The organism is Azospirillum lipoferum, from assembly GCF_024170005.1.
In the GTDB taxonomy this organism is placed as follows: domain Bacteria; phylum Pseudomonadota; class Alphaproteobacteria; order Azospirillales; family Azospirillaceae; genus Azospirillum; species Azospirillum lipoferum.
Genome location: NZ_JALJXJ010000009.1, coordinates 1 through 230686, shown reverse-complemented (window position 1 = coordinate 230686; position 230686 = coordinate 1). Strand labels below are relative to the sequence as shown.

At 66.7% G+C, this 230686-nt stretch carries 172 protein-coding genes and 1 rRNA gene (1 of these 173 cut by a window edge); 85 read left to right on the top strand and 88 right to left on the bottom strand.

What is annotated here, in order from left to right:
- The 13 genes from pxpB to J2848_RS20900 all read right to left on the bottom strand — a co-directional run.
- Positions 1–654 carry the 5' portion of a 5-oxoprolinase subunit PxpB gene (gene pxpB / locus J2848_RS20960; RefSeq protein WP_149233165.1) on the bottom strand. The gene continues 114 nt to the left of window position 1, outside the view, so 654 of the gene's 768 nt are visible here — the first part of the coding sequence; its start codon is at positions 652–654; the stop codon falls past the left edge of the window.
- A gap of 56 nt (positions 655–710) precedes the next feature.
- Positions 711–1484: a substrate-binding periplasmic protein gene (locus tag J2848_RS20955; RefSeq protein WP_170307141.1), complete on the bottom strand. Its 774-nt coding sequence runs from the start codon at positions 1482–1484 to the stop codon at positions 711–713.
- Positions 1485–1567: 83 nt separating this feature from the next.
- Positions 1568–2356: a putative hydro-lyase gene (locus J2848_RS20950; RefSeq protein ID WP_149233163.1), complete on the bottom strand. Its 789-nt coding sequence runs from the start codon at positions 2354–2356 to the stop codon at positions 1568–1570.
- Between the two features lie 220 nt (positions 2357–2576).
- Positions 2577–3344, bottom strand: coding sequence for an ABC transporter ATP-binding protein (locus J2848_RS20945; protein ID WP_246194041.1), 768 nt, complete (start codon positions 3342–3344; stop codon positions 2577–2579).
- Positions 3345–3348: 4 nt separating this feature from the next.
- The gene (locus J2848_RS20940; protein WP_246194040.1) at positions 3349–4068 is read right to left on the bottom strand and encodes an ABC transporter ATP-binding protein; all 720 of its coding nucleotides are present in this window, start codon (positions 4066–4068) and stop codon (positions 3349–3351) included.
- Positions 4065–5087, bottom strand: coding sequence for a branched-chain amino acid ABC transporter permease (locus J2848_RS20935; protein WP_170307140.1), 1023 nt, complete (start codon positions 5085–5087; stop codon positions 4065–4067). Before J2848_RS20935 ends, J2848_RS20940 begins: the two co-directional genes overlap by 4 nt.
- Positions 5087–5953 carry a branched-chain amino acid ABC transporter permease gene (locus tag J2848_RS20930; protein WP_149233161.1) on the bottom strand — a complete coding sequence of 289 codons (867 nt, stop codon included), beginning with the start codon at positions 5951–5953 and terminating at the stop codon, positions 5087–5089. The genes J2848_RS20935 and J2848_RS20930 overlap by 1 nt, the downstream gene beginning before the upstream one ends.
- A 225-nt stretch (positions 5954–6178) precedes the next feature.
- Positions 6179–7504 carry an ABC transporter substrate-binding protein gene (locus tag J2848_RS20925; protein WP_211103240.1) on the bottom strand — a complete coding sequence of 442 codons (1326 nt, stop codon included), beginning with the start codon at positions 7502–7504 and terminating at the stop codon, positions 6179–6181.
- Between the two features lie 185 nt (positions 7505–7689).
- Positions 7690–8610 carry a LysR family transcriptional regulator gene (locus tag J2848_RS20920; RefSeq protein WP_149233160.1) on the bottom strand — a complete coding sequence of 307 codons (921 nt, stop codon included), beginning with the start codon at positions 8608–8610 and terminating at the stop codon, positions 7690–7692.
- Positions 8611–8640: 30 nt separating this feature from the next.
- Positions 8641–9210, bottom strand: coding sequence for a hypothetical protein (locus tag J2848_RS20915; RefSeq protein WP_149233159.1), 570 nt, complete (start codon positions 9208–9210; stop codon positions 8641–8643).
- Positions 9207–9869 carry a ParA family protein gene (locus tag J2848_RS20910; protein WP_149233158.1) on the bottom strand — a complete coding sequence of 221 codons (663 nt, stop codon included), beginning with the start codon at positions 9867–9869 and terminating at the stop codon, positions 9207–9209. Before J2848_RS20910 ends, J2848_RS20915 begins: the two co-directional genes overlap by 4 nt.
- A 148-nt stretch (positions 9870–10017) precedes the next feature.
- Positions 10018–10653, bottom strand: a complete 636-nt coding sequence (locus J2848_RS20905) for a hypothetical protein (protein ID WP_149233157.1) — start codon at positions 10651–10653, stop codon at positions 10018–10020.
- Entirely contained in the window at positions 10650–11468 is an 819-nt protein-coding gene (locus tag J2848_RS20900; protein ID WP_149233156.1) for a helix-turn-helix domain-containing protein, read from the bottom strand. The genes J2848_RS20905 and J2848_RS20900 overlap by 4 nt, the downstream gene beginning before the upstream one ends.
- Before the next feature lie 661 nt (positions 11469–12129).
- Between J2848_RS20900 and J2848_RS20895 the strand changes: the two genes are divergently transcribed.
- Positions 12130–13362, top strand: coding sequence for a plasmid replication protein (locus J2848_RS20895; protein ID WP_149233155.1), 1233 nt, complete (start codon positions 12130–12132; stop codon positions 13360–13362).
- Between the two features lie 4 nt (positions 13363–13366).
- Here J2848_RS20895 and J2848_RS20890 read toward each other — a convergent pair whose 3' ends face one another.
- The 4 genes from J2848_RS20890 to J2848_RS20875 all read right to left on the bottom strand — a co-directional run bounded on the left by J2848_RS20890 (position 13367) and on the right by J2848_RS20875 (position 17801).
- Entirely contained in the window at positions 13367–14002 is a 636-nt protein-coding gene (locus J2848_RS20890) for a phosphatase PAP2 family protein (RefSeq protein ID WP_149233154.1), read from the bottom strand.
- 87 nt (positions 14003–14089) lie between these two features.
- Positions 14090–14905, bottom strand: a complete 816-nt coding sequence (hutG, locus tag J2848_RS20885; RefSeq protein ID WP_149233153.1) for an N-formylglutamate deformylase — start codon at positions 14903–14905, stop codon at positions 14090–14092.
- A complete protein-coding gene (gene hutH, locus J2848_RS20880) occupies positions 14902–16440 on the bottom strand; it encodes a histidine ammonia-lyase (protein WP_149233152.1) in 1539 nt (512 codons plus the stop codon). The genes hutG and hutH overlap by 4 nt, the downstream gene beginning before the upstream one ends.
- Positions 16437–17801, bottom strand: coding sequence for a formimidoylglutamate deiminase (locus J2848_RS20875; RefSeq protein WP_149233151.1), 1365 nt, complete (start codon positions 17799–17801; stop codon positions 16437–16439). The genes hutH and J2848_RS20875 overlap by 4 nt, the downstream gene beginning before the upstream one ends.
- A gap of 156 nt (positions 17802–17957) precedes the next feature.
- Between J2848_RS20875 and hutI the strand changes: the two genes are divergently transcribed.
- Genes hutI through hutU form a run of 3 tightly spaced genes read left to right on the top strand, consistent with a single transcriptional unit; the run spans position 17958 to position 21679 of the window.
- A complete protein-coding gene (gene hutI / locus J2848_RS20870) occupies positions 17958–19205 on the top strand; it encodes an imidazolonepropionase (RefSeq protein WP_149233150.1) in 1248 nt (415 codons plus the stop codon).
- Positions 19202–19945, top strand: a complete 744-nt coding sequence (gene hutC, locus J2848_RS20865; RefSeq protein WP_149233149.1) for a histidine utilization transcriptional repressor HutC — start codon at positions 19202–19204, stop codon at positions 19943–19945. Before hutI ends, hutC begins: the two co-directional genes overlap by 4 nt.
- A gap of 51 nt (positions 19946–19996) precedes the next feature.
- Complete coding sequence (hutU, locus tag J2848_RS20860; protein WP_149233148.1) at positions 19997–21679, top strand: urocanate hydratase; 1683 nt, start codon at positions 19997–19999, stop codon at positions 21677–21679.
- Between the two features lie 59 nt (positions 21680–21738).
- On the opposite strand, the gene J2848_RS20855 is transcribed toward hutU, so the two are convergent.
- Positions 21739–23067, bottom strand: a complete 1329-nt coding sequence (locus J2848_RS20855) for a GH1 family beta-glucosidase (RefSeq protein WP_149233147.1) — start codon at positions 23065–23067, stop codon at positions 21739–21741.
- A gap of 201 nt (positions 23068–23268) precedes the next feature.
- Here J2848_RS20855 and J2848_RS20850 point away from each other — a divergent pair, with 201 nt between their 5' ends.
- Complete coding sequence (locus J2848_RS20850) at positions 23269–24294, top strand: hypothetical protein (protein ID WP_246194039.1); 1026 nt, start codon at positions 23269–23271, stop codon at positions 24292–24294.
- A 22-nt stretch (positions 24295–24316) separates the two neighbouring features.
- On the opposite strand, the gene J2848_RS20845 is transcribed toward J2848_RS20850, so the two are convergent.
- Both J2848_RS20845 and J2848_RS20840 read right to left on the bottom strand, forming a co-directional pair.
- Positions 24317–25405: a lytic transglycosylase domain-containing protein gene (locus tag J2848_RS20845; protein ID WP_149233145.1), complete on the bottom strand. Its 1089-nt coding sequence runs from the start codon at positions 25403–25405 to the stop codon at positions 24317–24319.
- Between the two features lie 217 nt (positions 25406–25622).
- A complete protein-coding gene (locus J2848_RS20840; protein WP_246194038.1) occupies positions 25623–26027 on the bottom strand; it encodes a hypothetical protein in 405 nt (134 codons plus the stop codon).
- A 527-nt stretch (positions 26028–26554) separates the two neighbouring features.
- On the opposite strand from J2848_RS20840, the gene J2848_RS20835 reads away from it, so the two are divergent.
- On the top strand, positions 26555–28522 hold the full coding sequence (locus tag J2848_RS20835) for a methyl-accepting chemotaxis protein (RefSeq protein WP_149233143.1): 1968 nt from the start codon (positions 26555–26557) through the stop codon (positions 28520–28522).
- A 183-nt stretch (positions 28523–28705) separates the two neighbouring features.
- Here J2848_RS20835 and J2848_RS20830 read toward each other — a convergent pair whose 3' ends face one another.
- Entirely contained in the window at positions 28706–30157 is a 1452-nt protein-coding gene (locus tag J2848_RS20830; protein WP_149233142.1) for a catalase, read from the bottom strand.
- A gap of 121 nt (positions 30158–30278) precedes the next feature.
- Between J2848_RS20830 and J2848_RS20825 the strand changes: the two genes are divergently transcribed.
- The 3 genes from J2848_RS20825 (at position 30279) to J2848_RS20815 (ending at position 34850) form a co-directional block, all read left to right on the top strand.
- Positions 30279–31238 (top strand): LysR substrate-binding domain-containing protein, encoded by a 960-nt coding sequence (locus J2848_RS20825; protein WP_149233141.1) that lies wholly within the window; start codon positions 30279–30281, stop codon positions 31236–31238.
- Positions 31239–31346: 108 nt separating this feature from the next.
- The gene (gene glgX / locus J2848_RS20820; RefSeq protein WP_149233140.1) at positions 31347–33680 is read left to right on the top strand and encodes a glycogen debranching protein GlgX; all 2334 of its coding nucleotides are present in this window, start codon (positions 31347–31349) and stop codon (positions 33678–33680) included.
- 75 nt (positions 33681–33755) lie between these two features.
- Positions 33756–34850, top strand: a complete 1095-nt coding sequence (locus J2848_RS20815) for a zinc-binding metallopeptidase family protein (RefSeq protein ID WP_149233139.1) — start codon at positions 33756–33758, stop codon at positions 34848–34850.
- On the opposite strand, the gene J2848_RS20810 is transcribed toward J2848_RS20815, so the two are convergent.
- Positions 34847–36538, bottom strand: a complete 1692-nt coding sequence (locus J2848_RS20810; protein WP_149233138.1) for a sensor domain-containing diguanylate cyclase — start codon at positions 36536–36538, stop codon at positions 34847–34849. The genes J2848_RS20815 and J2848_RS20810 overlap by 4 nt on opposite strands.
- Positions 36539–36992: 454 nt before the next feature.
- Here J2848_RS20810 and J2848_RS20805 point away from each other — a divergent pair, with 454 nt between their 5' ends.
- The 5 genes from J2848_RS20805 to J2848_RS20785 all read left to right on the top strand — a co-directional run bounded on the left by J2848_RS20805 (position 36993) and on the right by J2848_RS20785 (position 43038).
- Positions 36993–38111 (top strand): TRAP transporter substrate-binding protein, encoded by a 1119-nt coding sequence (locus J2848_RS20805; protein ID WP_149233137.1) that lies wholly within the window; start codon positions 36993–36995, stop codon positions 38109–38111.
- 327 nt (positions 38112–38438) lie between these two features.
- Positions 38439–39548 (top strand): ABC transporter ATP-binding protein, encoded by a 1110-nt coding sequence (locus J2848_RS20800; RefSeq protein WP_149233136.1) that lies wholly within the window; start codon positions 38439–38441, stop codon positions 39546–39548.
- A 66-nt stretch (positions 39549–39614) separates the two neighbouring features.
- Positions 39615–40661, top strand: coding sequence for an ABC transporter substrate-binding protein (locus tag J2848_RS20795; protein ID WP_149233135.1), 1047 nt, complete (start codon positions 39615–39617; stop codon positions 40659–40661).
- 299 nt (positions 40662–40960) lie between these two features.
- Positions 40961–42211, top strand: coding sequence for an ABC transporter permease (locus tag J2848_RS20790; RefSeq protein WP_149233134.1), 1251 nt, complete (start codon positions 40961–40963; stop codon positions 42209–42211).
- Positions 42208–43038: an ABC transporter permease gene (locus J2848_RS20785; protein ID WP_170307139.1), complete on the top strand. Its 831-nt coding sequence runs from the start codon at positions 42208–42210 to the stop codon at positions 43036–43038. Before J2848_RS20790 ends, J2848_RS20785 begins: the two co-directional genes overlap by 4 nt.
- 42 nt (positions 43039–43080) lie before the next feature.
- Here the strand turns inward: J2848_RS20785 and J2848_RS20780 are convergent, their stop codons facing one another.
- Entirely contained in the window at positions 43081–43647 is a 567-nt protein-coding gene (locus J2848_RS20780; RefSeq protein ID WP_149233133.1) for a cupin domain-containing protein, read from the bottom strand.
- A gap of 217 nt (positions 43648–43864) precedes the next feature.
- Here J2848_RS20780 and J2848_RS20775 point away from each other — a divergent pair, with 217 nt between their 5' ends.
- The 3 genes from J2848_RS20775 (at position 43865) to J2848_RS20765 (ending at position 48071) form a co-directional block, all read left to right on the top strand.
- Complete coding sequence (locus J2848_RS20775; RefSeq protein WP_211103237.1) at positions 43865–45325, top strand: NAD-dependent succinate-semialdehyde dehydrogenase; 1461 nt, start codon at positions 43865–43867, stop codon at positions 45323–45325.
- A 23-nt stretch (positions 45326–45348) separates the two neighbouring features.
- On the top strand, positions 45349–46638 hold the full coding sequence (gene gabT, locus J2848_RS20770; protein ID WP_149233132.1) for a 4-aminobutyrate--2-oxoglutarate transaminase: 1290 nt from the start codon (positions 45349–45351) through the stop codon (positions 46636–46638).
- A 230-nt stretch (positions 46639–46868) separates the two neighbouring features.
- Positions 46869–48071, top strand: coding sequence for a CaiB/BaiF CoA transferase family protein (locus J2848_RS20765; protein ID WP_149233131.1), 1203 nt, complete (start codon positions 46869–46871; stop codon positions 48069–48071).
- A 46-nt stretch (positions 48072–48117) separates the two neighbouring features.
- Here J2848_RS20765 and J2848_RS20760 read toward each other — a convergent pair whose 3' ends face one another.
- Entirely contained in the window at positions 48118–49158 is a 1041-nt protein-coding gene (locus J2848_RS20760) for a zinc-dependent alcohol dehydrogenase family protein (RefSeq protein ID WP_149233130.1), read from the bottom strand.
- Positions 49159–49292: 134 nt separating this feature from the next.
- On the opposite strand from J2848_RS20760, the gene J2848_RS20755 reads away from it, so the two are divergent.
- Positions 49293–49760, top strand: coding sequence for an Lrp/AsnC family transcriptional regulator (locus J2848_RS20755; protein WP_149233129.1), 468 nt, complete (start codon positions 49293–49295; stop codon positions 49758–49760).
- Between the two features lie 80 nt (positions 49761–49840).
- On the opposite strand, the gene J2848_RS20750 is transcribed toward J2848_RS20755, so the two are convergent.
- On the bottom strand, positions 49841–51472 hold the full coding sequence (locus J2848_RS20750; RefSeq protein ID WP_342787969.1) for a methyl-accepting chemotaxis protein: 1632 nt from the start codon (positions 51470–51472) through the stop codon (positions 49841–49843).
- Between J2848_RS20750 and J2848_RS20745 the strand changes: the two genes are divergently transcribed.
- Positions 51417–51674: a hypothetical protein gene (locus J2848_RS20745; protein ID WP_170307136.1), complete on the top strand. Its 258-nt coding sequence runs from the start codon at positions 51417–51419 to the stop codon at positions 51672–51674. The genes J2848_RS20750 and J2848_RS20745 overlap by 56 nt on opposite strands.
- 428 nt (positions 51675–52102) lie before the next feature.
- Complete coding sequence (locus tag J2848_RS20740) at positions 52103–53005, top strand: DMT family transporter (RefSeq protein ID WP_149233127.1); 903 nt, start codon at positions 52103–52105, stop codon at positions 53003–53005.
- A gap of 21 nt (positions 53006–53026) precedes the next feature.
- Here the strand turns inward: J2848_RS20740 and J2848_RS20735 are convergent, their stop codons facing one another.
- The 3 genes from J2848_RS20735 to J2848_RS20725 are packed head-to-tail and all read right to left on the bottom strand — an operon-like array spanning position 53027 to position 55858.
- Positions 53027–53401 carry a hypothetical protein gene (locus tag J2848_RS20735; protein WP_149233126.1) on the bottom strand — a complete coding sequence of 125 codons (375 nt, stop codon included), beginning with the start codon at positions 53399–53401 and terminating at the stop codon, positions 53027–53029.
- A gap of 37 nt (positions 53402–53438) precedes the next feature.
- A complete protein-coding gene (locus J2848_RS20730) occupies positions 53439–54752 on the bottom strand; it encodes a hypothetical protein (protein ID WP_149233125.1) in 1314 nt (437 codons plus the stop codon).
- A gap of 2 nt (positions 54753–54754) precedes the next feature.
- Positions 54755–55858 (bottom strand): hypothetical protein, encoded by a 1104-nt coding sequence (locus tag J2848_RS20725; RefSeq protein ID WP_149233124.1) that lies wholly within the window; start codon positions 55856–55858, stop codon positions 54755–54757.
- Between the two features lie 225 nt (positions 55859–56083).
- Here J2848_RS20725 and J2848_RS20720 point away from each other — a divergent pair, with 225 nt between their 5' ends.
- Together J2848_RS20720 and J2848_RS20715 are read left to right on the top strand one after the other, a co-directional pair.
- Positions 56084–58108, top strand: a complete 2025-nt coding sequence (locus tag J2848_RS20720) for an AsmA family protein (protein ID WP_149233123.1) — start codon at positions 56084–56086, stop codon at positions 58106–58108.
- A gap of 70 nt (positions 58109–58178) precedes the next feature.
- Positions 58179–59954: an SLC13 family permease gene (locus tag J2848_RS20715; protein ID WP_149233122.1), complete on the top strand. Its 1776-nt coding sequence runs from the start codon at positions 58179–58181 to the stop codon at positions 59952–59954.
- A 16-nt stretch (positions 59955–59970) separates the two neighbouring features.
- Here J2848_RS20715 and J2848_RS20710 read toward each other — a convergent pair whose 3' ends face one another.
- The gene (locus J2848_RS20710) at positions 59971–61593 is read right to left on the bottom strand and encodes a methyl-accepting chemotaxis protein (protein ID WP_246194037.1); all 1623 of its coding nucleotides are present in this window, start codon (positions 61591–61593) and stop codon (positions 59971–59973) included.
- A 586-nt stretch (positions 61594–62179) separates the two neighbouring features.
- On the opposite strand from J2848_RS20710, the gene J2848_RS20705 reads away from it, so the two are divergent.
- Entirely contained in the window at positions 62180–62659 is a 480-nt protein-coding gene (locus tag J2848_RS20705; RefSeq protein ID WP_149233120.1) for a hypothetical protein, read from the top strand.
- Between the two features lie 99 nt (positions 62660–62758).
- Entirely contained in the window at positions 62759–63049 is a 291-nt protein-coding gene (locus J2848_RS20700; protein WP_149233119.1) for a hypothetical protein, read from the top strand.
- Positions 63050–63100: 51 nt separating this feature from the next.
- Here J2848_RS20700 and J2848_RS20695 read toward each other — a convergent pair whose 3' ends face one another.
- Complete coding sequence (locus J2848_RS20695; RefSeq protein ID WP_149233118.1) at positions 63101–64120, bottom strand: purine-nucleoside phosphorylase; 1020 nt, start codon at positions 64118–64120, stop codon at positions 63101–63103.
- Between the two features lie 155 nt (positions 64121–64275).
- Here J2848_RS20695 and J2848_RS20690 point away from each other — a divergent pair, with 155 nt between their 5' ends.
- The 3 genes from J2848_RS20690 to J2848_RS20680 all read left to right on the top strand — a co-directional run bounded on the left by J2848_RS20690 (position 64276) and on the right by J2848_RS20680 (position 72246).
- Complete coding sequence (locus J2848_RS20690) at positions 64276–65439, top strand: aminotransferase (RefSeq protein ID WP_149233117.1); 1164 nt, start codon at positions 64276–64278, stop codon at positions 65437–65439.
- A 228-nt stretch (positions 65440–65667) separates the two neighbouring features.
- Entirely contained in the window at positions 65668–67260 is a 1593-nt protein-coding gene (locus J2848_RS20685) for a sensor histidine kinase (protein ID WP_246194036.1), read from the top strand.
- A 201-nt stretch (positions 67261–67461) separates the two neighbouring features.
- Positions 67462–72246, top strand: coding sequence for an alpha-2-macroglobulin family protein (locus J2848_RS20680; RefSeq protein ID WP_246194035.1), 4785 nt, complete (start codon positions 67462–67464; stop codon positions 72244–72246).
- Positions 72247–72310: 64 nt separating this feature from the next.
- Here the strand turns inward: J2848_RS20680 and J2848_RS20675 are convergent, their stop codons facing one another.
- The gene (locus J2848_RS20675) at positions 72311–72499 is read right to left on the bottom strand and encodes a hypothetical protein (protein ID WP_149233114.1); all 189 of its coding nucleotides are present in this window, start codon (positions 72497–72499) and stop codon (positions 72311–72313) included.
- 345 nt (positions 72500–72844) lie between these two features.
- Here J2848_RS20675 and J2848_RS20670 point away from each other — a divergent pair, with 345 nt between their 5' ends.
- From J2848_RS20670 to J2848_RS20650, 5 genes are all read left to right on the top strand, one after another.
- Positions 72845–73336, top strand: a complete 492-nt coding sequence (locus tag J2848_RS20670) for a MerR family transcriptional regulator (RefSeq protein WP_149233113.1) — start codon at positions 72845–72847, stop codon at positions 73334–73336.
- Positions 73333–74469: a thiolase family protein gene (locus J2848_RS20665; protein WP_149233112.1), complete on the top strand. Its 1137-nt coding sequence runs from the start codon at positions 73333–73335 to the stop codon at positions 74467–74469. Before J2848_RS20670 ends, J2848_RS20665 begins: the two co-directional genes overlap by 4 nt.
- Positions 74470–74495: 26 nt before the next feature.
- The gene (locus J2848_RS20660; protein ID WP_149233111.1) at positions 74496–76835 is read left to right on the top strand and encodes a 3-hydroxyacyl-CoA dehydrogenase/enoyl-CoA hydratase family protein; all 2340 of its coding nucleotides are present in this window, start codon (positions 74496–74498) and stop codon (positions 76833–76835) included.
- Positions 76836–76852: 17 nt separating this feature from the next.
- Positions 76853–78643, top strand: coding sequence for an acyl-CoA dehydrogenase C-terminal domain-containing protein (locus tag J2848_RS20655; RefSeq protein ID WP_149233110.1), 1791 nt, complete (start codon positions 76853–76855; stop codon positions 78641–78643).
- Between the two features lie 392 nt (positions 78644–79035).
- Positions 79036–79689, top strand: a complete 654-nt coding sequence (locus J2848_RS20650; protein WP_149233109.1) for a response regulator — start codon at positions 79036–79038, stop codon at positions 79687–79689.
- A gap of 97 nt (positions 79690–79786) precedes the next feature.
- On the opposite strand, the gene J2848_RS20645 is transcribed toward J2848_RS20650, so the two are convergent.
- The 6 genes from J2848_RS20645 to mutY all read right to left on the bottom strand — a co-directional run bounded on the left by J2848_RS20645 (position 79787) and on the right by mutY (position 84817).
- A complete protein-coding gene (locus tag J2848_RS20645) occupies positions 79787–80221 on the bottom strand; it encodes a CBS domain-containing protein (RefSeq protein ID WP_149233108.1) in 435 nt (144 codons plus the stop codon).
- Between the two features lie 159 nt (positions 80222–80380).
- Positions 80381–81088, bottom strand: coding sequence for an OmpW/AlkL family protein (locus tag J2848_RS20640; protein WP_246194034.1), 708 nt, complete (start codon positions 81086–81088; stop codon positions 80381–80383).
- Between the two features lie 156 nt (positions 81089–81244).
- Positions 81245–81748, bottom strand: coding sequence for a hypothetical protein (locus tag J2848_RS20635; RefSeq protein WP_246194033.1), 504 nt, complete (start codon positions 81746–81748; stop codon positions 81245–81247).
- 49 nt (positions 81749–81797) lie between these two features.
- Positions 81798–82937: an NAD(P)/FAD-dependent oxidoreductase gene (locus J2848_RS20630; RefSeq protein ID WP_149233106.1), complete on the bottom strand. Its 1140-nt coding sequence runs from the start codon at positions 82935–82937 to the stop codon at positions 81798–81800.
- A gap of 31 nt (positions 82938–82968) precedes the next feature.
- On the bottom strand, positions 82969–83712 hold the full coding sequence (locus J2848_RS20625) for a DUF1194 domain-containing protein (RefSeq protein WP_149233315.1): 744 nt from the start codon (positions 83710–83712) through the stop codon (positions 82969–82971).
- 46 nt (positions 83713–83758) lie between these two features.
- The gene (mutY, locus tag J2848_RS20620; protein WP_149233105.1) at positions 83759–84817 is read right to left on the bottom strand and encodes an A/G-specific adenine glycosylase; all 1059 of its coding nucleotides are present in this window, start codon (positions 84815–84817) and stop codon (positions 83759–83761) included.
- A gap of 149 nt (positions 84818–84966) precedes the next feature.
- Between mutY and J2848_RS20615 the strand changes: the two genes are divergently transcribed.
- The 3 genes from J2848_RS20615 to smc all read left to right on the top strand — a co-directional run bounded on the left by J2848_RS20615 (position 84967) and on the right by smc (position 89704).
- Positions 84967–85440 carry a DUF721 domain-containing protein gene (locus J2848_RS20615; RefSeq protein ID WP_149233104.1) on the top strand — a complete coding sequence of 158 codons (474 nt, stop codon included), beginning with the start codon at positions 84967–84969 and terminating at the stop codon, positions 85438–85440.
- Between the two features lie 66 nt (positions 85441–85506).
- Positions 85507–86169: a DsbA family protein gene (locus J2848_RS20610; RefSeq protein ID WP_246194031.1), complete on the top strand. Its 663-nt coding sequence runs from the start codon at positions 85507–85509 to the stop codon at positions 86167–86169.
- Between the two features lie 73 nt (positions 86170–86242).
- Positions 86243–89704, top strand: coding sequence for a chromosome segregation protein SMC (gene smc, locus J2848_RS20605; RefSeq protein ID WP_149233103.1), 3462 nt, complete (start codon positions 86243–86245; stop codon positions 89702–89704).
- Between the two features lie 24 nt (positions 89705–89728).
- On the opposite strand, the gene J2848_RS20600 is transcribed toward smc, so the two are convergent.
- On the bottom strand, positions 89729–90769 hold the full coding sequence (locus tag J2848_RS20600; protein ID WP_149233102.1) for a hypothetical protein: 1041 nt from the start codon (positions 90767–90769) through the stop codon (positions 89729–89731).
- Between the two features lie 63 nt (positions 90770–90832).
- A complete protein-coding gene (locus J2848_RS20595; RefSeq protein ID WP_149233101.1) occupies positions 90833–92113 on the bottom strand; it encodes an NAD(P)/FAD-dependent oxidoreductase in 1281 nt (426 codons plus the stop codon).
- A gap of 168 nt (positions 92114–92281) precedes the next feature.
- On the opposite strand from J2848_RS20595, the gene J2848_RS20590 reads away from it, so the two are divergent.
- From J2848_RS20590 to J2848_RS20545, 10 genes are all read left to right on the top strand, one after another.
- Positions 92282–93625, top strand: coding sequence for a glutamine synthetase family protein (locus J2848_RS20590; RefSeq protein ID WP_149233100.1), 1344 nt, complete (start codon positions 92282–92284; stop codon positions 93623–93625).
- A 558-nt stretch (positions 93626–94183) separates the two neighbouring features.
- A complete protein-coding gene (locus J2848_RS20585; RefSeq protein ID WP_149233099.1) occupies positions 94184–97054 on the top strand; it encodes a UbiA family prenyltransferase in 2871 nt (956 codons plus the stop codon).
- 41 nt (positions 97055–97095) lie between these two features.
- The gene (locus J2848_RS20580) at positions 97096–97470 is read left to right on the top strand and encodes an EamA family transporter (RefSeq protein WP_149233098.1); all 375 of its coding nucleotides are present in this window, start codon (positions 97096–97098) and stop codon (positions 97468–97470) included.
- Between the two features lie 553 nt (positions 97471–98023).
- The gene (locus tag J2848_RS20575; RefSeq protein WP_149233097.1) at positions 98024–99121 is read left to right on the top strand and encodes an extracellular solute-binding protein; all 1098 of its coding nucleotides are present in this window, start codon (positions 98024–98026) and stop codon (positions 99119–99121) included.
- Between the two features lie 101 nt (positions 99122–99222).
- The gene (locus tag J2848_RS20570; protein ID WP_149233096.1) at positions 99223–100377 is read left to right on the top strand and encodes an ABC transporter ATP-binding protein; all 1155 of its coding nucleotides are present in this window, start codon (positions 99223–99225) and stop codon (positions 100375–100377) included.
- Positions 100374–101318 carry an ABC transporter permease subunit gene (locus tag J2848_RS20565; RefSeq protein WP_149233095.1) on the top strand — a complete coding sequence of 315 codons (945 nt, stop codon included), beginning with the start codon at positions 100374–100376 and terminating at the stop codon, positions 101316–101318. The genes J2848_RS20570 and J2848_RS20565 overlap by 4 nt, the downstream gene beginning before the upstream one ends.
- Positions 101315–102151 carry an ABC transporter permease subunit gene (locus tag J2848_RS20560; RefSeq protein WP_149233094.1) on the top strand — a complete coding sequence of 279 codons (837 nt, stop codon included), beginning with the start codon at positions 101315–101317 and terminating at the stop codon, positions 102149–102151. The genes J2848_RS20565 and J2848_RS20560 overlap by 4 nt, the downstream gene beginning before the upstream one ends.
- Before the next feature lie 523 nt (positions 102152–102674).
- Positions 102675–103721, top strand: coding sequence for an agmatine deiminase family protein (locus J2848_RS20555; RefSeq protein ID WP_149233093.1), 1047 nt, complete (start codon positions 102675–102677; stop codon positions 103719–103721).
- A 130-nt stretch (positions 103722–103851) separates the two neighbouring features.
- Positions 103852–105099 carry a tyrosine-type recombinase/integrase gene (locus J2848_RS20550; RefSeq protein ID WP_149233092.1) on the top strand — a complete coding sequence of 416 codons (1248 nt, stop codon included), beginning with the start codon at positions 103852–103854 and terminating at the stop codon, positions 105097–105099.
- Positions 105100–105422: 323 nt separating this feature from the next.
- Positions 105423–105869, top strand: coding sequence for a hypothetical protein (locus J2848_RS20545; protein ID WP_149233091.1), 447 nt, complete (start codon positions 105423–105425; stop codon positions 105867–105869).
- A gap of 31 nt (positions 105870–105900) precedes the next feature.
- On the opposite strand, the gene J2848_RS20540 is transcribed toward J2848_RS20545, so the two are convergent.
- The 7 genes from J2848_RS20540 to J2848_RS20510 all read right to left on the bottom strand — a co-directional run bounded on the left by J2848_RS20540 (position 105901) and on the right by J2848_RS20510 (position 114341).
- Positions 105901–106470 (bottom strand): tyrosine-type recombinase/integrase, encoded by a 570-nt coding sequence (locus J2848_RS20540; protein ID WP_149233090.1) that lies wholly within the window; start codon positions 106468–106470, stop codon positions 105901–105903.
- Between the two features lie 160 nt (positions 106471–106630).
- Positions 106631–107560, bottom strand: coding sequence for a restriction endonuclease (locus tag J2848_RS20535; RefSeq protein ID WP_149233089.1), 930 nt, complete (start codon positions 107558–107560; stop codon positions 106631–106633).
- Between the two features lie 11 nt (positions 107561–107571).
- Positions 107572–108186, bottom strand: a complete 615-nt coding sequence (locus tag J2848_RS20530) for a hypothetical protein (protein WP_149233088.1) — start codon at positions 108184–108186, stop codon at positions 107572–107574.
- Positions 108179–109333, bottom strand: coding sequence for a helix-turn-helix domain-containing protein (locus J2848_RS20525; RefSeq protein WP_149233087.1), 1155 nt, complete (start codon positions 109331–109333; stop codon positions 108179–108181). Before J2848_RS20525 ends, J2848_RS20530 begins: the two co-directional genes overlap by 8 nt.
- A 3-nt stretch (positions 109334–109336) precedes the next feature.
- Complete coding sequence (locus J2848_RS20520) at positions 109337–110569, bottom strand: restriction endonuclease subunit S (protein ID WP_149233086.1); 1233 nt, start codon at positions 110567–110569, stop codon at positions 109337–109339.
- The gene (locus tag J2848_RS20515; protein WP_149233085.1) at positions 110566–112188 is read right to left on the bottom strand and encodes an HsdM family class I SAM-dependent methyltransferase; all 1623 of its coding nucleotides are present in this window, start codon (positions 112186–112188) and stop codon (positions 110566–110568) included. Before J2848_RS20515 ends, J2848_RS20520 begins: the two co-directional genes overlap by 4 nt.
- Before the next feature lie 20 nt (positions 112189–112208).
- Complete coding sequence (locus tag J2848_RS20510; protein WP_149233084.1) at positions 112209–114341, bottom strand: DEAD/DEAH box helicase family protein; 2133 nt, start codon at positions 114339–114341, stop codon at positions 112209–112211.
- A gap of 960 nt (positions 114342–115301) precedes the next feature.
- Here J2848_RS20510 and J2848_RS36160 point away from each other — a divergent pair.
- Positions 115302–115700, top strand: a complete 399-nt coding sequence (locus J2848_RS36160; protein ID WP_366520486.1) for a DUF6626 family protein — start codon at positions 115302–115304, stop codon at positions 115698–115700.
- Between the two features lie 12 nt (positions 115701–115712).
- Here the strand turns inward: J2848_RS36160 and J2848_RS20505 are convergent, their stop codons facing one another.
- Entirely contained in the window at positions 115713–115907 is a 195-nt protein-coding gene (locus J2848_RS20505; protein WP_149233083.1) for a hypothetical protein, read from the bottom strand.
- Between the two features lie 188 nt (positions 115908–116095).
- Here J2848_RS20505 and J2848_RS20500 point away from each other — a divergent pair, with 188 nt between their 5' ends.
- Positions 116096–116566 (top strand): DUF6641 family protein, encoded by a 471-nt coding sequence (locus J2848_RS20500; protein ID WP_149233082.1) that lies wholly within the window; start codon positions 116096–116098, stop codon positions 116564–116566.
- Between the two features lie 272 nt (positions 116567–116838).
- Here J2848_RS20500 and J2848_RS20495 read toward each other — a convergent pair whose 3' ends face one another.
- Both J2848_RS20495 and J2848_RS20490 read right to left on the bottom strand, forming a co-directional pair.
- Positions 116839–117312: a Panacea domain-containing protein gene (locus tag J2848_RS20495; protein WP_149233081.1), complete on the bottom strand. Its 474-nt coding sequence runs from the start codon at positions 117310–117312 to the stop codon at positions 116839–116841.
- Positions 117313–117314: 2 nt separating this feature from the next.
- Positions 117315–118388 (bottom strand): hypothetical protein, encoded by a 1074-nt coding sequence (locus tag J2848_RS20490; RefSeq protein WP_149233080.1) that lies wholly within the window; start codon positions 118386–118388, stop codon positions 117315–117317.
- Positions 118389–118547: 159 nt separating this feature from the next.
- Between J2848_RS20490 and J2848_RS20480 the strand changes: the two genes are divergently transcribed.
- Positions 118548–118658 carry a DUF3768 domain-containing protein gene (locus J2848_RS20480; protein WP_149233079.1) on the top strand — a complete coding sequence of 37 codons (111 nt, stop codon included), beginning with the start codon at positions 118548–118550 and terminating at the stop codon, positions 118656–118658.
- A 246-nt stretch (positions 118659–118904) separates the two neighbouring features.
- A complete protein-coding gene (locus tag J2848_RS20475; RefSeq protein WP_149233078.1) occupies positions 118905–120815 on the top strand; it encodes an AI-2E family transporter in 1911 nt (636 codons plus the stop codon).
- A gap of 162 nt (positions 120816–120977) precedes the next feature.
- Here the strand turns inward: J2848_RS20475 and J2848_RS20470 are convergent, their stop codons facing one another.
- From J2848_RS20470 to J2848_RS20450, 5 genes are read right to left on the bottom strand one after another with little or no spacing between them, the layout of a single operon-like run.
- Positions 120978–121763, bottom strand: a complete 786-nt coding sequence (locus J2848_RS20470) for a GGDEF domain-containing protein (protein ID WP_149233077.1) — start codon at positions 121761–121763, stop codon at positions 120978–120980.
- Positions 121760–122683 (bottom strand): sensor histidine kinase, encoded by a 924-nt coding sequence (locus tag J2848_RS20465; RefSeq protein WP_149233076.1) that lies wholly within the window; start codon positions 122681–122683, stop codon positions 121760–121762. Before J2848_RS20465 ends, J2848_RS20470 begins: the two co-directional genes overlap by 4 nt.
- 20 nt (positions 122684–122703) lie before the next feature.
- Positions 122704–123078 (bottom strand): biofilm regulation phosphoprotein SiaC, encoded by a 375-nt coding sequence (gene siaC, locus J2848_RS20460; protein WP_149233075.1) that lies wholly within the window; start codon positions 123076–123078, stop codon positions 122704–122706.
- A gap of 20 nt (positions 123079–123098) precedes the next feature.
- Complete coding sequence (locus J2848_RS20455; protein ID WP_149233074.1) at positions 123099–123644, bottom strand: SiaB family protein kinase; 546 nt, start codon at positions 123642–123644, stop codon at positions 123099–123101.
- A 19-nt stretch (positions 123645–123663) separates the two neighbouring features.
- On the bottom strand, positions 123664–125346 hold the full coding sequence (locus tag J2848_RS20450) for a SpoIIE family protein phosphatase (protein ID WP_149233073.1): 1683 nt from the start codon (positions 125344–125346) through the stop codon (positions 123664–123666).
- 471 nt (positions 125347–125817) lie between these two features.
- Here J2848_RS20450 and J2848_RS20445 point away from each other — a divergent pair, with 471 nt between their 5' ends.
- The 3 genes from J2848_RS20445 to polA all read left to right on the top strand — a co-directional run bounded on the left by J2848_RS20445 (position 125818) and on the right by polA (position 130612).
- On the top strand, positions 125818–126693 hold the full coding sequence (locus J2848_RS20445; protein ID WP_246194030.1) for a substrate-binding periplasmic protein: 876 nt from the start codon (positions 125818–125820) through the stop codon (positions 126691–126693).
- Positions 126694–126812: 119 nt separating this feature from the next.
- Positions 126813–127583, top strand: a complete 771-nt coding sequence (locus J2848_RS20440) for a response regulator transcription factor (RefSeq protein ID WP_170307138.1) — start codon at positions 126813–126815, stop codon at positions 127581–127583.
- 104 nt (positions 127584–127687) lie between these two features.
- Positions 127688–130612, top strand: a complete 2925-nt coding sequence (gene polA, locus J2848_RS20435; protein WP_149233072.1) for a DNA polymerase I — start codon at positions 127688–127690, stop codon at positions 130610–130612.
- Positions 130613–130656: 44 nt separating this feature from the next.
- Here polA and J2848_RS20430 read toward each other — a convergent pair whose 3' ends face one another.
- Together J2848_RS20430 and J2848_RS20425 are read right to left on the bottom strand one after the other, a co-directional pair.
- Entirely contained in the window at positions 130657–132951 is a 2295-nt protein-coding gene (locus J2848_RS20430) for an FdhF/YdeP family oxidoreductase (RefSeq protein WP_170307137.1), read from the bottom strand.
- Positions 132952–133066: 115 nt separating this feature from the next.
- Positions 133067–134080, bottom strand: coding sequence for a chemotaxis protein CheB (locus J2848_RS20425; RefSeq protein WP_149233071.1), 1014 nt, complete (start codon positions 134078–134080; stop codon positions 133067–133069).
- Between the two features lie 159 nt (positions 134081–134239).
- Between J2848_RS20425 and J2848_RS20420 the strand changes: the two genes are divergently transcribed.
- From J2848_RS20420 to J2848_RS20410, 3 genes are all read left to right on the top strand, one after another.
- Positions 134240–136507: a CheR family methyltransferase gene (locus J2848_RS20420; protein WP_149233070.1), complete on the top strand. Its 2268-nt coding sequence runs from the start codon at positions 134240–134242 to the stop codon at positions 136505–136507.
- Between the two features lie 255 nt (positions 136508–136762).
- Entirely contained in the window at positions 136763–138202 is a 1440-nt protein-coding gene (locus J2848_RS20415; protein ID WP_246194029.1) for a PAS domain-containing sensor histidine kinase, read from the top strand.
- A gap of 162 nt (positions 138203–138364) precedes the next feature.
- The gene (locus J2848_RS20410) at positions 138365–139111 is read left to right on the top strand and encodes a LuxR C-terminal-related transcriptional regulator (RefSeq protein WP_246194028.1); all 747 of its coding nucleotides are present in this window, start codon (positions 138365–138367) and stop codon (positions 139109–139111) included.
- Between the two features lie 166 nt (positions 139112–139277).
- On the opposite strand, the gene J2848_RS20405 is transcribed toward J2848_RS20410, so the two are convergent.
- Positions 139278–140840: a hypothetical protein gene (locus tag J2848_RS20405; RefSeq protein ID WP_149235192.1), complete on the bottom strand. Its 1563-nt coding sequence runs from the start codon at positions 140838–140840 to the stop codon at positions 139278–139280.
- Between the two features lie 271 nt (positions 140841–141111).
- On the opposite strand from J2848_RS20405, the gene J2848_RS20400 reads away from it, so the two are divergent.
- Positions 141112–141375, top strand: coding sequence for a hypothetical protein (locus J2848_RS20400; RefSeq protein WP_246194442.1), 264 nt, complete (start codon positions 141112–141114; stop codon positions 141373–141375).
- Positions 141376–141506: 131 nt separating this feature from the next.
- Here the strand turns inward: J2848_RS20400 and J2848_RS20395 are convergent, their stop codons facing one another.
- Both J2848_RS20395 and J2848_RS20390 read right to left on the bottom strand, forming a co-directional pair.
- Positions 141507–142829, bottom strand: coding sequence for an HlyD family type I secretion periplasmic adaptor subunit (locus J2848_RS20395; protein ID WP_149235193.1), 1323 nt, complete (start codon positions 142827–142829; stop codon positions 141507–141509).
- A 51-nt stretch (positions 142830–142880) separates the two neighbouring features.
- A complete protein-coding gene (locus J2848_RS20390; RefSeq protein WP_246194444.1) occupies positions 142881–147032 on the bottom strand; it encodes a peptidase domain-containing ABC transporter in 4152 nt (1383 codons plus the stop codon).
- A gap of 321 nt (positions 147033–147353) precedes the next feature.
- Between J2848_RS20390 and J2848_RS20385 the strand changes: the two genes are divergently transcribed.
- A complete protein-coding gene (locus J2848_RS20385; protein ID WP_149235194.1) occupies positions 147354–164261 on the top strand; it encodes a tandem-95 repeat protein in 16908 nt (5635 codons plus the stop codon).
- 46 nt (positions 164262–164307) lie between these two features.
- Here J2848_RS20385 and J2848_RS20380 read toward each other — a convergent pair whose 3' ends face one another.
- The gene (locus J2848_RS20380) at positions 164308–164793 is read right to left on the bottom strand and encodes a MarR family winged helix-turn-helix transcriptional regulator (protein ID WP_149235195.1); all 486 of its coding nucleotides are present in this window, start codon (positions 164791–164793) and stop codon (positions 164308–164310) included.
- 235 nt (positions 164794–165028) lie between these two features.
- Here J2848_RS20380 and J2848_RS20375 point away from each other — a divergent pair, with 235 nt between their 5' ends.
- The gene (locus tag J2848_RS20375) at positions 165029–165727 is read left to right on the top strand and encodes an HAD family hydrolase (protein ID WP_149235196.1); all 699 of its coding nucleotides are present in this window, start codon (positions 165029–165031) and stop codon (positions 165725–165727) included.
- A 324-nt stretch (positions 165728–166051) separates the two neighbouring features.
- On the opposite strand, the gene J2848_RS20370 is transcribed toward J2848_RS20375, so the two are convergent.
- The gene (locus tag J2848_RS20370) at positions 166052–167335 is read right to left on the bottom strand and encodes an MFS transporter (RefSeq protein WP_149235197.1); all 1284 of its coding nucleotides are present in this window, start codon (positions 167333–167335) and stop codon (positions 166052–166054) included.
- An 842-nt stretch (positions 167336–168177) separates the two neighbouring features.
- Between J2848_RS20370 and nifJ the strand changes: the two genes are divergently transcribed.
- From nifJ to J2848_RS20340, 6 genes are all read left to right on the top strand, one after another.
- The gene (gene nifJ / locus J2848_RS20365) at positions 168178–171708 is read left to right on the top strand and encodes a pyruvate:ferredoxin (flavodoxin) oxidoreductase (RefSeq protein ID WP_149235245.1); all 3531 of its coding nucleotides are present in this window, start codon (positions 168178–168180) and stop codon (positions 171706–171708) included.
- Between the two features lie 250 nt (positions 171709–171958).
- Positions 171959–173464, top strand: coding sequence for a tagaturonate reductase (locus J2848_RS20360; protein WP_149235199.1), 1506 nt, complete (start codon positions 171959–171961; stop codon positions 173462–173464).
- Between the two features lie 66 nt (positions 173465–173530).
- On the top strand, positions 173531–173848 hold the full coding sequence (locus J2848_RS20355) for a hypothetical protein (protein WP_149235200.1): 318 nt from the start codon (positions 173531–173533) through the stop codon (positions 173846–173848).
- A 35-nt stretch (positions 173849–173883) separates the two neighbouring features.
- Positions 173884–174948: a LacI family DNA-binding transcriptional regulator gene (locus J2848_RS20350; RefSeq protein WP_149235201.1), complete on the top strand. Its 1065-nt coding sequence runs from the start codon at positions 173884–173886 to the stop codon at positions 174946–174948.
- 160 nt (positions 174949–175108) lie between these two features.
- The gene (locus J2848_RS20345) at positions 175109–176152 is read left to right on the top strand and encodes a serine hydrolase domain-containing protein (RefSeq protein ID WP_246194446.1); all 1044 of its coding nucleotides are present in this window, start codon (positions 175109–175111) and stop codon (positions 176150–176152) included.
- An 85-nt stretch (positions 176153–176237) separates the two neighbouring features.
- Entirely contained in the window at positions 176238–177764 is a 1527-nt protein-coding gene (locus J2848_RS20340; protein WP_246194447.1) for an FAD-binding oxidoreductase, read from the top strand.
- A gap of 21 nt (positions 177765–177785) precedes the next feature.
- Here J2848_RS20340 and pflA read toward each other — a convergent pair whose 3' ends face one another.
- Positions 177786–178547: a pyruvate formate-lyase-activating protein gene (pflA, locus tag J2848_RS20335; protein WP_149235204.1), complete on the bottom strand. Its 762-nt coding sequence runs from the start codon at positions 178545–178547 to the stop codon at positions 177786–177788.
- A gap of 185 nt (positions 178548–178732) precedes the next feature.
- Positions 178733–181018 (bottom strand): formate C-acetyltransferase, encoded by a 2286-nt coding sequence (pflB, locus tag J2848_RS20330; protein WP_149235205.1) that lies wholly within the window; start codon positions 181016–181018, stop codon positions 178733–178735.
- A gap of 384 nt (positions 181019–181402) precedes the next feature.
- Between pflB and J2848_RS20325 the strand changes: the two genes are divergently transcribed.
- Complete coding sequence (locus J2848_RS20325) at positions 181403–182287, top strand: MurR/RpiR family transcriptional regulator (RefSeq protein ID WP_149235206.1); 885 nt, start codon at positions 181403–181405, stop codon at positions 182285–182287.
- A 373-nt stretch (positions 182288–182660) separates the two neighbouring features.
- Here J2848_RS20325 and J2848_RS20320 read toward each other — a convergent pair whose 3' ends face one another.
- The gene (locus tag J2848_RS20320) at positions 182661–183038 is read right to left on the bottom strand and encodes a hypothetical protein (RefSeq protein ID WP_149235207.1); all 378 of its coding nucleotides are present in this window, start codon (positions 183036–183038) and stop codon (positions 182661–182663) included.
- 209 nt (positions 183039–183247) lie between these two features.
- Here J2848_RS20320 and rraA point away from each other — a divergent pair, with 209 nt between their 5' ends.
- From rraA to J2848_RS20290, 7 genes are all read left to right on the top strand, one after another.
- Positions 183248–183790 carry a ribonuclease E activity regulator RraA gene (gene rraA, locus J2848_RS20315; protein WP_149235208.1) on the top strand — a complete coding sequence of 181 codons (543 nt, stop codon included), beginning with the start codon at positions 183248–183250 and terminating at the stop codon, positions 183788–183790.
- A gap of 202 nt (positions 183791–183992) precedes the next feature.
- Positions 183993–186584 carry a bifunctional aconitate hydratase 2/2-methylisocitrate dehydratase gene (acnB, locus tag J2848_RS20310; RefSeq protein ID WP_149235209.1) on the top strand — a complete coding sequence of 864 codons (2592 nt, stop codon included), beginning with the start codon at positions 183993–183995 and terminating at the stop codon, positions 186582–186584.
- A gap of 377 nt (positions 186585–186961) precedes the next feature.
- Positions 186962–187555: a TetR/AcrR family transcriptional regulator gene (locus tag J2848_RS20305; protein ID WP_211103347.1), complete on the top strand. Its 594-nt coding sequence runs from the start codon at positions 186962–186964 to the stop codon at positions 187553–187555.
- Complete coding sequence (locus J2848_RS20300) at positions 187552–188028, top strand: hypothetical protein (protein ID WP_149235210.1); 477 nt, start codon at positions 187552–187554, stop codon at positions 188026–188028. The genes J2848_RS20305 and J2848_RS20300 overlap by 4 nt, the downstream gene beginning before the upstream one ends.
- 62 nt (positions 188029–188090) lie before the next feature.
- Positions 188091–188216, top strand: coding sequence for a hypothetical protein (locus J2848_RS35960; RefSeq protein ID WP_281288678.1), 126 nt, complete (start codon positions 188091–188093; stop codon positions 188214–188216).
- On the top strand, positions 188213–188806 hold the full coding sequence (locus tag J2848_RS20295) for an outer membrane protein (RefSeq protein WP_301311702.1): 594 nt from the start codon (positions 188213–188215) through the stop codon (positions 188804–188806). The genes J2848_RS35960 and J2848_RS20295 overlap by 4 nt, the downstream gene beginning before the upstream one ends.
- A gap of 26 nt (positions 188807–188832) precedes the next feature.
- Positions 188833–189330 carry an HXXEE domain-containing protein gene (locus J2848_RS20290; RefSeq protein WP_149235212.1) on the top strand — a complete coding sequence of 166 codons (498 nt, stop codon included), beginning with the start codon at positions 188833–188835 and terminating at the stop codon, positions 189328–189330.
- Positions 189331–189524: 194 nt separating this feature from the next.
- Here the strand turns inward: J2848_RS20290 and J2848_RS20285 are convergent, their stop codons facing one another.
- From J2848_RS20285 to J2848_RS20265, 5 genes are all read right to left on the bottom strand, one after another.
- A complete protein-coding gene (locus tag J2848_RS20285; protein WP_149235213.1) occupies positions 189525–190424 on the bottom strand; it encodes an MBL fold metallo-hydrolase in 900 nt (299 codons plus the stop codon).
- Positions 190425–190501: 77 nt separating this feature from the next.
- Positions 190502–191029 (bottom strand): isoprenylcysteine carboxyl methyltransferase family protein, encoded by a 528-nt coding sequence (locus tag J2848_RS20280; protein WP_149235214.1) that lies wholly within the window; start codon positions 191027–191029, stop codon positions 190502–190504.
- 90 nt (positions 191030–191119) lie between these two features.
- Positions 191120–191773, bottom strand: a complete 654-nt coding sequence (locus tag J2848_RS20275; protein ID WP_149235215.1) for a 2-dehydro-3-deoxy-6-phosphogalactonate aldolase — start codon at positions 191771–191773, stop codon at positions 191120–191122.
- A complete protein-coding gene (locus tag J2848_RS20270) occupies positions 191770–192792 on the bottom strand; it encodes a 2-dehydro-3-deoxygalactonokinase (protein ID WP_246194448.1) in 1023 nt (340 codons plus the stop codon). Before J2848_RS20270 ends, J2848_RS20275 begins: the two co-directional genes overlap by 4 nt.
- On the bottom strand, positions 192789–193583 hold the full coding sequence (locus J2848_RS20265; RefSeq protein ID WP_149235217.1) for an IclR family transcriptional regulator: 795 nt from the start codon (positions 193581–193583) through the stop codon (positions 192789–192791). Before J2848_RS20265 ends, J2848_RS20270 begins: the two co-directional genes overlap by 4 nt.
- Positions 193584–193839: 256 nt before the next feature.
- Between J2848_RS20265 and J2848_RS20260 the strand changes: the two genes are divergently transcribed.
- Complete coding sequence (locus J2848_RS20260; RefSeq protein ID WP_149235218.1) at positions 193840–194949, top strand: branched-chain amino acid ABC transporter substrate-binding protein; 1110 nt, start codon at positions 193840–193842, stop codon at positions 194947–194949.
- A 39-nt stretch (positions 194950–194988) separates the two neighbouring features.
- Here J2848_RS20260 and J2848_RS20255 read toward each other — a convergent pair whose 3' ends face one another.
- Positions 194989–198003 carry an MASE3 domain-containing protein gene (locus J2848_RS20255; RefSeq protein ID WP_149235219.1) on the bottom strand — a complete coding sequence of 1005 codons (3015 nt, stop codon included), beginning with the start codon at positions 198001–198003 and terminating at the stop codon, positions 194989–194991.
- Positions 198004–198464: 461 nt separating this feature from the next.
- Here J2848_RS20255 and hmuQ point away from each other — a divergent pair, with 461 nt between their 5' ends.
- Positions 198465–198791, top strand: a complete 327-nt coding sequence (gene hmuQ / locus J2848_RS20250) for a heme-degrading protein HmuQ (RefSeq protein WP_109865215.1) — start codon at positions 198465–198467, stop codon at positions 198789–198791.
- Positions 198792–198825: 34 nt separating this feature from the next.
- Positions 198826–199719 (top strand): pirin family protein, encoded by an 894-nt coding sequence (locus J2848_RS20245; RefSeq protein WP_149235220.1) that lies wholly within the window; start codon positions 198826–198828, stop codon positions 199717–199719.
- Between the two features lie 187 nt (positions 199720–199906).
- On the opposite strand, the gene J2848_RS20240 is transcribed toward J2848_RS20245, so the two are convergent.
- The 11 genes from J2848_RS20240 to J2848_RS20190 all read right to left on the bottom strand — a co-directional run bounded on the left by J2848_RS20240 (position 199907) and on the right by J2848_RS20190 (position 209519).
- Positions 199907–200251, bottom strand: a complete 345-nt coding sequence (locus J2848_RS20240; protein ID WP_149235221.1) for a HesB/IscA family protein — start codon at positions 200249–200251, stop codon at positions 199907–199909.
- A 22-nt stretch (positions 200252–200273) separates the two neighbouring features.
- Positions 200274–200735, bottom strand: coding sequence for an iron-sulfur cluster assembly protein (locus J2848_RS20235; RefSeq protein ID WP_149235222.1), 462 nt, complete (start codon positions 200733–200735; stop codon positions 200274–200276).
- Between the two features lie 15 nt (positions 200736–200750).
- Positions 200751–201218, bottom strand: a complete 468-nt coding sequence (sufU, locus tag J2848_RS20230; protein WP_098738187.1) for a Fe-S cluster assembly sulfur transfer protein SufU — start codon at positions 201216–201218, stop codon at positions 200751–200753.
- Positions 201215–202477, bottom strand: coding sequence for a cysteine desulfurase (locus tag J2848_RS20225; protein WP_149235223.1), 1263 nt, complete (start codon positions 202475–202477; stop codon positions 201215–201217). The genes sufU and J2848_RS20225 overlap by 4 nt, the downstream gene beginning before the upstream one ends.
- A gap of 2 nt (positions 202478–202479) precedes the next feature.
- Positions 202480–203847, bottom strand: coding sequence for a Fe-S cluster assembly protein SufD (gene sufD / locus J2848_RS20220; RefSeq protein WP_246194450.1), 1368 nt, complete (start codon positions 203845–203847; stop codon positions 202480–202482).
- Positions 203847–204599: a Fe-S cluster assembly ATPase SufC gene (sufC, locus tag J2848_RS20215; RefSeq protein WP_149235224.1), complete on the bottom strand. Its 753-nt coding sequence runs from the start codon at positions 204597–204599 to the stop codon at positions 203847–203849. Before sufC ends, sufD begins: the two co-directional genes overlap by 1 nt.
- Positions 204600–204679: 80 nt before the next feature.
- Positions 204680–206164, bottom strand: coding sequence for a Fe-S cluster assembly protein SufB (gene sufB / locus J2848_RS20210; protein ID WP_149235225.1), 1485 nt, complete (start codon positions 206162–206164; stop codon positions 204680–204682).
- A 45-nt stretch (positions 206165–206209) separates the two neighbouring features.
- Positions 206210–206680, bottom strand: coding sequence for an SUF system Fe-S cluster assembly regulator (locus J2848_RS20205; RefSeq protein WP_149235226.1), 471 nt, complete (start codon positions 206678–206680; stop codon positions 206210–206212).
- A gap of 309 nt (positions 206681–206989) precedes the next feature.
- Positions 206990–208012, bottom strand: coding sequence for a hypothetical protein (locus tag J2848_RS20200; RefSeq protein ID WP_149235227.1), 1023 nt, complete (start codon positions 208010–208012; stop codon positions 206990–206992).
- 11 nt (positions 208013–208023) lie between these two features.
- Positions 208024–208449 carry a phage holin family protein gene (locus tag J2848_RS20195; RefSeq protein WP_149235228.1) on the bottom strand — a complete coding sequence of 142 codons (426 nt, stop codon included), beginning with the start codon at positions 208447–208449 and terminating at the stop codon, positions 208024–208026.
- Positions 208446–209519, bottom strand: a complete 1074-nt coding sequence (locus tag J2848_RS20190) for a hypothetical protein (protein ID WP_149235229.1) — start codon at positions 209517–209519, stop codon at positions 208446–208448. Before J2848_RS20190 ends, J2848_RS20195 begins: the two co-directional genes overlap by 4 nt.
- 207 nt (positions 209520–209726) lie before the next feature.
- Between J2848_RS20190 and J2848_RS20185 the strand changes: the two genes are divergently transcribed.
- Both J2848_RS20185 and J2848_RS20180 read left to right on the top strand, forming a co-directional pair.
- Entirely contained in the window at positions 209727–210875 is a 1149-nt protein-coding gene (locus J2848_RS20185) for a hypothetical protein (RefSeq protein ID WP_149235230.1), read from the top strand.
- A 173-nt stretch (positions 210876–211048) separates the two neighbouring features.
- On the top strand, positions 211049–213208 hold the full coding sequence (locus J2848_RS20180; RefSeq protein WP_149235231.1) for a malate synthase G: 2160 nt from the start codon (positions 211049–211051) through the stop codon (positions 213206–213208).
- 40 nt (positions 213209–213248) lie between these two features.
- On the opposite strand, the gene J2848_RS20175 is transcribed toward J2848_RS20180, so the two are convergent.
- Positions 213249–214571, bottom strand: a complete 1323-nt coding sequence (locus J2848_RS20175) for a class I SAM-dependent methyltransferase (protein ID WP_246194452.1) — start codon at positions 214569–214571, stop codon at positions 213249–213251.
- A 12-nt stretch (positions 214572–214583) separates the two neighbouring features.
- A complete protein-coding gene (locus J2848_RS20170; protein ID WP_149235232.1) occupies positions 214584–215060 on the bottom strand; it encodes a class I SAM-dependent methyltransferase in 477 nt (158 codons plus the stop codon).
- A 410-nt stretch (positions 215061–215470) separates the two neighbouring features.
- Here J2848_RS20170 and J2848_RS20165 point away from each other — a divergent pair, with 410 nt between their 5' ends.
- Positions 215471–216292, top strand: a complete 822-nt coding sequence (locus tag J2848_RS20165; RefSeq protein ID WP_149235233.1) for a ParB/RepB/Spo0J family partition protein — start codon at positions 215471–215473, stop codon at positions 216290–216292.
- Between the two features lie 14 nt (positions 216293–216306).
- Here the strand turns inward: J2848_RS20165 and J2848_RS20160 are convergent, their stop codons facing one another.
- Positions 216307–216939, bottom strand: a complete 633-nt coding sequence (locus J2848_RS20160) for an MBL fold metallo-hydrolase (protein ID WP_149235234.1) — start codon at positions 216937–216939, stop codon at positions 216307–216309.
- Between the two features lie 259 nt (positions 216940–217198).
- Here J2848_RS20160 and J2848_RS20155 point away from each other — a divergent pair, with 259 nt between their 5' ends.
- Both J2848_RS20155 and J2848_RS20150 read left to right on the top strand, forming a co-directional pair.
- On the top strand, positions 217199–217651 hold the full coding sequence (locus J2848_RS20155) for an RrF2 family transcriptional regulator (protein ID WP_109865232.1): 453 nt from the start codon (positions 217199–217201) through the stop codon (positions 217649–217651).
- A gap of 100 nt (positions 217652–217751) precedes the next feature.
- Positions 217752–218456: an SDR family oxidoreductase gene (locus J2848_RS20150; protein WP_149235235.1), complete on the top strand. Its 705-nt coding sequence runs from the start codon at positions 217752–217754 to the stop codon at positions 218454–218456.
- A 71-nt stretch (positions 218457–218527) separates the two neighbouring features.
- Here J2848_RS20150 and J2848_RS20145 read toward each other — a convergent pair whose 3' ends face one another.
- The 3 genes from J2848_RS20145 to phoU all read right to left on the bottom strand — a co-directional run bounded on the left by J2848_RS20145 (position 218528) and on the right by phoU (position 222154).
- Positions 218528–219820 (bottom strand): adenylosuccinate synthase, encoded by a 1293-nt coding sequence (locus J2848_RS20145; RefSeq protein ID WP_149235236.1) that lies wholly within the window; start codon positions 219818–219820, stop codon positions 218528–218530.
- Positions 219821–219966: 146 nt separating this feature from the next.
- Positions 219967–221121: an ATP phosphoribosyltransferase regulatory subunit gene (locus J2848_RS20140; RefSeq protein ID WP_149235237.1), complete on the bottom strand. Its 1155-nt coding sequence runs from the start codon at positions 221119–221121 to the stop codon at positions 219967–219969.
- A gap of 262 nt (positions 221122–221383) precedes the next feature.
- Positions 221384–222154: a phosphate signaling complex protein PhoU gene (gene phoU / locus J2848_RS20135; protein WP_149235238.1), complete on the bottom strand. Its 771-nt coding sequence runs from the start codon at positions 222152–222154 to the stop codon at positions 221384–221386.
- Positions 222155–222455: 301 nt separating this feature from the next.
- On the opposite strand from phoU, the gene J2848_RS20130 reads away from it, so the two are divergent.
- From J2848_RS20130 to J2848_RS20120, 3 genes are all read left to right on the top strand, one after another.
- Positions 222456–223169 (top strand): hypothetical protein, encoded by a 714-nt coding sequence (locus J2848_RS20130; protein WP_149235239.1) that lies wholly within the window; start codon positions 222456–222458, stop codon positions 223167–223169.
- Positions 223170–223194: 25 nt separating this feature from the next.
- Positions 223195–225333 (top strand): adenylate/guanylate cyclase domain-containing protein, encoded by a 2139-nt coding sequence (locus J2848_RS20125; RefSeq protein WP_149235240.1) that lies wholly within the window; start codon positions 223195–223197, stop codon positions 225331–225333.
- A 62-nt stretch (positions 225334–225395) separates the two neighbouring features.
- Positions 225396–227120, top strand: a complete 1725-nt coding sequence (locus tag J2848_RS20120; protein WP_246194455.1) for a ShlB/FhaC/HecB family hemolysin secretion/activation protein — start codon at positions 225396–225398, stop codon at positions 227118–227120.
- A gap of 77 nt (positions 227121–227197) precedes the next feature.
- Here the strand turns inward: J2848_RS20120 and J2848_RS20115 are convergent, their stop codons facing one another.
- The gene (locus J2848_RS20115) at positions 227198–227842 is read right to left on the bottom strand and encodes a cold-shock protein (RefSeq protein WP_246194457.1); all 645 of its coding nucleotides are present in this window, start codon (positions 227840–227842) and stop codon (positions 227198–227200) included.
- A gap of 412 nt (positions 227843–228254) precedes the next feature.
- Between J2848_RS20115 and J2848_RS20110 the strand changes: the two genes are divergently transcribed.
- Together J2848_RS20110 and J2848_RS20105 are read left to right on the top strand one after the other, a co-directional pair.
- Positions 228255–230135, top strand: a complete 1881-nt coding sequence (locus J2848_RS20110; protein ID WP_149235242.1) for a right-handed parallel beta-helix repeat-containing protein — start codon at positions 228255–228257, stop codon at positions 230133–230135.
- Positions 230136–230593: 458 nt separating this feature from the next.
- Positions 230594–230686 (top strand): 16S ribosomal RNA (locus J2848_RS20105); the annotation flags it as partial.

The window sequence follows — 230686 nt, the reverse complement described above, 5'->3', positions numbered from 1 at the left end:
GCGGATGCGGTCGCCGGGCGCCAGCAGGAAGGGCGGCTCTCTCTTGAGATCGAAAGTCCGCGCCGGGGTACGGCCCAGCAGGTGCCAGCCGCTGGGCATGGCGATAGGGGAGATCGCCGCCTGCGCCCCGCCCTGCATGACGCTGCCCGCCGGGGTGACCATGCGCGGGTTCTCGCGCCGGGGCTGGTGGAGCAGCTCCGGCAGGCCGCCGAGATAGGCGAAGCCGGGGGAAAAGCCCAGCATATAGACCCGGTAGTCGGCGGCGCAGTGCAGACGCACCACCTCCTCCGTGCTCAATCCCGACCGGCGGGCCACCTCGTCCAGATCCTCGCCGTGGGCGCCGCCGAAGCAGACCGGGACGATCCAGCGCAGCTGCGGTTCCGCCGTCGATTGCGTCAGCTCCGCCACCAACCCCAGCAGGGCCTGTCCCAGCGGCTCCGCCGCCGTCACCGCCGGATCGAACTGCACCAGGATCGAACGGTATGTCGGTACCGTCTCGACGATGCCGGACAAACGGGCGTCAGCGATGCGGCGGTCGAGGCGGTGGACGGCGGCGTTCAGGTCCGGGGCGATGCCGTCGCCCAACTCGACGATCAGGGCACTGTCCCCGGCCGCCCGCAGAACGGGCGCCGGGAACGGGGTGGTCACGCTCATGGCGGCTTCTCGAAAGCTGGTCGAAGGGGAAAGTTGCCGACGGTCAGCAGGCGTTTTTAGCGGGCGTATTTGTCCAGGATCTGCTGATAGGCGCCGCTGGCCTTCATCGCCGCCACCCCGGCATCGAACTCGTCGCGCAGCTTGCTGGTGTCGCGCGCCTTGGTGAAGGCGATGTAGCTGGGGATGTCCTGCACCGCCGGGGTCAGTTCCCTCACCTTTTCGAGCGCACCGGCCTGCTTGAGGAAATACTGCGCGACGTAGCGGTTGCTGGGCATCACGTCGAAGCGGCCGGAGACCAGCTTCTTGACGTTGCTGTCGCTGTCGTTGGATTTCTCCACCGCCGGCAGCACGCCGGCCTTGATCGCCTCGTCGAGGATCGGACCGTAGCTGATCTGGTTGACCACGCCGAACTTGCGGTCGGCCAGCTTGGACAGGTCGCCGTCGAAACTGACCGGACTGTCCTTCGCCACGAACAGCGACACCACCTGCGGCACCAGCACCTGGGTGGAGTAGGTCAGGAACTGCTCGCGCTCCGGCGTCTTGTAGGCGGTGAAGATGGCATCGGCCCCGCCCTCGCGCACGGTGTCGAGCGCCCGCGCCCAGGGCATGATCTCCACCGTCACGCTGTGTCCGGCAGCCTTCATCGCCTCGGTCACGATGTCATAGGCGATGCCGGCGGGCTTGCCGCCGTCGTCATAGATCAGCGGCGGAAAGCTGAGCGCCACCATGCGCAGCTGGTCGGCGGAAGCCGGCGCCGCAACGGCCGTCAGCAGGAGAACGCTGCCCAGAACACTGGACGGGAGCAGGCGGAGAGAAAACGGGGTTGGCATCGGGCAAGCCTCCACCGTCTCCGCGCAAGGCGGAATGCCCGCGCGGCGGCCGGTCATGCAGGGGATGGGCAGGGATGGAGCGGTCAGAGCACCGACAGGTGCGTGTTCAGCAGGTCGGTGATCAGCATGGCGCCGGGGCTGTGGGTGATGGCGACCGGCGGGCGGGCATTGCGGATCGCGACCTGTGGCGTCACCCCGCAGGCCCAGAAGACCGGCACTTCACCCGGTTCGATCGGGATCGCCTCGCCATGTTCGGGGTGGGCGATGTCACGGATGCCGATGGCGGCCGGATCGCCGAAATGCACCGGGGCGCCGTGGACCGACGGGAAGCGCGAGGTGATCTGGATGGCGCGGATGGCGTCCTTCGGCACCATTGGCCGCATCGACACCACCATGCTGCCGCTGAAACGGCCGGCGGGGGTGCAGGGGATGCTGGTCTCGTACATCGGCACATTGCGGTTCATCGCGATGTGGCGCACCGGCAACCCGTCGGCCAGCAGGGCTTCCTCGAAGGAGAAGGAGCAGCCGATCAGGAAGGCGACGAAATCGTCCTGCCACAGGTCGGTGATGTCGGTCGGCTCGGCCGAGAGCAAGCCGTCGCGGTAGACGCGGTAGCGCGGCACGTCGGTGCGGATGTCGATGTCGTGGCCCAGCGTCGGCAGGCGCGGGTCGCCGACCTCCGACACCGCCAGCAGCGGACAGGGCCGCGGGTTCGCCTGGCAGAAGCGCAGGAAGTCACCGGCCCAGTCCGCCGGCAGGATGGCGAGGTTGGCCTGGACATGGCCGGGGGCGAGGCCGGCGGTCTGGCCGCTGTTGGCGCCGCTGCGGATGCGCAGGCGTTCGGCGGCGGCGGTGAGAAAGGGTCTGGTCATGGGGGTGGTCCGGGGTTTTGGTTGTTCCCTCTCCCCGCTCTCGCGCAAACGAAGTTTGCGCTGACACGACAGGCGGACCATAGGTCCGCTGAAAGCGGGGAGAGGGTCAGGGTGAGGGGGATGCATTGCGAGGATCTCTTCGGCTTCGCCGAACCCCCTCATCCCAACCTTCTCCCCAGGGGAGAGAAGGAGCGGAGGTCCGACAATGGATCGGGCGCTCTCACATGCCCAGATACGCCTGCCGCACCTCGTCGTTGCCCAACAGGTCCTGGCCGCTGCCTTCCATCACGACGCGGCCGGTCTGGATGACATAGCCGCGGTCGGCGATCTCCAGCGCGCGGTGGACGTTCTGTTCGACCAGCAGCACGGTGATGCCGCGCTGGCGGATCAGCTGGATCGTCTCGAAGATGCGGGTGACCAGCTTGGGCGCCACACCCCAGGAGGGCTCGTCCAGCATCAGCAGGTCGGGCTGGCTCATCAGGCCGCGGCACATCGCCAGCATCTGTTGTTCGCCACCCGACAGGGTGCCGGCCTGCTGGCGGCGACGTTCTCCGAGCACGGTGAAGGTGTCGTAGGCGAACTGGAGCGTTTGCTCGCGTTTCGCCGCATCGCTGGTGGTGAAGCCGCCGAGCATCAGGTTCTGTTCCACCGTCAGGCGCGGGAACAGGCGGCGGCCTTCCGGCACCAGCACCAGCCCGCGCTTCACCCGCTCATGGGCGGGGACGGACGAGATGTCCTGGCCCTTCAGCAGGACCGATCCGCCGTCGAGCGCATTCAGCCCGGCGACGGCGCGCAGCGTGGTGGATTTGCCGTTGCCGTTGCCGCCGACCAGCGCGACGATCTCCCCCCGGTTCAGCGTCAGGCTGATGTCGCGGATGGCCGGGACGCGGCGGTAGCTGGACTGGATGTTGCGGACTTGCAGCATCGCCTCGCCGGCGGGAGCGGGGGCGACGGGGCGGACCGGTTCGGACAGCGTCGATTGCAGCATCGTCTCACTCCCCCAGATAGGCGGCGATCACCGCCGGGTTCTCGGCGATCTCGGCCGGTGTGCCGTCGGCGATCTTGGCACCATAATCCAGCACGAGCATCCGGTGGGCGATGGGCATGATGCCCTCCATCACATGTTCGACGATGATGCTGGCGATGCCGCGCTGATGGATGCGGTGGACCAGGGCCGATGCCTCGCGCACCTCGGTCGGGTTGAGGCCGGCCATCACCTCGTCCAGCAGGATCAGCTTCGGTTCGGTGGCGAGCGCACGGGCAACCTCCAGCCGCTTCTGCTCCGACACCGTCAGATCCGACGCCGGGGTGTCCGCCCGGTGCGACAGGCCGACGAAGGCCAGTTCCTCCTCCGCCCGGTCACGGGCTTCGGCCACCCGCTTGTTGCGCAGCATGGCGCCGACCATGACATTCTCCAGCGCCGTCATCGACTGGAAGACGCGGACGATCTGGAAGGTGCGGGCTATGCCCAGCGCCGCCGCGGCCTCCGGCGTCGAACCGGTGATATCGTGGCCTTCGAAGGCGATGCGGCCGGTGGTGGGGGTGTGGAAGCCGGCAAGGCAGTTGAACAGGGTGGTCTTGCCGGCGCCGTTCGGGCCGATCAGGCCGATGATCTCGCCATGGTGGACGACGAAGCTGATGTCGCGGTTGGCGATCAGACCATCGAAGGCCTTGCCCATACCGTCCACGGCAAGCAGGGGGGCGGTGTTCACGGGCGGATCTCCTTGGCGCTGGTCTTGGCTTCGGCCGGCTTGGCGCCCGGCAGGTGGCGGCCCAAGTGGCGATGCAGGTCGCCCAGCAGGCCCAGCACGCCGGACGGGCTGAACACGGCGACCAGGATGATCATGGCGGCGTAGATGATCATGTCGGTGCCGGAGCCGGTGCTGCCGAACAGGGTGCGGCTGTATTCCTCGATGGTGATGAGGATGACGGCACCCAACACCGGCCCGGTCAGCCGGCCCACCCCGCCCAGGATGGCGATCAGCGCGATCTTGATCGAGATCGTCCCGGCGAAGACGGAGCCCGGATCGATGAACATCTCCTTCTGGGCGTAGAAGCTACCGCCCAGCGCCGTCAGGAAGGCCGACACCGAGAGCGCGATCAGCTTGTAGCGGGTCAGGCTGACGCCCAGCGCGCGGGCAGCTTCCGGTTCGTCCTTGATGGCGCGGAAATAATAGCCGATGTGGCTGCGCTCGATCGCCCAGGACACCAGCACCGTCAACACCAGCAGGCCGAGGATGACGTAGTAGTAGGGCAGCTTCGACAGGAAGATCAGCCAGCCCCAGCCGCTGCGGTCCATCGGCAGGTAGAGGCCGACGGCCCCTTCCAGGAAGTCGCTGTTGGTGACCAGGATCTGCATGATCTCCGCCACCGCGATGGTCGCCATGGCGAAATAATGCCCCTTCAGCCGGAAGCAGGGCCAGCCCATGGCGAGCGCGAAGACCGAGGCCAGGAGCCCGCCGGCCAGGGCGCCGATCCAGGGCGTCAGCCCCAGCACCGTCAGCAGCATGGTCGAGGTGTAGGCGCCGATGCCGTAGAACACCGCATGGCCGAGAGAGACCTGACCGGCATAGCCGCCGACGATGTTCCAGGCCACGCCCATCTGGGCGCCCATCAGGATCAGGAAGTTCTGCTGCGACGGTTCGGTGATCGCCAGCGGCAGGACGGCGGCGAGCGCCAGCAGGGCGGCGGTTCCCATCGCCTTGCGGGAGGAGTTGGTTCCGGTCGTCATCAGGCTTTCCCCAGCAGGCCGCGCGGACGCACCAGCAGCACGACCAGCAGCAGCGACAGCACGATGGCGGTCTTGTATTCCGGGCCGACCAGGAAGCCGCCCAGCACCTCGATCAGACCGACGATGATGCCGGCCAGGAAGGCGCCGGTGACGCTGCCGAAGCCGCCCAGCACGACCACCACGAAGGCGATCAGGATGAAGTTCGACCCCACCTCCGGAAAGATCGGGAAGAAGGTGGCAATCAACCCGCCGGCCAGACCGGCACAGGCGGCGCCGATGCCCCAGGCGAGCGCGAACATCTTCTGCCCGTCAATGCCCATCAGGGTGGCCGCCTCACGGTCGATGGCGGTGGCCTCCAGCGCGGTGCCGAGACGGGTGCGGTGCAGGAACATCCACAGGGCACCGGTGACGCCGACGGCCCCCAGCGCCGCGACGAACTGCGGCAGGCCGAACTGGACGGGGCCCAACGCGATGTTGCCGCTGACCAGGCTGTGCGGGATCAGCCGGTGGTCCGGCTTCCAGAAGAACTGGGCCAGACCGCGCAGCAGGATCATCAGGCCGAAGGTCGCGAAGATCTGCGACAGCATCGGCGCCTTCAGGATGCGGCGGATCACCGTCTGGTAGACGATGACGCCGACCGCGAACAGCAGCAGCGCGGTCAGGGGAAGCGCCACGATGGGGTCGATGGCGAAGAGGGCGAAGGCCCAGAAGCTGGCATACATGCCCAGCATCAGGAATTCGCCATGGGCGAAATTGACGATGTCCATCACGCCGAAGATCAGCGTCAGACCGACCGCGACCAGGGCATAGATCAGCCCGATCAGCAGGCCCGAGACGAGCACTTGGATGAGAATGTCTGCGGTCATTGCAGCACCCCTTTTGCGGTCAGGGTGGGCCGGAGGAACTGTGCTGGAAAATCCCCTTTCCCATCCCAGAAAGGGTGGCGCCGGTGGCGCCGGGCGGGAGATGCATCGTGGATCGAAGCGCGGAACCGACTGGACATCTCCGAAGCCCTACCCGTCGCGACGCGACGGGCTCCCCCTTTTCCGGAACGGGAAAGGGTAAGCAGCAGCCCGATGAAAGGAGCGGTATCAGCGGCCGTCCCAGGCCGGCATCGGGTAGACGACCGGCTTGGTCGCCACGTCGAACGGCCACACCGTCACATACTGGCCGCCCTGGACCTGGACGATGATCCCCGTGCCCAGCTCGTTCTGGCCGTTGGCGTCGAACTTGACGCCCTTCCACGGCATGATCAGGCCGCTGGCCGGGATGTCGGTCTTCTGGAGCGCCTCGCGGATCGCGTCGGGCCTGGTCGAGCCGGCGCGGTCCAGCGCATCGGCCAGCACGGCGATGCCGGTAAAGGCGCGGGCCGAGTTGCCGTTGAAATTCACGCCCGAGCGCTTCTGCATCAGGTCGTTGACCTGTTTGATCAGCGGGTTGCGTTCGGCCTGATCGAGCGCCCAGACCTCGCGGCTGATGACGAACTCGCCATCCTTGCCCATGGTCTTCAGGAACTCGCTGTCGTTGAAGCCGGCGTCGTTGGCCAGCAGCATCTTCGGCGAGAAGCCCAGTTCCTTGTAGGTCTTCATCGACAGGATGGCGTCGCCGAGATAGCTGGACTGCATGATGACCGCCGGGGCGGCGGCCTTGATGCGCTGCACCTCGGACGTCATCTGCGTGGTCTTGGCCGGGTAGAGGATCTTCTCGGCGATGGTGAACTTCTGCTCCTCCGCCAGCTTCACCTGAAGCTTGGTCGTCTCGTTGCCCCACAGCGTGTTCTCGTTGAACAGCGCGACGGTGCGCAGCTTGTCGCCGGTCTTCTTCTCCATGTCGCCGAGGAAGGTGAAGAAGTTGCCGACGAACAGGTCGTCATGCGGCGTGGTGCGGAAGAACCACTTGAACTTGCGCTGGGTCAGCGAGGCGGAGGAGGATTCGCCGTTCAGGAACGGCACGCCGTAGCGTTCGGCGACCTGGCTGGCGGTGGCGGTGACGTTGGAGAAATAGGCGCCGGTCAGCGCCACGACCTTCTCGCTGGTGATCAGCCGCTCCGCCTCGGTGGCGCCGACCTGCGGATTGCCCTGGTGGTCGCCGAAGATCAGCTTGATCTTGGCCCCCTTCAGGTTCGGCAGGCCGATGCCGGCGACCAGACCGGGCGGGGCGGGGATTTCCTTGTTGACGATGGCGGCAGCCAGTTCGGCGGCGGCCTTCAGTTCGACGCCGGTGGAGGCGGCGGCACCGGTCAGCGGATAGATCACGCCGATGCGGATTTCATCCTCGGCATGGGCTGGAGCGGCGCCGATGCCGATGCCAGTCAGCGCGGTCGTCGTCAGCAGGGCCGCCGCGGCAAGCATGCGCTTGATCGTCTGGCGGCGGGTAGGCGTGCGGGTGGGTTCGGTGATCGCTGCCGCGAACCGCATCGTGAAATCTCCTCTGTTCAGTGCCTTGGTGGCTTGCAGCGCTTGCCTTTGCGGCTGTTCGGTTGCGCTTCTGACAGGATGATGACACGAACAGTCTTGGGTCCGTCCAATCGTATGTTTTGATCTCGACTGATAAGCAACGGCGATCAATCGCCGGCTGACCGTCCTTGCTTAGTCCGCCGCAGTCACTCCGCCACCCGGGGCGCCTCGTTGCCGGTCGTCGCTTCATACTCAGCGGCCACGGCTGCCGCCAGATCGGCGACCACCGAGGCCATGTGGTTCTCCGCGGTGGCGGAATGGGCGGCGCAGAAGGTCATGCCGGGCAAGGGCGCCTGCGAACGGATCAGCCGAAGCCGGCCTTCCGCCAATTCCCGTTGCACGATCACCGTCGGAATCACGCTGACGCCGACCGCATCCACCGCCATGCGCACGACGCTGGCGAGCGAGCTGTTGCCGAACATCCGCACCGGCAATCCGACGGAGGAGAACATCTCGCGGATCACGCCATAGGGCTGGGTGGTGCGGGAAAAGGTGATGATCGGCCAAGCCGCAAGATCGCTCAGCGAAACCGGTTCTACCGGCAGGGACAGCGCCGGACTCGCCACCCAGCCCAAGGGATAGTTGCCGACCGGGATCGCCCTGAACCGCACGTCGGTGTAGGAGGCCAGCATCACCGCAACATCCAACTCGTGCCGGGCGAGGGCATCGCGCAGGCTGGGGGAGGTTTCGACCTCGATCTCCAGCGACACGGCTGGATAGAGGGCGTTCAGCCGCTCGATCAGCCGGCTCAGCCAGGTGTGGACCACCGTCTCCGCCACCCCCAGCCGGATGACGCCGCGGATGGCGCTGCGGTCGGCCACCGCGGTCAGCAGCTCCGACCGCAGCGCCATCATCTTCTCGGCATAGGTCAGCAGAACCATCGCCTGCGGCGTCGGCGCCACCCGCCGGCCGACGCGCTCGAACAGCACCACGCCCAGTTCGTCCTGAAGCTGGGCGATACGGGCGGAGACGGCGGGCTGGGTGGTGTTCAGCCGCTCCGCCGCCCGGCGGAACCCGCCAAGCCGCATCGTCCAGATGAAGGTCTCCAGCGACTTCAGGTCCAGCATGCCTCACTCGTCTCCGTCGCCGCTGATCCGTCAGTCCCGGCCGTCCAGTGTCGCCAGTTCAACCTCGATCACCGCCAGCCGTTCCCGCAGCCGGTCGCGCTCCGCCTCCAGCGCCTCGCGGCGGCTGACATGGTCGATGGCGCGGTTGCGCAGGTCGCGCTTGAAACGGACGATCTCCGGCCGGGTGACGTCGGGCCGGATCAGGTTGCGCTGATCGGCCAGCCGCAGCTGCTCACTGGTCAGGGTAGCAAGCTGGTAGACGGTGGCGTAGCTGGGCGGCAGCTTCGGGCCCGGCAGGCGTCCGCTGTCCACCGCCTCCGCCACCATGCGCAGCTGGTAGGCGACCTGATAGCCGAAGGGCAGTTCGTTCTCGACCATCGCCTGGAACTCGCCATGCGGCAGCCGCGCCCGCGCCTGAACCAGATAGCGGCCGATCAGCAGGAACTTTTCCTGCGCGCTGCGCCAGAGCGTGGAGATTTCCTGGACGAATTCCTCGCGCCGGACGAGGTCGACCGTCGCCTCCGCCATGCGTTCGATCCGCTCGTCCACCGCGATGTGGCGGCGGGCCTGGGCCTTGGATACCTGCTTGAACCCGCTCATTGCGCCAGCTCCAGTTCGTGTCGGACGAAGGCCCAGACGCCGGCGACATGCTCGGCTCCCTTGCCCCCCTTCAACTCCAGCAGGCCGAGCCCGCGGCTGGCGGTGAACTGGATGTCCTCGTAATCCGGCACCTCGACCGGGCAGATCCGGCCGTCGCCCAGCAGCCTGCGCTGGGCCTCGGTGAAACCGCGTGTGCGCGGCTTGACGCGGTTCATGACGAAGGCCGCGTTCTTGCCATAGCGGCGGACGAAGCGCATCCAGGGCCGGACGGAGTCGAGGTCGTCGTCGCTCTGGCCGGTCGGCACGACGATCAGGTCGGACGACAGGGCCAGCAGCTTGAACTCCTCCGGATGGTCCTCGATCGACGGCGGCGTATCGATGACCAGCAGGTCGAAGCCCTCGATGCCGTCGAGGGCCGCGCGGATATCGACCGGCGTCATGCCCGCCTCGAAATGGGTGATGGAGGCCATGCCGTCCGGCCGCTTGGCGAACCACTTGGTCAGGCTGCGTTGCGGATCGAGGTCCAGCGTCGCCACCGCGCAGCCGTCCAGCGCCGCCGCCACCGCGATGTTGCGGCTGAGCGTCGTCTTGCCGATCCCGCCCTTCGGGCCATTGACCAGCAAGCGCTTCACCGGCCCGTGTCCCGTGTCGTTGCTCATTGCAGTGCCCCTTATCGCCATCGGCTGCCGGCCCCTTTTATCAAAGCCCGGCCGTGGCGCAAATCTAAGACATGTCTTAACTTCGTATGGCCCGGACAGGGTGTCTCCCCAGCCACAGACCACCAAGTTAAGACAGAAACCATCTTAATTATCGCATACGGCGCATTGCCGACGCCAGCACCGGGCGCACCGCGCCTCCCCCTGTCTCTCCGGCCTGTTCCCCCGCCGCCGCGATGGCACGCAGCCGGTCGGCCAAAGCCCGTTCCGCCGCACAGGCCTCCTCGCACAGGGCGCGGATTTCGGCGATGCTCGGCCGCCATTTGCGGGTCCGCCGCCACTGGCGTGCCGCCTGATCGATGGCCCAGGCCGGGAACTCTCCCAGATCGTCCGCCCAATCCATCGCGAGCAATTGCTCCACCTCGGGCGTCGTCGACTTCGCCGGGAAATGGCTGAGCAGCGCCAGCACCCGGCCCAGCAGATGGTTGGCCGGCGCCGGCGCCAGGATGGTGTCGTCGATCTCCGCAAGCGCGCGCCGAGCCAGGGAAGCATGACGTGGTGTCACTCCGTCCGGCGGCGTCCAGTCCTCCATCACGTCGGCGAAGCCGTCTTCGGTAAAGCGGCTGTGGCGTCCGGTCTGCCCGCAGTCGAGCAACCGCTGCAAGGGCTCCGGCAACGCCTCGCGCAGCATCCGGCTGCGCACATTTGGCGCCATGGCCGGATCGAAGGGCAGCGGCAGGCTCGGCGGAGTGGCCTGCGATGCGGGAAACGGGTGCAGGTTGCTCATGCGACTCCCCAGGGATTGGCGGGTGTGTTGGGCTGGCTGCCGTTCAGACGCGCTGCGACGCTGGCCCAGGCAGACAGGCGCTGTTCGGCCGCGGCGGCTGCCGCAATCGCCACCGGACGAGAAGCTGTCCGCGGACCGCGGCTGTCCGGTCCGCGGACCGCTGCCGCGGCCTGTTGCGCCATACGCCCCGCGTCCTGCAGCAGCCAGGACTTCCAGGCCGCGGCCGGATCGCGGTAGCGGTAGTCATGGGCGCGGCATTGCTGAACGAAACGCTCCGCATGTCCATCGACATCGATGCCGGGGAAGCGGTCCGCTGCCCATTGCCGGTCGCTTGGCGGCGGCGTCCAGTCCTGCGGAACCGGTTCTGCCACGATCGTCGCCCCTTTGTCTGCGCGCCGGTGGAGCGTGTCCGGAATCTGTTCTGGTTCAGGCTGTTTGTGACTCGCTGCTGAACAGGGGGAGTCCGCTGCTGAGTCAGCGGGGATGTTCACCCCTGCACCCTCGCCGGCCGCGTTTTCGGCCAGCAGGGCCAGCCGATACCGACAACTCAGCCGCCCGCCATTGGCTGAGCGGCGATGTTCGATGCTGACCAGTCCAAGGGCCTCCAGCCGGCCCAGGATCCGGTTGACGGTCGGCCGGCTGCGTTTCAGCTTGTCCGCCAGCGTCGCCTGCGACGGCCAGCAGACCCCCGCCTCGTCGGCGTAGGTGCTGAGTGCCGCCAACACGGCGAGGCCGTCAGCGTCGAGGTCGGGGTGGTCGAGCCACCAAGCCGGGATCCGGCCCCAGCGGTTGGGATTTGTGCTGTTCTCGGTCATCTGTGGCGATACTCCTCCGCACCGTCGGCGCAAGATTGGCCGCCTTGTCGGCTGTCGCGATTGGCTCACAGGATTCGAAGCGGTCCGCGGCAGAGTCGAATCGCGGGCAGGAACTCCATGGACACCCCATAGAGCGGTAGCCCGCGCATCGTCAGCGATAGCCCGCGACCGTAAAGCCCCTGCCCGCGACCATGGAGCATCGGCCCGCGGTTCTCCGCCGAATCGGAATCCTGGTGCCTTTGGCCGCGGTCATGGAGCCTTTGCCCGCGATTGGGAACCCGTCCATCGCCCGCGATGCTGGAGCAACAGCCCGCGATTGCCCCCTGATTTAGGAGCAATCACGAGCAATCCGGCCGTCCGCGCATCCGTGCCCTGCCGCCATGGAGCGGCAGCCCGCGTTTCCGCCCTCGGTGTCCGATCTGCTCCGGCGCCGATTCTCCGCGATTCTTCAAGGAGTCGCGGTTGGCGACCCCGGCGGGGCAGGCTTGGCGCGCCTATCGCGGGCTATCGCTCCATGACCGCGGGCCATTGCTCCATCATCGCGGGGTGCGGCGTCCTATGCGCGGGCTGATGCTCCATCCCGGATGCGGTAATTTCACTGCGTTCTGTTGCACCGGCGGGTCCGCCGCGCCATGGTTACTCCCGACATCCGGAGACGTTCATGACCAAGATGGCCCCGACCAGCGCCGCGCAACTCATCCTGTTCGAGCTGGAAGACCGTTCGCAATCGCACCTGATCGCGCTCTACGATCTGGCGCCGCGGTTCGTCTTCGTCTCCCGCGACAATGACAAGGAGAAGGCGGCGAAGGACAAGGGCGAACTGGTCACCAAGGACAACTTCATCAAGTCGGTGCGGCGCGAGTTCGCCTTCCGCGGCCGCAACTACCGCCTGACCGTCCAACCCGCCCGTATCGACCGGCTCAGCATGGCGAAGAAGGACGACCGCGCCCCCGGTGCCGGCCCGGATCTGGTCGAAGTCGAGATCTTCCCGTCGGAGCGCGAACAGGTGGTGGAGCAGGTCGTCCGCCGCCTCGCCATGGACCGCTCGCGCCTGTCGCTGACCGGCGAGAACCGCGACAAGGTGCAGATGCGCTTCAGCCTCTACGAAATCCAGCGGGAGCTGCGGGCGGTCAACCACACCCTGTCGATTCAGGACATCCGCGAATCCCTGACCATCCTGGCGCGCTCGCGCATCATCATCTCCACCGGCGGCAGCGCCGAGCCCGGGAAGAAGAGCCGCGGGCAGAACCTGCTGGAATCGACCGCCTTCCCGGTGCTGGCGATCCGCTCGCGTCCCGATCTGGTCGACGAGGATGGTGGGGTCGAAGAGACCTATCTGGAATTCAACCCGCTGGTCTCCGCCGCCATCCGAGACCTGGAGTTCAAGCCGGTGTCCTACGCCTGGCTGATGAAGCTGAAGTCGCCGGTGTCGCGCTGGCTCTACAACCGTCTGTCGATCGAATACGACACTGCCGACGACGACGCGAAGCCGGTATCGATCAGTGCCGACGAGATCATCAAGAACAGCGGCATGAACGAGTGGTCGCGCCGCCGCGACACGCTGCGCGTGGTGACCTCCGCCGTTGACGCGCTGGTGGAGGAGGGGATCCTCGACATCGCCGACAAGGAATACACCAAGGTCGGCAAGCGCATCGACGCCATCGACTATGTGCTGACCCCGTCGCAGAAGTTCCTCGATCAGGTCCGCCGCGGCCGGCGGGTGCAGACCACCAACATCGACCTTCTCAAGCAGATCGTCGGCAACGCCATGCATCCCGACGGCTTCGTGCCGTTGAAGGCGGGAGAGGTGGCGGAGATGCGCAACAAGCGGGCCAAGCGGCTCGCCGACTCCGCCAAGCCGGAGCAGACCGCCCTGCCGCTGCCGAAGAAGTAGCGGCTCAGCGCGGTAGGAGCCGTCGTGCCAACAGAGTAACCGCTGTCCCCAGCAGGGCGCCGGCCAGCACGTCGGAGGCCCAATGCCGGTGCCTTACCACCCGGCCGCTGGCCAGCGCCACCGCCGTTCCATAGATCAGCATGCTCTGCGCCGGCGACCGGCTGACCGTGGCAAGTGCCGTCGCTGCGGCGAAGGCGCTCGCGGCATGACCGGACGGCAGCGAGCGGGCGCTGATCCGCCATCCCGGTTTGCGCCGGGGCTCGCATTCGTCGGGCCGGCGGCGTTTGACATAGCGCTTGATCGAGCGGCTGGCGGTCGCGGTCGCCACCAGCCCGGCCACCCCGACGCTGCCGGCCCGGCGCAGATCCGGCTGGCCGGTCAGCAAGCCGACGATGCCGGCAATGGCGAAGCCGGGGATCAGCACATGGCGCTTTATGGCGTAATGGCCCGCGGTCGCCAGCGCATGGCTGACCGGGCCGGGATCGCAGGTGACGATGTCATGGACCTGGGCATCCAGCGCATCGACGGCGGTCAAGGCCGGTTGCAGCATGGCGGGTGCAGGCTGTCCGCCATAGCCGATGCCGCCGCCCGGATTCTCGATGCCGCTCTGTTCCCCGTTCCGTTCGATGATGTCGCTCAACGCCGGTCCCCTGCATCCTGCGCCGCGTTATCGGCGCCGCAGGGGAACGCGGCGGGTGCGGGGGCGGTTCCGCGCCCCCGCTGAAGGTCAGATCTGCGCCGGCCGCCAGCCGGCGAAGGCGTCAAGCACCGCCGTCAGCACCCGCTGAAGCCGCTCTGCCCGGTCCGGTCGGTAGGCGAAGGGCGGCGCGTCCTCGTCCATGTAGTTGTCCTGCGCCAGTTCCATCTGGATGGCGTGGACGCCCTCCGCCGGCTGGCCATAGGCGCGGGTGATATGGCCGCCGACGAAGCGCCCGTTGGTGACGCAGGTCATACCCTCCGCCGCCGCTGCGGCTTCCATCGCCGCGACGACGCGGGCAGCCAGCTGCGGATCGATGCTGGTGCCTCTTGCGGTGCCCAGGTTCAGGTCATGCAGCCGTCCGTCGAACAGCCGCGGCACATGGCTGCGGATCGAATGGGCGTCATAGAGCAGGGCGAAGCCGTGCCGCGCCTTCGCCCGCTCCAGTTCCGCCGCCAGCGCGTCGTGGTAGGGCCGCCAATAGGCCTCGACCCGCTCCGCTATCTCGGCCGTGTCGGGCTCCTGACCGTCACGGTAGAGCGGCGTGCCGTCGAACAGCACGTCCGGGCACAGGCCGGTGGTCGCCTGTCCGGGATAGAGGCTTTCGCCGGTCGATGGCCGGTTGAGGTCGATGACATAGCGGGAATAGCGGGCGCTGAGCAGCGTCGCCCCCATTCCGTCGGCGAAACCATACAGGCGCGGGATGTGCCAGTCGGTGTCGCGCAGGGTCATCGCCTCGTCCGTCAGCCGCCCGGCCAGACCGGGGGAGAGGTCGGTGCCGCAATGGGGCATGCTGATGACCAGCGGCCCGTCGCCCTGTACCAGATCGAAGATGGTATCGGTCATTGTGCGGTCTCCAGGGATACCGGCATCAGATGGTCGAGCGAACCGTCGCGCACCAGCGCGCCGATGGCGGCCAGATCCGGGGCGAAGTAGCGGTCGACCTCATAGCGCGGCACCTGGGCGCGGATGGTGGCGATGGCCTGTTCCAGCCGCTCGGTGGTCTTCAGCGGGCGATGGAACTCCAGACCCTGAATCGCGGCCAAAAGCTCTATACCGACGATGTCGGCGACGTTGCCGGCGATGTCGCCCAGCCGCCGGGCCGCGAAGGTCGCCATGCTGACATGGTCCTCCTGGTTGGCGGAGGTCGGCAGGCTGTCGACGCTGGCGGGGTGGGCGAGCGTCTTGTTCTCCGACGCCAGCGCCGCCGCGGTGACATGGGCGATCATGAAGCCGGAGTTCAGCCCCGGTTCGGCGACCAGGAAGGGCGGCAGGCCGCTGATGGTGGTGTCGATCAGCATGGCGATGCGGCGTTCGGCCAGGGCACCGATCTCCGACGCGGCGATGGCGAGCTGGTCGGCGGCCATCGCCACCGGCTCCGCATGGAAGTTGCCGCCGGACAGCACCTCGCCGGTATCGACCAGCACCAGCGGGTTGTCGGTGACGCCGTTGGCCTCGATCACCAGCGTGCGCGCCGCCTGCCGCATCTGGTCCAGCACGGCGCCCATCACCTGCGGCTGACAGCGCAGGCTGTAGGGGTCCTGCACCCGGTGGCAGTCGGGGCCCTGGTGGCTGGCATTCAGTTCGCTGCCGGCCAGCACCTCGCGGAAGGCGGCGGCGACGGCGATCTGGCCGGGCTGGCCGCGCAATGCGCTGATGCGGGCGTCGAAGGGGCGGTGGCTGCCCATCACGGCCTCCACCGACAGGGAACCGGCGACCAGCGCCGCCTTGAAGGTGCGCTCGATCTCGAACAGGCCGGCGAGCGCCAGACCGGTCGACACCTGGGTGCCGTTGATGAGGGCGAGACCCTCCTTGGCCTTCAGGTCGAAGACCGGCAGGCCGGCGATGCGCAGCCCCTCTTCCGCCGGCAGCGTCTCGCCCTTCACCCGGACGTGGCCGATGCCGAGCAGCACGCCGCAGAGATGGGCCAGCGGCGCCAGATCGCCGGACGCGCCGACGGAGCCCTTGCCCGGCACCACCGGCAGCACGTCGGCCTCATACAGCTTCAGCAGCGCATCGACCAGCGCCGGACGGACACCCGAGGCGCCGACGGCGAGGCTGACCGCCTTGATCACCAGGATCAGCCGCACGACGCCATCGGCCAGCGGGGCACCGACGCCGGTGGCGTGCGACAGGATCAGGTTGCGCTGGAGCGTCTCCAGATCGCTTGCGGCGATGTGGGTGTGGGCCAGCTTGCCGAAGCCGGTGTTGACGCCATAGACCGCCTCGTCGCCGCCGGCGATCTTGTCGATCAGGGCACGGGAGCGCTCCATCCGCGGATAGGCCGCCGGGTCGAGCGTCAGGGCCGGACGGCCGCGATAGATGCTGCGCAGCGTGTCGAGCGACAGCGCGCCCGGAACCAAAGTGATGCTCTCGCTCATCCCAGAAGTCTCCCAAGTGTCTTTTTGAAGCGGTCGGCGATCTCCGCCTCGCGCGGGTGGCGGCGGTCGCGGACGACGGCGCGTCCGGCGATCACCACGTCCCGCACCAGGGGAGCGTTTCCAGCGAAAATCCAGCCGTCCAGCAGCGCATCGCCTTTGCGGGCCGCCAGCAGCGGGTGGTCGGTGTCGAGCACGACGAGGTCGGCGCGGAGACCGGCGGCGATGCGTCCGGCTTCGAATCCGCTGGCCTGCGCGCCGCCGGCCTGGGCGTCCTCCACCAGCCGGCGGGCGGTGGAGCGGCGGGGGCCGCCGGCCAGCACGGTGCGCCGGCCGCTGGTCAGCCGCGCGCCGTACTCCAGCCAGCGCAGATCCTCCACCGGGCTGACGGAGATGTGGCTGTCGGAGCCGATGCCCCAGCGCCCACCCTGCGCCATGTAGGATTCGGCGGCGAAGAAGCCGTCGCCCAGATTGGCCTCGGTGGTCGGGCACAGGCCGGCAACGGCACCGCTGGTGGCGACGCCCGTCACTTCGGTCTCGGTCATGTGGGTGGCGTGGATCAGGCACCAGCGGCCATCGACCGGCTGGGTCTCCAGCAGATGCTCGACCGGGCGGCGGCCATGGTGGGCGAGGCAGTCCTCGACCTCCCGGCGCTGCTCGGCGATGTGAATGTGGATCGGGCCTTGCGGGTTGGCGGCGACGGTCTCGGTCAGCAACCCGTCCGGGACGGCTCGCAGGGAATGCGGAGCGATGCCCAGCCGCACGTCGTCCGCCTTGCCGTAGGTGCCCCGCAGGGCCTCGGTCAGCCGCGCGAACCCTGCCCCGTCATGGATGAAGCGCCGCTGCCCGGCGGTCGGCGGCGTGCCGCCGAATCCCGACGCATTGTAGAGCACCGGCAGCAGCGTGATCGGCAGCCCGACGGCCCGCGCGGCGGCAACAGCGCGGTGGCTCATCTCCGCCGGGTCGGCGTAGGCGCGGCCGTCGCGGTCATGGTGCAGGTAATGGAATTCGGCGATGGCGGTGAAGCCGGCCTTCAGCGTCTCGACATAGAGCTGGGCGGCGACCGCCTCGAAATCCTCCGGGTCCATGCGGTCGAGCGCGCGGTACATCACCTCGCGCCAGCTCCAGAAGCTGTCCGATCCTTCGCCGGAGGACTCGCCCATCCCGGCGATGGCGCGCTGGTGGGCGTGGGAATGCAGATTGGCGATGCCGGCGACCGCCGCCCCGGCGAAGCGCTCCGCATCGGCCGGGCAGGCGGCACCGGGCGTCGCCGAAACGATGCGGCCCCGGCCATCCACCGTGACCAGCACATCCTCCGCCCAGCCGTCCGGCAGCAGCGCCGAGGCAAAAAACAGGTTGCTCATGAGGGCGCCCTCGCTATTATAGACAACACTATACAAGTATAGGCAACCTGCTGCCAAGAGGGTTGCTGCACGAACTTTCCCTCTCCCGCCTCGGGAGAGGGAGGGGACCCGCCGGAGGCGGGGAGGGTGAGGGAACTTAGGGAAGGAGCCGAACCGATGCCGACCAGTGCGCCGTGGGATTCCCTGTGGATCGACCTGTCCGTTGCGACGATGAACGACGGGGAAGGCTATGGCGCCATCGCCGACGCGGCGGTGGGCATCAAGGATGGCCGCATCGCCTTCGTCGGCCGTCGCGCCGACCTGACCGATGCGCCGGACGCGCTGGCGACCGAGGTCCATTCGGGGCAGGGCGGCTGGATGACTCCCGGCCTGATCGATTGCCACACCCACCTCGTCTATGGCGGCAACCGCGCCCGCGAGTTCGAGATGCGGCTGAACGGCGCCACCTATGAGGAGATCGCGCGGGCCGGCGGCGGCATCCTGTCCACCGTCACCGCCACCCGCGCCGCGTCGGAGGACCAGCTTCTGGCCGCCACCCTGCCGCGGCTGGACAGCCTGCTGGCCGAAGGCGTGACGACGGTCGAGGTGAAGTCCGGCTACGGCCTCGACACCGAAACAGAGACGCGGATGCTGTGCGTCGCCCGCCGGCTGGCCCAGGTCCGCCCGGTGGAAGTGCGGACGACCTATCTCGGCGCCCACGCCCTGCCGCCGGAGTTCAAGGGCGATGCGGACGGCTACATCGATCGTGTCTGCGCCGAGACGCTGTCGGCCATCGCCGAAGCCGGGCTGGCCGATGCGGTGGACGCTTTCTGCGAGGGGATCGGCTTCTCCGTCGCCCAGACCCGCCGGGTGTTCGAGACGGCGAAGCGGCTCGGCCTGCCGGTGAAGCTGCATGCCGAGCAGCTGAGCAACCTCGGCGGCGCCCGGCTGGTGGCCGAGTTCGGCGGGCTGTCGGCCGACCATATCGAGCATCTGGACGAGGACGGCGTCGTCGCCATGGCCAAGGCAGGCACGGTCGCGGTGCTGCTGCCCGGCGCCTTCTATGCCCTGCGCGAGACCAAGCTGCCGCCGATCGATCTGCTGCGCCGCCATGGCGTGCCGATGGCGCTGTCCACCGACAACAATCCCGGCACCTCGCCGGTGACCTCGCTGCTGCTGATGCTGTCGATGGGCTGCACCTTCTTCCGTCTGACCCCGGCGGAGGCGCTGACCGGCGTCACCCGCCATGCGGCCAAGGCTCTCGGGCTGGACGACCGCGGCGTGATCGCGCCGGGCATGCGCGCCGATCTGGCGGTCTGGCGCATCGAGCATCCGGCGGAACTGGCCTATGCCATCGGCCTCAACCCCTGCATGGCGGTGGTCAATGGCGGGGTGGTCCGGAGCCCCCGTGTGGAGGCCACATGAGCGACACCATCTCCACCGCCCAGCCGCGCTACGCCCAGATCAAGGAGGCGATCCGCCGCCGGATCAGCTCCGGCGACTGGCCCGAAGGCTTCCAGATCCCGTCGGAGCACAAGCTGCTGGAGGAATTCTCGGTCAGTCGCATGACGGTCCACCGCGCGCTGCGCGACCTGACCGACGAGGGGCTGCTGACCCGCGTGCAGGGGCTGGGCACCTTCGTCGCCGAACGGCCGCCCAGCACCGACGTGGTGGAGCTGCGCAGCATCGCCGACGAGATCGCCGAGCGCGGCAACGTCCACGCCTGCCGGGTGGAGCAATTGCTCGCGGTTGCCGCCGATGCCGGGCTGGCCCGCCGCTTCAACCTGCCGGTCGGGGCCAGGCTGTTCCATTCCGTCGTCGTCCACAGCGAAAGCGACGTGCCGGTCCAGCTGGAGGAACGCTGGGTCAACCCGGCGGTGGCACCCGACTATCTCGACCAGGACTTCACCCGCCAGACGCCGGGCGAGTACCTGATCCGGCTGGAGTCCTCGCCGCAGGTCGAGCATGTCATCGAGGCGGTGGCGCCGACGGCGGAGATCGCCCGGCTGCTCGACATTCCCGTCACCGAACCCTGCCTGCGCGTGACCCGCCGCACCTGGGTCGGTGTAAATGGGGTGCAGGGGCGGGTGGTGACGGTGGCGATGCTGGTTCATCCCGGCAGCCGCTACCGGCTCGGCGCACGCTTCCAGCTGCCGCCCCATTAGCAAAAACAGATCCTCGAACAGCACATCCCTCCCACCAGGAGCCATCACCAGATGTCATCCCGCCTCGACAACCAGCGCGTCATCCGTGCCCCGCACGGCCCCGAACTGAGCTGCAAGAGCTGGCTCGCCGAGGCGCCGATGCGCATGCTGATGAACAACCTCGACCCCGACGTTGCCGAACGGCCGCAGGAGCTGGTCGTCTATGGCGGCATCGGCCGCGCCGCCCGCGACTGGGAAAGCTTCGACCGCATCGTCTCGACGCTGAAGACTCTCAACGACGACGAGACCCTGCTGGTCCAGTCGGGCAAGCCAGTCGGCGTCTTCCGCACCCATGCCGACGCGCCGCGCGTGCTGATCGCCAACTCCAACCTCGTGCCGCGCTGGGCGACCTGGGAGCATTTCAACGAGCTGGACCGCAAGGGTCTGGCGATGTACGGCCAGATGACCGCCGGCAGCTGGATCTACATCGGCAGCCAGGGCATCGTGCAGGGCACCTACGAGACCTTCGTCGAGGCCGGGCGCCAGCATTACAACGGCGACCTGAAGGGCAAGTGGATCCTGACCGGCGGCCTGGGTGGCATGGGCGGGGCGCAGCCGCTGGCCGCCACCATGGCCGGCGCCTGCATGCTGGCGGTCGAATGCCGCCCCAGCAGCATCGAGATGCGCATCCGCACCGGCTATCTCGACCGCCACACCGCCGACCTCGACGAGGCGCTGGCCTGGATCAACGAGGCCTGCGCGAGGGGCGAGGCGATCTCCGTCGGCCTGCTCGGCAACGCCGCCGACGTCTTCCCCGAACTGGCGCGCCGCGCCGAGACCGACATCAAGGCCCGGCCGCACATCGTCACCGACCAGACCTCCGCCCATGATCCGGTGAACGGCTACCTGCCGCAGGGCTGGACGCTGGAGGAGTGGGAGAGCGCCCGCGAAAGCCAGCCGGCCGCGGTGGCCGCCGCCGCGCGCAAGTCGATGCGGGTGCAGGTGGAAGCGATGCTGGCCTTCCACGGCATGGGCATCCCGACCGTCGATTACGGCAACAACATCCGGCAGATGGCGAAGGAAGAGGGGCTGGAGAACGCCTTCGACTTCCCCGGCTTCGTCCCCGCCTATATCCGCCCGCTGTTCTGCCGCGGCATCGGTCCCTTCCGCTGGGCAGCATTGTCCGGCGATCCGGAGGACATCCGCAAGACCGACGCCAAGGTGAAGGAGCTGATCCCCGACGATCCGCACCTGCACAACTGGCTGGACATGGCGGCCAAGCGCATCCAGTTCCAGGGCCTGCCGGCGCGCATCTGCTGGGTGGGGCTCGGGCAGCGCCACCGCCTCGGCCTCGCCTTCAACGAGATGGTGAAGTCGGGCGAGCTGAAGGCGCCCATCGTCATCGGTCGCGACCATCTCGACAGCGGCTCCGTCGCCAGCCCGAACCGCGAGACGGAGGCGATGAAGGACGGCACCGATGCCGTGTCGGACTGGCCGCTGCTGAACGCGCTGCTGAACACCGCCAGCGGGGCGACCTGGGTCAGCCTGCACCATGGCGGCGGCGTCGGCATGGGCTTCTCGCAGCACTCGGGCATGGTCATCGTCTGCGACGGCAGCGACGCGGCGGCCAGGCGGCTGGAGCGCGTGCTGTGGAACGATCCGGCCACCGGCGTGATGCGCCATGCGGACGCCGGCTATGACATCGCCATCGAGTGCGCCAAGGAGCAGGGGCTGAACCTGCCGTTTTTGAAGTAACTGGCGCCTCGGGGGATTCTCCCTCCCCCCGGGGAGAGGGGATCCGTCGCTGATTAGACTCACACCCCCCGGATCAGCTGCGAATACCAGCGCGCGGACTCCTTCGGGATCCGCGCCTGGGTTTCGAAATCGACCCGGACGATTCCGAACCGCGTGCCGTAGCCGCCGCCCCATTCGAAATTGTCCAGCAGCGACCAGACGAAATAGCCGCGCACATCGGCCCCCAGCCCCTTTGCCTCCGACATCGCCGCGATGTAGGCCTGGAGATAGGCCAGCCGTTCCGCATCCACCACGCGGCCCTCGGCGTCCGGCGTCTCCGCCGCCTTGGTGCCGTAGCCGTTCTCCGTCACATAGATCGGCAGGCGGTAGCGCCGGGTCAGATCCAGCAGCGTGTCGCGGAAACAGCCGGGATCATAGGGCCAGTCGATGGCCGTCCGCTTCATCCCCGGCGGGGGAGAGCCGAAGCCGAAGCCCCAGATCAGGCTGTCGTCCCTGCGGCCATAGACCGGGGCGTAATGGTTCAGCCCGAACCAGTCCACCGGCCGGGCGATGCGCGCCATGTCGCCGGGCTGCACGTAGGGCTCGATCGCCTCGGCGATGCGGCGCGGGTAATGGGCCAGCAGCTGCGCGTCGGGGAAGGCGCGGTTCCAATGCTCGTCGAACAGGGCCGCCGCCTCGACATCCTCCGGCCGGTCGGTCTCCGGCCGCATCGGCTGGACGCTGTGCACCGCACCGATCGACGCCCGCGGCACCAGTGCCCGCAGCGCATCCACTCCGGCGCCATGGGCGAGGTTGACGTGGTGGATCACCTTCAGGTGGGTGGCGCGGTCGGCGATGCTGGGCGCCCCCCAGCCGAAGGCCCAACCGAACAGCGTGAAGACCGAGAACTCGTTGAAGGTGGCCCAGCGCTTCACCCGGTCGCCATAGCGCCGGGCGCAGAGGGCTGCGTAATCCCCGAACCAGCCGATGCTGTCGCGGGTGGCCCAGCCGCCCATGTCCTGCAAGGCCTGCGGCAGGTCCCAGTGATAGAGGCAGAGCCAGGGCTCGATCCCCTTCTCCAGCAGCCGGTCGATCAGCCGGTCGTAGAAATCCAGCCCCGCTTCGTTCGGAGCCCCGCGTCCGCGCGGCAGCACCCTGGGCCAGGAGACGGAGAAGCGGTAGGCCCGCAACCCCAGCTCCGCCATCAGGTCGACGTCCTGCGGCATCCGGTGATAGTGGTCGCAGGCGACATCGCCGCTGTCGCCATTGTCGACCCGGCCCTTCAGCTTGCAGAAGCTGTCCCAGATGCTGGGCGCCCGCCCGTCGGCCGCGGCCCCGCCCTCGATCTGGTAGGCGGAGGTGGAGGCGCCCCACAGGAAGTCTTTTGGAAAAACCGGACGTTCGGCCATGGCGGGTCACCCGAAGGAAGGATGCTGCGAATCCTACCCCTTTCCCGTCCGGGTGGAAGGGGCCAATCGCCGCTGCCGGGGCTGTGCGGGGCACCGCTTCCCGCCGGGTAATCCGTCACCATATCGCGGTCGACAGGACGGCGCGGCGCTCCTATGGTCACGCCGACCGGACGAGCGATACCAGAAAGGAACGGGCGCATCATGGCGAAGAAGGACGGAGTCAACGGCAAGGGCGGCCAGTTCAGCGGGACGCCGGCCGACCGGCTGGTCCGCCTGTGGCGCAACAACGACGAGCGCTTCGGCGCCCTGCTGGACGAGGTTCTGGATACCAACCGCCAGGGCGTGATCGAAGCCGCGGTCGGCAAGCTGCGCGAGGAGGAGAGCTACGACTTCATGGACGAGGTCGAGGCCTTCTCCGAAACGGCGCAGAGCACCGACGAGCATGGCGACCCGACCCTGTCCACCCTGTTCTGGCTGGCCCTGGAGGTGGATGGCCGGCTGGACCAGCCGCCGTCGGTCGACGCCATCGAACGTGCGCTCGATTCCGCCGGGCTGCTGGAAAAGGCAACCGACATGCGGCTGCTGCCGCTGTGGCTGGATCCGGAACCGCTGTCCTACCTGGAGGCCGCCGACCGCCGCACCCTGCTGCGCCGCCTGATCGACTCGACCGAGGCGGCTGAATCCTTCGCGCGCGAACAGGATCTGGTCGCGGCTGCCGATGACATCGGCCTTCGCCTCGTCAGCGTCGTCGGTCTGGTGATCGAGGAGGATGCCGAGCAGGAGGGCGAGGCGATGCCCGACCCGCTCAACCTCGGCTTTGCCGGCGAGGGCCAGGAGATGGAGATCGACCCGATCGAGCAGGAGCGCATCCGCCAGTCGATGGCCGCCTTCGCCGAGGCGGTCTCCGCCGCCGACCCACGGGTCAAGCGCTGCGAGCCGGTCGGCGGGCTGAACGACCTGCTGGACTTCACCGCCGAAGGCGTATGGCCGGACGATGTCGACGCCAACTTCGACGAGGTCAACGACTTCCTCGACATCGCCGGCAACGAGACCGGCGACGGCATCCTCGACGTGACGGTCAGCGAGGGGTCGGAAGGCTTGCAGCTCCGCGCTTACAACTCCGACGGGGTGCTGCTGGACGAGCGGAGCTTCGACCTGACCGGCGACCGCGCCCAGGAGGCGCTGGCCCTGATCAAGCGCCGCTGCCGCCGCGTCACCGAAGGCTGATCGCCCTGTGTCCGGGGGCCGCTCAGGCCCCCGGCGCCACCACGAAGCAGGCCATGCCCTGGTTGACCAGCCCGTTGCAGGCGCTGGCGGCGTCCTGCTGCGACAGGCCGGACAGCCGGGCACGGTACAGCGGCCCGGTCTGGGTATCCACCGCCTGCACGATCCGTTGCGAGCGCGACAGCACCGGCATGGAGTTGCGGGCGCGGTCGATCACGCGCTGGCTGTCGTCGGGCGAGCGGAAGGCGCCGAGCTGCACCGTCCACACCCCGCCGCCGGCGGTCGCGGCACCAGCCATCGTCGCCACCGGCCGCGGTGCCGGGGCATCGGGGGTCGAGGTGTCGGGCGCCACCACGCGGACTGCCGGTGCCGGGGCCGGTGCCGGTGCCGGGGAGGGGAGGGCCGCCACCGCGATCGGCGGCCGGCTGGCAACCGGCCGGCTGCTGCTGGCCGGTGGCGCGTAGGACGGAGCCGGATTGGACGGCGCCGAATAGGATGAGGATGGCCGGGCATAGGGCGAACCATAGTCCGGCGGCGAATCGGACGAGGTGGATGGCGGCGCGCTGACCAGCACGATGTCGGCACCGTTGGGCGCCGGGGTGCGGTTCAGCCGCGGCCCGACCGACGCGATGTAGCGCCTGGTCTCGCCCGGCAGGCTGCGCTTGCCGGCCAGATAGTCGCCGTAGCAGCCCGGCCCGCAATTGTAGGCGCCGAGGAATCCCGGCGCGCCGAACAGATTGTACATCTCGCGCAGGTAGGCGGTGCCGGCAATGATGTTATCATGCGGATCGAAGGGGTCGGAGCCCAGATTGTGCTTGCGCCGCATCTCGTCATAGGTCGCAGGCATCACCTGCATCAGGCCCATGGCGCCGGCCTTGCTGACGATGGGCTGGCCGTTGACGGTGGTGCGCCCGCCGCTCTCCTGGCGGATGACCTCGCGGATCCACAGCTCCGGCATGTCGAACCGCTTGGAGGCCTCCGCGACATGGGCGTCGATTTCCGCCGGAGAGGCAACGCGATGCGAACCGCCACCGCTGGCGCAGGCGCTCAGCAGGGCGGTCAAGGCGGCGCAGGTCAGCAACGGCTTCAGGCGACGCACGGAACCCCCGGTCATCGTTCAGGTCAATCTTTTGGGTAAGCCCGATTTGGAGGTACCGACCTTTGCACATTCCCGGCCCGCCGTAAACCGTCCCAGCTGTGACCTTCGACGCGGCCGGAGAACGCGGAGGGGGAGGGCGGGGGTGAGTCCTTCGGGCGGACAAGCGGACTGACGGGCATCTGCCGTCGGATGCCGTCTATGGCGGGAGTCCCATTGCGGGGGCTTTCGGCCATCAGCTTTCCCGGTCGTCGTCGGGATCGCGCCGGGTCGCCAGTTCGCGCAGCAGCCGCTCCTTGGCGGTCTTGCGGCTCGGCCGCCCGCCGCCGCGCCCGAACAAGCCATTCTTCAGCCCGCCCAGCAGCCCGCCGGACTTCGGTTCCTCCTCCGGTTCCCCGGTCAACTGGGCGCGCTCCGCCTCGCGCCGGGCCAGCATGGCGGCGCGGTCGACCAGCGGGTTGCGCAGCCGGCGCGGCAGCGCCTTGAAGGCGAGGTTCGCGCGCTCCAGGTCGACCGCATCCTCGGTGGAGCGGGCGATGCGCAGCGCCACCCGCAGCAGGTCGAGCCGCCACGCATCCTCCGGCGCATGCGGCAGCGTTTCCGCCGCCGCCAGCAGTGTATCCAGCCCCTTGCCGGTCAAGGCGCTGGTGGATCGTTCCCCACTGGATGGATCTCCAGCGGGTCTGTCGGTGTCGCGGTCCCGTCCCATTCCGTCATCGAAGCTGTCGCGCTGAAGGCGGACTTTAGGACGCCGGGCGCCGCTTTGTCTGCCCCCAAGCGGGGACCACGCCATTTGGGTGTCTGGAGCGTCCACCATCCACGAAGCCAATTGCAGCGCGACGGAACGCTATCGCACTGTTCATTAGGGGTACAAGAAGTAAGGTCTCTCGTCGGACGAAGCCAGAGCAGTAAGCATGGTTGGCGGCGCCTTTCCCAGGGCATATGATGAATATCTGTGCAAAGGCTGTGCTGTTCACTCTATGTTTGGTCAGTATATTTCCGGCATGAAAACGGATTCTTTCCGTGGGGTCATACCCCCTCAAATACAGTTAGTGCTTTCTTCATAATTCTCTCCCGTAATTAATATCTTAGTATGCAGAGACGGTATGGCCGGGCGAACGCCAAGGCAGCATTACCCGATCCTGCGCTCCATTCGGGAGGGCGAGCATGTTCCGCGGAATGAAGATCGGTGCCCGTCTGGCGCTTGCCCTGGCAGGAAGCGTCGTGCTCGCGGTCGGCGCGACCACGCTCAGCAATCTGTGGCTCAGCCGCCTGCTCGTCGAACATGCGGCCGACAATCAACTGAGAACGCTCCAGGAATTCCTGGACGCGAATGTCTCGAGCGAGGCCCGGCGAGCCCTGACGCTCGCCCAGGGGCTGGCGGGGAACGGCGAAATCCAGGCGGCGTTCGCCGCGCAGGACCGCAACCGGCTGGCCGGCATGTTGGTGACGGGGTTCAAGGACCTCAAGGAACAGCATGGCGTCACCCAGATGCAGTTCCATACATCGGCCTCGGTCTCGTTCCTGCGGGTGCATCGGCCGGAGAAATTCGGGGATGACCTGTCCTCGTTCCGCTTCACCGTCGTCGAGGTGAACAAGACCCACAAGCCGGTCTTCGGGCTGGAGAACGGTGTCGAGGGTCTTGGCATCCGCGGCGTCGTGCCGATGGTGAGCCAGGGTACCCAGATCGGCTCCTTCGAAATCGGGCTGTCGTTCGGCAAACCGTTCTTCGAGGCGTTCCATAAGGAGACCGGTGCCGACGTCGCGTTCCACATCGTCAAGGACGGCGGCTTCGAAACCTTCGCCTCGACCTTCCGCGAGGCGCCCGCCATCGGCCAGGATCGGATGAAGGACGCCCTGGCTCGGGAATCGGAGGTGCAGACATACCAGGCCGGTGGCGCCAGCTTCGCCATGCGGCTCGCTCCGGTCCGGGACTATCGCGGCACCGCGATCGGCTTCTACACCATCGCGATGGACCGGAGCGCGTTCGACGCTCAAATCGCGGAAGCGCGGACTTCGGCGATCCTGATTGGACTGGCGGTGCTCGCGGTGGCGCTCGGCGTCGCCTGGCTGGTGAACCGGGGAATCGCCCGTCCCATCCAGGCGATGACCGACTCCATGGGCAACCTCGCCAGGGGAAATACCGACATCCGCGTTTCCGGGATCGGGCGCCGTGACGAGATCGGGGCCATGGCGGATGCGCTGGAGGTGTTCCGCCGCGGCATGATCGAAACCGAGGCGCTGCGGGCCGAGCAGGAGATTCTGAAGCAGCGGGCGCAGGAGGAGCGGCGGTCGGCGATGCTCGGCCTCGCCGACCGATTCGAGGAGAGGATCGGCCGTCTGGTAGGAGCCCTTTCGTCTGCGGCGACGGAAATGGAGGCTTCGGCAGGCTCCATGTCGACCACGGCGGAGCAGACCAACCGGCAATCCGCGGCGGTGGCGGCGGCCTCCGAGCAGACGTCCGCCAATGTCCAGACGGTGGCGGCGGCGACCGAGGAGCTTGCCGCGTCCATCACCGAGATCGGCAGCCAGGCCTCGCAGTCGCAGGGGGTCGCAGGCAAGGCGGTGACCGATGCGAGGCAGACCGACGAGGCGGTGCGCAAACTGGCCGACAGCGCGAAACGGATCGGGCAGGTTGTGGATCTGATCCAGGATATCGCCAGCCAGACCAATCTGCTCGCGTTGAACGCCACGATCGAGGCCGCGCGCGCCGGCGAGGCCGGGAAGGGATTTGCCGTCGTGGCCTCCGAAGTCAAGGCGCTCGCCACCCAGACCGCGCGGGCGACGGAAGAGATCAGGCAGCAGATCGCCCAGATGCAGCAGGATTCGGATGGTGCCGTCGATGCCATCAAGGGGATCGGCGGTGTGATCGGCGAGATCAGCGAAATCGCCGCGGCGATCGCGGCGGCGGTCGAAGAACAGGGGACGGCCACGCAGGAAATCTCGCGCAACGTCCAGCAGGCGGCCGTCGGTACCCAGGAGGTTTCCTCGCATATCGTCAGTGTCCGCGAGGCTGCCAACGAGACGGGAGGAGCGGCCAACCAAGTTCTGGGCGCGGCCCGCGAACTGTCGCATCAGGCGGAAATCCTGGCGGGTGAGGTCAAGGGGTTCCTCGACGGCGTCCGCGCGGCATAGCAGGCCCCTATGAAAAAAGCCCTCTCCCCGCCATGGGGAAGAGGGCTGCAAGTCAGTCGGGGAAAATGCACGGCAGGATGCCGGCAATCATGCCGCCGCCCAGGGGATTGGCGGGCGCGGCATCTCAAGGCCGACCCCTCCGCGATGCCGCGGAAGGGCCGGAACGTTCACGTCACACTCAGGTTATTCGGCCGCCTGCGCCACGGTCAGGCCCAGGCGCTTGGCCACGCCCTCGCCATAGGCCGGGTCGGCGGCCAGGAAATGCTTCAACTGGCGCTGCTGGATGAACAGCGGAGCCTTGCCCAGGCTGCCGGCGATGTTGTCCATCAGCCGGTCCTGGGCCTCCGCACCGATCAGGCGGAACAGCGCGCCGGCCTGGGCGTAGTCGTCGTTGCCCTCGCGGTGGTCATAGTGGGCGGCGTCGCCGCTGATGCGCAGCGGCGGCTCGCTGGCGACACCGGTCTGGGTCGGACCGCCGAAGCTGTTCGGCTCGTAGTTCGGCCGGCCGCCGCCGTTGCCGTCGGTGCGCATGGCGCCGTCGCGCTGGTAATTGTGGACCGGGCAGCCCTGCGGCTTGTTCACCGGGATCTGCGCATAGTTGCCGCCCAGCCGGTAGCGGTGGGCGTCGGCATAGGCGAACAGCCGGCCCTGCAGCATCTTGTCCGGGCTGAAGGAGATGCCGGGCACCACGCTGGCCGGGCTGAAGGCGGCCTGCTCGGTCTCGGCGAAGAAATTCTCCGGATTGCGGTTCAGCACCAGCTCGCCGATCTCGATCAGCGGATAGTCCGCATGCGGCCACACCTTGGTCAGGTCGAACGGGTTGATGCGGTAGGCGTCGGCCTCGGCCTCCGGCATGATCTGCACCGAGACGGTCCAGGCCGGGAAGTCGCCGTCCTCGATCGAGGCGTACAGGTCGCGGGTGGCGTGGTCGGGATCGATGCCGCCCATCGTCACCGCCTGTTCGGCGGTGAAGTTCTGGATGCCCTGGCGGGTCTTGAAGTGGTACTTGACCCAGAAGCGCTCGTTCGCCGCGTTGATCCACGAGAAGGTGTGGCTGCTGAAGCCGTCCATGTGGCGGTAGCTGCGCGGCGTGCCGCGGTCGCTGAACAGGATGGTCAGCTGGTGCATCGTCTCCGGCGACAGCGAGAAGAAGTCCCACATGGCGGTGGGGTCCTTCAGGTTGGTGGCCGGGTTGCGCTTCTGGGTGTGGATGAAGTCCGGGAACTTCAGCGGATCGCGCAGGAAGAAGACCGGCGTGTTGTTGCCGACCAGATCGTAGTTGCCCTCTTCCGTATAGAACTTCAGCGCGAAGCCGCGCGGGTCGCGCTCGGCATCGGCGGAGCCCTTCTCGCCGCCGACGGTGGAGAAGCGCAGGAAGACGCCCGTCTCCTTGCCCACGGTCGACAGGAAGGCGGCCTTCGTCCATTGCGTCACGTCGCGGGTGACGCGGAAGCTGCCGTAGGCGCCGGCGCCCTTGGCATGGACCACGCGTTCCGGAATGCGTTCGCGGTTGAAGTGGGCCAGCTTCTCGATCAGGTGGAAGTCCTGGAGCAGCAGCGGACCGCGCGGCCCGGCGCTCAGCGAATTCTGGTTGTCGGGAACGGGCTGGCCGAAGCTGGTGGTCAGGGTGCTCATCCGGGTCATCCTCTCGAAGGCGGTGTTGCCTGAAGCGGCATCATTGTCTCGCCTCTGGTTATCCGGCGTCTTGAACGATATATCCAAGACATAGAAGGAAATGTACCAATAGGCACCGTCTATGAATCTCTCCGCCCTGTCCCTGCGCGACCTGGAATATGTCGTCGCCGTCGCCGAGCTGCGCCATTTCGGCCGCGCCGCCGAACGCTGTGCCGTCAGCCAGCCCTCGCTCAGCGCCCAGATCCGCAAGCTGGAGGAAGCGCTCGGTCTCTCCCTGTTCGAACGCACCAGCCGCAAGGTTCTGCTGACCCCGCGCGGCGAGGCCATCGTCGCCCAGGCCCGTGTGGTGCTGGAGGAGGCGCGGCGCCTGCTGGTCCTGGCCGACGGGTCGGACGGGGCGCTGACCGGCCGGCTGCGGCTGGCGGCGATCCACACGCTGGGCCCCTACCTGTTCCCGCACATCCTGCCGGCTTTGCGCAACGGCTGGCCCGACCTGACCCTGATCCTGTCGGAAGGCCGCACCGAAACTCTGCTGGAGGAGCTGCGCGACGGCCGGCTCGACGCCGTGCTGCTGGCCCTGCCGGTGGAGAGCGACGGGCTGGTGGCGGAGCCGCTGTTCTTCGAGCCCTTCCTGCTCGCCCATCCCGCCGGGCACCGCCTGTGCGCCATGCCCACCCTGTCGCTGAACGACCTCGACCCGGCGGAGCTTCTGCTGCTGGAGGAGGGGCACTGCCTGCGCGATCAGGCGCTGGCCGCCTGCGGCCTCAGCGCGCGCGGCGGCGGCGTCCATGCCACCGGGCTGGAGACCCTGCGCCACATGGTGGCGGCCGGGGCGGGCTGCACACTGATGCCGTTGCTGGCGGCGACGGGGGAGGACGGCCGCCTGGCCACCGTCGGCGGGCTGGTCGACTACCGCCCCTTCGACAGCACATCCGATGCCTCCCGCCCGCCCGGCCGCATTGTCGGTCTGGTCCGGCGGGTCAGCGATCCGCGCGACCGCGGCCTGCGCGATCTGGCGGCCTTGCTGCGCCGCACCCTGCCGCCGGGCACGGAATCCGTCCTAGCCCAAAGAGATGAGTGACGGAGGAAGGAACAAGCGCCCATCGGCCGGGTTGAAGGCTCGGCTCGTGCGCCTCACTGTCCAGAGGAACGGGTATGACTTTCGATCCAGGCGGAGAAACGGGCGATCATGGCAAATATCCTGAGGCAGGCAACGCGGCTCGGTGAAGGTTTGCCCTTTCCGCTGGGTGCGACATGGGATGGACTCGGCGTCAACTTCGCCTTGTTTTCCGCCAACGCGACCAGGGTCGAACTGTGTCTGTTCGACGAAAATGGCGAGGAGGAGCTTGAGCGCATCGAGCTTCCCGAATTCACCAACGAGATCTGGCACGGCTATCTTCCCGATGCCCGCCCCGGCCTGCTCTATGGCTATCGCGTGCATGGCCCCTACGAACCGGAGAACGGCCACCGCTTCAACCCCAACAAGCTTCTGCTCGACCCCTATGCCAAGGAACTGGTCGGCGAGATCCGCTGGAACCCGGCCCATTTCGGCTATGTGATGGAGTCGGGCGACGACCTGACCTATGACGAGCGCGACAGCGCGCCCTTCATGCCGAAATGCAAGGTGATCGACCCCGCCTTCACCTGGGGCCGCGACCACAAGCCGGGCACTGCCTGGGACCGCACCATCTTCTACGAAACCCATGTGAAGGGCTTCACCAGGCTGCATCCGGCGGTGCCCGACAGCCTGCGCGGAACCTATGGCGGCATGGCGGTGAAGGAGGTGATCGACTACATCAGCTCGCTCGGCGTCACCGCGGTGGAGCTTCTGCCGGTCCATGCCTTCGTCCAGGACCAGCATCTGGTCGACAAGAAGCTCGCCAATTACTGGGGCTACAACTCCATCGGCTTCTTCGCGCCGGAACCGCGCTATGCCGCCTCGGGCAACGCCATCAAGGAATTCAAGGAGATGGTCGCCCATCTCCACAATGCCGGGTTGGAGGTGATCCTCGACGTCGTCTACAACCACACCGCCGAGGGCAACGAGCGCGGGCCGACCCTGTCCTTCAAGGGCATCGACAACGCCTCCTACTATCGCCTGATCCCCGACCAGAAGCGCTATTACATCAACGAGACGGGGACCGGGAACACCGTCAATCTCAGCCACCCGCGCGTCTTGCAAATGGTCACCGATTCGCTTCGTTACTGGGCGACGGAGATGCATGTCGACGGCTTCCGCTTCGATCTCGCCACCATCCTCGGCCGTGAGCCCTACGGCTTCGACGAGGGCGGCGGCTTCCTCGACAGCTGTTTGCAGGATCCGATCCTCAACAGCGTCAAGCTGATCGCCGAGCCGTGGGACTGCGGCCCCGGCGGCTATCAGGTCGGCAACTTCCCGCCGGGCTGGGCGGAGTGGAACGACAAGTTCCGCGACACCGTGCGCGCCTTCTGGAAGGGCGACGAGGGCAAGCTGCCGGAGGTGGCGCCGCGCCTCTGCGGCTCGGGCGACGTCTTCAACAAGCGCGGGCGCAAGCCCTGGGCCAGTGTCAACTTCATCACCGCCCATGACGGCTACACGCTGAACGACCTCGTCTCCTACAACGACAAGCACAACGAGGCGAACGGCGAGGGCAACAACGACGGCCACTCCCACAATCTGTCCTGGAACCATGGGGTGGAGGGGCCGACCGACGATCCGGAGATCAAGGCCCTGCGCGAACGGCAGAAGCGCAACCTGCTGGCGACGCTGCTGCTGTCCCAGGGCTCGCCGATGCTGCTGGCCGGCGACGAGTTCGGCAACACCCAGCATGGCAACAACAACGCCTATTGCCAGGACAACGAGACGGCCTGGCTGAACTGGGACGACATCGACGAGGACGGGCAGTCGCTGATCGAGTTCGTCCGCCGCGTCATCGCGGTGCGCCAGTCCTTCCCCATGCTGCGCCGCGGCCGCTTCCTGTCGGGCGAATACAACGCCGAGTTCGACGTGAAGGACGTCACCTGGCTGACCCCCGCCGGCGACGAGATGGAGGAGAGCCACTGGCACGACGGCAACGCCCGCTGCCTCGGCATGCTGCTGGACGGCCGCGCCCAGGCCAGCGGCATCAAGCGCCCGGCGATGGACGGCACGCTGCTGCTGGTCATCAACTCGCACCACGACGTGGTGGAGTTCACCCTGCCGGAGGTGACCGGCGGCAGCGTCTGGCGCTGTCTGGTCGACACCAACCTGCCCGACCCGGACGAGGTGCCGCGCGTCAACACCGGCGAGGGCTATATGGTGACCGGCCGTTCGCTGCTTCTGCTGGCGCTGGAGCCGGAAGGCAAGACCTCCTTCGCGCTGCGCCGCGCCGCCCGCGCGTTGCGCAACGTCGCCGAAAGCCCGACGCTGTCCTTCGGCGAGGAAAGCGGCGAGGAGGAGAAGCCGGCGGAGGTGAAGGAGCCGGTGAAAGAACCGGTAAAGGCGGAAGCGGCTGTGGAGCCTGTGCCGGTGAAGACCGAAGCTCCCGCGAAGAAGCCCACCTGAGTCCTACCTGAACCAACGCTCAATCCCCCTCTCCCCCCGGGGAGAGGGGATCCCTCGACTCCCGGAATCCCCGCCATGAAACTCTACGAATGCCAGAACTGCCACCAGCCGCTCTATTTCGAGAACACGCTGTGCGAGCGCTGCGGCTACCGGCTGGGATATCTGCCGGATGCGGGGATCCTGTCGGCCGTCGACCCCACCGACCATGACGGAGTGTGGACCGCACTCGCCACCGGCGAACCGCTCTACAAATTCTGCGCGAATGCGGACTTGAATGCCTGCAATTGGATGCTGCCGGCCGACTCCGCCGACACCCACTGCGCCGCCTGCCGGCACAACCACATCATCCCCGACCTGTCCGACACCGACAACCTGACGCGCTGGCGCAAGCTGGAACTGGCCAAGCACCACCTGTTCTACACGCTGACCAACCTGAAGCTGCCCTTGCAGACCCGGATCGAGAATCCGGAGGAGGGGCTGGCCTTCGACTTCCTCTCCGACACGGTTGCCCCCGACGGCACGGTGACGCCGGTGCTGACCGGCCATGCCAACGGCCTGATCACCATCAACGTCGCCGAGGCCGACGACGCCGAGCGCGAGAAGCGCCGCACCGAGATGGGCGAGCCTTATCGCACGCTGCTCGGCCATTTCCGCCACGAGATCGGCCATTACATCTGGGACCGGCTGGTGCGCGATGACCCGGCGCTGCTGGAACGCTTCCGCGCCCTGTTCGGCGACGAGCGGCAGGATTACGGCGAGGCGCTGAAGCGCCACTACGCCAACGGCGCCCCGGCCGACTGGCAGGCCAACTTCGTCAGCAGCTACGCCACCGCCCACCCGTGGGAGGATTTCGCCGAGACCTGGGCGCATTACCTGCACATCGTCGACACGCTGGAAACCGCCCGCGCCTTCGGCCTGCGCATCCGCCCGCGCATCAGCGAGGGGGCGGAGCTGGAATCGGAAATCGACTTCAACCCCCACAGGGCCCGGCGGATCGAGGATCTGATCGACCCCTGGCTGCCGCTGACCTACGCGGTGAACAGCCTGAACCGCAGCATGGGCCAGCCCGACCTCTACCCCTTCATCCTGTCGGCATCCGTGATTGAAAAGCTGGGCTTCATGAACGCGATGGTACGGGGGCTGGAGGGGCGCCAGACCGCCTCTGCTTAGCTCTCCACCCCCATCACCCTCCGCACCCAGCGCACTGCGCGGTTGCGCCCGTCGCGCTTGGCCTTGTAGAGCGCGGCGTCGGCATGGCGCATCACCGTCGGCATGTCGCTGTCGTCCTCCGGCCAGGAGGCGATGCCGATGGAGCAACCGACCCGGACCATCTCGCCGTTGAAGGACACCGGCTCGTTGACGGCGGCGATGATGCGGGCGGCCAGTTCCTCCGTGTTGGGGGCCGGGCGGCCGGCGCGGCGGGGAAGCACCGCGGCGAACTCGTCGCCGCCCAGCCGGGCCACCACGTCGTCGTCGCGGAAGATGCTGGCGAGACGGCCGCCGATCTGGCGCAGCACGACATCGCCGGCATCATGGCCCAGCCGGTCGTTCACCGGCTTGAACCCGTCCAGGTCAATGTACATCACCGTCGCCGACCCGCCGCCGGTGCCGGTCGACGCCTCGACATACTGCTCGAAATAGCGCCGGTTGGGCAGGGCGGTCAGCCGGTCCTCATAGGCGATGTCCTCCAGCCGCATCAGGGCGGCGTCCTTGTTGGTCAGGCTGTCGACCATCTCCCGCAGCGACACCGACAGCCGGCGGATCTCCGCCGCACCGCCGACATCGGGGATCGCCACCCCGCGCTCACCCTTGCCGATGCCTTCGGCGGCGTCGGCGATGGCGCCCAGCGGACGGGCGATGCGGCCGGCGGCGAGCCAGCCGATCCCGCTGAACAGCAGGGCCAGCACCGCGCCGGACCCGATGATCATTGCCCGCAGGCGGTTGGTCTCGGCATAGAGGATGTCGGCCGGCTGGCGGGCGACGACGGTCCAGCCCAGCCCGGCGTAATCGTGCAGCCCCTTGCCATGGGCGACGCCGGTCACATAGGTGACGCCGTCGGGCCAGACCTCGCTGCTCCAGCCGTCGCGCAGCCTGGCGGTCAGCGTCGGCACCGGCAGCGGCTTGCCGACCGCCGAATCGGGGCCGATCAGCACGGTGCCGTCGGCCGACAGGATGTAGAGCGTCAGCCCCTTGCGGTCGGCCAGCGGCTCGATCAGCTGGCGGATCGAGGCATGGGCCCATTCCCAGCTGTAGTGGGCGGCCAGCACGCCCACCGCGGTGCCGTCCGCCTTCTGCAAGGGGGCGGACACATCGACGAATTTCGGCGTCTCGCCCACCAGATAGGGCACCTTGCCGCGCAGGGCGACCGCCTCGTGCACGTCGCCGACGAACAGGCCCTTCATGCCTTCCTGATGGACCGGCCGGGTGGAGATGTCGGCCCCCAGCAGCAGCCCGTTGGAGGCGGCCATCACCCGTCCGTTCACGTCGGTCATGCCGATCCAGGCGAAGGTCGGGTCGCGGCGCTTCAACTCGTCGATCGTCGATTGCGCCACCGCCGGGTCCTTCAGCGCGTCGATTCGCGACAGTGCGGCGATCTGGTTGGCGCGTGCCCACATGGTCGAATCGAGCTGCCGGGCCAGTGATTGCGCCAACCCGGTCATTGAATTGCCGATTTCCGTCGCCAGTGCGTCCGCTGCACCGCTTCCGACCACCAGCCCCTTCACCAGCGTCGACCCGAGCACCAGGACGGCGACGGTGACCGCCACGGTCGCGCGCAGGCCGATGGCCCGTCCCGTCCTGCGGAATGACACGCTGCGCTCTTCGGCGGTCCTGCCGCTCGGCTGTCCAACGGCCGTCATCGTGGCATGATCCTTTCGGGTGGCCTCGCCCGGTCCGAGGTGGGGACGATCAGTCAATACACTGTATCATCCCTGACCTTTATAAAGGGTCAAGCGGAACCGCAGCTTTTGTCTGCAACCTTGAAGGGATTTTGTCGCGACGTCCGGCATGCTCCGGACGTGTGTCCATCGAAAAAGTTCGCGAAGCTGACTTTCAGCATATTGCGAAAAAAGGAAAAGGCCGCTAGCTATACAGCCGCGGCCCGAGTTTAGGGAGGAAACGCCTGAAAGGCGATCGAAACAACAAATAATGCTGCGTCGCCGAAAATCCAGCCCGTTGCGGCTGGATTTTTCGTTTCAGCCGCAAGAATCTTCCCACAATCCGTGTTGCTCCTGTGGAAGGGGGATTCCCCGAACGGTTGGTTGCGCTATCATGTCAGCCCAACGAACCATAAGATCGGGAAGAGTCCTCATCATGAAACGGCGTGCGTTCCTCACCAGCGCCGGTGCCGGCCTTGCCGCCGCCGGGACCGCCGGGACTGTTGCGGCTACCGTTGCGGCTCCGGCCATCGCCCAGTCCTCCCAGCCTGAAATCAAGTGGCGCATGGCGTCGAGCTATCCCAAGAGCCTCGACACCATCTATGGCGCGGCCGAATTCATCGCCAAGCGGGTGTCCGACGCCACCGACGGCCGGTTCCAGATCCGCACCTTTGCGGCGGGCGAGATCGTCCCGGCGCTGCAGGTGCTGGACGCGGTGCAGAACGGCACGGTCGAGTGCGGCCAATCGGCGGCCTATTTCTATGTCGGCAAGGATCCGACCTTCTGCTTCGACACCGCCATGCCCTTCGGCCTGAACACCCGCCAGCACATCGCCTGGATGATGCATGGCGGCGGGCTGGAGCTGATGCGGGAGGTGTTCAAGGACTACAACATCCACCACATCCCGGCCGGCAACACCGGTGCCCAGATGGGCGGCTGGTTCCGTAAGGAGATCAAGAGCCTGGAGGATCTGAAGGGCCTGAAGATGCGCATCGGCGGTCTGGTCGGCCAGATCCTGACGCCCTTCGGCCTCGTGCCCCAGCAGCTCGGCGGTGGCGACATCTATCCGGCGCTGGAGCGCGGAACCATCGACGCGGCGGAGTTCGTCGGCCCCTATGACGACGAGAAGCTCGGCTTCCACAAGGTCGCCAAATACTACTACTACCCCGGCTGGTGGGAGGGTTCGGCCCAGATTCCGCTGATGTTCAACATGCAGGCCTGGGAATCCCTGCCGAAATCCTATCAGACCATCCTGGAACAGGCCTGCTGGGAGGCCAACAGCTGGATGATCGCCAAGTACGACACGCTGAACGCCGCGGCGCTGAAGCGGCTGGTCGGCGGCGGCGCCGTGCTGCGCCCCTTCCCGCGCGACATGATGCAGGCCTGCGAGAAGGCGGCGTTCGAATTTTACGACAAGCTGGCCGCCGGCAATCCGCGCTTCAAGAAGGTCTATGACGGCTGGAAGCCCTTCCTGGAGCAGGAGCGGCTGTGGTTCCGCGTCGCCGAGAACGGCTTCGACAGCTTCGTCTACAGCCAGGCGACGCAGCAGAAATAAGTCCGGAGCGCCGGGCCGGACGGGAGGGTGGATCACCTGCGGCGATTCGCCTCTCCCTTCGCGGCAAACGCTGATTTTCACGCCGCCGTATGTCCGTTATCTCGATCATCGGCCTTCTCAATCGCACGCGAATGGAGCACACTGCCGGTCTAAGCGTGGGCATCGCCTTCGCAATTGCACAAAAAATGGGCAAAGCGTTGAATTGATCACGACATAGTCATTCCTCTTGTCTATTTTCTTAAACGCGTGTTACCGTCAGGGCCAGAAAGACGGACCGGACCGGGGTGGCGTACCCGGCTTTAGGTCGCCTGTGACGGGAGCGGACGGATGGACGGCGGGATGATCGCGACGACAGATACTCTGGTGCGCTTCACCGGGGTGCAGAAGACCTACGATGGCGAGCATCTCGTGGTGAAAAGCCTCGATCTCGACATTCGCAAGGGCGAATTCCTGACGCTTCTCGGGCCGTCGGGGTCGGGCAAGACCACCACGCTGATGATGCTGGCCGGGTTCGAGGTGCCGACCCACGGCGAAATCTTCATCGGCGACCGGCCGATCAAGAACATGCCGCCGCACAAGCGCGACATCGGCATGGTCTTCCAGAACTACGCCCTGTTCCCCCACCTGACGATCGAGGAGAACGTCGCCTTCCCGCTGTCGGTGCGCGGCGTTCCCAAGGCCGAGGTCAAGGAGCGGGTCAAGGCCGCGCTCGACATGATCAAGCTCGGCAACCTCGCCAACCGCCGTCCCGGCCAGCTGTCCGGCGGCCAGCAGCAGCGTGTGGCTCTTGCCCGCGCCCTGGTCTTCAACCCGGCCCTGGTGCTTATGGACGAGCCGCTGGGGGCCCTGGACAAGCGCCTGCGCGAGCATATGCAGCTGGAGATCAAGCGCCTGCACGAGACGATGGGCCTGACCGTCGTCTACGTCACTCACGACCAGGGCGAGGCGCTGACGATGTCCGACCGCATCGCGGTCTTCAACGACGGCATCGTCCAGCAGATCGACCGCCCGGATGCGCTGTACGAGCGGCCGGTGAACAGCTTCGTCGCCAACTTCATCGGCGAGAACAATGTTCTGAGCGGCGTTGTCGAAAATATCGAACAGGGCTGGGCGCGGGTCGCGCTGGATGCCGGCGGTTCGGTGGTCGCGCAGGCGGTGAACATCGGCGGCGCCGGCAACCGCACCTCGCTGTCGCTCCGTCCCGAACGGGTGGCGATCGAGACCGGCGACAGCGGCGACAGCAGCATGAACCGGCTGCCGGCGACGCTGACCGACCTGATCTATCTCGGCGACCACACGCTGGCGGTGCTGAACACACCGGCCAACCCGGAATTCATGGTCAAGCTGCCGGCCGGCTCCTACGCCGGTCTGGTGCCGGGCCAGGATGTCTACATCGCTTTCCGCCCGGAGGACTGCCGGGCGCTCGATCCGGTCTGAGGACGTGGTTCTCAGAACCAGGGTGCCTTCCAGCAATAACGACCACGACGAATAAGGACGGGGATCATGTCGAAGATTAAGGTGGCTCTCGGTTTCGCTGCGACCTTCACCGCCCTCACGGCCCTGTCATCGGCGGCCAGCGCCCGCGACCTCACCGTCGTGTCGTGGGGCGGCGCCTATCAGGACGTCCAGAAGAAGGTGTATTTCGAGCCGTTCAAGGCCACCGGCACGCCGATGAGCGACGAGTCCTGGGACGGCGGCGTCGGCGTCCTGCGCGCCAAGGTCCAGGGTGGCGCCTCCACCTGGGACGTCGTCCAGGTCGAGAGCGAGGAACTGGCTCTCGGCTGCGACGAAGGCCTGTACGAGAAGCTGAACTATTCCAAGATCGGTGGCGAGGACGCGTATCTGCCGTCCACCGTCAACGCCTGCGGCGTCGGCGCCATCGTCTATGACTTCGTGCTGGGCTACGACAAGGACAAGTTGAAGGACGCGCCGAAGGGCTGGGCCGATTTCTTCGACACCAAGAAGTATCCGGGCAAGCGCGGCCTGCGCCAGGGCGCCAAGACCACGCTGGAAATCGCGCTGATGGCCGACGGCGTGGCGCCTGCCGACGTCTACAAGGTGCTGGGCACCGAGGCCGGCGTCGACCGCGCCTTCAAGAAGCTGGACACCATCAAGAACGACATCGTCTGGTGGAAGGCCGGCGCCCAGCCGCCGCAGCTGCTGGCCTCGGGCGAAGTGGCGATGACCTCGGTCTACAACGGCCGCATCGACGCCGCCAACAAGAAGGAAAACAAGAACTTCGGCATGGTGTGGAACGGCGCGCTGTTCACCATCGACAGCTGGGTCATCCTGAAGGGCAGCCCGAACCAGGACGCCGCCTACAAGTTCCTGAACTTCGTCGGCAAGCCGGAGAACCAGGCCAAGCTGTCCGAAGGCATCGCCTACGGCACCTCGAACAAGAAGGCCCCGGCGCTGTTGCAGAAGGCCGTTCTGGCCGATCTGCCGACCTCGCCGGACAACATGAAGAACGCGATCGAGATCAACACCGACTTCTGGCTGGAGAACATCGACCGCCTGACCGAACGCTTCAACAAGTGGGCGGCGAAGTAAGCTTTGTCTGAGGACCGCCCTATACCCCCTCTCCCCCCGCTCACGCGCAAACGAAGTTTGCACTGACGCGACAGGCGGACCTCCGGTCCGCCGAAAGCGGGGAGAGGGTCGGGGTGAGGGGGACGCACAGTGGCACGCATCGGGCCGATAAGCGCCTCCCCCACTATGCTTTCCGGCGGATTACTACCCGCCCTTCGGTGACCGGACGCCACGCGTCCCCCTCACCCTAACCCTCTCCCCGGGGGGGAGAGGGGATGGCGCGCAAGCGCCTTCTGCGTCTTCTCAACAGGACAATGCCGATGACAGCCGCCTTCGTTGCCGGCGCCGACGTGCCGTTGAAGCGTCGATTGAAACGGGCCGAGCGGGCCCGGCAGTTCCGTGCGCTGGGTCTGGTGCTGCCGCTGCTGGCCTTCCTGCTGTTCACCTTCGTCGTGCCGCTCGCCGGCATGATCTGGAAGTCGGCGGACGACTGGGAAGTGCCGCAGGTGATGCCGCAGACCGTCGCGGCGCTGAAGCAGTGGAACGGCCAGGGACTGCCCGACGAGGCCGCCTTCGCCGCACTCGCCGCCGACATCCGCACCGCGCGCGAGGCCGGAACGCTGGCCGTCGCGGCCAAGCGGCTGAACTACATCATCAACGGCTACCGCACGACGCTGCTGTCGACCGGCCGCAAGCTGAAGGAGCAGCCGGCTCCCGGCACCGCCAAGGACACGCTGATCGGCATCGCCCCGGCCTGGGGCGAGCGCGAGAGTTGGACCGCGATCAAGAGCGCCAGCGGCCCGGTCACCAGCTATTACCTGCTGGCCGCGGTCGACCTGACCCGCAACGCGGACGGCGCCATCGTGGCCGCCCCGCCGGATCAGGCGATCTACCGCGATGTCTTCATCCGCACCTTCACCATCGGCTTCGGCGTCACGGCACTCTGCCTGATCCTGGGATTCCCGGTGGCCTATCTGCTGGCAAACCTGCCGACCGGCCGGTCGAACCTGCTGATGATCTTCGTGCTGCTGCCCTTCTGGACCTCGCTGCTGGTGCGCACCTGCGCCTGGATCGTGATCTTGCAGAGCGAGGGCATCGTCAACGGCTCGCTGCAATGGCTTGGCGTGATCGACGAGCCGCTGCGGCTGATCTACAACCGTTTCGGCGTCTACATGGCGATGACCCATGTGCTGCTGCCCTTCATGATCCTGCCGCTCTACAGCGTCATGCGCGGCATCTCGCCGGCCTACATGCGGGCCGCCGCCTCGCTGGGCGCGCCGCCGACGACCGCCTTCCTGCGCATCTACCTGCCGCAGACCATTCCGGGGATCGGCGCCGGCTGCCTGCTCGTCTTCATCCTGGCCATCGGCTACTACATCACGCCGGCGCTGGTCGGTGGGGCCGCCGACCAGATGATTTCGTCCTTCATCGCCTTCTACACCACGGAAACGGTCAACTGGGGCCTCGCCTCGGCGCTGGGTGCGGTTCTGCTGCTCTCCACGCTGGTGCTGGCGCTGGTCTATGGCAAGCTGGCGCTCGGCCGCCAGACGACGGGAGGTCTGAAGAATTGAGCGCGAACCACTCCCCCCAGACCGCCAGCCAGCGCATCGCCTGGGTCACGACGGTGGTCGCCGCCACGCTGGTGTTCATCTTCCTGATGGCGCCGATCCTGGCGATCGTGCCGCTCTCCTTCAGCTCCAGCACCTATCTGACCTATCCGCTGCCCGGCCTGTCGCTGCGCTGGTACGAGGATTTCCTCGGCTCGGCGCGCTGGATGAACGCGCTGAAGAACAGCGTCATCATCGGCGTGGCGTCGTCCATGCTGTCGATGGCGCTGGGCACGCTGGCCTCTCTGGGTCTGGCCCAGTGGAAGAGCAAGTGGAAGCCGCTGGTGCTGGCCGTCGTGCTGTCGCCGATGGTGGTCCCCGTCGTCATCACCGCGGTCGGCGTCTATTTCTTCTTCGCGCCGCTGGGTCTGACCGGCAACTATCTCGGTCTGATCCTGGTCCACACCGCGCTGGCGACGCCCTTCGTCGTCATCACGGTGTCGGCGACCCTGCAGAGCTTCGACATGACGCTGGCGCGCGCCGCCGCCTCGCTGGGGGCGCCGCCGCTGCTGACCTTCCGCAAGGTGATCCTGCCGCTGATCCTGCCGGGTCTGGCGTCGGGTGCCTTGTTCGCCTTCGCCACCAGCTTCGACGAGGTGGTGACGGTGCTGTTCCTCGCCGGGCCCGAGCAGCGCACCCTGCCGCGTGAGATGTTCAGCGGCATCCGCGAGAACATCAGCCCGACCATCACCGCGGTGGCGGTGGTGCTGACGGTGATCTCGGTCTGCATGCTGTCGACGCTGGAACTGCTCCGCCGTCGCAACGAGCGGCTGAAGGGGAATGCGGAGTAGGGGAGTGTTTGGGGGAGGGGCTTGTGCTCCTCCCCAACCCGCTCACAGATAGGGCGGTGTGCAGGCGCTGATCAGTTCGCACTCCACCTCGCCGATGTTGCGGAAGCGGTGGCTCACGCGGCTGTCGAAGAAATAGGCGTCGCCGGGGCCGAGCAGCTGCTTGCGGTCACCCACCGTCAGCTCGATCTGGCCCTTGATGACGATGCCGCCTTCCTCGCCCTCATGCTGGAGCATGGTGCGACCGGTGTCGGCGCCGGGGGCGTAGCGTTCGTGGAGGATTTGCAGGTTGCGGCTGCGCAGGTCGCCGACCTGCCGGAAGGAAATCTGGCCGACCGTGCCCTTCAGCTCGCCAGCCAGCTCGATCAGTTCGCCGCCCTTGAAGAAGATCTGCTCGGGCGGCGGCAAATCGTCGGAGGAGAAGAATTCGGCCAAGGTCATCGGGATGCCCTGAAGCACCTTGCGCAGCGACGAAACAGACGGGCTGCTGCGGTTCTGCTCGATCAGGGAGATCGTGCCGTTGGTCACTCCGGCTCGCTGGGCGAGCGCCCGCTGGGACAGCCCATGCTGTTCGCGGATCTGCTTCAACCTGGCGCCGACATCGAATTCCATCACCGGACTCCTGCTCCACTTCCATTAAGGCAATAGCCCATTCGCGCAACCCCGTCATCAGAATATGAACAGTTAAACAGGGGTTGTTTAATTTATTAAACATGGTAGGCTCTCTCCAAGGTCCAGGCCCCCGCGCAGGAAACCCTTGAACAGCAAGGGCATTTTCGCCGGGTGCGGCCGGCCGGTTCCACATTCCTTCATCCAGGGCGGATCGAACATGCTGTCGCTGAACGACCAGGGCCTTCTCCGAACCAAGGGCTACGTGAACGGTGCGTGGCGCGCGGCCGATTCCGGGAAGAGCTTCCCGGTCACCAACCCCGCCACCGGCGCCGTCATCGCAGACGTGTCCGACATGGGCGCTGCCGAGACGCGCGAGGCGATCGACGCCGCCAACGCCGCCCTGCCGGGCTGGAAGGCCAAGACCGCCAAGGAGCGTGCGGCCATTATGCGCCGCTGGTATGAGCTGATCCTCGCGGCGCAGGAGGATCTGGCCCAGCTGATGACCGCCGAGCAGGGCAAGCCGCTGACCGAATCGCGCGGCGAGGTGGTCTATGGCGCCTCCTTCATCGAGTGGTTCGCGGAAGAGGGCAAGCGCGCCTACGGCGATGTCATCCCGACCTTCGCCGCCAACAAGCGCATCGTCGTGCTGAAGGAGGCCATCGGCGTCGTCGCGGCGATCACGCCGTGGAACTTCCCGAACGCCATGATCACCCGCAAGGTGGCTCCGGCGCTGGCCGCCGGCTGCACCGTGGTGGTCAAGCCGGCCGAGGACACCCCGCTGTCCGCCCTGGCGCTGGCCGAGCTGGCCGAGCGCGCCGGTTTCCCCGCCGGTGTCTTCAACATCGTCATGGGCCAGGATCCGGCGGCCATCGGCAACGAGCTGACCCACAGCCCGATCGTCCGCAAGGTCAGCTTCACCGGCTCGACCGAGGTCGGCAAGCTGCTGATGCGTCAGGCCGCCAGCACGGTCAAGAAGGTGTCGCTGGAGCTGGGCGGCAACGCCCCCTTCATCGTCTTCGACGACGCCGACCTGGACGAGGCGGTCAAGGGCGCCATGGCGTCGAAGTACCGCAACGCCGGCCAGACCTGCGTCTGCGCCAACCGCCTGCTGGTCCAGGCCGGCGTCTATGACGCCTTCGCCGCCAAGCTGGCCGAGGCGGTCAAGGCGCTGAAGGTCGGCGACGGCACCGAGCCGGGCGTCACCCAGGGTCCGCTGATCAACGCCGACGCCATCGCCAAGGTCGAAGAGCTGATGGGCGATGCGCTGGAGAAGGGCGCCACCGTCGCGCTCGGCGGCAAGCGCCACGCGCTGGGCGGCACCTTCTTCGAGCCGACCATCCTGACCGGCATCACCACCGAGATGCGCGTCGCCCGCGAGGAGATCTTCGGCCCGGTCGCCCCGCTGTTCAAGTTCGAGACGGAAGAGGACGCCATCCGCATGGCGAACGACACCGAGTTCGGGCTTGCCGCCTATTTCTACAGCCGCGACATCGGCCGCGTCTGGCGCGTGGCGGAAAAGCTGGAATACGGCATCGTCGGCATCAACGAGGGCATCATCTCGACCGAGGTGGCCCCCTTCGGCGGCGTCAAGGAGTCCGGCATCGGCCGCGAAGGCTCCAAGTACGGCCTCGATGATTTCATGGAAGTCAAATATCTCTGCGTCGGCCTCGGCGCCTGACTGTCGTCAAAGGAAAACAGACCATGAGCACCAACCAGTCCTTCGTCGCCCGTCGCGAGGCCGCCGTCTCCCGCGGCATTTCCGCCGGCATGCCCTTCTACATCGACCGCGCCGAGAATGCCGAGATGTGGGACGTCGAGGGCAAGCGCTTCATCGACTTCGCCGGCGGCATCGCCGTGCTGAACACCGGCCATCGCCACCCGAAGGTGATGGAGGCGGTGAAGGCCCAGCTCGACCGCTTCACCCACACCTGCGCGATGGTCACGCCCTATGACAGCTTCGTCGAGCTGGCGGAGAAGCTGAACGCGCTGGTCCCCGGCCCGACGCCGAAGAAGACCGCCTTCTTCACCACCGGCGCCGAGGCGGTCGAGAACGCCGTCAAGGTCGCCCGCGCCGCCACCGGCCGTCCGGGCGTGGTCGCCTTCTCCGGCGGCTTCCACGGCCGCACGCTGCTGACCATGGGCCTGACCGGCAAGGTCGTGCCCTACAAGGTCGGCTTCGGTCCGTTCCCGGCCGAGATCTTCCATGTGCCGTTCCCCAACACCTACCGCGGCATCAGCGAGGCGGAGAGCCTGAAGGCGCTGGACACCCTGTTCAAGTCCGACGTCGATCCGGCCCGCGTCGCCGCGATCATCATCGAGCCGGTGCAGGGCGAGGGCGGCTTCAACATCGCCAGCCCGTCCTTCCTCCAGTCGCTGCGCGCGGTCTGCGACAAGCACGGCATCGTCATGATCGTCGACGAGATCCAGACCGGCTTCGCCCGCACCGGCAAGATGTTCGCCTTCGAGCATGCCGGGATCGAGCCGGACCTCGTCACCATGGCGAAGAGCCTGGCCGGCGGCTTCCCGCTGTCGGCGCTGACCGGCAAGGCGGCGCTGATGGATGCCCCGATCCCCGGCGGCCTCGGCGGCACCTATGCCGGCAGCCCGCTGGCGACCACCGCAGCACTGGCCGTCATCAACGTCATCGAGGAAGAGAAGCTGGTCGAGCGCAGCGAGCAGCTCGGCGAGCGCATCGCCGGCCGCTTCCGCACCATGGCCCAGCGCAACAGCCTGTCGGTGATCGGCGATGTCCGCAACCTGGGCGCCATGGTCGCCATGGAGCTGGTGACCGACCGCGAGACCAAGGAGCCGGCCGCCGACCTGACCAAGGCGCTGGTCGCCAAGGCAGCGGAAAAGGGCCTGATCCTGCTGTCCTGCGGTACCTACGCCAATGTCATCCGCATCCTGGTCCCGCTGACCGCCTCGGACGCCCTGGTCGATGAAGGCCTGGACATCATCGAGCGTTCCCTGGAAGAACTGGTGTCGGCGTAACAGGCTCGTTTTCCCGCCTGTACCCCCCTCTCTCCCCCAGGGAGAGGGAAGGGGCCCAAGCGAAGCTTGGGAAGGGTGAGGGGGACGCATGGCGAGGATTATCAAGCAGCGCGGAGCGCCGGCTTTGCCGCTGGCGCTCCGCAATGCATCCCCCTCACCCTGACCCTCTCCCCAGGAGGAGAGGGGACTTGAGGGCGGGAGAGGGCAATAACACCAACAGGAGGAAGACCTTGGCCGGACCCTTGTCGCACATCCGGGTGCTGGAGCTGTCGCGCGTGCTGGCCGGGCCGTGGTCGGCGCAGACGCTGGCCGATCTCGGCGCCGACGTGATCAAGGTGGAACGGCCGGGTGCCGGCGACGACACCCGCGCCTGGGGGCCGCCCTGGGCCGGCGATCAGTCCGCCTATTTCCTCTCCACAAACCGCGGCAAGCGGTCGATCACCATCGACTTCGAACGGCCGGAGGGTCAGGAGCTTGTCCGTAGGCTCGCCGCCCAGGCCGACGTGGTCATCGAGAATTTCAAGGTCGGCGGGCTGGTCAAATACGGCCTCGACTATGACAGCCTGAAGGCGGTCAACCCACGGCTGGTCTACTGCTCGATCACCGGCTTCGGCCAGACCGGGCCATACCGCAACCGCGCCGGCTACGACTTCATGATCCAGGGCATGGGCGGGCTGATGAGCATCACCGGCCAGCCTGATGGCGAGCCGGGCGGTGGTCCGGTCAAGGTCGGCGTCGCGGTGACCGACATCTTCACCGGCCTCTACGCCACCATCGGCATCATGGGGGCGCTGGCCCACCGCGACCGCACCGGCGAGGGGCAGCAGGTCGATCTGGCATTGCTCGACGTGCAGGTGGCGGTGCTGGCCAATCAGGCGATGAATTGTCTGGTCGGCGGCAAGGCGCCGCAGCGGCTCGGCAACGCCCATCCCAACATCGTGCCCTATCAGGCCTTCGCCACCCGCGACGGCCACATCATCCTGGCGGTCGGCAATGACGGCCAGTTCGCCAAGTTCTGCACGGTCGCCGGCCGCCCCGATCTGGCGAAGGACGAACGCTACGCCACCAATCCGGCCCGCGTCGCCAACCGCAAGGAGCTGGTCGCCCTGCTGGAGGAGCTGATCCGCACCCGCGACAGCCAGGACTGGCTGAGTGCCTTGGAAGAGGTCGGCGTGCCCTGCGGCCCGATCAACGATCTGGCGGCGGTCTTCGAGGATCCGCAGGTGAAGGCCCGCAACATCCACCAGGATCTGCCGCACCCGACCCAGGGCAGCGTGCCGACGGTGGCGAGCCCGATCCGCTACAGCGGCACCCCGCTGGTCCACGACACCGCCCCGCCGACGCTGGGCCAGCACACCGACACGGTGCTGGCGGACTCTTTGGGGCTGGGCGAGGCCGACATCGCCGCCCTGCGTGAGAAGGGCGTAATCTGAGCGTCGGATCGACGTGCCGGAAAGCGCTGACTTTCCGGCACCATCGTCAGAACTCGGTCACCACGGTCACCCCGGCGCCCTCGAACCTGTCCATGGTCGTCAGTGCGTCGATCGACTGCTCCAGCGTGATCGTCTTGCCGATCAGCTTCTCGGGCGCCAGCTTCCCGGACCGGATCATCTCCATCATCGCGCCGTAACGATGGGCCTGCATGCCGTGGCTGCCGAGGATCTCCAGCTCATTGGCGATGACCCGGCTCATCGGAATGGCCGGCGTGCTGTTCTCGGCCAGCATCAGGCCGACCTGCACATGCTTGCCGCGCTTGCGCAGGTTGCTGATCGAATTGAAGCAGGTGGCGGGGTGGCCCAGCGCGTCGAGTGAGACATGGGCGCCGCCGCGCGTGATCTCGATGACCGCTTCGGCGACCTCCCCGACCTCGGACGCGTTCACCGTGGCGACCGCGCCGAGCGCGCGGGCCAGGGCGAGCTTGTCCTCCGAGATGTCGATGGCGACGACGTTGGCGCCGACCGCGTTGGCGATCATGATCGCCGACAGCCCGACGCCGCCGCAGCCATGGACCGCCACCCACTGGCCGGCCGAGGTCTTGCCCTGGTCGACGACGGCGCGGAACGAGGTCACGAAGCGGCAGCCGAGGCTGGCGGCGGTGGTGAAGTCCATCGTCTCCGGCAGCCGCACCAGATTGATGTCCGCCTGATGGAGGCCGACATATTGGGCGAAGGACCCCCAATGGGTGAAACCGGGCTGGAACTGCCGGTCGCAGACCTGATGATTGCCGGAATGGCATTCGGGACAGGCGCCGCAGCCGCCGACGAACGGGACGGTCACCCGGTCGCCGACCTTCCAGTGCGTCACGTCCCTGCCGACCGCCTCGACGATGCCGGCCAGCTCGTGGCCGGGAACATGCGGAAGCCGGATGTCGGTGTCATGGCCGACCCAGCCATGCCAGTCGCTGCGGCAAACCCCGGTCGCCATCACCTTGACGACGACGCCATGCGGCTCCGGCGTCGGATCGGGCACGGTCATGATCTGGGGCGGCGCGGAAAATGCCTCGTAGACCACCGCTTTCATCGGGCTCTCCTCCTGGGACGTCCCGGCATTGTACGGCCGACCGCCTGAAATTGCCTTTCAATCCGCGATTGATCGTTCCGGAAATGTGAAGCAGTCTTTCAGAAATGGGAGATTTTCTGAAAGACTGCTTCGAAATGGATACGCTTGATAAAATCGATGCCGCGATCGTGGACCAGCTTCAGCAGGATGGCCGCCTGTCCAACGCCAAGCTCGCCGAGCAGTTGTCGCTCAGCGAAGCCTCCTGCTGGCGCCGCCAGAAACGGCTGGAGGACTGCGGCGTCATCAAGGGATATCAGGCGGTTCTCGACCGGCGGAAGCTGGGCTTCGGCGTGATGGCCTTCGTGCAGATCGTCTGCACGCAGCATGGCGAGGACGTGACCGCGGCGTTCGAGCGGATCATCCAGGACTGCCCCTATGTGCTGAGTTGCCACAACACGACCGGCGAGGCGGATTTCCTGCTGATGGTCGTCGCGCGCGATCTCGACGATTACAGCGGGTTCGTCGACAAGGTTCTGCGAAAACTGCCGGGCGTCGCGAGCATCCGTTCGAACCTGTCCCTGCGCGAGATGAAGGCGACGAACAGGCTGCCCGTCATCGGGTAGAGCGGAGATCGCGCCATGCCTTTGCGCAATCTCCGATCCTGTACGATGCCGGGGCGGCGCTTTCGTGAAGGGACGCGGCATCAGGCCGCGCGGACACCCCGGAGGAACTCGTCGACCGCGGAGCTGAGCGTCCTGGCTTCGCGCGACAGCTCTCCGGCGGCGTCCAGCACCTGACCCGCCATGCTGCCGCTGAGGCTGGCGGCCTTCTGCACCTCGATGACGTTGGTGGAGACCTCCATGGTGCCGGAAGCCGCCTGGGTCACGTTGCGCGAGATTTCCCCGGTCGCCGCGTTCTGCTCCTCGACCGCCGAGGCGATCGCGGTGGCGATCCCGCTCATCCGAGTGATCGTCGCACCGATCCCCTTGATCGCGTCGACGGCTTCGGTGGTCACCGCCTGCATCGTCGCGATCTGCGTCGCGATCTCGTCGGTCGCACGGGCGGTCTGGGTGGCGAGATTCTTCACCTCCGAAGCGACCACGGCGAAGCCCTTGCCGGCGTCGCCCGCCCGCGCCGCTTCGATGGTGGCGTTCAGCGCCAGCAGGTTTGTCTGGCCGGCGATGCTCTGGATCAGGTTCACCACCTCGCCGATCTTCTGTGCGGCGTTCGCCAGACCGGCGACGGTGTCGTTGGTCCGTTCCGCATCCTTGACCGCCTGGGCGGAGATCTGCGACGAGGTGCTGACCTGCTTGGAGATTTCAAGCAGCGATGCCGACATCTCCTCGGTGGCGGCGGCAACGGTCTGGACGTTGGCGGAGGTCTGTTCGGCCGCGGCGGCAGAGGCGCTGGCCTGATGGCTGGTCTGCTCCGCCGTTCCAACCATCGTCGTGGCGACCGACTGCATGTTGCCCGATGCCGTGGCGACGCTTTCCACCACACCCTTGACGCTGGCTTCGAAACTCCGGGCCAGCGCCGCCATCGACGCCTTGCGGTCCGCCTCGGCCTTTGCCTTCAATTGCTCCTGCTCGGCCTCCAGACGGGCATTCTCGATGGCGTTCCGCTTGAACACCTCGACGGCCTGCGCCATGGCGCCGATCTCGTCGCGGCGCTCCTGGCCCTCGATCTGCACGCCGTTGTCGCCGGCGGCCAGCCGTCCCATGACGGCGGTCATGCCGCGGATCGGCGTGGCGATGCCGCGCGACAGCAGGATGCCGGCCGTGATCGCGAGGATGATCATGGCCCCGCTGCCGGCAAAATTGACGATATAGGAGGTGGAGAAGGCTTGTGCCTGATCGGCTGCGCGCTTGTCGAGGAGATCGCGTTCCGCCTTGTCGATCTCCGCGAGTTTGCTGCGCAGACCGTCCATCGACACCTTTCCCACACCGGAGGCCGCCAGAGCGCGGGCCTGCTCGCGGGTTTCAGGCTTCGCCATCAATTCGATCTCCTTCTCGGCGACCGTGGTCAACCACGTCTGATAGAAGCGATCGACCTCGGCGAAGCGGGCCTGCTGCGCCGGGTTGTCCGCCGTCAGCTGCTTCGCCTTTGCAAAGGTCTCGGCGTAGCGGCGCCGGCCCTCCCGGTACGGATCGAGGAACTTGTCGTCGCCGGAGATCAGATAACCGCGGACGCCGGTCTCCTGGTTCACCGCGGATCCCAGAATCCTGGAGACCTCTTCGAGCACCTCGTAGGTGTGGGTCGTCCAGCTACTCGACGTCTCGATGAACGAAAGCTTCGAATGGCTGGAGAAAGCGACGGCCAAGGCGATTGCAACCATGGATGCAAATGCGCCAGAGATTTTCTTGGCAATCGACAGGTTTGCAAGGTTGAACATTGTCTCATCCTCTCCCAATCCATACGCCAAGAGTGCGTTGGTGGTTTTGCATCTTGTGATAGTAGAAACAGAAGAAAACAAACTTCAGTTGGTGTTTTCGGTAGAAGGTTTTGTGAAGTATTCTGAGCGCAAAATTAAAGAGTAGTTAATAAGTCATATCCGGATGATCATTGATTCATCTCGTTGATATTTCCGAAATCTGGAGGGATATCCGTCTATTTTGCGGTCATCTGTAAGAAAGCGTCTGAGCCCGCAACCGAATGCTCCATAATCTTGGATGATAATTTCGTGGCGCAGATATTTTGTTCCACGGCGGCGAAAACCTGCGGTGTCGCCCTGGAACGATCTCCGCGGTCAGGCTCGGGACGGGAAGAAAGGCGGTGCCCCGCCTTGCTCGGGGCGCACCGGCGTCAGTCGGCACGCGCCAGTGCCCATTCGTCATCGCTCCCGTCCCTCAGGCAGGGGTTGCGTTCGACCGCCATTCCCGCAATATCGCTCGCCCACAGGTCCGATCGCGGTCTTCAGCCTGCGACTCCTGCGGTTCACGCGTTAAACAACCCCCGAGAGTTGTCCATGACCGCGGCCCCCGCGACCGACACCCGCCCCGGCATCCTGATGATGCTGGGCGGGATGACGCTTTTCACGCTGAACGACGCGCTCGGCAAATGGCTGGTGGCCGACCATCCGGTCGCCATGCTGCTGGCCGTGCGCAGCCTGTTCGGGCTGGCGGTGCTGGCGCCGATGATCTGGCGCGAGGGTGTCGCCGCGGTCTTCGCCGTCGACCGGCTGCCGCTGCACATCCTGCGTGTGCTGCTGATGACGGTGGACGTCGCCTGCTTCTACTGGGCGGTCGGCTACCTGCCGCTGGCCGACGTGATGACCATCTACATGTCGGCGCCGCTGATCGTCACCGCCCTGTCGGTGCTGGTCCTGCGGGAGAGCGTCGGCTGGCGCCGCTGGGTGGCGGTGCTGGTGGGGTTCCTCGGCGTCGTCATCGTGCTGAACCCGACCGGCCGCTTCGACCTGTGGCCGTCGCTGGTGGCGCTGCTCGGCGCCTTCATCTTCTCCTGCGGCGTGATCTCCACCCGCGTCCTGCGCTCCGCCTCCAGCCTGACGCTGGTCGGCAACCAGATGGTCGGCGGCCTGCTGATCGGCGGGGTGACGCTGCCCTGGAGCTGGGAGGCGCCGGGCTGGCTCGGCTTCTTCCTGCTCGGACTGCTGGGCGTCACCGCGCTGGCCGGCCACGCCATGATGAACCGCTCGCTGCAACTCAGCCCCGCCGCGGTGGTGGTGCCGTTCCAGTATGTGTCGATCCTGTGGGCGGTGGTGCTCGACCTCGCCGTCTGGGGCACCACGCCGACCGCCCGCATGGGGGTGGGGGCGGCGCTGATCATCGGCAGCGGCCTCTACATCGTCTACCGCGAGCAGCGCCTGAAGCGTGGCGTCGCGTCGGAAGGGGTGGCGGAGGTGCCGTGAGGCGCCGCCCCACCCCCCAAATCACCCCCCGAAATAGCGCGGCACCAGCCTGACCGTCACCGGTTCCACCGGGCGCCAGCCATAATCGTGGATGATGTCGTTGGACTCCACCGGCCGACGCCCGTCCGCCAACGACCATGTGATGTGGTAGGTGGAGCCGTCCGGCCGGTCGCTGGTACCGTCGATGGCGACGACCAGCGCCTGCACCCCTTCGCCGTCGTCGGCGCAGCCGATCACCTCGGCCTCGGTGGCGGTCGGCAGCGGCTCGTCCGCGCCGGCACCGAACCGATAGGTCACATGGTGGGCGACCAGCCTCTCGTAATGCGGCGGGACCTGGGCCAGCAGACGGTCACGCTCCTCCGCCGGCAGTTCCCATCCGCTGTATCCCGATCCCATCACCCGACTCCCCGAACTCCAAGGCGCCGACACGAACTCAACGCCGGCCGCCGTTCATGATCCCGTCCATGATCTTATTCGCTTCGGCCGGTCCGGCAATCAGCTCGATCATGCGGATGGCGGTGTAGCCGGTGCGGGCGTTGCCGGCGGGGCCGCCAAGCGCCTGCTGCGCCTTCTCCGTCAGCGAGGCGGTGGTCTTCTGCGTCACCTCCCGCAACTCGCCGCGCAGCCCCAGGGAATCGGCGATGGTCGCGCATTTGCGCAGCGCCCGGGCGTGGTTCTCCGCCTGAGCCAGCTGCGCGCGTCCCTCGCTGGACCCAATGGCGCCGTTGTCCAGGGCGCCGACCGCGGCGACGATGCCGGCGTCGGCGTCCTGCAGCACCTGGTTCTTCACCATGGCGTGGACGGAGTTGCGGACCTGCTTCAGCCGCTGGTCGAACTCCTTGTTGCGGCTGTGCTCCATCGCCGTCCGGGTGGCGTCCAGGCTGGCGACGAGGTCGAGCGCCAGATCGGCCACCGCCATGCGGTCGCTGGCCTGAGTGTCCTGCCAGAGGCGGGAACGGTCCTCGATCTGGGCCACCACGGTGCCGCTCAGCTGCATGAACAGGGTGGCACGATCAGCCGATTTCTGCCCCAGATCCATGTCCCACAGCCCGCTCAGCAGAACCGACGGGTCGGTCAGGCGCGAGGCGGCCAGCAGCACGAAAATCTTCAACGCCTCCGGGTTGGCCCGGGAAATCCGGCGGCCGATGGACTGGATCGCCTCGACATGGTCGCCATGCAGCTTCGGCACCGGCTTGGGCGACAGCGCCGCCTTCAGCTCCGCCACCTCGGGGGCGATCGACAGGATGGTGGCGATGTCGGCCAGCGCCCGCGTCCGGCTGGGATTCATCCGCAGGTCGAGCGCTTCGCTGAAATGCCCGGCGACCGCCCCCTCGGCGATCTTCGCCACCGCCGCCGCGCAGTCCGCCCAGAAGGCGTCGGTCAGCGCCTTGCGCTCCGGCCCGTCGTGGAGGGCGGGGCGGTAGGCACGCAGCCGCTCCTTGCCGACCTGCGCCTCCACCAGCGGCCACAGGCCGTTCATCAGCGACCGTTCGATCACGCTGAGCGGCACCGGATCGGCCTTGCCCAGCGCTTCGAACAGATCCTCGAACGGGTCGCAGAACAGCCGCTTCAAGGTCGGCCGGCGGTGCAGCCGCAGCTCGACCAGCCGGGGGCGGATCACGGCGATGGTGCGCTGGATGTCGGGATGGTCGTTCATCTGCTCCAGCAGAGTGACGACCTGACGGAACTTGGCCTCGTCGATGTCCAGAAGCTTGTCGCCCAGCGCGACCAGATCCCTCATCTCCATGGTCAGGCCGCCTTCCCTTTGATCGTCTCGATCCGCATGACCAGATCGACATCCAGCTGCCCGCTGCGCCAGTCGACATAGGCGCGCACCGAGCGCTTGTGGCTGGAGATCAGTTGGTCGGCCAGCATCGACTGGTCGGCGCGGCCCTCGTCCTTGGGCAGCAGGGGGATGACGCGGAAGATGTCGTGGACCGCCATGTCCTGGGTGTAGCGGTCCTGGGTCAGCGCATCGCTCCACAGCAGGATCAGATATTCCCAGCCGTCGAGCAGCCAGGACAGCCGGCTGCATGCCTTGCGGATCTGCGGACGCTTGGTCTCCCACTGGCGCAGCAGCGCCTCGAAGGACGCCATCGCCTGATCCAGCTGGCCGATGACGTTGCGGGCATGGTTGACCGTGTGTTCCGCCACCTCGGCGCAGAAGCCGCCGATCGGGGCCGCTTCCGACACATTGTCGGTCGCCCAGTCGGTCATGCTGTCGCGGAATCCGTTCAGGTCGCGCATCAGCCGCCGCAATCGCGCCGGCTTGGGCGAGCTGGCCAGCCCGATGGCCTCCATCATCACCGCCAGCTCGGCGATGCGGCCATAGAGTTCGGTCGGCTCCAGCGCCAGACGCTGCGCCGCCTTCATCATCAGGTCGCGCGTCAGCTTCTGCCCCTCGGCGGAGGTCAGGCCGACCCGCAGGATCTCCGTCGATTCCAGGCCGACCGCCTTCAGCGCCTCCACGATCAGCTGATAGTTGATCAGAAGCCGCTGGTCCTCGTCGTCGCTCAGCGCCGCTTCGGCCGCCGCCACCGCCCCGCCGCCGGCCAGCCCGCAGCGCGCCGCCTCCAGCACCGCCTTGCGGATGTCGTCGGGCGAGCAGCCGTCGGCCTTGGCGATCAGGTCGTGCAGCATCCGGTCATGCACGGTCATCGGGAAGGCCAGCGGCAGCGACTTCCATGGAACCACATAGACGCCGCGCCCTTCCGACAGGTTGGGCACCAGCACCTCCAGCTGGTCGCGGCTGTCCTTGCGCACGCGGGTCTGGGCCAGGACCGGCGTGGTGAAGGCCACGGCGGCACCGCGTTCCTCGAAGGTGGACGGGGCGAAATTGGTCAGGGAACGCATCGTATCCTGCGGCCATGGCTGCGGGGTGGTGTCGGAGTCTGGTCGTCGTCGATTACGGCGCTGCGATACTGAATTTTGCGTTAAATCCAATATAAGCGGCAACGGGAATATATCACCTTCGGACAGTCTGGCCGGATCTCTTGCGGTAATCCCCTGCTGCGGCCCTCGCTGTTCCGTCCCCTCGTCCGTTGTCAGGGAAGAGGACGGTGCGGGGAGGGCGGGGGGATGAAAGCGGGTGCGGGATCGGTGTTGAAATGGATCGGCTACGGCCTGCTCGGCCTCGTCGGTCTGGTCGTCGTCGGCATCGGCGCGGTGCTGCTGCTGTTCGACTGGAACGACGCCCGCGGCTTTGTCGCCCGCCATGCCTCCGCCGCGCTGAACCGCGAGGTCGCCATCGACGGCGACCTGCGCGTGCATCTCGGCAACCCGATCCGCATCCATCTGGAAGGGCTGCGCGTCGCCAATGCCGAATGGGCGCAGGACAGGACGATGGCGGAGATCCAGGCGCTCGACGCCACGCTGCGCCCCTGGCCGCTGCTGCGCGGCGACTGGGAACTGCCGGAGCTGAAGGTCCAGGGGCCGAAGCTGATCCTGGAAAAGAACGACAAGGGCGAAGCCAACTGGAATTTCGGCCCGCCCAATGCCGAGAAGGCGGTGGCGAAGGAAGCCGCCACCCCCGACGACCGCGGCGACATCCCGGTGATCGAGCGGCTGCTGATCGCCGACGGCCGGCTGCGCTACCGCGACCCCACCAGCGACATCGACATCGACAACAGCATCAACACCGCGACCGGCGGCAACGACAGCGACACGGTGCAGCTGAACGGCAAGGGCAGTTTCGCCGGCAAGCCCTTCACCCTGGCGGTGGAGGGCGGCTCGCTGCTCACCCTGCGCGACGACCCGAAGCCCTACCCGCTGAAGATCGACGCCGCCGTCGGCAAGACCAAGGGCCATATCGAAGGCTCGGTGGGCGAGCCGGTGAAGATGGAGGGCGTCGACCTGTCGGTGGCGCTCAGCGGCGACGACATGGCGGAGATCTTCCCCATCGTCGGCATCCCGACGCCGAAGACGCGGCCCTATTCCATCTCCGGCCATCTCGGGCGAGAGGGCAAGGTCTGGACCTTCCGCGGCATGAACGGCAAGGTGGGCGAGAGCGACCTGTCCGGCGACGTGCTGGTCGACACCGGCGGCGACCGGCCGATGGTGAAGGCGGATCTGACCTCCAACCGGCTGGCGGCGCTCGATCTCGCCGGACTGATCGGCGCCTCGCCCCGCGGCGCCGGCGATTACCCGACGCGCGGCAACGGCCGCGTCATCCCGGCGACGCCGATCCCGGTGGAGAAGCTGCGCAACACCGACATGGACGTCCGCCTGCGCGGCAAGCGGGTGGAGGCGCCCTTCGCCCCGCTGGAAGGGCTGGACATGAAGGTCAGGCTGGCGAACGGCGACCTGCATGTCGATCCGCTGACGCTCGGCATCGGCGGCGGCCGGATCGCCGGCACGGTGCAGCTCGACGGCAGCGGCAAGGTGCCGGCGATGCGCACCAACCTGGACATCCGTTCCATGAAGCTCTCCGCCTTCTTCAGCGAGACCTCCTTCGCCGGGCAGATCGGCGGCACGGTGGCCGGGCGCATCCAGCTTGCCGGCACCGGCAAGACGGTGGCCGACCTGCTGGCGACCTCCGACGGCAAGATCGGCGTCGCGGTGGACGGCGGGCGCGTCACCAGCCTCGCCGTCAAGGGGCTGAAGACCAACATCCTGGAGACGCTGGGGGTGGTCATCTCCGGGTCGAAGCCGATGCCCTTCAACTGCCTGGTCGGCAACATGGCGGTGCAGAACGGCATCGCCCAGGTCGAGGCGCTGGTGCTCGACACGCCGGAAACGCTGGTCACCGGCAAGGGCCGCATCAGCCTGCGCAACGAGGCGCTGGACCTGCGCATCGTCGGCGATTCGAAGTCGCCGCAGGTCTTCGCCACCCATGTCCCGGTGCTGGTCGGCGGCACGCTGGGCGACCCGGACATCGGCGTCGATCCCACCGAGTCGGCGGCGCGCGGGGCGGCGGCGGTGGCGCTCGGCGTGCTGCTGACCCCGCTGGCCGGCGTGCTGCCCTTCCTTGACCCGGGCAGTGATGAACAGCCACAGTGCGGCCGGCTGGTGCGGGATGCCCGGTCCCCCGACAAGGGGGCGCCGGCCTCCGGCAAGTCGGGCAATGGCCGTGGAGACGGGACGGCGTCGGGTTCGGCGCGCTGACCGGACGACGATCCGCGTTCCCCTGTCCGATCCGGCTCCGGACTACAGGATAAGGACGCGTCCCCTCCCAATGACCATCGACCAGATGTTATCGTTCGGGATCATCGGCGCGGTGATCGCGCTGCTGATCTGGGACCGGCTGCGCTACGACCTCGTCGGGATGATCGCCCTGCTGACCTCGGTCGCCGCCGGGATCGTGCCGGCCAAAGAGGCGTTCCAGGGCTTCTCCGACGACATCGTCGTCATCGTCGGTTCGGCCCTGGTGGTCAGCGCCGCGGTCGGCCGGTCGGGCGTGGTGGAGGCGGCGATGCGCCCGCTGACCGCGCGGATGACCGGGGTCTGGACCCAGGTGGCGGTTCTGGCCGGGGCGGTGACCATGCTGTCGGCCATCGTCAAGAACATCGGCGCGCTCGCCATCTTCATGCCCATCGCCCTCCAGGTGGCGCGGCGCACCGGCACGCCGGTGTCTATTCTGCTGATGCCGATGGCCTTCGGCTCGCTGCTGGGCGGACTGATGACGCTGGTCGGCACCTCGCCCAACATCATCGTCTCGCGCGTGCGGGCGGAGATGACCGGCGAGCCCTTCCACATGTTCGATTTCACGCCGGTCGGGCTGGTGATCGCGCTGTTCGGCGTCGCCTTCCTGACAGTCGGCTACCGGCTGCTGCCGAAGGGCAGGGCGGCGGGGGCCGGCCCCGCCTTCAACATCGACGACTATACGGCGGAGGCCCGGCTGCCCACCGGCTCCCAGTTCGTCGGCCGCACCGTGGCGGAGCTGGAATCCTTCGGCGAGAGCGAGGTGACCGTCGCCGCGATCGTGCGCGAGAATTACCGCCGCTATGTCCCGTCGGGCCATTGGGTGCTGTTCGCCGGCGACATCCTGGTGCTGGAGGGCGACACCACGGCGCTGGCCGATCTGGTCAAGCGCGCCGGCCTGCGCATGATGCACGACAAGGACCAGGAGGGGGTTGAGAACGAGGACGACATCGCCGTGGTCGAGGCGGTGGTGGAACAGCGCTCCGCCATGATCGGCCGCAGCATCGAGGAGGTGAACCTGCGCGAACGGTTCGGCGCCAACCTGCTGGCGCTCAGCCGTCGCGGCCGGCCGATCCGCCAGCGGCTTCGCCGGGTCCGCCTTCAATCGGGCGATCTGGTGGTCCTGCAATGCCGGCAGGCCGCGGTGTCCGACACGCTGGCCGAGCTGGGCTGCCTGCCGCTGGCCGAACGCAACCTCGCCATCGGCCGAACGCCGAAGCGGGCGGTGGCGGTTGCGGTGCTGGGTCTGACCGTCACGCTGGTCGCCACCGGGCTGGTGCCGGTCGCCCTCGCCTTCTTCGGGGCGGCGGTGGCGATGACCGCGCTGAAGGTGGTCAGCCTGCGCGATGCCTACGAGGCGATCGAATGGCCGATCCTGGTGCTTCTGGGATCGCTGATCCCGGTCAGCGAGACCCTGCGCACCACCGGCGGCACCGAGCTGATCGCCGGCTTCCTGTCGCAGGCGGCGCAGGGCCTGCCGCCGGTGGGGGCGCTGGCGATGATCATGGTGGCGGCGATGGCGGTAACGCCCTTCCTGAACAATGCCGCGACCGTGCTGGTGATGGCGCCGATCGGTGCCAGCCTCGCCACCCATCTGGGGCTGCGCCCCGACGCCTTCCTGATGGCGGTGGCGATCGGGGCGGGCTGCGACTTCCTCACCCCGATCGGCCATCAGTGCAACACGCTGGTGATGGGGCCGGGTGGTTACCGTTTCGGCGATTACTGGCGGCTGGGCTTGCCGCTGTCGATCATGGTGGTGATCATCGGAACGGCGGCCATCGCCCTGTTCTGGCCGCTCATCCCGCGATAGCCGGCCCCGCTGCCGCTCAGGGCTGCCGGACCTTGCGGACGAAGGCGTCGACTTCCCCGCTCAGTGCTGCGCTCTGGTTCGACAGGGTGTCGGCGGCGGCCAGCAGCGTGTCGGCGGAGCGCCGCGTGCGGTTGGCCGCGTCGGTGACGCCGTCGACAGTGTCGGACACGCCCCGCGTGCCGCGGGCGGCCTCCTGCGCGTTCCTGGTGATCTCCTGGGTCGCGGCGCCCTGCTCCTCCACCGCCGAGGCGACGGCCACGGTGATGTTCGAGATGTTGCCGATGGTCCGGGTGATCCCGTCGATGGCCTGAACGGCCTGGGCGGTCTCCTCCTGGATGGCGCTGACCTGGGCCTGGATGTCCTCCGTCGCCTTGGCGGTCTGGTTGGCGAGATTCTTCACCTCGCTCGCCACGACGGCGAAGCCCTTGCCCGCCTCGCCGGCACGGGCCGCCTCGATGGTGGCGTTGAGGGCGAGAAGATTGGTCTGGCTGGCGATCACCTGGATCAGGTTGACCACGTCGCCGATGCGCTGTGCCGTGGCGGCGAGCCCCTTCACGCTTTCGTTGGTGCTGTTGGCCTCGCTCACCGCATCCCTGGCGACCGAGGAGGCGCTGGACACCTGACGGGCGATCTCGGCGACCGAAGCGGCCAGCTGCTCCGCCGCCGCCGCCACACCCTCGACATTCGTCGTGGTGTGGAGGGCGGCTGCCGACATCGTGTCCGACTGGCGGGACGCGTCCTGGGCGGTGGTGGACAGGTTGCGCGCATTCTCCTGAACGCTGCCGGTGGCGGCGCGCACCTCGGCCACCATGCGGGACACCGACGCCTCGAACTCGTCGGCCAGCCTGGCCATCGTCCGCCGCTTCTCCTCCTCTTGGAGCCGGTCCCGCTCCTGTTGGGTGGAACGGGCCGTCTCGGCCTCCTCCAGACCGCGTTTGAAGATGTCGGTGGCGCGCGCCATCTCGCCGATCTCGTCGCTCCTTTCAAGGAAGGGGATGGACACGCCATGCTCGTTGCGGGACAGGCGGTTCATGGCGACCTTCAGGGCGTGGAGCGGGGAGGAGACCCTCACCATCAGGATCCAGCCGGCCAGAGCCAGGATGACGCCCAGCAGGGCCAGCGTCGTCACGGTGACCATGTGGTAGAAGGCCACGTTCCGTTCCGCGGCGTCGATCGCCCCCTGCGTGCGCTGTTCCAGCAGGACGTAGAATTCGTCGACCGGGGCCATGATCTGCGATTTGAAGGCGTGGTATTCCTTCGAATGCATCAGGTTGCGGGCGAGTTCGAAATCGGGGTCCTTCTTGACGGTGTAGTTGCCGCGCCCGTCGTCGAACTGTCCCTTGACCGCGTTCATCGCCTTGGTTTCGAGTTGAACCAGGCCGTCGGAATTGGCCTGGGCCTGCTTGAGTTTTCCGAACTCGGCCGCGGTGAAGCCGGCCTGCTCCATCAGGGTCTGGAGCGGGACCGTCGGCCCGTCGGCGCGCGGCTTGGTGCCGGATGCGGCGACGAAATCCCAATAGATGCGGTGGTAGGCCAGTGGGCGCGGCTTCTGCCCGTTGCGGATGGCGAGCACATCCCAATACTGGGTTTCGTATTTGGCATCGCCGGTGACGACATAGGTGCGGGCGAGCCGTGTCAAATCATCGGAGCTTTGCCGAAGTTCATCGGCCAGCAAATATGAATTGTATCTTGTCGCCTGTGCAGCCGTCAGGGATTCGTTTGCTTTGCTTAAAAGAAAGAATGACAGGATGTTGGCGGAAAAAGCGGCAATCAGGAGTGGCGCCATGACAAAGATTGTTTTCCTGACAGACAGCTTCATTCGCGCGGCTCCTCTCTGGAATATCAGTGTCTGAGCATTTGAACTAGGATTACGGTAATGTTGTAATCAAGGTGTGTCATCAAGTTTCTACTGTGAGCGTATGAAACATGCTGTATGCACCGTAATGAAAGAGTTAAAATTCTCTTGAACGGCAACATCCGTACATTGCGGGGATCAGTGAACATGCGCCACATGCCGGCTTGCTCGGCAAAGCGCAAGGGGGGCAGGGCATTTGGAAGCGGTCTTCCGGGCCATCGCATCGAGAGTGGCCGGACCCCGCCGCGGCCACCCGCTTTGCGCCACAGTTTCGCCCCACCGCTTTGCGATATTCCGTCACCTGCCAGTCTGATGTAGGCTTTTGCCATCGCAAGGCCCACGAACCGGCTTGGCCGGACAGGAGGCTGATATGTCGGTGTGGCGCCGGTATCTGGTGAAGGACGTGACCGGCCGGCTGGTCGATCTGCCGAGCAGCCTGCTCGACCGTGCCGACGACGGCACGGCGCCGCTGCCGCATTTCGCCGGCCGCTGTGTGGAGGTGGTGGCGGCGGTGATCGTCGGCGACCACAAGGCCCACGCCCGCGTCACCGAACTGGCCTTCACCAAGCTCTATTTTGACCAGATGGGGTATGTCGACGCCGCCAAGCGCGAGCGGATGATCCGGCTGATGCTGGAAAGCTGTGCCGACCGCCGCTGTCCCCCGCCGCGCCAGGGAGCCGCCCAGGGCAACTGCGCCCACCTGTCCCGCCGCGCCGTCGCCGCCCGCGACCAGCTGATCCGCGAATTCGGCTGGGAACCCAAGCCCGACGAGCGCGACGCCGCCCTCAGCCGCCTCGATCCCGCCCGCCTGCGCACCGCCCCGCCGGAACCGGTGCCCACTCTGCATTGACGATCCCCCACTCCCGCAAAGGAGTGGCCCCCCTTTTCGACCCGCGTCCGCCGGCCCATATGCAGACGAACGGAAAGCATGGAGCTTGGCGAACCGCAGATGAGTCCTCCCGATACCGCCCAGACGCTGTCTTTCGCGCGCGTGCGACAGCTGGCCCTGATCGGCGCCGGATGCACGATCATCCTGCTCGGCCTGCTGATCGCCCCCCTTCCCGGTCCCGGCGGCCTGCCGGTGATGCTGCTCGGCGGCGTGCTGGTGCTGCGCAACTCCGCCGATGCCCGCCGTCTGTTCGTACGGGGCAAGCGCCGCTACCCCCGCATGTTCAGCCCGGTCGAGCGCATCCGGCAAAAGCTGCGCAACCGCCGCCTGCGCAAGATTTACGGCGACTGAACAAGGGGAGCGCGCCCGCGCCTGCCGGGCGGGCGGTCTCCCGGCTGACGGTCAGGGCGACGGCAGGGCCGGAACGCCGTCCTTCCACTGGTCCCAATGGCCGACGATGTGGTCGACCATCCGGGATCCGACCAGTTCCACATTCTCCACCGTCTCGGCGAACCCGCCGGCAGTCTCGCCGGGCTTCGGGTCCAGGTGCTGGAGCGTGGTCTCGTTCGGGTTGCCCTGGTCGAAATTGACCGCACCCCGCAGGCTCATCACCCGGTCGGAGCCTTGCAGCCGCTTGATGACCAGGGTGATCGCCGCCGCCTCCATCTCGGTGATGACATAGTCGTCCGCGCCATAGAGCTTGGCGATGTACTGCGCCTGGGCCGACATGCCGGGGCCGTGGAAGAAAGTGTCGCCGGTCATGTGCGTGCCGGTGCCTACGAACGGAGCACGCTGTGCTGCTTCCTGCGGATAGCGCTTGCGGTAGGCGCGGGCGGACTCGCTGTCCTTCAGCGGCGTGCCGGCGGTCAGGCGCATCGCCCAGGACACCAGCGCCGGGTTCATCGGGAACAGCCGCACCGCCTCGTAGCCCTTGCGCGGCATGAAGGTCGGCTCGCCCGGCTTGTTCTCCTCCGGCGCCCAGCGGTGGCCCAGGTCATAGTCGACCACCCAGGTCGCCCAGTTCACCTCGCCGATAGTGCCGCGCGACGGCGGGGTGCCGGCCACGCCGGTGATCAGAAAATAGGCTTGCGACAGGTCGAGCTGCGGGTTCAGCAGGATCGCCTGCATCGAGGCGGAGGAGCTGACCTTGCCCATGCCCAGCACCGAGCCGCACACGCCGTCGGCATTGCAGTACACCGGGTTCAGCGCGCCCTTCACCGTGACGGGCTCGGCCGTCTGCCAGTAACGCTCGTACCAGTGCTGGAACTCGCCGGCGCGGTCGCCGGTGTTCTTGCCGATCTCGAACATCGAGCCGACGAACACCTTCACCTTGATCGGCTCTGCGGCCTGAAGAGGACCATTCAGCCCGAACAGGAGCAGAGCCGACAGGGCGGCACCGCAGCAGCGGGAGAAGACTGACATCGGACCTTCACTCCTTGGGACGGAAAACGTACCTCAGTATGCAACGCTCGTACCATCGCCGTCTCCATCGCTCCATGCAGGGCCGCAACCTTCACTGGACAGCATCGCCTCCCAGCGGCCATCTTGTGCGTCCGTTCGCATGAGGAGGTCTTCCGGTGAAGTCGGGCAACGCGCTGCTGTCCAGCTATGGCACCACCATTTTCGAGGTCATGTCCCGCCTGTCGGAGGAGCATGGCGCGATCAATCTGGGCCAGGGATTCCCCGACGACCGCGGGCCGGCCGACGTGTTGCAGACCGCGGCCGACGCGCTGCTGACCGGCTGGAACCAGTATCCGTCGATGATGGGCACACCCGAGCTGCGTCAGGCGCTGGCCGCCCACTACGGCCGCTTCTACGGCCTCGGCATCGACTGGAAGACCGAGACGATGGTCACTTCCGGAGCCACCGAGGCGCTGACCGCCTGCCTGCTCGGCCTGATCAATCCGGGCGACGAGGTGGTGCTGTTCCAGCCCATGTATGACAGCTACCTGCCGATCGTCCGGCTGGCCGGCGGCGTGCCGCGCTTCGTCTCGCTGAAGTCGCCGGACTGGAGCTTCAGCCGCGCCGACCTGGAGGCCGCCTTCTCCCCCCGCACCAAGCTGGTGCTGATCAACGACCCGCTGAACCCGGCGGCCAAGGTCTTCGACCGGGCGGAGCTGGAGCTGATATCCGAGTTCGTGCAGCGCCATGATGCGCTGGCCGTCTGCGACGAGGTGTACGAACACCTCGTCTTCGACGGCCGCCGTCACATCCCGCTGATGTCCTTGCCGGGGATGCGCGACCGCTGCCTGAAGATCGGTTCGGCCGGCAAGACCTTCTCGCTGACCGGCTGGAAGGTGGGCTACGTCACCGCCGCCCCGCATCTGCTGCAGCCGGTCGCCAAGGCCCACCAGTTCCTGACCTTCACCACCCCGCCGAATCTCCAGGCCGCCGTCGCCTACGGGCTGGGCAAGGAGGAGGGCTATTTCACCGGGCTCGCCGCCGGACTCCAGGCCAAGCGCGACCGGCTGTCGGCCGGGCTCGCCTCCGTCGGTTTCGACGTTCTGCCCAGCGCCGGCACCTATTTCGTCGCCGCCGACATCTCCCGTTTCGGCTTCGACGGCGACGATCAGGCGTTCTGCCGCTGGCTGGTGGCGGAGGCGAAGGTGGCGGCCATCCCCGTCAGCGCCTTCTTCGTCGAGAATGCCCCCACCAACGTCGTGCGCTTCTGCTTCTCAAAGAAGGATGAAGTGCTCGACACCGCCATCGACCGCCTGCGCAACCGCTTCGTGTCGAGCTAGACACGTTCCCATATGAATGTTGCACGCCCCAACTGTTCGGGTATTTGACAAGTCTTAACCGATTGGCACAATGATCGGCTCCACCCCCACTGGTCGCCGCCCGATGTGATGGACCGGCTTTGCGGCCCGGTGCGGGGGCGATGGAACGGCGGAGCGCAGGTCATGCCACGTCTCCCGATCTTTCGGTTTGCCGCCATCCGGATGCCGTCCGTCCGGAACCTCATCCTGATGGCGGCCGCCCTGGCGCTCGCCGGGGTATGGGGCGGCTATGGGCTGATGGCGTCCTCCATCCTGGAAGGCCAGACGCGGGAGGCGCTGGTCAATGCCGGGGCAACGGCCCGTGCCTATGAAAGCAGCACCAGCCGGACTCTGCACGACGTCGACACCACGCTGCGTTCCTTTGCCGAACGCTATGCCGAAGGCGGGCTGCCGCGCGCTCGCGTGATCATCGACCAGGGGCTCTACGACGCCGCGCTGATCCATCACTTCACCGTCTTCGGACCCGACGGCGCCCAGCTCTTCCGCAGCGAAGGAACCGGCCCGCCGGACACGCTCGATGGCACCGATCTGCTCGCCTACCACCAGGGGGAAGGGCAGGCGCTGATGAAGGTCGGGCTGCCTTTCAGGGGATCGGCGACCGGCCGGCCGCTGCTGCGTCTCTCCCGCCGGATGGAGGATGCGGCGGGCGGGTTCGCCGGGGTGGTGGTCGCCAATGTCGATCCCGACTATCTCTCCGGCTTCTACCGGCAGGCCGATGTCGGCCGCAACGGCGTGGTCACCCTGATCGGGCTGGATCGGATCATCCGCGCCCGCGGTTCCAAGGACGGGCAGGATGCCGTCGGGGTGGACGGCTCGGCTTCGGCTTTGTGGGAGGCGGCGCGGCGGTCGCTGACCGGTGTGTTCTGGCAGGACAGCATCTCCGACGGCATCCGCCGTGCCTACGCCTTCCGGCCGGTGGAGGGTTATCCGCTGATCCTCGTCGTCGGCGTCGCCCTGAAGGACATCGATGCTGCGGTCGCCGGCTTCCGCGGACAGATGCGGATCATCGCCGCCCTGCTCAGCGTCTCCATCCTGCTGGTCGCCGCCTTCCTGCTGGTCCAGCAGCGCAATGCCGAGCGGCTGGCGGCGGCGCTGGCGGTCAATCGCGACTTCCTGGCCCGCGTCAGCCACGAACTGCGCACGCCGCTCAACGCCATCCTCGGCTTTTCCGAGATCATCAGGGACCAGATGTTCGGGCGCGATGCCGGGGAGCGCTATGCCGACTATGCCCGCGACATCCATGCCTCCGGCCAGCATCTGCTGACCTTGATCGACGACATCCTCGACCTGTCGCGCCTCCAGGCCGGCAGGTTCGCCCTGCTGATGGAGGATGTCGATCCCGTCGCCGCCGCCGAATGGGCCATCCGCATCGTCGCCCCCCAGGCGGAGCAGAAGTCGATCCGGCTGGAGATCAGCCGCCCGCCGGCCCCGACGCTGGTGCGTGCGGACGAGCGCGCCCTGAAGCAGATGCTGCTGAACCTGCTGGGCAACGCGCTGAAATTCACGCCGGAGAACGGGCGGGTGCTGGTCAGCGTCGCCCGCGGGGGCAACGGCCGCTGCGTCGTCCGCGTCACCGACAACGGGATCGGCATGACGGCGGAGGAGTTGCGGCAGGCCGCCATCCCCTTCGGCCAGACCTCCGCCCTCACCACCCATCCCGGGCGCGGCACCGGTCTCGGCCTGCCCATCGTCAAGTCGCTGATCGAGGCGCATGGCGGCAGCCTCCGCATCGACAGCCGGCCGGGACAGGGCAGTCAGGTCACGCTGGAATTCGCCGCCTGAAATTCGCCGCCTGATCCACCATGTCCGCCCCGGCTCCGGCCCGCAACCAAAGCGATCTTCGCGGCGGTGCCGCAAAGCCATGGCGAAACCCCTGCCGCTTGGGCATACTCCGCGCCGGTTTTGTCCAGGTCCGAGCCGCCGCCAGGGCTGTCCCCGGCCGCGTGCTTTCGGATCCACCCGCGGAATTGGGGCCTGTCTAGAATGTTGCGTGCGCTGGCGCGTGTCTGTGCCGTTCTTGTCGCGTGCTCCGGCACGCTCGCCGTATCCCAGACCTTCGCCGCCGACCCGCCGGCCGAGCCGGTGCCCTTCGGCGTGTCCAGCGTCGAGGTGGTGGCGGAGCGCGATACGCCACAGGCCTGCTTCACCTTCACCGACCGGCTGGAGCGCTCGCGCGCCGTCAACTACCGCGACTATGTCGCGGTGGAGCCGGCGGTGGACGGCGCCGCCATCGCCCGCGACCGCACGCTGTGCGTGGAAGGGCTGCGCCACGGCGACACCTATCGCGTCACGCTGAAGGACGGGCTTCCCGGCGCCGACGGCAAGCGCCTGCCGGCCGCCGACACCCGCGAGGTGCAGGTGCCCAACCGCAAGCCGTCGCTGGCCTTCCGCGGCGCCGGCTACATCCTGCCGCGGGTCGGGGCCGAAGGGCTGCCGCTGCGTTCCATCAACCTGGACCGGGCGAAGCTGCAGGTGCTGCGCATCGCCGACCGCGCGCTGGTCGAGAAGATCTATTTCGGCCGCATCACCCAGCAGATGACCGACTACGACATCGGCGAGATCCTGGACAAGTCGGGCCAGGAGGTCTGGCGCGGCGAGATGGGCATCGGCAACCAGCCGAACCGCAGCGTCACCACCGCCTTCCCCATCGACGCCGTGCTGGGCAAGCTCGACCCCGGCGTCTATGTCGCCGTCGCCGGTGCCGACGAGATCAAGCCGGGCGGCTGGGACCGCAAGGCGACCCAGTGGTTCGTCGTCTCCGACCTCGGCCTCAACACCATCCTGGGCGAGGATTCGCTGGTGGTCTTCGCCCGCTCCGCCCAGAGTGCTGCCCCGGCCGCCGGGGTGGAGCTGCGTCTGGTCGCCCGCAACGGCACCGATCTGGGCCGCGTCCAGACCGGGGAGGATGGGCTCGGCCGTTTCGACCTCGCCGCATTGCGCGCCGCCGGGACCGAGCCGGTCCAGGCGCTGTTCGCCGCGCGCGGCGACGGCGACTTCGCCGTTCTCGACCTGACCGCCGGCGGCGCTCCGCCGGCCGAAACTCCGGACAAGCCCGCCGCCACAATCGTCCGCCCGGCTGCCGGCGGACTCGACACCTATCTCTATACCGAACGCGGCATCTACCGGCCGGGCGAGACGGTGCAGCTGACCGCCCTGCTGCGTGACGCCGACCTGAACCCGCCGCCGGCCGGCAAGCAGCTGACCATCCGCGTCCTGCGCCCCGACGGCTTCGAGGTGGAGCGGCGCAGCCTGACCGACAGCGGGGCCGGCGGCTATGCCACCCGCATCGACCTGCCGATGAACGCCTATCCCGGCAACTGGATCGTCACCGCCCATGCCGAGCCGGATGGCCCGGCCATCGGCAAGACGGAGTTCCTGCTGGAGGATTTCGTGCCGCCGCGGCTGGACGTGGCACTCGCCTCCCCGACGACGGAACTGGCTTCCGACGGCGAGGCCGACATCGCGCTCGACAGCCATTACCTCTATGGCGCGCCGGCTTCCGGCCTGCCGGGCGAGCTGACGGTGACCCTGCGCGCCGCCGCCAACCCCTATCCGAACCTGCCGGGCTATCATTTCGGTCTGGTGCAGGAGGATGTGAAGCCGGCCCGCGCCGACCTGCCGGGCTTCATCACCGACTCCAACGGCTCGGCCCGCCTGAAGGTCAAGCTGCCGCGTCCGCCCGACAGCACCCGCCCGCTGGAGGCGGTGGTGCGCGCCACCCTGTTCGACATCGGCGGCCGTCCGGTCGGCCGCGACTTCGTGCTGCCGGTGCGCCACCAGCCCTTTGCCATCGGCATCAAGCCGCGCTTCGAAGGCGACGGCGTGCCGGAGGGGGCTACCGCCGGCTTCGACGTGATCGCCGTCGGACCGGACGGCAAGCCGGCCGACCGCGCCGACCTTTCCTACGAGCTGTTCGAGGAGGAGTACGACTACGCGTGGTACGAGGCCAACGGCCGCTGGGACTACAAGGTCACGGTGAAGGACCAGCGGGTGACCGGCGGATCCCTGTCGGCCCAGGCCGCCGCCCCGGCTTCGGTGGAGACCCCGGTCGCCGCCGGCCGCTACCGGCTGGAGGTGTTCGATTCCAAGACCGGCGTCGCCAGCAGCTTCCGTTTCGCCGCCGGCTGGTGGATGACCCCGACCGCCGGCGAACGGCCGGACGCGGTCGATGTCTCGGTGATGATGCCGGCCTACCGCGCCGGGGAAAGCGCCTGGGTCTTCGTCAAGCCGCCCTATGACAGCCAGGTGCTGGTGGCCGTCGCCGACCGTGGCGTCACCTATGCCGTCACCCGCGCCATCGGTCCGCAGGGCGCTTTCCTGGAAATCCCGGTCGGGCAGGGCTGGACCAGCGGCGCCCATGTGCTGGCGACCGCCTTCGCCACCTCCGACCCGCAGTCGAAGAAGCCGCCGCGCCGCGCCGTCGGCCTCGCCTGGCTGGCGATGGACAAGGCTCCGCGCACCCTGGACGTCCGCCTCTCCGCACCGGCGGAGACGGAACCGCGCCGTGCCATGACCGCCGACATCACGGTGGACGGCGTGCCCGAGGGCAAGCAGGCCTTCGTCACCCTGGCCGCCGTCGACGAATCGGTGATGCAGCTGACCGACCAGCCCTCGCCCGATCCGGCCCGCCATTACCTGCGCAAGCGCCCGCTCACCGTCGAGCTGCGCGATTCCTATGGCCGCCTGATCGACCCGGCCGGCCTGGATGCCGCCCGCCCGCCGGTTCAGCCGACGCCGCGCCTGCGCCAGATCTCCGGGCTGGTGCCGCCCAAGTCGGAACGGGTGGTCTCGCTCTATTCCGGCATCCTCACCGTCGGTGCCGAAGGCAAGGTTTCGGTGCCCTTCGACCTGCCCGACTTCCAGGGGCGGCTGCGCCTGATGGCGGTCGCCTGGAGCGAGGGGCGGATCGGCCATGCCGAAAGCCAGATGCTGGTCCGCGACCCGGTCGTCACCGACGCCGTTCTGCCGCGCTTCCTCGCCCCCGGCGATTCGGCGCAGGTCCTGCTGTCGCTCGACAATCTGAACGGTCCGTCCGGCGATTACCGGATGACCCTGACCGCCGAGGGCGCCGTCGCCATCGTCAATAACGACTCGGGCAACGAATTGACTGTGCCGAAGCTGGAGCGCGGCAAGCGGGCGACCGCCGGCCGGGTGCTGACCGCCACCGCGGTGGGGGCTGGGCATGTCACGCTGGACGTCACCGGGCCGGAGGGCGTGCGCGTCACCCGCCGCTGGGACGTCACCGTCCGTCCGGCCACGCCGCTGGTCTCCCGCCGCAACGCCGCCGCCCTGCCGACCGACAGGAGCCTGACCGTTCCCGCCGACATTACCGCCGGGCTGCGGCCGGAAACCGTCTCGGTGGGTGCCACGGTGGCGCCGCTGCCGGACCTGGACGTGCCGGGCCTGCTCTTCGCGCTCGACCGCGTGGCGGCGGGCGGGGCGGAGCAGACCGCCAGCCGCATCCTGCCGCTGCTGTCGATGAGCGACGTGGCCGCCGGCCTCGGCATCGCGCCGGAAGACCGCATCAAGGCGCGCGTCCAGCGCAGCGTCGACCGTCTGCTGACCTTCCAGCGCATCGACGGTGCTTTCGCCCCCTGGTCGCCGAAGGGCGATCTCGATCCCTGGCTGACCGCCTATGCGGTCGATGTGCTGGGGCGGGCCAAGGCGGCGGGCTACCGCATTCCCGACCAGCCCTATCGCAAGGGTCTGGACTGGCTGAAGCAGGCCATCGACAACGCCTGGGTCGAGACCGCCGACCTGCCGGGCCGCGCCTATGCGCTCTATGTGCTGGCGCGGGCGAAGATGATCGACGCCGGTGCGGTGCGCTATTTCCGCGAGAATTATTGGGACCGGCTGCAGACCGACTTCGGCCGGGCGCAGATCGCCGCGGCGACCGCCGTGCTGGGCGACCAGCCGGGGGCGACGGAGGCCTTCTCCAAGCTGACCGGCGCCCGCATGGTGACCGCCAGCCTGCGCGACCAGGGCTCTTCCCTGCGGGACGAGGCCGGCGTCGTGGTCCTGATGGCCGAAAGCGGCGCGGTCGAGCGTGACCGCATCTTCCAGGCGGCCGAACGGGTGGCGAAGACCTTTGCCGCCGTCCGCACCACCAATCCGCAGGAGCAGGCGTGGTTGTTGCTGGCGGGCAAGGCGCTGATCGACCGCGCTTCCCCGATGAAGCTCGCCATCGGCGACCAGACGGTGGAGAACGCCAAGCCGCAGATCCTGGCCGTCGACCCGGCCGCCCCGCCCGCCATCCGCAACCTGGGCGGCGAGGTCCGCCAGACCGTGTCGGTGGCGGGCGTGCCGGACCAGCCGGCCGGTGCGGAGGAGCAGGGGATGACCATCCGCCGGCGCCTGTTCGACATGGCCGGCCGTCCGGTCGATCCGGCCGGCATCCGCCACAACGACCTGCTGGTGGTGATCCTGGAGGGCGAGGTCGGCGACCCGCTCGACCATTCGGTGCTGGTCAGCGACCCGCTGCCGGCCGGCTTCGAGATCGAGAATGTCCGGCTCGCCAACAGCGGCCAGCTCGGCAAGCTGTCCTGGCTGGGTGACCTGTCGGCCGCCCGCAATGTCGAGTTCCGCGAGGATCGCTTCCTGGCCGCCGTCGACCTGCCGAAGGCGGCCCCCCGTTTCCGGCTGGTCTATCTGGTCCGCGCCGTCACCCCCGGCGACTTCGCGGCCCCCGGTGCCCAGGTGCAGGATCTGCAACGTCCCCACCTGTCCGCCCGTACCGCTGTCGCCCGGCTGCGCGTTCTGCCGGAGTGAGAGTGACCATTGCTGACCAAGGGGGGGCGCCGACGGCGTCCCCGCCGGAGTCGGCGAATGGTGCCTAAAGGTAGCTCTGCTCTCCCCGGTGGTTCTCCCGCCGACGGGCGAGCAGAGTAAGGCCCGCCACGACCACGGTGCAGCACAGGGTCAGCATCAGGTAAAAGGCCAGTGCGAGGCCGACCGTCATGGTGCCGATCAGCACCATGGCCAGTATCCAGACGCCCAACGATACGATGGTGCGCGCCGACATGGGTTGTCTCCTGTCCCCTGTCCTGATTCGCGTAAGAGTTTTAAACCCGCCCTGAACCCGTCACGGCTTTCCGGCCGCCTGTTTTTCGCCGCCTCCGCTTCCCACATCCGATAGAGGGAAGGGGAGCGGAGGCGTAGGTTCACCGCAAAGCCTGCCACAGCTATTGGGAGTGTCAGGGCGTGGCATCCTGTCACTGTGCGGGCGCGCCGCACCCGTTCGTGGCTGAACAGTCACTTGGCCCCGGCCTGCTGGCCTGCCAACTGGTTGGCATGGTCAACAAGTCTGTTGACAGCAAGCGGCATAGACCTTACCTTTACGTAAACGTCAAGGAAGGGAGCAGGCGGAGTGGATCGGCTTTCGGTCGGCAACGGCGTGATGGAGACGGGGGAGGGGGCCGGCGACAGCCGCCTGTCCGGCCCGCGGCTCGCCATCGGCGAACTGGCCGGGGAGTTCGGTCTGACCCACCGCACCATCCGCCATTACGAGGATGAAGGGCTGCTGTCGCCGGAGCGGATCGGCAGCGCCCCTGGAGGCGCCCGTGTCTATGGCCACCGCGACCGTGCCCGGCTGGCGCTGATCTGCCGGGGCAAGCGGTTGGGCTTCAGCCTGGCCGAGATCAAGGATTTCCTGAACCTCTACGACACCGACGACGCCCAGATCGAACAGATGCGCTACATGCGCACGATCGCGCGCCGCCGGATTTCCGCGCTTGAACAGCAGCTTGCCGACGTCGAACAGACATTGGCGGAGCTGTGCACCATCGACACCCAGATCTCCGAGCATCTTCGCCGCAACGGCATCACGGAGACGCAGGACATGGAGGAGAAGCACTCATGAAGTCGGTCGTCATCGCCGGTTACGCCCGTTCGCCCTTCGCCTTTGCCCACAAGGGCGAGCTGACCAAGGTCCGCCCCGACGATCTGCTGGCCCGCGTCATCGCGGCGCTGGTGGAGCGCACCGGCCTGAAGACCGAGGATGTCGAGGACGTCATCGTCGGCTGCTCCTTCCCCGAGGGCGAGCAGGGGCTGAACGTCGCCCGCAGCATCTCCTTCCTGGCCAAGCTGCCGCAGACCGCGGCGGCCACCACGGTGAACCGCTATTGCGGCTCCTCCATGCAGTCGATCCATCAGGCGGCCGGTGCCATCCAGATGGGTGCCGGCGAGGTGTTCGTCTGCGGCGGCGTCGAATCGATGACCCGCGTGCCGATCATGGGCTTCAACCCGATGCCGAACCCGGCGCTGAAGGCCTCCTATCCCGAAGCCTACTGCTCCATGGGCATCACGGCGGAGAATGTCGCCCGCAAATACGCCATCTCCCGCGCCGAGCAGGAGGCGCTGGCCGTCGCCTCCCACGCCAAGGCGGCGGAGGCCCAGGCCGCCGGCCGCCTGTCGGATGAGATCGTCGGCATCGAGACCCCGGCCGGTCTGGTCGACAAGGACGGCTGCATCCGCCCCGGCACCAATGCCGAAGGGCTGGCGGGCCTGAAGCCGGCCTTCACCGCCGACGGCACCGTGACTGCCGGCACCTCCTCGCCGCTCACCGACGGCGCGTCGGTCGTGCTGGTGACGACGGAGGAGTATGCCCGCGCCAACGGCCTGCCGATCCTGGCGAAGATCCGCTCGGTCGCCGTCGCCGGCTGCGCGCCGGAACTGATGGGTCTCGGCCCCGTCCCGGCGACCCGCAAGGCGCTGGCCCGCGCCGGCCTGTCGATCGCCGACATCGACATCATCGAGATCAACGAAGCCTTCTCGTCCCAGGCCATCGCCTGCATGCGCGACCTCGACATCGACCCGTCCCGCATCAACCCGGATGGCGGCGCGCTGGCGCTCGGCCATCCGCTGGGGGCCACCGGCGCCCGCATCACCGGCAAGGCCGCGGCCCTGCTGAAGCGTGAGGGCAAGCAGTTCGCGTTGGCGACCCAGTGCATCGGCGGCGGCCAGGGCATCGCCACCATCCTGGAAGCGGTCTGACGAACGGGATCGGGGAGGAAACGACCATGAAGATCGAACGCGCCGCCGTGATCGGTGCGGGCGTGATGGGTGCGGGCATCGCCGCCCATTTCGCCAACGCCGGCATCCCCTGCGTCCTGCTCGACATCCCTGCCAAGGAAGGTGCCGACCGCAGCGCCATCGCCAAGGGTGCGGTGGCGAAGCTGCTGAAGACCGATCCGGCCCCCTTGATGCATCCCAAGAATGCCAAGCTGATCACGCCCGGCAATCTTGAGGACGATCTGGCTCTGCTGGCCGACGTCGACTGGATCGTCGAGGCCATCGTCGAGAACCCGGCGATCAAGGCCGACCTCTACAAGCGCATCGACCCGGTGCGCAAGGCCGGCTCGGTGGTGTCGTCCAACACCTCCACCATCCCGCTGGCGGTGCTGACGGAAGGCCAGGGCGAGCAGTTCCGCAAAGACTTCCTGATCACCCACTTCTTCAACCCGCCGCGCTACATGCGGCTGCTGGAGATCGTCGGCGGCGCCGACACCCGCGCCGATGCCATGGCCGCCATCGCCGAGGTCTGCGACCGCCGCCTGGGCAAGGGTGTGGTCCATTGCAAGGACACGCCGGGCTTCATCGCCAACCGCATCGGCGTCTTCTGGATCCAATCGGCGGTGAATGCCGCGGTCGATCTCGGCCTGACGGTCGAGGAAGCCGACGCCGTCGGCGGCCGTCCGATGGGCATCCCCAAGACCGGCGTCTTCGGCCTGATGGACCTCGTCGGGCTGGACCTGATGCCGCACATTGCCAAGAGCATGTCGGCGACCCTGCCGGCGAACGATGCCTATCGCGGCCAGATGCGCGAACATGCGGTCATCACCAGGATGATCGCCGAGGGCTATACCGGCCGCAAGGGCAAGGGCGGCTTCTACCGCATCAACAAGGCCGGCGGCGGCAAGGTGAAGGAGTCGGTCAACCTCCTGACCGGCGACTATGCCCCGTCGGAAAAGGCCCGGCTGGACAGCGTCTCATCCGCCGGCCGCGACCTGCGCAAGCTGTGCGAGCATCCGGACAAGGGCGGCCGCTTCGCCCGCCGCGTCCTGGCCCAGACGCTGGCCTATGCCGCCAGCCTGGTGCCGGAGATCGCCGACAGCATCGTCGCCGTCGATGAGGGCATGCGGCTGGGCTACAACTGGAAGCAGGGTCCGTTCGAGCTGATCGACCGGCTGGGCACCGAGTGGTTCGCCGAGCTGTGCCGCTCGGAAGGCATTCCGGTCCCGGCGCTGGTCGAGACGGCAGCCGGCCGTCCCTTCTACCGCGTCGAGGACGGCAGGCTCCAGCACCTGACCACGGCCGGCGTCTATGACACGGTGGTGCGTCCGGACGGCGTGCTGCTGCTGTCGGACATCAAGCGCGCCGCCGGCAAGCCGGTGTGGAAGAACGGCTCGGCCAGCCTGTGGGACATCGGCGACGGCGTGCTGTGCGTCGAGTTCACCAGCAAGATGAACGCCGTCGACGGCGACATCATGGCCGCCTACGAGAAGGCCATGCGGCTGATCGGCGATGGAAAAGGTGACTGGAAGGCGCTGGTCATCCACAACGAGGCCGACAATTTCTCGGTCGGCGCCAATCTGGGTCTCGCGCTGTTCGCACTGAACATCGGTCTGTGGCCGCAGATCGAGGAGATGGTGGAAGGCGGCCAGCGCACCTACCGCGCGCTGAAATACGCGCCCTTCCCGGTGGTTGCGGCGCCCAGCGGCATGGCGCTGGGCGGTGGTTGCGAGATCCTGCTGCATTCCGACCATGTCCAGGCCCATGCCGAGACCTATGTCGGCCTCGTCGAGGTCGGCGTCGGCCTGATCCCGGCCTGGGGCGGCTGCACCGAGATGCTGGCCCGCCATCAGGCCAACCCGAAGGCGCCGCGCGGGCCGATGCCGGGCATCGCCAAGGCCTTCGAGATCATCAGCACCGCCACTGTCGCCAAGTCGGCGGCCGAGGCCAAGGAGCTGCTGTATTTCCGCGCCACCGACGGCATCACCATGAACCGCGACCGGTTGCTGGCCGACGCCAAGGCCAAGGCGCTGGAACTGGCGGCGGACTATACCCCGCCGGAGAAGACCACCTCCTATGTCCTGCCCGGCCCCAGCGCCAAGGCGGCGATGGAACTGGCGGTGGAGGGCTTCGCCCTGCAGGGCAAGGTCACGCCGCACGACAAGATTGTCTGCGCCGCCCTGGCCGAGGTGCTGAGCGGCGGCGAGGAGGCCGACATCTCCAAGCCGGTCGGCGAGGACCACATCCTGCGGCTGGAGCGTGAGGCGTTCATGGGGCTGGTGCGCACCGGCGGCACCATCGACCGGATCGAGCATATGCTGCTCACCGGCAAGCCGCTGCGGAACTGAGGGGGGAGGAACGAGAGATGCCGATCTACAAGGCTCCGCTTGAGGATGTGCGCTTCGTCCTGGACGAGATCGTCGGTCTGGACAAGCTGTCGGCCCTGCCGGGTTATGAGGACGCCACGCCGGAACTCGTCGGCCAGGTGCTGGAGGAAGGCGCCAAGCTGTGCGAGGAGGTGCTGTTCCCGCTGAACCAGTCCGGCGACGGCGAGGGCTGCCGGTTCGAGAATGGCGAGGTCCGCACGCCCAAGGGCTTCAAGGAGGCCTACACCACCTACATCGAGGCCGGCTGGCAGGGTCTGGCCTGCGACCCGGCCTATGGCGGGCAGGGGCTGCCGAAGCTGGTCAACATCATGCTGGAGGAGTTCATCTGCTCCGCCAACCTCAGCTTCGGCATGTATCCCGGCCTGTCGCTCGGCGCCTACAACGCGCTGGCGATGTATGGCTCGGACGAGTTGAAGCAGCGCTTCCTGCCCAAGCTGGTCGACGGCACCTGGTCCGGCACCATGTGCCTGACCGAGCCGCATTGCGGCACCGACCTCGGCATCATCCGCACCAGGGCGGTGCCGGCGGAAGACGGGTCGTTCAAGATCACCGGCACCAAGATCTTCATCTCGGCCGGCGAGCATGACCTGACCGAGAACATCCTGCATCTGGTGCTGGCCCGCCTGCCGGACGCCCCGGCCGGGACCCGCGGCATCAGCCTCTTCCTGGTGCCGAAGTTCATGCCCGACGCCGACGGCACGCCGGGGGCCCGTAATGGCGTCGCCTGCGGCTCCATCGAGCACAAGATGGGCATCAAGGCATCCTCGACCTGCGTCATGAACTTCGAGGACGCCACCGGCTGGCTGGTCGGCGAGCCGCACAAGGGCATGCGCGCCATGTTCGTGATGATGAACGCGGCCCGTCTGGCCGTGGGCATCCAGGGGCTGGGTCTGGCCGAGGTGTCCTACCAGAACGCCGTCAACTATGCCCGCGAACGGCTCCAGGGCCGGTCGCTGTCGGGGGTGAAGGCGCCGGACAAGCCGGCCGACCCGATCATCGTCCACCCCGACGTGCGCAAGAATCTGCTGACCGCCCGCGCCTATGGCGAAGGCGCCCGTGCGCTCGGCGCGCTGGTCGTCTATCACCTGGACGTGGCGGAGAAGCATCCCGACGAGCGCACCCGCCGCGATGCCGACGAGTTCGTCCAGCTGATGACGCCGATCGTCAAGGCGCTGTTCACCGACATCGGTTTCGAGTCGGCCAACATCGCCGTGCAGGTCCATGGCGGCCACGGCTTCATCTGGGAGACCGGTGTCGAGCAGTATGTCCGCGACGCCCGCATCTGCCAGATCTATGAGGGCACCAACGGCATCCAGGCGCTCGACCTCGTCGGGCGCAAGCTGCCGCAGGACATGGGCCGCCTGCTGCGCCACTTCTTCCACCCCGTCGGCCGCGACATCGAGGCGGCGATGGAAAAGGACGAGTTGGGTGAGTTCGTCATGCCGCTGGCCAAGGCCTTCGCCAAGCTCCAGCAGGCCACCGCCCTGATCGCCCAGAAGGGCCTGAAGGATCCGGAGGAGGCGGGAGCCGCCGCCAGCGACTATCTGCGCCTGTTCGGTCTGGTGGCGCTGGGCTGGAGCTGGTTGACCATGGTGGAGAAGGCGCAGGCCAGGCTCGCGGCCGGGGAGGGCAACGCCGCCTTCTATGAGGCCAAGATCAAGACCGCGCGCTTCTATATGGCCAAGCTGCTGCCGCAGACCAACAGCCTGTTCATCACCATCGCCGCCGGCGCCAAGCCGCTGATGGAACTGGAAGACGCCGCTTTCTGACAGGCCTGTCGATCCCTAGTCCGATCGTCCTCCGGGACGCTCGACTTCCAAGCCGGCCGGTGCCGCGACATGGCACCGGCCGGCTTTTTTTCTTCAATTTCAGGGTCCAGATACGCATTCGCACATTGACCTAAAATTGTCATAGCTCTTTGGAAATATCACTGCTGGGAAGTGCCGACCCTAGCTGATAGGCCTTCGGAGCGGTGACAAAAGTTAATTTCCGGTTGTCGGTCCTCGTCCCTGCGTGTTACATCTCAATAGAGATTACGTTCGGCCGGTGCCTGCTATATCCTTTGGATTTTAGGGAATATGCGGGTGGCGACAGCCTCCTCCTTTTCTCAGGCCCCTTGGGCGTCTTTCGGAGGGGCAGGCATGGTTCAGGAGTTTAAACGATGAAGATCCTGATCGGTGATGATCACGTCCTGTTCCGGGAAGGTCTTCGCCGTCTGCTTGAGCAGCTTCGCGAGAATGCTACCTTTGCGGAGGCAAGCAATTTCGACGAGCTTCTGGATATGGCGGCGTCGAAGGATGAGGCCTATGACCTCGTCCTGACCGATCTGCGGATGCCGGGGTGGCCCGGCTTCTCCGGCATCGGCATGCTGCGCGACCGGCAGCCGAACGCCAAGGTCGTGGTGATTTCCGCGTCGGAGGCACAGTCCGACGTGCGGGAGGCGCTGGAGAACGGCGCCGCCGGCTACATCCCGAAATCCTCCAGCGTGAAGATCATGCTGAGCGCGCTCGACCTGATCTTCTCGGGCGGCGTCTATGTGCCGGCGACGGTGCTGCGCGAAGGCATCGAAGCCGACCAGCGCGGCGGCGGCTCGGTCATCCCGCCGACCGATCCGCAGCTGGAGCAGCTGCTGACCCAGCGTCAGCGCGAGGTGCTGGACCGCCTGCGCGAAGGCAAGTCGAACAAGCAGATCGCGCATGAGCTGGGCCTGTCGGAAGGCACCGTGAAGATCCACATGACGGCGATCTTCAAGTCGCTCGGCGTGCGCAACCGCACCCAGGCGGCGATGGCCTTCCCGCAGTCGCATTCGGCCTGACACCGCTCTTCCCGGGCAAAAGAAAGCGACCCGCCGGAGCGATCCGGCGGGTCGTTTCCATTTCAGGCGGTGAGCGCCGCGTCATCCCCCGATCGCGTCATCCCATGCCGGCGACATAGCCGCGCAGCGATTCGACCTCCAGTTCGGCGTCGTCGATGCGGGCCTTCACCACGTCGCCGATGCTGATGACGCCGACCACCCGGCCGGACTCGACGATCGGCACATGGCGGATGCGCCGCTCGGTCATCACCGCCATCATGTCGGCGACGGTATCGTCGGGGGCGGCGGTGATCAGTTCGCGCGTCATCAGGTCGGCCGCCGGACGGTCCAGCGCCGCGGCACCGTCGCGGGCGACCGCACGGACGACATCGCGCTCCGACAGAATGCCGACCGGGTGCCCGTCATCGCCCATCACCAGCACGGCGCCGATCCGGTGTTCGGTCAGCAGGCGGGTGACGGCGGCCACGCTGTCGTCCGGTGCGGCGGAAACGATCCGGCTGCCCTTGCGTTTCAAAACGGCTGCAACATGCATGACGGTACGGCCTCCCTTCCGATAACCCCAATAACGGAATCTTGGGAATAACCGTACAATCCGCAAGACTGATGGTAAAAAGAAAAAGGCACCCTCCCCCGGATGGGGGAGGGTGCCTGTCGGACGGCAGGGTCCGTTGCCGAACTCCGGAACCGGTTCTTAGAAACGGTAGCCGACGCCGACGCCGACCAGCCACGGGTCCAGCGTGACCTTCGAGGTGACCGGCAGGACGGCGGTGCCAACGCGGGCGTTGGCGGTCACGTCGGTCTTCAGGAAGATCTTCTTGACGTCGAAGTTCAGCGACCAGTTGCCGGTCAGGGCGACGTCGACACCGGCCTGGAGGGCCCAACCGAAACGGTTCTTGTAGTTGGTGTCGGTGATGCGCAGACCACCGGCATTCGGGTTCTCGGCCGCATCCTCGTTGTAGAACAGGGTGTAGTTGACGCCGGCGCCGACATACGGGCTGATGCGCTCCTTCGGCAGGAAGTGGTACTGCACGGTCAGGGTCGGCGGCAGCAGCGAGACCTTGCCGATTTCGGTCACGCCACCGGCGGCGGCGATCAGGTTGCCCTTGACGCGGTGGCGGCTGGTGCCGGCGATCAGCTCGGCGGCGATGTTGTCGGTGAAGAAGTACGAGAAATCGACTTCCGGAATATAGTCGTTGCCGACCTTGGCCGAGCCGACGTCCCCCAGCGTCGTATTGTTGATCGTGCCCTTTTCCTGGGGCACCACGGCCAGGCCGCGCGCACGGACGACGATGTCGCCGGCCGACTTGCCCTTGAAGTCCTGAGCGAGCGACGGGGATGCGATGGCGACGAGGGCCGAGGTCGCCAGCAGGGCGGCGGCGGCGCGCGACAGGATGGTCATGGGGTCTGCTCCAGGCAATGCGTTGTTGCTGTTCTGTGGCATCAGCCGATGGAGCTATTACCAGACACCGTGTAAGGGTACTAGGGGGGCTACAACCCTTCCTCTCCTTATGCAGCAGCTATGCAACAGTGACGAGTTGTCGCATGGACAATGAAATCAAGGGCTTGGTTTGATCGTCCGTTGCGGAATCAGCGCCATGCAGTTCTGGACGATGGCATAGCATTGACCAAGTCGCGCAGAGCCGCCGGTGGCGCCGCCATAGACGACGCGCTCGACCACGCCATTCCTCAAACTGAAGGTTGCTTCGCAGTCGAAACTGTTGACTTCATAACCATAGGACGGCCATCCGGCGCCATAGCCGTAATAGGGTCGGCCCCAGCCGCCGCCGTAATAGCCGAGCGGCGGCGGGCTTGGGTAGGAAACGATGCGGGAGCTGCGGTAGGTGTAGAAGTCCCGGTTGTCGACGCTGGCCTGCCGTTCCGGCACCCCGGCGCAGGACAGCAGCGTTTCCTTCGGCATGCCGACGAGCGCGGTCTGCGCCACCAGCGCCTCGTCCGCCGCCGGATTGGCGCAGCCGCCGAGCACCCCGGTGGCGGTCAGGGCCACGATGCCAAGTGCCCGACCCGCCATCCGTCCCTTTACCGACTGACGCACACGCATCGCACGCCTCCTCCAACCCGACAGGGGAATGCCGTAAAGCGACTGCCCTTTAGCGCTTCCTGGCGGGCGACAGGTCGGACACGGCTACGCCCAGCGCCTTCACATCCTCCGGCAGGCCGCGGCCGGTCGCCAGCCCCGCCGCCACCCGGCCCATGGCCGGCGCCGTCTGGATGCCGTAGCCACCCTGGCCAGCCAGCCAGAAGAACCCCTCCGCGTCCGGCGCGAAGCCCACCACCGGCACCTTGTCGGCGACGAAGCTGCGCAGGCCGGCCCAGCGGTGGGCCAATCTGCGAACGGAGAAGCGCGACGCTTGTTCCAGCCGGTCCACCGTGATGGCGACGTCGATGTCCTCCGGCTGCACGTCGCAGGGCTCGACCGGCGTCTGGTCGGCGGGGGAGGCCAGCAGGCGTCCGGCGTCCGGCTTGACATAGAAGGTCTCGGCCACGTCCGACACCATCGGCCAGCCGTCCAGCCCGGACTTGTCGGCCGGATCCTCGAACACCGGATCGAAGGTGATGGCGGTGCGCCGCTTCGGTACCAGCCCGATGGTGACGACCCCGGCCAGCCTCGCCAGCGCGTCGGCCCAGGCGCCGGCGGCGTTCACCACCACCGGTGCGGCGAAGCTGCCGGCCGTGGTTTCCACCACCCACAAGCCGTCTTTCCGGGTGAGCGCCCGCACCTCGGCATCGGTCACCACCCGGCCGCCGCGCGCCTTCAACCCGCGCAGATAGCCCTGATGCAGCGCATGCACGTCGATGTCGCGGGCATCCGGCTCCCACACGCCGCCGGCGACATAGTCCGGGCGCAGGAAGGGGGCGCGGGCCAGCACCTGTTCGCGGTCGTACCGCTCCACCGAGGGAGTCAGGCTACGGCCCTGCTCATATTCGGCATCCAGCCGGTCGGTCTCATGCCCGCGCCCGACGATCAGCACGCCGCGCGGGGTGAGCATTTGGTGTTCGGCGAAGCCGGCGGGCGGGTTGGTGTAGAAGTCCCAGCTCGCCACCGTCAGGGCACGGATCGGCGCCGGGCCGTAGGTCTGGGTGTAGAGCGCCGCGGAGCGGCCGGTCGAGTGATAGCCGGGCTGCGACTCACGCTCCAGAACCAGCACCCGGCCGAATGCGGCCAGCTCATAGGCGGCGGAGGCACCGGCGATGCCGGCCCCGACCACCAGGAAATCGACGCGCTCCACTCGTCCCGCTCCTCGTATTCTTATTGGCCGCCTATCGCACGGCGACGCTTCGGCTCTGCATCTGACTGGGCATTTGATCTGGCAGGGCCACCATTTCAAGGATCAGTTTCTGCCGCAAGGCCGCGACGAAGCTGTCCTTGTCCATGGCGCTCTTCGCGAAGCTGCCCGGCCCGCCGATGACATTCTCCTCGAAATACTCCTCCAGCCAGGGGAATTCGTCGAGGATGGCGAGGCCGTTGATGACGATCCCGCGCCTGGTCACCCGGTCGCGCGCATCGGCCGGATCGATCCCGCCGTTGGAAAAGCCGTTGGAAACGATGTCGATCACCTGCCGCGGCGCCTTTCCCCCACGATCCATTTTGCCGCGGTCGAACAGCTTCGCCGCCTCGACGATGGCGCTGCCGATGGCCGTCGAGTCGCCCTGGAAGCCGCGGGGCAGGGCGTCGATGCGGTCGGCGAAGCGGCCGGCATCCTCCGGCTTGTTCAAAGCGGTCCAGGGGATCAGCACCCGCAGGCTGTTCGGCCCGGAATAGACGGCCAGCGTTACCCGAGTCCCGGCCGAGGCCAGGGCGTCGGCCACCGCCGGATCGCGGAAGGCGGCGGCATGGCCCTGCAACTGGAACTCCAGATCGCCGGTGGTGATCGAAGCGGAGCCGTCGAGCGCCAGAACCAGCGCCACCCCGGCCTTACCCCCCTTCTCCTCCGGCGGAGCGGCCGTCGCCCCGCTGCAACAGGCCAGCAGGACGACCAGGGCGGCAATCACGGCACGCGGCATTTCCATCGGCACTCCATCGGACGCCCGACCAACTCACGCGCCCGTCTCAGGCGTTCGAGAGGGCGTGGCGCACCACCTTCACCATCACCGACGGCAGGGCGTGATCGCCCAGCCGGTCGACCGGCACCCAGTTGCCGTCGGCCCGATGCCAGTCGGCACCGGCCAGTCCGGCGACCACCTCAAGCTCCAGGTGAAAATGGGTGAATGTATGGCGGACCAGACCGGGCAGCCGGCGCCAGCGTGTGGGCAGGGGCTGTTGCGCCGCGACCGCCGCCTCGCCGGGCAGTTCCGGCCCCCAGGACGTCGACGGCACCTCCGCCATGCCGCCCAGCAGCCCCTCCTCGGCCCGGCGGCGCAGCAGGACGGCGCCGTCGGGGTTCAGCAGCCAATAGGCGACGCCGCGCCGGGTCGGCTTCTCCGCCTTGGCGGCCTTGCGCGGCAGGCTCTCGGCGATGCCGGCGGCACGGGCCTCGCAAAAGTCGGCCCACGGGCAGAGCATGCATTTCGGCTTGCGCGGGGTGCAGATGGTGGCGCCGAGGTCCATCATCGCCTGGGCATAGTCGCCGGGGCGGAAGTCGGGCGTCAGGGTGGCGGCCAGCCGGCGCAGGGTCGGCTTGGCATTGGGCAGCGGTTCCTCCACCGCGAAGATACGGGCGATCACCCGCTCGACATTGCCGTCCACCACGGTGGCCTTGCGGTCGAAGGCGATGGCGGTGATGGCGGCGGCGGTGTAGGCGCCGATGCCCGGCAGCTCCAGCAGCGCCGCCTCGCTGCCCGGAAAGCGGCCGCCATGCTCGTCCGCCACCACGCGGGCGCATTTGTGCAGGTTGCGCGCCCGTGCGTAGTAGCCGAGCCCCGCCCAGGCCACCAGCAGATCGTCCAGCGGGGCGTCGGCCAGATCGCGCACGGTCGGCCAGCGTTCGGTGAAGCTGCGGTAATAGGGCGCGACGGCGGGGACGGTCGTCTGCTGCAGCATGATCTCGGACAGCCAGACCCGGTAGGGATCGGCGGTCTCCCCCGGCCTGGCGCGCCAGGGCAGGTCGCGGCGGTGACGGTCGTACCAGGACAGCAGCCGCCGGGCGGCCTCGATGGAATCTGGAATCATGATGGGAAGAAATAGAGGGTCCGGAGCGTCAGGGGAAGGGAGCCGGCCGGAAGCTGGGCATCGGCCCACGCTTGCGCTAGGGTGCCGCCAACCCACATGACCCGGAACCGGTCGCCAAGGCCGGGGCCGCACAGGAGTGATCACAGAGCATGACCGGACCGCGTCGCATCGGCCAATCCGTTCCGGAGGTCGCCGGCAAGGTGCTGGGCAAGCGCGGGCTTGCCTTCGGTGCGCTGATCACCGACTGGCCGTCGATCGTCGGCCACCAGCTGTCGCTGCGCACCGCTCCCGACAAGCTCAGCTTCCCCCGCGGCAAGCGGGAGGAGGCGACCCTGCATATCCGCGCCATGGGCGCCATCGCGCTGGAGTTGCAGCATCTGGAACCGCAGATCATCGAGCGGATCAACAGCTTCTTCGGCTACCGCGCGGTGGCGAAGATCAAGCTGATCCACGCGGCCCTGCCGTCCACGCCGTCGCCGGTGGTGCGCCCGCGCGCCCTGACGATGGACGAGGAGATCGGCATCACCACCACCACCGCGGCCATCGAGGACGAGGAGCTGCGCGCCACGCTGGAGCGCTTCGGCCGTTCCCTGATGGCCCGTCCGAAACGGGCGGCGCGATAGCCGGCCGGCTGGACGCACCGGTGCATCATTGTCTATACGTCAACATCTGGTAGCAACGAGGGCAAAGTGAACCGCAAAATTCTGGGACGCAGGTATTTCGCGCTGAGCGGCTTTCTCGCCATGGGCTTCGCCGCCGCCGTCGGCACCGCCATGACCGCGGCGCCGACGGCGGCACAGGCCGCCGCCACCCTGCCGCCGGTGTCGGAGCTGATGGCCGACCGCGTGATGGGCGACCCGAAGGCGCCGGTGACGATCCTCGACTATTCGTCGATGACCTGCCCGCACTGCGCCCATTTCCACACCGACATCCTGCCGAAGATCAAGGAAGCCTACATCGACACCGGCAAGGCCAAGCTGGTCTTCCGCGACTTCCCCTTCGATCAGGCGGCACTCAGCGCCAGCATGCTGGCCCACTGCGCCCCGGCCGAGCGCTACTATCCGCTGACCGACGTGCTGTTCAAGAGCCAGGCGACCTGGAGCCGCGCGGCCGACCCGGCCAAGGCGCTGGGCCAGTACGGCAAGCTGGCCGGCATGAGCCAGGAGACCATCGACGCCTGCCTCGCCAACAAGGAGCTGGCCGACGCCATCCTGAACAGCCGCCTGACCGGCCAGAACCAGTACAAGGTCGAAGCCACCCCGACCTTCATCCTCAACGACGGCAAGGCCCGCATCGAAGGCGCCCAGTCGTTCGAGGAATTCTCGAAGGCGATCGACAAGCTGCTGAAGTAAGGGGCCGCCGCGTTCGGATCCGCCCCGAACGCGGCACCTCGTCAAAGCTCAGGACACCGAAGGTTCTTTCCCAGTGCAGTTCACGCGTCTCCGCCTGTCGGGCTTCAAGTCTTTCGTCGATGCCACGGATCTGGTCATCGAACCCGGCATGACCGGCATCGTCGGTCCCAACGGCTGCGGCAAGTCCAATCTGGTGGAGGCGCTGCGCTGGGTGATGGGCGAGACGTCGGCCAAGCGCATGCGCGGCGACGACATGGACGACGTCATCTTCGGCGGCACCTCCAGCCGGCCGGCCCGCAATCTGGGCGAGGTGACGCTGGCGGTCGACAACCGGTCGCGCACCGCGCCGGCCGGTTTCAACGACCATGACGAGCTGGAGATCACCCGCCGGATCGAGCGCGGCTCCGGCTCCGACTACCGCATCAACGGCAAGCTGGTGCGGGCGCGCGACGTCCAGCTGCTGTTCGCCGACAATGCGTCCGGCGCCGCTTCGCCGGCCCTGGTCAGCCAGGGCAAGGTGGCGCAGATCATCTCCGCCAAGCCGCAGGACCGCCGCGCCCTGCTGGAGGAGGCCGCCGGCATCACCGGCCTGCATTCCCGCCGGCACGAGGCGGAGCTGCGGCTGAAGGCGGCGGAAACCAACCTGACCCGCCTCGACGATGTGATCGGGGCGATGGACACCCAGCTGCAAAGCCTGAAGAAGCAGGCGCGGCAGGCTTCCCGCTACCGCAACCTGTCCGACCAGATCCGCAAGGCGGAGGCTGTGCTGTGGCACCTGCGCTGGCTCGCCGCGCAGGAGGAGCGCACCCGCGCCCATGCCGCCTTCGCCGCAGCCGAGGCCGAAGTGCGCGACCGCATGCTGGCCGTCAGCAAGCTGACCGCCCGCCGGACCGAGGCCGCCGCCGGCCTGCCCGAGAAGCGCCAGGACGAGGCGCGCGCCGCCGCCGCCCTGCAACGGCTGGTGATCGCCCGCGAACAGCTTGATGCCGAGGAGAAGCGCGTCGCGGACCAGCAGCGCGCGCTGGAGGCCCGGCTGCGCCAGATCGCCGGCGATCTCGGCCGCGAGGAGGCTCTGGCCGCAGACGCCGGCGAGGCGCTGGCCCGGCTGGTGGCCGAACGTGACCGCCTGATCGCGGCGCAGGCCGACGAGGAGATGCTGGAGGAAGCCGCGGCGGAGGCTTTGGCCGAGGCGCGCGAGCAGGTCGATGCCCTCGACCGCGAACTGACCCGCCTGACCGAAGCGGTCGCCACCGACGAGGCCCGCCGCGCCGCCACCCAGCGTCAGGTTGCCGAGCTGGAAACCCGCGCCGCCGGCCTTGCCAGGCGGCTGGCCGAACAGCAGGCCCAGCGCGCCGCGCTGGAGGCGGAGATCGCCGCCCGCGCCGACCTGTCGGAGGCCGAACTGGCGGTGGAACTGGCCGAACAGCGGCTGGAACAGGCCCGCGAGGCCGCCGAGGCCGCCGAACAGGCGAAGGCGGAGGCGGAGCCGGCCCAGTCCCGCGCCCGCGAGGCGTTGTCCACCGCAGAGTCCGCCCGCGCCAAGCTGCGCGCCGAGGAGCGCGCGCTGGCCGAACTGCTGCAAGCCGGAGCGGGCGGGCTGTTCCCGCCGCTGGTCGACGCGGTGACAGTGTCGCCCGGTTATGAGGGGGCGCTCGCCGCCGCGCTCGGCGATGCGCTGACGGCACCGCTGGACGAGGCGGCGCCGGTGCATTGGCGCTTGCTGCTGGCCTATGAGGCGGTGGCGCCGCTGCCGGCCGGTGCCGAACCGCTGTCGAACCATGTGCAGGGACCGCCGGCCGCCGGCCGTGCGCTCGCCCATATCGGGGTGGTCGCCGATGTCGCCCAGGGCGCGACGCTGGTCCACAGGCTGGCGCCGGGGCAGGTGCTGGTCAGCCGCGACGGCGGGGCGTGGCGCTGGGACGGGCTGACCGTGCAGGCCGGCGCCCCGACCGCCGCCGCCATCCGCCTGAAGCAGCGCAACCGTCTGGCCGAACTGCGCGGCGAACTGGAGCTTGCCGAGGAGCAGGTCGAGCTGGCGCGCGAGGCGCTGGACGCCGCCAGACAGACAGTGGAGGAGGCGTCGCAGGCCGACCGCCGCGCCCGCGACGCCGTGCGCGAGGGTTTCGCTGCGCTGAACGCCGCCCGCGACCGCCATGCCAAGCTGGCGCGCGAAGCCGATGCTGCGTCCTCCCGCCTTGCTGCCCTGGTGGAGGCGGTGGATCGGCTTGCTGCCGAAGAGAGCGAGGCCGCCGCCCGCCGTGACGAAGCGCTGGAACTGCTGGATTCGCTGCCCGACCCGCGCGAGGGGCGGGAACGGGTGAACGACCAGCGCGCAGCACTCGCCGAACGCCGCGCGGTTCTGTCCGAACGGCAGAGCGCGCTCGACCGCCTGACGCGGGAGGCGCAGGCCCGCCGCCAGCGTCTGGCCGCCATCCAGGCGGAAACCGCCTCCTGGGACACCCGCTCCGCCGGGGCCGGCGGCCGGGTCGCCGAGCTGCGCCAGCGCTCAGCAGAGGCGGAGGGCGAGATCGCCATCCTGTCCGGCCGCCCGGCCGAGATCGCGGCGGAGCGTCAGGGGCTTCTCGACCGCATCGCACTGGCAGACCGCGACCGCAAGCGCGCCGCCGAGGCATTGGCCGGGGCCGAGTCCCGGCTGGCCGAGACAGAACAGGCGCTGCACGATGCCGAAGCGGCGCTGGCCGATGGCCGCGAGGCGCGCGCGCGGGCGGAGGCCGCGGTGTCGGCGGCCCAGCAGCAGGAACGCACCCTGACGGAGCGCATCGCCGAACGGCTGGATTGCCGGCCGGAGGACACCCGCGCCGCCGCCGACCTGGATCCCGCCGAACTAATGCCTGACGCGGCGGCGGTCGAGGCCCGGCTCGACAAGCTGACGCGTGAGCGCGAGACCATGGGGCCGGTCAACCTGCGCGCCGAGATCGAGGCGGAGGAGCTGGAGGCCCAGATCACCGGCCTGCATGGCGAGCGCGAGGACCTGACCGCCGCCATCGCCCGCCTGCGCCAGGGCATCTCCAGCCTGAACCGCGAGGCGCGTGAGCGTCTGGTCGCCAGCTTCGACGTGGTCAACCGCGATTTCCAGGAGCTGTTCACCCGCCTGTTCGGCGGCGGCAAGGCCTATCTGGAACTGGTCAACGCCGAGGATCCGCTGAATGCCGGTCTGGAGATCTACGCCAGCCCGCCGGGCAAGAAGCTTCAGGTGCTCTCGCTGCTGTCGGGCGGCGAGCAGGCGCTGACGGCGCTGTCGCTGCTATTCGCCGTCTTCCGGTCGAACCCGGCGCCGATCTGCGTGCTGGACGAGGTCGATGCCCCGCTGGACGAGGCCAATGTCGGCCGCTTCTGCGATCTGGTGGAGGACATCGCGCGGCAGGGCGACACCCGCTTTCTGATCATCACCCACCACCGCCTGACCATGGCGCGCGTCGACCGCCTGTTCGGCGTGACCATGGTGGAGCGGGGGGTATCGCAGCTGGTCAGCGTGGACTTGAGCCGGGCGGAGGAGCTTCGGGGCGTGGCGTGAGGGGGGTAGGGTGGGATTAGACCCTCATCCCCCCCGCTTCCACACCGTCGTCTCGATGTAGCGGCTCGCCAGGAACCGGTAGGTCTGCTTCTGCAACGCCTCCACCTTCGGCGAGCGTTCCATCGAGATGTCGTCCCAGCCGCGGAGCAGGTCTTCCCATTCCAGCAGCTTGGCGCGCAGGTCGTCGCGGATCTTGCGGATGAACTGCACGGTCGGATGGAAGTTGCGCAGCGCGCCGACGATGTCGCCGGTCTGGGCGTCGGCCTGATCGAAGATCATGTCGTATTCGCGCACCGGCTTGCGGATCAGCCCCTGCATCCGGTTCAGCTCGCTGCAGAAGGTGCGGTCCGTCCGGTAGATGGTGGCGAGCTTGCCGATCGCCTGATCGATGCGGCGGATATGCCGGAAGCGGTCGCGCAGTGCCTCGATGTAGGACAGCTCCTGCGCCAGATCGTCGATGCGGTCGGTCAGATATTGTTCGGCATTATTGGTCAGCTTCAGCCGCTCGGCAATCTTGGCGAAGGCCGCCTTCATCTTCTCGTGCGTCTGCGGATCATCCAGCAGCTGTTCCAGTTGCGACTGGTCGGAAACGATGATCTCGTTCCCGGTGAAGGAGGAGACGATCTGCATGGTCAGCCGCCCTTTGGCGGTGATACGGTGTCTGTCCTCCACCGACCAGGAGGCCCGGCCGTCCAGCAGTTCGCCGGGAATTTCCTCGCCCGGCCGGATCTGCTTCACGAAGGCCAGCCCCTGTTCGATGACCTCCAGCAGGCGGGCGTCGTGGCAGCCCTCCTCGATCTGGAAGGACTCCATCAGGGTGGGGAAGGCCAGCGCCACCTTCAGATCGCCCAGCAGGATGTTCAGCACCGCGTCCTTGCTGTTCGGATCCTGGCAGAAGAAAGCGCCCGGCAGGCTGAAGACCTTGTGCTGGAAATCGAAATGCGTGTCCCGCATCGGCTGGACCAGGACATTCTCCTGCGCGGCCTTCTCGGCGATGGCATCGTCCGGAGCGGCATCCTTATCCGCGGAGGGGGGCGTCTCGTCGCTGCTGGAGATCTCGGTCATGGGCGGGGGTGGAACTCGGCGAAGGGAGGGGCAGGGGAGGAGACGGTCGATTGCTTCCCCAGCCTACAGCAGATCGCGCAGACGGAACCACATCATTGCGAGGACCAGCGCCGGCGTGCGGAACCGTCGCCCGCCGGGGAAGGGGGTGTGGGGGATGCGGGCGAACACGTCGAAGCGGCCGGCGGTGCCGCTCACCGTTTCAGCCATCAGCCGCCCGGCCATGCCGGCAAGCGCCACGCCATGGCCGGAATAGCCGTGGGCGTACAGCGTCGTCGGCGACAGCCGGCCCAGATGCGGCATGCGGTTCATGGTGATGGCGACCCGCCCGCCCCAGAAATAATCGACGCGGGCGTCCTTCAGCTCCGGATAGATCGCCAGCATCTTCAACCGCATCGCCTGCTTCAGCCCCGGCCCATCCACCCCCGAATAGCTGACGCCGCCGCCGAACAGCAGCCGGTGGTCGGCGGAGCGGCGGAAGTAATCGAGCGAGAACTTCATGTCCGACACCGCGATGTTGGTCGGCAGCAGCCTGCGCGCCCGCTCCTCGCCCAGCGGTTCGGTGGCGATCATGTAGGTTGCCACCGGCATGATCTTGCGGTCCAGCGCCGGGGCCAGCCCGCCGAGATAGGCGTTGCCGGCCAGGATCAGGTGTTTCGCCGTCACCCGCCCGCGTTCGGTGCGGACCCAGGGCTTCGCCCCGCTGTCCATGGCCAGGGCGCGGCTGTTCTCGAAGATGCGCACCCCGGCGGCATCGGCGGCGCGGGCGAGGCCAAGCGCGTAGTTCAGCGGGTGCAGATGGCCGCTGCCCTCGTCCAGCAGGCCGCCGATATAGGCGTCGCTGCCGACATGGGTGCGGATGCCGGCGCGGTCCAGCCGGTGCACGCGGTCATAGCCGTAGTCGTCGCGCATCTCGCGTTCCAGCGCCGCCACGTCCTGCATGTGGCGCGGCTTCAGCGCGGCATAGGCGAAGCCCCAGGTCAGGTCGCAGGCGATGGCGTGGCGCTCCACCCGCCCGGCCAGCTGGGCCTTGGCCTCCTCGCCGAACTCCCACAGGCGGCGGGCATCCTCCTTGCCGACCCATCCCTCGATGGTCGCCATCGGCTTGTTGTAGCCGGTGATGATCTGTCCGCCGTTGCGGCCCGAGGCGCCCCAGCCGCACTGTTCCGCCTCCAGCAGAACCACGTCGAAGCCGCGCTCCGTCAGTTCCAGCGCCGCGGTCAGGCCGGTGTAGCCGCCGCCGACGACGCAGACGTCGCAGGCGACCTCTCCTTCCAGGATTGGGCGATCGATGCGCGGCGCGGCGGAGGCCGCGTACCAGCTGTTCAGGTATGAGGCTTTCGGCATGGCCGCAGTTAAGTCCCAGCCGATGACGGAGGTCAACGGAAAGGCGGATATTTCACCGAACCGTCATGCTGAACCCACTGGCGCGGTCCGCCGCAACGGCGTCATAGTGTCGCTGTCGTTCACAGCACGGAGGGGGCTGCCCATCGCCCGGAGCGGTCCGCCATACCCATGGGTTTTATGGAAGACTTCATCAAGAAGAACCGCATTACCGAAGTCGAATGCCTGGTGCCCGACATGTCGGGCATCGCGCGGGGAAAGATCGTCCCTGCCGAAAAGTTCCTCCGCATCCTGCGCGACCGCGGCCTGCGCCTGCCCGAGGCGATCTTCGTCCAGACCGTGACCGGTGAATTCCCCGAGGACGAGGACATCACCTCGGACGAGAATTCCGACATCTACATGATCCCGGACGAACGCACGATCCGCTTCGTCCCGTGGTACACCGAGCCGACGGCCCAGGTCATTACCGACTGCGTCTATGCCGACGGCCGGCCGGTCGACGTGTCGCCCCGCCATGTGCTGAAGCGCGTGCTGTCGCTGTACGAGGAGCGCGGCTGGAAGCCGCTGGTGGCGCCGGAACTGGAATTCTTCCTGGTCCAGGTCAACAAGGACCCCGACTACCCGCTGGTCCCGCCGGTCGGGCGCAACGGCCGGATGGAAAGCGGACGCCAAGCCTTCGGCATCGACGCCGTCAACGAATTCGATCCGATCTTCGAAGCGGTCTATGATTTCTGCGAGAAGCAGGACATCGACATCGACACGCTGACCCACGAGGCCGGCGCCGCCCAGATCGAGATCAACTTCAACCACGGCGATGCGCTGGAACTGGCCGACCAGGCTTTCCTGTTCAAGCGCACGGCGCGCGAGGCGGCGATCCGCCATCAGGTCTACGCCACCTTCATGGCGAAGCCGATGCAGGGTGAACCCGGCAGCGCCATGCACATCCACCAGTCGGTGGTGGACGCCGACAGCGGGCGCAACCTGTTCTCCAATCCCGACGGCACCGACAGCGCCCTTTTCATGTCGCACATCGCCGGGTTGCAGAAATACCTGCCCTACGTGATGCCGCTGCTGGCACCGAACGTCAACAGTTACCGCCGGCTGGTCCCGAACTCCGACGCGCCGATCAACGTGCATTGGGGCCGCGACAACCGCACCACGGGTTTGCGCGTCCCCGTCTCCCAGCCCGACGCCCGCCGGGTGGAGAACCGGGTGGCCGGCGCCGACGCCAACCCCTATCTCGCCATCGCGGCGTCGCTGGCCTGCGGCTATATCGGCATGGCCCAGGGGCTGGAGCCGAACGACCCGATCAAGGGCTCGGCCTATCGCCTTGCCTTCACCCTGCCGCGCCACCAGTCCGAAGCGCTGACCAAGTTCAATGCCTGCAAGCCGTTGAAGGAAATCCTCGGTGAACGCTTCATCGAGGCCGTCGCCTGCGTGAAGGAGGCGGAATATGAGGCCTACAACCGCGTCATCAGCTCGTGGGAGCGGGAAAACCTGCTGCTGAACGTCTGACATCATAGGTTGACGAACGAAGGGGCGGCCCGCGGAGTGATCCGCCGGCCGCCCCTTTACGCATTTGGTTCCCGTTTCCTGCGTCGGTCCGGCATCTCCGGCATCGGCCCGTCGGCACCCCGTTCGTGTGCCGATCCACCCAGGAAATTCGAAAGTTCGGCCGGAAAGCTCCACCGCCTGGTGCCGTGCGCCAGCCGTTCTACCCCGACGGGCTGAGGCACCCTGACCGGTCGGCCGGCTGGCACGGCGTTCTGCCACGACTGCGCAGTCCAGTATTGTTGCGAAAGCTCAAAAACGCAAAATCCCTGCTCATCCATCTATGAGCAACGGCACACGGAATCGAAGACTTTCAAAGCAAAACCGCGGTGTATTTTCGACCGTGTCAGTGAGGGTGCAGTCGCGATCGGGCGAATTTGCATCGCCGTACTTTGTTATCTCCTTTGAAAATAGTCAAGGCATGCAGCCGTAACGCGGTCGCGGCGTTTCCCTCTCCCGCCCCGGGAGAGGGCGATTATCGCCGCGGCAGCTATTTCATGACGCAACGATGGATGGCCAAGCATGAGCATGCAACCTGCGATCCCGTCCCTCCGAACAGGCCTGCAAGGCGTTGGCTGGGTCCAGCGCAGCGTCATCCTCGCGTCGATGTTCATCGTGCTGACGACCCTGCTTTTGGGGCTGGCTCTGCATCGCGGCGGCCATGCCAGCAACCTGACCGACATCCAGAACCTGTTCGTGCTGGAGAACCCCGACCTCATCCCGGTCGACAGCTGGGACCCGATGATCGCGGCGCTCGACTGGCTGCATGAACGGCCGGGCGAGAATGTCTATGACGGCGTGTTCTTCAAGCAGCACATCAAGTTCCAGTACCCGGTCACCTCGCTGCTGCCGCTGGAGGCGATGAAGGCGCTGGGGGTGCTGAATCTCGTGGCGTTCGAGCGCATCAACCTGCTGTTCGTGCTGGCAACCGCCGCCGGCATGGCGATCCTGATGCTGGAGATGGCGGCCCACCTGCGCCTGCCCGGCGCGCGGGACGATCGGATCACCCAGGTGCTGCTGGGCGGCTTCGGCTTCGTCGCGACGCTGTGCTTCTACCCGGTGTTGAAGGCCTTCTCGCTGGGGCAGGTGCAGGTCTGGCTGAACGCCGCCTTCGTCTTCGCCTGCATCGCCCTGCTGCGCGACCGGCGGGCCCTGTGCGGCGCGCTGCTCGGCGCCTCGACCCTGATGAAGCCGCAGATGTCGCTGTTCCTCGTCTGGGCCGTCATCCGCGGCGATTGGCGGATGGCGGCGGGCTGGGCCGCCGTGGTGGTGCCCGGCGTGGCGTTGGCGACGCTGTTCTACGGCTTCGCGCCGATGGTCGATTACCTGGAGGTCCTGCTGTTCATCGGCCGGCATGGCGAGAGCTATCACGTCAACCAGACCGTCAACGGGCTGGTCAACCGCCTGCTGCACAACGGCAACAACCTCGACTGGTCGGCGGAGGCCTTCGCCCCCTACCATCCGGCGGTCCATATCGCCACGCAGATCTCCGGCCTCGCCTTCGTCGCGCTCGGCCTGTTGTGGCGCCGTAGCGGCCGCGGGGCCGAGCGGATCCTGCCCTTCGTCGTCGCCGGCATCTGCTTCACCGTCGGGTCGCCGGTGGCCTGGGTGCATCATTTCGGCATCCTGCTGCCGGCCTTCGCGCTGGCCTTCCTGATCCTGCTGGAGCCCGGCCTGCGGCGTCCCGCGGGGGCGGTCGCCCTGCTGGCGGCAGCCTATTTCCTGGCCGGCAACGTCCTGTTCTGGCCGATCAACGCACTGGCCGACACGCCGCTGAACTTCCTGCAATCCTACCTGTTCTTCGCCACCCTGATGCTGCTGGGCCTGACCATCGCCCTTGCCGGCCGGCATGACCGCGCCGCCGCGGTCCTCTGGGGTGTCCCCGCGCCGGTCGAACGCGCTGCCGCCCCCTCGGTCGTGGCCATTCCCCGTGTCGCCGTGGCTGAAACGACCATCCCGCCGGTTGCCGAGCAGGAGCCGCCGCTGTTCGTCGACCTCGACGGTACGCTGCTGAAGACCGACCTTCTCTACGAATCGCTGTTCGGCCTGATCAAGGCGCAGCCCTGGGCGGCGCTGCTGGTGCCGGTCTGGCTGGCCGGCGGCAAGGCACGGCTGAAGGCGGAACTGGCGCGGCGGGTGGACATCGATCCGGCCGGCCTCGTCTACAACCCCGCCGTTCTGCAACGGCTGGAGGCCGAGCGCAAGCGCGGCCGGCGGCTGGTGCTGGCGACCGCCGCCCACCATCGCTACGCCGACGCCATCGCGCTCCATCTCGGCCTGTTCGATCAGGTGCTGGCCAGCAGCGACGGCCTGAACCTGAAGAGCGAGCGCAAGCTGGCGGCGATCCGGGCGCAGGTTCCCTCCGGCATCTTCGACTATATCGGCAACGACGAGGCCGATTATGCGGTCTGGCGCGCTGCCCGCCGCGGCATCGCGGTGGATGCGTCGGCCGCCGTGGTGCGCCATGCCGCCACACTGTGCCCGCTGGAGACCATCGCCACCCCGCGCCGGCCGCGCCTGCTGCTGATCCTGAAGGCGCTGCGCCTGCACCAGTGGCTGAAGAACCTGCTGGTCTTCGTGCCGCTTCTGGCCGGCCAGAAGCTGGGGGAGATCGGCCCGACCCTTCAGGCCGCTGCGGCCTTCCTCGCCTTCGGGCTGTGCGCGTCGAGCATCTATGTGCTGAACGACCTGCTCGACCTGCCGGCCGACCGCCGCCACCCGCGCAAGCGTCGCCGTCCCTTCGCCGCCGGGGACCTGCCGCTCGACCTTGGCCTGTCGCTGATCCCCGGCCTGCTGCTGGCCAGCCTCGCCCTCTCGCTGGTGGCGCTGCCGCCGCTGTTCCTGGCGGCGCTGGCGACCTATGCCGCCTCGTCGCTGTTCTACAACCTGTTCGCCAAGAACCGGGTGATCTGGGACGTGATGCTGCTGGCCGGGCTCTATTCGCTGCGGGTGCTGGGCGGCGCCACGGCGACGGCCATCGTCCCGTCCTTCTGGCTGCTCGCCTTCTCGATGTTCCTGTTCCTCAGCCTCGCCATGGTGAAGCGCTATTCGGAAATGGACAGCATGCTGAAGCTTGGGCTTGGGCAGGCGGAAGGGCGGGGCTATGTGACCGCCGACATGCCGGTCCTGCAATCCATCGGCGTGTCGGCCGGCTTCCTGTCGGTGCTGGTGATGGCGCTCTACATCAACAGCCCGGAGGTCGGGCGCGTCTATGACCAGCCGCAGGCGCTGTGGATCATCTGCCCGCTTCTGCTCTTCTGGATCGGACGGGTGTGGCTGCAGACCCATCGCGGGCTGATGCACGACGATCCGGTGGTGTTCGCCGCCCGCGACAAGTGGAGCCTCGCCATCGGGCTGGTCTGCGGCGTCGCCCTGATCCTCGGCCGGGCCTGAAACGCCGTTTCCCTTCCCTTCGTCAGCGTTCCGGAGTCGCCATGCCCATCGCCATCGTCGGACTGATCCTGCTGAGCGTCACCCTGTCCGCCATCGCCCAGATTTCGCTGAAGATCGGCATGTCCAGCCCCGCGGTGTCGACCGCGCTGGCGCGGGGGGAGGCGGGGCAGATCGCCCTGTCGGTCGTCGCCACGCCGCACATCCTGACCGGGCTGGCCTGCTACGGGCTGGGCATGGTGGTTTGGCTGGCGGTGCTGGCGAAGGTCGACGTCACCATGGCCTATCCCTTCGTCGGGCTCGGCTTCCTGGTCACGCTGGCGCTTGGCGTCCTGCTGCTGGGCGAGACGATGAGCCTGACCCGGCTGATCGGCACGCTGCTGGTGGTGCTGGGCGTGGTTCTGACCGCGCAGAGCTGAAGGGGCTGCAACTTTCAGGCATTGTCGGGTGACGGGCGCCAGAGAACAGAAGCACTGCTCGGTGCGACACTTGGTAACTCTATGTTAACCAAACTATCGGTTCTTCGTCTTTTCTTGGTGAGTAAAGGGGTATGGAAACGAATATCGGCATCTCATCTTTCATGATTGAAACAGGCTGCGACAATTGCCGCATTGACCGGAAAAACATCACGGTTATAACTGGCGACATAGTTGCGAGTTAAGATACTGGCGTATGCAATTTTAAGGATTGGCAGCCCGATCGCCGGCCAACCGGCCTCAGACCGGGAAAAGGCTTTCCTTTGCCGGCCGCGTCTCCCGTCATGCGGGCTGTTTCGCCCGCAGGGAGCGCGGCCGGTCGCCACTCCCGGCGCGCTGCGCGCCTTCTTTTCCCGGCCTGACCCGCAGGCGATTGAAACCTCGACCCAAACCGTTGACAACATGGCCGGGCGTGGGTGCAATAGCGCCCGCGAGCCGGGTGTGCCGTTGGGATGTGGCGGCGCCCGCAACACTCACGAACAGGTCGGGGCAAATCATGAAAAAAATCGCTCTCAGCCTCATCGGCGCGGTCGCGGCGATCGCCATCGCCGGCCCGGCGATGGCCCAGGCCAAGAAGCCGGTCAACATCTACATCTGGAACGACTATCTGGGTGAAACGACCCTCGCCGACTTCACCAAGGCCACCGGCGCTGAGACGAAGGTCGACCTGTACGACAGCCTGGAACTGCTGGAGCAGAAGGTGCTCGTCGGCAAGTCCGGCTATGACGTGATCGTGCCGACCGCCGAGCCGACCCTGTCCCGCCTGATCCAGGCCAAGGTGGTGGGCCCGCTCGACAAGTCGAAGATCCCCAACTACAAGAACATCGACCCCAAGGTCCTGAAGCTGCTGGAGAATTCCGATCCCGGCAACAAGTACGCCGTGCCCTATCTCGGCGGGACCGTCGGCATCGCCGTCATCCCGGAGAAGATCAAGGCCGTCGCCCCCGACGTGGCGCTCGACAGCTGGGACCTGATCTTCAAGCCGGAGGTGGCGAAGAAGGTCGCCGCCTGCGGCATCACCGTGATGGATTCGGCCATCGACGTCATCCCGTCGGTGCTGAACTATCTCGGCCTCGACCCGAACTCCGAGAAGAAGGAGGATCTGGACAAGGTCGAGAAGACGCTGATGGCGGTCCGCCCCTACATCAAGCGCTTCGTGACGGGTGAGAACATCAACATCCTGGCCGGCGGCGACGCCTGCGTCGTGATGGCCTACAACGGCGACGCCATCCAGGGCGCCGCCCGCGCCGCCGAGGCGAAGAGCGCCAAGGTCGAGTACGTCACGCCGAAGGAAGGCGTGCAGGTCTGGTGGGACACGCTGGCGGTTCCCGCCGACGCGCCGAACAAGGACGGGGCGTACCAGTACATCAACTTCGTGCTCGACCCGGCCAACATGGCGAACATCTCCAACAAGGTCAGCTACGCCAACGCGGTGCCGGCCTCGCTGCCGATGGTCTCCGACGACATCAAGTCGAACCCCGGCATCTTCCTGCCGGCCGACAGCAAGCTGAAGCTGTTCTCGCTGAAACAGATCAAGCAGGCCACCGACCGCGCCCGCACCCGCGTGTGGACCAAGGTCAAGACCGGCAAGTAAGCCGGGCACCCTGAGAAGCGCCGCCCCATGGCGCTGGCCCGCCCCGGCCGACCCCCAGCGATGGGGAGCGGCCGGGGCGTTGTCATGAAAGAGGATACCGGATGGCCGGTCAGCCGATTCGCAAGCCCACCCGCCTGGAACCATGGCAGGACGCGGGCCAGACGCCCTATGTCCGCATCGAGAAGGTGACCAAGACCTTCGGCGACTTCGTCGCGGTGGACGAGGTCAGCCTGTCGATCTACCGCAACGAGTTCTTCGCCCTGCTGGGCGGTTCCGGTTCCGGCAAGACGACGCTGCTGCGCATGCTGGCGGGGTTCGAACAGCCGACCGAGGGCAGGATCTACATCGACGGCGTCGATATGGCCGGCATCCCGCCCTATGAGCGGCCGGTCAACATGATGTTCCAGTCCTACGCCCTGTTCCCGCACATGACGGTGGAGCAGAACGTCGCCTTCGGCCTGAAACAGGACGGGGTGGCGAAGGCGGAGATCCGCGACCGCGTGGCGGAGATGCTGGGGATGGTGCAGCTGTCGGCCTTCGGCAGGCGCCGTCCGCACCAGCTGTCCGGCGGCCAGCGCCAGCGTGTGGCGCTCGCCCGCTCGCTGGTCAAGCGGCCGAAGCTGCTGCTGCTGGACGAGCCGCTGGGCGCGCTCGACAAGAAGCTGCGCGAACGCACGCAGTTCGAACTGGTCAACATCCAGGAGAAGCTGGGCGTCACCTTCATCGTCGTGACCCACGACCAGGAAGAGGCGATGACGATGTCCTCGCGCATCGCCGTGATGAACCACGGCGTCATCGCGCAGGTCGGCACGCCGACGGAGATCTACGAATATCCGCACAGCCGCTTCGTCGCGGAGTTCATCGGCTCGATCAACATGTTCGACGGCCGCGTCGTCTCGACCGAAGGCGATCAGGTCCTGGTCGCCTCGGAGGAGGCCGGCTGCGAACTGCTGATCGCCCATGCCACCCCGGCGCCGGCCGGCTCGCCGGTCTCCGTCGCCATCCGGCCGGAGAAGATCGCCCTCTCGAAGGAACCGGTTGCCGGTGGTGGGGATGGCCGCAACCAGACGACGGGTATCGTGCGTGAGATCGCCTATCTCGGCGACGTGTCGATCTATCTGGTCCAGCTGCCGACCGGCAAGACGGTGCGCGTCACCGCCCCCAACGTCACCCGCCGCACCGAAATGCCGATCACCTGGGAGGACGAGGTGACCCTGACCTGGCGCCCCTTCGCCGGCGTGGTGCTGACCCAATGAGGACGGTCGTCGCCATCCTCGTTTCTGGCCTCAGCCGGATCGGGCTGTGGGGCCGCGGCGTGGTCGTCGCCGTCCCCTATCTGTGGCTGCTGCTGTTCTTCATGGTGCCGTTCCTGATCGTCTTCGGCATCAGCTTCTCCGAATCGATCATCGCCCAGCCGCCCTATTCGTCGCTGGTGGAGTGGCTGCGGGACGAGGACGCCGGCACCTCGAAGCTGCAGATCCTGCTGAACATCAGCAATTACTTCCGGCTGGGCGGGGACGATCTCTACATCCTCGCCTACCTGAACTCGCTCAGGATCGCGGCGGTCACCACGCTGATGTGCCTCGCCATCGGCTATCCCATGGCCTACGCCATCGCCAAGGCCGACCCGGCGCGGCGCGGGCCGCTGATGATGCTGGTGATCCTGCCCTTCTGGACCAGCTTCCTGATCCGCATCTATGCCTGGATCGGCATCCTCAAGGGCAACGGCGTCATCAGCAACCTGCTGGAATGGGTGGGCATCACCAGCGGTCCGGTGGAGATCCTCTATTCCGACTGGGCGGTCTATATCGGCATGACCTACTGCTACCTGCCCTTCATGGTCCTGCCGCTCTATTCGACGCTGGAGAAGATGGACCCCAGCCTGCTGGAGGCGGCGGCCGACCTCGGCTCCCGTCCCCTCAAGTCCTTCCTGTCGATCACGCTGCCGCTGTCGCTGCCGGGCATCGTCGCCGGTTCGCTGCTGGTCTTCATCCCGGCGGTGGGCGAGTTCGTGACGCCGGAACTGCTGGGCGGCCCCGACACGCTGATGATCGGCCGCGTGCTTTGGAACGAGTTCTTCGCCAACCGCGACTGGCCGGTGGCCTCGGCGGTGGCGATCGCGCTGCTGCTGGTGCTGGTGATCCCGATCATGATCTTCCAGCATGTTCAGGGCAAACAGGCGGAGGCCGGGCGATGAAGAGGCGGATCGGGTTCCTGTCCTGGGCGCTGCTGTTCGGCTATGCCTTCCTCTATGTCCCCATCGCGTTGCTGGTCGTCTTCAGCTTCAACGAGTCGCGGCTGGTGACGGTGTGGAGCGGCTTCTCGACCAAATGGTATGCCGAGCTGCTCCACAACGATGCCCTGCTGTCGGCTGCCGGTCTGTCCTTCCAGGTGGCGGCGGTGTCGGCGACGCTGTCGGTCCTGCTCGGCACCTGTGCCGGGCTGGCGCTGACCCGCTTCGGGCGGTTCCGTGGCCGCACCCTGTTCGGCGGCATGATCACCGCGCCGCTGGTCATGCCGGAGGTCATCACCGGCCTGTCGCTGCTGCTGCTGTTCGTGGCGATGGAGCAATGGCTGGGCTGGCCCGACGGGCGCGGCGTCACCACCATCACCATCGCCCACACCACCTTCACCATGTCCTATGTCGCGGTGGTCATCCAGTCGCGGCTGGCCGGCATGGACGGCAGCCTGGAGGAGGCGGCGATGGACCTCGGCGCCCGCCCGGCCAAGGTCTTCTTCGTCATCACCCTGCCGCTGATCGCCCCGGCGCTGGTCGCCGGCTGGCTCCTGGCCTTCACCCTGTCGCTCGACGACGTGGTGGTGGCGAGCTTCGTTTCCGGCCCGGGATCGACGACGCTGCCGATGGTGATCTTCTCCAGCGTGAAGTTCGGCATCAGCCCGCAGATCAACGCGCTGGCGACCCTGATGGTGCTGGTGGTGGCGACCGGCATCTTCATCGCCAGCATCGTCATGGCCCGCCAGGACCGGCAGCGCAAACGCGACGAACAGATGGCGATCCAGAACGGCTGACCGGCCGTCTCCTGGCCATTCGGGGGCCGTTCCGCAAGCCTACCCATCCGCGCGCGGCAGACCTCTGCCGCCGCGGATGGCAATTGCCCGTTTCTTTTGCTATGTTGATGTCATCGTCAACAGCGAAAGAGGCTGTGCCATGCGCGCGCTCCTGTGGTTCCCCTTGTTGAGACTCGGATTCTTCAGTCCCGTTTCCTCTGCCTATTCGACCAACCGTACGGTCACCGCCCGCCGCGCCCTGCGCCCGCCGTCCGGCCGCTAGCCCGGACCCATGCCGGCTCCCTCTCCCGGCATGCCGACGCGACAGTCTTCCGCGTCCTTTTCAAAAGTCCCTCTGCCATAAGGCCCCTCTGCCATAAGGCGAAGTGCCCGCTGCGGTGGACGCGATTGCCAAACGCGCGCTCCCGTGGTTAGGGTGGATGGGGATGAAAAATGTCCCGATCCCACGCGGCTGTCCGGCCGGTATTTCGTGCTGCGGCCGCGAAAGTTCAGGGACTTTGAAAAAGAGTAGAGGGATCGACGCATGACGACATCGAACGCCCCGATGCCGCCGGGTGAAGGGACGGGCCAAGGCTTCCGCATGCCCGGTGAATGGGCCCGCCACAGCGGTTGCTGGATGGCGTGGCCGTGCCGGCCCGAAACCTGGCCGGAGGGCGCCTTCGACGCCGCGTGCGACGCCTACGCCGAGGTCGCGCAGGCCATCTCCCGCTTCGAGCCGGTGACGATGGTGTGCGACCCGGCGGATGTGGCCGAGGCCTCGCTTGCCTGTGGTCCGGGCATCCAGATCCTGCCGCTGCCGATCAGCGATTCCTGGATCCGCGACACCGGCCCCAGCTTCGTCATCGACGGCAAGGGCGGGCTGGCCGGCGTCCATTGGGGCTTCAACGCCTGGGGCGGCAATTACGACGGCTGCGAAAAGGATCAGCAGGTCGGCCGCCTGATCCTCGACCATCTGAAGCTCCCCTGCTTCACCGCGCCTTTGGTGATGGAGGGCGGCTCCTTCCATGTCGACGGGGAGGGGACGCTGATCACCACCGAACAATGCCTGCTGAACCCCAACCGCAATCCCGGCCTGTCGCGGGAGGAGATCGAGCGGCAGTTGAAGGATCATCTCGGCGTCGAGACGGTCATCTGGCTGGGCCAGGGCTATCAGGATGACGAGACCGACGGCCACATCGACGAGATCGCGCTGTTCGTGCGTCCCGGCGTGGTGATGGCGATCACCACCGACGATCCCGGCGATCCCAACTTCAAAATCTTCCAGGACAATCTCGACCGGCTGAAGCGCGCCCGCGACGCCAAGGGCCGTGAGCTGGAGGTCATCACACTCCAGCAGCCCGCCCGCCGCGACGTCAACGGCGTGCGCCTGACCCTGTCCTACACCAACCTCTACATCGCCAACGGCGGCATCGTCATGCCGGCCTTCGAGGATCCGGCCGACGACGAGGCATTCCGCGTCGTCCGCAAGGCTTTTCCCGACCGCGAGGTGGTGCAGATCGCAGCCCTGGACATCGTCCGCGGCGGCGGCGGCATCCACTGCATTACGCAACAGCAACCAGCCGCTCGCTAATACGCTGAAAATTAAAAGATTTTCCAGATGCAAGGTTGAGTTGGCCTGTTGCGAACTTGTTGCGAGGTCTTGATTTTCCTCGGAAGTGGCGCGCATTGTTGCGAAGTAGTTGCGAACTTTCGAGGTGTCGATGTCGGAAGCCGAGGCGGCCACCCAGGCGGAGCGCAAGGAGATTGAGGACGGGCTCTTGATCTGGCGCAACAGCAAGAGCCCGTTCTGGCAGATGCGTGCCTACGTGCCCGGCACACGCCGCTACGTCCGGCAAAGCCTCAAGACCACCGATATCCACACCGCTGTCGTGGAGGCACGCAAGCGATGGATGCGGCTTCAGGTGCGCGTTGAGGACAACCTGCCCGTTTTCGAGATGCGCATCGAGAAGGCGTGCGATCTATGGCTGTCGGAGAAGGAGGAGTTGGCAAAGAAGGGTGCCTATAAGGCCAGCGTGCTCCGCGTTGCCAAGGGAGCGATCAAGCGATACCTGAAATCCTACTTCAAAGGTCGGCCTTTGAGCAGCATCGACCATGCCGAGGCGGATCGCTATTGGACATGGCGGCTCACCAATGCACGCCGTAGCGCCCAGCCGAGCAAGGTAACCATCGGCGCCGAACTGAACACCATCAACCAGATCATCGAGTGGGCGGAGATTAAGGGCCACCTGAAGCGTGCCGTCGTGCCCCGATTGAAGAAGCCGAAAGCCCTCGCCAAAACCAAGGTGAACCGGCGCGCTGCCTTCATGCCGCAGGAAATGAAGACCCTCTTCGCGCTCCTGAAGCTCTGGCAGAACGAAGCGAGGAACGATCGCGACCGAATGGTTCGGACGGTGCTCTACTACGCTGTCAAACTGGTCTACTACAGCGGCATGCGGACAAACGACATGCCCTTGCTGCGGTGGCGGGACGTCAAGGCGACTTGGAGCGACAAGGACAGCCACTGGTATGTGCAGTTCTTCCTACGCGGCAAGGTCGAGCCGCGTTGGGTGGTGGTCCAGCATGATGCCGGGCCGCTGCTGATCGAATGGCGCAATATCTGCCCGCACACGGAGCCGGACGACCTTGTGTTCGCCTACAAGAAGGGGGAAATGCCCTTGCTTGAGCAGAGCTTCCGCAACTGCCTGAAGAGGTTCGATCTCTGGCTTAACGCCGACGGTGCGCCTCGGTCTCTATATAGTCTGCGGCATACAGCGGCTACTGAAGCCCTTGATCGTGGAGTGCCTATTGAGGACCTTGCTCGGAATATGCGGACGAGCGTGCAGACAATCATGGACCACTACGCTCACATTGCGAACCTCGACAAAGCGTCCGTGCTAACCTATTCACAAGATAAAGAAAATTTTGAGAATATCGAACCCTGGATTGCACATCAATCGGGGCGAAATTGATTTCCAACGAGTGGAAATTGAGTTGTGTTGGCCTGACGTTCTAGAGCTATCTTGGATCCATGCTTCGTAAACCTATTATCACAAGGTACGCTTGACTGAAGACATGTAAATTATCAAGGATGTTCACTTGCGGTATCTTGAACGCCCATCAAAGCCCTGCATTTATGAAGCCAAGTTATTGCTTTTGCTCAGATTGGCGGAGGTTTGGATCCGGGCTTTCGGAGTGAAGCCGCTGCGGGGCTCATAATCTTTAACCAATTACTAACGCCTCAGAGGTAAACCATAGCATAGAAGTTTTCCAATGTGCCAAATGCGAGGGGATTATGACCTCAATCAACATACATGACGCTTATACGCAAGAGCTACTTGCTCTAGCAGGTGGAGCCAAAATCAATTCGTTCCTGCAGCAGGTGGAGCAAGACGGAAAACTTTCAGATTTCCTGAAAGAGGTATTTATTGAAGAAATCAAACATTGGAATGAATATCCAGATTACTGGGATGAGAAGGAAGATCTTAAGGCCCTTACTGAAAAATACCCTACGTTAGAAATGGCTGTCGATATTTGGATTTCTGACAATTCCGCTGGCGCAGCTGTAGTAATCGTTGGAGAATGGATTAGATTGCTCCATTCCTATTGGGGTCTCGGAATCGAAATGAGGGATCTGTACGGACTTAATGTTAAAGCAATTGGAGTGGCTTTAACTATGGTAAATGACGATTCGGAAGACTTCACAAGTTTTATGAGCGAAATGTCTGGGCGTGAGCTTTAATGATTGCTAGTGAATTCGTCGTAAATTATTGTCATAATACTCGAACGGCGGCACGCATTAAATCGTCATTTAATTCGATGTAGCGCTGGGTGGTGGTTAGGTGTTTGTGTCCAGCCAAAGCCATGATCACCTTCGGGCTGACACCACTGTGGGCGAGTTTGGTGATGAACCAGCGCCGCCCGCTATGGGAGGTCGCCCCGTCGAGGCCAGCTTGCTCGTAAAGCTGCCCCATCAACTGGCACAGGGTGTTGGCGCTGAACGCCGTCCGCTTCTGCGTGCGCAGCAGGGGGGATGTCGGCGCCGGGGCTTCACTCCGAGTGACGCAGTAGCGTTCGATCTCCTTCCGCAGCCGGTCGTTTACGAACACTACGCGGGCGTGACCGCCCTTGGTGATCTCTGCATCCAACCTGATCTGCTCGCGCACGATACCGTTTCTGTCCAGCACGTCTCCCCAAGTCAGCGCCGCGATTTCCCCAACCCGTAGACCCGCGAGGTAGGACAGCATGACGGCCATCCGGTTGCGGGCGGCGTGCCTGCCCTGTGCGACCACGGCCAGTAGCCGTTTCTGCTCCTGCTCTGTCAACACCCGCGCCTGCTTCATCGGAAACCTCACTGTGCGTAGTTATCCCGCACAAGACATTATGTTTTCTGAATGCGCCGTGCTCAAGACATGAAAGAACCCGAGGATTGGTGCGGCTCGTAGCGCGAACCTCACAAAATGTATGTTTTATGAGATTTACTGGGTAGTCGGCTTTTTGCCGCTATGCCTCGAAGAATTCCTCGTCCAGCTTCTTGATGTGGAGCACATCTTCTACGCGGCACCCGACACCATGACGGATCATCAGGCGGGTAAACTGGGTACCGTCGATCAGGACGATGCGCTTGCTCAGCAGTTCGGCGGTTTCGCGGGCGGAAGGGGAGAAGGTGGAGGTGGTGACGAATAGGCCCTTGTTGGCTTTGAAACGGTCCAGGCTGCCGAAGAAGTCGCGGATCGCACCAGCTCCCACGCTGTTGCCATCGGCGTAGCGCTTCGCCTGGACATAGATCCGGTCCAGACCGAGCGGGTCCTGGTCGATCACGCCATCCACTCCGCCGTCGCCGGTGCCACCGACCAGCGCCTTGTCAATCTCAGCCATTGAGCCGCCATAGCCCATGGCGACCAGCAGCCGGACCACTACGCTCTCGAAAAAGGCCGGGGTCCCGGCGCGGATGCGTTGGAGCAGGTCATCGGCCAAGGCGGCTTCAAGTTGACGATGTGCCCCCCGCATCACCTCGTCCGGGGTCAGCACGGTGTCACCTTGGCTCGCTGATGGTGCCTGTGCCGTTCCGGCCTCGGTTGCCGCTTCCGCTTCGGCTTGCCGGAACCGTTGGAAGTCTGGGAAATGGTTCAGGAATTTGATGTCAATCCGTTCGGGCGGGGCGGCCAGCACCTCGCGGCCCCGGTCGGTGATGCGGAAATGCGCCCGCCGGGTCAACTCTACCAGCCCGGCCTTGCCCAGATAGCTCTTGGCCCAATGGACACGATTGGCAAAGGTGGTCTGGCGACCTGATGGCAGCAGGTGAGCGCGCTCTTCCTGCGATAGCCCGAACTCGTCGGCGAGCCGCTCTACGATGTCGGTGATCCTCACTTCGCCATCAGCGGCGGCGCGCAGGACTGGGAGCATCACGGTTTGGAAATCGGGAATGGTCACGGCAAATCTCTCTACACGCCTTTACGGTCGCGCAAGCGAAGGCCCATTGCGTGCTCATAGCATTTCTGGATGAAAGAGCCGAGAAATCCCCGCTTGTTGCGATACGCCTTGTTGTCGGCAACAATCACAGGGATATCCCCATCGGTAAGCTGCCCATCATAGACCAGCCATCCAACCAGAAGCGGCGTTGATCGGACACGATCCTGACCAAGGGTGTTTTCGCCGACCTTCCGTGCCGCATAGTCATCCGTGAGAAAGCCGTTGCCGAGTTTTCTGGAAAGGGCAAGAGCAGCGACCTCACCATGATGAAAACGCTTCGGAGAACCGACGGTCGCTACCAAATCCCGGAGGTCGTCTACCCCCAGCGGATGGACGCTGAACTGTTTGCTGCTTGTAATTTCAGTCTTCAGCTTCTCACACAGCGCGGCATCAGCCTCAGTTAAATTCGTTCTTGGCTTGCCAAGGCATTCATAACGGACATATTCCGCAAGGACGAAATGACACCCTTTCCGCGAGATCGCGGCGCTTAGAGTACGGCTGGACAAAATATTCCATACTGCACAAGTATCGATCGCGGAAACGGCCGGGAATACCCGTAGGGCGTCATCACGCGGAGCATCAACCATGGCGCTCACTCACACCAAATAGTCTCGCTAGTTCCTCAACATCGGATCGTTCAACCAGCAAAATGTCCGCGAGCTTGGCCAACGAAATCAGGTGCCGGTGATATGCCTCGAATGCGTGATGCACAAATTCGGCATGCAATCCTTTCGCGAGCAAGATCCGTTTCCGTTCCAATTCGTGTGGCGAAAAATCTCCCACCAACTCGGGATCACGCTTATTCGGTAGGTGCAGGCGTATATCACGTAGTCGGGTGATTGCTGGCTGATCAAGAATGTTGTCGCGCTTCAAGGCTGAAAGAAGAGCGGGTATGGACACTGACAGTCGGTCGGCTGCTTCAACGATTTTTTCAGGCGTCCGCCACTGTGCAGGCGTTCCCAGCATGGTCAGTAATTCGGGCGGCATCAGAAAGCAGGAAGCGAACGTGCTGGCGCGGACTTCACGAAGGTCGGCGCTGGATACATCGGCGTCCTGGGAAACGTTATATCCCCGGTCGGTGTCCATTAGGGCATGCCCGGCCTCGTGGGCAGCGCTGAACCGTTGGCGGTAGATGTCTTCATTCGCGTTGATCAGGATGCAGCGCCCCGCTTCTGGGTGCCGGATGAACAAGCCGGATATGTTTGAGTTAGCCAATGGCCGCCGGAACACACGGAGCCCCGCCTTTCGCAACCATTGGTAAACATCGGGGATGACTGCGTTGGGCGCCAAACGGTGCCACTGACGGAAGGCATGAGCGCAATCCTTTCCGTGAGCCTTAAAGAAAGTACCGCGCGTGGTAAAGGAGAAACCATCCTCGCTAGGCCGAAGCTCAAGCAAATCTTCGAGCAAAGCCTGCGATTTACAGAGATACATGAACTCGGCGATCACGTGACGATCAGCCGCTGCCAATCGCCCGCTTTCCGAGCGAAGCATCATAGCGGCGTTTTCGTCAGGGTTTGAGGCATCATCCTCAATCAGCCAAGAGAACTCACACTTGAAGTAGTCGGCGAGGATCAATACCTCGTCACCTGTCGGCGTAGCCATGCCAGCTTCCAACGCCTGCAACGCTTGAGATCCAATGCCCACGGCTGCGGCGACATCACCCAAAGTCTCTCCGAATGAGGCGCGCAAATCGGACAGCTTACGGGCGAACGCCTGAGTGGTAAAGGGCATGGATCAAGCTTCCACTGATTGACGATATGGAATGCGGCCAAATGCCTGCGCGAGCAGGGATTGGGTCAGTTGTTCAGCGGCGGCAACGGCCTTGTCGCTGAGCGCAGCCATTGCTTCGATTTCAGTGATACGCTCAGCAAATTCCTGTTGAAGGGCGAGCGGCGGGAGCAGGACCGGGAAACGCCCCAACTGGGTCCGGTTAATCGAAGCAATCCCCGTTGTCTGCTTTGCAACCAGAAGAAAATATGCTTTTCCATATCCGCTACTGGTCAGGGCGCAGAGGTAGTCAGACAATACCTTTTCGTTACGCGGTCGAACACGGAACACGTGGTTTTGATGGACACACCCATCAATCTCGCCTTTCCATATGGCAGAACGACCCAATTTGTCAGGGTCTCCTCCTTCGGTCATGACGAGGTCGCCAGGAAGGAGCGCATATTTCGCTCGTTCATCCAGCCGGATCGGAATTGTTTTGATCTCAGCCATATTAAGCCGCCCGTCCTGAACATTGGCAACCCGTAGATAAGGCACGTTAACGGTCTCAACCCCTTCCAGCTTGCGCCCTTTGGTAACGCCAGAGCCGATGAACGCGACGTCGTCGAGCATAGCGCTGGGCCATCCTTTCGGGTTCGTTGCCGGATCACCGAACATCTCGACGAAAAGCGTGGGCACGAGTTCCCGCACCTTGGCCCGTGCCTCGTCCCGAAGCCGTCGGATGCTGGCGGCGTTGTTCAGGATGTCCACGATGCGGTGCTGTTCAGTCAGGGACGGCAAGGGGATAGGGAATGCCCTCAGTTCCTCGCCGTTGATGTTCGCTTGTCCGATGGCACCGCGCGCTGTCGCAAACAGGCACTTTTTCATCTGCGGTGAGTTGAGAAACCACCAGACCCATTCGGGGAGCACGCGATCACTGTTAACTCGAATGCGGATGAAATAGGATGCGGCTGCGGCCTTGAAACGGCCATCCCAAAGCCCGGTCTTTCCCACAAGCTCTTTGCTGTTCGTTCGATTGAACAGTATATCACCCGTAGCCAGCCCAAATTTGCGCCATTCGGATTGGGAAAAATGGGCATATTTCAAATTCGACAGGTCAAGAGACCCATCATATCGCACGTTTCCCATTCGTAAGACAGGCACGCCCTCAGGATTGTCCGAGCACTTCACACTCGTTCCATAAGCGGCATCCGTGATGATGTCGCCAAGACGGACAATAGGCCACGCGCACTGGTCGCTCATCTCATGCGCTCCCGCAGCTTGTCGGTTAGCGCATCCAGTTCGGTCAAGATCTCCGTCTCGATGGCCCGAAGCTCGTCCAGCAATTCCAGCGGGTTACGGTGTTCCACCTGTGCCTGCGATTGTGGGCGATACCGGCCCGCCGACAGGCTGAAGTCGTTGCCCCGTATCGCGCCGCTCTCGGCGAACCACCATTTCTCGGTCCATTCGGCGTCGGCATCGCGGCTATCCCATCGCTGCACCAAAGCAGCACGGTCGCGGTAAGCGTCCACCAAAGCGGGAAGGTCGTCGGCCTCTATGGGAGTGTCGTGGTTGGCGTCGAGCTTGTAACCGTCAGCGTCGGCGTGCAGGAACAACACCCGCTCGGTCGTCCCGCCCTTGCGGAACAGCAACACCGAGGTCTTCACCACGGAATAGGGCTGGAACACGCCTCCGGGTAGGCTCAGCACTGCTTCGACCGTGTTGTTCTCGACCAGTTGGCGGCGAAATTCCTTGTGCGCGCCTGTGCTGCCGAACAGCACGCCTTCGGGCACAACAACACCGCAGCGCCCACCATCTTTCAGGGTGTTCAGCATGTATTTGAGGAACAGGAGTTCCGTCGCGGTCGTGGTGCCGACTTTCACGTCATCGACGATGCGGTCCTTGTCCACCCGGCCGGAAAAGGGCGGATTGGCGAGCACCACGTCGAAGCCGTCGAGCGGCAGGCCGATCTCGGCCTTCTCCGTCCGGTCGATGGTGGTGGTCAGGACGTTGCGCTTGAGAATGTGGACAGCGGGTAGGCCGCGCAGGGTCAGGTTCATCGTGGCAAGGCGGACCATCTTGGGGTCCACGTCGTTGCCGTAGAAGGTGGCGTTGTTCAGGACGTTGGTCATTGCCGCGCTGAGGCGGTCGCCCCAACCGCGCCGGACCAGCTTGCCATCCACTTCGGCTTCGTGAACGCCGTTGACCGAGGAGTTGGCGAGGCGAATGTGATTGTAGGCCCCGACAAGGAAGCCGGCGGTGCCGGCGGCGGGGTCGTAGATGGTTTCGCCGACCTGCGGGTCCACCATCTCGATGATGGCGCGGATGATGTGGCGCGGGGTGCGAAACTGGCCGAGTTCACCGGCCTGCTTGATCTGCCGCAACACATGCTCGAACAGGTCGCCCTTGGTATCGGCGTCGGCCTCGTCAAGCCGCAGCCCGTCGATCAGCCCGACTACCTGGGTCAGCACCACCGGCTCGTCGATGCCGAGACGCGCCCCGGTCATAAAGTTCATCGCCGACCGTTCGGCAACCTCGGTGTAGAAGGGGAATACCTCGTCTCGCATCCAGCGGACCAAAGGTTCCCCGGCCATTACGTTCCATTGCGACCAGCGCATGCGCGCGGCGGGAACGCTTGTCACCCCTGGTGCAGGCGCATTGAGCGGGTTCCGTAGTGTCCAATCCCCGGCGAACATGCTGGCGTAGTCGCGCTTGGTCGCCTTGGCCCGCATTGCATTGTCGGCGTCGATGCCCTCGACCAGATAGAAGAAGAACAGGAACGACAATTGTTCGGCGTTCGCCATCGGATCGGGATAGCCGCCACCATAGAGGTAGTCGCGGATTTGCTCGACGCCGCGCCGAAGCTCGGGGGTCATGGGCATGGGGTCTTGGTCCTAACGGGTTAATGTGCTGGGGCGGAGGCCGTGTCGTGGTCGCCGACCGTTTCATCTTGGAGCACAGCCGCGTTGAGGCTGGCAAGCATCGCCTCCAGCTTGGCGTCGTCGCCGAAAAGCTGCCGCGCCCGCTGAAGACCGCCGTTCAGCGAGAAGGGCGGCAGGGTGAAGTGGTAAAGCTCGACGCTCTCCATATCGCCCACATTGGCGCGGATTTGGCTTTCCATCATGCGCAACCAGCGCAGTTGGTCAGCGTTGGGGGATTGGGTGGCAAGCCACGCCTCGAACCTTAAGCCGAGCACCGACGCCTGAGCTTCCTGCTCGTCGGTGAGCACGAAATTGCCATTCTCGTCCAGCGTCACCCAATTGCGCGTCGTCGGATCGATGTGGTCGTTGACATCGAGGACGAGCAGTTTGCGCGGCTTGCCAGTTGGGCCGACTGGCTTCGATGTGACGAAGCCGCCTTCGGGCATATCCTCGTCGTCGCCGTGGTAGTCGGTGACGCCGACGAAATCGAACAGGGTGAAGTTGGGCTTCTTGATGTGCGGGGCTTGCCGCGTGCCGCGCCCGCGCATCTGCTGGTAGAGGATGGTCGATTTGGTGAAGCGCGCCATCACGAGGTTGACCACCTCGGGGCAGTCGAACCCGGTGTCAAGCATGTTGACGCTGACGAGGATCTGCGGAAACCGCTCGTCCTTGAACCGCTTGATCTTGGTCATGCCGTCCGGGCTGTCGCCATCACCCGTGCCCGACACGACGAAGTCGGCGTAGCGGACTTCCGGCGAGGGCTTCTTGTCGGCGAACTCCTGGTCGAACATCTGAGCCAGAGTTTCGGCGTGCCGTTTGGTGACACCGAAAACAATGGTTTTGCCCCACATGGGGACGCGACGCACGCCGTCCTTGCCCGCAAAGCCCTTTTCCAACACCTGCCGGAACTCGCGAACGATGGCGCGGTTGCGCTCTGGAATGGTGAACTTCCGTTCGAGAGCCGAGGGATCGACCGTGATCGTGTCGTCGCCGTTGAACAACGTTTCGAACTCAGTGCGGGTATCGTCGTCCATAGCCGACCAGTCGAGTTCTTCTCGTTTGACCTCGAAGCCCCCTTCCGCCGCCGTCTTGACGGTCATTGCCTTGAAGATGTGGTAGGGAACGAGGTGGCCTTCCTGAATGGCCTGCTTGAGCGAATAGGTGTAGGTCGGCTCTGCCACCTCGAAGAAGCGCAGCGTGTCGCGGATGAATTTGCCGTCTTCGGGATCGGGCAACTGGTCGGGGTCCTTCAGCACACATGGGGTGGCGGTCAAGCCGACCTGGATGCCGTCGAAATGCTTCAGGCTGCCGCTCCACTGGCCGTAGATCGAGCGGTGGCACTCATCAACGATGATAAGCTGGAAATAGCTGCTGGGCAGGCTGGCGTATTCACCGATAAAGGTCTGAAGGGTGCTCACGGTGATACGCTTCTCGTCCTGGAACCGGCGGCCGCCCCGCAGGACATAAGCGGGATAGTCGGGAAGGTATTCGGCGAAAGCGTCCTCGGCCTGCTTGGCGAGGGTGATGCGGTCCACGAGGAACAGCACGCGGCTGACGAGATTGGCTTCGAAAAGCCGCTTGATGAAGGCGGCCGCGGTGCGGGTTTTACCCGTGCCGGTCGCCATCGAAACCAGCAGCTTTCGCCGCCCGTGCTGGATGGCTTGGCACAAGGCGTCGATGCATTCACTCTGGTAGGGACGGCCTGCGATCTTGGTGTCGATGGGAATGGTCAGCGGGTCCACGCGCAGCTTGCGCAGCGCCTCGGTCCGTTCCAGGTCGGCTTGGTTGAAGAAGGTCGTAACCTTGCGGGGGTGGGCCTCACGTTCCCATTCCCAGAACCACACCTCTTCGCCGTTGGCGAGAAAGATGAAGGGCACGCCGAGTTGCTTTGCGTAGGCGAGCGCCTGCCCTTCGGCCTCGGGCGGGTTGGTGGTTGCCTTCTTGGCCTCGACGACCGCCAGCGAATGGCCGTGCCGGTTGCAAAGCACATAGTCGGCGCGGGTGCCGTCCGGAAGAACGTATTCATAGCGGACGCTTTTGCCGTCTACGAGGTTCCAGGACACGTCCCTAAGCTGGGCATCGATCTTCACCCTGGAAAACGCTTCGTTGCTCATCGGCTACGTCCCCAACGCCTATCCTATCGATAGAATATCGCGCGCGCCGTGTGGTGGCTGCAACCCTCATTTAGTGGTCGGATGATTGGCCGCAGCAGATAAGGGGTAGAGACCGGCTTATACGTTTCGGTTCGCCGTTGAGAGAGCTTGCTGTTTGGCGGAAAGAGCCTTTTGTGCCTTCACCACAGCCGCACGCATCTTCGCCAGCTTGGCGCGCTTCATCATCCCGTCAGCCTGCCGGCTCGCTGCATCAGCGGCCGTATCGGAAGGCCCGATCTCACTGAGGTTCTGATGCCCTTCAACTCCTGATACACCTATAATCTCGTGTAGCCGCATCTTATTTCTCCGTATAATGTTTGTAGCTTAATGCGCGAACGCTCACGCATTCGCGACCGTTTGGTGGTTTCTCGGCCTCGTAAACTCGTCCGGCAAACCACCAAACGTGGTGTCTTCAAATCTCTCGTCCTGCGTCAATGCTGGACAGAGCACATTCCCCCCTGTGATAGCCGTTCACTTGAAGTGAAGCACATATGTGCTTGTCGGTTATCACAGGGGGGAATTGTTCGTTCTGCGTATAAAGCCGTCATCGCCCCTTCCGTCGAGGCATTCACAGCAGGCGGAAACCCGATTTCCTGCCATCCTCTCATTCCCTGGCTCACGCCAGTTTCGGTGCCACTCGCCGACCCGGAAGGTGATCGTCGCGTGGGTGGTGGTTATGGTGTCATCACAGAGCCACCGTCATTTGTCGCCCTGCCTTCAGCAGGGGTGTCCTATTTACGGGACCGTTACCAGCCACCTTATACCGCCGACCGCCCTGGGTAGGTTGGTGCCATTACAGGGGTTACTTTGCGGTGCCCTTCTGGTGGGCTGGCCTACTCTCCTCTCGGCCTTCGTGTGTTCCTATCGGCTCCCGCCGGTCCTTCCACACAGCGGATAACCTCACCGCCATACAGTCCAGATATGTGCTTTTCGATAAGTATTTATGCGCCGCACACAGCGGTGCTCGACATAAAATTACATAAAGGTGAAAAAGTGTTGAGCGATATCTACAACATTCTCTTGTCTAACAGCTTCTGCTCGTCCCAGGTTGAATTTAGCCGCGTGTGGCTCGGATGCAGCAGTCGCTATTACAGCAATCTTCTTGCTACTGGTCGTACCCCCAGCATACAGGTGTTGACGAGCCTTGCGCTTCGATTGAAGCGGCTCTCTACCGCGTTGGTGGAACTCAACCCGCATTCGGCGATAGCTACCCGCCTACGGCATTGTGCAGACGCCGTGTGGATCGACATTGACCAGCGTAGTCTTTGCCGCACACCACGTCGCCGCGCAGTGCGTTCCACCTCCGTGCTTGCCCAGTAGCAGCCTTGACGATCAATCGCACTGGTTACGCTTCTGGCGCGCTTGGCGTGCGAATTCAGTGTTGGCGGCACATCGACGCGGGATGAGGTGAACGCGCGCCTCAAGATTTTTCATGATTTCCTCTGGCAGAGGCGTGCTTCCGGGCTGGGTTGGGATTGCTAAGTCCGCATCGATTTTCTGGATGTCATCGATATATGTCTTGTCCATGTATGGTCTCCTTCTGTGAATGTGGAGCTACTACACGAGTAGCACGTGTATTTAGCTCAATACGACACGGAGCGCTTCACGTCAGGTGAAGCGAACTTTTTGAGATTTGAGGCATTGGCTCAACCTTTGGTGTTGAGTGGCGTTGCCGGGGCATTACCATACGAATATCGAACGTATGGAGAACGTCAATGAGCATCATGGACAGCCTGACGCTGACGAGCACCGCGAAGCGCATCGACACCAGTCCAGTCGGCACCGCTCGCCACAAGTTGCTCGATGCCCTGGCCCTTCAAATCGAGGCTGCGACGGCGACGATCAAAGGAGAGGTGTTCATCCGCCGGGTCGGCCGGTGGGTGGAGGTCAATGGCACGAAGGAACGCCGCGACGTGCCGGTGCGGTTCCGGCCCTGGTGGTGGAAGGACGAGGCGGGAACGATCCACCTCCATATTCACTACGGCAACAGGCCGCTCGAACTCAAGCCTGGCAAGGCCGCGATCACGGTCGGTGCGATGGACAACCTGCTGCCCACGCTGGAGCAGATCAAGCGGGCGGTGGTAGCGGGTGAACTCGACAAGGCAATGGCCGAGGCGATTGCACGACGGCAGCGTACACTAAGAAAGCCGACAGCGACAAAAATGCACGCCAAGGCGCCGCAGTAAGGAGCCATCACCTGACCTCCATAGCGTTCATGCGCGCCAACCATTGGCTGATGGCTGGTTGGGCTTGGCACCTGCTCACAACGTTCATTCTGGGCAGGAGCATGGCCATTATGATGGAGTAGAGAGGTCAGAGACCCGAAAAGCTGATAGCGGACTCTCCATCAGAATTGGCGCATCCGCTACCGGTAACCGGGTGTCTTCGCAACTGTATTGCAAGTACTTTTAAATCGTCATGGCAGTCAAGGAACCTTTGACTAAATCGTTGGAGCTTATTATGTAGTTTTATTGAGTTTTCTATATTCTTTCGCCTTTTGGACAAGATCAAGAGTGGAGTACCGGGGGGAGGAGGCTATAGGATGTGTGGAGTAAATTAGTTTGATAAAGTCATCCCAATATAGCTTTTTCGTTTTTTCTATGGCGAAATCCAATGATTTTCGCTCTGCTTCGGTGAGCCTAGCGGGCTTGTCGCAAATTAGAGAGAAGGAAAGCTTTGGATTTCCATAGAAATTTGATGTCTCTTCCGTCTTAAAAATTTCTGGATGCTTGCGTGCGGTCACCTTAACGTCGTCGACGTAAGGGCCGTAATTATCAAAATACCAGGATATTGGAGTTATCTGCTGATTATAGTTCAACGCATGATGCCAGTCGGCTAAGTAGATAATTTTGTTCACACGCGCATTTGAGAGCTCGTGCTTATGAGGGTAACTACCCAAAACATACGCTAGCACATCGGAAAGTTTAGCCATTTTTACACTCCTTCGTGCTGCGCGCTAACTGCATCACTGAGTAGAAAACTACGAAATAACGTAATCATTTCAGAAATGTAAGGTGACTGCTGAGCCAGCTTGCCCCTTAATTGTTCTTCAGAGAACCGTGCATTAGTGGTTGACTCAACCAATATTACCGCCAACGCTTCTTTATGCGCGGGATCAAATATCTTTAATCCACCATAAACCTTGGAGCGCATTATGAGGCGATTAATCTCTTCTTTTGTATAGCCGTATTCATTTGCCTGGCGATTGTTGTAAATCTTGCTATTTCCCGTAAATTTATCGTCGAAGTACCAATCTTGTTCCCAAACCTTGGACACAAAACCTTTGTGCGCTGTGCAGGTCAGCTGCTCGTGACAATCGTATTTAGGATTTGGTGACCAAACACCGCAGGCTTTGAAATTTTGCCTTGCTGGGTTGTAGACATGAAGCGAAATTCGCTCGCAGTTTTTGTCAACCGCTCCAAACTGCAGTTCATTCCCAATAAGGTAAAGAATGCTTTTGAGGACCGCATGTACGTTCTGTGGATACTCTTCGATCCGATCCGACAGCGTTTCGACCTTGTTACGAAGTTCTATATTGTCAGTCTCAAGCTGATCTATTGTCTTCTGTTCTATATGCCTTCTAATCAAGGATATGAGGAGGACCGTCCCAGACAGTACAACTATAAAAGCAATGTATTCAGAAAGAATATCATGAGCGATCTTCCCAAGAACACTCGATGGCACCCACTTACTATAATCGTAAGTTGCAAAAGACCCAAAGACGGCTGTTGAAACCGTGAAAAGAGGGTTCATCCAATAATAATTGCGGTCGTGGAAGCGACCAAGCCGCAGCAGAGCCGATTTGATCCGCCCGATATCGCTATCCAAAGAACGCTGATAAACCTGCGTATCGTCCGTAACGTCTACCATATGCACCTCACTGATATGATGAGCAGGTAGCAAAAATTTTTGCGAAGCGCAACCCCGTGTGATAGCCGCATGGTACAAGCCGCATATATGGAGCGTACCTGTAATCCGCACACGGGTTTCAGTGATCAGGGTAGCCAATCACACTTGGGTTCATGAAGGCGATATGGAGTTCTCCTATTACTGGAGTCCGAGTTCATAGCCAGTAGGTTGCGGTTGCCGCGATGTGGACGATTACCCTGGAATTGATGGCGGATCGTTCATAGCGGGCTGCGATCCGCCGGAGGTCCTTGAGGCGTCATGTGGAAGATCAACTACTACTATCCCACAATGAGCTATCTATCGTCTGATGCCGCCGATCCCAGCTCATGCGTGCGGGTGCTGACGATCATGCTGGCAGACGAGTATTAGGGACTGTACTGCTTCTGGGCTCGCGCCCGCAATGTTGCGAACACGTTGCGAACTGCCAAAGCGGGCTGAAAAGTGTGGTGAAAACAGCGGGTTATTTTCAGTGGAGTAAGCCACTGCATCACCCAGCAGCAGCCGCTTCCCTGACGGTTCGGCCGGCCCCGCCGCCGCGGCAGGGCAGGCGAGGGAACGTGCCGGCAGGGCCGGTGTTCTTGTCGGGCATTCTCCTTTCCGGAAAGCCCGACGACCATGGCCGAGGACACCGCCCGCCGGCTGCAGGCACGCCCCATCGCGGTGACGAAGGCCGCTCCCCCCGCCTCCACCCAGACCATCCTGCTGATCATCACGCTGATCGTGGTGACGCTCTATGTGGCGGCGGACATCCTGATGCCCATCGCGCTGGCGGTGCTGCTCGGCTTCGTGCTGACGCCCATCGTCAGCCGGCTGGAGCGCTGGCGTCTCGGCCGGGTGCCGTCGGTGCTGGCGGTGGTGGTTCTGCTGTTCCTTGCCATCATCGGCTTCGGCGCGGTGGTCGGCAGCCAGCTGGGCGATCTGGCCGACAACCTGCCGGCCTACCAGCGCAACATCCACACGAAGATCGAGTCCCTGCGCAGCGTCACCGCGTCGGCCGGGGACCGCGGCGCGCTGAAGCAGGCCACCGACGCCTTCCGCGATCTCCAGCAGGAGCTGGAACGCGCCACCGCCGGCGCTGCACCGGCCGGGCAGCAGTCCGGCGCCCCCGCGCCGCAGACCAGCCCGACGGCACCACCGCACCGCGAACCGGTGCCGGTCCGCATCGACCAGTCCGACACCGGCGTCTTCGACCTCGTCGGCCGGGTGCTCGGCCCGGCGATGACGCCGGTCGCCACCGCCGGCATGGTGCTGGTCTTCACCATCTTCATGCTGTTGCAGCGGGAGGATCTGCGCGACCGCCTGATCCGGCTGGTGGGCTCCGGCGATCTCAGCCGCACGACGGAGGCGATGAACGACGCCGGTGAGCGGGTCAGCCGCTATCTGCTGATGCAGGTGGTGGTGAATGTGACCTACGGGCTGCCGATCGGCGTCGGGCTCTGGCTGCTCGGCGTGCCGAACCCGCTGCTGTGGGGGCTGCTGGCGACGGTGCTGCGCTTCATCCCCTTCCTTGGTCCGGTGATCGCGTCCGCCTTTCCGATCCTGCTGTCCTTCGCGGTCGACACCGGCTGGACGCTGCCGCTGCTGTGCATCGCCCTGTTCGTGGCGGTGGAGCTGTTCTCCAACAATGTGGTGGAGCCCTGGCTCTACGGCACGGCGACCGGTCTGTCCTCGCTCGCCATCATCATTGCGGCGGTGGTGTGGACGACGCTGTGGGGGCCGGTCGGCCTGCTGCTGGCGACGCCGCTGACCGTCTGCCTCGTGGTGCTCGGCCGCCATGTGCCGCAGCTGCACTTCCTGGAGGTGATGCTGGGCGACCGCCCCGTCCTGCCCGACGAGGCGAAGGTGTACCAGCGCCTGCTGGCCCGCGATCCCACCGAGGCGACGGAGCTTGCGGAGGAACGGCTCGGCAAATCCACTCCCGTCGAACTGGCCGACGGGCTGCTGCTGCCCGCCCTGTCATTGGCCGAACAGGACCGCCAGCGCGGCAGCCTGAACCCGGACGGACGGCAGGCGGTGGCCGAGGGCATGGCAAGCCTGCTGGACGAACTGACGGAGACGACGGTCCCCGCCGACGCCGCGCTACGCGTGCTCTGCGTCGGTGCCCGCAACAATCTGGACGAGGCGGCGGCCGGGCTTCTCGCCTATCTGCTGGCCGGCCGCGGCATCCGTGCCGATGTCATCCCGTGCGAGAAGGCGTCGGCCCGGGCCATCGCCAGCCTCGGCACCGCCGGGGTGGATGCCGTCGTGCTGTCCTCGCTCAACCCGTCGGCGCTCGGCCATTGCCGGCGGATGCTGCGCCGCCTGCGCCTGCATTTCGGCCCGCATGTGCCGATCCTGCTCTGCCTGTGGAGCGCCCATCCGGAGGCAGAGGTCCCGGAGCGCGCCAGTGCCGAGACGGACGCCAATCTGGTCGCCACCGGCATGGCCGGCGCCCTGGCGCAGCTGGAGGAGTTGAACATCGGCGCGACGGCGGTGCCGTCTCGCGAAGCCGAAAAAATCCCCTCTCCCCCCCGGGGAGAGGGTTAGGGTGAGGGGCGCGCGCCGCGAGGATTCTCGGGATGGCCACGCAGTGCATCCCCCTCACCCCGACCCTCTCCCCGCTTTCGGCGGACCACAGGTCCGCCTGTCGTGTCAGCGCAAACTTCGTTTGCGCGTGAGCGGGGGAGAGGGGGATCCCCGCAAGGAATCTCAGGCAGCCGCCGCCCAGCGGTTGCGGCCGGCGCGCTTGGCGATGTACAGCGCGTCGTCGGCCGCCTGGATGCAGGCGTCGGCGCTCCGGCCCTGGTGATAGGCGGCGACGCCCAGGCTCAGCGTGACGGAGATGCCGTGGTTCTGATGGACGATGGGATGGTGGGCGACGAGCTGACGCAGCTTCTCCGCCACCGCTTCGGCCTGGACCTGATCGGCGTCGGGCAGCAGGATCAGGAATTCCTCCCCGCCCCAGCGAGCGCACAGGTCGTGGCCGCGCAGGTTCCGGCGCAGCAGGTCGGCCGTCTCCACCAGCACGAAATCGCCGGCGGCGTGGCCGAAGGCGTCGTTCACCTCCTTGAAATGGTCGATGTCCAGCATGATCAGCGCGAAGCCGCCGCCGTTGCGGCCGACGCGGCACAGCTCCGCCTCCAGCCGTTCGATCATGTGGCGGCGGTTGGGCAGCTCGGTCAGCGGATCGGTCTGCGATGCGGCGTGCAGGGCCCGCGCCATCTGGCGGGTGTCGGTCTGCATGCGGTCGCTGATCTTGGCGATCTTGGTCAACTGCCGCATCAGCTTCATGTGTTCGTCGGCGAGCGCGCGGAATTCGTCCATCAGAGGATGGCCGGCATACTCCTCGTGGCAGGCAAGACGGGCGAGCCAGTCCTGAAGCTTCTGTTCCTGCAGCATCATGCCCACCGTTCCCCGCCGCAAGGCCCAGCGCCTGGGCAAGCCCGTCAGCGCCATGCCGCCATCGCCGTTGCCACCCCCGTTGCCGCCGGTCATGACGACGTCTCCGTCACCGGAACCGCCTCCACCCGAACGACCGCCGGCGCCGTGGCACGCGCCACCGGCAGCCGGACGGTGAAGGCCGATCCCCGGCCCGGCTCGCTCGCCACCGAGATGCCGCCGCCATGGGTGTCCACGATGCAGCGGGCAAGATGGAGGCCGAGCCCGGCCCCGGTCGTTCCGGCCGCGTTGGAGGCGCGGAAATACTTGTCGAACAGCCGCGCCGCATCGGCCGCGTTGACGCCGATCCCCTCGTCGGTGATCCGTACCGTCACCTGCCCCTCGCCGGCCTCCCCGCCGGTCAGGAGGTCGAGGCGGATCGTCCCCCCGTTGGGTGAATATTTGACGGCGTTTTCCAGCAGGTTGGAAAACACGACGGCCAGGAGGTCGCGGTCGCCGGGGATCGGCACCGGCCGGTCGGCACCATGCAGCTCGATCCGGTGGCTGGAAACCGCCGCCGCCATCTCGCACACCAGCGTGGTCAGCATCGCGGCGAGGTCAAAGGCGGTCGGCCGTGCCGCCGCGGCGCCCAGCCGGTCGTGGGTCAGGCAGCGTTCGATCAGATGCAGCATCCGCTGGACCGCGTTGCGGATCTTGCCCACCCGCGGCATCGCCGAGACCGGCAGCTTCGGCTCCAGCTCCAGCAGTTGGGAGGCGCTGTCGATGATCGCCAGCGGCGTGCGGAATTCGTGGCTGACCATCAGCACGAACTGACGCTGCTGGCGCGCCATCTCCTTGGTCTCGGTCTGGAGCCGGTCGCTGATCTTGGCGATCTTGCGGAACTGGCGCAGAAGCTTGCCGTGCCGTTCCGCCAGCATCTGGAATTCGGCCAGCAGCGGGTTGCCGGCATTGGCCGGATCCTCGGCCAGCCGCTGAACCCATTGACGAAGCTCCTGTTCCTGCGACCGCATCGTCATTCCGGGTGCTCAGTGCGCCATCAGTGGGCCAGAATTTCGAAGGGCAGCGACACGTCCTCGGCGAACTCCTCGGCCATGTCGAGCGCGCGGTCGTTGTCGCTGTCGTAATGCCAGCGCACCGACACCGTCCGACCCTTCTGGTGGGCGCCGTCCAGCATCTCCAGCACGTCGATCATGCATTTGATGCTGCTGGTGTTGAGATAGCTCAGCCCGATGTCCAGCACCACCGCCGGGGCGGGATCCTTCAGATACTCCTCCAGCCAGCTGAACACCGGTGCGTAGAAATCGAAGGAATTCTCCGGATAGGATTCGCCGTCGATGCGCAGCAGCCCGGCCGCCGGATCGAAATCGATCAGGGGAGAGCAGGAGGATGCTTCGATCCGCAATTTTTCCATTATGCGTGTTCCATAAATTCTTATAGCTGGACTTCAAGGCTGAAGAAATAATAGGCGTCGTCCACCGCGCGCAGCGAATATTCCAGCGGCCGGGTGGCCTTGCGCGCCATGTCGATCAGCCCCAGCCCGGCGCCGCTGGCGCCCGCTTCGCGGGGTTTGCGCGACTGTTCCTTGTAGACCGCCTTCAGGCCGGCCTTGTCCAGCCCGCGCAGCTTCTCCAGCATCGCCGACAGACCGGGGACGTCGTCCGCCTCCACCAGATTGCCGGAGCTGACGACATAATGGTCGTCCTCCTTGCCGATCACCACGATGCCGCTGTTGGCCGGGATCGGCCGGCCCAGCGTTTCCCGCGACGTCGTGTAGTTGCGGACATTCTGCGCCTGCTCCACATAGACGGAGAAGACGTCCATGATCGCCGACTTCTCGATCCGCTCATTTTCCAGATGGTTGCGGACCGCCTTGCCCAGCTCCTCGATGACGCTGTGGCTGAAGGGGCCGCTGAAGCAGATCAGCAGCTTCTGCCGCGACAGCAGTTCCTGCAGGTTGAAGAGTTCGTTGCCTTTCATCGTGCCTTGACGACCTGCTTTACGGGTGGACGGGGTGGGATGAGGATGCTTCGACAGCGCCATGCCCTGCAATGGCTGACGCCGCGACGGCCGGCGAAACGGTGAAGCCGACCAGGGTGATGTCGTCGCGCTGCGCCCGCTCACCCTGATGCTCGGCCAGGGCCTGGGCGAAGGCGGTGCGGCGCTCGGCCATCGGGGCCGTGTCGTGTTCCAGCAGCATGGCGCTGAAGCGGCGGTTGCCGAAGCCGAAGCCGCGGGCGCCGCCGGCCTGATCGAGGAAGCCGTCGGTGGTCAGGTAGAAGCTGCGGCCGGGGACCAGTTCAACCCGGTGGGTGGTGAAGCGGTGACCGATGTCGGAGCGGCGGTAGCCCAGGCTCTGCGCGTCGCCCTTCACCTCGCCGACGGTTTCGGCACCGGGATCGACGATGTGCAGGCCGATGCGGCCGCCGGCGAACAGCAGGTCGCCCCGGTCCGGCCGCACCAGGCACAGGCCGATGTCAAGCCCGTTGTCGAAGCGCGGGTTGTCGCGCCCGCGGGCCAGGGCCGCGCGCACCATGCGGTTCAGCCCGCCCAGGATCGCCGCCGGATCGCTGTCCGGCGTCTCCGACAGCACATGGTCGAGGATGGCCGACACGGTCATCGTCATGAAGGCGCCGGGCACGCCATGACCGGAACAGTCGGCGACGCCGATCAGGAACCGGCCGTCCTCCAGTGCGCGGAAGATGTGGAAATCGCCACCCACCACGTCGCGCGGCCGCCACAGCACGCAGACGCCGTCCAGATGCCGCGCCATCTCCCGTTCGTCGGGCAGGATGGCCGATTGCAGCAGGCTGGCATACTGGATGCTGTCCATCACCTGCCGGTTCACCACCGCCAGCTGGTCGTTGGACTGGCGCAGTTCCTCCGTCCGTTCGGCGACGCGCTGCTCCAGCCGCTCCGTATAGTCGCGGACGGTTTCGGCCATATGGTTGAAGGCGACGGTCAGCTGCCCGATCTCGTCGGCACGGCTGTTGCGCAGGCGCACGCGGTAGTCGCCGGCGGCGATGGCCCCGGCCGAGCGGGTCAGCCGGGCGAGCGGCGCCAGCACGAGCCGGTTCAGCAGGACGCTGATCATGCCGATGACGGCGAGCAGCGAGAAGAAGACCAGACCGGCCATCGGCGCCAGCGCCGTCATGGTGGCGCTTTCCGCCTCCTCCAGCGAGTAGGTCAGGCGCAGCAGGCCGACCAGCGTGCGTTCGCCGTTGCCGCCGGAGATGGCGATCTGCCGTTCGACCGTCGTCAGCTCCGCCCGGCCGGCCGGACGCTCCAGCGCCACCAGCGGTTCGCCATGACCGCCGCGGCCGCCGGACGCCGCCCACACCTTGACGCTGCGCACCGCCGGATCCTCGGCCATCAGGCCGCGGATCATCGCCTCCACCGCACGGGTGTCGAACTCCCACACCGCCTGTCCCATGGCCGACGCCTGGAGTGTGCCGACCAGTGTCGCGCGGTGGGTCAGCGCGTCCCGCTGCTGGCGGCCGACCAGGATGGAGGACACGCCCATGGCGATCAGCCCGACCAGCAGCGTACAGCCGACGATCATCAGGATGACGCGGGTCAGCAGCGACGACCCGCCGGCGCGGGCGGCTTCGTCACCCGTGCCGCGGGGGCCGGCGCCGCGCAGCGTATAGGATTCGGTGTCGTCCCATCCCGTGACGCTCATCCACATCCTCCTGACCCTGCCGTTCGGGCGTTCGGTGTTCACCGTATTCATGGCGGGTTTCAATACAGCCCCGGTCCGGTCGTCCGGGACCGCGGTAGTCCCATGTTCTTCAGTAAATCCACCCTTGCGTGCAATATGCCGACAGTCATCGAACCGGCCGGCGGGCATGACGCATGTGGCGGATGAGCCTACAGATAGCACAGTCGGTTTGGTCAGTCGTGAAATAACATTGGGCAATGATTTCGTTCATTGTCGGAACGCCCAGGAAAATGGGAACAACCGGCAACCGTCGGCGACCAATGTCGTCCAATTGCGACGAAGTGTAACATCGGCGCTGCCAAACGGCTGAAGCCTTTACCGGACACGGGCTTTTCCCGTGGACGCCCGCGTCACTGCCCATGCTATTTTCCGATACTGCCGCGTTCGAGGAAACCCGGTGGTTGCAGCGGCATTCATGGGGGAGTGCGAGGGATGGCGTTCGGTGTTCGTGCATTCGGTGCCCCGCGGATCGTTTCGACCCGCCTTGCCGCCGTCAGCGGGGTTGCCCTCGCCGCTCTGACCGGGATGGCGCTGCCTGTTGCGGCGCGCCCGGTGACCGTGCTGGCGCCGGAACTGCCGCCGATGGTCAGCGCCGACGGCACCGGGCGCGAGGCCACCATCATCAGGGAGACGCTGGCCGCCTGCGGGCACGAGGCGCGTTTCAAGGTGGTGCCCTTCGGCCGCCACTGGAACGACTACCGCGACAGCGTCCGGAGCAGTGGCCAAGGGAGCGGCCAGAGCACCGCGCAGGTGGATGCCGTTTCCACCGTTCCGGCGGGCGTGGAGATGCCGGGGGCCCGCTCCGCCCCCTACATCCTCTATCAGAACGGGGCGTCGGTGCTGAAAAGCAGCGGCCTGAACGTCCAGTCTCTGGCCGATCTGGCGGGCAAGCGCGTCATCACCTTCTCCGGCGCGCCGGACGTGCTGCCGGGCCTGCGCGCCGCCATACCCAGCTTCGGCGATTTCCGCGAGCGCGCCGACCAGATGGTTCATTCCAACCTGCTGTTCGCCGGCCGGGTGGATGCGGTGCTGGCCGACGGCCTGATCTTCGCCGAATACAACCGTCAGCTTCAGGAAAAGGCGAAATCGGCCGGCGGCCTGCCCTTCGACCCGGCCCAGCCGGTGCAGTTCACCGCCATCTTCCCGCCCACCGCCTACAGCATGGTGTTCCGCGACGAGTCGCTGCGCGCCGACTTCGACCGCTGCCTTGCAGAGATGACGGCGAGGGGCCGCATCGACGCCATCGACCGCGAGTGGGTCGCCCGCTATGCCGCAACGGTCGGCGACCGCTATCTGCCCCAAAGGTGAGGCATCGGAACCGGAATTGCGTGGGCCGGGGTTTATCCCGCTCGTCCGATATGGTTTGCGTAACCCGTTCCGGTGTTTAATATAACGTCATACGAATGTGCATGGGGGCGTGAGGCGTCGTGGCCCGGATCATTGTGGTCGAAGACGAAGCCGACCTTCGTGACGATCTCGTCGAATATCTCGACCGCTGCGGGTTCGAGGTGTTGGGAGCGTCGCGTGGCGCGGAGCTGGACCGGCTGCTGGAGGCAGGGCCGGCCGATGTGATCGTGCTCGACATCAACCTGCCGGATGAGGACGGCTTTTCGGTCGCCCGCCGAGTCCGCGCCAGCTCGTCGGCCGCCATCATCATGCTGACGGCACGGTCCGGCCTGATCGACCGGGTCATCGGGCTGGAACTGGGCGCCGACGTCTATCTGGTGAAGCCGGTCGACTTCCGCGAGGTGGAGGCGCAGGTCAAGGCGCTGATGCGGCGGATGCAGAAGGCCGCCGCCCCGTCCCCGGCCGCGGAACCCGCCCCCGCATCGCCCTGCGCCGCCGCCCCCGCGGACGCGCGTGTGGACTCGCGCAAGGCCTGGATGTTCGACGACATCGAATGGCGCATCCAGCCGCCGACCGGGTCGGCTGTGCCGCTGACCGCGACGGAGTACAAGTTCCTCTCGCTGCTCGTCACCGCACCTGGCGAGGCGGTCAGCCGCCAGGACATCTCCATCGCCCTGACCGGCCGCGACTGGGACCCCTACAGCCGCTCCATCGATTCGCTGGTCCGCCGCCTGCGCATCAAGGTGGAGGAGCGCAGCGGCTGCGCCCTGCCGGTCCAGGCGGTGCACGGCGTCGGCTATGCCTTCGTCGGCCCGGTGGTGACCAGCGCGGTGGAGGACAGCGCCGGCTGACGGCAAGGGGCCATTGGCGGGGGGCGCTACCCCGGTCTCGGCACTCGACTCCCGGCCCTCCTTCGGCGATGGTAGCGCCCGCAAGGAAGGGACGAGAGACCATCATGACCGCCGATACCGCTGGCGCCACCGCCGCCTCCGAGAACACCACCGCAACCGGCAGCGCCACCCCCGGCGGCGACGGCAGCGGCCTGTATCTGGTCGACGGTTCCGGCTTCATCTTCCGCGCCTTCCATGCGCTGCCGATGCTGACGCGGCCGGACGGCACGCCGGTGAACGCGGTGCTGGGCTTCTCCAACATGCTGCTGAAGCTGCTGGCCGACGCCAAGGCGGAAGCCGTGGCGGTGGTCTTCGACAGCAAGCGGCTGAATTTCCGCAACGAGTTCTATCCCGACTACAAAGCCCACCGCCCGGAACCGCCGGAGGAGCTGAAGCCCCAGTTCGCCCTGATCCGCGAGGCGACGGAGGCCTTCTGCCTGCCCTGCCTGGAGCTGGAGGGCTTCGAGGCCGACGACCTGATCGCCACCTACGCCCGTCTGGCGCAGGAGGCCGGGCGGCCGGTCACCATCGTGTCGTCGGATAAGGACCTGATGCAGCTGGTCCGTCCCGGTGTGGGCATGTTCGACCCGATGAAGAACAAGGCGATCGGCCCCGACGAGGTGTTCGAGAAGTTCGGCGTCCCGCCGGAGAAGGTGGTGGACGTCCAGGCGCTGGCCGGCGACAGCGTCGACAACGTCCCCGGCGTGCCCGGCATCGGCGTGAAGACCGCCGCCCAGCTGATCACCGAATATGGCGACCTGGAAGCCCTGCTGGCCAATGCCGACAAGATCAAGCAGCCGGCCCGCCGCCAGAAGCTGATCGAGTTCGCCGAGCAGGCCCGCATCTCCCGCCGTCTGGTCCTGCTGGATGAGAATGTGCCGCCGCCCAAGCCGCTGGACGAGCTGCGCGTGCGCGAACCGGACCACCAGCGGCTGATCGACTTCCTGCGCGCCCAGGGTTTCCGCAGCATCGTCTCCCGCGTCGAGATGGAGATGCAGAAGGACGGCCGCATCGCCGATGGGGCCGGCGGCGGCTCGATCCCGTCCCCCGGTTCGCTACCCACGCCCGCCGCGAAGTCTCCCGCGCCGGCCGAAAGCCCGGCCGCGGAAGATCGTCCGGCCCGCAAGACCGTGCTGCATGTGCCGGAGGTGCGCTACGAATTGGTGCAGGATGCCGACACCCTGCGCCGCTGGGTCGAGCGGGCGCGCGAGACCGGGGTGCTGGCGGTCGATACCGAGACCGACAGCCTGACCCCGGCCACCGCTACGCTGGTCGGCGTCTCGCTGTCGACCGAACCGGGCATTGCCTGCTACATCCCGCTGGCCCACAAGGCGGAGGGAGCCGCTGCCGCCGGCCAGCTCGATTTCGACGCTCCGACCCCGCCGGTGCAGATCCCGACCGACGAAGCGATGGCGATCCTGAAGGACGTGCTGGAGGACCGGTCGGTCCTGAAGGTCGGCCACAACTTCAAGTTCGACCACCAGCTGTTCGCCCGCAACGGCATCGCGGTGTCACCGGTGGACGACAGCATGCTGATCTCCTACGTGCTGGAAGGCGGGTCGCACGGCCACGGCATGGACGAGCTGGCGGAACTGCACCTCGCCTACACGCCGATCCCCTTCAAGGAGGTCTGCGGCACCGGCAAGAACCAGATCACCTTCGACCGCGTGCCGCTGGACAAGGCGCTGGCCTATGCCGCCGAGGACGCCGATATCACGCTGCGCCTGTGGACGCTGCTGAAGCCCCGGCTGGTCGACGACCGCATGGTCACCGTCTATGAGACATTGGACCGCCCGCTGGTCCCGGTGGTGGCCGACATGGAGCGGGCGGGCGTGCGCATCGACAAGACGGCGCTGTCCGACCTGTCGCGCAGCCTGTCCGAACGCCTCGTCGAGATCGAAAAGGACGTCCATGCCCTGGCCGGGCAGAGCTTCAACATCGGCTCGCCCAAGCAGTTGGGCGAGATCCTGTTCGACACGCTGAAGCTCGGCACCGGCAAGAAGGGCAAGACCGGCGCCTATTCCACCGACAGCAGCGTGCTGGAGGAGCTGGCCGAGCAGGGCCATAGCATCGCCCAGCGCGTGCTGGACTGGCGCCAGCTCGCCAAGCTGAAGAGCACCTACACCGACGCGCTTCAGGAGAAGATCTCCCCGGTCACCGGCCGCGTCCACACCGCCTTCGCGCTGGCGGCGACCAACACCGGCCGCCTGTCCTCCACCGACCCCAACCTGCAGAACATTCCGGTGCGGACGGAGGAGGGCAAGAAGATCCGCCGCGCCTTCGTGGCGTCGCCCGGCCACAAGCTGCTGAGCGTCGACTATTCGCAGATCGAGCTGCGTCTGGTGGCGGAGATGGCGAACATCCAGGCGCTGAAGGATGCCTTCCGCGACGGGCTGGACATTCACGCCGCCACCGCCGCCCAGGTCTTCGGCATCCCGCTGGAGCAGATGACGCCGGACATCCGCCGCAAGGCCAAGGCGATCAATTTCGGCATCATCTACGGCATCTCCGGCTTCGGGCTGGGTCGCCAGCTCGGCATCGCGCCGGGGGAGGCCAACGCCTTCATCAAGACCTATCTGGAGCGCTTCCACGAACTGAAGGTGTGGATGGAGGCGACCAAGGCTTTCGCCCGCCAGCACGGCTATGTGGTGACGCTGTTCGGCCGCCGCTGCTACATGCCCGGCATCCAGGAAAAGAACGCCGCCCGCCGCGCCTTCGCCGAGCGTCAGGCGATCAACGCCCCGATCCAGGGCACGGCCGCCGACATCATGAAGCGCGCGATGAACCGCATGCCGGGCGCGCTGGCCGCCGCCGGCAGCAGCGCGCGGATGCTGCTGCAGGTGCACGACGAACTGCTGTTCGAGGTGCCGGAAGCGGAGGCGGAGGACGCCGCGCGGATCGTGCGCGAGGTGATGGAGGGGGGGGCGCATCTCGGCGTTCCGCTGGTGGCGGAAGCCGGGATCGGCGACAATTGGGAAGAGGCGCACTGAGGGGGGCGAGAATCCCCTCTCCCGTCCCGGGAGAGGGCGTGTTCTCAGCCCTCCGCCACAATCCGCACCGGCACCCCCTTCGCGGCGGGCGTCTTCGACGCCTCGTCATAATACCACAGCGGGATCAGCGGGTTCATCTCCGGGTAATACGCCCCGACGCAGCCGCGCGGCAGGTGGAAGGGCGTCACCGTCAGGCCGCCCACCCGGCGGTCGACGTCGTCGCCGGCATCGCTCGCCAGTGCGACTACCTGACCCTCGCGCAAGCCGGCGGCGGCGATGTCCAGCGGGTTCATCAGCAGTACATCCCGTGTGCCCTCGATCCCGCGCATCCGGTCGGAATAGCCGTAGATCGTCGTGTTGAACTGGTCGTTCGACCGCATGGTTATCAGCCGCCAGCGGCCCGGCGCATCCTCGAAGCCGACGGCGCGCAGCCGGCCCGGCGGGGTGAAGTGGGCCTTGCCGGACTTGGTCTTCCAGATCCGCTCGCGCGCCGGGTTGCCGCGGTAGAAGCCGCCGGGGGTGAAGACGCGCTCATTGAAGCGGTGGAACTGGTCGGGATAGGTCTCCTCGATCAGGGTACGGATGCGGCGGTAATCGGCCACCCACGCGTCCCATGTCACCTTCGGGTTGGGCGGCAGGGTCGCCTTGGCCATGCCGGCGACGATGGCGATTTCCGACTTCAGATGCGGGCTGGCCGGCGTGTTGTTCCCCAGCGAGCCGTGGATGCAGCTCAGGCTGTCCTCCATCGTCACCGCCTGCGCGCCGCTCTCCTGCATATCCTCCTCCGACCGGCCCAGGCAGGGCAGCAGATAGGCGACCTCGCCGTTGATCAGGTGACTGCGGTTCAGCTTGGTCGCCACCTGCACGGTCAGGCGCAGGCGGGTCCAGGCCGCCTCCATCCGCTCGCGCTCGGGGATGGCACGGACGAAGTTGCCGCCGAGACCGATGAAGGCCTTCACCTCGCCCGACAGGATCTTCTCGCAGGCCTTGACGGTGTTCAGCCCCTCCTTGCGCGGCGGCTCGAAGCCGAACTGCTCGGCCAGCCGGTCGAGCGGCACCAGCTCCGGCTTTTCGGAGATGCCGACGGTACGCTGGCCCTGGACGTTGGAGTGGCCGCGCACGGGGGAGATGCCGGCGCCGTCGCGGCCGATGTTGCCCTTCAGCAGCCACAGATTGACCAGCGCCGCCAGCGTTTCCGAGCCGCGCACCTGCTGGGTCAGGCCCATGCCGTACATGGCGATGGAGCGTTCCGCCTCGATGTAGATGTCGGCGGCCTGCTTGAGATCATCGCGGGTCAGGCCGGACTCCTCCTCGATCTCCTCCCAGCCGATGGCGTCGACCCGCGCCTTCATCTCTTCGAAGCCGACTGTGTGCCGGGCGATGAAATCCTGGTCGAGGACGTGCCTGCCCTCCGCCTTCCGCTCCTCCTCGGCGGCCAGCACATGCTTGATCAGGCCGGTGATGGCGGCGATGTCGCCGCCCGCCTTCACCTGGAAATAGAGGGTGGAGATCCGGGTCTCCTTGCCGGTCAGCATCTCCAGCGGGCTCTGCGGGTTGCGGAAGCTCTCCAGCCCCTTTTCCCGCACGGGGTTGAAGGTGACGATCTTCGCCCCGCGCTTCACCGCGTCCTGCAAGGGGTGCAGCAGGCGCGGGCTGTTCGACCCGGTGTTCTGACCGAAGAAGAAGATGGCGTTGCAGCTGTCGAAATCGCTCAGCACGCAGGTGCCGACCGGCGAGCCGATCACCTTCTTCAGCCCGACCGAGGTGGTCTCATGGCACATGTTGGAGCTGTCGGGCAGGTTGTTGTGCCCATAGAGCCGCGCGAACAGCGCGTAGAGATAAGAGGTTTCCAGGCTGGCGCGGCCCGACGAATAGAACACCGCCTGCTCCGGGTCGATGGCGCGCAGCTCCGCCCCGATGGCGGCGAAGGCCTCGTCCCAGCCGCAGGGCACATAGCGGTCGCCGGCCCGGTCATAGCGCATGGGGTGGGTCAGCCGCCCCTGCTGTTCCAGGTCGTAATCCTTCCAGCCCTTCAGCTCCGTGACCGTGTGCTCGGCGAAGAAGTCGGGGGTGCAGCGCCGGCTGGTCAGTTCCCAGATCGTCGCCTTGGCGCCGTTCTCGCAGAACTCGAAGGTGTGGGGCTTGGCCGGCTTGGCCCAGGCGCAGGACACGCACATGAAGCCGCCGGGCTTGTTCTGCCGGCGCAGCGTGTCGAGCACGGCGGGGGTCGGCCGCTCCTCCCCCATGATGCGGGCCATGGAGCCAACCGACCCCCAGCCGCCGGCCGGACCGTCGTAATGCGGGGTGTCCTTGTCGTCCGACAGTCCGTCGATGCTCATGGGGCGATGCTCGTGGGGGTGGTCTTCCGGCATTTTGGGGCCAAGCTTCTGGAGGTGGTGGGGCTGTTCCACTGGAATCCAACCCGCCGGACGGCATCCGGTTCCCCCTCCCGGCTCACCGCGTCTTCGGTGAACTGGTATTCCGCATCTCCGGCTTGGACAGCACGGCGCGCAGCAGCTCGGCATTCCTGCGCGCTTCCCGCATCTCCTTGTCCCAGGTGGCGGCAAGGTGGGTCTGGCCGCGCTCGCGGGCATGGTCGCCCAGCCGCCGGAACAGCTCCACCCGGTCCTCATGGGTGCGCAGGGCGACCCACAGGGCGTTCTCCATCGCCTCCGCCTGTGCCGCCTCCATGCTGTCGGGGCTGAAGGCATGGCCGACCTGACAGCGGAAGCGCAATACCGGGCCGTCGTGGATTTCGCTCAGGCCGCCGCCGCATTCCGGGCAGGACAGGGTCGTCGACTTGCCGACCGTCTGGGTGTCGTCGGACACGGTGGTGAACTCCTGCTCGGCGATCCGCGCCTCCGTAGCAATGTCGAACGGCACGGGCGGGCTGGGCGGTGCCGGTTCGGCGGCCAGCCGGGATAGTAGGGCAGGCATCCGGTCCAGCGGCAAGACGTGATCGGCCTCGCCGCGATCGATGGCGCTTTGCGGCATTCCCGGCCATTCGGCATCGTCCGGGTCCTGGGCGACGCCGATCCCGCCGCAGCGGCGGATCGCCCGCAGGCCCGACGTGCCGTCGTCCAGCGTGCCCGACAGCACGACACCGACGACGCGGCTGCCGAAGGCGACGCCGGCCGAACGGAAAAGCGGGTCCACCGCCGGCCGGGTGCGGTTTTCCCGCGGGCCGCGGCGGATCAGCACCCGGTCGCGATGCACCAGCAGATGGTGGTCCGGCGGTGCGACATGGATGTGTCCGGGGCGGATCGGCTCCCCATCATGGGGATGGAAGGCCGGCAGCCAGCCGATCCGGTCGAGCAGCAGCGGCAGGACGCTGCGCGCATTGGGCGTGATGTGGAGGACGACGAACACCGTCGGCGCGCAATCCTTGGGCATGGCGCCGAACAGGCGTCTGAGGGCGGTCAGTCCGCCGGCCGACGCGCCGATGGTGATGATGTCGCGTTTCTCCATGGATCAACAACAGATCCGCTCTTGCCGCGTCTCACGATGCTCTGAATAATTCCGCCCATCCTACCAACGTTTCCCGAAAGGGGCGTAGGTCTCCACACCGCTTGAGCAGGAGGCGGGCAGACGATTATGCTCCGCCCGACACCGTGACGACGCAAGACGATGACCAAGAAGACCGACGATCCTGACAGCGATTTCACCAATCTGATCCGCCACATCCAGGAAAGTCGCGGCATCGATTTCCGGGGTTACAAGCGGACCAGCCTGGAACGGCGCATCCGCCGGCGGATGGAAGAGGTCGGCTGCGACAGTTTTGCCGCCTACCATGCCTTCCTGGAAGCCCATCCGCAGGAATTCGTCGATCTTCTGAACACCGTCCTGATCAACGTCACCTCCTTCTTCCGCGACAACGAGGCGTGGGAGGTGATGCGGCGGGAGGTCGTTCCGCGCATCCTGGAACGCAAGGGCGACAAGGGAGCGATCCGCATCTGGAGCGTCGGCTGCGCATCGGGCGAGGAGCCCTATTCGCTGGCGATGATGTTCGCCGAGGCACTGGGGACGGTGGACTTCTGTCGGCGGGTCAAGATCTACGCGACCGATCTGGACGATGCGGCGCTGAACACGGCGCGCCACGCGACCTATGCGCCGCGCGACGTGGAGTCGGTGCCGGAAGCGTTGCTGGAGCGCTATTTCGAGCGCACCAACAACCACTATGTCTTCCAGCGCGAACTGCGCAAATGCGTGATCTTCGGCCGCCACAATGTGGTCAGCGATGCGCCGATCTCCCGCATCGACCTGCTGATCTGCCGCAACCTGCTGATCTATCTGGAGGCCGACACCCAGGGCGTCGTCCTGCCGCGGCTGCATTACGCCCTGGTCAATGACGGTTTCCTGTTCCTGGGCAAGGCGGAGACCCAGCTGGCCCGGTCCCGCATGTTCGAGCCGGTCGACCTGAAAAGCCGCATCTTCGCCAAGGTGCCGCAGGAATGGCGGCGCACCGCCGGCGGCAGCCTGTCGCTGGCCAACGACGCCAACGGCTCCCGCAACAGCCAGCAGGCGCGGCTGCTGGAGAGCATCGTCGACAGCAGTTCCACCGGCTATCTGGCGGTGAACGCCGAAGGGGTTCTGGTATTCGCCAACACCCACGCCCGGCGCCTGTTCGACGTCGAGGAAACCGACATTGGCCGGCCCTTCCACGACCTGACGATCTCCTACCGTCCGACGGAACTGCGCAGCCGGATCGAGGAGGTGCGCAATTCCGGCCGCATGGTCCGCATCGAACACCAGTCCTTCACCCGGCCAGGGGCCGAGCCGAGCCGGCTGACCATCGAGGTGGCGCCGCTCTACAGCCGCGACGGCAAGCCCTTCGCCACGCTGCTCAGCTTCTTCGACACCAGCCGGATCTTCCTGTTGCAGCAGGAGATCGAGGCGGCGCAGGAAAGCCTGGAAACCACCATCGAGGAACTTCAATCCTCCAACGAGGAGCTGGAGACAACCAATGAAGAGCTTCAGTCCACCAACGAGGAACTGGAGACGACCAACGAGGAACTCCAGTCGACCAACGAAGAACTGGAGACGATGAACGAGGAGCTGCGCTCCACCAATGAAGAGCTGGAGGTCGCCAACGAGGAGATGCGCCGGCAGAGCGAGGAGGCGGGCGAATATCGCCGCTATTCGGAATCGATCCTGCGCAGCATCGACGTCGGCATCATCGTTCTGGACGACACTCTGGCCGTCCAGTCCTGGAACCGCTGGAGCGAGAATGTCTGGGGCCTGCGGAACGAGGAGGTGACCGGCGAGGCGTTCCTGGACCTCGACATCGGCCTGCCGGTGCAGCGGCTGCGCCGTCCGCTGCACGATATCCTGGAGACGCAGGCTCCGGCCGAACCGGTGGAGATGGAGGCGATGGACCGCCGCGGCCGGCGCATCACCTGCCGCATCCGACTGTCGCCGCTGCTCTACGACAACCGGGCGGCCCGTGGCGCCGTCCTGATCATCGAGGACGTGACGGAACGGGCAAGGTCCGACACCTTCGCCGAATATCTCGGGCGGATCATCGGCCAGTCGCTGAACGAGGTCTATTTCCTCGACGCCGCCAGTTTCACGTTTCAACTGGTCAACAAGGGGGCGGAGGAAAAGCTCGGCTATTCCCTGGACGCACTGCGCCAGATCGCCTTGCACGACCTGATGCCCGACATCGACGCGGCCGCCTTCGGCAGGCTGGTCGGTCCGCTGCTGTCCGGCGAAAAAGACGAGATCGTCTTCGAGACGACGATCGAGCGTCCCGACCAGTCGATTCGTCCGATTGAGCTTTGCATGCAGTATTTCGGCGAGGAACAGCCGCCGATCCTGGTCGCCTTGGCCCACGACGTGACGGAACGGCAGCGTATCGGTCTCGACGACAGCCGGGCGGAACACACGGCAAGCTGACGGTTCGGTGGCGGCTTAGATCAGGGACTGCATCCGGGTGTAGGTATCGAAGTACCCGAGGCCTATGTCTTTCAGTTTGGCCTAAAGAAATATTGCGGGAACTGTAGCCGCTTTGGACAGTTTAGAGGTGGAACTTACTGCTGGTTTACCCCGACAACTTGATGCACGGTGGCTCGGCGGGGTGCTGAGCGGGGGCTGGGCGAAATGTCCGACGCGCATGGAATGAAGGCGTGCAATGGGGCCGCGGGCACTGGCGTGAAAGCCAGGCCGCTGATCGTGCAGCCCCTTTGGGATAGTCTGGACCATGCGGTCATCGTCACCGACTGCAACCTGGACGCTCCGGGGCCGACCATCCTCTATGTCAATCGGGCCTTCACCACCCTGACCGGATATCGGGCGGACGAGGCCATCGGCCGCTCGCCCCGTTTCCTGCAATGCCGGCGCACCGATCCCGCCGTCACCGCAACCATCAAGCGCGACCTGCGCCAGGGGGATGCCACCCGCGCCTCCCTGGTCAACCGGCACAAGGGCGGCCGGTACTATCTGTGCAGCCTCATCATTACGCCGCTGGTGGGGCCACGTGGCGAGACCGAACATTTCATCTGCGTGGCGGAGGCCCTGAAGGAGGATCGGGTGCCCGACACGGTGAAACGGCTGTCGGCCGAACTGGAACAGGCGCAAACGCTGATCGAGGATCTGGAACGGCGCCAGAGCGAGGCTGACGAGATCATCGACCGCCAGAACCGCGAACTGGCGATCGTGACGGAGCGCTACCGCGACTCCCTGGCGCAGCTGGATGCGATCCAGGAAAGGCTCGCCATCCGCGAAAACGCGCTGGAGCGCCGGGGCAAGGAATTCGAACGCTCCGACTTCGAATTGAATGCCTCGCTGGAAGAGTTGCGCGCGATGGACGAGGAACTTCGCCTCACGCTGGAGCAGATGGAGGAGGCCAACATCCAGCTGGGCCGCACCAATGAGGAGTTGCGCCGCCTTCAGGCCGCCGACGCCGACAAGTTGCAGCTTCTGGCCTCGGCCAGCCATGACCTGAGGCAGCCGGTGATGTCGATGGGGTTGTTCCTCGATGTCCTGCGCAACCGCCTGGGCGAGGCGGACCGGCCGATCCTGGGCGGGCTGCTGGCGGCGCATCTGTCGATCCGTACCCTGCTGGAAGGCATGCTCGACACCGCGAGGCTCGACGCCGGGGTTCTGGAGCCGGTCATCGAACCGCTGCCGGTGGCGCTGATGCTGGAAATCATCCATGGCGAATTCATGCCCCAGGCGGAAATGCGCGGCCTGCGCTTCCGCATGGTGGGAAGCAGGGCGATCGTGTCCAGCGATGCCCAGCTTCTTGAGCGCATCCTGCGGAACCTCGTCGCCAATGCGCTGAAATACACCGTCTCCGGCACGATCCTGATAGGTTGCCGGCGTTGCGGCGATTGCCTGCGCATCGAGGTGTGGGACACCGGCCCCGGCATCGCCAAAGAAAACCAGAAGGCGATCTTCGAGGAGTTCCGCCAGCTCGACAACTCCGGCCGCGACCAGACGCGCGGCGTCGGGCTGGGGCTGGCCATCGTCGCCCGGCTCGCCCGCCGGCTCGGTCACGAGATCGGTCTGCGCTCCTGGCCGGACCGGGGATCGGTCTTTTCGGTGACGGTTCCGCTTGCTCCTGCGGCCAAGCGGCGGCGTCGCCGATGACGGCGGCCTTTGCCACCTTCGGTTTGGAATGATGCTATACACATGACCCTTAGGGCATTCCGATGGGGCGGTATCTCCCGACCGCCGAGTGGCACTAAGGTCGCATCATGGCCCGCAGTTTTCACGGGTTACAGCACTTTAGACGAGTGAAGGGGAACAAACGTGGATCATCACGTGCAGCACGCCCATGGCTCCGCAGAGCTGGACCTGATGTCTGACCGCCGGAGTCTGTCCGCCGATCCCCTCAAGTTCCTGATTGTCGACGATCACGCGCTGGTGCGCTACGGTCTGGCGCTGGCCTTGCGTCAGCGCTACGAGGACGTCGCGATCGTCGAAGCGGGATCGCTGGCCGAGGCCACACGCAAGGCGCGCTCCGAACCGGGGCTCACCGCCATCCTCTATGACTTGCAGATGGGCGACAGCGACGAGCACAGCGGCCTGTCGGAGATGCTGGAGGCGGCCGGCGAGGTGCCGCTGATCGTCGTTTCCGGAGTGACCGACGGCAACGTCATCGCCTCCTGCATCCGCGCCGGTGCCCGCGGTTTCGTCCACAAGGGCTGCGAAGGCACGGTGCTGGACCAGGCGCTGCCGATCGTGCTGGAGGGCGGCATCTTCGCCCCGGCGCCACCCGCCGCGCGCGACGGCCGCCCGGTCCGCATCGCCCTGACCTCCGCTCCCGCTTCGGTGCGCAGCGAAAGCGACGCCGTCAACGGTCTGACCGAGCGCCAGCGCGAGGTTCTGCGGCTGTTGCTGGAAGGCCAGTCGAACAAGGAGATCGCCCGCGCGCTGGGCGTGCTGGAGGGCACCATCAAGGTGCATCTGCGCACGGTGATGCAGCGCCTGGGCGTGCGCAACCGCACCCAGCTGGCCCTCGCCACCATGAAGGCAGGCATCAAGCTGTCGTCTTAACAATGGGGCGCGCCCCAATCCCCCTCTCCCCCCCGGGGAGAGGGTCGGGGTGAGGGGGGAGCACCGCGTGCCTCTCCCGAGAATCCTCGCCGCGCATCCCCCTCACCCTAACCCTCTCCCCGGGGGGGAGAGGGGACTTACCCGTGCGCCTCCTCCCGAGCCAAGCCTATTGCGGTGTCGGGCCGATGCCGCGTTGCTGGGCGGCGTCCAGCAGGCTGACGAGTTCGCCCGACACCCACCAGCGGCAGCGGCGGCGTTCCTCGGTCGCGACGGTCACGACGCGCCCGATCAGCCTGCTTTCCCCGGCGTTCAACTCGCGGCCGTCGCGCAGCGCCCGCTCGGTGATGCCCAGCAGAGTCTTGTCAATCGCGGTCACCTCGATGGGATAGCCGGTCTCCTCCGCCAGTTCGCACAGTTCGGCCATGGCCGTCAGCGCATCCTCGCGGCCATAGGCGCCGATCTGGCGGAACAGGCCGGCCAGATGCTCGCCGATCGCCGTCAGCCACGGGTTGGTGGAAGCGGCGATGCCGCGGCGGCGCAGGCGGTGGTTGAAGCCGTTGATGAAGCGTACCGGGTCGATCAGCGGCCGGGCCGTGCTGCTGGCATTCAGCGTCAGCAGCCGGTGGCTCAGCACCGGCACCACCTCTCCCTCCACCAGCCCGGTCACCCGGCCGACGGCGGCCGACACCGCCGCCCAGTTGCGCCCGCCGCGCTCGACGCCGAAGCCCTGCAAAGCGTCGTACCAGCGGAAGGCCCGCTCCTGCAACCGGTCCACCGTCTCACCCGCGGTCAGCTGCGGCGGGGCAGGGCGGCCGAGATGCAGATCCTCCAGCTTCTGGCGCAGGCATTGCCAGGCGAACTGCACATGGCCGACCGCCGCCTCGACCAAAACCGGGTGCGGCGACATGCCATGGAGCGCCAGGGCCTGATCGGGATCGCGCGATCCGTTGATCAGGGCGAGCGCGTACTGCATCGCGCCGTCGACCGTACCGCCGTCCATCAAACCGCGGTCGGTCATCCCCGATACGGCGTGCAGGATGCCGATGGTGTCGCGCGGGCGGGCGGCACCCTTCCACAGCGGCGCATGCTCCAGCATGGAATCCAGCATCGCCAGATCGCCCATCGACAGCGGCGCCACGCCCGACAGCCCGCGCTTGCGCAGCAGCGTCAGCCGTTCGGCGTTGGCGGTCGCCAGCAGCGGCCCGGCCCCGCCGCGCTGACGCAGAACCGCCAGCGAGCGGACGCGAAGCTCCTCCGCCCAGTCCGCGGCAGCAGGGGAGGCGAGGACGGCGTCCAGCGGATGTTCGCTGGCGCGGGCGGCGATGTCGGTCTGCACCCGTCCGGCCAGTTCACGCAGGTGCGGCAGCAGGGCGAACCACCAGGCGCTGGCGTCGACCACATGCATGCAGCCGGGCGGCCGGCTTTCCGCCAGCATCAGCGCGTCGGTGCGCAGCATCACCGGATCGAACCAGCCGGTCCAGATGCGCCGCGCATGTTCGGTGCGCGGGCCGTTCAGCATGGCGACGATCAGGCGGCCGACCTCCACCGTCATCTGGTCGTCTTCCAGATGGCCGGCCTGCACCAGTTCGAACAGCTTGGATTTCTGCGCCCGGTCCAGCGGCGCCAGGATCGCCTTCACCTTGTCCAGGCTGACGGCAGCCGGATCGGGTTCCACCGCGCGGAGCGGTACGGTCTGAAGGGAGACGCTGCGGTTAAGGCGGCCGGCCATGGCGTTCACGGGCGCTGCTGAATCACGGCAATTTTAGGTACTGGCACGAATGATTGCTACTGGCATGTGGTGACATATTCTGTCGAGCTGTGTCGGAACCGTTCGGGGCTGTACCGCCACCGCTTTTCGCCACCGCGCGAATACAAATGAAACGATATGTATCAAATGCTACACAAATTTATTTCATTTAAGCGCTAAATCATCCCTTCACACCCGGCGGCCCTGCACTCATTATTCCTCCAGGCATTGCCTCCAGCATCAGGGCGCTCACATGGTTCCGCAGCAGATCGCCGACACCACCCCCAGGTTGTTCAAAATCATGCCCCCAGTCGACTCCCGCAAGGCTGAGCAGGTCGCGCCCGAGCAGGCCGTAGACGATTTCGTCGCCCGCCTGTCCGCGGCTGGCCTGCCTGTCGAGGAGCGCGCCGAGGCTTACGAGGCGGCGCTGAAGCACCTGATGAGGCACCTGATCCGTCAGGAAGGTTGGCTCGCCGAGGAATTCACCGCCGCCGCCCGGTCGCTCGGCGCCTACTGACCGGTTACTCTGCCCCGAGGCCGCCCGTCCTGATGAGGATTGGCGGCCTTTTTGCGTTTGTGGCGTGTGAGCGCGTGCCCTGAATCCCCCTCTCCCCGGGGGGAGAGGGGACTTTGAGCACTTTTCCACCCTCACCGTTCGTTGAAGCTGTCGGACAGGGCGAAGTAGATCGGCTTCAGCAGATATTCCAGCAGCGACCGCTCGCCGGTGGGCAGTTCCACCTGGGTGGTCATGCCGGGCAGCACCGGGTGCCTGACCTCGTCGCGGCCGACATGGTTGCGGCTCAGCGCCACGACCGCCTTGTAGTAGGGGCGGTGCTGCTCGTCCAGGAAGGTGGAGGCGGAGATGCGCAGCAGCGTGCCGGTGATGGCGCCATAGCGGGCGAAGTCGTAGGTCAGCACCTTGACCGTCGCCTCCTGCCCGACCTGGAGATGGCCGACGTCGCGCGGGGTGACATGCGCCTCCACCGTCATCTCATGGTCGACCGGGACGACCTGCATCAGGACGCCGCCCTCCGGCACGACGGCGCCGATGGTGTTGATCCGCAGATCCTGCACCAGCCCGCGCACCGGCGACGGCACGGTCAGGCGCTGGGCGCGGTCGTCCAGCTTGGCGCGCGCCTCGCGCAGCTGGGCGATCTCGGCGGTGACGGTGCCCATCTCGGTGACGGCGTCCTGCGACAGCTTGGCCGACTGGTCGAGGATGCGGTTGCCGGCCTCGGTGATCGCCTGTTGGGTGGCGATGATCTGCCCCTCGATCCGCCGCTGCTCGCCCATCAGGCGCGACTGCTCGCGCTGGGTTTCCAGCGATTGCAGCTTGGACGACAGGCCCATCGATTCCAGCTTGTTGCGGATGTCGACCGATCCGGTGATGAAGGTGATCTGGTCCTTGATGCTGGCCAGCTGCCCCTCATACAGTGCCAGCTCCGCCTCGCGCTGCGACACCTGGGCGCGCAGCACGGCGATGGCGGTGTCGCGGGCCTGCCGCTGGGTGTCATAGATCAGGCGCTGGTCGGCGGTCTGCGCCTCCGCCTGCGGCGTGTCGGGTCCGGCGATGCGGGCGAAGTCCGGCGCCCGCCCGGCGGCGAAGGCGCGCAGCCGTTCCGCCCGCAGCTCCAGAGTCAGCAGGCGGGCGTTCATCTGCTCCCGCTCCGCCTGGACCTGCTTGGGGTCGAAGACGATCAGCGGCTGGCCGGCCTCGACCAGATCGCCTTCCTTCACCAGGATCGACGACACGATGCCGCCTTCCAGATGCTGGACGACCTGGGCATTGCCGGACGGCACCACCTGGCCCGCGGTGACGACGGCCTCCTTGACCGGCATCAGCGTGGCCCAGGTCAGCAGGGCCGCCATCAGCACGACCAGCACGAGGATGGTGGCGCGGACCAGCGACAGCGTCGCATCGTCGGCGCTGAGCGATTTGCCGGTGGGGCGGGCGAGGTCTGAAGCGGCCATCTTGCGTTTCACATGGGAAGAGAGGAAGGAGCGGAAGGCGTCGGCGCCCGGTCAGCGTTGAGGCGTGGCGGCGACGCCGGGCGGGCGTTGCAGCCCGATCCCGTTCAGCAGTGCCCCGGCAATGCCGTTGGCGACGCTGCTGCCACCGCCGCCCGGACCTGCCCCGGGGCCGACCGGACGGGGGCCGGGCAGGCCGCCGGCCGGGGCGGCGGGGGCGATCATGCCGGCGTCCATCGTCAGCACCGTGTCGGCCAGCGTCAGGTGGCTCGGCCGGTGGGTGACCAGGAAGATGGTGCTGTGGCCGCGCAGCGCGGCGAGCGCCGCGTGCAGGGCCTTGTCGCCCTCGAAATCCAGCCGGCTCGCCGGCTCGTCCAGCAGCAGGATGCGCGGCCGGCGGATATAGGCGCGGGCCAGACAGATCTTCTGGGTCAGGCTGGGCGACAGGCGCAGCGACTGGTTGTCGCCGATGCGGGTGTCCAGTCCGCGCGGCAGCGTCTCCACCTCGTCCAGCGCGCCGGCCAGCGACAGCGCCCAGCGCAGCTCGGCCTCGTCGGCGGTCTGGTCGGCGAAGCGCAGGTTCTGGGCGATGGTGCCGTAGAACAGCGAGCTGGCCTGCGGCACATAGCCGATCGACTTGCGCAGGTCGACCGGGTCCATCTGGCGGATGTCGACGCCGTCGACCCGCACATTGCCGGCCTGCGGCGCATAGAGCCCCAGCATCACCTTCAGCAGCGACGATTTGCCGGCACCGTCCGGCCCGACGATGGCGACGATCTGCCCCGGCTTGACGGTGAAGCTCACGCCGACCAGCGCCGGATCGGCATCGTTGCGGTAGCGCAGCGACACGCGGGAGAAGGACACCTCGCCCTTCAGCCGGCGCGGCTGCAAGGTGGCGCAGCGCGGCTCGCGCTCCGGCCGGATGCTCATCAGGCCGTTGATCTGGCGGGCGTTGGCGCGCAGCTGCTCGATGCGCGGCAGCATGGAGACGGCGGTCTGCAACGGCACCATCACCCGCCACAGCAGCATCATCGACGCCATCAGCGCGCCCGGCGTCATGGTGCCGGCGAAGACCTGCATGGCGCCGACGCCGACGGTGGCGAGCCCGGCGACCGGCACCACCAGCCCGGCCAGCGCCGCATGGGTCGCCGACAGGTTGGCGGCGGTGTGGCCCGAGCGGGCGGTGCGGGCCGACAGCCGGTCATAACGGTCGCGCCAGTGGGCCAGCCCGCCGATGGCGCGCAGCGCCGGCATCTTGGCGACCATCTCGACGAAGAATTCCTGCCGCTCGGTGTCGGCCCGCGCGGTGGTGCCGGTGCGGGCGCGCACCAGCGGGTGGACGGCGCCGCCGATGGCGGCGGTCACCAGCACGGCAGCCAGCGGCACCAGCGCCAGCGGCCCGCCCAGCACCCCCATCACGCCCAGGTAGAGCAGGGCGAAGGGCACGTCGAACAGGGCGGCGACCTGCCCCTGGCTGATGAAGTCGCGGATCGATTCCAGATCCTTCACCCGGGCGATCTGCGTGCCGATGGCCGCCCGCTCGCTCATGCCCACTGGCAGCATCAGGATGCGCTCGATGGTGGCGTTGCTGATGCTGCGGGCGATGCGCGACCCGGCATGGGCCAGCGCCCGGCCGCGGATCTGGCGCAGGGCGAAATCGCCGGCGATCACCAGGAAGGCGCCGACGGCGATGGTCGCCAGCGTGTCGAACGACCCGGTGCCGATCACCTTGTCATAGACCGCCATGGTGAAGAGCGGGGCGGCGACCGACAGCACATTGATGACCGCGCTCAGCCCCAGCACCGCCCACAGCAGCGGGAAATAGGCATGGATGACCGTGCCGACCCAGTTCTGGCTGCCGGCGCCGGCAGCGGTCTCCAGCGGCGTGAAGACGTAAGCCGTTCCCTTGCCGAAATTCAGCAGCACCGTCTCGCGCGACCGGCCGCTGAAGGCGGTGACGCCGTCGGCATCGGCGGACAGCAGCGTGTAGATGCCGCCGTCGCGGGCGCGGAACAGGCAGGGCAGCAGCGACGGCTCCGGCCGGCCGAGGTCGAAGCGCAGGCTGCGCCCCTCGAAATGCAGGCGCTGGAGCACGTCGCACAGCTCCTCCACCGTCTGCACCTCGGAGAAGTGGGGCAGGGCCTCCGCCAGCGTCTGCGGTGCACCGCGCCAGCCCAGGGCGTCCAGCAGCGGGACCATGCAGGCGCCGACCGCCGAGGCTTCGGCCAGCCGGCGGCGCAGGATGTCGCCGTCGTCATGGGCGGCCCGGATCGGCTCCGCATCGGGCTTGGGGGCGGGCTTGGGGGGCTCTTCGTCCGCCGGGACGGCGGGGGAGGTGGCGATCAGGGCCGGCTGTGCGCCGATGCTCCCAGGGCCTCCCTCTGCGGCCGGATTGCGGGCGACGGCATGGCCGTCGACGATCTGCACCACCCGGTCGGCCAGCGACAGCAGCGACGGGCGGCTGCTGACCAGCAGGATGGTGACGCTGCCGCGCAGCTCGTCCAGCGCGCGGCGGAACGCCTTGTCGGACTCGACGTCGAGGGAGGAGTTCGGCTCGTCCAGCAGCAGCACCGCCGGCTCGCGCACCAGCGCGCGGGCAAGGCAGATCATCTGGCGGGCGCCGCGCGGCAGCGCCTCCTGCGAGGCGTCGCCGACGATGGTCTCATAGCCCTGCGGCAGGCTGGCGATCCGGCGGTCGAGGCCCAGGCGCCGGCAGACCTCCATCGCCAGATCGGCCCGGCTGGGGTCGAACAGCGTCAGGTTCTGCAGGATGGTGCCTTTGAACAGCTCCGGATGCTCGCCGACATAGACGACGCCGCCGATGCCGATCATGGCGTCGGCGCCCGCCAGGGTGCGCACGCCGACCCGCACCTCGCCCGCGGTCGGGCGCAGCACGCCCAGGATCAGGCGCAGCAGCGTCGTCTTGCCCGAACTGTTGGTCGCCACCACGCCGAGGAATTCGCCCGGCCCGACGCTCAGCGACAGGCTGCTCAGGATCTCCGGCCCGCGGTCGTAGGCGAAGCCGACCTTGTCCATCTCGATGGAGCCGGGGGCCAGCGGCGTGGCGAGCGAGCGCTCGCCTTCCGCCTTGGTGTCGTGGTGCCGCTGAGGCGCAGCCCGGTCCGATCCGACCTCCAGCAGGACATGGCCGATGCGGCGCAGGGCCAAAGACACCGACTGGTAGCGGACCCAGCGATCGAACAGCGCCTGCACCGGCTGCACGCAGCGCCCGGCCAGCATCGAGCAGGCGGTCAGCACACCGGTGGTCATCGCCCCGTCGATCACCGACACGCTGCCCAGCAGCACCACCAGCATCATCGTCGCCTGCGCCAGCGTGCCGGCAACGACGGAGGCGGAGCCGCTGAGGCGGGCGACGGCGAAATCCTCCTCGCTGCACCCCTGTTGCAGGCGTTCATGGCGGCGCAGCAGGCCGGCCTCTGCCCCCAGCCCCTTCACGGTGTGAACGCCGCCCAGCACCTCGCTGATGAAGTTCAGGCGCCGCTCCTCCAGCGTGTGGCGGCTTTCCAGCGCCCGGCGCATGCGCCGGCCCAGCACCGCGCCGACGATCAGGAACAGCCCCAGCACCGCCAGCGGGATCACCGCCAGCCAGCCGGCCAGCAGGGCGATCAGGCTGAGGTAGAGAACGGCGAAGGGGATGTCGATGGCCGATTGCAGCGCTTGGCCCGAATAGAATTCCCGCACCAGCTTGATGGCGCGGTAGACCTCGAAATGGGTGCCGATGCCCTGCTGGGAAAAGGCGTTCAGCGGCATGTGCATCAGCCGGTCGATCAGCGACGCGCTCGACTGGTGCTCGATCCTCGCCCCCATCCAGGTGGTCAGCGCCGAGCGCGCGACCCGCAGGATGGCTTCCATCACCGCCGCCGCTCCGCAGCCGATGCCGAGCAGAAGCATGGTGCCGTAGGATTCGTTCGGCAGGATGCGGTCGTAGACATGCAGCAGCGTGACCGGAAGGGCCAGCCCGAAGATGTTCAGCGCGAAGGAGGCCAGGATCAGCATCGCCCGGTCCCGGCGCGGACCCAGCATGCCCGACAGCAGGCGCCGCGCAGCCGTCTCGGCCGCCCGGTCACGGTCGGCCTGATCGCGCTTCGACCCGTTGCGCCCCGATGAGATGGTCGCCGGGGCGGCGGGCGGTGCGGTGGGGGGAGCGGGCGGAGCGGCGGATTGCAAAACGACCAACCTGTTCACGGAGTTAACCGGGCGCTAATCAACACCATAATTGCTAGTGATAGGTAAATCCGCGAATAGCAACAAAAGGCAACCGAGTGACAAAGCGCCTGCCGCGCGGCCCTTCGGAGTTTGCTCGAAGGCGGTAAAAACCCAAGCGTCCCAAGGGAATTCGTTGCTGGCGGATGCTCGCGGCGGGGTGGACGCGATGGCCGGTTCAGCGTCCAAGCTGTTGAAACTCATCACAGGATGTTTCTTATCACAAGCAAGTGAGAGCGCTAGAACCTAGGGTCGTGACGGGTGGCGTGGTGCGATCTTGCACCCGACTTATGGAGCGGTCCGATGGCTGAGGAAGCGGTTCAGGGGAATGTCCCGACGGTCGACGATCGTCAGATCCTGGACGATCTCACCCTTCTCCAGCAGGTCGACGGCACCCGGCTGGGCGGCGTCATCCATGAGGCGGGCACCGTCCAGTTGCAGCGGCCGGACGATACGCTGGGCTACGTCCAGACCGACTATCGCGGTGCCGAGGATCTGATGGTCGGCGGCGCGGTCCAGACCGGGACCGTCGTCGGCGAGGCCGTGGCGGTCACCACCGATCAGGCGGTGAACGCACTGCTTCTGGACGGCGACGTACTGCGCACCGAAGGCACCCGCGGTTCCGGCCCGACCGGTCCCGAAGGCTCTGGCATCTCGGATGGCGAGCGGCGCGAGGCCGGCGAAAAGACGGTGGAACGGGCGGAGCTGCTGTCGAACGCGCGCACGACCTCGACCTACGACCCGCTTGAGGCCGCGCAGTCGGCCATTCCCATGCCCGGCTCGCCCAATCAGGTGATCGACGACGGAACCGTTCCCAATGCCGAGGGCGTGACCATCCTCCAGGACGGCGCGGCGGCTACCGCCGCCATCGCCGCCAACATCGCTGCCGGCATCGCCACCCCCACGACATCGGCCCAGGGGACTGCGCAGACGCCGGTGTCCGACACGCCCAGCCTGACGGTGAACGGGGTGTCGGGCGACGAGGACAGTGCCATCGCCCTGAACATTGCCGCCGCCCTGACCGACACCGGCGGGACGGAGGTGCTGACCGTCACCCTGGCCGGCATCCCGGACGGTGCTATTCTGCGCGACGCCTCCGGCACGGTGCTGACGGTGGTGAACGGCAGCATCGTGCTGACCGCCTCGCAGATCCCGGGCCTGACGCTGACCCCGCCGCCCGACAGCGGTGACAGCTTCAGCCTGACCGTGACGGCCACCAGCACCGACGGCACCGCCGCGCCCAGCAGCGTCACCGCCATGCTGCCGGTTACCGTCAACCCGGTTTCCGACACGCCGACGCTCAGCGTCTCCGCCATCAGCGGTTCCGAGGACACGGCGATCCCGCTGACCATCAGCCCGGCCCTGACCGACACCGACGGGTCGGAGGCGCTGACGGTCACCATTGCCGGCATTCCAACCGGTGCGGTCCTGACCAACGCGGCCGGCGACGTGCTGACGATTTCCGGCGGCTCCATCACCCTGACGCCGGGCCAACTCGCCGGTCTGGCGATCACCCCGCCGCTGAACAGCGACGCCGACTTCACGCTGACCGTCACCGCCACCAGCCGCGACGGCACCGCCGCCCCGGCCAGCACCAGCCTGCCGCTGCCGGTCACGGTGAATCCGGTGACCGACACCCCGACGCTGAGTGTCGCCGCAGCGACCGGCAACGAAGACTCCGCGATTCCGCTGACGATCACCCCCGCGCTGACCGATACCGACGGGTCGGAAACGCTGAGCATCACCATCAGCGGTATCCCCGCCGGTGCCAGCCTCGCCAATGCGGCCGGCGATACGCTGTCGATCAGCAACGGTTCGGTCACGCTGACGCCCAGCCAACTGGCGGGCCTGAAGATCACGCCGCCGGCCAACAGCGACGTCGACTTCGCTCTGACCGTCACCACGACCGCGCGGGACGGCAACGCCGCGCCGGTGAGTGTCAGTGCGCCGCTGGTGGTGACGGTCAACCCGGTCACGGATACGCCGACGCTCAGCGTCGCCGCCGCCCGTGGCGACGAGGACACGGGTATTCCGCTGGTCATCAATCCGGCCTTGACGGACACGGACGGTTCGGAATCGCTGAGCATCACCATCAGCGGCATTCCGACCGGCGCGAGCCTCAAGAACACGGCCGGTGACACGCTGACGATCAGCAACGGCTCGATCACGCTGTCGCCCGGCCAGCTTGCCGGCCTGAAGATCACGCCGCCGGCCAACAGCGACGTCGACTTCACGCTGACCGTCACCGCCACCGCCCGGGATGGCGGTGCCGATCCGGTCAGCGTCAGCGCGCCCCTGGCGGTCACGGTGAACCCGGTCACCGACACGCCGACGCTGAGCGTCACGGCGGCCACCGGCACCGAAGACAGCGCCATTCCGCTGACCATCACGCCGGCCCTGACGGATCTGGACGGCTCGGAAACACTGACGATCACCATCGCCGGCATCCCGACCGGTGCCGTGCTGACCAACACGGCGGGCGAGGTCCTGACCATTTCCGGCGGGTCGATCACCCTGACGCCGGGCCAACTGGCCGGCTTGGCGATCACCCCGCCGTCGAACAGCGATGCGGACTTCACGCTGACCGTCACGGCGACGGCAAAGGACGGTGTCGCCGATCCGGTCTCCGTGACGCAGACGCTGCCGGTGACCGTCAGCCCGGTGACGGACACCCCGACTCTGTCCGTGTCCGCCGCCTGGGGGAGTGAAGACACCGCCATTGCACTGACGATCACTCCGGCTCTGACCGACGCCGACGGCTCGGAGACGCTGACAATCACCGTCGCCGGTGTTCCCGCCGGGGCGACGCTCAGCGCCGGCACTTCCGTTCCCCAACCGGACGGCACCATCACCTGGACCCTGACCAAGGATCAGTTGGCCGGTCTGACCATCACGCCGCCGACCAACAGCGACGTCGACTTCACCCTGACCGTCACCGCGACCGCTCAGGACGGCACCGCCGCTCCGGTGAGCGTCAGCGTGCCCCTGTCGGTCACCGTGGACCCGGTGACCGACACTCCGACGCTGAGTGTCGCTGCGGCGACCGGCAACGAAGACAGCGCCATCCCGCTGACGATCACTCCGGCGCTGACCGACACGGACGGGTCGGAGGCGCTGACGATTACCATCAGCGGCATTCCCAGTGGCGCCACTCTTGGCAACGCGGCTGGCAACACGCTGACGATCGGTAACGGCTCGATCACGCTGACGCCGGAGCAGCTTGCCGGCCTGAAGATCACTCCGCCGGCCAACAGCGATGCCGACTTCACCCTGACCGTGACCGCGACCGCAAAGGACGGCGTAGCCGCTCTGGTCAGTGTCAGCACGCCACTGGCGGTGACGGTCAATCCGGTGTCGGACACGCCCACCCTTGCCGTCACCGCTGCGCGCGGCGACGAGGACACCACGATCCCGCTGACCATCAGCCCGGCGCTGACCGACACCGACGGGTCGGAAGTTCTGAGCATCAGTATTTCCGGCGTTCCCGCGGGGGCGATGCTCAGTGCCGGCACGTCGGTCACCGAAGCCAACGGCACGACGACCTGGACCCTGACGCCGCAGCAGCTTGCCGGCCTGAAGATCACGCCGCCGTCGAACAGCGACGTGGATTTCGATCTGACAGTCACCGCGATCGCGCAGGACCGCAACGCGCCGGTCGCGACGGCGACGCAGACCCTGCATGTCACGGTCGATCCGGTGACCGACACGCCGACGCTGAGCGTTACTGCTGTCACCGGCAATGAAGACACTGCGATTCCGCTGACGATCACTCCGGCGCTGACCGATCTCGATGGGTCGGAGACGCTGACGATCACTATCAGCGGCATCCCGGCTGGCGCCGGCCTCAGCAATACGGCCGGCAACACGCTGACCATCAGCAACGGTTCGATCACGCTGACGCCGGATCAGCTTGCCGGCCTCAAGATCACCCCGCCGCTGAACAGCGATGCTGATTTCACCCTAACCGTCACGGCGACTGCCAAGGATGGTGTCGCCGTCCCTGTTTCGGTGACGCAGTCGCTGCCGGTGACCGTCAGTGCGGTGTCGGATGCGCCCGTGCTGACCGTTCAGGCGGCGACCGGCAACGAAGACAGCGCCATCCCGCTGACGATCACCCCGGCGCTGACCGACACCGACGGGTCGGAGGTGCTGACCGTCACCATTGCCGGGATTCCGTCCGGCGCCACTCTCGCCAACACGGCCGGCGACACGCTGACCATCAGCAACGGCTCGATCACCCTGACGCCGGGCCAACTGGCCGGCTTGAAGATCACGCCGCCGGTGAACAGCGACGCCGACTTCACCCTGACCATCACCGCGACCTCCAAGGACGGTAGCGCCGCCGTGGCGAACACCAGTGCGCCGCTGCTGGTCGTCGTCAATCCGGTGTCCGACACCCCGACCCTGTCCGTGTCCGCCGCCCGCGGCGATGAAGACACCGCCATCCCGCTGACCATCAGCCCGGCGCTGACCGACACCGACGGGTCGGAGGCGCTGACCATCAGGATTTCCGGCGTGCCGGCCGGGGCGACGCTCAGCGCCGGCAGTTCGGTCACCGAAGCCAACGGTACGACGACCTGGACGCTGACGCCGCAGCAGCTTGCCGGTCTGAAGATCACGCCGCCGCACAACAGCGACGTGGATTTCGACCTGACGGTTACCGCGATCGCGCAGGACCGCAACGCGCCGGTCGCGACGGCGACGCAGACTCTGCATGTCACGGTCGACCCGGTCACCGACACGCCGACGCTGACGGTTTCCGCCCCCACCGGCAATGAAGACACTGCGATTCCGCTGACGATCACTCCGGCGCTGACCGATCTCGATGGGTCGGAGACGCTGACGATCACCATCAGCGGCATCCCGACCGGTGCGGTGCTGACCAATACCGCGGGCAACACGCTGACCATCAGCAACGGTTCGATCACGCTGACGCCGGAGCAGCTTGCCGGTCTGAAGATCACGCCGCCGCTGAACAGAGACGACGACTTTACCCTGACCGTCACGGCGACGGCCAAGGATGGCAGCGCCAGCCCGGTTTCGGTGACGCAGACTCTGCCGGTGACGGTCAACCCGGTGTCGGATACCCCGACCCTGTCCGTGTCCGCCGCCCGCGGTGACGAAGACACCGCCATCCCGCTGACGATCAGCCCGGCGCTGACCGACACCGACGGGTCGGAGACGCTGACCATCAGGATTTCCGGCGTTCCCGCCGGGGCGACGCTCAGTGCCGGCACGTCGGTCACCGAAGCCAACGGTACGACGACCTGGACGCTGACGCAGCAGCAGCTTGCCGGGCTGAAGATCACGCCGCCGTCGAACAGCGACGTGGATTTCGACCTGACGGTCACCGCGATCGCGCAGGACCGCAACGCGCCGGTCGCGACGGCGACGCAGACCCTGCATGTCACGGTCGATCCGCTCACCGACACGCCGACGCTGACCGTTTCCGCTGTCACCGGCAATGAAGACACTGCGATTCCGCTGACGATCGCCCCGGCGCTGACCGATCTCGACGGGTCGGAAACGCTGACGATCACCATCAGCGGCATCCCGACCGGTGCGGTGCTGACCAATACCGCGGGCAACACGCTGACCATCAGCAACGGTTCGATCACGCTGACGCCGGAGCAGCTTGCCGGTCTGAAGATCACGCCGCCGCTGAACAGAGACGACGACTTTACCCTGACCGTCACGGCGACGGCCAAGGACGGCGTCGCCGACCCCGTCTCGGTGACGCAGACTCTGCCGGTGACCGTCAACCCGGTGTCGGATGCGCCGACGCTGAGCGTCACTGCGGCGACCGGCAATGAAGACAGCGCCATTCCGCTGACCATCACCCCGGCCCTGACCGACACCGACGGGTCGGAGCTGCTGACGATCCGCATCACCGGCATCCCTGGCGGGGCGATCCTCGCCAACACGCTGAACGGCACGTTGACGGTCACCAACGGTTCGATCACGCTCAATCCGGATCAGCTTGCCGGTCTGAAGATCACACCGCCGTCGAACAGCGACGACGACTTCACCCTATCGGTGACCGCCGTCGCCAAGGATGGCAGCGCCGCGGAGGCGACCACGACCAAGTCTCTTGTGGTGACGGTCAATCCGGTGACGGACACCCCGACGCTGAGCGTCACCGCCGCGTCCGGCAACGAGGATACAGGCATCCCACTGGACATCCGTTCGGCCCTGACCGACACCGATGGGTCGGAGACGCTGACAATCACCATCAGCGGCATCCCGACCGGTGCGGTGTTGACCAACACGGCCGGCGACACGCTGGCGATCAACAACGGCTCGATCACGCTGACTCCGGGGCAGCTTGCCGGTCTGAAGATCACGCCGCCGCTGAACAGTGACGGCACCTTTACCCTGAGCGTCACCGCCACGGCCAAAGACGGCAGCGCCAGCCCGGTTTCGGTGACGCAGACCCTGCCGGTGACGGTCAATCCGGTGACCGACACCCCGACCCTGTCCGTGTCCGCCGCCCGTGGTGACGAAGATACCGCCATCCCGCTGACGATCAGCCCGGCCCTGACCGACACCGACGGGTCGGAGACGCTGAGCATCAGGATTTCCGGCGTTCCCGCCGGGGCGACGCTCAGTGCCGGCACGTCGGTCACCGAAGCCAACGGTACGACGACCTGGACGCTGACGCCGCAGCAGCTTGCCGGCCTGAAGATCACGCCGCCGTCGAACAGCGACGTGGATTTCGATCTGACGGTCACCGCGATCGCGCAGGACCGCAATGCGCCGGTCGCGACCACGACGCAGACCCTGCACGTTACCGTCGACGCGGTCACCGATACGCCGACGCTGTCGGTCGCCGCTGCCACTGGCAACGAAGACACTGCCATTCCGCTGACGATCACCCCGGCCCTGACCGACCTGGACGGGTCGGAGACGCTGAGCATCACGATCAGTGGGATTCCGACCGGTGCCACTCTTGCCAATACGGCCGGCGACACGTTGACGGTCAGCAACGGCTCCATCACGCTGACGCCGACGCAACTCGCGGGGCTGAAGATCACGCCGCCGCTGAATAGTGACGACGACTTTACCCTGACCGTCACGGCGACGGCCAAGGACGGTGTCGCCGATCCGGTCAGCGTCAGCGCCCCTCTGGTCATCACCGTCAACCCGGTGTCGGATACCCCGACCCTGTCCGTGTCCGCCGCCCGCGGTGACGAAGACACCGCCATCCCGCTGACGATCAGCCCGGCGCTGACCGACACCGACGGGTCGGAGACGCTGAGCATCAGGATTTCCGGCGTTCCCGCCGGGGCGACGCTCAGTGCCGGCACGTCGGTCACCGAAGCCAACGGTACGACGACCTGGACGCTGACGCCGCAGCAGCTTGCCGGCCTGAAGATCACGCCGCCGTCGAACAGCGACGTGGATTTCGATCTGACGGTCACCGCGATCGCGCAGGACCGCAACGTGCCGGTCGCGACGGCGACGCAGACCCTGCATGTCACGGTCGACCCGGTCACCGACACGCCGACGCTGACGGTTTCCGCCCCCACCGGCAATGAAGACACTGCGATTCCGCTGACGATCACTCCGGCGCTGACCGATCTCGATGGGTCGGAAACGCTGACGATCACCATCAGCGGCATCCCGACCGGTGCGGTGCTGACCAATACCGCGGGCAACACGCTGACCATCAGCAACGGTTCGATCACCCTGACGCCGGAGCAGCTTGCCGGCCTCAAGATCACGCCGCCGTTGAACAGCGACGACGACTTTACCCTGACCGTCACGGCGACGGCCAAGGACGGCGTCGCCGACCCCGTCTCGGTGACGCAGACTCTGCCGGTGACCGTCAACCCGGTGTCGGATGCGCCGACGCTGAGCGTCACTGCGGCGACCGGCAATGAAGACAGCGCCATTCCGCTGACCATCACCCCGGCCCTGACCGACACCGACGGGTCGGAGCTGCTGACGATCCGCATCACCGGCATCCCTGGCGGGGCGATCCTCGCCAACACGCTGAACGGCACGCTGACGGTCACCAACGGTTCGATCACGCTCAATCCGGATCAGCTTGCCGGGCTGAAGATCACACCGCCGTCGAACAGCGACGACGACTTCACCCTGTCGGTGACCGCCGTTGCCAAGGATGGCAGCGCCGCGGAGGCGACCACGACCAAGTCTCTTGTGGTGACGGTCAATCCGGTGACGGACACCCCGACGCTGAGCGTCACCGCCGCGTCCGGCAACGAGGATACAGGCATCCCGCTGGACATCCGTTCGGCCCTGACCGACACCGACGGGTCGGAGACGCTGAGCATCAAGATCGCCGGCGTTCCGGCCGGGGCGACGCTCAGCGCCGGCACCTATGTCACGGAAAGCAACGGCACCACCACCTGGACCCTGACCCAGGGCCAGCTGTCCGGCCTGAAGATCACGCCCAAGGCCGACAGCGACGTCGACTTCACCCTGACCGTCACCGCGACCGCGACCGACCGCGGCCTGTCCCCGGTCTCGGTGCAGTCGACGCTGGCCGTCACCGTCATCGCGGTGGCCGACAAGCCGACGGTTTCCGTCACCGCCGTCTCCTACGATCTGGGCGTCGGGCAGAACGACACGCTGACCGGGACCGCCGGCAACGACACGCTGTCGGGCGGCGCCGGCAATGACACCATTCAGGGTGGCGCCGGCGACGACCTGATCTATGGCGACGGCAGCGGCACCTTCACCAAAGCCCTGTCCATCACCGCCGCGGTGACCGACACCGACGGGTCGGAATTCATCTCCAAGGTGACGATCACCGGCGTCCCGGCCGGGGCGACGCTGAGCGCCGGCACGCTGAACGCCGACGGCAGCTGGACCCTGACCCAGGCCCAGCTGTCCGGCCTGAAGCTGACCGCCAACGAGGGCGACAGCACCCACCCCATCACCCTCACCGTCGTCTCGACGTCGGAGGAGCGGGAGAATGGCAGCACCGCCGACAGCACGGCCAAGACGCTGACCATCAGCTTCACCAACACGCCGAAGGGCAATGACAGCCTGGACGGCGGCGCCGGCAACGACACCATCTTCGGCGGCGCCGGCAAGGACACCCTGGCCGGCGGCCTCGGCGACGACAGTCTGGACGGCGGCACCGACAACGACACCGTCACCTACGCCGGTTCGGCGACCGCGGTGAATGCGAACCTCGCGACCGGCGTCGCCACCGGCGAAGGCACCGATGCCCTGCGCAATCTGGAGAACGTCACCGGCTCGGCCTTCGACGACGTCATCACCGGCGACGGCGGGGCCAACATCCTGCTCGGCGGTGGCGGCAAGGACACCATCACCGGCGGGGCCGGGACCGATACCATCCATGGGGGCACCGGCGACGACCTGTCGATCTTCACCGTCGGCACCGATGGCGGCAGCTCGTCCGTTCCGGAGCAGCAGGACGGCGATGCCGGCATCGACACCTTCCGGGTGATGCTGACCAGTGCCCAGCTGTCGAACGCGTCGATCCTGGCCGACCTGCGCACCCTGCGTGACCGGATCGAGACGGCGGCGGCCGATCCCAACGCCGCGACCAGGGACACCGACGTCGCCGGTGCCGCCACCCTGGCGGCGCTGGGCATCAAGCTGGCGGATTTCGAGAAGCTGGAGCTGTATGTCGACGGCCAGCCGGTCGATGTCCGCACCGCGCTGAACTACGCCCCGACGGCGACCGCGGCGACCACCACCACCACGGAAGACAATGCCATCTCCGGCCGGCTGGCGGCCACCGACCAGGACACCGTCAACCTCCGCACCGACGAGACGATGACCTTCAAAGGGCCCGGCGTGAACGGCCAGCCGGTGCGCCTGGCGCACGGGACCCTGGTGGTGAATGCCGACGGCACCTTCACCTACACGCCCGACGCCGATTTCAGCGGGACGGAGACCTTCTCCTTCACGGTGACCGATGGCTATGGCGGCACCTCCACCGCCATCCAGACCATCCAGGTGACCCCGGTCGCCGATGCCATCACCCTGACCACGCTGAACGCGCGCGGCGACGAGGACGCGGCCGGCGGCATCGCCATCGCCCCGACCATCAGGCTGAGCGACGTCGATGCCGCCAGCCCGGAGACGGTGGAGACGGTCACTCTGAGCATGTCGGCTTCGCAGCTGGATGTTGCCGGCGCCAGGCTCTACCTGAACGGCACGGAGCTGACGCGCAGCGGGACCGGCACCTACAGCTGGACGATCCCGACCAGCGCCCTGGTGGCGGTCGGCGGATCGGCGGGGACCTGGACAGTCTCCGGACTGAAGATCGTCACCAGCCACAACTCAGACGCGGATCTCACCTACACGCTGACGGTCGGCACCAAGGACAGCACCAGCGCCGGCACGGTGACCGGCACCCAGTCGGCGACCGGCACCATCACGGTGGATGCGGTGGCCGATGCGCCGACCGTGACCGCCGCCGCCGCCGCGACGAACGAGGATACTTCGGTCGCGCTGACGATCACCCCGGCCCTGACCGACACCGACGGGTCGGAGAGCATCGGCTACGTCACCATCTCCGGCGTGCCGGCGGGGGCGAGCCTCAATCTCGGCACCGTGCTGAGCACCCAGGGCGACGGCAGCACCATCTGGAAGGTGAACGCGGCCGATGTCGCGAACCTGCGCCTGACCCCGCCGCACGACTTCTCCGGCACCATCACCCTCAGCGTCGTCGCGACCTCGGTGGAGCGGGATAACGGCTCGACCGCCGATTCCGCGCCGGCGACCCTGTCGGTGACCGTCACCGGCGTTGCCGACGCTCCCATCGTCATCCCCACAGCGGCGACGGGCAACGAGGACAGCGCCATCCCGCTGACCATCGACGCCCACCTGTCCGACCTGACGGGCGAGATGCTGGACCACATCACCATCACCGGCGTGCCGGAGGGGGCGACGCTGTCCGCCGGCATCCACAATGCCGACGGCAGCTGGACCCTGACCCCGGCGCAGCTGACCGGCCTGACCTTCACCCCGCCGCTGAACTATTCCGGCACGGTGACGCTGAAGATCACCGCCACCTCGGTGGAGGGGGCGACCACCGCCACCTCGGCGCAGCAATCGCTGTCGGTCACCGTCAACGCCGTCGCCGACACGCCGGTGCTGTCGGCCTCCGACGCGGTGGGGCGCGAGGACACCGCCATCCCACTGTCGGTGGTCGCCGCCCTGACCGACCGCGACGGTTCGGAAAGCCTCAGCATCCTGGTCGGCGGCGTGCCCACCGGCGCCACGCTGAACCATGGCCACTATGACGCGACACTCGGCAAATGGGTGCTGACCCAGGCCGAGCTGAGCGGCCTGACCATCACCCCGCCGGCCAACTCCAACACCGGCTTCACCCTGACCTTCACCGCGCGGGCGACGGAAGGTTCCAACGGCTCCTTCGCCGACGCGGCGTCGGTCAGCGTCCATGTCGAGGTGCAGGGCGTGGCCGACGTGGTGACGCCGAACGGTGCGCTGAGCGCCCGCGGCGACGAGGACACCGCGATCAACCTGCGGCTCGGCGATCTGGTGATGACCGACAATGACGGGTCGGAACGGCTGTCGCTGGTGGTCAGCAACCTGCCGTCGGGCTCCTGGCTGTCGCTGGCGCCGGGGCACGAGAGCGGTCTGGTCTATCTCGGCAACGGCCGCTGGTCGGTCGATGTGGATTACCGCAACGAACTGACCCTGACGACCAAGCAGGACTTCGCCGGCACCATCTCGCTGAAGGTGGACGTCATCACCACCGACAGCAACGGCGCGCCGATCATCACGGTGCACGGCGTGACCTCCGGCGGGACGCTGAAGGACACCCGCGACCTGACGGTCACCATCGACCCCAAGGCGGACGAGCCGGTCGTTTCCATCGGCGCCAGCGCACTGGAGGACGCCGTCGGCGGCATCCCGCTGACCATCTCGGCGCTGACCAGCGACATCGACCATTCGGAGCAGATCTCCGCCATCGTCATTTCCGGCCTGCCGGCCTGGGCGACGCTGACCAGCAGCGATGCCGGCGCGCTGACCGACAACCATGACGGCAGCTGGACGGTCGATCCGGCCAAGCTCGGCAATCTGCGGCTGATCGTGCCGGCCAACAACGCCGACGACTTCACCATCACCGTCAAGGTGACGGTGGTCGACGGCACCGACAGCCTGACCAGAACCTACACCCCGACTGTCACCGTCACCGCCGTGGCCGACGCGCCGGTGTCGCATGCGGCCGACGGGTCGGCGGTGCCCTACCATGTCGACGACCAGTCGACGGTCGGCGTGCCGGACGGGATGGTGCTGAACCTGAACGCCTTCCTGGCCGACACCGACGGGTCGGAAAAGCTGGCGGTCACCATCAGCGGCGTGCCGAAGGGCACGGTGCTGTCGCGCGGCCTCGACAACGGCAACGGCACCTGGACGCTGACTGCCGACGACTACACCGCGGCACTGGCCGAGGGCGGCCTGAAGCTGACCGTCAAGGATGCGAACGCCACCGGCATCACCCACAGCGTCGACAGCACCACCCATGTCGACACGGCCAGCATCACGCTGACCGTCAACCCCTACAGCATCGAAAGCGAGGGCGACCGCAACACCAGCGTGTCCGACAGCTTCATGGTGAGCTGGACCAGTTCGGCCTCCTCGGGCGGCGGTTCGACCGATCCGGGCAACGGGGGAAACACCGGCGGTGGCACCAGCCCGCCCCCGCCTCCTCCCCCTCCGCCGCCTCCGGTTCCGGATCCCAGCGTCGGCAGCGACCGGCCGGCGGCTGTGACGACCGCCGAGGATACCGCCGTGGCGCTCGGCCTGAAGGACGGCCTGGCGAACTGGCAGGATGTGTCCACCGTCACCCTGTCGGGGATCCCGACGGGTGCCAGCCTGACCAACACGGCCGGCGACACGCTGACCATCACCGGCGGCTCGATCACGCTGACCAGGGCGCAGCTGGATGGCCTCAAGCTGACGCCGCCGTCGAACAGCGATGCCGATTTCACGATCGGCATCGAGGTGGTTTCGGGCAGCAGCAACGCCCACACCACGCTGACCCAGGCGGTGACGGTCACCGCCGTCGCCGACAGCCCGCTGCTGACGGTGCAGCCGGCGTCCGGCAACGAGGACACGGCCATCGCGCTGGACATCACCGCAGCACTGGCCGACACCGACGGGTCGGAGACCCTGGCCAGCATCGTCATCGCAGGCGTGCCGACCGGCGCCACGCTGTCGGCCGGCTATCTGGACTCCACCACCGGGCACTGGGTGCTGACCCCCGGCCAGCTCGCCGGACTGAAGTTCACCCCGCCCCATGACGCCAGCGGGACCATCCAGCTGACGGTGACCGCGGTCTCGCGGGAGACCAGCAACGCTGACCGCGCGACCACGACCAGGACCCTGTCCGTCGAGGTGGCGCCGGTCAGCGATGCGCCCGCCATTTCCGCCACCGCCGCCACCGCGCAGGAGGATCACGCCGCCAGCCTGTCGATCGACGCCGCGGTCACCGATCTGGTCGGCACCGGGGAGGTGATCACCGCCCTACGGGTGACGGTTCCGGCCGGCTTCACCCTGTCGGGCGGCACGTCGCTCGGCAACGGCGTCTACGACCTCACCGGCCTGTCCGCCGGCGATCGCGCGGCGCTGAAGCTGACGCCGCCCGCCAACTATTCCGGCACGGTGACGCTGACGGTGGAGGCGGCTTCCCAGGACGGCACGGCGGCCCCCGCCTGGTCGACCAAGACCGTCTCCGTCACCTACACGGCGGTCGCCGACGCGCCGAACGTCACGGTCCATGACGCGACCGGGGCGGAGGACACCGCCATCGCCCTGAACCTGTCGGCCAGCCTCGTCGACACCGACGGGTCGGAAACCATGGCCGTCATCCTGTCGGGCCTGCCGGCCGGTGCCGTTCTGAACCACGGCTCCAACAACGGCGACGGGTCCTGGACCCTGAAGCCGTCGGAGCTGACCGGCCTGACCGTCACGCCGCCGCGCAACTATTCCGGCGGCATGGACCTGACGCTGACCGCCACCAGCCTGGAAAGCTCGAACAAGGACACGGCGAGCACGACCGCTACCGTCCATGTCGATGTGACCGCGGTCACCGACGCGCCCACCGTCATCGTCGCCAACGCCTCGGGCAGCGAGGACACCGCCATCGCGCTGACCCTGACGGCGGCCCTGGTCGACACCGATGGGTCGGAGACGATGGCCATCGTCCTGTCGGGCCTGCCGGCGGGCGCGGTGCTGATCGATGCGAACGGCACCACCCTGACGCCCACCGCCGGGTCAGTCAGCCTGACCGCCGCCCAGTTGTCCGGGCTGAAGCTGCTGCCGCCGGCCAATGCCGGCATCGATTTCAACCTGACCCTGACGGCGACGACGACGGAAGCCTCCACCGGCGCCACCGCCACCACCAGCCAACTGTTCCGGGTCGGCGTCGATCCGGTCGCCGACCAGCCGATCATCACCTGGGCGCCGCTGGCCGGGACGGAGGACACTGCCGTGCCGCTGAACCTCTCGGTGGCGCTGGCCGACACCGACGGGTCGGAGCGGCTCGGTCTCCTGACGATCACCGGCGTGCCGACGGGCGCGCTGCTGTCGGCCGGCACCCACAATGCCGACGGAAGCTGGACCCTGACGCCGGGCCAGATCAACGGCCTGACCCTGACCCCGCCCGCCAACAGCGACGCACCGATCAATCTGACCGTCACCGCCGTCAGCATCGAGTCCAACGGCAGCACGGCGACCAGGACGGTCACCGTGCCGATCACCCTGACCGCGGTGTCCGACACCCCGACCCTAACCCTGTCCGCCGCGACCGGAAACGAGGACACGAGCATCGCGCTGACGATCACCCCGGCGCTGACCGATCTGGACGGCTCGGAAACGCTGACGGTCACGATCAGCGGCATCCCGACCGGTGCCAGCCTCAGCAACACGGCCGGCGACACCCTGACCATCGGCAACGGTTCGATCACGCTGACGCCGACACAGCTCGCCGGGCTGAAGATCACGCCGCCGTTGAACCGCGACGACGACTTCACCCTGACCGTCACCGCGACCGCTACCGACGGCACCGCCACGCCGGCCAGCACCAGCGCGCCGCTGGTCGTCACGGTGAACCCGGTCACCGACACGCCGACCCTGAGCGTCACGCCCGCCACCGGCGACGAAGACACTCCCATTGCCCTGACGATCACCCCGGCGCTGACCGATACGGATGGCTCGGAGACGCTGAGCATCACCATCAGCGGAATCCCGACCGGCGCCACCCTGACCAACAGTGCCGGCAACACGCTGACCATCAGCAACAATTCGATCACCCTGACCCAAGCCCAACTGGCCGGGCTGGCGATCAAGCCGCCGTCGAACAGCGATGCCGACTTCAATCTGACCGTGACCGCCACCGCCAGGGACGGCAGCGCCGCTCCGGTTTCCGTCACCTCGACCCTGGCAGTGACCGTCAACCCGGTGTCCGACGCCCCGACCCTGACCGTGTCGGCGGCGACGGGCGATGAAGATACGGCGATCCCGCTGTCCATCACCTCGGCCCTGACCGACAGTTCGGAGGTGCTGAGCATCACCATTGCCGGCATTCCGACCGGTGCCACCCTGATCAACAGCGCCGGCAACAGCCTGACGGTCAGCGGCGGCAGCATCACCCTGACTCCGGCCCAACTGGCCGGGCTGAAGATCATGCCGCCGCAGAACGACCACACCGGCTTCACCCTGACCGTCACCGCCACCTCCACCGACGGCAGCGCCGCTCCGGCCTCCACCGTGGCGCAGCTACCGGTCACGGTCCGGGCGGTCTCCGATACGCCGACCTTGCAGGTAGACCCGGCCTCGGTGACGGAGGACGGCACGGTCGCCCTGTCGATCACCCCGGCCCTGACCGACCCGTCGGAGGTGCTGAGCGTCACCATCGCCGACATCCCGACCGGCGCCCACCTGTCGAACACGGCGGGCGACACGCTGACCATCGTCAACGGCTCGATCACGCTGACGCCGGACAAGCTGGCCGGCCTTGCGATCACACCGCCGCATGACAGCGGCAGCAGCTTCACCCTGTCGGTTACCGCTACCTCGACCGACGGCAATGCCACGCCGGCGAGCCTTACCCGCTCGCTCGCGGTGACGGTGACGCCGGTCGCCGACACGCCGACGCTGACCACACCGGCCGTCCATGGCTCGGAGGATACGGCGATCCCGCTGACCATCACCGCCGCCTCCACCGATACGGACGGGTCGGAGACGGTGACGGTGCTGATCACCGGCATGCCCACCGGCGCCAGCCTGAACCACGGCACCCACAACAGCGACGGCAGCTGGACCCTCAGCGCGTCGGACCTGACCGGCCTGACCTACACCCCGCCCACCAACGCCAACGGCACCGTCACCCTATCGGTCACCGCGACCGCCCAGGACGGGTCCAGCAGTGCGGCGGTGACGCAGACGCTTGCCGTGACGGTCGATCCGGTGAACGACAAGCCGACACTGGCCGCCGCCCACGCCACCACCGTGATCGCCGCCGACGCCACCGACCATCCGGCCGTGGTCTCCGACGCGACGATCACCGATGTGGACAGCAGCGTCATGTCCGGCATGTCGATCCGGATTTCCGCCGGGTCGCAGACCGGCGACACGCTGAACCTCGACAGCCTGACCATCGCCACCGATGCGTCGACCGGGCGCAAGACGGTGGCCGGCACCGGGATCGAGGTCAGCTGGGACGACACCAATCATCAGCTGTCGCTGTCCGGCACGGCGTCGACCGCGACCTACAGCGACATCCTCCACCATCTGGCCCTGACGCCGAATGGCGGCGGTCCCCGGACGCTGGAGGTGACGGTCAGCGACGATCAGGGGCTGTCCAGCGATCCGCTGGCGGTGCAGGTGCTGGTCTCCACCAGTGCGACGATGACCGGCAGCTCAGGCGCGGACATCCTGCATGCCGGCGCCGGAACGACCAGCATGTCCGGCGGGGCCGGTGACGACCTGTTCGTCTTCGCCCCGCGCGGCGGCGACCTGACCATCAATGGCGGGGTGGGCTGGACCGACGTGGTGGAGGTCGGCGCCTTCGTCGCCAACGCCGGCACCAACTGGCTGCAACAGCTCGACGGGCATGCCTACACCCTGGACCCGTCCGGCCACGGCCTGACCTTCACCCAGGAGACGACCGTCACGCTGGAGGACCAGAACCATCACCAGCTGGTGTTGCAGAACATCGAACGGCTGACGTTCTGATGGGGCAGGGCAGAGGGGTGGACAGGGGAGGGGACGGCGGGCGGGTTCAGGCGACCGGCGCGCCGTCGGTCTTCTCCCCGCCGCTTTCGCTGCCCGCCTGCATGTGGGTGATGATGCGCTTCATCAGGCGGCCCAGCATCGCCCGTTCGTTCTCCGCCATGGCGGCGATCGGCGGGCTCAGCGACTGGCGCAGGGGATCGCGGTCCAGCAGGGTCCGCCCGTCCTCCGTCAGGTCGAACAGCCAGCCGCGCTTGAATCCGGGATGCGGGCGGCGGGCCAGCAGCCCCTTGTCCACCAGGGTGGAGACGGTACGCGACACCGGTGCCAGGTGGATTTTCTGGAACCGCGCCAGCGCGGTCAGGGTGCGGGCCGGTTCCGGCGCGTCATGGAAATAGCGCAGCGCCACCCACTGGGCCGGGAAAAGCCCGTCGGTGAAGCTGATGCCATAGACAAGCCGGCTGACCTGGTCCAGCAATGTGACCAGATCATCGTCTGTCGACGAAACGTCGCCATCCTCCGGCTTTTCCGACACGCGCTCTTCCCCCTCCCCGAAACCGCACGAACGGCGGCAAGCTTGGCCGCGGACTGTAGCGAAGTCAACGCGCCAGCGGAAGCGGCAGTCTTCGCGCCTGCGTGGAGAAAGTATGATGATGATTCTCGCTGGTTATCGTTGACGAAAATCCATTGCTGTCCGCGGCAAATCCTTGGCGAAAGCGGCTGGCCGGTCCCACCTCTGGTCCGACCCTCACAAACTGCGGACACTGGACATGACCGGCTATCCCCGTGTGACCAACGCCTTTCTGTTCGACCTTGACGGCACGCTGACCGACACGGTGTATCAGCATGTTCTGGCCTGGAAGGAGGCGCTGGACGAGGAGGGCATCGCCCTGTCGGTCTGGCGCATCCACCGCAAGATCGGCATGAGCGGCGGGCTGTTCACCAACATGCTCCTGCGCGAGACCGGACTGGCAGCCGACCAGGATCTGCTCGACCGGCTGCGCCATCGCCATTCCCAGGCCTACAAGCGGCTGGCGTCCGGCGTGGTTCCGCTGCCGGGTGCACGCGACCTGCTGGACACGCTGACGGAGTTGAAGATTCCCTGGGCGATCGCCACCAGCGGCCGGATGGAGACGGCGCGGCCGGCGCTGGAGAAACTGGGCGTCGATCCGGCGAAGGCCGCGGTCGTCACCCGCGACGAGGTCGAATATGCCAAGCCCGATCCCGACCTGTTCCTGGCCGCCGCCGCCCGCATCGGCGTCGACATCGCCAGCGCCTTCGTCGTCGGGGACAGCATCTGGGACATGATCGCCGCCAAGCGGGCGCGGGCGCTGGGTATCGGCCTGCTGTCCGGCGGTTATGGCCGCGAGGAGCTGGAGCGCTCCGGCGCGTTGCGTGTCTACGAGGATCCGGCCGACATGCTGGACCACCTGGATGAAGTCGGTGGCCGCCGCGGGTTGGCGCAGTGAAAAAGGCTTGGCGTCGAGAGCACCATCGATCTCGGCAGTTTGCCAAAATGGGCGCGAACCGGACAAAAAAAGAGCCGCTCGGAAACACCGGCGGCTCTGAAGTCCGAGAGGAACGTCCAACAAGTTGTGCCGGGTCAACCCACGGCGCATCCAGCGGTACAGGACTAATATATTAATATCCCATCCGCGTGGCAAGCGACTTCTCTTCCCGCGGTCAGCTTTTTTGCCCGCCATCGTTTCCGGTCTGCCGGCACGGGAAAACGCCCCCCGGCGCTGTGCCGGAGGGCGTCCTTGTCACTGTTCAGAGAGGTTTCGGAAGGATCGTCAGTCGGCGCCGGCCGTGGCGTTCGGGAGGACGGCGCCATGCTTGGTGCCGCGCTGGCCCAGGACCAGGGCGATGATGGCGAAGGCGGTCAGGTCGAACACGGTCAGGCAGGCGAACAGCGGCTCGTACCCGATGGTGGTGGCGAGCTGGCCGATCATCAGCGAGAAGATCATGCCGCCCAGATAGCCGGCCATGCCGCCGAAACCGGTCGCCGTGGCGACGTCCTGCTTTTCGAAGGTGTCGGTGACCAGGGCATAGAGCAGGCTCGACAGCATCTGGTGGGCGAAGGCGCCCAGGGAGAACAGGAAGATCGCGGTGATCGGGCTGGCGGCGAAGCTGATCAGCGCCGGGCCGACCATGCACACCGCACCCACGCCGACGCCGGCGATGCGGGAGTTGACCAGCGACATCCGGAAGCGCTTGACGAAGAAGGGCGACAGGTAACCGCTGAGGATGCAGCCGATGTCACCGGCCAGGAACGGCAGCCAGGCGAACAGGGCGAACTGCTTGATGTCCATGCCGCGGGTGGAGACCATGTACAGCGGGATCCAGAAGCTGAAGGTCTGCCAGGCCGGCTCGGTCAGGAAACGGGCGGCGGCGATGCTCCAGAACTTGCCCTTGCCCAGCACGCGCTTCATCGACGGCTTCGGCAGCTCGGCATGCTCCTGGCCTTCCAGGATGTAGGCGTGCTCTTCCTTGGTCAGGCGCGGGTGGTTCTCCGGGTTGCGGTACAGCATGTACCACAGGGCCGACATGCCGACGCCCAGCAGACCGGTGACCAGGAAGGCTTCCTGCCAGCCATAGGTCAGCGACAGCCAGATGACGAAGGGCGGGGCGATCATCGCGCCGATCGAGCTGCCGGTGTTGAACCAGCCGGTGGCGATGGAGCGTTCCCTGGCCGGGAACCACAGGGTGGAGGTCTTGACGCCCGACGGCATGGCCGCCGCTTCGCTGACGCCCAGCAGACCGCGGAAGAAGGCCATCGACTGCCAGCTGCCGGCCAGCGCGTGCATGGCGGCGGCGAGGCCCCAGACGCCGGCGAACATCGCGTAGCCCAGCTTCAGCCCGATCAGGTCGGTGATGTAGCCGGCCACCGGCTGCATCAGGCTGTAGCAGAGCTGGAAGGCGCTGACGATAAAGGAATATTGCTCGGTCGAGAAGTGGAGCTGTTCCTTCAGCGTCGGCGCCAGGATGCCCAGAGTGTTGCGGTCGATGTAGTTGACCACGGTGCCCAGCATCATCAGGGCAAGGATTTGCCACCGCAAACCACGGATCTTGTTCATGTTTTCCTCACATGCCTGCCACGGCAGGCGCCGGTGCGCACGTACAGGCCCTTCAGGCGGCGGTCCTCGGGCGGGATGCCTGGCCGGCGGGTGTTCGGTGCCGGGCGACGGGGTCGCTTCCGCATCGTATCAAGAGGGGCGGGAGCATCGCTGACGGAGTTATATTAATATATCAGTGTTGGATGCAAGCGGTTTTCCGGGGCCGCCTTCGGTGCTTGCGAAAATGTCGCAGTTCAATGATGCGGTGCGCTGATTTCTTCGCAGTTGCAGCATAGTCGCGGCCTTTGCCCGAGGCCGGTCGCGTGTTGCAACGCAATGTAAACGTGAGTTGAAAAGGCGGTTCTGCTGTTCGGATTTTGAAGGCGGGCTGTGTGGCCCGGTTCATCCGCCTGTAGGAAGCCACAGCATCAGGTCGCCATAAATGACCTGGATCAAAGGGCTATGTGACGTCTTCTGTCTCTTCGGTCATCCGCTTCAGGTCGTGCGCCGTTGCCTCTCCCCCAGGCTTGCTGGATCCGCGGCCGATGCTGCGGTGCGACAAATTGAGACCTTCCTTGCAAAAGTAATATATCAGACCTTGGTGCAGCGCAGAACAGCGGCGGCCGGAAAATCCGCGTCGGACTGACCAGCGTCAATGTGTCCGACCCGCTCCAGGCCGACCATTCTCCCTGGCCGATCGCCGTTTCCTGCCGCCCGCCCCGCCGGCTTTTCAAAGCTCCGCCGGCCCCCGCCATCGAAGACGCCTCACGGAGACGACTGTCGCCAGCACAAAGGATTTTTCCGGCATGATCCAGAGCCCGACCTCCACCACCTCCACCCGGCCCATCCCTGCTGCCCGCATCATGGACGGCAACGAGGCGGCGGCTTCGGTGGCCTATCGCGTCAGCGACGTCATCGCGATCTACCCCATCACGCCAAGCTCGCCGATGGGGGAGTTCGCCGACGAATGGTCGGCGGCGCGCCGTCCCAACCTGTGGGGCAGCGTGCCGCAGGTGGTGGAGATGCAGTCGGAGGGCGGTGCCGCCGGGGCGGTCCATGGCGCCTTGCAGGCCGGGGCGCTGGCGACGACCTTCACCGCGTCGCAGGGCCTGCTGCTGATGATCCCCAACATGTACAAGATCGCCGGAGAGCTGACGCCCTTCTGCATGCATGTGGCGGCGCGGACGCTGGCGACCCATGCGCTGTCGATCTTCGGCGACCATTCCGACGTGATGGCCTGCCGCCAGACCGGCTTCGCCATGCTCGCCTCGGCCAACGTGCAGGAGGCGCAGGATCTGGCGCTGATCGCTCATGCCGCGACCCTGCGGGCCCGCGTGCCCTTCCTGCATTTCTTCGACGGCTTCCGCACCTCGCACGAATTCAACTGCGTCGAACCCCTGGCCGACGATGACCTGCGCACTCTGATCGACGATTCCTGCGTCGATGCCCACCGCCGCCGCGGCCTGACGCCGGACCATCCGGTGGTCCGCGGCACGGCGCAGAATCCCGACGTGTTCTTCCAGGCCCGCGAGGCCGCCAACCCCTGGTACGACGCCTGCCCGGCCGTCGTGCAGGAGATGATGGACCGGCTGGCCGCCCGCACCGGCCGCGCCTACCGCCTGTTCGACTATCACGGCCATCCGCAGGCGGAGCGGGTGGTGGTTGTGATGGGGTCGGGTGCGGAGACCTGCAACGGCACGGTGGACCGGCTGGTCGGGCAGGGAGAGCGGGTCGGCTGCCTGACGGTCCGGCTGTTCCGCCCCTTCGCCATCGCCGACTTCGTGTCCGCCCTGCCGCCGACGGTGCGGCGAATCGCCGTGCTCGACCGCACCAAGGAACCGGGAGCGGTCGCCGACCCGCTCTATCTCGACGTGGTCGCCGCCCTGGCCGAAGCCCGCGCCGCCGACTCGTCCGCAATCGGCTCCGCCATTGATCCCATGGTGATTGCCGGCCGCTACGGCCTGTCGTCCAAGGAATTCACCCCCGCCATGGCGAAGGCGGTGTTCGACGAATTGGGACGCGACCGCCCGAAGCGCCGCTTCACCATCGGCATCACCGACGACGTCACCCACCATTCGATCCGCTGGGACCCGAATTGGGGCGTGGAGGAGCCGGGCGTCTCCCGCGCCGTCTTCTTCGGCCTGGGCGCCGACGGCACGGTGGGGGCCAACAAGAACTCGATCAAGATCATCCAGTCCCAAACCGGCGGCCATGCCCAGGCCTATTTCGTCTATGACAGCCGCAAGTCCGGCTCGACCACCGTGTCGCATCTCCGCTTTTCCAAGGACCCGATCCGCGCCCCCTACCTGATCGGCCGGGCCCGGTTCGTCGCCTGCCACCATCTGCCGCTGATGGAGCGGGTGGAGGTGGTGGAGATGGCCGCCCCCGGCGCCACCGTCCTGCTGAACGCCCCCGGCACGCCGGAGCAGGTGTGGGACGCCCTGCCGGCGGAGGTGCAGCGCCTCTGCATCGAGCGCAGGCTGTCGCTGCACGCCATCGACGCCGGCGCCGTCGCGCGGGAGGTCGGCCTCGGCCGCCGCGTCAACACCATCATGCAGACCTGCTTTTTCAAGCTGTCCGGCGTGATGCCCGTCGGGGACGCCATCGCCGAGATCAAGGCGGCCATCACCAAGACCTATGCCCGCCGCGGCGAGGAGGTGGTGACGCGCAACATCGCCGCCGTCGATCAGGCGCTGGCCCATCTGCGTCCCGTTCCGATTCCCGACCACGTCACCGCCGACCATGGCCGCCCGGCCCCGGTGCCGGACACCGCCCCCGACTTCGTCAAGCGCGTCACCGCCATGATGATCGCCGGCCATGGCGACCGGCTGCCGGTGTCCGCCTTCCCGGTCGACGGCACCTGGCCGACCGGCACCTCCAAATATGAGCGCCGCAGCATTGCGGCGGAGGCGCCGGGCTGGAACGCCGATCTCTGCATCGAGTGCAACAAGTGCGTGCTGGTCTGCCCGCATGCCGCCATCCGCGCCACCGTGGTGGCAGAGTCGGCGCTGGCCGGCGCGCCCGCCGGTTTCGAAACCATCCCCTACAAGGGCCGTGAATTCCCCGGCGGCCGCTATCGCCTGCAAGCCTCGCCGGCCGACTGCACCGGCTGCACGCTGTGCGTCGCCGCCTGTCCGGTGCAGGACAAGGGCGGTTCCGGCCGCAAGGCGCTGGAGATGCGGCCGATCCAGGCACTGGCCGGCCAGCAGGAGGCCTTCGACTTCTTCCGGACCCTGCCGGCGATCCCGCGCGAGTCGGTGCCCGTCACCGTCAAGCACAGCCAGCTTCTGGAGCCGCTGTTCGAGTTCTCCGGCGCCTGCGCCGGCTGTGGCGAGACCCCCTACATCAAGATGCTGACCCAGCTGTTCGGCGACCGCATGGTGATGGCGAACGCCACCGGCTGCTCGTCGATCTACGGCGGCAATCTGCCGACCACGCCCTACACCACCGACGCCGGCGGCCACGGGCCGGCCTGGGCCAATTCGCTGTTCGAGGACAATGCCGAGTTCGGCCTCGGCCTGCGCGTCGCCATCGACCAGATGGCCGAACAGGCGCGCGACACGCTGGCGCTGCTGTCCGCGCAGCTGGAGCCCGGTCTGGTCACTGCGCTGCTGGAGGCCGACCAGCATGACGCCGCCGGGATCGCCGCCCAGCGGACCCGTGTCGCCACCCTGATGGTGCAGCTCGCTCCGCTGAAGGATCCGCTGGCCCGGCGGCTGGAGCAACTGGCCGACTATCTGGTCCGCAAATGCGTGTGGATCGTCGGCGGCGACGGCTGGGCCTACGACATCGGCTATGGCGGCCTCGACCATGCGCTGGCGTCAGGTCGCGACGTGAATATCCTGGTGATGGATACGGAGGTGTATTCCAACACCGGCGGACAGCAGTCCAAGGCCACCCCGATCGGCGCCTCGGCGAAATTCGCCACTGCCGGCCGGTCGGCGGCCAAGAAGGATTTGGGGCTGATGGCGATGGCCTACGACCATGTCTATGTCGCCCGCACCGCCTTCGGCGCCCGCGACAGCCACACTCTGAACGCGCTGATGGAGGCCGAGGCCTACCGCGGCCCGTCGCTGGTCCTGGCCTACAGCCATTGCGTCGCCCATGGCTATGAGCTGTCGCACGGGCTGGAACACCAGAAGCTGGCGGTGGACAGCGGCCACTGGTCGCTCTACCGCCGCGATCCGCGCCAATTGGCCGATGGCAGGACCGCGCTGCAACTGGACAGCGGAGCCCCGTCGGCCGGTCTGGCCGCCTTCATGGCTGGCGAATCCCGCTTCAGCGCGGTGGAGCGCAGCAACCCCGAACGCTACCACGCGCTCCTTGATGAAGCCGAAGCGGAGATCCGCCGCAAGCGCCACCTGTTCGAGCATATGGCGGGCTTCAAGGAGTAGGCAGGAATCTCCCTCTCCCCGCTTTCGGCGGACCGGAGGTCCGCCTGTCGCGTCAGCGCAAACGAAGTTTGCGCGTGAGCGGGGGGAGAGGGGACCTTCTACCGAGAATCTTCCACACCCTCCCCACCACAATGCCGCACCCTTTTCCCCTTGCCCTGCCCATTAATATATTAGTATATTTACGCCATCGCCCGCGCCTGCCTCTGCCGCACCGGGCTCCGATCTTCAGCTCCTGTAAGGATGCCCAGTCATGCGTTCCCTGACCCGTGACCAGCTTGCCGGTGGCGCGTTCGACGTCTCCCACACCGACGGCGCTCCGACCCTGCCCGTGACCATTCTCCAGGTGGGCGACGGCAATTTCCTGCGGGGCTTCGTCGACTGGATGGTTGATGTCGCCAACGGGCAGGGGCTGACCAAAGCCGGCGTCGCCATCGCCCAGCCGCTGGACCAGGGCGTCGCAAACCTGCTGAAGGCGCAGGACAACCTCTACACCGTCCTGCTGCGCGGCATCGAGAACGGGCAGGAGGTCGAATCCCGCCGCGTCGTCTCCTGTGTCTCGGCGGCGCTGAACCCCTATGCCGACTGGGCGCGGATGGTCGAGCTGGCCAGTTCTCCCGCGCTGCGCTTCTTCGTCTCCAACACCACCGAGGCCGGCATCGCCGACCGCGAGGAGGCTTATGCGCCCGGCGCCTGCCCGGACAGCTTCCCGGCCAAGGTCGCGGCCCTGCTGCACGCCCGCTACACGGCGCTGGGCGGCACGGCCGACAGCGGTCTGGTCTTCCTGCCCTGCGAGCTGATCGAGGCCAACGGCGCCAACCTGAAGCGCATCGTGCTGGCCCATGCCAAGCGCTGGGGGCTGGAAGCCGGCTTCGCCGACTGGGTCGGGACGCACAACCACTTCCTGAACACGCTGGTCGACCGCATCGTCCCCGGCTACCCGAAGGACGAGGCCGCCGCCCTCAGCGCCAAGTGGGGCTATGAGGACAGGCTGGCCGTCGCCGCCGAGCCCTTCCATGTCTGGGTGATCGAGGGTCCGGCCCATCTGGCCGACGAACTGCCGCTGCACAAGGTCGGCCTGAACGTGGTGTGGACCGACGACCTTCAGCCCTACCGCACCCGCAAGGTCCGTATCCTGAACGGCGCCCACACCGCCAGCGCGCTGGCCGCCTATTGCGCCGGGCTGGACACCGTCAAGTCGATGATGGACGACCCGACCGTGTCGGCCTATCTGAACAAGGTGATGTTCGAGGAGATCGTTCCCTACGTGCCCCTGCCGGAGGCCGAGCGCCAGGACTATGCCCGCACCATCATGGAGCGCTTCGGCAACCCCTATATCCAGCACGAGCTGATCTCGATCACCCTGAACTCGGTGTCGAAGTGGCAGGTGCGCGTCCTGCCCAGCCTGAAGGACGCGGTGGTCCGCAACGGCGCGGCCCCCGCCGGCCTGTCCTTCTCGCTGGCGGCGCTGCTGCGCTTCTACCGCGGCACTCTGGCCGACGGCGCCTATACCGGCACGCGCGAGGCGGGGTCCTACCCGATCAGCGACAATGCCGAGGTGATCGCCGCCATGGCCGCCGCCTGGGCTGCCAACGCTGACGATCCGAAGGCCCTGGTGTCTGCCGTCCTGTCCGACCTCCGCCTGTGGAAGGAGGACCTGACCGCCATCCCCGGCCTTGCCGCACGGGTGGCCGACAGCCTCGCCGCCATCCAGGCCAAGGGCATGAAGGCGGCGATGGCGGAACTGGTTGCCGGCTGATCCGGCGCTCGTGACCGTAAGACGGGGGGCGCGTCCGATGCGGCGCGCCCCCAAAGGTGTGAAGAGATGACACCCCTTCTGAACCGGCGCATCGCCGAACTGGAACTCGACGCGGCGGTGCTGCGCCATCGCCTGCTGCATATTCCGCTGGCGATGCAAGAGGATTGCAACCTGCGGGCAAGCCATAGGATCATCGGCCGCGAAGCGCTGAACCTGTTCCGGGCCGTCCGGCGGGAGACGCGCGACAGCGACGACGGGAGCGAGTGCGACGAGGCGCTCAGCCGGATCGAGGCCGCCTATCAGCTTGTCCACGAAGCGATAGAGGCCCTGGCTGATCTCACCCTGCGCGTGCCTGCTTCCGCCGGTCCGCCGACGCGGCACTGACGGGCCGCAATCCCGATGCGTGAGGAAGACCGACGATGCAGACGACAGAGACCAGGAAGCGGACGCGCCGCGGCACCCAGCGGGTGACGATGACCGACGTGGCGACCGCCGCCGACGTGTCGCCCAGCACGGTCTCGCTCTATCTCCGCCGGCCGGAGTCGGTATCGAGCCATCTGGCCGAACGCATCGCGCGGGTGATCGACGAGATGGGCTATGTGCCCAATCTGGTCGCCGGCAGCCTCGCCGCCGCGCGCAGCCGCACCGTCGGCGTCATCCTGCCGTCGATCCTGAACTCCTTCTTCGCCGAGACCTACAACACGCTCCAGGGCATGTTCCAGGCGGCGCATTACCAGACCCTGCTGGGCGTCAGCGAGTTCAGCCCGGAGGAGGAGGAAAGCCTGATCCGCGCCTTCCTAGCCTGGTCGCCGGCGGCGATGGTGGTGACCGGCTTCCACCACACCGAACGGACCCGCGCCATGCTGGCCTCCTGCGGCGTGCCGGTGGTGGAGATGTGGGATATGCCCGGCCACCCCGGCGAGGCGGTCAACATCAGCGTCGGCTTCTCGCATTTCGAGGTCGGCCGCATGCAGACCAGCCACCTCTACGACCAGGGCAGCCGCAAAGTCGCCTATATCGGCGCCGCCGCCCACCAGGATCTGCGCGTCCGCAGCCGCACCGACGGCTACGATGCGGAGGTTCTGCGCCGCGGCCTGCACGAGCCCATCGACTTCACCGTTCCCGACGCCGCCACCACCGAGGTCGGCCGCTGGCTGATCGACGAGATCCTGACCCGCCATCCCGACATCGACGGGGTGGTCTGCTCCAACGACGCGCTGGCGCTGGGCGTGCTGTTCGAGGTCACCCGCCGCGACCTGCGCGTGCCCGACGATCTGGCGGTGGTGGGGTTCGGCGATCTGCCCTTCAGCAGTTCCTGCCCGCCGCCGCTGACCACCGTCCGCCCGCCCCAGCGCGAGATCGGCCGTCTCAGCGCCACGCAAATCCTGGCGGCCCTGGATGGCGTCCGCGTGACGCCGAAGCACCACAACCTCGATTGCGAACTGGTGATCCGCGGCAGCACCCGGCCGGTGGCGAAGCGGTAGATTCCCTACCTTGTTGTTTCCCGATTGTGTGGCATACCCTCAATTCCGGTTATGGCTTTCGGCGTAATTGGACGGGGCAGTGTTCATGCAGGCGCAAGGGCGGGGCGGATCCAACGGTTTCCAGCGTCTCATCGGGCGTTTGCCCCGGCTGATACCAGGCTTGGCTCTCCTGCTGACCCTTGCGGTTCCGCTGTCCGATGCCGGAGCCGCCAAGCCCGACCGCCTGCAACGGCTGCTCGATCGCTTCCTTGCCGACGAGGAGCTGGATGGCGGCATCCTGCTGGTGTCTGGTCCCGACGGACGGCGGCTGGTGGTCTCCGGGATCGCCGACCGCAAGGGGCAGCGGCCGGTGACGGAGGACACCCGCTTCTACGTCGCCTCCGTCGGCAAGATGGCGACCGCCGCCGCCGTCCTGCAACAGGTGGAGGAGGGGCGGCTCTCGCTCGACCAGCCGGTGCGGGAGCTGGCTCCGGATCTGCCGCTGGACAGGATCGCCAATGCCAATCGGGCGCGGCTGGTCCACCTGCTCGACCACAGCTCGGGCATCCCCGATTACATCACCGAAGCCTATCAGCAGGATGAGGCGGACAGGCCGGAAAAGCTGCCGCGCGACGGCACCCTGCTCGCCTATGCGGTGGGGGAGAAGGCGACCGGTCCGGTCGGCGGGCATTACGACTATTCCAACAGCAACTATGTGCTGCTCGGCCACATCGCGTCGCGGCGCGACGGCGTTCCCTTTGCGCAGGTTCTGCGGAGCCGGGTGCTGGAGCGGGCCGGGATGGCTTCGACCAGCGTCGGCGCCGATCCGCGTGACCGCAGCCTCGCCCATGGCTACACCGAGGAGGGCGACGTCAGCCGCCGGTCCTGGGCGGCGACCACCGGCGACGGACCGCTGGTCACCACCGCCAGCGATCTGGAACGCTTCGTCTTCGCCCTGTTCCGCGACAACCGGCTGCTGGGGGCGGCGACCGTCCGGCGCATGCTGACCCCGTCCGAGAACGAGGAAGGGCAGGGACTGGGCGTTGCGCTGTGGAAGGACCGCTGGGGACGCGGTGCCGGCCATGACGGGCGCTATGACGGGTTCGAGGCCGATGTCCGCTATTACCCCGGCCGCCGCACCGCGCTGATCTTCCTGACCAACGGCAACCAGCAGAGCGACGACGCCCTGCTGGATGCGGTGGCGGAGGAGGTGTTCGGCCCCTGAGCCCCGCCTGCGGTTGACGGAAATTATTATCAATAGGATAGTAAATATAGAAAAATACAACTTATAACGCAGGATGGACAGGCTCATGGCGCTCGCACTGCATTCTTCCCGCCGCAATTTCCTCGTCGGGGCCGGCCGTTTCGCGGGCGCCGCCGCCGCGGTCCGGCTGATGCCGGGCGCCGCTTTCGCGGCGGAGGCGGGCGGGGCCTATTGCCCGCCGCCCTCGGCCTGGACGGATCTGGCGAAGGCAGTGAAGGGTGGGGCGGTGCTGCGGCCGGAGGATCCCTTCTTCGCCGATATCTGCCGTCCCAACAACCTGCGCTATGGCGCCACCCTGCCGGCCGGCATCGCCCGTTGCGGCACTCCCCAGGATGTCCAGGCCTGCATCAAATGGGTGAAGGAGCAGGCGATGCCCTTCGCCGTGCGCTCCGGCGGGCACAATTATGCCGGCTTCTCCACTACGCCCGGCCTGCTGATCGACATGACGCTGATGGCGGGGGCGGAGCCGGTGACGGGCTCCGACGGGCTGGTCAGGGTGCTGGGCGGCACGCTGAACTCCTACGTCTACAAGCAGATGGAGCGGTTGGGCCGCACCATCACCCATGGGCGCTGCGATTCGGTCGGTGCGGCCGGCTTCCTGCTGGGCGGCGGCATCGGCTTCAACATGCGCAAGTTCGGCATGGCGTCCGACCTGCTGCGGGGGACGGAGCTGGTGACGGCCGACGGCAGCCACCTCAAGGCCGATGCCACCACCGAATCCGCCCTTTATTGGGCCTGCCGTGGCGGTGCCGGTGGCAATTTCGGCATCAACACCTCCTTCACCCTGGAGACCCGCCCGGCGGAGCCGGTGACGGTCTTCAATCTGGTGTGGACCAAGGATCTGCCGAAGGTCCTGAAGCTCCTGCTGACCGAACTGGCGGCGGCCCCCGACGAGTTCGGCAGCAAGATCAACGTCACCATTCCCAGCTGGCAGGAGCGCTGCGCCAACGTGCCGCTGAAGCTGTCGATCCTCGGCCAGCTGCACAAATCCAGCATGACGCTGAAGGAAATCTTCAAATCCACCTGGGAACTGATCGACAAGGACCAGTCGCAGATCAAGGAGAACGTGCCCTACTGGACGGGGCAGGATTTCCTGACCGAGACGACCTTCCCCTATTACTATCAGGAAAAATCCAGCTTCATGAAGGCGGCGGACATCGGCGACGAGGCCATCGCCGCGATGTTCGACTGGGCGGCGAGGATGCCCGCCACCTCGATGCCGGTGGCCTTCAAATTTTTCCAGGTCGGCGGTGCCATCAACCGCGTCGGCCCGACGGAGACCGCCTATGTCCACCGCGGCTATGACTGGCTGTTCTCGGTGGAGGCCAACTGGTGGCGGCCGACGGATTCGGCCCTGCTGATCGAGCAGGCGCTGGAGTGGCAGCAGCGCTTCTACGACGACGTCAACCGCCGGACCAAGGCGCAAGGCGCCTTCCAGAATTTCCCCGACCCGTCGCTGGCCGATTGGCAGCGGGCCTATTACGGCGAGAATCTCGCCAGGCTGGCCCAGGTGAAGAAGGCGGTCGACCCAACCATGCTCTTCACCTTCGCCCAGGCGATCCGTCCGGCGTAACGTCCCAGGCCGGGCTGCGGCTCAGTCCGCCCGCAGTCCTTGCGCCTGGAACTGCCCGCGCACGCGCTCCACCAGCTCGCGCGAGGGCGGTTCGGTATTGGTCAGCATGTATTTGCGACCAAGGGCCTTCCATTTGTGCTCGCCCATCTTGTGGAAGGGCAGCACGTCGACCCGGTCGACCACGCCCAGCCCGGCGACGAACTCCGCCAGCCCATCGATCTCGGCCGCGTCGTCGGTCAGGTTGGGGACCAGCACATAGCGCAGCCAGATCCGCTTGTTCATCCCGGCCAGCCGCTCCGCGAACTCCAGCGTCGGGCGCAGCGGAACGCCGGTCAGGTGGCGATAGGTCTTTTCCGAAAACGCCTTGATGTCGAGCAGGACGAGATCGACATCCTCCAGCAGATGGTCGTCGGCGTGGTTGCCGAGGAAGCCGGAGGTGTCGAGTGCGGTATGCAGCCCCAGCGCCTTCGCCCCGCGCAGGATGGCGGCGGCGAATTCCGGCTGCACCAGCGGTTCGCCTCCGCTCAGCGTCAGCCCGCCATGGGCGCGCTTCAGGAAGGTGGCGTAGAGCGCGATGTCGTCCAGCACCTCCGCGGAGGTCGTCCGCGTCCCGTCATGCATGTGCTGGGTGTCGGGGTTGTGGCAGTAGAGGCAGCGCAACGGGCAGCCCGACATGAACAGCACATAGCGGATCCCCGGCCCGTCCACCGTGCCGCCGGTCTCGACCGAATGGACCCAGCCGGAAACGGAGCCGGGGCGGGCTTGGGGGAGGGGGGGTGTCATAACCGATCCAATTTTAAAACTTTGTGCCCGGATATCCCCCTCTCCCCCCGGGGAGAGGGTCGGGGTGAGGGGGATGCATCTGGAGGATTCTCGGTAAAGGGCCGCCGCGCGACCCCCTCACCCTAACCCTCTCCCCAGGGGGGAGAGGGGATCTCGCTTTAGGGCGGAGGGGAAGCCGATACCCCTCAATGCTTGTCGTGGAACGTCCGGCTGATGACGTCGAGCTGCTGCTCGCGGGTCAGCTTGATGAAGTTCACGGCATAGCCGGACACCCGGATGGTCAGCTGCGGATACAGCTCCGGATGGTCCATGGCGTGCAGCAGCGTCTCGCGGTCGAAGACGTTGACGTTGATGTGGTGGCCGCCCTGGGCGGCATAGCCGTCCAGCATGCCGACCAGATTGCTCACACGCTCGTCTTCCGTCCGGCCGAGAGCGCCGGGGACGATGGTGAAGGTGTAGCTGATGCCGTCCTGCGCATGGGAGTAGGGCAGCTTCGCCACGCTGGCCATCGACGCGATGGCGCCCTTCCTGTCCCGCCCGTGCATCGGGTTGGCGCCCGGCGCGAAGGGCTGGCCGGCCTTGCGGCCGTCCGGCGTGTTGCCGGTCTTCTTGCCATAGACCACGTTGGAGGTGATCGTCAGCACCGACTGGGTCGGCATGGCGTTCCGGTAGGGCTTCTGCTTGCGCAGCGCCGTCATGAAGCGCTCGACCGCCCACACCGCGATGTCGTCGACCCGGGCGTCGTTGTTGCCGAAGGCCGGATAGTCGCCCTCGATCTCGAAATCGGTGGCGAGGCCGCTGGCGTCGCGGATCACCTTCACCTTGGCATGCTTGATCGCCGACAGGCTGTCCGCCACCACGCTCAGGCCGGCGATGCCGCAGGCCATGGTGCGCAGGATGTCGCGGTCGTGCAGGGCCATCTCCATCCGCTCGTACATGTACTTGTCGTGCATGTAGTGGATGGCGTTCAGCGCGTTCATGTAGACCTTGGCCAGCCACTCCATCATCGGCTCGAAGCGGGCCATGACCTCGTCATAGTCCAGCACGTCGCCGGTGATCGGCGCGAAGGCCGGGCCGATCTGCTCGCCCGAAACCTCGTCCTTGCCGCCGTTGATGGCGTACATCAGCGTCTTGGCCAGATTGGCGCGGGCGCCGAAGAACTGCATCTGCTTGCCGATGCGCATGGCCGAGACGCAGCAGGCGATGCCGTAATCGTCGCCCCAATAGCCGCGCATCAGGTCGTCGTTCTCGTACTGGACCGAGCAGGTCTTGATCGAGGTGTCGGCGCAGAAGCGCTTGAAGCCGTCCGGCAGCTTCTCCGACCACAGGACCGTCAGGTTCGGTTCCGGCGCCGGACCCAGATTGTGCAGGGTCTGCAACATGCGGAAGTTGGTCTTGCTCACCAGCGTCCGGCCGTCCAGCCCCATGCCGCCCAGGCATTCCGTCACCCAGGTCGGGTCGCCCGAGAACAGCTGGTCGTATTCCGGCGTGCGCAGGAAGCGGACCATGCGCAGCTTCATGACGAAATGGTCGATCATCTCCTGGGCTTCGGCTTCGGTGATGACGCCGTCGCGCAGGTCGCGGTCGATATAGATGTCGAGGAAGCTGGACACGCGGCCCAGCGACATGGCGGCACCGTTGGCTTCCTTGACCGCCGCCAGATAGGCCAGATAGGTCCACTGCACCGCTTCGCGCGCGGTGGCGGCCGGACGCTTGACGTCGAAGCCGTAGGAGGCGGCCATTGTGACCAGCTCCTTCAGCGCGCGGATCTGCTCGGAGATCTCCTCGCGCAGGCGCAGGATGTCCTCGTCGATCCGGCTGACTTCCAGCGAGGCCAGCTGGGCCTTCTTGTCCTTGATCAGGAAATCGGCGCCGTACAGCGCCAGCCGGCGATAGTCGCCGATGATGCGGCCGCGGCCGTAGGCGTCGGGCAGGCCGGTGATGACGCCGGACTTGCGGCAGCGCAGCATCTCGGGCGTGTAGACATCGAACACGCCGTCATTGTGCGTCTTGCGCAGGGCCGGGAACACCTCCTCCAGCTTCGGCGACGGGGTGTAGCCGTAGGCCTCCAGCCCGGTCTTGACCATGCGCCAGCCGCCGAACGGCATGATCGCGCGCTTCAGCGGCTTGTCGGTCTGCAAACCGACGATCACTTCCAGCTCGCGGTCGATATAGCCGGCGGCGTGCGAGGTGATGGAGGCGAAGACTTCGGTATCGGCATCCAGCACGCCGCCCTTGGCGGCGCGTTCCTGCTTCAGCAGGTCGGTGACCTTGGCGAACAGCGCGGTGGTGCGGGCGGTGGGACCGGCGACGAAGCCTGCATCGCCTTCATAGGGGCACAGGTTGCGCTGGATGAAATCGCGGACGTCGACCGAGCGGCGCCAGACGCCCGGGGCGAAGCCGCGCCAGGGGTCGGCGGCGGACTGCTGCTCCGTTGTCTGGGCAAGTCCGTCCATCAGCAGGGTGTCCATGATGACTCCTCAGAGATATAGCCGTCGGCGCGGGTCGAATGCCGTGTCGGCGGTCTCGTGGTGCCCGCGAACCGCGCGGGACGATTGGAAGCATAGGCGCGATCGGCGCCGAATTCGTTGATACACGTCATATTTTCAGGCCGGGCGCGGAGTGGCTGATGCCGTGCGTTGCGCCCGCTCTGTAGTTTTACTACATACTCCCGGGCGGCCTTCCGGACAAGGCGAACCGACCCGGCATTTTGTCGCAGGGTAGGCGTGGAACGGTTGGAAATGCTTGGAAAGGGCGCGTCGGCCGCGCGACGGAATCGGTCGTTCGCAGCGCTGTATATGTAGCTTTGCTACATGTGCTAGGCTGACCCACAATCAGAAGGGAGCGACCCCCACATGCTGGCGAGAATCGCCGCCGTCCGCGACCAGATCCGGCCTTCGGAACGCAAGCTGGCCGACTATGCGATGGCCCATCCGGGCGACGTCATCAACCTGTCCATGGCCGAACTGGCCGACCGGGTCGGGGTGAGTGAACCGACGGTGGCGCGCTTCTGCGCGGCGCTCGGCTGCCGCGGCTTCCGCGAATTCAAGATCAAGCTGGCGCAGGACATCGCCGGCGGCATGCCGTTCCTGCACCAGGACCTGTCGGTGGGCGGGGAGTCGGATGCCGATGGCAAGGTTCCAGGGGGTGTGCCGGGGGCCGTGCTGGCCGGCAAGCTGTTCGACCGCACCATCGCCACGCTGATGCAGGTGCGCAACAACCTGCCGGCCGAGGCGGTGGACCGGGCCGCCGACGTTCTGGCCTCGGCCCGGCGGATCGAGTTCTACGGTTCCGGCAATTCCGGCACGGTGGCGGAGGACATTCAGCGCAAGTTCTTCCGGCTGGGCATGCCGACCGTCGCCTACACCGATTCCCATGTCTATTTCGCGTCCGCCTTGACATTGGCGAAGGGTGACGCCGTCGTCGCGGTGTCCAGCACCGGCCGCACCCGTGACATCCTCGACGCCGTGCAGAACGCCCGCAAGGCCGGCGCCGACGTGGTGGCCCTGACCCGCTCCGGTTCGCCGCTTGCCGACATGGCGACGGTCAGCCTCGTCGCCGACGTGGCCGACGATTTCGACATCCATTCGCCGATGACCGTCCGCATCGCCCATCTGGTCCTGGGCGACATCCTGTCGATCGCCGTGGCGCTGCGGATGGGCGACACCCTTCAAGAGCGGCTGAAGCGCCACGACCGCGCCGTCGACGCTCATGTATCGGAACGGGCCGGCAATAGTTAAGACAGGTCAGAGGTTCGCATGAAGCGGAGCCGCTGCGTGGCTCCCTTCAACAAAAAGCCCAGGAAAGGATGGAAGTCCTATAAGCTGCGGCCGATTGCACCTGTTGCGGAGGCCCGCCGTGCCGTTCGACAGCCAGCCTTTCGCCGCTTGGGTGGAACAACAGCCGGGGAACTGTTCCACGCTGTTTCATTCACCCGGCGGTTCCCCGTCCCGGCCGGCGCCTTGGCGCGACATGGGACAACGGGCGGGAGTCCGTTCCAGGATGTTTCACCTGCCCCGCAGCCGTCCGCCCCGGACGGGAAATGGCCGATGGGTGGAACAACAGCCGGAATCCTGTTCCACACCGTTCCATCCCCCGTCCCGAACGGAGAGTTCATTGCCCGCCCGGCAGCTTCGCCCCTTCGCGGGCGTAGACCTGGATCGGCCGGCAATCCTCGTCGAGCGTGACCACCAGCGCGCCCGGTTGATCCTTCAGATACACCCAGGCGTCCCAGCGGACGATCTTGTCGCGGAATTCATCGCGATAGATGCCGTAGTTCACGCCACGGATATTGCCGGCAGGGAGGCGCAAGCCGGTGAGGACCGCGGCGGTCTGCGGGTTGCAGTCATTGGTCACGTTGCTGTTGACGACGGCAAGCACGGCCGGATCGGGCTGTGCCACCGGCGGGGGCGAGAGGGAGGATGCGCAGGCCGACACCAGGAGGGTCAGCGCACCGGCTGCGGCGGTGGCCGTGAAGTTCGGCATTTTCATGGGGGAAGACACCATTTGCTTTCTTTGTCTTTTTGGAAATATGGGTGGCGGATGCGGCGGCGTCGATTGCACGTTCGGCAAGTCTCCTGCGTCACGTTCGCCGACCGGCATCCCGTGCGGCGCGCGGCTCTTGCCTCCCATCCGCCTTTGGCGCAAGAGGTGACGCGAGAAAGTCCCTGCACCGTTCACGCTGCGGAGTTCCAAGCCCCATGACCACCACTCAGACAACGACCGATCAGACCACGGCCAATCAGCCCACTGCCTTCGTCCCGACCTGCGACCTGTTCGATCGTTTCAAGGACGATGCCCGCTATGTCCTGCCGGGCTTCCGCGACTTCGGTGCCGTCACCCGCTTTACCGGCGAGGTCGTCACCGTGAAGTGCCTGGAGGACAATTCCCGCGTCAAGGAGCTGCTGGCCACCCCCGGTGCCGGCCGCGTCCTGGTGGTGGACGGCGCCGGCAGCCTGCGCTGCGCCCTGATGGGCGACATGATCGCCGCGTCGGCCGTCAGGAACGGCTGGGCCGGCGTGGTCATCTGGGGCTGTGTCCGCGATGTGGCGGAACTGGCGACCCTGCCGTTCGGCATCAAGGCGCTGGCGTCGATCCCGCGTGCCTCCACCCGCCGCGACCAGGGGCTGGTGGATGTGGCCGTGGAACTGCCGGGCGCGGCGGTGCGTCCCGGCGACATCCTGTTCGCCGACGAGGACGGCATCGTCCTGCTGACGCCGGAGCAAGCCGCCACCTTGAAGTAAAGCATGGGTGCCGAAGTGGTCATACCAAGCACCGGTAATACCAGTGTAAAAAGAATGGCTGCTTCGTCCTGTCCGCTTCACGTAAGCGGGGCGGCCCCTTGCACTTTCATTTAAGCAGGCATATAAACCCGCCATGAGTTCAAGCGGGCCGTCTCACGGTTCCCATCCAAGGGCCGGCCTTTCATTTATGAGGAACCCTGCCGTGCTCGAAGCCTATCGCCAGCACGCGGCCGAACGCGCCGCCCTCGGAATTCCGGCCCTGCCCCTCACCGCGAAGCAGACGTCGGAGCTGATCGACCTGCTGAAGGCCCCGCCGGCGGGTGAGGAGGCCTTCCTCCTCGACCTCATCACCCACCGCGTTCCGGCCGGCGTCGACGATGCCGCCCGCGTCAAGGCCGGCTTCCTGGCCGCCGTCGCCAAGGGCGCCGACAGCTCGCCGCTGATCTCCAAGGTCAAGGCCACCGAACTGCTGGGCACCATGCTCGGCGGCTTCAACGTCCAGCCGATGATCGACCTGCTGTCGGACGCCGAGTGCGGCACCGCCGCGGCGGAAGGCCTGAAGAAGACCCTGCTGGTCTTCGACTTCTTCCACGACGTCAAGGAACTGGCTGACAAGGGCAACGCCAACGCCAAGGCGGTCCTGCAGTCCTGGGCCGATGCCGAGTGGTTCACCTCGCGTCCGGAAGTCCCGGCGTCGATGACGCTGACCGTCTTCAAGGTTTCGGGCGAGACCAACACCGACGACCTGTCGCCGGCCCCCGACGCCTGGAGCCGTCCGGACATCCCGTTGCACGCGCTCGCCATGCTGAAGAACCCGCGTCCGGGCATCGAGGCCGACGAGCCGGGCCAGCGCGGCCCGACCAGGCAGCTGGAAGCGCTGAAGCAGAAGGGCAACCTGATCGCCTATGTCGGCGACGTGGTCGGCACCGGCTCCTCCCGCAAGTCCGCCACCAACTCGGTGCTGTGGTTCACCGGCGAGGACATCCCCTTCGTCCCGAACAAGCGTTTCGGCGGCGTCTGCCTCGGCACCAAGATCGCCCCGATCTTCTTCAACACCATGGAAGACGCCGGCGCCCTGCCCATCGAACTCGACGTCAACAAGATGGAGATGGGCGACGTCATCGAGCTGCGCCCCTATGAGGGCAAGGCGCTGAAGAACGGCGAGGTCATCGCCGAGTTCACCGTGCGCTCCGAGGTGATCTTCGACGAGGTGCGTGCCGGCGGCCGCATTCCGCTCATCATCGGCCGCGGCCTGACCGCCCGTGCCCGCGAGGCGCTCGGCCTGCCGGCGTCGGAGCTGTTCCGCCAGCCGGCGGCCCCGGCCGACACCGGCAAGGGCTACACGCTGGCCCAGAAGATGGTCGGTCGCGCCTGTGGCCTGCCGGAAGGCAAGGGTGTGCGTCCGGGCACCTATTGCGAGCCGAAGATGACCACGGTCGGGTCGCAGGACACCACCGGCCCGATGACCCGCGACGAGCTGAAGGATCTGGCCTGCCTGGGCTTCTCGGCCGATCTGGTGATGCAGTCCTTCTGCCACACCGCCGCCTATCCGAAGCTGGTGGACGTCAAGACCCACCACGAGCTGCCGGACTTCATCTCCACCCGTGGCGGCGTGTCCCTGCGTCCGGGCGACGGCGTCATCCACTCCTGGCTGAACCGCCTGCTGCTGCCGGACACCGTCGGCACCGGCGGCGACAGCCACACCCGCTTCCCGATCGGCATCAGCTTCCCGGCCGGTTCCGGTCTGGTCGCCTTCGCCGCCGCCACCGGCGTCATGCCGCTGGACATGCCGGAATCGGTGCTGGTCCGCTTCAAGGGCGAGATGCAGCCGGGCGTCACCCTGCGTGACCTCGTCAACGCCATCCCGCTCTACGCGATCAAGGCCGGCCTGCTGACGGTCGAGAAGAAGGGCAAGAAGAACATCTTCTCCGGCCGCGTGCTGGAGATCGAAGGTCTGCCCGACCTGAAGGTCGAACAGGCGTTCGAGCTGACCGACGCCTCGGCCGAGCGTTCGGCGGCGGGCTGCACCGTGCTCCTGAACAAGGAGCCGATCATCGAGTACATGACCTCCAACATCACGCTGATGAAGTGGATGATCGCCAACGGGTACGCCGATGCGCGCACCCTGGAGCGCCGCATCAAGGCGATGGAGGCGTGGATCGCCGATCCGCAGCTGCTGCGTCCGGACGCCGATGCCGACTACGCCGCGGTGATCGAGATCGATCTCGCCGACATCAAGGAGCCGATCCTGGCCTGCCCGAACGATCCGGACGACGTGAAGACGCTGTCCGAGGTCGCCGGCGACAAGATCGACGAGGTGTTCATCGGCTCCTGCATGACCAACATCGGCCACTTCCGCGCCGCCGGTAAGATCCTGAACGGGAATTCGGACATCCCGACCCGTCTGTGGATCGCGCCGCCGACGAAGATGGACGCGATGATGCTGACCGAGGAGGGCTATTACGCCACCCTCGGCAAGGCCGGCGCCCGCATGGAGATGCCGGGCTGCAGCTTGTGCATGGGCAACCAGGCGCAGGTCCGCAAGGGCTCGACCGCCGTCTCGACCTCGACCCGCAACTTCCCGAACCGTCTGGGCATCGACACCCGCGTCTACCTGTCGTCGGCCGAGCTGGCCGCCGTCGCGGCGCTGCTGGGCAGGATCCCGACCACCGAGGAGTATCTCGCCCAGGTCGGCGTGGTGAACAAGTCCGCTGGCGACATCTACCGCTACATGAACTTCGACCAGATCCCGGCCTTCCAGGAAGTCGCGGAAAAGGTCGCCGTCCCGGCCTGATAGCCGACAGAGCGGTCGATAAAGAAAACCCCCGCCGGATCGGCTCCGGCGGGGGTTTTTCTTTTCAAAACCTATGCAGCAACGAACGCTGTTGTCGAACTCCGAACGTCCCGTCACGGGTGACGGGACGCTGTTCCGGTTGACGATGTGTGCTGCAAAGGAGTTGCTGCCCGTTGCCTTATCCAGCCCGTCAGCCACACATCGTCGGCCATTGGCGGGGGGATCCGCCACACAATAAGACATGGACAAATTGGCATAACATGCGTAAATTCAAATAACTGACAAAATGCTAAAATCCGGGTGCCATGGCAGGCAAACATCGCTACCGAAGCCCTTTGCGGGAGGCCCAGGCGGCCCTGACGCGTGAGCGTATTCTGATGGCGGCCAAGGCCTATCTGGAGGAGCACGATATCGAGACACTGACCCTGCGCCGGGTCGCCGACTTGTCCGGTGTCTCACCGCCAACGGTCTACACGCATTTTCCCACGATGGATGATCTGGTGGGTGCCTTCTTCCATTGGTTGAAGCCCCGCCTGGGTTTGGACAAACCGCAGCCGCCGCTGGCCGAGCTGCCTTCGATGCCGGCCCGGCTGTTTCCGCTGTACGACGAACACGGCGCGCTGTTGCGCAGCCTGATGAACCGGCCGTTTTGGGATCGCCAGCGTCACGCCGACCGTGGCCGCCGCCACGGCGCCTGGATCGAGGAGTTGGCCCCTGAATTTCCTGGATTGTCGGCCGAGCAGCTGCGTCGTGGTGCGCTGGTGATCGCCTCCTTCTGGACGCCCACCCACTGGCGCTGGCTGATGGACACCTGCCGCTTCACGCCCGAAGAGGCGAGGAACGTCGCATCCTGGAGCATCCGTGCCGTGATCACAGCGTTGCAAACAGACCCGTCCGGCCTTGATGGGCCGATGGGCGCCGTCGCCCCTGTCGACTCCGCCCCACCCGCCACTGCAGAGGAGCAGTCATGATCCATCATGTCTCTATTCCGGCCCGCGACCCGGTCCGTGTCGCCGCTGTTTTGGCGGAACTGATGGGAGGACGCGACTACCCCTTCACCGGTCCGCTTCCCGGCGCGCGTATGGCCGTGAGTGGCGACCCGCACGGCACGATGATCGAAGTCTACCCCGACACCATCGTCATGGCCCCGGGTGAGGACGAGGCGCCGGTCGTCTACAGCCACGCCGAAACGCCGCCGCGCCATGTCTCCTTCCACGCGTTGATCTCCGTCCCGCTCGATCGCGCCGCCATCGAGCAAATTGGCACGCGGGAGGGCTGGCGGACCCGCTTTTTCGGCCGTGCGCCGGCCGGTAAGCCAGCGGTCTTCCACCTCGTCGAGTTCTGGGTCGAGAACCGTATCCTGCTGGAGGTGGTGCCCGCAGAGAACGCCGGTGTCTATGAACACTATATGCAGATCGAACGCATGGACGCACTGACGCGTTAGCGCGATCGGTCGTCACCTCTTCCCCACCGCTCAAACACGATGCATTCTCGGGGAGACACGAGATGAAGCATATCGCGATGATCGCGGTGATACTCGCCGCCACGGTGACGCACGCCTCCGCCCGGACGACGCAGGGCGGCACCAAGATTTTGGCAATGCCTATTTCGGCCTCTCGACTGGCGTCCTGATTCCCGGTGATACCGACCAGAAGATCAGTGGGACGTTTTTCGGTGTGCCGGTGTCCGGTTCCGGCAAGCTTCGCTTCAAGCCCGGCTTCATCGTCGATCTGCGGGCCGGCTACCACGTCAATCCCTATCTGGCGGTAGAGGGTGACCTCGCTTACGCCCGTTACTCCTACGACAAGGTCGTCGGGCAACTGACAGCCGGCCCGCTGCCGATCAGTGAAAGCGCCTTCGACGGCCACGTATCGAACTGGCTGGGATTTGTGAATGCCGTCGTCACGCCGTTGGGCCGCTCCGCCTTTACCCCCTATGTCGGCGCCGGTATCGGGTTCAGTTCCTATGAGGCGACGGTCGACGCCATCAGCGTCGGCGGTCTCGGCCGCATCGCGGTCTCTTCGAAGACCACGAATACCGATTTTGCGACCAATGCGCTGGCGGGTTTCGACTATGCGGTGATCCATACCATCTCCGTCGGTGCGCGCTACCGCTTCATCTGGACGGATTCGGCAACATCGGCGACGACGGGTGGTCTGACCACCGAGGCTGGCAACGCCCGCCACCACGTCGTCTCGGCAATGGCGACCTACCGGTTTTGAGCCACGGGCGAAGGGGAAATGAGAGCATGTCGGCAACTGTCGTCACGCAGCGGAGTATGCGCTTTCACCGGCTGATCTGGCTGATGCCAGCGGCCTTCGCTCCGCATATCGCAGAAGAGTACGGCACTGGTTTTCCAGACTGGGTAACGCAGACGCTGGGCGGAGCGATGACGGCCGGAGCGTTCCTGACGAACAACGCGCTGTTCATGGTCATCCTGCTGAGCCTGACCGCCCTGGCCACTTGGCGGCCGTCGCGGGTAACCGCCTTCGTCCTGCTGTCGTGGGCCAGTGGGAACCTGTTCTGGAACGCCGTCTTCCATCTGGTGACCACCGCTCTTTACGGCCGGTACTCGCCGGGTCTGATGACGGCGGTGCTGCTGTACCTTCCCGTTTCGCTGCTGGTCGCTCGCGCCGCACTTCGAGAACGGGTGTTGCCGTTGGGTGCCTTTGCCGGCGCCACGTGCATCGGCGGTGTGCTTATGCTGCTGGTCATCGAGGTCGGCCTCTTCGGCATGGTCAACTGACGACCGGGGCATCGGCGGCGTCAGCAGCAAAGAACCCATTGTGCCACGCTCACGGGCGTGACAGTCCTGGGCCGATGCCGAATGGATCACCGCGCGGAAGTCCCGGCCTGATGGCCGGCAAAGCGGTTGGTAAAGGAAACCCCCGCCGGAGCGCTCCGGCGGGGGTTTCCTTTCCGGCACTTCCAAGGCAAAAGTCAGGGCGGGCAATAGGCGCTGCGGTCTTCTGCCCGCGCCGGATTTTCCAGATAGATGCCCTGGCGCGGGATGGCGATGCTGTCGAATTCGTCCGCCAGCTTGTGCAGGGCGGCGCGCATCTCGGCCCCCTGCATCGGTTCGCCATGGCCGGTGATGACCAGTTCCGGTTCCAGGTCCGCCAGTCGGGCGACCGACTCCCGCGCCTTGTCCCATTCGACGGTGAAATACATCGGCGGCCCGTGCATCTCGGCCCGCTGCACCGCCACCGCATAGGCCGATTCCTGGCCCGTGGTGACGAAGGCGTCGCCGACGATCATCGAGCGGTCCTGCTCCCGCCAGAAGGAGACATGCCCGACGCTGTGCCCCGGCGTGTGAATCCAGCGCCAGCCCGGCATCACCGGGACCGAACCGTCGTCCGGCAGGGTGCGCAGGTGTGGTCCGACATCCACCGGCTTGCGCGGGTAGAAGCGCGCCAGCGCTGCCATCGCTCCGCCGCCGACCGACGGGTCGCCGGGCGGGTAGGCGGCCTGCCCGTTCAGATAGGGATGCTCCAGGGGGTGGGCGTAGACCGGGGCGTCCCACTCCTCCGCCAGATCCTCCAGCACGCCGACATGATCGAAATGGCCGTGGGTCATGACGATGGCGGCGGGCCGGGAGTCGCGGCCGAACCGCTCCGCCGCGGCGGAGCGGATGAAGCCCTTGGTGCCCATCAGCCCGGCGTCGATCAGCACCCAGCCACGGTCGCCCGCCCCTGGCGGCCCCCAGAACACCACATTGACGATGCCGAGCCGCCGATAGGCGAGGTCGGGTGCGATCTCGTGCGTGTGGTCGCCGCGCAGCGCGTCAAGAGCCGGATCGATCGCGCTGCTGTCCTCCGACAACGGAATCCGCGAGGCCATGTTCGTTCCTCTCCTACCTGTGTCCTTCGAGACAACAGCGGGGAGCGGCGCTTGTCCTGCCGCCGTCTTTCCTGCGGTCAGGCGTAGTCGCTGAAATGGCGGCGCATAGCCGCTTCTTCCTGCCGAACTCTGATGAAAAGCGGGATCAGGTAGAGTGGAACGCCGACGATCAGCGTCACCGGCGCATTGAGCGCCAATGCGAAGCCCACCAGTTCAGGCAGGATGTTGAGGATGTAGTTCGGGTGCCGGACCAGCCGGAACAGACCGCTGCGGACCAGCCGGTGGTTCGGGCTGACGATGATCTTGATCGTCCAGAGTGGTCCGAGCGAGCGGATGACGGCGCCCAGCGCCAGCGCTGCCAGCCCATAGAGTGCCATGCCCAGCCAGGACAGCGCATCGTTCCAAGGCGCCGTGCGCAGGACGCCTTCGGCAATCGCGGCGATGTAGAAAGCGGTGTGGGCCAGTGCCAGCACGATGCTGTTGCCCGCGCCATATTCGGTGGCACCAGCCCGCTTCAGCGCCTTTTCATGCTTAACCGACACATAAAGCGTGGATAGGCGGAGGAGCAGCGCTGCAGCTACGAAAATCATGACGTAGGCGGGCATACCCTCGGTCCTTCCATTCCGCTTCCGTGCGTCCGGGCAAGCATGGCCAGACGCTCCGGCATCGCCTTATAGCAGATCGGCAGGTGGTGGCTACCGCTTGGCGGAATCGGCCGCCCAGGCTTGGGCAAAGCGGGCAGCGCGGGCGGCCAGTTCCGTCACCGGCAGGCCGGGGCTGTAGAGGGCGGAGCCCAGTCCGAAGCCGGCGGCGCCCGCCGCTCGGTAAGGCTGCATATTGTCCGGCGTGATACCGCCGACGGGGAGCAGGCGTACGCTGTGCGGCACGACCGCGCGCAGGGCCTTCACCACCGGCGGGACGATCTGCTCAGCCGGGAACAGCTTCAACGCGTCGGCACCGGCGGCGAGCGCCGCGAAGGCTTCCGTCGCCGTGGCGATGCCGGGAACGCAGATCATCGACCGCGACTTGGCGGCGCGGATGATCGCGGTATCGGCATGCGGCATCACCACCAGATCGGCGCCGATGTTGGCCAATTGGTCGACCTGATCGAGGGCCAGGACGGTTCCGGCCCCGACCAAGGCATCCTGAGGCAAAGCGTTGCGGATGGCGGCGATACTGTCGAACGGATCGGGCGAATTCAGCGGCACCTCGATCAGCCGGAAGCCCGCGTCATAGAGTGCCCGTCCCGCCGGCTCCGCCTCCGCCGGGGTCAGGCCGCGCAGGATGGCGACCAGCGGCAGGGCGGCGAAGGCGCTGTCGAAGCGGGCGGGAAGCGAAAGCTGTGTCATGGTGTGCTCTTGATGCTGGAGGAGTTGGCCGAAGGGGGTGGCAGCACTCCCGCCGACGCGGCGAACTGGAACAGGCCCCGCGGCGCGGTATTGCCGAGTTGCGCCGTGGGTGTAATGCCGAAGGCGGCAAGGCCGCAGGTGTAGCGGTGGCAAAGCCCTGGATCGCCGATCAGCAGCAGCGGCGTGCCGGCCGGCATCTCCGCAAGCAGCGTCAGTCCGGATCGCAGTTCGTGCCCGATCAGCAGGCCCGACAGGTAATGCGCCAGAGCTTCCGGTGGCAGGCGCTTGGTCAGCCCCAGGGTACGGGTGGCGAACAGCTGGTGCGGCAGGTCGCCCGGTCCGGCGGACTGGGCGGTGCGGAGGCCGATGGCGAAAGCCTCTTCCCCGTCCTCCGGCTTGGCGTCTACTCCCGCTGGCATCAGGCGGCCCAGCAGGGAATGGGTCTTCAGGACCGCGAACAGCTCGCCCGTCATGTAGGTCGAAAAGCTGGCGATCCGGCCGTCGGCGACCCGGACCCATTTCGAATGGGTGCCAGGCATGGCAATGCAGGCGTTGCAAGCCCAGCTCGCATCCTCGGCCAGCGCGCCCGCGATCTGGATCTCCTCTCCCCGCATCACGTCGGGGATGCCGCCGGCGGGATCGTGCAGGACACCCGGCGCGATCAGGACCCGGCGACCGGCCGCCATCGCGACCTGAGCCGATCTGTCGGCCAGGACCGCGGCATCGGCCGGCGTGGCGACATAAGGGGCCTCGACCCAGCCTTGGGCGCTGCCGACCATGCCGCCGGCCACCACCGGCAGGGTGGGGTGGGCATCCAGCCAGTCGCCGCACAGACCGGTCAACGCCGCCTCGAAGCCGGCGGCGCCGGGCTGCGGCAGGTTCTGGATGCCTTGGGCGCTCGACCGTTCGGCGAGGATGCGGGCGGAGCCGTCCATCAGGAAGCCCCGGAGGCTCGACGTGCCCCAATCCAGCGCGATCAGCACGGCAGCGCCGGTGGAAAGTCCAGGTGAAGAGGTCACGGAGCGGTCCATCCCAGATCCTTGGAAATTGCCTCGGCCGTCGCGCGGACCAGCGGGCCCAGCGCCGCCATGCGGTCTTCGGGCATGTAGGGGACGGCGCTGGCGATGCTGATCGCCGCCACCACCTGCGCCCGGCCATCGCGCACCGGTGCGGAGACGCAGCGGATACCGAGTTCGTTCTCTTCCAAATCCATTGCCCAGCCCTGGGCGACATAGCGGGCCATCTGTGCCTCGAACTCCGGCCAGTCCGCCGGACGCGGCCGTCCGTCCGGCAAGCCGGGAGGACAGGTCAGCGCGTGGAGTGCCGGCCACCGTGCCGGCACCATCCCCAGCATCAGGGCCTTTCCCAAGCCGGTGGAGGCGAGCGGCATCCGTTGTCCGGTGCGGGACCGCATTTCCAGTCCACGGGTGCCGGAGATCTTGTCGAGGTAAAAGACCTCGCCATTCTCCTCCACCCCAAGATGGATGGTGTCGCCGGTTGCCTGGGCCAGCTCTTCGATATGCGGGCGGGCGATGGCGACCAGCGGACGCTGCTCCAGCGCCTTCATGCCCAGTTGGATCAGCTTCGGCCCCAGCAGATAGCCCTTGTAGGGGACGTGGTGGAGATACCCCTCCGCCACCAGACTGGCGAGCATGCGGTTGGTGGTGCTGCGCGGAGTGCCCAGGTGCGCCGCGATGCCCTTCACATCGCCGACGCCGGCCGCCACGCAGTTCAGCAGCGTCAAGCCACGCAGCAGGGTCTGCGTTCCCGCTCCTTGCGGCTTTCCCGACTCTGACTCCGCCTCCGCCATCGCTTCGCCTGTGGTCCGTTCAGCAAACTTAGGGTGGCGGGATGCTGGCGCAGGCCGGCGAATGTGTCAAATAGTTTTCATATGTTCCAAATAGTGGGACAAATGGCGGTGGCGACGAACGGTCGCGGCTGCCGTCGGAGCGCTGCGAAACCCATGATCGCGCTTTCAAAATCCTGTCGTATCGGTCAGAAAAGAAACCATGCCGGGGCTGGCGGACATGGTCCCGCACAAAATGGTCATCCTGGGAGAACCAATCATGCGTCTCACCGTCCTTTCCTTCGTCAGCGCGACGGCGCTGCTGGCCGGCTTCGGCACGGCGCAGGCCGATATCGTGATCGGCCTGGGCACGGCGACGACCGGCCCGGTCGCGGCGCTGGGCGAGCAGTCGGTGTATGGTGCCAAGCAGGCGGTCGCGGACATCAACGCCAAGGGCGGCGTGCTGGGTCAGAAGCTGGTGCTGAAGGTGGGCGACGATGCCTGCGACCCGCGTCAGGCGGTGGCCGTCGCCAACCAGTTCGTGCGCGAGAAGGTGACGGCGGTGGTGGGCCATCTCTGCTCCGGCGCCAGCATCCCGGCGGCCGACGTCTACCAGGAGGAGGGCGTGGTGATGGTCACCCCGACCGCCACCAACCCGCTGCTGACCGCCAAGGGCCATCCGAACATCTTCCGCGTCTGCGGCCGTGACGACCAGCAGGGCGTGGTTGCCGGCAACTATCTGGCCCAGACCTTCAAGGGCAAGAACATCGCCGTGCTGGACGACAAGCAGGCCTATGGCAAGGGGCTGGCCGACGTCGTGGTGGAGACGCTGGAGAAGGCCGGCGGCAAGGTCGCCTATCGCGGGTCGGTCACGGCCGGCGAGAAGGACTTTTCGGCGCTGATCACCAGCCTGAAGGACAAGAGCATCAACGCCGTTTACTACGGCGGCTACCATCCGGAACTGGGCCTGATCGTCCGTCAGGCGCAGGAACAGGGAATGAAGCCGCAGTTCATCGCCGGCGACGGCCTGAACAACCAGGAATACTGGTCGATCACCGGTCCGGCCGGCGAGGGCACGCTGTACACCGACAGCCCGTCGGCGGCCAGCGATCCCAAGGCCCAGGAACTGATCGCCTCGTTCAAGAAGGCCGGCTTGCCGGAGCCGGGCAACTTCGCCTTCTATAGCTACGCCGCGGTCCAGGTGATCGCCGAGGGTCTGCAGAAGGCCGGCAGCGCCGACAGCGGAAAGCTGGCCAAGACCCTGCATTCCGGCAGCTATGACACGGTTGTCGGCCCGGTGGAGTTCGACAAGAAGGGCGACATCACCAAGCCGAACTACGTCATGTATGTCTGGAGCAACGGTCAACCCAAGATGATGGCCCAGAAGTAATCCCGCCAAGGGAGCCGGCCCATCTTTCATTCCAATCTTTCATGCATGGGCCGGCTCTTTCGCGTATTTGGTGATGAAGTCTTCGACGGGCATCGGCCGGTCGAAGTAATAGCCCTGGAAGATCGTGCAGCCACGGTCTTCCAGAAAGTCCCGCTCCGCCACGGTCTCCACCCCTTCCGCCACCGCTTTCAACCCAAGACGGCTGGCGATCGACAGCATCGTCTCCACCAGCACGGCATTGTGGCTGTTGCGGTCGACATCCTGGACGAAGGAGCGGTCGATCTTGATTTCTCCCACCGGCAGCCGCGTCAGGTAGGACAGCGAAGAGAAGCCGGTGCCGAAATCGTCCAGCGAGAAGGAAATGCCGAAGGCTGCAAGCTCCGACATCTTGGCGACGGTGTCGGCACAGTCGCCGACCGCGATGCCCTCGGTGATCTCCAGCGTCAGGCGGCCCGGATCGGTGCGGGTGGTGCGCAGGGCGGCGATGACGCCGGCGCAGAAGGTCTGCTGACGGAACTGACGCGGGCTGATGTTGACCGACAGGTGGCAATCGCTGCCGGCGTCGGCCAGCCGGCGCAGCACATGGCAGGCTTCCATCAGGACCCAGTCGCCCAGCGGCAGGATCAGGCCTGAGTCCTCCGCCACCGCGATGAAGGCGCCGGGGGCGACGAAGCCACGTTGCGGATGCTGCCAGCGGATCAGCGCCTCCGCCGCCACCAGCGTGCCGTCGGCCCGGGTCTGCGGTTGTAGGAACAGGGTGAATTCCCCGGCATCGACCGCCTTGCGCAGATCCTGTTGCAGCAGCAGGCGGGCCTGAGCATCGATCAGCATGGCGGGGTCGTAGTCGCGGACGGTGTTCCGCCCGCCGTCCTTGGCGGCATACATGGCGGTGTCCGCCTGCTTCAGCAGATCCTCCACCGACTCGTCCGGCGTCTTGGGGAAGACGGTCAGACCGATGCTGGCGAAAATGCTGTGTTCGCAACGGTCGAGCTGGAAAGGCTGGGTGACGGCCAGCCGGAGCTTTTCCGCCACCCGCCAGGCGATCGCAGTCGCTTCTTCCCGTGTGGCGCCCAGGTCGGGCAGCAGGATGACGAATTCGTCGCCGCTCAGCCGGCTGACCAGATCGCCTTTGCGCAGCGTGGCGGTCAGCCGCGCCGCCAGCTCGCGCAGCAGCGTGTCGCCGACGATGTGGCCGCGGGCGTCGTTCAGCCCCTTGAAGTCGTCGAGGTCGAGGAACATCAGCGCACCGCAACGCCCGCCCTGCCGGGCCGCCCGCAGATGGACGTCGAGATGCTCCAGCAGCAGGCGGCGGTTCGGCAGGTTGGTCAGCGGGTCGTAATAGGCGAGCTTTTCGATCTCCCGCTCAGCCCGTTTCCTCTCGGTGACGTCCATCACCACGGTCAGGTAGCCGCGAACCGCACCGCCGCTGTCGCGAAGCACGCTGGTGACGGTGGAGACGGAGATGCGGGCACCGTCCTTGCGCAGGCCGGTCCATTCACTGGGCTCCGGCCGGCCGCTGCAGCGGGTGCGGGTGACCAGTGCCGCGAAATCCGGCTGGACCGGACGGTCGAGTTCCATGGCGAGGCCTTTGGCATGGGCGCGCAGTTCGTCCTGGTCATAGAGCCGCGGCAGGTCGGTGGTGCCGACCATTTCCGCCGACCGGTAGCCGAAGATGCGCTCCGCCTCGCGATTGAAGACGCGGACGACGCCATCCAGCGTGGTGGCGATGATGCCGCAGGCGGCACTTTCCAGGATGCCGGTGTTCAGCGACAGGCTGTCCTTCAGCGCCTCGCGGCCGGCATAGGTCTCGGTGACGTCCTGGAAGACCATCACGACGCCGTGCAGCGCGCCGTCGCGGTCGCGGATGGGAGAGGCCATGTCGGCGATGTGGCTGCGGGTCCCGCCGCGCGCCACCAGCACGGTGTGGTTGGCGAGGCCAACCATCTCGCCGTTCTCCAACACCTGCTGGACCGGCACCGGCACCCGTTCCCCGGTTTCGGCATTCTCGATGTCGAACACCTCGGCCACCGGCCGGCCGGCGGACTCGCTCACCGTCCAGCCGGTCAGCCGCTCGGCCACCGGGTTCATCAGGGTGACGCGGCCGGCGGTGTCGGTCGCGATCAGCCCGTCGCCGATCGACAGCAGCGTGACGCGCGCCTGCTCCTTTTCCCGCCACAGGTCGCGCTGGGAGCGGTGCAGGGCGTCGTAGGGGTGATGGACCGCGGTGACGAACACCGCGCGGTACAGATACCAGTAGCCGATGACCTTGTAGACATGCCCGGCGACATTGGCGAGGTCGTAGACGCTGAGATAGAGCGTGAAGCACAGTTCACTGATCGCGATGGCGATGGCGGCGATCACCAGACGGCGGACATCCAGCGCGTGTGCCCCGCGACGGCGGCGGTGGAAGATCAGGGCCGCGCCGGCATAGAGAAGGACCAGCACATATTCGGCCGCCACCTTCAGCGACGTCAGTCCATCGCCGGCCACATAGGTGCGGGGCATCAGGTCGGGGTGCCACAGCACAACCCAGAAGACCGCCGCGGTCGCCAGCAGCACGCCGCCGATCAGCGGGTAGCGCAGCGTCGCCGAACCCTTCCGCCAAGGCAGGACAGCCGCCATCAGCAGGGCGAGTGCCGCCATCAGGCGGGCGGCGAGCCAGAAGGCGATCGCCTTTTCCGGGCCGGACGGCGTCACGAAATCGGGCATCCCGGCATAGGACAGCAGATGCCCGAAATCGAGCAGAGCCACCCCGAGGAAAGCGGTGGAGAGCACCAGCAGGGCGGGCGGAGTCTCGTCGGTGTGGGCGTGCCAGCCGATGGCGAAGATCAGGGTGGCGACGGCGATGGCGAAGATTTCGAAAAAGCTGTGCAGCGGCAGGTAGTGCGCCAGCTCCACCGATCCGGGAAACCGGGTGGCCTGAAGCACCAGAAGGAAAGGAACGCAGAGGGTGACGAGTGTGGCGATGGCGCCGGGTGGCCTGGAACGGCCTTGGGCACGGTCTTCGGCACGTCCTTGCGCCTCTCCCCTCTGCTTTGGGCCTGCTTCAGTCATTTTTCTTCCCCCGGCCGCTGGATCGATTGCCCGGTCCGCGGTTCTTATACCTCTTTTGCGTATATTAGAGCTTAACGACGTAAGTGGTCCATAGACTGCCGACCCTTACCGGATTGAACGTTTGAAACATCGTGAAACGTTTTTCCAGGGGTGTTCCATGGTTCCATCCGCCGGGAGGGAACGGAGAAGGCGGGAGCCTGTGGGGGTGGTGCATGCGGGGGCGCCCAGGACAGGGGAGGGAGCGCGGATTTTACCCCAGCCCATGATGCCCTGTGGAAGTGACGAAGAAAACACGCTCCAAACAGTTGATAGCGTTGGGAAATCCTGCTGCTCCAGCATTCCGGGCGCGGCGGGCTTCCGCCATGGTGGAGGACTTGCGTCAGGTTGATTGCCGGGCAAGGCTCCCAACCTCTATCCTCGAACGAGTCGGACCCGTTGTCACCCTGGATAAGGAAAGCCGCATGTTCATCGCGATGAACCGTTTCAAGGTCCGCCACGGGGCCGAGCAGGAGTTCGAGGAGGTGTGGCTGAACCGCGAGGTGCATCTGCACAAGGTGCCGGGCTTCGTCGAGTTCCACATGCTGCGCGGGCCGGACCGCGAGGAATACCGGCTCTATTCGTCCCACACCGTGTGGGAGTCGGAGGCGGCCTTCCTGGACTGGACGCGGTCGGAGGCGTTCCGTAACGCCCATGGCAACGCCGGCGCCCGCAAGCCGCTGTATGTCGGGCCGCCGGAGTTCGAGGGGTTCGAGGTCATCCAGACCGTGCCGCGCGATCCGAACGCCTGAACGAAACAAGGTACAACCGTCGGGAGGAAGACCCATGCTGGATCTGGTGATCGAACAGCGCCGCAAGAGCCTCGGGGGATTCGAGGTCGGGCGGGTTCTGCCCTTCGTTCAGCGCCGGATGGTCGGCCCCTTCGTCTTCTTCGACCATATGGGGCCGGTCGATTTCCAGCCGGGCCTTCCCCGCGACGTCGACGTGCGCCCCCACCCGCACATCGGCCTGTCCACCGTCACCTACCTGTTCGAGGGCGAGATCATGCACCGCGACAGCGTGGGCTCCGAACAGGCGATCCGGCCGGGCGAGGTGAACTGGATGACCGCCGGCCGCGGCATCACCCATTCTGAACGGTTCGAGCGCGCCCGGATGGAAGGCGGGACGATGCACGGAATCCAGGCCTGGGTCGCCCTGCCCGAGGCGGATGAGGAGACCGACCCGGCCTTCGCCCATTACGGCACCGGCGATCTTCCGGTCTTCGAGGAGGGCGGCGTGCGCGGCCGGCTGGTGGCGGGCGAGGCGTTCGGGGCGAAGGCGGGGGTGAGGACCCATTCGCCGCTGTTCTACATCCACTGGGACCTTGCCCCCGGCGCCCGCGTGTCCTTGCCGGAGGACGGGTGGCAGCGTGCCGCCTATGTGGTGACGGGAGCGGTCGAGGTGGAAGGGCAGCGTTTCGAAGCGGGACGGATGGTCGTCTTTGCCCCCGGATATCCGGCGGAACTGACCGCCGCCACGCAGGCCATCGTGATGGCGATCGGCGGCGAGCCGCTGGGGCAGCGCTTCATCGACTGGAACTTCGTGTCGTCGTCGAAGGAGCGGATCGAACAGGCCAAGGCCGATTGGCGGGCCGGGCGGATGAAGCTGCCGGATCTCGACAACAGCGAGTTCATTCCGCTGCCGGAGATGCCGAAGCCGGCGGCCAATCCGATGTCGTGAGGGGGGAGTTCTGCCTCTCAATTCTCCCTTCTCCCCCCTGGGGAGAGGGTCGGGGTGAGGGGGATGCACGGGGTGCATCTTGTGTAAGGTGGAGAGTGCGCGACCCTTGAACGTCCTCGCCTCGCGACCCCCTCACCCTAACCCTCTCCCCGGGGGGGAGAGGGGACTAAGGGGCTGGAGAGGGGACTCAAACGTGGAAGCTCTCGCCGCAGCCGCAGCGGCCCTTCTCGTTGGGATTCTTGAAGACGAAGCCGGTCTGGAACTTGTCGTCGACATAGTCCATCTCGCTGCCGATCAGGAACATCACGGCGGCCGGGTCGATCAGGATGGTGACGCCCTTGTCCTCCACCACCTCGTCGAACTTCATCTTTTCCTTGGCATACTGAACGTCGTAGCTGAGGCCGGAGCAGCCGCGCGCCTTCACGCCGATGCGCAGGCCGACCATGTCGTCGGTGGCCTTGGACATCAGCGTCTTGACGCGCTCCGCGGCGGCGTCGGTGATGGTGAGCGCCTTGGGCAGGGGGCGGGCCATGGTGACGGTCTCCTAATACGGCTCAGAACATATCCAGTTGCAGGCGGGCTTCCTCGGACATCATGCCCTGGTGCCACGGGGGCTCCCACACCAGCTCGATCTTGACCTCGTTGACGTCCTCGACGCCCAGCACGGCCTGACGGACCTGCTCGGGCAGTTCGCCGGCCACCGGACACATGGGGCTGGTCAGCGTCATATCAATCTCGACATTGCGCTGACCATCCATGTCCACACGGTAGATCAGGCCGAGTTCCCAGATGTCGACCGGGATTTCCGGGTCGTAGCAGGTCTTGATGGCCGCCACGACGCGATCCATGATCTCCTCCCGCGGGTCGTAGCCCTCGGGAGGCTGGGGCATCGGGGCGAAGTCCTTGGCTTCCGGAGCCGCATTCGTCGCATTGGCCGCCGCGTCGGCCTTCAACTGCGCCTCGGCTTCGGCCGGATTGGGAGCCATCGGGCGCTGGGTCAGGGCTTCATCGGGCATCTCGATCCCCTTCCGTCAAAACTGGTCGCTGGAGGCCGAAGCCTCGCCATGGAGTGCGGCGTTCATGGCGTGCCAGGCCAGCGTCGCGCACTTCACCCGCACCGGGAACTGGCGCACGCCGGACATCACCATCAGCTTTTCCATGGTCTCGTCATCGACACCCTCCGGGATGTCGGGCTCGTCCTGGGTGCACAGCTCGTGGAAGGCGTGGAAGAGCTTTTCCGCCTCCGCCGCCGTCTTGCCGTGCACCAGCTCCGTCATCATCGAGGCGCTGGCGGTGGAGATGGCGCAGCCGCGGCCCTGGAAGGCCACGTCGTCGACCACCCCGTCCTTCAGGGTCAAATAGACCATGAAGCGGTCGCCGCACATCGGGTTCTCGCCCTTCGCCTCGCGGTTGGCGTCGTCGGGATGGCGGAAGTTGCGGGGATGTTTGCCGTGATCCAGGATCACTTCCTGATACAGCTCGCGCAGATCGTCCATCATGCTCCGAAGAACTCCTTGACCGCCTGGAGGGACTGGACGAGCGCGTCGGCCTCCTCCCGGGTGTTGTAGAGGCCGAAGGAGGCGCGGACGGTCGGTCCGACGCCGAACCGCTCGGCCAGCGGCTCGGCGCAATGGCGGCCGACGCGCACGGCGACGCCATACTGGTCGACGATGGTGCCGACATCGTGCGGGTGCACCCCCTCCAGCGCGAAGGAGATGATCGGCCCCTTGCCGGGTGCGGTGCCGACGATGCGCAGACCCTCGACCTGCGACAGCTGCTGGGTGGCGTATTGCAGCAGGTCGTGCTCGTGCGCGGCAATGGCGTCGCGGCCAAGAGCCTCGACATAGTCGATGGCGGCACCCAGGCCGATCACCTCGGTGATCGGCGGGGTGCCGGCTTCGAAGCGCGACGGCGGCGCCTTGAAGGTGGTGCCTTCGAAGGTGACGCTCTCGATCATGTCGCCGCCGCCCTGGTAGGGAGGCATCTTCTTCAGGAGGTCGTACTTGCCGTAGAGCACGCCGAGGCCGGTCGGGCCGTAGAGCTTGTGCGCGGTGAAGACGTAGAAGTCGGCGTCGATGTCCTGCACGTCGACCATGCCGTGCACCACCGCCTGGCTGCCGTCGAACAGGACGGGCACGCCGCGCTCATGCGCCAGCTTGGCGATGGTCTTCGCCGGGGTGACGGTGCCCAGCACGTTGGAGCAGTGGGTGATCGCCACCAGCTTCGTGCGGTCGGACAGCAGGCCGCGGTAGGCGTCCATGTCGAGGACGCCGTCCTCGTCGCAGGGCACGACCTTGATGACGATCTTCTTCTCGGCCTGGAGCAGCTGCCACGGAACGATGTTCGCGTGATGCTCCATGATCGACAGGATGACCTCGTCGCCTTCGTTCAGGAAGGTCCGGCCATAGCTGCTGGCGACGAGATTGATCGCTTCGGTCGAACTGCGGGTGAAGACGATGCAGCGGTCGTTCGGCGCGTTCAGGAAGCGCGCGACCTTGGCACGCACCGCCTCGAACTGGTCGGTCGCGGTCTGCGACAGGAAATGAACGCCGCGGTGGATGTTGGAATAATCCTCCTCCAGGAAGCGGGTCATGGCCTGGATGACCTGACGCGGCTTCTGGGCGGAGGCCCCGCTGTCCAGATAGACCAGCGGCTTGCCGGGCTTTCCCTTCCTGGCGTGGACGCTGCGGGCGAGGATGGGGAAATCCTCCCGCACCCGCTGCACGTCGTAGGCTTGGTTCAGGATGGCATCGGACATGGTTACTTCTGCTCCTCCAGCCAGCCGGCCACGATCCCCTGGAAGGCGTCGCGGATCGACTCTTCAGCGATTTCCTCAAGGGATTCCGACAGGAAGGCGCCGATCAGCAGGCCCTGGGCGGTGTCGCGGTCGATGCCGCGGGCGCGCAGGTAGAACAGCGCGTCGTCGTCCAGTTCGCCCGCCGTGCAGCCGTGGCTGCATTTCACGTCGTCGGCGTGGATTTCCAGTTCCGGCTTGCTGTCGATCTCGGCCCCGTCCGATAGCAGCAGGGCGCGGTTCAACTGATAGCCGTCGGTCTTCTGGGCGTCGGGGCAGACCGTGATCTTGCCCTGGAACACTGCCCGCGCCGTGTCGTCGATGACGCCCTTGTAGACCTCGCGGCTGGTGCCGTTGGGCTGGGCATGGACGATCAGTGTGGTGGTGTCGGCATGCTGGGTGCCGCGGACCAGATAGCCGCCGCTGACATGCGTCCGCGCCTCGGTGCCGTCCAGCCGGCTGACCACCTCGTTGCGCGACAGCTTGGCACCCGTCGTCAGGATGAAGTTGTCGTAGCAGCCGCCGGTCGCCACCGTCGCCGCGATGTGCGACAGGTGGATGGCGCCGGTGCCTTCGCGCTGCGACTTGTAATGGTGCAGGGTGGCGCCTTCGCCGACGAAGACCTCGGTGACGTGGTTGGCCAGCGTCGTGCCGGCGCCGCGGCCGACATGGTGTTCGACCACCACCGCCTTCGACCCGGCTTCCGCGATCAGCAGGCTGCGCGGGTGGCAGGAGGTCGCCTGCGCCTCGGTCCCGACCGAGACGAAGACCAGCTCGATGGGGCGTTCGACCTGGACGCCGGCCGGCACATGCAGCACCGGACCGTCGGCGAGGTAGGCGCTGTTGAGCGCGACCAGAGGACGGTCGTCCGCCGCGGCGAGGCGGCCGATGTGGTCGGCTAGCAGATCCGTGTGGCTGGTCAGGGCGGCGGCGAGGCTCAGCAGCTCGACACCCGGCGGCAGGCCCTCGACCGAGGACAGGTCGGCGCGGAAACGGCCATCGACGAAGACCAGACGCGGGCCATCTTGCCCTTCGGCCCGTACGGTCGGCAGCAGGTCGATGGTGGCCGCCGCCGGAGCGGCCGGCTGGAAGCTGACCTTGGCGAGGTCGCGCAGGTTGGTGTAGCGCCAGCTCTCGTTCTTGATCGTCGGCAGGCCGACGGCGGCGAAGCGCTCGCGGCCGGCGGCGCGCAACTCGGTCAGCCAGGACAGGCCGCTGCCGGGCAGGCCGGCGCCCACCTGATCGAGCGGCGCCAGGAAGGCCGTCGCCGTCGCCGGATCGGCGCCGCGCGTCGAGTAGGTCATCGGATGGAGAGGGGAATGGTGGGCCGTCATCACGCCGCCTCGCTCGCGCCGAAGTCGCGGTAGCCGTTCTTCTCCAGCTCCAGCGCCAGTTCCTTGCCGCCAGACTTCACGATGCGGCCGGCGGCCAGCACATGGACATGGTCGGGAACGATGTAGTCGAGCAGGCGCTGGTAGTGGGTGATGACCAGCATCGAGCGGTCCGGCGAGCGCAGGGCATTGACACCCTCGGCAACGATCTTCAGCGCGTCGATGTCGAGACCGCTGTCGGTCTCGTCGAGGATGGCGAATTTCGGCTCCAGCACCGCCATCTGCAGCGTCTCGTTGCGCTTCTTCTCACCGCCGGAGAAGCCGACATTGACGGCGCGCTTCAGCATCTCGTCGTTCATGCCGAGCGCCTTGGTCTTCTCGCGGATCAGCTTGAGGAACTGCATGGCGTCGAGTTCCTTCTCGCCGCGATGCTTGCGGATGGCGTTGATCGCTGTCTTCAGGAAGGTGGTGTTGCCGACGCCGGGGATTTCGACCGGATACTGGAAGGCCAGGAAGACGCCCTCGGCCGCCCGTTCCTCCGGCTCCATCGCCAGCAGGTCCTTGCCATAATAGGTGACCGACCCTTCCGTGACCTCGTAGCCGTCGCGGCCGGCGAGGACGTAGGACATGGTGCTCTTGCCGGCGCCGTTCGGCCCCATGATGGCATGGACCTCGCCCGGGCGGATGGTCAGGTCGACGCCCTTGAGGATTTCCTTGCCGTCCACGGTGGCGTGCAGGTTCTTGATTTCGATCATCGTCTTCGCCTCGTTGTCTTCTTCAGGCCGCCGGCACGCCGTCCGGTCTTCACGTTCTGTCGATTTTCCTTCGGTGGGTGTCAGCCCACGCTGCCTTCCAGGCTGATGCCCACCAGCTTCTGCGCCTCCACGGCGAATTCCATCGGGAGTTCCTTCAGGACCTCCTTGCAGAAGCCGTTGACGATCAGGGACACCGCGTCCTCTTCCGAGATGCCGCGCTGGCGGCAGTAGAACAGCTGGTCCTCGCTGATCTTGGCCGTCGTCGCCTCATGCTCGATGCGGGCGGAGCGGTTGCGGCTCTCGATGTAGGGAACCGTGTGGGCGCCGCATTTGTCGCCGATCAGCAGGCTGTCGCACTGGGTGTGGTTGCGCGCACCCTCGGCCCGCGGCAGGATTTTGACCAGGCCGCGGTAGGTCTGCTGCGCCTTGCCGGCCGAGATGCCCTTCGACACGATCGTCGAGCGGGTGTTCTTGCCGATGTGGATCATCTTGGTGCCGGTATCGGCCTGCTGGAAGTTGTTGGTGATGGCGACGGAATAGAACTCGCCCACCGAATTGTCGCCCTGCAGGATGCAGCTCGGGTACTTCCAGGTGATCGCGGAGCCGGTCTCGACCTGCGTCCAGGAGATCTTGGAGTTCCTGCCGCGGCAGGCGCCGCGCTTGGTGACGAAGTTGTAGATGCCGCCGACGCCCTCTTCGTTGCCCGGATACCAGTTCTGGACCGTCGAGTATTTGATGGTCGCGTCGTCCATCGCCACCAGCTCGACCACCGCGGCGTGCAGCTGGTTCTCGTCGCGCTTGGGCGCCGTGCAGCCTTCCAGATAGCTGACATAGGCGCCTTCGTCGGCGATGATCAGCGTCCGCTCGAACTGGCCGGTGTTGGCCTGGTTGATGCGGAAGTAGGTCGACAGCTCCATCGGGCAGCGCACGCCCTTGGGGATGTAGACGAAGCTGCCATCGGTGAAGACCGCGCAGTTCAGCGTCGCATAGTAGTTGTCGGTGTAGGGCACCACCGAGCCGAGATACTTCTTCACGAGTTCCGGGTGCTTCTGCACCGCCTCGGAGATCGCGCAGAAGATGATGCCCATCTCTTCCAGCTTCGCCTTGAAGGTGGTGGCGACCGACACGCTGTCGAACACGGCGTCGACGGCGATGGCCGGGCTCTTGCCCTCCGACCCCTCGACGCCGGCCAGGATCTCCTGCTCACGCAGCGGGATGCCCAGCTTCTCGTAGGTCTTCAGCAGTTCGGGATCGACCTCGTCCAGCGACTTCGGCCCGACCTTCTTCTTGGGTGCTGCATAGTAATGCGCATCCTGATAGTCGATGGGCGGGAAGCTGACGGCGGCCCATTGCGGCTCCTCCATCGTCTGCCAGACGCGGAACGCCTTCAGGCGCCAGTCCAGCAGCCACTCGGGCTCCTCCTTCTTGGCGGAGATGAAGCGGACGATGTCCTCGTTCAGGCCCTTGGGCGCGACGTCGGCCTCGATGTCGGTCGTGAAGCCGTACTTGTACTTCTGCTCCGTGACGGCGCGGACCTGCTCGACGGTTTCCGGTTGGGCGGCCATGGCTTTGCCTCGTCCTTCTCAAGAATGCTGTTCGGTGCGCGCCGTTCAGTGCGCAGGGCGGGCCGGCTGGGCGGCTGTGGAAGTCGTTGCGGCTGCCGGGGCCGGGAAGGTGATCGGGACCATCATGTCGGCCAGCGTCACCTCCTCCAGCGCGCCGCGGATGGCGCGGTTCACCTTTTCCCAACCGCCGCGCATGGGGCAAAGTTGCTCCACCCCGCACTGGCTGTCGGCGCCGTCGACGCAGGCGGTCAGCGCGATGGGACCGTCGAGCGCCGTGATGATTTCCGCGATGGAGATTGCATCGGCGGGCCGGCTCAGCGCATAACCGCCGGCGGCGCCGCGCTGCGAGGTGGTGAGCCCCGCCGGCGTCATCGCCTTCATCAGCTTGGCGACGGTGGGAGCGGGAACGCCGGTGCGGTCGGCAAGATGGGCGACGGTATGGACCGTGCCGACCTGGCGCGCCATCTCGCTCAACACGACGATGGCATAGTCGGTCAGCTTGCTCAGCCGGATCATGCCCGCACCCCGTTCCGCCCCGGTTTCGAATACAGGACCAATTTAGTCCTGATTGCTCCGGGGGGCAAGGGGCGTTTGTCGATTAAAGTGCAGGGTTTCCGCGGCTTTCGCAGCCTTGCATGGCTGATACGCCGGCAATACCCGTCAACGGCGCTTGGTTATAGCGTGGTGTCTGCCGTCACGCTACTGCGAAGCCGCAGGTGAGGGGAGGTGGTGCGGCGGTTTGTCGCGGGGGCAGGGGCATTTCAAATGCGGAAAACCCCGCGCCGGGAGGGCGCGGGGTTTTCCGGTGTGGGTGAGGGCGGGCGGTCAGCCCGGCTTCTTCACTTCCTCGCGGGCGGCGCTGGTGGCTTCGGAGACGACGTCGCGGACGTCTTCCTTGGCCGACTCGACCACGGTCTGGGCCGCCGCCTGCGCGGCGCGGGTGCCGCGGTCCAGCGCATCCATGGCGATGGCCTTGGCGCGCTCGGTCGCCTCGTCGGCATAGTCGCCGACCCACTGGTTCTCATAGCGGGTGCCGGGCAGGGCGGCGCCGATGGCCGCACCCAGCGCCACACCCATGGCGCCGGCGACGATGGGATGATCCTCGACGAGGTCCCAGAAGCCGGTCGACATGTCATGCGCGCGGTGGCGCAGATGGTCGGTCGACGGCGTCATCAAGGACAGGCGCGACATGCCGCGGCTGACATAGCCCTGCGACTGCCGCTGGTTATGAAGGTCACTCCGGCCCGACGGGTGGTCGTTGTCGGAACCGCCCATCATGCCGCTGACGGTGCCGGACGCGCTGTCGTAAGCGGAGCTGACCGCGCCCGAGGCGCTGTCGTAGGCCGAACTGGCGGCGTTGCGGACGCTTTCGCCGGCACCGCTCAGCGATTCGCGGGCGTAGTCCACGGCGTCGCCCATGCGGTGACGGGCGGAGCGGATGGTGCCGGACCGGGCGATGCGGCGGTCGTAGCCGGTGCTGGACAGGGCCAGCCAACCCAACCCGATGCCGACCAGCGCCAGCGGGATGGGGTTGCTGGTCACGCTGCTCAGCATGGAGCCGGAGGACTGGGAGTGCCGGCGATTGTAGTGGACGGCCTGACCGCTTTCGTAACGGTCGTTCTGATGCAGGTGGGCACGCTGGGACGGGGTGTCCGGCGTCGACGGCGAATAGGTATGCTTCATCGAATTCTCCATCAGGGATTGGGGGGACCACCGCGTCAGACTGCCGCGCAGACGGGATGTCCGGTCGCGCAGCGCCTCGACGGTGCCGCCGATGCGCGCGCGGCTGGCGCGGATGTCGCCCTCCAGGGCGTCGAGATCCTTGGATTGACGATCGTCGTCCGTCATAGGGCGGCCCCTCAGCGGGCAAGCTGGGACTTGGCCCAGCGCTTGTCCTCGTCCAGCGTCTTGATGGTGCGGCGGGGGCGGAGGTTGGCGGGGCTCAGCCGGTTCTTGCCGACGTAAGCCAGGATGCCGCCCACCGCCAGAACCACCACGCCGACGATCAGCGCGGACAGCCACGGGGCCAGGACGTTGGACAGGCCGAGAACCGCAGCGGCAAGCAGGACCAGGACGCCGGCGAAGGCGACCAGTCCGCCGACGGCGATGAAGGCCACGCCGCCGGCGGCCTCGGTGGCCTTGTCGGTCAGCTCGGCCTTCGCCAACGCGATCTCGGATCGGGCGAGGTTGGCGGATTCGCGGGCGAGATCGGCGAACAGGCCGGCGAGCGGCCGGTCCTGCCGCGGATCCCGCGGCTCGTCATAGCGGTTCTCGGCGGCGCTCATGGACGCTGTCCCTGCGGCTTGGAGGTGGAGGAGGCGGTTCCAGCGGCCCCGCCCTGCGTGCCGCTGATCCCGGTGGTGCCGGAGTTCGCGGTGCTGCCGGCGCTGCCGGTGGCACCCGAAACGCCGGCCGGCGTGCCGAGGGTGCTGGTGCCGAGCGCCGTATCAGCCGACGGCGAGGCGCTGCGGCCGGTGACGGAGGCCGGGGCGGTGGACAACGGCATGCCGATGCGGCCGGCGGCCGGCTTCGGCTCACCCAGGCGCTCCGATCCGCGTTCCGACTCCATACGGCCGGCCAGATGGCCGGTGTTCACGCTGGAGGAACCGGTCGTCGGCGTGTCGGCGCTATGGGAGGGCGTGCTGCGGCTGACGGATTCACCGATGCCGCCGGCCATGCCGCGGCTGGGAGTGGAACCGCGTCCCATATCGCGGTTCTGGTCGCGCCCGGTGTCGTAGGAGGCGCCGCGTGCGGTGCGGACGGTCTGCGACGGGTGCGCGTTACCGCGCAGCGAGGTCGAGGCGCGGTGCATCCGGCGGTCGCTGGAGCTTTTGATGAAGCGCGCGGCGAGGAAGCCGACGGCGAAGGCGGCGCCGATGAACACCTCCGGCTGGCGGCGGGCGAAGCTCTCCACCTCGCCGACGATGTCGTCGACATTGGCGTCGCGCAGCATGTCGGCGACGCGTTCGACGCGGCCGGCGGCCTGCTCGGCATAGTCGGCCACCACGCCGCCATTCTCCTGGTTCAGCTGCTCGGCGGCCTTGTGCAGGGCGTTGGCAACCCCGCCCAGCTGGTCGGCGGCACGGCCGGTCTGCTGTTCCAGCAGCGAGCGGATGCGGCCCTGGGCATTGCCCAGCGTCTCGCGCCCGGTGGACATCACGTCGTCGGCGGCGCGGTTGACGGTCTTCTTCATCTCGTCGACGCTGCTGCCGATGTTGGAGCCGGTATTGGAGCTGCCGGCAGCGAAATTCCCGGCAGACGGGCTTCCGGCAGTCGAACTTCCAGTGGTGGAACTTCCGGTGGTGGAGCCGGTCGGGGTCGGTCCGCCGGTGCCGGTCATGTCGCGGTTCGGCATCTTGTCTTTCCTCCTCGGGGATTCCGGTATTCCGTGGCTCCGCGCCTGCGGCTTCAAACCGCCCGTTGCGGAAGCGGGTGTCGGGAAGTGAAACACCAGCCATGCCTTCAGGGTTCCACGCACGCCCTGCGCGAAATGGACAGTTGCCGCGAATGTGCTAAACTTTCCCGCGAACAACTTGGTGCGGCCGGGCCGGGGGGTGGCGGCATGAGTGTCTTCAGCGTGGTGGCCGACGGCCAGGCCGGACTTTTCCGCCTGCAACAGGCGAAGAAGCCGTGGGAGAAGGAGCTTCAGGCGAAAGACGCCCAGGGCCAGCTCGCCCAGAAGGCGGAGCGCGCGCAGGCGCTGACCCAGGCCGCCACCAAATGGCAGAGCGACCATGCCAGTGCCCAGGCGGCGCTTGAGGAAGCGCGGCGGGTCGGCGGGCCCAAGCAGGCCGCCGCCACCCGGCTGGAGCAGGTCGAACGCAAGATCGAGCAATTGAAACTGGCGATGCGCTTCGCCCAGGGCGATCCGCAGAAGCTGGCCTCCCTGGCGCGGGAGGCGGCGTTGCTGGCGCGCGAGGCCGGGCGCGCCGCCAAGGAGTATGGCGCCGGCATGAAGGCCGCGGCGGAGATGGGGCTGCCCGGCGACAGCAGTGCCGCTACCGGCGGCGGCACGATGCTGTCGTCGGAGACGACGATCACCCGCAGCAGCACCAGCCTGACCCTGCAACAGACCGAGGTGACGCTGACCATCGGCGTCTCGACGGGGGAGGGGGCTTCGGCGGAGAGTGCTGCCGACCTGATGGCCGCCGATGCCGGGGCGGAGTCGGATTCCGCAGTTGCGGCTGCGGGGCAGGACGGCCAACTGCCGGACGATATCCAGACTCTGGTGCAGGATGTGCTGTCGGGCCTGGGCGGCGGCGGCTTGAGCGGGGGCAATTCGGCATCCGCCGCGACGGGTGGCACCGGTGGTCGGAGTGCCATGATCCAGCAGCTGATGGCCGACAACACCATGAAGATGTCGCGTTACCGCGAGGCCGACACCTTTGGCCAGCGGGTGGAGGGGGTGCTCGCCACCTCTAAGCGCATCATCGGCGAGGCGAAAGCCGCCAACATGCTGGACGAGTCGGAAAAGCGGCGGCGCGAGCGGCGGGAAGGGTTCAAGGCCGACGACAAGATGGTCGAGGCCGCCCAGAAGGAGGTCAACGCCCTGCGCATGGCGGCGCTTGGGTCCGGCGAGGCGCTTGGGGCCGCGGGGTTGCTCGGCGATGGCGAGGAGGATGGAACGGAGGTTGCGGCCGTTTCGCCCGCCGCCGCTTCGGCCGCCCCATTGGGCGCCCAGGCGGCCGCGGTGCTGAATCTGCTGGCCTGAAACTGCTGGCCTTCTGCGACTTATTGGACCGTCGCCGTCTGCTACCATTTCTCCATACGCTGCGGTGCGACATTGTGTTGACCGGCTCGCGCGGAAGACGCGATAACCGATGAACCAAGACTCCCGGAGAGGAGTCTGCGAACCGAGCGCAAGAGAATGGGACACGCAACGAGATGAGCAACTGGATCCGCCGCGGCGGCCTCGAAATCGCCCAACCGCTGTACGACTTCATCAATGACGAGGCGCTGCCGGGGACCGGTGTCGACGCCGACCGTCTCTGGACCGGCCTCGACCAGCTTCTGCACGAGCTGGCGCCGCGCAACAAGGCTCTGCTGGACAAGCGCGATCATTTGCAGGCGCAGATCGACGGGTGGCACACCGCCCGCCGCGGCAAGGTCTTCGATCAGGCCGAATACGAGTCCTTCCTGCGCGAGATCGGCTATCTGGTGCCGGAGGGCGGCGACTTCGCCGTCGGCACCGGCAACGTCGATCCGGAGATCGCCTATCTCGCCGGCCCCCAGCTGGTGGTGCCGATCACCAACGCCCGTTACGCCCTGAACGCCGCCAATGCGCGCTGGGGCAGCCTGTATGACGCGCTGTACGGCACCGACGCCATCCCCGGCACCCCGGCGGCCGGCGGCTATGACGCCGCCCGCGGCGCGCAGGTGATCGCCTGGGCCCGCAAGTTCCTCGACGACAGCGTTCCGCTGGCCGAGGGCAGCCATGCCGACGCCACTGCTTACGTCGTCGAGGGTGACGCGCTGGCGGTGACGCTGAAGAGCGGCGGCAAGACCGGGCTGAAGGACAAGGCCGCCTTCGTCGGCTGGCAGGGCGAGGCTTCCTCGCCGTCGGCCGTGCTGCTGGTGCAGAACGGCACCCACATCGAAATCCGCATTGACCGCAGCAGCGTGATCGGCAAGGACGACGCGGCCGGCATCGTCGACGTGGTGCTGGAAGCGGCGCTGTCGACCATCCAGGACTGCGAGGATTCGGTCGCCGCCGTGGACGCGGAGGACAAGGTTGTCGCCTACCGCAACTGGCTGGGCCTGATGAAGGGCACGCTGGAGGCCAGCTTCCCCAAGGGCGACAAGACCATCGTCCGCAGGCTGAACCCGGACCGCACCTACACCACGCCGACCGGCAGCGTCACCCTGCACGGCCGCAGCCTGCTGCTGGTCCGCAATGTCGGCCACCTGATGACCATCGACATGGTCAAGCTGTCCGACGGCAGCGAGGCGCCGGAAGGCATCCTCGACGGCGTCTTCACCTCGCTGATCGCGCTGCATGACCTGAAGGCCGAGGGTGGGCTTCGCAACAGCCGCGCCGGCTCGGTCTACATCGTGAAGCCGAAGATGCACGGGCCGGAAGAGGTCGCCTTCGCCGACGAGCTGTTCGGCCGCGTCGAGGATCTGCTGGGCATGGCCCGCAACACCCTCAAGGTCGGCATCATGGACGAGGAACGGCGCACCAGCGTCAACCTCAAGGAATGCATCCGCGCCGCCAAGGACCGCGTGGTGTTCATCAACACCGGCTTCCTCGACCGCACCGGCGACGAGATCCACACCTCGATGGAGGCCGGCCCGGTCGTCCGCAAGGCGGCGATGAAGGCCACCAAGTGGATTTCGGCCTATGAGGACAACAATGTCGATGTCGGGCTGCGCGCCGGTCTCAAGGGCCGTGCCCAGATCGGCAAGGGCATGTGGGCGATGCCCGACCTGATGGCGGACATGCTGGTCGCCAAGATCGGCCACCCGAAGGCCGGCGCCAACACCGCCTGGGTTCCGTCGCCGACCGCCGCCACCCTGCACGCCACCCACTATCACGCCGTGAATGTGGCCGAGGTGCAGGACCAGCTGGCCAAGCGGCAGGCTGCCGCCCTGTCCGACATCCTGACCATCCCGCTCGCCGACCGCCCCAACTGGTCGGAGGACGAGATCCGGCAGGAGCTGGAGAACAACGCCCAGGGCATCCTCGGCTATGTGGTGCGCTGGATCGACCAGGGTGTCGGCTGCTCCAAGGTGCCGGACATCCACGATGTCGGGCTGATGGAGGACCGCGCCACCCTGCGCATCTCCAGCCAGCACATCGCCAACTGGCTGCATCACGGCATCTGCACCGAGGCCCAGGTGATGGAGGTCATGAAGCGGATGGCCGCCGTCGTCGACAAGCAGAATGCCGGCGACCCGCTGTACAAGCCGATGGCCGGCAATTTCGACGGCAGCATCGCCTTCCAGGCCGCCTGCGATCTGGTGTTCAAGGGCCGCGTCCAGCCGAACGGCTACACCGAGCCGGTCCTGCATGCGCGCCGCCGTCAGGTGAAGGCGGCCGGTTGAGTATATTTCGGTGGCGGGGGCGTTTCGTCCCCGCCGCACCCTAACCTGTGTGCCTAATTTCCAGAATGCGCACCGCCACCTGCTTGGTGTAGGGGCTGGCCGCGAAATACTCGTACCTTACCGAATTCTCCGCGGCGAATTCCTGGAACGCCCGATACTCGTCATCGCGCCAGCTGTGGTTGCCGATATATTCATCGAACACGATGACGGTGCCCGGCCGCACCCGATCCGCGAGCGCGGTCAGCACCGTGCGGGCCGAGGCGTAGATGTCGCTGTCGACATTGACGAAGCGTACCGGCCCGGGATGGGTGGCGAGGAAGGGCGGCAGGCTGTCCTCGAACCACCCCACATGCAGGCGGGCGTTGTCGCGCACCGGCGGCAACTGGCTGCCGGTGGTCAGCACGCCACGGGGCGAGTTCACCCAGCCTTCCGGCAGCCCCTCGAACGAGTCGAAGCCGTGGACCTCCTGGCCCGCCACCGCGGCAATATGGTCGAGCGAAGTGCCGCGCCGCACGCCGAACTCCAGCACCAGACCCGGTGTGGCGGCACAGGCCAGCGCGTGGCGCAGCAGCCGGCCGCTGTTGCCGAACAGGCGGAAGTCGGCCGACAGACTGGGGAGCAGCGCCTTGGCCCCGTCCGGCAGCGGGCGGCGCTTCGGGTTGTCGCCGACCTCCGCCGCTTCCACGGCGTCGGCCTCGGCATCCCGGCCGAGCAGGCGCAGGGTGGCGGCGAGATAGCCCCAGTATTTGCCGGCGGCGCCGCCACAGCGGGTGGCGCGGCGCAGGCGGCGCAGCGCTTCGTCCGGGCCGTGATGGTGGAGTGCCTGGGCGTGGCTGCCGAACCATGCCGCGGCATGCTCGGGGTCGTCGGCCAGGAGCGCGTTGAAATGCGCGAGAGCCTCGTCGTCATGCCCGAGATAGGCTGCGGCCGTCGCGGCTTCGAAGCGGATGTCGGGGGAGCGGTCGCCGGCGGTCAGCGCCTCGCGGGTCAGGGCGATCGCGTCGCTGTAGCGGGCGTCGCGGCGCAAGGCACCGGCCAGCGCGGCGGTCAGGTCCGGACGGCCGGGAGCGACGCGCAGTGCGCGCTCCAGCCAGTTTACCGCGGGGAGGGGAGCGTTGTCGGCCTGATGGGCTCTGGCGAGGGTGGCCAGCCGGTCGGCGTCTGCGGGGCTGTCGGCCAGCACCCGACGCAGGCAGGCGATGGCCGCCGCCGGACCGCGATGGCCAAGATGGGCCAGACCGAGCAGATGGAGCCGCTCGACACCAGAGGATGTGGTTGCACCGCGCAGCAGGCGCAGGGCGGGGCGGTAACGGCGCGCGTCGATCAGGGCGCGCGCCTCGTGCAATACAGGGTCAGCGGTCAAAATGACTCGTCGTCAGGGCAGCCGGCGGAAGGTCCAGACCGACGCCGGCGGCAGGTTCCGGGCGATCCAGGCATGACGCCGCGGCTTCAGCCGCAGCCGCCGGATCAGTTCCGGATTGACCGGGGCGAAGGGACCATAGGTGAATTGCACGAAAACCCCGTCGGGCGCCAGCACGGAAAAGGCGCCGCGCACGATCCGTGCCTGCACCGACAGCGGCATGGCGATCAGCGGCAGGCCCGACACCACCGCGTCGCAGGTCTCCCAGCCATGGGCCTGGACGATGCGGTGGACCCGCGTCGCGTCGCCGCGCACCACCGTGGCGTTGGGGTGCAGGATCGACAGATGGTCGGCGAAGGCGGGGTCGAGTTCGACCATCAGCAGATTGTCGGGGGTGACGCCATGGGCCAGAAGGGCCGACGTGACCGGACCGGTGCCCGGCCCCAACTCCACCACCCGCCGTGTTGGGCTGCAACCGGCGGCCTTCGCCATCGTCCGGCACAGCTCAGGTCCGCTTGGAGTTACCGACGCGACCTTCAGGGGTGAGCGAATCCAGCGCTCGACAAAAAGCTTGCGTTCAGCAAGTGACATCGACCGACCTCCCAACAGACGCCGGATCAATTCCTCGGCTCTGCTTAAACCCTTTCTACTCAGTTACGTTTCGTTGCGCCAGCCGAATGGATTTTGAATGATCGTTTAACAAAACGGTGACTCCGCGATGACGGTTCCTTTTCATCGACTATTCAAGTCGGATTCTCGCAACCGCAGCATAGCAGAGGCATTGTGGGGGCGATGTTCTCCTTTTCTTCCACTGTACCGTTGACAGGGCCGTGAGTGCCGGGCACCGTTGCGGAACCGGAAGGACACCGGACGGATTGGGGACCAGGGGACCAGACCAGGACATGCCGACGCTCGCACCCGATCATTCGGATCTGTTCGACGATACGGGCAAGCCGCCCCGGCTGTTGGAACTCGACGTCGCCAGGATCATGCGCAACCCCAGCATGCCGCGTCGCCACTTCGACCCACAGGAAATGCAGGGGCTGGCCGACTCGATCGCCCATTACGGGTTGAAGCAGCCGGTCCTGGTGCAGGAGGTCGTCGGCGGACACCGTCTGGTCGCCGGCGAACGGCGGCTGCGGGCGCACGAGATGCTGGGGCTGGCGACCATCTACGCGCTGGTCACCTCCGGCAACCCGGACGAGCTGACGCTGGTGGAGAATGTGCAGCGCGTCGATCTGGACGCGCTGGAACTGGCTGAGGCGCTGGCCCGGCTGATCGAGCGTTTCGGCTATACCCAGGAGCAACTGGGCCGCATCATCGGCAAGAGCCAGAGCAACGTCAGCCATACCCTGCGGCTGAACAGCCTGCCGGAGACGATCAAGCAGGAATATGCCGCCGCCCACCACGACGTGTCCCGTTCCACCCTGATCGAGATCGCCTGGATCAAGGATCTGGACGAGCAGATCGCCCTGTGGGAGCAGGTGAAGGCCGGCGACGGCACCGTCCAGGCCGCGCGCAGCCGCAAGGACGCCGCCAAGGAGCCGTCGCTGCGCACCATGTCGGCGGTCGGCCGCTTTCTCGACGCGCTCCGCCGCGCCACCGCCCGGCTGGGCGATCCGCGCGAACACCGCGCCTATGTCGACGACATGCAGCGGCGCGAACTGATCAGCCTGCGCCGGCGCATCGACCTGCTGCTGGGCGACGATCCGGCGGTGGATTGAGGGGTTGGGCGTCCTCAGTCGTTCAGGAAGGGGTTGTAGAGCCGCTCCTCGCCGAAGGTCGACATCGGGCCGTGCCCGGGGATGAAGGCGATGTCGTCGCCGTAGGGGAACAGCTTGTCGCGGATCGAAGCGATCAGGTCGGCGAAGTTGCCCTTGGGGAAGTCGGTGCGGCCGATCGAGCCCTGGAACAGAACGTCGCCGACGATGGCGAGCTTCGATGGCCGGTGGACGAACACCACATGGCCGGGGGTGTGGCCGGGGCAGTGGCGGACCTCCAGCGTCTGGTGGCCGACGGTCACCGTATCACCCTCCTCCAGCCAGCGGCCGGGCGTGAAGGAGCGGACCGGCGGGAAGCCGAACATCTGGCTCTGCATCGGCATACCGTCGATCCAGAACTGGTCCTCGCGCTGCGGCCCCTCGATCGGCAGCGACAGCTTGTCGGCCAGATCGGCGACGCCGCCGGCATGGTCGATGTGGCCGTGGGTAACCAGGATCTTCTCCAGCGTCACGCCCTTCGCCTTCGCCGCCGCCAGGATGCGGTCAAGGTCACCGCCGGGATCGATGGCGGCACCCTTCATCGTCTCGGGGCACCAGAGCACCGTGCAGTTCTGCTGGAACGGGGTGACCGGAACGATGGCGTACTGCATGTCCTGACCTTCGACTCTGCGGGAAAATGGCGGATTGACCCCATGGGCAGGGCGACCTTAACGCGCCCGCGACGGCTGCCGCAAACCATTCGCGCAAAGCCGGTCGCATTGCCCGGAGAATCTGGCTAAGGTCCGCTGATCCGGGCCGGGATTGCGCCTTTGGGTGGAATAGCGGGCCGGTACGAAATGTTAACCACTGAAGCTTTAGATCGGGGCGGACCATCTTGCCGTCGCCGCAAATCATACGGATTCCGCCGGAATGCTGTCGCAGAAAGCCAAATACGCGTTGCGTGCCCTGATCATGCTGGCGGAGAAGGACAATGGCGACCTGATCCTGATCGCCGACATCGCCGAGCGTGAGAACATCCCGCGCAAGTTCCTGGAAGCGATCCTGGTCGAGTTGCGCAAGGAAGGCGTCCTGTTCGCCAAGCGCGGCAAGAGCGGCGGTTACCGGCTGGCCCGTCCCGCCGCCGAGATCACCTTCGGCGAGGTGATCCGCCTGATCGACGGCCATCTCGCCCCGATCCCCTGTGCCAGCAAGGCCTCCTTCCGGCCGTGCGAGGACTGCATCGATACGGAGACCTGCTCGGTCCGCTGGCTGATGGTCCAGGTCCGCGACGCCACCGCCGCGGTGCTGGACAACCGGACGCTGGCCGACGCGCTGCGCCACCGCCAGTCCACCGGCAACATCGCCGCGAACTTCGACATCTGACGCTGTCCGGCTCCGCCCTTCCATCCTGAATTCGCGTTTGAGACCATGCTCCCGCATCCCTATGGTTGGCGGGACCAACGTGGTTTCAGGAGGGTTGCGGATGTCTGACGAGAAGGTGGCCGTCATCACGGCCGGCGGCAGCGGCATGGGAGCGGCCTCGGCGCGCCGGCTGGCGGCCGACGGGTTCAAGGTCGCGATCCTGTCCTCCTCCGGCAAGGGCGAGGCGCTGGCGGATGAGTTGGGCGGCCTCGGCGTCACCGGGTCGAACCAGTCCAGCGACGACCTGAAGCGGCTGGTCGATGCCACCATGCAGCGCTGGGGCCGCATCGACGCGCTGGTCAACAGCGCCGGCCATGGTCCGCGCGGTCCCCTGCTGGAGATCAGCGACGAGGACTGGCACCGTGGCATCGAGGTTTATTTCCTCAATGTCGTGCGGGCGGTCCGGCTGGTGGCGCCGATCATGGTCGGGCAGAAGGGCGGCTCGATCGTCAATATCTCCACCGCCTGGGCGTTCGAGCCGAGCGCCATGTTCCCGACCTCCGCCGTGGCGCGGGCCGGTCTGGCCGCCTACACCAAGATCTTCGCCGAGCAGTATGCGGCAGACAATGTGCGGATGAACAACGTCCTGCCCGGTTGGATCGACAGCCTGCCCGCGACCGAGGAACGGCGCCAGAGCGTGCCCATGCAGCGCTATGGCAGCAGTGAGGAGATCGCGGCGACGGTGGCCTTCCTGGCCTCGCCGGGCGCCGGCTATATCACCGGCCAGAACATCCGGGTCGATGGCGGGTTGACGCGGTCGGTTTGAGTGGGGGGCCGTAGAAACGAAAAAGGGCCGGCGAAATGCCGGCCCTTTTTTCTTGGGAACCTCCCGCCAACTCAGTCGGCGAAGGGGTCCGTCATCAGGATGGTGTCGTCGCGTTCCGGGCTGGTCGACAGCAGGGCGACCGGGGCCTGGATCAGCTCTTCGATGTGGCGGACATACTTGACCGCCTGGGCCGGCAGCTCCGCCCAGGAGCGGGCGCCGCGGGTGGTGTCCTTCCAGCCTTCGAAGGTCTCGTAGATCGGCTCGACGCGGGCCTGGGCGCCGGCATTCGCCGGGTAATAGTCGATCTCCTGGCCGTCCAGCCGGTAGCCGACGCAGACCTTGACCTCGTCGAAGCCGTCCAGCACGTCCAGCTTGGTCAGGGCGATGCCGTCGATGCCGCCGGTCTTGATCGCCTGGCGGACCATGACGGCGTCGAACCAGCCGCAGCGGCGCTTGCGCCCGGTGACGACGCCGAACTCCTTGCCTTTCTGGCCGATCAGCTCGCCGATGTCGTCGGTCAGCTCGGTCGGGAAGGGGCCGGAACCGACGCGGGTGGTGTAGGCCTTGCAGATGCCCAGCACATAGCCGACGGCGCGCGGGCCCATGCCGCTGCCGGCGGCGGCGTTGCCGGCCACCGTGTTGGAGGAGGTGACGTACGGGTAGGTGCCGTGGTCGATGTCCAGCATCGTGCCCTGGGCGCCTTCGAACAGGATGCGCTTGCCGGCGCGGCGCAGCTCGTCCAGCTGCTTCCAGACGACGGCGGCGTAAGGCAGGACCTGCGGCGCGATCTCGCGCAGCGGCTCCAGGATGTCGGCCGGGGTCATCTCCGGCGCGCCCAGCGCGCGGAACAGCGCGTTGTGGTGGGCGAGCAGGGCGTCGACCTTCTCGACCAGAACGGCGTCGTCGGTCAGGTCGCACAGGCGGATGGCGCGGCGGGCGACCTTGTCCTCATAGGCCGGGCCGATGCCGCGGCCGGTGGTGCCGATCTTGCCGGCGCCCTTGGCCTCCTCGCGTGCCTTGTCGAGAGCGCTGTGCACCGGCAGGATCAGCGGGACATTCTCGGCGACGATCAGGTTTTCCGGGTTGACGGTGACGCCCTTTTCCTTGATCGCGTTGACTTCGCGGATGAAGGCCCACGGGTCGAAGACGACGCCGTTGCCGATGACCGACAGCTTGCTCTGGCGCACGACACCGGAGGGCAGCAGGCTCAGCTTGTATTCGACGCCGTTGATCACCAGCGTGTGGCCGGCGTTGTGACCGCCCTGGAAGCGCACCACCACATCGGCCCGGCTGGACAGCCAGTCGACGATCTTGCCCTTGCCCTCGTCGCCCCACTGGGCGCCGACCACCGCAACGTTGGCCATCTCTCGTCTCCGCAAAACTTCAAAAGGAACCGCTCAGCCTCCCGATCCACCGCAGGGTACCATCCGCGCGGCGTGGGGGCCCGTTCACCCTGAACCCAACTCGCTTGAACTCAAATCGCCTGAACTCAAGTCATGTGAACCCAGGGTCATCCGACCGGCTTGACGTCCCCGCCAGCCAGCCAATGGCCGCACTGGAGCCGTCTGGCTTCCGCGGCCGCATCGGTCACCGGGGCCAGCCCGGCGACCGTCACCCATCCTTCGGCCCGCAGCCTGCGCGCCGCTTCCCAGCCGCAGCCATGCGGCACATAGACCCGGCCTGGGGCCTTGGCCGCCGGAACCGCGCGCAGCAGCGTGTCCATATAGAGCGTGAAGCCGGTCGCGGGCTCGCCGCGATCCTCACCCTGGGCGCCGGCACGGTAGCGCCCGCCCTGGCCCAGTTCCCCCGCAGCGCGGGAGAACAGCGTGAAGCTGAGGCCGGTCTGGTATTCGAAGCCGCGATGCTCCACCAGATCGATGGTCACCGTCAGGTCGGGCATCGCCGCGCGCAGCAGGGCCAGCGTGTCGGTCAGCCGGCGGCGGTCCTTCTCGGCGCCCTCCGGCAGCGGCAGGTCGGCCAGCGCCTGCATGGCGCGGTCGGCCGGGCCGGACGCGTTCATCAGCGTTTCCAGCAGCGAGGCGGCCGGGCCGCCGACGGCCGCCACGGCGGCCGAGTCCTTGCGGTCGAGCGCCGCGCGCAGCTGGCGGATCTCGTCATCGCCCAGGCCGAGCCCGGCGCAGATGCGCGACACCATGGTGGGCACGCAGAGGTCGACCGACAGGTGCGGCACGCCGATGGCGGTCAGCGCCTGGACCGCCAGCAGCACCACCTCGGCGTCGGCCTCCGCCTCCAGCGCACCGATCAGCTCGACGCCGACCTGGGTGAACTGGCGTTCGGGGCGCAGCTGCGACCCTTTCACCCGCAGTACCTGTCCGGCGTAGCACAGGCGCAGCGGCCGGGCCTCGTTCTTCAGGCGGGTGGTGGCGATGCGGGCGATCTGTGGGGTGATGTCGGCGCGGACCGCCATCATCCGCTGCGAATGCGGGTCCATCAGCCGGAAGGTCTGCTTGGACATCGCCGCGCCGGGGCCGGAGAGCAGGTTCTCTTCGAACTCCACCAGCGGCGGGTCGACGCGGCGGTAGCCCTGCGCGGCGAATTCCGCCAGCAGGCGTTCGACGGCAGCCGCCTCATGCGCCGCTTCGGACGGCAGCACGTCGTGCAGTCCGGCGGGAAGCAGGGCGGAGCTCAGTGCGTCGGCGGGCATGACCAGCGTGTCTCGTTGCAGGCAGGGACAGGGATGCCGCGGCGAATGTCGGGCACACGGGGCGGGCTAATACCCGACACCCGCGCCGCATGCAAACGGAAAAGCCCCGCACCGTGGCGGTATCTCCCCTGCGCGGGCGGATCCGCCGCAGGCGGCCGGACAAAGTGTCGCTGCCGGTGGCGGTGGGAACAAGGGCGCAGGGGGGGCAGGGAGCATCGCTCCCTCTCCCGGGGCGGGAGAGGGCGATTATGGCTGTCGGGACTCAGCCGGCGTCGGCGGGGCCGGCGTCTTCGTCGAGCGGGAGCGCCGGGTCGATGTCCGGTGCCGTCGGCGACACCACGGCGAAGCTGCTGCCGTCGTTCTTCGGGCGCAGCACGGTCAGCGGCGAGCCGACCACCAGGAAATGGATGATCTCGGCGATGTTGGTGGCGTGGTCGCCGATGCGCTCCAGATTCTTCGCCATGAACAGCAGGTGCGTGCAGGGCGTGATGTTGCGCGGATCCTCCATCATATAGGTCAGGACCTCGCGGAACAGGCTGGTGTAGAGGTCGTCCAACTCCTCGTCGCGCTCCCAGGCGGCGATGGCCTTGTCGACGTCGCGCTCGATATAGGCGTCGAGCACGTCCTTCAGGATCGCCTCGACCAGCCGGCCCATGCGCGGGATGCCGGCCGCCGGGCGCACCACCGGCACCTGGGCCAGCGCCAGCGATCGCTTGGCGACGTTGGCGGCATAGTCGCCGATGCGCTCCAGATCGGCGGAGACCTTCAGGGCCGAGACGATCTCGCGCAAATCCTGCGCCATCGGCTGGCGCAGGGCCAGCAGCCGCACCGCCTCCGCGTCAATGTCGCGCTCGTAGGCGTCGAGCCGGGCGTCGGCCTGCATCACCTGGGAGGCGAGCCCGACGTCGCGGCGGGTCACCGCCTTCACCGCGGCCTCCACCTGCGCCTCCGCCACGCCGCCCATCTGGGTGACGAGGTTGGACAGGCGTTGCAATTCCTGCGCGAAGGAGCGGACGATGTGTTCGGTACCCATGTTCGGTCGCGACGCTCCAATGATGTCCGTTCCATGCGCAGCGCTCCGGAAGGTCGCCACGCGCGGGACGTGTATATTAGCCCCTGGTCATGACGGCGGTGTGGCGGGATTATTTCACTTCCTTGACAATCATGTGTCGCTTGGGCGGCCGGTCTATACTGGTGCCGTCGCCGTGACCGTCGCCAGCAGCAGCGTATTGGATTTGAAGTAACTCGGTAACTTCGCTAAAGGGAACGGGAGCCGTATTGAAGCCGTCCGTAGGGGGTATCGCCCCCTGCTTTGACCGGGAGGCCGTTCCTTCATGTCCGTCGCGTTCCAGATGCCAGCCTTCAAGATGCCTGCCCGCGCCGTTGCCTCAGGAGCCCTGCTTCTCCTGGCTGCATCGCCGCTGGCGCTCGCTGCCGATCCGACGGCGGCGCCCACCGCATTGGTCGAGGATGTGTCGGACGGCGTCGACGGCGTGCAGCCGATGGATTACGTGGCGGCCGGTCGGACCGTGGCTCTGAAGGCTGGCCAGACGCTGACGCTGAGCTATCTGGAATCCTGCGTGAACGAGACGATCACCGGCGGTTCGGTGACGATCGGCTCCCGCGAGTCGGCGGTGCAGGGCGGCAGCATCGATCGCCATACGCTGCCTTGCGACGGCGGCAAGCTGCTGCTGGCCTCCAACGAGGCGGGCAAGGCGGGGGTGACCGTCTTCCGCAGCGCGCCCATTGCCCTGCCGGGCATGAAGGCGCAGCTGCCGAAGCCGGACCTGACCCTGTTCAAGACCCACCCGGTGCTGATCCTGTCGGCCCCCGGCCCGGTGACCATCGACCGGCTGGACGTGCAGGGCATCGCGCTGAGCACGGTGAATGTCCCCGGCAGCACGCTGGACACCGCGAAGACCGGTGCCGGGCTGGAGCCGGGCGGCCTCTACAGGATCTCTGCCGGACAAAAATCCTTCGTGGTGAAGATCGATGAGAAGGCGTCGGCCGGTGGCGGCCCGGCGCTCGGCCGGCTGATCCGCTTCTGAGCGGCGGGCACGACCATTGGACAGGATGAGGCTGCCCCGGCGCGTCCGGCTGGTCCTGCTCGGCGCGGTGGCGCCGGTAGTCGCATCGCTGCTGGTGCTGGCCGTCTCGTCCATGTTGCAGGGGCCGTCGATCGACAGCCTCTATTGGCTGAGGGAGCGGGTGCATGGTCCCCGGCCGGCGCCCGACCTGTCGCCGGTGGTGGTGGTCGGCATCGATGAGGAAACCTACCGCCGCCCGCCCTTTGCCGGCACGCCGCAGGCGTTGTGGGGGCCGCGGCTGGGTACGGTGCTCGGCGCCATGCTCGACGGCGGGGCGGCGGCCATCGGGCTTGACCTCGTCCACCCGACCTCGGTCGAGACGCTGATCCCGGGTTTCGAGCGCGACTATCTGCTGACTCTGCGCCGCGGCGGCAAGGAGGGGCGGCTGGTGCTCGCCAAGGTGCAGCATCAGAGCGATCCGCTGATGCCCTATCGCGGCTACATGATCGCCGCCGGGGTCAACAACGTCCGCTCGGTCAATCTGGTCGAGGATGCCGACGGCGTGCTGCGCCGGGTGCCGCTGACGCTGGGCGTGACCGGTCCGGATGGCCAGCCGAAGGCCGAGCCGGGCATGGCGGTAGAGGTGGCGTCGCGGGCGCTGAAGGCACCGCTGGAGCGTGGGGCCGACGGCTCCGCCACGCTGGGCGGCTACCGGGTGCCGGGCGGGGAGGGCAACCGGCTGCTGGTCAACCATGCCACGGCCGCAGGGTCCATTCCGACCTATTCGCTGGCCGACCTGTATGCCTGCGCCGAAGCCGGCAAGACCGACTTTTTCGCCAAACACTTCAAGGGCAAGGCGGTGATGGTCGGCACCGTGCTGGATGTGGAGGACCGCAAGCTCTCCTCCAACCGCTGGGTCACCAAGCCGGAAGGGGTTGGTCTTCCCGAACGCTGCGCCCTGCCGGTGATGAGCGAACTGTATGTTGCCGGCCGCACCCGCGACAGCATTCCCGGCGTCTATATCCATGCCGCCGCCATCTCCAACCTGATCGCGCACGATGCGCTGGAGGAAGCCGGCCGGCCGGCCGCTGCGGCGCTGGTCCTGCTGCTGGCCGGTCTGGCCGCCCTGGTGACGCTGGCGACCCGCCCGTTGGTGGCCGCGGCCGGCCTGCTCCTGCTGCTGGCGGGATGGAGCGGCATAGCGGTGGAAGCCTTCCAAGGCGGCCTGGTGCTGCCCTATCTGCAAGCGGCACTGGCGGCGCTGCTGGTCTTTCCGCTGGCGCTCGGTTTCCGCTTCGCCGTGCTGGACCGCGACCAGCGGCACATCCGCAACGCCTTCAAGCTCTACCTGCCGGGATCGCTGATCGACGACATGATCGCGTCGGGCCAGTCGCCCAGCCTGGGCGGGGAGGAGCGCGACCTGTCCATCCTGTTCTGCGACATCGCCGGCTTCACCAAGATGTCGGAGGGGATGGAGCCGGAAGCGCTGGTGACCGTCCTCAACCGCTATTTCACGGTGATGACCGACATCATCGAGGCGCATGGCGGCTTTGTCGATAAATACATCGGCGACGCGGTGCTGGCGGTGTTCGGTGCCCCCTATGCCATCGACAATCATGCCCGCGCCGCGGTGTCTGCCGCCCTGGCGATGCGTCAGGCGATGGCGGACGATCCGACCCTGCTGGCGACCTCCAGCGGGCGCGGCTCCAACCGCATCGGCATCGCCACCGGCCCGGCGCTGATCGGCAACATCGGCTCGCCCCGACGCTTCAACTACACGGTGATGGGCGACACGGTGAATCTGGCCTCCCGGCTGGAAGGTGCCAACAAATACTACAACACCGCGCTGATGGTCAGTGGCGAGACCATGCGCCACCATGGCGACCCGGATGCCTTCCGCGCGCTCGATATCGTCCAGGTCGTCGGCCGCAGCGAACCGGTGGAGGTATTCGAACCGCTGTCCGACGCCCGCCGCGCCGATGAGGAGGATCGCGCCCAGCGCACCGCCTACGCCGCTGCCCTCGACGACTGGCGCGCCGGCCGGTTCGAGGCCGCCACCGTCGGTTTCCGTGCCCTGGTCGCCGCCGATGGTGCCGCGCTGGCGATGCTGCACAAGGCGGAAAAGCGCGTCGGTCTGCCGGCCGAGCCGGGCTGGGCCGGCGTGACCGCCCTCACCGACAAATAGTCCACCGATAAATAGCCTGCCGCCAAACACTTTACCGACGACAAGCCGTGTCCCGAACCGTCATGCCCATTTTCGCGCCCCGCCGCTTCCGGCGCATCGCCCGTCTGTCCGCCCTGCTGCTGGCGGGCGTCGCCGCTCCGCTGCCGGCGCTGGCCCAGGCGGTTGCGCCTGCTCCGTCGCCGGTGCTGCCGCCCTCGCTCGACCCCAACCGGTTGGAGCAGCGTTTCGAACGGCCGGCCGTGCCGCAATCCTCGCCGGAAATCGAGATGCCGGCGCCGGAGAAGGCGCCGCCACCGCGCGATGCCGAGCGCATCACCCTGACGCTGACCGAGATCCGCATCGACGGCAACAGCGTCTATGACGGCGACAGCCTGTCCGCCCTGTGGCGCGACAAGCTGGGCAAGCCGGTGACGCTGGCCGACCTCTACGCCATCCGCGACGCCATCACCGCGCGCTACCGCAACGACGGCTATGTGCTGTCGCAGGCGGTGGTGCCGGCCCAGCGCATCCGCGATGGCGTCGTCCGCCTCCAGGTGGTGGAGGGCTATGTCGACGAGGTGATCGTCCAGGGCGAAGCGACTGACCGGCTCGGCCTGTTGCGGCGGATGGGGGAGAAGATCAAGGCCTCCCGCCCGCTGCGCATGGCGGACATGGAACGCTACGTCCTGCTGGCCGACGATCTGCCCGGCGTCGCCGTGAAGACGGTGCTGGAGGCGTCGCCCGACACGCCCGGCGCCTCGCGCCTGACCCTGGCGCTGGAGCGGACGCCCTTCAACGGCTTTCTGTCGCTGGACAACCGCGGCACCCGCTCGATCGGTCCGTTCCAGCTGACCGGCGTCGCCAGCGTCGAGGACCAGCTCGGCCTGTTCGAGCGCACCACCGCCCAGGGCATCGTCACCCCGCAGATCCGTGAGCTGCGCTTCTTCGACGTCGGCCAACTCGTGCCGGTGGATGCCGAGGGCACGACGGTGGAGTATGGTGTCCGCCGGTCCTGGTCACAGCCCGGCGACAGCGTCCGGCCGCTCGACCTCTACAGCCTGACCACCTCCGGCCGGTTGGCGGTGTCCCACCCCTTCATCCGCAGCCGGGCGGAGACGCTGCGCGCCGGCCTCAGCGTCACCATCCGCGACAGCCGCACCGACGCTCTGGGCGACAAGCTGTCAGAGGACCGTCTGCGCATCGTCGCCGCCAATGTCGCTTACGATTTCGCCGACGGCTGGGGCGGGTCGAACCTGCTGACGGCAGAGCTGTCGAAGGGCCTGGACATCCTGAACGCCACCGAATCCGGCAGTGCCAACCTGACGCGCAGCGGTGGGCGCAGCGATTTCCGCAAGCTGCTGCTGTCGGCCCAGCGCAACCAGCCGCTGACCGATCAGCTGATCCTTGTGCTCTCCGGCGAGGCGCAATACAGCCCCGACCAACTGCTGTCGGCGGAGGAATACGGACTGGGCGGCAAGCAGTACGGCCGTGCCTTCGATCCGTCGGAGATCACCGGCGACAGCGGCTTCGCCGGCCGGGCGGAACTGCAATACATCCTGCCGGTGCAGGAGGACGGTCTCGATTACGCGGTTGCCTACGGCTTCGGCGATTATGGGGCGGTGTATAATTACGAGGGCGGCACGCGCCATGGCCGCCGCTCCCTCGCCTCGGCCGGCATCGGCCTGCGATTCGGCGTTTTCCAGCGCATCGACGCCAGCGTCGAACTGGCCAAGCCCTTCATCACCACGCCGTTCAGCACGCAGGACCGAGCCCCGCGCGCCTTCTTCACCCTGTCGACGCGGTTCTGACGTCACGCACAGTCACCACCGCGCGGCCGGCCTGTTGCGGCCGGACCGCGGCGGTGACCACGGCAAAGGGCAGTTCGTCAGATCAGCTCGACCCGCTGAGCCACCGGCGCATCCTCCGACCCGACGGCCAGATAACGCACATCCTCGCCGTCGGCAACGATGTCCAGACCCGACTGGCGCAGGGTGGCACGGTCGAAATAGACGGTCGCGCCGTCTTCCCACGGTTCGATCAGGCCGGACTGGCTGTCCAGATTGTACCAGCGCACCGTGCCGTATGCCATGGTGGCCGGGCCGGCCGGCTCCGCATGGCGCTCGCGCCGCTCGCGCGGCGGCTTCGGCGGGCGGGCGAAGGCCTCTCCGCCCTCCTCGGGCTGTGCGCCCGTTCCGGGGATTTGACCGCCTTGCTGACCCATCGGTTGTGCCGAAGCGGTGGCGCGCGGTGGGCGCTGGTTGCGCGCACGCGGGGCAGGCGGCGTTTCCGGTGGCGTGGCGGAGTGAATGGCGACGACCTGGGGTCCCTTGGCGCCCTGGGCCAGATCGCAGACGACCGTCGTGCCCTCGACCGGGTTGGGCAGGGAGGCGGCGGCCAGGACCGAAGCGTGCAAGAAAGCCTCGCCGGAGCCATCGGCGAGGCGGACGAACCCAAAACCCTTTTCCGGCTTGAACCACTTTACCGTCGCGGTGACGTTCGTCGCGGTGACGTTCTTCAACTCTTCGCTCAAGACAGGTCCCTTTCACGTCCTGTAGCCGGGGGAGGGGCGGCCCTGACGCTGAACTGGGCGCGGCACCGCTGTATGACCAAGAACAAGGCCCCGGCGTCCGTGAGCTTATCATAAAATTCCAGAAAATGACCAGTGCGGTGATGCCCTGTAACGCTCCGATGATGGGCGGCATCACTTGGCGACGGGCCGATACTCGCAATGCGCGAGTTAGGGAAAGCGAAAGCGTGTCCGCATCGATGGTTCGGTTTCATAAACAAAGCCGCATCACAATGCCACCAAATCGCGTCTGTTCATCGCGTTGCAAATTACTGATCTTGTAGCTCAAACCTGTCCATCAGCGGTACTTACGCCGTAAATAAAATTTTAACTAAAAAATTGGACTCATGCCTCCATCAGAACGGAGGATTGACTTATGACGACCACCGACCAGGCCGCTTTTTTCGTGTCCACCAAGGGCAATGACAGCTGGTCCGGGCGGCTCGCCGCTCCCAACGCCGCCGGCACCGACGGTCCCTTCGCCAGCCTGGAAAAGGCGCGGGACGCGATGCGGGCGAGCGACATCGACACCACCTATGTTCGTGGCGGCACCTATCGCCTGAACAAGACCCTGACCCTCGACTCCCATGACGACGGCCACAGCTTCCTCGCCTACAAGAGCGAGACGCCGGTGCTGAGCGGTGGGGAGCGGGTGACCGGCTTCACCTATGAGGGCAAAGGCCTCTATTCCGCCAAGCTCTCGTCCGCCAATGGCCTGGATGTCAGCATCGGCGGCGAGCGCCAGCATGCGGCGCAGACCGGCGACTTCGATCCGGCCCATGCCGCGACCAGCGGCTGGCATGTGTTGAAGGCCAACTCCACCGGCGCCAGCAAGACCAGCTTCAACTTCTCGAACGGCGACATTCCCTCGGGCTTGAAGCCCCATGCCGGTCTGGTGGTGCAGACCTTCGACACCGAACGGCTGAAGGACGACATCTCGCCTGTGAAGTCGATCGACCAGTATCATCACACGGTGACGCTTGATGACGCGGCCTCCTACGGCCTGCGCACCGGTGGCACCTATCGGCTGATGAACGACGCCTCGCTGATCCGCGACGCCGGTGAATTCGGCTGGCGCGCCAGCGACGGCAAGCTGGTGGTGAAGCCGGAGCATGCCGGCAGCTTCCAGTCGGACGGCGTGGTCGTCGCCCGGCTCGGCACGCTGATCAAGGCCAGCAATGCCAGCAACGTCAGCATCGAAGGGCTGACCTTCTCCGACACCCGCTATGACGGCGCGGCGCTGTCGATGCAGGGCGGTCACGGCAACTCGGTCGGTGGCAACCACTTCGTCAATGTCGGGACCGCGGTTTCACTCGACGGCACCGACGACAGCCGCATCGCCGGCAACCATATGGAGCAGCTCGGCGACAACGGCGTGTCGATGATCCATGCCGCCAACGGCAACCGCATCTACGCCAACACCATCGAGCATATCGGCCAGATCACCAAGGGCGGGGCCGGCATCGGCGCCGTCGGCAGCAGCAACACCCTGGTCAGCCACAACGACATCACCGATGCCCCCCGTTATGGTGTGTCCTTCAAGGAATGGGATGACGGCCAGCTGAACCGCAACAACACCGTCGAGTTCAACAAGATCCACCATGTCGGGCAGGAAACCGCCGATGGTGGTGGCATCGAGATGCTCGGCCGCTCGGCCAAGGACATGGGCTCGATCATTCGCGGCAATGAGGTGATCGACACCGGCGGCCTCGCCACCGACGGCAAGGGCAACTGGCTGACCGACCACAAGGGCTGGGGCATCTCGCTCGACGATCTGACCAGCGGTGTCATCGTTCGCGACAATTTCGTGAAGGGCTTTGCCTGGGCCGGCATCTATGTCCATGGCGGCGACAACAATCTGCTGGAAAACAACTTCGGCATCGCCAGCCGCCCGGAGGACGCCTTCATCCGTCTTGAGTGGGTGCCGAAGGCCGGCGCCGAGGCGCGCCCCCACGACAATATGGTCATTCACAATCTTGCCGCCGGCGACAGCCCGATCGATCAGTACTGGAAGCTGCTCAGCCCCGGCCGGCTGACCATGGACGGCAACGTGGCTGCCAACGGCCGTGCCTATGGCCCGAACGACGCGGTCTTCAATCCGGGCTTCCGGGACAGCGCCCATGCCGACTATTCGCTGAAGGACCATGCCCCGGTCCTGTCCCACGGCATCCATGACCTCAGCTGGTCGTCGATGGGAACCGACGGCTACCACGCCGACAGCAGCATGGCCCAGTTCTGGGACCACGCCGCCTATTGACGGGCAGAGGGGGGCGCCGATCCGCCCGGCGCCCCCTCGGACCCCTCTGGTCAAGGAATCGTCATGAGGGGCGAAAAAAGTACTTGCGCGGTTTGGGAGGTGTCGCCTATAAAGCGCCTCCCGACGCGAACGACGCCGGCGCCGCCGAACCGGCAGCGACCGACCCGCGAACGGGAAGCCCGACAAACCGGTGCTTGCGATCCGAACCCCAGGGTTCGGGCGAGCTTCCGGTTTCCGCATCGGGCGGGCTCTTTGACAAGTTAATACCGTGTTGTGAGAAGGGATGCGCAGGCGGCGGCAGTTGGTAGCCGTTGCGGCCTTGGGGTGCTGGTTTCCTGAAGGGGATCGGCGCAATGAGGATCGTCTGTGCATCTTTTGAGCAGAGAGACTGTGAACAGTATCGACGTATCAGGAGATCGTTAAGGCGGTCCTGTCGGTCGTGGCTTTTGTCACGAACTGAACCTGAGAGTTTGATCCTGGCTCAGAACGAACGCTGGCGGCATGCCTAACACATGCAAGTCGAACGAGGGTTTCCTTCGGGGGGCCTTAGT

Coding starts and splice junctions, on each gene's coding strand:
- J2848_RS20325 (WP_149235206.1), top strand. CDS start 181,403: ATGCTGGCGAGAATCGCCGCCGTCCGCGACCAGATCCGGCCTTCGGAA.
- J2848_RS20430 (WP_170307137.1), bottom strand. CDS start 132,951: ATGAGCATCGACGGACTGTCGGACGACAAGGACACCCCGCATTACGAC.
- J2848_RS20560 (WP_149233094.1), top strand. CDS start 101,315: ATGAAGAGGCGGATCGGGTTCCTGTCCTGGGCGCTGCTGTTCGGCTAT.
- J2848_RS20835 (WP_149233143.1), top strand. CDS start 26,555: ATGTTCCGCGGAATGAAGATCGGTGCCCGTCTGGCGCTTGCCCTGGCA.
- J2848_RS20955 (WP_170307141.1), bottom strand. CDS start 1,484: ATGCCAACCCCGTTTTCTCTCCGCCTGCTCCCGTCCAGTGTTCTGGGC.
- J2848_RS20225 (WP_149235223.1), bottom strand. CDS start 202,477: ATGTCCGATGCCATCCTGAACCAAGCCTACGACGTGCAGCGGGTGCGG.
- J2848_RS20700 (WP_149233119.1), top strand. CDS start 62,759: ATGAGTCCTCCCGATACCGCCCAGACGCTGTCTTTCGCGCGCGTGCGA.
- J2848_RS20355 (WP_149235200.1), top strand. CDS start 173,531: ATGACACCCCTTCTGAACCGGCGCATCGCCGAACTGGAACTCGACGCG.
- J2848_RS20920 (WP_149233160.1), bottom strand. CDS start 8,610: ATGCTGGACCTGAAGTCGCTGGAGACCTTCATCTGGACGATGCGGCTT.
- J2848_RS20205 (WP_149235226.1), bottom strand. CDS start 206,680: ATGATCCGGCTGAGCAAGCTGACCGACTATGCCATCGTCGTGTTGAGC.
- glgX (WP_149233140.1), top strand. CDS start 31,347: ATGGCAAATATCCTGAGGCAGGCAACGCGGCTCGGTGAAGGTTTGCCC.
- J2848_RS20395 (WP_149235193.1), bottom strand. CDS start 142,829: ATGGCCGCTTCAGACCTCGCCCGCCCCACCGGCAAATCGCTCAGCGCC.
- J2848_RS20150 (WP_149235235.1), top strand. CDS start 217,752: ATGTCTGACGAGAAGGTGGCCGTCATCACGGCCGGCGGCAGCGGCATG.
- J2848_RS20775 (WP_211103237.1), top strand. CDS start 43,865: ATGCTGTCGCTGAACGACCAGGGCCTTCTCCGAACCAAGGGCTACGTG.
- J2848_RS20875 (WP_149233151.1), bottom strand. CDS start 17,801: ATGAGCAACCTGTTTTTTGCCTCGGCGCTGCTGCCGGACGGCTGGGCG.
- J2848_RS20565 (WP_149233095.1), top strand. CDS start 100,374: ATGAGGACGGTCGTCGCCATCCTCGTTTCTGGCCTCAGCCGGATCGGG.
- J2848_RS20110 (WP_149235242.1), top strand. CDS start 228,255: ATGACGACCACCGACCAGGCCGCTTTTTTCGTGTCCACCAAGGGCAAT.
- J2848_RS20500 (WP_149233082.1), top strand. CDS start 116,096: ATGAGCATCATGGACAGCCTGACGCTGACGAGCACCGCGAAGCGCATC.
- hutI (WP_149233150.1), top strand. CDS start 17,958: ATGCCGACCAGTGCGCCGTGGGATTCCCTGTGGATCGACCTGTCCGTT.
- J2848_RS20280 (WP_149235214.1), bottom strand. CDS start 191,029: ATGCCCGCCTACGTCATGATTTTCGTAGCTGCAGCGCTGCTCCTCCGC.
- J2848_RS20260 (WP_149235218.1), top strand. CDS start 193,840: ATGCGTCTCACCGTCCTTTCCTTCGTCAGCGCGACGGCGCTGCTGGCC.
- J2848_RS20125 (WP_149235240.1), top strand. CDS start 223,195: ATGAGGCTGCCCCGGCGCGTCCGGCTGGTCCTGCTCGGCGCGGTGGCG.
- J2848_RS20695 (WP_149233118.1), bottom strand. CDS start 64,120: ATGTCAGTCTTCTCCCGCTGCTGCGGTGCCGCCCTGTCGGCTCTGCTC.
- J2848_RS20950 (WP_149233163.1), bottom strand. CDS start 2,356: ATGACCAGACCCTTTCTCACCGCCGCCGCCGAACGCCTGCGCATCCGC.
- J2848_RS20910 (WP_149233158.1), bottom strand. CDS start 9,869: ATGAGCAACGACACGGGACACGGGCCGGTGAAGCGCTTGCTGGTCAAT.
- J2848_RS20525 (WP_149233087.1), bottom strand. CDS start 109,333: ATGCCCTTTACCACTCAGGCGTTCGCCCGTAAGCTGTCCGATTTGCGC.
- J2848_RS20550 (WP_149233092.1), top strand. CDS start 103,852: ATGTCGGAAGCCGAGGCGGCCACCCAGGCGGAGCGCAAGGAGATTGAG.
- J2848_RS20405 (WP_149235192.1), bottom strand. CDS start 140,840: ATGGCCGGCCGCCTTAACCGCAGCGTCTCCCTTCAGACCGTACCGCTC.
- J2848_RS20600 (WP_149233102.1), bottom strand. CDS start 90,769: ATGACCGAGATCTCCAGCAGCGACGAGACGCCCCCCTCCGCGGATAAG.
- J2848_RS20595 (WP_149233101.1), bottom strand. CDS start 92,113: ATGCCGAAAGCCTCATACCTGAACAGCTGGTACGCGGCCTCCGCCGCG.
- J2848_RS20635 (WP_246194033.1), bottom strand. CDS start 81,748: ATGCGTGTGCGTCAGTCGGTAAAGGGACGGATGGCGGGTCGGGCACTT.
- J2848_RS20400 (WP_246194442.1), top strand. CDS start 141,112: ATGGTTCCGCAGCAGATCGCCGACACCACCCCCAGGTTGTTCAAAATC.
- J2848_RS20760 (WP_149233130.1), bottom strand. CDS start 49,158: ATGAAAGCGGTGGTCTACGAGGCATTTTCCGCGCCGCCCCAGATCATG.
- J2848_RS20675 (WP_149233114.1), bottom strand. CDS start 72,499: ATGTCGGCGCGCACCATCGTATCGTTGGGCGTCTGGATACTGGCCATG.
- J2848_RS20420 (WP_149233070.1), top strand. CDS start 134,240: ATGACCAAGAAGACCGACGATCCTGACAGCGATTTCACCAATCTGATC.
- hutG (WP_149233153.1), bottom strand. CDS start 14,905: ATGACCGATACCATCTTCGATCTGGTACAGGGCGACGGGCCGCTGGTC.
- J2848_RS20745 (WP_170307136.1), top strand. CDS start 51,417: ATGAACGAAAGCTTCGAATGGCTGGAGAAAGCGACGGCCAAGGCGATT.
- J2848_RS20540 (WP_149233090.1), bottom strand. CDS start 106,470: ATGAAGCAGGCGCGGGTGTTGACAGAGCAGGAGCAGAAACGGCTACTG.
- rraA (WP_149235208.1), top strand. CDS start 183,248: ATGACCACCACTCAGACAACGACCGATCAGACCACGGCCAATCAGCCC.
- J2848_RS20160 (WP_149235234.1), bottom strand. CDS start 216,939: ATGCAGTACGCCATCGTTCCGGTCACCCCGTTCCAGCAGAACTGCACG.
- J2848_RS20925 (WP_211103240.1), bottom strand. CDS start 7,504: ATGCGGTTCGCGGCAGCGATCACCGAACCCACCCGCACGCCTACCCGC.
- J2848_RS20850 (WP_246194039.1), top strand. CDS start 23,269: ATGGCGAAGAAGGACGGAGTCAACGGCAAGGGCGGCCAGTTCAGCGGG.
- J2848_RS20520 (WP_149233086.1), bottom strand. CDS start 110,569: ATGAGCGACCAGTGCGCGTGGCCTATTGTCCGTCTTGGCGACATCATC.
- J2848_RS20855 (WP_149233147.1), bottom strand. CDS start 23,067: ATGGCCGAACGTCCGGTTTTTCCAAAAGACTTCCTGTGGGGCGCCTCC.
- J2848_RS20790 (WP_149233134.1), top strand. CDS start 40,961: ATGACAGCCGCCTTCGTTGCCGGCGCCGACGTGCCGTTGAAGCGTCGA.
- J2848_RS20750 (WP_342787969.1), bottom strand. CDS start 51,472: ATGGTTGCAATCGCCTTGGCCGTCGCTTTCTCCAGCCATTCGAAGCTT.
- J2848_RS20590 (WP_149233100.1), top strand. CDS start 92,282: ATGGGTTTTATGGAAGACTTCATCAAGAAGAACCGCATTACCGAAGTC.
- mutY (WP_149233105.1), bottom strand. CDS start 84,817: ATGATTCCAGATTCCATCGAGGCCGCCCGGCGGCTGCTGTCCTGGTAC.
- J2848_RS20650 (WP_149233109.1), top strand. CDS start 79,036: ATGAAGATCCTGATCGGTGATGATCACGTCCTGTTCCGGGAAGGTCTT.
- J2848_RS20685 (WP_246194036.1), top strand. CDS start 65,668: ATGGCGGCCGCCCTGGCGCTCGCCGGGGTATGGGGCGGCTATGGGCTG.
- J2848_RS20305 (WP_211103347.1), top strand. CDS start 186,962: ATGGCGGCCAAGGCCTATCTGGAGGAGCACGATATCGAGACACTGACC.
- J2848_RS20360 (WP_149235199.1), top strand. CDS start 171,959: ATGCGTTCCCTGACCCGTGACCAGCTTGCCGGTGGCGCGTTCGACGTC.
- J2848_RS20190 (WP_149235229.1), bottom strand. CDS start 209,519: ATGCCGAACCGCGACATGACCGGCACCGGCGGACCGACCCCGACCGGC.
- J2848_RS20120 (WP_246194455.1), top strand. CDS start 225,396: ATGCCCATTTTCGCGCCCCGCCGCTTCCGGCGCATCGCCCGTCTGTCC.
- J2848_RS20240 (WP_149235221.1), bottom strand. CDS start 200,251: ATGGCCCGCCCCCTGCCCAAGGCGCTCACCATCACCGACGCCGCCGCG.
- J2848_RS20945 (WP_246194041.1), bottom strand. CDS start 3,344: ATGCTGCAATCGACGCTGTCCGAACCGGTCCGCCCCGTCGCCCCCGCT.
- J2848_RS20385 (WP_149235194.1), top strand. CDS start 147,354: ATGGCTGAGGAAGCGGTTCAGGGGAATGTCCCGACGGTCGACGATCGT.
- J2848_RS20585 (WP_149233099.1), top strand. CDS start 94,184: ATGAGCATGCAACCTGCGATCCCGTCCCTCCGAACAGGCCTGCAAGGC.
- J2848_RS20475 (WP_149233078.1), top strand. CDS start 118,905: ATGGCCGAGGACACCGCCCGCCGGCTGCAGGCACGCCCCATCGCGGTG.
- J2848_RS20465 (WP_149233076.1), bottom strand. CDS start 122,683: ATGACGATGCGGTCGCAGGAACAGGAGCTTCGTCAATGGGTTCAGCGG.
- hmuQ (WP_109865215.1), top strand. CDS start 198,465: ATGTTCATCGCGATGAACCGTTTCAAGGTCCGCCACGGGGCCGAGCAG.
- hutH (WP_149233152.1), bottom strand. CDS start 16,440: ATGAGCGAGAGCATCACTTTGGTTCCGGGCGCGCTGTCGCTCGACACG.
- J2848_RS20815 (WP_149233139.1), top strand. CDS start 33,756: ATGAAACTCTACGAATGCCAGAACTGCCACCAGCCGCTCTATTTCGAG.
- J2848_RS20580 (WP_149233098.1), top strand. CDS start 97,096: ATGCCCATCGCCATCGTCGGACTGATCCTGCTGAGCGTCACCCTGTCC.
- J2848_RS20665 (WP_149233112.1), top strand. CDS start 73,333: ATGAAGTCGGTCGTCATCGCCGGTTACGCCCGTTCGCCCTTCGCCTTT.
- J2848_RS20905 (WP_149233157.1), bottom strand. CDS start 10,653: ATGAGCAACCTGCACCCGTTTCCCGCATCGCAGGCCACTCCGCCGAGC.
- J2848_RS20290 (WP_149235212.1), top strand. CDS start 188,833: ATGTCGGCAACTGTCGTCACGCAGCGGAGTATGCGCTTTCACCGGCTG.
- J2848_RS20795 (WP_149233135.1), top strand. CDS start 39,615: ATGTCGAAGATTAAGGTGGCTCTCGGTTTCGCTGCGACCTTCACCGCC.
- J2848_RS20805 (WP_149233137.1), top strand. CDS start 36,993: ATGAAACGGCGTGCGTTCCTCACCAGCGCCGGTGCCGGCCTTGCCGCC.
- J2848_RS20195 (WP_149235228.1), bottom strand. CDS start 208,449: ATGAGCGCCGCCGAGAACCGCTATGACGAGCCGCGGGATCCGCGGCAG.
- J2848_RS20370 (WP_149235197.1), bottom strand. CDS start 167,335: ATGAACAAGATCCGTGGTTTGCGGTGGCAAATCCTTGCCCTGATGATG.
- J2848_RS20900 (WP_149233156.1), bottom strand. CDS start 11,468: ATGACCGAGAACAGCACAAATCCCAACCGCTGGGGCCGGATCCCGGCT.
- J2848_RS20800 (WP_149233136.1), top strand. CDS start 38,439: ATGGACGGCGGGATGATCGCGACGACAGATACTCTGGTGCGCTTCACC.
- nifJ (WP_149235245.1), top strand. CDS start 168,178: ATGGACGGCAACGAGGCGGCGGCTTCGGTGGCCTATCGCGTCAGCGAC.
- J2848_RS20810 (WP_149233138.1), bottom strand. CDS start 36,538: ATGACGGCCGTTGGACAGCCGAGCGGCAGGACCGCCGAAGAGCGCAGC.
- J2848_RS20655 (WP_149233110.1), top strand. CDS start 76,853: ATGCCGATCTACAAGGCTCCGCTTGAGGATGTGCGCTTCGTCCTGGAC.
- J2848_RS20185 (WP_149235230.1), top strand. CDS start 209,727: ATGAGTGTCTTCAGCGTGGTGGCCGACGGCCAGGCCGGACTTTTCCGC.
- J2848_RS20180 (WP_149235231.1), top strand. CDS start 211,049: ATGAGCAACTGGATCCGCCGCGGCGGCCTCGAAATCGCCCAACCGCTG.
- J2848_RS36160 (WP_366520486.1), top strand. CDS start 115,302: ATGTGCTTTTCGATAAGTATTTATGCGCCGCACACAGCGGTGCTCGAC.
- J2848_RS20320 (WP_149235207.1), bottom strand. CDS start 183,038: ATGAAAATGCCGAACTTCACGGCCACCGCCGCAGCCGGTGCGCTGACC.
- hutU (WP_149233148.1), top strand. CDS start 19,997: ATGTCATCCCGCCTCGACAACCAGCGCGTCATCCGTGCCCCGCACGGC.
- J2848_RS20545 (WP_149233091.1), top strand. CDS start 105,423: ATGACCTCAATCAACATACATGACGCTTATACGCAAGAGCTACTTGCT.
- J2848_RS20715 (WP_149233122.1), top strand. CDS start 58,179: ATGACCATCGACCAGATGTTATCGTTCGGGATCATCGGCGCGGTGATC.
- J2848_RS20130 (WP_149235239.1), top strand. CDS start 222,456: ATGTCCGTCGCGTTCCAGATGCCAGCCTTCAAGATGCCTGCCCGCGCC.
- J2848_RS20285 (WP_149235213.1), bottom strand. CDS start 190,424: ATGGCCTCGCGGATTCCGTTGTCGGAGGACAGCAGCGCGATCGATCCG.
- J2848_RS20830 (WP_149233142.1), bottom strand. CDS start 30,157: ATGAGCACCCTGACCACCAGCTTCGGCCAGCCCGTTCCCGACAACCAG.
- J2848_RS20705 (WP_149233120.1), top strand. CDS start 62,180: ATGTCGGTGTGGCGCCGGTATCTGGTGAAGGACGTGACCGGCCGGCTG.
- J2848_RS20455 (WP_149233074.1), bottom strand. CDS start 123,644: ATGAAAGGCAACGAACTCTTCAACCTGCAGGAACTGCTGTCGCGGCAG.
- J2848_RS20350 (WP_149235201.1), top strand. CDS start 173,884: ATGCAGACGACAGAGACCAGGAAGCGGACGCGCCGCGGCACCCAGCGG.
- J2848_RS20755 (WP_149233129.1), top strand. CDS start 49,293: ATGGATACGCTTGATAAAATCGATGCCGCGATCGTGGACCAGCTTCAG.
- J2848_RS20530 (WP_149233088.1), bottom strand. CDS start 108,186: ATGGTTGATGCTCCGCGTGATGACGCCCTACGGGTATTCCCGGCCGTT.
- J2848_RS20140 (WP_149235237.1), bottom strand. CDS start 221,121: ATGCCCGCCGACGCACTGAGCTCCGCCCTGCTTCCCGCCGGACTGCAC.
- J2848_RS20570 (WP_149233096.1), top strand. CDS start 99,223: ATGGCCGGTCAGCCGATTCGCAAGCCCACCCGCCTGGAACCATGGCAG.
- J2848_RS20730 (WP_149233125.1), bottom strand. CDS start 54,752: ATGGAGATGAGGGATCTGGTCGCGCTGGGCGACAAGCTTCTGGACATC.
- sufD (WP_246194450.1), bottom strand. CDS start 203,847: ATGACGGCCCACCATTCCCCTCTCCATCCGATGACCTACTCGACGCGC.
- J2848_RS20640 (WP_246194034.1), bottom strand. CDS start 81,088: ATGACCATCCTGTCGCGCGCCGCCGCCGCCCTGCTGGCGACCTCGGCC.
- J2848_RS20615 (WP_149233104.1), top strand. CDS start 84,967: ATGACCGGACCGCGTCGCATCGGCCAATCCGTTCCGGAGGTCGCCGGC.
- J2848_RS20915 (WP_149233159.1), bottom strand. CDS start 9,210: ATGAGCGGGTTCAAGCAGGTATCCAAGGCCCAGGCCCGCCGCCACATC.
- J2848_RS20845 (WP_149233145.1), bottom strand. CDS start 25,405: ATGACCGGGGGTTCCGTGCGTCGCCTGAAGCCGTTGCTGACCTGCGCC.
- gabT (WP_149233132.1), top strand. CDS start 45,349: ATGAGCACCAACCAGTCCTTCGTCGCCCGTCGCGAGGCCGCCGTCTCC.
- pflA (WP_149235204.1), bottom strand. CDS start 178,547: ATGACACCCCCCCTCCCCCAAGCCCGCCCCGGCTCCGTTTCCGGCTGG.
- J2848_RS20510 (WP_149233084.1), bottom strand. CDS start 114,341: ATGAGCAACGAAGCGTTTTCCAGGGTGAAGATCGATGCCCAGCTTAGG.
- sufU (WP_098738187.1), bottom strand. CDS start 201,218: ATGATGGACGATCTGCGCGAGCTGTATCAGGAAGTGATCCTGGATCAC.
- J2848_RS20165 (WP_149235233.1), top strand. CDS start 215,471: ATGCCGACGCTCGCACCCGATCATTCGGATCTGTTCGACGATACGGGC.
- J2848_RS20265 (WP_149235217.1), bottom strand. CDS start 193,583: ATGGCGGAGGCGGAGTCAGAGTCGGGAAAGCCGCAAGGAGCGGGAACG.
- J2848_RS20895 (WP_149233155.1), top strand. CDS start 12,130: ATGACCAAGATGGCCCCGACCAGCGCCGCGCAACTCATCCTGTTCGAG.
- J2848_RS20155 (WP_109865232.1), top strand. CDS start 217,199: ATGCTGTCGCAGAAAGCCAAATACGCGTTGCGTGCCCTGATCATGCTG.
- siaC (WP_149233075.1), bottom strand. CDS start 123,078: ATGGAAAAATTGCGGATCGAAGCATCCTCCTGCTCTCCCCTGATCGAT.
- J2848_RS20340 (WP_246194447.1), top strand. CDS start 176,238: ATGGCGCTCGCACTGCATTCTTCCCGCCGCAATTTCCTCGTCGGGGCC.
- J2848_RS20145 (WP_149235236.1), bottom strand. CDS start 219,820: ATGGCCAACGTTGCGGTGGTCGGCGCCCAGTGGGGCGACGAGGGCAAG.
- J2848_RS20450 (WP_149233073.1), bottom strand. CDS start 125,346: ATGAGCGTCACGGGATGGGACGACACCGAATCCTATACGCTGCGCGGC.
- J2848_RS20505 (WP_149233083.1), bottom strand. CDS start 115,907: ATGGACAAGACATATATCGATGACATCCAGAAAATCGATGCGGACTTA.
- J2848_RS20825 (WP_149233141.1), top strand. CDS start 30,279: ATGAATCTCTCCGCCCTGTCCCTGCGCGACCTGGAATATGTCGTCGCC.
- sufC (WP_149235224.1), bottom strand. CDS start 204,599: ATGATCGAAATCAAGAACCTGCACGCCACCGTGGACGGCAAGGAAATC.
- J2848_RS20255 (WP_149235219.1), bottom strand. CDS start 198,003: ATGACTGAAGCAGGCCCAAAGCAGAGGGGAGAGGCGCAAGGACGTGCC.
- J2848_RS20725 (WP_149233124.1), bottom strand. CDS start 55,858: ATGCGTTCCCTGACCAATTTCGCCCCGTCCACCTTCGAGGAACGCGGT.
- J2848_RS35960 (WP_281288678.1), top strand. CDS start 188,091: ATGAAGCATATCGCGATGATCGCGGTGATACTCGCCGCCACGGTGACG.
- hutC (WP_149233149.1), top strand. CDS start 19,202: ATGAGCGACACCATCTCCACCGCCCAGCCGCGCTACGCCCAGATCAAG.
- J2848_RS20245 (WP_149235220.1), top strand. CDS start 198,826: ATGCTGGATCTGGTGATCGAACAGCGCCGCAAGAGCCTCGGGGGATTC.
- J2848_RS20930 (WP_149233161.1), bottom strand. CDS start 5,953: ATGACCGCAGACATTCTCATCCAAGTGCTCGTCTCGGGCCTGCTGATC.
- J2848_RS20170 (WP_149235232.1), bottom strand. CDS start 215,060: ATGGCGAAGGCCGCCGGTTGCAGCCCAACACGGCGGGTGGTGGAGTTG.
- J2848_RS20735 (WP_149233126.1), bottom strand. CDS start 53,401: ATGGGATCGGGATACAGCGGATGGGAACTGCCGGCGGAGGAGCGTGAC.
- J2848_RS20680 (WP_246194035.1), top strand. CDS start 67,462: ATGTTGCGTGCGCTGGCGCGTGTCTGTGCCGTTCTTGTCGCGTGCTCC.
- J2848_RS20235 (WP_149235222.1), bottom strand. CDS start 200,735: ATGCCCGATGAAGCCCTGACCCAGCGCCCGATGGCTCCCAATCCGGCC.
- pflB (WP_149235205.1), bottom strand. CDS start 181,018: ATGGACACCCTGCTGATGGACGGACTTGCCCAGACAACGGAGCAGCAG.
- phoU (WP_149235238.1), bottom strand. CDS start 222,154: ATGGGTACCGAACACATCGTCCGCTCCTTCGCGCAGGAATTGCAACGC.
- J2848_RS20555 (WP_149233093.1), top strand. CDS start 102,675: ATGACGACATCGAACGCCCCGATGCCGCCGGGTGAAGGGACGGGCCAA.
- J2848_RS20375 (WP_149235196.1), top strand. CDS start 165,029: ATGACCGGCTATCCCCGTGTGACCAACGCCTTTCTGTTCGACCTTGAC.
- J2848_RS20935 (WP_170307140.1), bottom strand. CDS start 5,087: ATGACGACCGGAACCAACTCCTCCCGCAAGGCGATGGGAACCGCCGCC.
- J2848_RS20720 (WP_149233123.1), top strand. CDS start 56,084: ATGAAAGCGGGTGCGGGATCGGTGTTGAAATGGATCGGCTACGGCCTG.
- J2848_RS20645 (WP_149233108.1), bottom strand. CDS start 80,221: ATGCATGTTGCAGCCGTTTTGAAACGCAAGGGCAGCCGGATCGTTTCC.
- J2848_RS20445 (WP_246194030.1), top strand. CDS start 125,818: ATGGCGTTCGGTGTTCGTGCATTCGGTGCCCCGCGGATCGTTTCGACC.
- J2848_RS20625 (WP_149233315.1), bottom strand. CDS start 83,712: ATGCCGCGTGCCGTGATTGCCGCCCTGGTCGTCCTGCTGGCCTGTTGC.
- J2848_RS20425 (WP_149233071.1), bottom strand. CDS start 134,080: ATGGAGAAACGCGACATCATCACCATCGGCGCGTCGGCCGGCGGACTG.
- J2848_RS20470 (WP_149233077.1), bottom strand. CDS start 121,763: ATGACCGGCGGCAACGGGGGTGGCAACGGCGATGGCGGCATGGCGCTG.
- J2848_RS20495 (WP_149233081.1), bottom strand. CDS start 117,312: ATGGCTAAACTTTCCGATGTGCTAGCGTATGTTTTGGGTAGTTACCCT.
- sufB (WP_149235225.1), bottom strand. CDS start 206,164: ATGGCCGCCCAACCGGAAACCGTCGAGCAGGTCCGCGCCGTCACGGAG.
- J2848_RS20480 (WP_149233079.1), top strand. CDS start 118,548: ATGTGGAAGATCAACTACTACTATCCCACAATGAGCTATCTATCGTCT.
- J2848_RS20515 (WP_149233085.1), bottom strand. CDS start 112,188: ATGCCCATGACCCCCGAGCTTCGGCGCGGCGTCGAGCAAATCCGCGAC.
- J2848_RS20660 (WP_149233111.1), top strand. CDS start 74,496: ATGAAGATCGAACGCGCCGCCGTGATCGGTGCGGGCGTGATGGGTGCG.
- J2848_RS20275 (WP_149235215.1), bottom strand. CDS start 191,773: ATGACACAGCTTTCGCTTCCCGCCCGCTTCGACAGCGCCTTCGCCGCC.
- J2848_RS20575 (WP_149233097.1), top strand. CDS start 98,024: ATGAAAAAAATCGCTCTCAGCCTCATCGGCGCGGTCGCGGCGATCGCC.
- J2848_RS20740 (WP_149233127.1), top strand. CDS start 52,103: ATGACCGCGGCCCCCGCGACCGACACCCGCCCCGGCATCCTGATGATG.
- polA (WP_149233072.1), top strand. CDS start 127,688: ATGACCGCCGATACCGCTGGCGCCACCGCCGCCTCCGAGAACACCACC.
- J2848_RS20300 (WP_149235210.1), top strand. CDS start 187,552: ATGATCCATCATGTCTCTATTCCGGCCCGCGACCCGGTCCGTGTCGCC.
- J2848_RS20780 (WP_149233133.1), bottom strand. CDS start 43,647: ATGGAATTCGATGTCGGCGCCAGGTTGAAGCAGATCCGCGAACAGCAT.
- J2848_RS20200 (WP_149235227.1), bottom strand. CDS start 208,012: ATGACGGACGACGATCGTCAATCCAAGGATCTCGACGCCCTGGAGGGC.